208 protein-coding genes and 10 tRNA genes (2 of these 218 cut by a window edge) are annotated in these 230,686 nt (G+C 43.8%); 131 read left to right on the top strand and 87 right to left on the bottom strand.

Going from position 1 to position 230,686, the window contains the following annotated elements; all coding sequences use genetic code 11:
- The 10 genes from H8B19_RS01620 to H8B19_RS01575 form a co-directional block, all read left to right on the top strand.
- Positions 1-471, top strand: the 3' end of a protein-coding gene (locus tag H8B19_RS01620) for an aldo/keto reductase (RefSeq protein ID WP_186505024.1). It extends 513 nt beyond the left edge of the window; the window shows 471 of its 984 coding nt (coding positions 514-984); the start codon falls outside the window, past its left edge; it ends in the stop codon at positions 469-471.
- A gap of 137 nt (positions 472-608) precedes the next feature.
- Positions 609-1,406 (top strand): ion transporter, encoded by a 798-nt coding sequence (locus H8B19_RS01615; RefSeq protein WP_186505181.1) that lies wholly within the window; start codon positions 609-611, stop codon positions 1,404-1,406.
- Positions 1,407-1,548: 142 nt separating this feature from the next.
- Entirely contained in the window at positions 1,549-1,998 is a 450-nt protein-coding gene (nrdR, locus tag H8B19_RS01610; protein WP_186505023.1) for a transcriptional regulator NrdR, read from the top strand.
- Positions 1,999-2,002: 4 nt separating this feature from the next.
- The gene (gene ribD, locus H8B19_RS01605) at positions 2,003-3,133 is read left to right on the top strand and encodes a bifunctional diaminohydroxyphosphoribosylaminopyrimidine deaminase/5-amino-6-(5-phosphoribosylamino)uracil reductase RibD (protein ID WP_186505022.1); all 1,131 of its coding nucleotides are present in this window, start codon (positions 2,003-2,005) and stop codon (positions 3,131-3,133) included.
- Positions 3,134-3,159: 26 nt separating this feature from the next.
- Complete coding sequence (locus tag H8B19_RS01600) at positions 3,160-3,831, top strand: riboflavin synthase (RefSeq protein ID WP_186505021.1); 672 nt, start codon at positions 3,160-3,162, stop codon at positions 3,829-3,831.
- A gap of 13 nt (positions 3,832-3,844) precedes the next feature.
- Positions 3,845-4,954, top strand: a complete 1,110-nt coding sequence (gene ribBA / locus H8B19_RS01595; protein WP_186505020.1) for a bifunctional 3,4-dihydroxy-2-butanone-4-phosphate synthase/GTP cyclohydrolase II — start codon at positions 3,845-3,847, stop codon at positions 4,952-4,954.
- 114 nt (positions 4,955-5,068) lie between these two features.
- Entirely contained in the window at positions 5,069-5,542 is a 474-nt protein-coding gene (gene ribH, locus H8B19_RS01590; RefSeq protein ID WP_186505019.1) for a 6,7-dimethyl-8-ribityllumazine synthase, read from the top strand.
- Positions 5,543-5,545: 3 nt separating this feature from the next.
- Positions 5,546-5,971 (top strand): transcription antitermination factor NusB, encoded by a 426-nt coding sequence (nusB, locus tag H8B19_RS01585; protein WP_186505018.1) that lies wholly within the window; start codon positions 5,546-5,548, stop codon positions 5,969-5,971.
- A gap of 8 nt (positions 5,972-5,979) precedes the next feature.
- Positions 5,980-6,945 (top strand): thiamine-phosphate kinase, encoded by a 966-nt coding sequence (gene thiL / locus H8B19_RS01580; protein WP_186505017.1) that lies wholly within the window; start codon positions 5,980-5,982, stop codon positions 6,943-6,945.
- Positions 6,946-6,947: 2 nt separating this feature from the next.
- Entirely contained in the window at positions 6,948-7,436 is a 489-nt protein-coding gene (locus tag H8B19_RS01575; protein WP_186505016.1) for a phosphatidylglycerophosphatase A family protein, read from the top strand.
- Between the two features lie 881 nt (positions 7,437-8,317).
- On the opposite strand, the gene dxs is transcribed toward H8B19_RS01575, so the two are convergent.
- Genes dxs through H8B19_RS01560 form a run of 3 tightly spaced genes read right to left on the bottom strand, consistent with a single transcriptional unit; the run spans position 8,318 to position 11,334 of the window.
- Complete coding sequence (dxs, locus tag H8B19_RS01570; RefSeq protein ID WP_186505015.1) at positions 8,318-10,180, bottom strand: 1-deoxy-D-xylulose-5-phosphate synthase; 1,863 nt, start codon at positions 10,178-10,180, stop codon at positions 8,318-8,320.
- A 15-nt stretch (positions 10,181-10,195) separates the two neighbouring features.
- A complete protein-coding gene (gene ispA, locus H8B19_RS01565; protein ID WP_186505014.1) occupies positions 10,196-11,083 on the bottom strand; it encodes a (2E,6E)-farnesyl diphosphate synthase in 888 nt (295 codons plus the stop codon).
- On the bottom strand, positions 11,080-11,334 hold the full coding sequence (locus H8B19_RS01560) for an exodeoxyribonuclease VII small subunit (protein WP_186505013.1): 255 nt from the start codon (positions 11,332-11,334) through the stop codon (positions 11,080-11,082). The genes ispA and H8B19_RS01560 overlap by 4 nt, the downstream gene beginning before the upstream one ends.
- A 262-nt stretch (positions 11,335-11,596) precedes the next feature.
- Between H8B19_RS01560 and pomA the strand changes: the two genes are divergently transcribed.
- The 4 genes from pomA (at position 11,597) to H8B19_RS01540 (ending at position 15,770) form a co-directional block, all read left to right on the top strand.
- On the top strand, positions 11,597-12,358 hold the full coding sequence (gene pomA, locus H8B19_RS01555; RefSeq protein WP_186505012.1) for a flagellar motor protein PomA: 762 nt from the start codon (positions 11,597-11,599) through the stop codon (positions 12,356-12,358).
- An 11-nt stretch (positions 12,359-12,369) separates the two neighbouring features.
- A complete protein-coding gene (locus tag H8B19_RS01550; protein ID WP_186505011.1) occupies positions 12,370-13,305 on the top strand; it encodes a flagellar motor protein MotB in 936 nt (311 codons plus the stop codon).
- 70 nt (positions 13,306-13,375) lie between these two features.
- Positions 13,376-14,833, top strand: coding sequence for a tRNA uracil 4-sulfurtransferase ThiI (thiI, locus tag H8B19_RS01545; protein ID WP_186505010.1), 1,458 nt, complete (start codon positions 13,376-13,378; stop codon positions 14,831-14,833).
- A 133-nt stretch (positions 14,834-14,966) separates the two neighbouring features.
- Entirely contained in the window at positions 14,967-15,770 is an 804-nt protein-coding gene (locus H8B19_RS01540) for an ion channel (RefSeq protein WP_186505009.1), read from the top strand.
- Positions 15,771-15,777: 7 nt separating this feature from the next.
- On the opposite strand, the gene H8B19_RS01535 is transcribed toward H8B19_RS01540, so the two are convergent.
- Positions 15,778-16,665 (bottom strand): ketopantoate reductase family protein, encoded by an 888-nt coding sequence (locus H8B19_RS01535; protein ID WP_186505008.1) that lies wholly within the window; start codon positions 16,663-16,665, stop codon positions 15,778-15,780.
- Positions 16,658-17,368 carry a TIGR01621 family pseudouridine synthase gene (locus H8B19_RS01530; RefSeq protein ID WP_186505007.1) on the bottom strand — a complete coding sequence of 237 codons (711 nt, stop codon included), beginning with the start codon at positions 17,366-17,368 and terminating at the stop codon, positions 16,658-16,660. The genes H8B19_RS01535 and H8B19_RS01530 overlap by 8 nt, the downstream gene beginning before the upstream one ends.
- A 163-nt stretch (positions 17,369-17,531) precedes the next feature.
- Here H8B19_RS01530 and H8B19_RS01525 point away from each other — a divergent pair, with 163 nt between their 5' ends.
- The 3 genes from H8B19_RS01525 (at position 17,532) to H8B19_RS01515 (ending at position 23,040) form a co-directional block, all read left to right on the top strand.
- A complete protein-coding gene (locus H8B19_RS01525) occupies positions 17,532-20,402 on the top strand; it encodes a M16 family metallopeptidase (RefSeq protein WP_186505006.1) in 2,871 nt (956 codons plus the stop codon).
- A 146-nt stretch (positions 20,403-20,548) separates the two neighbouring features.
- The gene (gene gshA / locus H8B19_RS01520; protein ID WP_186505005.1) at positions 20,549-22,162 is read left to right on the top strand and encodes a glutamate--cysteine ligase; all 1,614 of its coding nucleotides are present in this window, start codon (positions 20,549-20,551) and stop codon (positions 22,160-22,162) included.
- A gap of 275 nt (positions 22,163-22,437) precedes the next feature.
- Positions 22,438-23,040 carry a transglycosylase SLT domain-containing protein gene (locus H8B19_RS01515; protein ID WP_186505180.1) on the top strand — a complete coding sequence of 201 codons (603 nt, stop codon included), beginning with the start codon at positions 22,438-22,440 and terminating at the stop codon, positions 23,038-23,040.
- Between the two features lie 13 nt (positions 23,041-23,053).
- Here the strand turns inward: H8B19_RS01515 and H8B19_RS01510 are convergent, their stop codons facing one another.
- The 3 genes from H8B19_RS01510 to smrB all read right to left on the bottom strand — a co-directional run bounded on the left by H8B19_RS01510 (position 23,054) and on the right by smrB (position 27,198).
- Positions 23,054-23,560, bottom strand: a complete 507-nt coding sequence (locus H8B19_RS01510; RefSeq protein ID WP_186505004.1) for a hypothetical protein — start codon at positions 23,558-23,560, stop codon at positions 23,054-23,056.
- A 92-nt stretch (positions 23,561-23,652) separates the two neighbouring features.
- The gene (locus H8B19_RS01505) at positions 23,653-26,526 is read right to left on the bottom strand and encodes a diguanylate cyclase (protein ID WP_186505003.1); all 2,874 of its coding nucleotides are present in this window, start codon (positions 26,524-26,526) and stop codon (positions 23,653-23,655) included.
- 144 nt (positions 26,527-26,670) lie between these two features.
- Positions 26,671-27,198: an endonuclease SmrB gene (gene smrB, locus H8B19_RS01500; RefSeq protein WP_186505002.1), complete on the bottom strand. Its 528-nt coding sequence runs from the start codon at positions 27,196-27,198 to the stop codon at positions 26,671-26,673.
- Between the two features lie 74 nt (positions 27,199-27,272).
- Here smrB and prmB point away from each other — a divergent pair, with 74 nt between their 5' ends.
- The 4 genes from prmB to H8B19_RS01480 all read left to right on the top strand — a co-directional run bounded on the left by prmB (position 27,273) and on the right by H8B19_RS01480 (position 32,111).
- Positions 27,273-28,193 carry a 50S ribosomal protein L3 N(5)-glutamine methyltransferase gene (gene prmB, locus H8B19_RS01495; protein WP_186505001.1) on the top strand — a complete coding sequence of 307 codons (921 nt, stop codon included), beginning with the start codon at positions 27,273-27,275 and terminating at the stop codon, positions 28,191-28,193.
- A gap of 7 nt (positions 28,194-28,200) precedes the next feature.
- On the top strand, positions 28,201-29,301 hold the full coding sequence (aroC, locus tag H8B19_RS01490) for a chorismate synthase (protein ID WP_186505000.1): 1,101 nt from the start codon (positions 28,201-28,203) through the stop codon (positions 29,299-29,301).
- Between the two features lie 3 nt (positions 29,302-29,304).
- The gene (locus H8B19_RS01485; RefSeq protein WP_186504999.1) at positions 29,305-30,468 is read left to right on the top strand and encodes an MFS transporter; all 1,164 of its coding nucleotides are present in this window, start codon (positions 29,305-29,307) and stop codon (positions 30,466-30,468) included.
- A gap of 188 nt (positions 30,469-30,656) precedes the next feature.
- Positions 30,657-32,111: an alpha/beta hydrolase-fold protein gene (locus tag H8B19_RS01480; RefSeq protein WP_186504998.1), complete on the top strand. Its 1,455-nt coding sequence runs from the start codon at positions 30,657-30,659 to the stop codon at positions 32,109-32,111.
- A gap of 67 nt (positions 32,112-32,178) precedes the next feature.
- Here the strand turns inward: H8B19_RS01480 and H8B19_RS01475 are convergent, their stop codons facing one another.
- The 3 genes from H8B19_RS01475 to H8B19_RS01465 all read right to left on the bottom strand — a co-directional run bounded on the left by H8B19_RS01475 (position 32,179) and on the right by H8B19_RS01465 (position 36,727).
- A complete protein-coding gene (locus tag H8B19_RS01475; RefSeq protein ID WP_186504997.1) occupies positions 32,179-33,222 on the bottom strand; it encodes an alkaline phosphatase D family protein in 1,044 nt (347 codons plus the stop codon).
- Entirely contained in the window at positions 33,219-34,313 is a 1,095-nt protein-coding gene (locus tag H8B19_RS01470; protein ID WP_186504996.1) for an alkaline phosphatase family protein, read from the bottom strand. Before H8B19_RS01470 ends, H8B19_RS01475 begins: the two co-directional genes overlap by 4 nt.
- 71 nt (positions 34,314-34,384) lie before the next feature.
- Complete coding sequence (locus H8B19_RS01465; RefSeq protein WP_186504995.1) at positions 34,385-36,727, bottom strand: TonB-dependent receptor domain-containing protein; 2,343 nt, start codon at positions 36,725-36,727, stop codon at positions 34,385-34,387.
- A gap of 209 nt (positions 36,728-36,936) precedes the next feature.
- Here H8B19_RS01465 and H8B19_RS01460 point away from each other — a divergent pair, with 209 nt between their 5' ends.
- Positions 36,937-37,977 carry a serine hydrolase domain-containing protein gene (locus tag H8B19_RS01460; protein ID WP_186504994.1) on the top strand — a complete coding sequence of 347 codons (1,041 nt, stop codon included), beginning with the start codon at positions 36,937-36,939 and terminating at the stop codon, positions 37,975-37,977.
- Here the strand turns inward: H8B19_RS01460 and H8B19_RS01455 are convergent.
- Positions 37,970-38,791, bottom strand: a complete 822-nt coding sequence (locus H8B19_RS01455; RefSeq protein WP_186504993.1) for an SDR family oxidoreductase — start codon at positions 38,789-38,791, stop codon at positions 37,970-37,972. The genes H8B19_RS01460 and H8B19_RS01455 overlap by 8 nt on opposite strands.
- 138 nt (positions 38,792-38,929) lie before the next feature.
- On the opposite strand from H8B19_RS01455, the gene H8B19_RS01450 reads away from it, so the two are divergent.
- The 3 genes from H8B19_RS01450 to H8B19_RS01440 are packed head-to-tail and all read left to right on the top strand — an operon-like array spanning position 38,930 to position 40,930.
- Positions 38,930-39,529 carry an elongation factor P hydroxylase gene (locus tag H8B19_RS01450; RefSeq protein ID WP_206683150.1) on the top strand — a complete coding sequence of 200 codons (600 nt, stop codon included), beginning with the start codon at positions 38,930-38,932 and terminating at the stop codon, positions 39,527-39,529.
- Positions 39,519-40,646 (top strand): ATP-NAD kinase family protein, encoded by a 1,128-nt coding sequence (locus H8B19_RS01445; RefSeq protein ID WP_186504992.1) that lies wholly within the window; start codon positions 39,519-39,521, stop codon positions 40,644-40,646. The genes H8B19_RS01450 and H8B19_RS01445 overlap by 11 nt, the downstream gene beginning before the upstream one ends.
- Complete coding sequence (locus tag H8B19_RS01440; protein WP_186504991.1) at positions 40,646-40,930, top strand: YfcL family protein; 285 nt, start codon at positions 40,646-40,648, stop codon at positions 40,928-40,930. Before H8B19_RS01445 ends, H8B19_RS01440 begins: the two co-directional genes overlap by 1 nt.
- A 40-nt stretch (positions 40,931-40,970) precedes the next feature.
- Here the strand turns inward: H8B19_RS01440 and mnmC are convergent, their stop codons facing one another.
- Positions 40,971-42,986, bottom strand: coding sequence for a bifunctional tRNA (5-methylaminomethyl-2-thiouridine)(34)-methyltransferase MnmC2/FAD-dependent 5-carboxymethylaminomethyl-2-thiouridine(34) oxidoreductase MnmC1 (mnmC, locus tag H8B19_RS01435; protein WP_186504990.1), 2,016 nt, complete (start codon positions 42,984-42,986; stop codon positions 40,971-40,973).
- 168 nt (positions 42,987-43,154) lie between these two features.
- On the opposite strand from mnmC, the gene fabB reads away from it, so the two are divergent.
- From fabB to greA, 8 genes are all read left to right on the top strand, one after another.
- Positions 43,155-44,369, top strand: coding sequence for a beta-ketoacyl-ACP synthase I (fabB, locus tag H8B19_RS01430; RefSeq protein WP_186504989.1), 1,215 nt, complete (start codon positions 43,155-43,157; stop codon positions 44,367-44,369).
- A gap of 128 nt (positions 44,370-44,497) precedes the next feature.
- Positions 44,498-45,625: a 4-phosphoerythronate dehydrogenase gene (locus tag H8B19_RS01425; protein WP_186504988.1), complete on the top strand. Its 1,128-nt coding sequence runs from the start codon at positions 44,498-44,500 to the stop codon at positions 45,623-45,625.
- Positions 45,626-45,657: 32 nt separating this feature from the next.
- Complete coding sequence (locus H8B19_RS01420; protein WP_186504987.1) at positions 45,658-46,674, top strand: aspartate-semialdehyde dehydrogenase; 1,017 nt, start codon at positions 45,658-45,660, stop codon at positions 46,672-46,674.
- A gap of 406 nt (positions 46,675-47,080) precedes the next feature.
- On the top strand, positions 47,081-50,761 hold the full coding sequence (locus H8B19_RS01415; protein WP_186504986.1) for a FimV/HubP family polar landmark protein: 3,681 nt from the start codon (positions 47,081-47,083) through the stop codon (positions 50,759-50,761).
- A gap of 119 nt (positions 50,762-50,880) precedes the next feature.
- Positions 50,881-51,681: a 4-hydroxy-tetrahydrodipicolinate reductase gene (gene dapB, locus H8B19_RS01410; protein WP_186504985.1), complete on the top strand. Its 801-nt coding sequence runs from the start codon at positions 50,881-50,883 to the stop codon at positions 51,679-51,681.
- Positions 51,682-51,918: 237 nt separating this feature from the next.
- Complete coding sequence (carA, locus tag H8B19_RS01405) at positions 51,919-53,049, top strand: glutamine-hydrolyzing carbamoyl-phosphate synthase small subunit (RefSeq protein WP_186504984.1); 1,131 nt, start codon at positions 51,919-51,921, stop codon at positions 53,047-53,049.
- A 7-nt stretch (positions 53,050-53,056) separates the two neighbouring features.
- Positions 53,057-56,275: a carbamoyl-phosphate synthase large subunit gene (gene carB, locus H8B19_RS01400; protein ID WP_186504983.1), complete on the top strand. Its 3,219-nt coding sequence runs from the start codon at positions 53,057-53,059 to the stop codon at positions 56,273-56,275.
- Between the two features lie 3 nt (positions 56,276-56,278).
- A complete protein-coding gene (gene greA / locus H8B19_RS01395) occupies positions 56,279-56,755 on the top strand; it encodes a transcription elongation factor GreA (protein ID WP_186504982.1) in 477 nt (158 codons plus the stop codon).
- Positions 56,756-56,813: 58 nt separating this feature from the next.
- Here the strand turns inward: greA and yhbY are convergent, their stop codons facing one another.
- Positions 56,814-57,110, bottom strand: coding sequence for a ribosome assembly RNA-binding protein YhbY (yhbY, locus tag H8B19_RS01390; RefSeq protein WP_186504981.1), 297 nt, complete (start codon positions 57,108-57,110; stop codon positions 56,814-56,816).
- Between the two features lie 367 nt (positions 57,111-57,477).
- Here yhbY and ftsH point away from each other — a divergent pair, with 367 nt between their 5' ends.
- From ftsH to pnp, 20 genes are all read left to right on the top strand, one after another.
- The gene (gene ftsH, locus H8B19_RS01385; RefSeq protein WP_186504980.1) at positions 57,478-59,400 is read left to right on the top strand and encodes an ATP-dependent zinc metalloprotease FtsH; all 1,923 of its coding nucleotides are present in this window, start codon (positions 57,478-57,480) and stop codon (positions 59,398-59,400) included.
- A gap of 66 nt (positions 59,401-59,466) precedes the next feature.
- Positions 59,467-60,300, top strand: a complete 834-nt coding sequence (gene folP / locus H8B19_RS01380) for a dihydropteroate synthase (RefSeq protein ID WP_186504979.1) — start codon at positions 59,467-59,469, stop codon at positions 60,298-60,300.
- Between the two features lies 1 nt (position 60,301).
- Complete coding sequence (gene glmM / locus H8B19_RS01375; protein ID WP_186504978.1) at positions 60,302-61,639, top strand: phosphoglucosamine mutase; 1,338 nt, start codon at positions 60,302-60,304, stop codon at positions 61,637-61,639.
- A gap of 73 nt (positions 61,640-61,712) precedes the next feature.
- Positions 61,713-62,471: a triose-phosphate isomerase gene (gene tpiA, locus H8B19_RS01370; protein ID WP_186504977.1), complete on the top strand. Its 759-nt coding sequence runs from the start codon at positions 61,713-61,715 to the stop codon at positions 62,469-62,471.
- A gap of 3 nt (positions 62,472-62,474) precedes the next feature.
- Positions 62,475-62,825 carry a preprotein translocase subunit SecG gene (gene secG / locus H8B19_RS01365; protein ID WP_186504976.1) on the top strand — a complete coding sequence of 117 codons (351 nt, stop codon included), beginning with the start codon at positions 62,475-62,477 and terminating at the stop codon, positions 62,823-62,825.
- A gap of 7 nt (positions 62,826-62,832) precedes the next feature.
- A tRNA-Leu gene (locus H8B19_RS01360) sits at positions 62,833-62,919 on the top strand.
- Between the two features lie 206 nt (positions 62,920-63,125).
- Positions 63,126-64,496: an oxygen-independent coproporphyrinogen III oxidase gene (gene hemN / locus H8B19_RS01355; RefSeq protein ID WP_186504975.1), complete on the top strand. Its 1,371-nt coding sequence runs from the start codon at positions 63,126-63,128 to the stop codon at positions 64,494-64,496.
- Between the two features lie 76 nt (positions 64,497-64,572).
- Positions 64,573-65,184 carry a fumarylacetoacetate hydrolase family protein gene (locus H8B19_RS01350; RefSeq protein ID WP_186504974.1) on the top strand — a complete coding sequence of 204 codons (612 nt, stop codon included), beginning with the start codon at positions 64,573-64,575 and terminating at the stop codon, positions 65,182-65,184.
- An 88-nt stretch (positions 65,185-65,272) separates the two neighbouring features.
- Entirely contained in the window at positions 65,273-65,470 is a 198-nt protein-coding gene (locus H8B19_RS01345) for a hypothetical protein (protein ID WP_186504973.1), read from the top strand.
- Between the two features lie 209 nt (positions 65,471-65,679).
- Positions 65,680-65,756: transfer RNA gene (locus tag H8B19_RS01340), tRNA-Met, on the top strand.
- Between the two features lie 166 nt (positions 65,757-65,922).
- Positions 65,923-66,381 (top strand): ribosome maturation factor RimP, encoded by a 459-nt coding sequence (rimP, locus tag H8B19_RS01335; protein WP_186504972.1) that lies wholly within the window; start codon positions 65,923-65,925, stop codon positions 66,379-66,381.
- Positions 66,382-66,401: 20 nt separating this feature from the next.
- On the top strand, positions 66,402-67,895 hold the full coding sequence (nusA, locus tag H8B19_RS01330; RefSeq protein WP_186504971.1) for a transcription termination factor NusA: 1,494 nt from the start codon (positions 66,402-66,404) through the stop codon (positions 67,893-67,895).
- Between the two features lie 25 nt (positions 67,896-67,920).
- A complete protein-coding gene (gene infB, locus H8B19_RS01325) occupies positions 67,921-70,530 on the top strand; it encodes a translation initiation factor IF-2 (RefSeq protein ID WP_186504970.1) in 2,610 nt (869 codons plus the stop codon).
- An 82-nt stretch (positions 70,531-70,612) separates the two neighbouring features.
- The gene (locus tag H8B19_RS01320; RefSeq protein WP_186504969.1) at positions 70,613-71,014 is read left to right on the top strand and encodes an MAPEG family protein; all 402 of its coding nucleotides are present in this window, start codon (positions 70,613-70,615) and stop codon (positions 71,012-71,014) included.
- 24 nt (positions 71,015-71,038) lie between these two features.
- The gene (gene rbfA / locus H8B19_RS01315; protein ID WP_186504968.1) at positions 71,039-71,455 is read left to right on the top strand and encodes a 30S ribosome-binding factor RbfA; all 417 of its coding nucleotides are present in this window, start codon (positions 71,039-71,041) and stop codon (positions 71,453-71,455) included.
- Between the two features lie 3 nt (positions 71,456-71,458).
- On the top strand, positions 71,459-72,385 hold the full coding sequence (truB, locus tag H8B19_RS01310) for a tRNA pseudouridine(55) synthase TruB (protein WP_186504967.1): 927 nt from the start codon (positions 71,459-71,461) through the stop codon (positions 72,383-72,385).
- 202 nt (positions 72,386-72,587) lie between these two features.
- The gene (locus H8B19_RS01305; protein ID WP_194362593.1) at positions 72,588-73,382 is read left to right on the top strand and encodes a gamma-glutamyl-gamma-aminobutyrate hydrolase family protein; all 795 of its coding nucleotides are present in this window, start codon (positions 72,588-72,590) and stop codon (positions 73,380-73,382) included.
- Positions 73,360-74,022, top strand: a complete 663-nt coding sequence (locus tag H8B19_RS01300; protein WP_186504966.1) for a TVP38/TMEM64 family protein — start codon at positions 73,360-73,362, stop codon at positions 74,020-74,022. The genes H8B19_RS01305 and H8B19_RS01300 overlap by 23 nt, the downstream gene beginning before the upstream one ends.
- Before the next feature lie 132 nt (positions 74,023-74,154).
- The gene (gene rpsO / locus H8B19_RS01295) at positions 74,155-74,424 is read left to right on the top strand and encodes a 30S ribosomal protein S15 (RefSeq protein WP_186504965.1); all 270 of its coding nucleotides are present in this window, start codon (positions 74,155-74,157) and stop codon (positions 74,422-74,424) included.
- 234 nt (positions 74,425-74,658) lie between these two features.
- Positions 74,659-76,788, top strand: a complete 2,130-nt coding sequence (gene pnp, locus H8B19_RS01290; protein ID WP_186504964.1) for a polyribonucleotide nucleotidyltransferase — start codon at positions 74,659-74,661, stop codon at positions 76,786-76,788.
- A 60-nt stretch (positions 76,789-76,848) separates the two neighbouring features.
- Here pnp and H8B19_RS01285 read toward each other — a convergent pair whose 3' ends face one another.
- Entirely contained in the window at positions 76,849-77,526 is a 678-nt protein-coding gene (locus tag H8B19_RS01285) for a DUF599 domain-containing protein (RefSeq protein ID WP_186504963.1), read from the bottom strand.
- 107 nt (positions 77,527-77,633) lie between these two features.
- Here H8B19_RS01285 and dusC point away from each other — a divergent pair, with 107 nt between their 5' ends.
- Genes dusC through H8B19_RS01270 form a run of 3 tightly spaced genes read left to right on the top strand, consistent with a single transcriptional unit; the run spans position 77,634 to position 81,297 of the window.
- On the top strand, positions 77,634-78,575 hold the full coding sequence (gene dusC / locus H8B19_RS01280; protein ID WP_186504962.1) for a tRNA dihydrouridine(16) synthase DusC: 942 nt from the start codon (positions 77,634-77,636) through the stop codon (positions 78,573-78,575).
- Between the two features lie 35 nt (positions 78,576-78,610).
- Positions 78,611-80,029: an amidohydrolase gene (locus H8B19_RS01275; protein ID WP_186504961.1), complete on the top strand. Its 1,419-nt coding sequence runs from the start codon at positions 78,611-78,613 to the stop codon at positions 80,027-80,029.
- Complete coding sequence (locus H8B19_RS01270; protein WP_186504960.1) at positions 80,026-81,297, top strand: amidohydrolase family protein; 1,272 nt, start codon at positions 80,026-80,028, stop codon at positions 81,295-81,297. The genes H8B19_RS01275 and H8B19_RS01270 overlap by 4 nt, the downstream gene beginning before the upstream one ends.
- A gap of 68 nt (positions 81,298-81,365) precedes the next feature.
- Here H8B19_RS01270 and H8B19_RS01265 read toward each other — a convergent pair whose 3' ends face one another.
- The 3 genes from H8B19_RS01265 to H8B19_RS01255 form a co-directional block, all read right to left on the bottom strand.
- A complete protein-coding gene (locus H8B19_RS01265; protein ID WP_186504959.1) occupies positions 81,366-82,397 on the bottom strand; it encodes a mechanosensitive ion channel domain-containing protein in 1,032 nt (343 codons plus the stop codon).
- Between the two features lie 236 nt (positions 82,398-82,633).
- A complete protein-coding gene (gene asnB, locus H8B19_RS01260) occupies positions 82,634-84,307 on the bottom strand; it encodes an asparagine synthase B (RefSeq protein ID WP_186504958.1) in 1,674 nt (557 codons plus the stop codon).
- Positions 84,308-84,556: 249 nt separating this feature from the next.
- Positions 84,557-86,215 carry a M28 family metallopeptidase gene (locus tag H8B19_RS01255; protein WP_186504957.1) on the bottom strand — a complete coding sequence of 553 codons (1,659 nt, stop codon included), beginning with the start codon at positions 86,213-86,215 and terminating at the stop codon, positions 84,557-84,559.
- Between the two features lie 48 nt (positions 86,216-86,263).
- On the opposite strand from H8B19_RS01255, the gene H8B19_RS01250 reads away from it, so the two are divergent.
- Complete coding sequence (locus H8B19_RS01250) at positions 86,264-87,058, top strand: DUF3025 domain-containing protein (RefSeq protein ID WP_186504956.1); 795 nt, start codon at positions 86,264-86,266, stop codon at positions 87,056-87,058.
- A gap of 49 nt (positions 87,059-87,107) precedes the next feature.
- Here H8B19_RS01250 and H8B19_RS01245 read toward each other — a convergent pair whose 3' ends face one another.
- The 3 genes from H8B19_RS01245 to H8B19_RS01235 form a co-directional block, all read right to left on the bottom strand.
- A complete protein-coding gene (locus H8B19_RS01245; RefSeq protein WP_186504955.1) occupies positions 87,108-88,277 on the bottom strand; it encodes a cupin domain-containing protein in 1,170 nt (389 codons plus the stop codon).
- A gap of 77 nt (positions 88,278-88,354) precedes the next feature.
- Positions 88,355-89,191: a substrate-binding periplasmic protein gene (locus H8B19_RS01240; protein ID WP_186504954.1), complete on the bottom strand. Its 837-nt coding sequence runs from the start codon at positions 89,189-89,191 to the stop codon at positions 88,355-88,357.
- 30 nt (positions 89,192-89,221) lie between these two features.
- Positions 89,222-89,926, bottom strand: coding sequence for a Yip1 family protein (locus H8B19_RS01235; protein WP_186504953.1), 705 nt, complete (start codon positions 89,924-89,926; stop codon positions 89,222-89,224).
- Positions 89,927-90,060: 134 nt separating this feature from the next.
- On the opposite strand from H8B19_RS01235, the gene H8B19_RS01230 reads away from it, so the two are divergent.
- The 4 genes from H8B19_RS01230 (at position 90,061) to H8B19_RS01215 (ending at position 92,861) form a co-directional block, all read left to right on the top strand.
- Positions 90,061-90,858, top strand: coding sequence for an ABC transporter ATP-binding protein (locus H8B19_RS01230; RefSeq protein ID WP_186504952.1), 798 nt, complete (start codon positions 90,061-90,063; stop codon positions 90,856-90,858).
- Positions 90,842-92,038 carry an ABC transporter permease subunit gene (locus H8B19_RS01225; RefSeq protein WP_186504951.1) on the top strand — a complete coding sequence of 399 codons (1,197 nt, stop codon included), beginning with the start codon at positions 90,842-90,844 and terminating at the stop codon, positions 92,036-92,038. The genes H8B19_RS01230 and H8B19_RS01225 overlap by 17 nt, the downstream gene beginning before the upstream one ends.
- Positions 92,039-92,183: 145 nt before the next feature.
- Complete coding sequence (locus H8B19_RS01220) at positions 92,184-92,411, top strand: hypothetical protein (RefSeq protein ID WP_186504950.1); 228 nt, start codon at positions 92,184-92,186, stop codon at positions 92,409-92,411.
- Positions 92,412-92,516: 105 nt separating this feature from the next.
- Positions 92,517-92,861 carry a ribonuclease E inhibitor RraB gene (locus H8B19_RS01215; protein WP_186504949.1) on the top strand — a complete coding sequence of 115 codons (345 nt, stop codon included), beginning with the start codon at positions 92,517-92,519 and terminating at the stop codon, positions 92,859-92,861.
- Between the two features lie 130 nt (positions 92,862-92,991).
- Here the strand turns inward: H8B19_RS01215 and H8B19_RS01210 are convergent, their stop codons facing one another.
- Both H8B19_RS01210 and gloB read right to left on the bottom strand, forming a co-directional pair.
- A complete protein-coding gene (locus tag H8B19_RS01210; protein WP_422121140.1) occupies positions 92,992-94,671 on the bottom strand; it encodes a LysM peptidoglycan-binding domain-containing protein in 1,680 nt (559 codons plus the stop codon).
- Positions 94,672-94,809: 138 nt separating this feature from the next.
- Positions 94,810-95,589, bottom strand: coding sequence for a hydroxyacylglutathione hydrolase (gene gloB / locus H8B19_RS01205; RefSeq protein ID WP_186504947.1), 780 nt, complete (start codon positions 95,587-95,589; stop codon positions 94,810-94,812).
- Positions 95,590-95,637: 48 nt separating this feature from the next.
- On the opposite strand from gloB, the gene H8B19_RS01200 reads away from it, so the two are divergent.
- The gene (locus H8B19_RS01200; RefSeq protein ID WP_186504946.1) at positions 95,638-96,384 is read left to right on the top strand and encodes a class I SAM-dependent methyltransferase; all 747 of its coding nucleotides are present in this window, start codon (positions 95,638-95,640) and stop codon (positions 96,382-96,384) included.
- Positions 96,385-96,438: 54 nt separating this feature from the next.
- Here H8B19_RS01200 and metG read toward each other — a convergent pair whose 3' ends face one another.
- Positions 96,439-98,472, bottom strand: coding sequence for a methionine--tRNA ligase (gene metG / locus H8B19_RS01195; RefSeq protein WP_186504945.1), 2,034 nt, complete (start codon positions 98,470-98,472; stop codon positions 96,439-96,441).
- Between the two features lie 117 nt (positions 98,473-98,589).
- Here metG and apbC point away from each other — a divergent pair, with 117 nt between their 5' ends.
- The 3 genes from apbC to H8B19_RS01180 all read left to right on the top strand — a co-directional run bounded on the left by apbC (position 98,590) and on the right by H8B19_RS01180 (position 100,542).
- Entirely contained in the window at positions 98,590-99,666 is a 1,077-nt protein-coding gene (gene apbC / locus H8B19_RS01190; protein WP_186504944.1) for an iron-sulfur cluster carrier protein ApbC, read from the top strand.
- A gap of 84 nt (positions 99,667-99,750) precedes the next feature.
- Positions 99,751-100,350, top strand: a complete 600-nt coding sequence (dcd, locus tag H8B19_RS01185) for a dCTP deaminase (protein ID WP_186505177.1) — start codon at positions 99,751-99,753, stop codon at positions 100,348-100,350.
- A 115-nt stretch (positions 100,351-100,465) separates the two neighbouring features.
- A tRNA-Pro gene (locus H8B19_RS01180) sits at positions 100,466-100,542 on the top strand.
- 299 nt (positions 100,543-100,841) lie between these two features.
- Here the strand turns inward: H8B19_RS01180 and H8B19_RS01175 are convergent.
- The 4 genes from H8B19_RS01175 to H8B19_RS01160 all read right to left on the bottom strand — a co-directional run bounded on the left by H8B19_RS01175 (position 100,842) and on the right by H8B19_RS01160 (position 108,591).
- A complete protein-coding gene (locus tag H8B19_RS01175) occupies positions 100,842-104,555 on the bottom strand; it encodes a hypothetical protein (RefSeq protein ID WP_186504943.1) in 3,714 nt (1,237 codons plus the stop codon).
- Positions 104,556-104,683: 128 nt separating this feature from the next.
- Entirely contained in the window at positions 104,684-105,334 is a 651-nt protein-coding gene (locus H8B19_RS01170) for an HAD-IA family hydrolase (RefSeq protein WP_186504942.1), read from the bottom strand.
- Positions 105,335-105,376: 42 nt separating this feature from the next.
- Positions 105,377-106,432 carry a PepSY-associated TM helix domain-containing protein gene (locus tag H8B19_RS01165; protein ID WP_186504941.1) on the bottom strand — a complete coding sequence of 352 codons (1,056 nt, stop codon included), beginning with the start codon at positions 106,430-106,432 and terminating at the stop codon, positions 105,377-105,379.
- Positions 106,433-106,488: 56 nt separating this feature from the next.
- A complete protein-coding gene (locus H8B19_RS01160; RefSeq protein ID WP_186504940.1) occupies positions 106,489-108,591 on the bottom strand; it encodes a TonB-dependent receptor in 2,103 nt (700 codons plus the stop codon).
- 258 nt (positions 108,592-108,849) lie between these two features.
- On the opposite strand from H8B19_RS01160, the gene H8B19_RS01155 reads away from it, so the two are divergent.
- The 7 genes from H8B19_RS01155 to H8B19_RS01125 all read left to right on the top strand — a co-directional run bounded on the left by H8B19_RS01155 (position 108,850) and on the right by H8B19_RS01125 (position 112,841).
- Positions 108,850-109,047 (top strand): hypothetical protein, encoded by a 198-nt coding sequence (locus H8B19_RS01155; RefSeq protein ID WP_186504939.1) that lies wholly within the window; start codon positions 108,850-108,852, stop codon positions 109,045-109,047.
- 103 nt (positions 109,048-109,150) lie between these two features.
- The gene (gene uvrY / locus H8B19_RS01150; protein WP_186504938.1) at positions 109,151-109,801 is read left to right on the top strand and encodes a UvrY/SirA/GacA family response regulator transcription factor; all 651 of its coding nucleotides are present in this window, start codon (positions 109,151-109,153) and stop codon (positions 109,799-109,801) included.
- Positions 109,802-109,805: 4 nt separating this feature from the next.
- Positions 109,806-111,635 (top strand): excinuclease ABC subunit UvrC, encoded by a 1,830-nt coding sequence (gene uvrC, locus H8B19_RS01145; protein WP_186504937.1) that lies wholly within the window; start codon positions 109,806-109,808, stop codon positions 111,633-111,635.
- An 18-nt stretch (positions 111,636-111,653) separates the two neighbouring features.
- Entirely contained in the window at positions 111,654-112,232 is a 579-nt protein-coding gene (pgsA, locus tag H8B19_RS01140; RefSeq protein ID WP_186504936.1) for a CDP-diacylglycerol--glycerol-3-phosphate 3-phosphatidyltransferase, read from the top strand.
- Positions 112,233-112,390: 158 nt separating this feature from the next.
- Positions 112,391-112,466 (top strand) — tRNA-Gly (locus tag H8B19_RS01135).
- Positions 112,467-112,476: 10 nt separating this feature from the next.
- A tRNA-Cys gene (locus H8B19_RS01130) sits at positions 112,477-112,550 on the top strand.
- 204 nt (positions 112,551-112,754) lie between these two features.
- Positions 112,755-112,841 (top strand) — tRNA-Leu (locus H8B19_RS01125).
- A gap of 563 nt (positions 112,842-113,404) precedes the next feature.
- On the opposite strand, the gene H8B19_RS01120 is transcribed toward H8B19_RS01125, so the two are convergent.
- The 12 genes from H8B19_RS01120 to H8B19_RS19285 all read right to left on the bottom strand — a co-directional run bounded on the left by H8B19_RS01120 (position 113,405) and on the right by H8B19_RS19285 (position 122,185).
- The gene (locus tag H8B19_RS01120) at positions 113,405-113,608 is read right to left on the bottom strand and encodes an SAP domain-containing protein (RefSeq protein WP_186504935.1); all 204 of its coding nucleotides are present in this window, start codon (positions 113,606-113,608) and stop codon (positions 113,405-113,407) included.
- Between the two features lie 37 nt (positions 113,609-113,645).
- Positions 113,646-114,530 carry a F0F1 ATP synthase subunit gamma gene (locus H8B19_RS01115; protein WP_186504934.1) on the bottom strand — a complete coding sequence of 295 codons (885 nt, stop codon included), beginning with the start codon at positions 114,528-114,530 and terminating at the stop codon, positions 113,646-113,648.
- The gene (locus tag H8B19_RS01110; protein ID WP_186504933.1) at positions 114,523-116,085 is read right to left on the bottom strand and encodes an alternate F1F0 ATPase, F1 subunit alpha; all 1,563 of its coding nucleotides are present in this window, start codon (positions 116,083-116,085) and stop codon (positions 114,523-114,525) included. Before H8B19_RS01110 ends, H8B19_RS01115 begins: the two co-directional genes overlap by 8 nt.
- Entirely contained in the window at positions 116,082-116,924 is an 843-nt protein-coding gene (locus tag H8B19_RS01105) for a F0F1 ATP synthase subunit B family protein (RefSeq protein ID WP_186504932.1), read from the bottom strand. The genes H8B19_RS01110 and H8B19_RS01105 overlap by 4 nt, the downstream gene beginning before the upstream one ends.
- A 3-nt stretch (positions 116,925-116,927) precedes the next feature.
- Positions 116,928-117,209: a F0F1 ATP synthase subunit C gene (locus H8B19_RS01100; RefSeq protein WP_186504931.1), complete on the bottom strand. Its 282-nt coding sequence runs from the start codon at positions 117,207-117,209 to the stop codon at positions 116,928-116,930.
- Positions 117,210-117,219: 10 nt separating this feature from the next.
- A complete protein-coding gene (locus H8B19_RS01095) occupies positions 117,220-117,945 on the bottom strand; it encodes a F0F1 ATP synthase subunit A (RefSeq protein WP_186504930.1) in 726 nt (241 codons plus the stop codon).
- On the bottom strand, positions 117,935-118,276 hold the full coding sequence (locus H8B19_RS01090; RefSeq protein WP_206683149.1) for an N-ATPase subunit AtpR: 342 nt from the start codon (positions 118,274-118,276) through the stop codon (positions 117,935-117,937). Before H8B19_RS01090 ends, H8B19_RS01095 begins: the two co-directional genes overlap by 11 nt.
- Positions 118,263-118,595: an AtpZ/AtpI family protein gene (locus H8B19_RS01085; protein WP_186504929.1), complete on the bottom strand. Its 333-nt coding sequence runs from the start codon at positions 118,593-118,595 to the stop codon at positions 118,263-118,265. Before H8B19_RS01085 ends, H8B19_RS01090 begins: the two co-directional genes overlap by 14 nt.
- Position 118,596: 1 nt before the next feature.
- On the bottom strand, positions 118,597-118,983 hold the full coding sequence (locus H8B19_RS01080) for a F0F1 ATP synthase subunit epsilon (RefSeq protein WP_186504928.1): 387 nt from the start codon (positions 118,981-118,983) through the stop codon (positions 118,597-118,599).
- A gap of 46 nt (positions 118,984-119,029) precedes the next feature.
- Positions 119,030-120,448 carry a F0F1 ATP synthase subunit beta gene (gene atpD, locus H8B19_RS01075; RefSeq protein ID WP_186504927.1) on the bottom strand — a complete coding sequence of 473 codons (1,419 nt, stop codon included), beginning with the start codon at positions 120,446-120,448 and terminating at the stop codon, positions 119,030-119,032.
- 228 nt (positions 120,449-120,676) lie between these two features.
- Positions 120,677-121,747 (bottom strand): 6-phosphofructokinase, encoded by a 1,071-nt coding sequence (locus H8B19_RS01070; RefSeq protein ID WP_186504926.1) that lies wholly within the window; start codon positions 121,745-121,747, stop codon positions 120,677-120,679.
- Positions 121,748-121,849: 102 nt separating this feature from the next.
- Positions 121,850-122,185: a DUF4405 domain-containing protein gene (locus H8B19_RS19285; protein WP_186504925.1), complete on the bottom strand. Its 336-nt coding sequence runs from the start codon at positions 122,183-122,185 to the stop codon at positions 121,850-121,852.
- 367 nt (positions 122,186-122,552) lie between these two features.
- Here H8B19_RS19285 and H8B19_RS01060 point away from each other — a divergent pair, with 367 nt between their 5' ends.
- Positions 122,553-122,978: a universal stress protein gene (locus H8B19_RS01060; protein ID WP_186504924.1), complete on the top strand. Its 426-nt coding sequence runs from the start codon at positions 122,553-122,555 to the stop codon at positions 122,976-122,978.
- Between the two features lie 114 nt (positions 122,979-123,092).
- Positions 123,093-124,496 carry an MBL fold metallo-hydrolase RNA specificity domain-containing protein gene (locus H8B19_RS01055; RefSeq protein WP_186504923.1) on the top strand — a complete coding sequence of 468 codons (1,404 nt, stop codon included), beginning with the start codon at positions 123,093-123,095 and terminating at the stop codon, positions 124,494-124,496.
- A gap of 190 nt (positions 124,497-124,686) precedes the next feature.
- Here the strand turns inward: H8B19_RS01055 and H8B19_RS01050 are convergent, their stop codons facing one another.
- Together H8B19_RS01050 and H8B19_RS01045 are read right to left on the bottom strand one after the other, a co-directional pair.
- The gene (locus tag H8B19_RS01050; RefSeq protein WP_186504922.1) at positions 124,687-124,986 is read right to left on the bottom strand and encodes a chaperone modulator CbpM; all 300 of its coding nucleotides are present in this window, start codon (positions 124,984-124,986) and stop codon (positions 124,687-124,689) included.
- Between the two features lies 1 nt (position 124,987).
- Complete coding sequence (locus H8B19_RS01045) at positions 124,988-125,932, bottom strand: DnaJ C-terminal domain-containing protein (protein ID WP_186504921.1); 945 nt, start codon at positions 125,930-125,932, stop codon at positions 124,988-124,990.
- 664 nt (positions 125,933-126,596) lie between these two features.
- Here H8B19_RS01045 and H8B19_RS01040 point away from each other — a divergent pair.
- Positions 126,597-130,376 carry an EAL domain-containing protein gene (locus tag H8B19_RS01040; protein WP_186504920.1) on the top strand — a complete coding sequence of 1,260 codons (3,780 nt, stop codon included), beginning with the start codon at positions 126,597-126,599 and terminating at the stop codon, positions 130,374-130,376.
- Between the two features lie 17 nt (positions 130,377-130,393).
- Here H8B19_RS01040 and H8B19_RS01035 read toward each other — a convergent pair whose 3' ends face one another.
- Together H8B19_RS01035 and H8B19_RS01030 are read right to left on the bottom strand one after the other, a co-directional pair.
- Complete coding sequence (locus H8B19_RS01035; RefSeq protein WP_186504919.1) at positions 130,394-131,158, bottom strand: hypothetical protein; 765 nt, start codon at positions 131,156-131,158, stop codon at positions 130,394-130,396.
- A gap of 69 nt (positions 131,159-131,227) precedes the next feature.
- Positions 131,228-131,902 (bottom strand): sensor histidine kinase, encoded by a 675-nt coding sequence (locus tag H8B19_RS01030; RefSeq protein ID WP_186504918.1) that lies wholly within the window; start codon positions 131,900-131,902, stop codon positions 131,228-131,230.
- 217 nt (positions 131,903-132,119) lie between these two features.
- Here H8B19_RS01030 and cysB point away from each other — a divergent pair, with 217 nt between their 5' ends.
- The gene (cysB, locus tag H8B19_RS01025) at positions 132,120-133,094 is read left to right on the top strand and encodes an HTH-type transcriptional regulator CysB (RefSeq protein WP_186504917.1); all 975 of its coding nucleotides are present in this window, start codon (positions 132,120-132,122) and stop codon (positions 133,092-133,094) included.
- Positions 133,095-133,175: 81 nt separating this feature from the next.
- Here the strand turns inward: cysB and H8B19_RS01020 are convergent, their stop codons facing one another.
- The 3 genes from H8B19_RS01020 to pabB form a co-directional block, all read right to left on the bottom strand.
- The gene (locus H8B19_RS01020; protein WP_186504916.1) at positions 133,176-134,549 is read right to left on the bottom strand and encodes an L-serine ammonia-lyase; all 1,374 of its coding nucleotides are present in this window, start codon (positions 134,547-134,549) and stop codon (positions 133,176-133,178) included.
- 163 nt (positions 134,550-134,712) lie between these two features.
- Positions 134,713-135,282, bottom strand: coding sequence for a CoA pyrophosphatase (locus H8B19_RS01015; protein ID WP_186504915.1), 570 nt, complete (start codon positions 135,280-135,282; stop codon positions 134,713-134,715).
- A complete protein-coding gene (pabB, locus tag H8B19_RS01010; protein WP_186504914.1) occupies positions 135,283-136,662 on the bottom strand; it encodes an aminodeoxychorismate synthase component I in 1,380 nt (459 codons plus the stop codon).
- 152 nt (positions 136,663-136,814) lie between these two features.
- Between pabB and H8B19_RS01005 the strand changes: the two genes are divergently transcribed.
- The 4 genes from H8B19_RS01005 to H8B19_RS00990 all read left to right on the top strand — a co-directional run bounded on the left by H8B19_RS01005 (position 136,815) and on the right by H8B19_RS00990 (position 140,769).
- The gene (locus H8B19_RS01005; RefSeq protein ID WP_186504913.1) at positions 136,815-138,335 is read left to right on the top strand and encodes a fumarate hydratase; all 1,521 of its coding nucleotides are present in this window, start codon (positions 136,815-136,817) and stop codon (positions 138,333-138,335) included.
- 100 nt (positions 138,336-138,435) lie between these two features.
- Positions 138,436-139,875 carry a DNA recombination protein RmuC gene (gene rmuC, locus H8B19_RS01000; protein ID WP_186504912.1) on the top strand — a complete coding sequence of 480 codons (1,440 nt, stop codon included), beginning with the start codon at positions 138,436-138,438 and terminating at the stop codon, positions 139,873-139,875.
- Between the two features lie 25 nt (positions 139,876-139,900).
- On the top strand, positions 139,901-140,329 hold the full coding sequence (locus tag H8B19_RS00995) for a CBS domain-containing protein (RefSeq protein WP_186504911.1): 429 nt from the start codon (positions 139,901-139,903) through the stop codon (positions 140,327-140,329).
- A gap of 2 nt (positions 140,330-140,331) precedes the next feature.
- Positions 140,332-140,769: a hypothetical protein gene (locus H8B19_RS00990; protein WP_186504910.1), complete on the top strand. Its 438-nt coding sequence runs from the start codon at positions 140,332-140,334 to the stop codon at positions 140,767-140,769.
- A 90-nt stretch (positions 140,770-140,859) separates the two neighbouring features.
- Here H8B19_RS00990 and H8B19_RS00985 read toward each other — a convergent pair whose 3' ends face one another.
- Entirely contained in the window at positions 140,860-141,201 is a 342-nt protein-coding gene (locus tag H8B19_RS00985) for a 5-carboxymethyl-2-hydroxymuconate Delta-isomerase (RefSeq protein WP_186504909.1), read from the bottom strand.
- A gap of 437 nt (positions 141,202-141,638) precedes the next feature.
- Here H8B19_RS00985 and H8B19_RS00980 point away from each other — a divergent pair, with 437 nt between their 5' ends.
- A complete protein-coding gene (locus tag H8B19_RS00980) occupies positions 141,639-143,279 on the top strand; it encodes a methyl-accepting chemotaxis protein (RefSeq protein WP_186504908.1) in 1,641 nt (546 codons plus the stop codon).
- Between the two features lie 42 nt (positions 143,280-143,321).
- On the opposite strand, the gene H8B19_RS00975 is transcribed toward H8B19_RS00980, so the two are convergent.
- Positions 143,322-143,978, bottom strand: coding sequence for a ChrR family anti-sigma-E factor (locus tag H8B19_RS00975; protein WP_186504907.1), 657 nt, complete (start codon positions 143,976-143,978; stop codon positions 143,322-143,324).
- The gene (locus H8B19_RS00970; RefSeq protein ID WP_186504906.1) at positions 143,945-144,541 is read right to left on the bottom strand and encodes a sigma-70 family RNA polymerase sigma factor; all 597 of its coding nucleotides are present in this window, start codon (positions 144,539-144,541) and stop codon (positions 143,945-143,947) included. The genes H8B19_RS00975 and H8B19_RS00970 overlap by 34 nt, the downstream gene beginning before the upstream one ends.
- Positions 144,542-144,721: 180 nt before the next feature.
- On the opposite strand from H8B19_RS00970, the gene H8B19_RS00965 reads away from it, so the two are divergent.
- The 8 genes from H8B19_RS00965 to H8B19_RS00930 all read left to right on the top strand — a co-directional run bounded on the left by H8B19_RS00965 (position 144,722) and on the right by H8B19_RS00930 (position 152,527).
- Positions 144,722-145,687 carry a DUF523 and DUF1722 domain-containing protein gene (locus H8B19_RS00965; protein WP_186504905.1) on the top strand — a complete coding sequence of 322 codons (966 nt, stop codon included), beginning with the start codon at positions 144,722-144,724 and terminating at the stop codon, positions 145,685-145,687.
- A 50-nt stretch (positions 145,688-145,737) separates the two neighbouring features.
- Complete coding sequence (gene phrB, locus H8B19_RS00960; protein ID WP_206683148.1) at positions 145,738-147,165, top strand: deoxyribodipyrimidine photo-lyase; 1,428 nt, start codon at positions 145,738-145,740, stop codon at positions 147,163-147,165.
- 23 nt (positions 147,166-147,188) lie between these two features.
- On the top strand, positions 147,189-147,638 hold the full coding sequence (locus H8B19_RS00955; RefSeq protein WP_186504904.1) for a nuclear transport factor 2 family protein: 450 nt from the start codon (positions 147,189-147,191) through the stop codon (positions 147,636-147,638).
- A complete protein-coding gene (locus H8B19_RS00950; protein ID WP_186504903.1) occupies positions 147,638-148,423 on the top strand; it encodes an SDR family NAD(P)-dependent oxidoreductase in 786 nt (261 codons plus the stop codon). The genes H8B19_RS00955 and H8B19_RS00950 overlap by 1 nt, the downstream gene beginning before the upstream one ends.
- A 2-nt stretch (positions 148,424-148,425) precedes the next feature.
- The gene (locus tag H8B19_RS00945; protein WP_186504902.1) at positions 148,426-149,688 is read left to right on the top strand and encodes an NAD(P)/FAD-dependent oxidoreductase; all 1,263 of its coding nucleotides are present in this window, start codon (positions 148,426-148,428) and stop codon (positions 149,686-149,688) included.
- Positions 149,689-150,468 (top strand): DUF1365 domain-containing protein, encoded by a 780-nt coding sequence (locus tag H8B19_RS00940; protein WP_277816367.1) that lies wholly within the window; start codon positions 149,689-149,691, stop codon positions 150,466-150,468. It abuts the gene before it with no gap.
- A 65-nt stretch (positions 150,469-150,533) separates the two neighbouring features.
- Positions 150,534-151,781: an SAM-dependent methyltransferase gene (locus tag H8B19_RS00935; protein ID WP_186504900.1), complete on the top strand. Its 1,248-nt coding sequence runs from the start codon at positions 150,534-150,536 to the stop codon at positions 151,779-151,781.
- A 29-nt stretch (positions 151,782-151,810) separates the two neighbouring features.
- Complete coding sequence (locus H8B19_RS00930; protein WP_186504899.1) at positions 151,811-152,527, top strand: hypothetical protein; 717 nt, start codon at positions 151,811-151,813, stop codon at positions 152,525-152,527.
- A 22-nt stretch (positions 152,528-152,549) separates the two neighbouring features.
- Here the strand turns inward: H8B19_RS00930 and H8B19_RS00925 are convergent, their stop codons facing one another.
- Complete coding sequence (locus tag H8B19_RS00925; protein ID WP_186504898.1) at positions 152,550-153,920, bottom strand: class II fumarate hydratase; 1,371 nt, start codon at positions 153,918-153,920, stop codon at positions 152,550-152,552.
- 94 nt (positions 153,921-154,014) lie between these two features.
- On the opposite strand from H8B19_RS00925, the gene acnA reads away from it, so the two are divergent.
- The gene (gene acnA / locus H8B19_RS00920; RefSeq protein ID WP_338401476.1) at positions 154,015-156,750 is read left to right on the top strand and encodes an aconitate hydratase AcnA; all 2,736 of its coding nucleotides are present in this window, start codon (positions 154,015-154,017) and stop codon (positions 156,748-156,750) included.
- 64 nt (positions 156,751-156,814) lie between these two features.
- Here acnA and H8B19_RS00915 read toward each other — a convergent pair whose 3' ends face one another.
- The gene (locus H8B19_RS00915; RefSeq protein WP_186504897.1) at positions 156,815-157,615 is read right to left on the bottom strand and encodes a response regulator; all 801 of its coding nucleotides are present in this window, start codon (positions 157,613-157,615) and stop codon (positions 156,815-156,817) included.
- Positions 157,616-157,638: 23 nt separating this feature from the next.
- Positions 157,639-157,965, bottom strand: coding sequence for a stress response translation initiation inhibitor YciH (gene yciH / locus H8B19_RS00910; RefSeq protein WP_186504896.1), 327 nt, complete (start codon positions 157,963-157,965; stop codon positions 157,639-157,641).
- A gap of 164 nt (positions 157,966-158,129) precedes the next feature.
- Between yciH and H8B19_RS00905 the strand changes: the two genes are divergently transcribed.
- The 13 genes from H8B19_RS00905 to H8B19_RS00845 all read left to right on the top strand — a co-directional run bounded on the left by H8B19_RS00905 (position 158,130) and on the right by H8B19_RS00845 (position 169,289).
- Entirely contained in the window at positions 158,130-158,579 is a 450-nt protein-coding gene (locus H8B19_RS00905; RefSeq protein ID WP_186504895.1) for a GNAT family N-acetyltransferase, read from the top strand.
- 81 nt (positions 158,580-158,660) lie between these two features.
- Complete coding sequence (locus H8B19_RS00900) at positions 158,661-159,107, top strand: tellurite resistance TerB family protein (RefSeq protein WP_186504894.1); 447 nt, start codon at positions 158,661-158,663, stop codon at positions 159,105-159,107.
- Positions 159,108-159,348: 241 nt separating this feature from the next.
- Complete coding sequence (locus H8B19_RS00895) at positions 159,349-159,639, top strand: EF-hand domain-containing protein (protein WP_241737430.1); 291 nt, start codon at positions 159,349-159,351, stop codon at positions 159,637-159,639.
- A gap of 21 nt (positions 159,640-159,660) precedes the next feature.
- A complete protein-coding gene (locus H8B19_RS00890) occupies positions 159,661-161,154 on the top strand; it encodes an ATP-binding protein (RefSeq protein WP_186504893.1) in 1,494 nt (497 codons plus the stop codon).
- Positions 161,151-161,726 (top strand): hypothetical protein, encoded by a 576-nt coding sequence (locus H8B19_RS00885; protein ID WP_186504892.1) that lies wholly within the window; start codon positions 161,151-161,153, stop codon positions 161,724-161,726. The genes H8B19_RS00890 and H8B19_RS00885 overlap by 4 nt, the downstream gene beginning before the upstream one ends.
- The gene (locus tag H8B19_RS00880; RefSeq protein WP_186504891.1) at positions 161,716-163,068 is read left to right on the top strand and encodes a sigma 54-interacting transcriptional regulator; all 1,353 of its coding nucleotides are present in this window, start codon (positions 161,716-161,718) and stop codon (positions 163,066-163,068) included. Before H8B19_RS00885 ends, H8B19_RS00880 begins: the two co-directional genes overlap by 11 nt.
- 160 nt (positions 163,069-163,228) lie before the next feature.
- Positions 163,229-165,001 (top strand): aspartate--tRNA ligase, encoded by a 1,773-nt coding sequence (gene aspS / locus H8B19_RS00875; RefSeq protein WP_186504890.1) that lies wholly within the window; start codon positions 163,229-163,231, stop codon positions 164,999-165,001.
- Between the two features lie 14 nt (positions 165,002-165,015).
- The gene (gene ruvC / locus H8B19_RS00870; protein WP_186504889.1) at positions 165,016-165,537 is read left to right on the top strand and encodes a crossover junction endodeoxyribonuclease RuvC; all 522 of its coding nucleotides are present in this window, start codon (positions 165,016-165,018) and stop codon (positions 165,535-165,537) included.
- 99 nt (positions 165,538-165,636) lie between these two features.
- Positions 165,637-166,257, top strand: a complete 621-nt coding sequence (gene ruvA, locus H8B19_RS00865; protein ID WP_186504888.1) for a Holliday junction branch migration protein RuvA — start codon at positions 165,637-165,639, stop codon at positions 166,255-166,257.
- A 4-nt stretch (positions 166,258-166,261) separates the two neighbouring features.
- Positions 166,262-167,275 (top strand): Holliday junction branch migration DNA helicase RuvB, encoded by a 1,014-nt coding sequence (gene ruvB / locus H8B19_RS00860; protein WP_186504887.1) that lies wholly within the window; start codon positions 166,262-166,264, stop codon positions 167,273-167,275.
- Between the two features lie 70 nt (positions 167,276-167,345).
- Positions 167,346-168,107 (top strand): rhomboid family intramembrane serine protease, encoded by a 762-nt coding sequence (locus tag H8B19_RS00855; protein WP_186504886.1) that lies wholly within the window; start codon positions 167,346-167,348, stop codon positions 168,105-168,107.
- 421 nt (positions 168,108-168,528) lie between these two features.
- Complete coding sequence (locus tag H8B19_RS00850; protein WP_186504885.1) at positions 168,529-168,972, top strand: SRPBCC domain-containing protein; 444 nt, start codon at positions 168,529-168,531, stop codon at positions 168,970-168,972.
- Entirely contained in the window at positions 168,969-169,289 is a 321-nt protein-coding gene (locus H8B19_RS00845; RefSeq protein ID WP_186504884.1) for an ArsR/SmtB family transcription factor, read from the top strand. The genes H8B19_RS00850 and H8B19_RS00845 overlap by 4 nt, the downstream gene beginning before the upstream one ends.
- Before the next feature lie 88 nt (positions 169,290-169,377).
- On the opposite strand, the gene H8B19_RS00840 is transcribed toward H8B19_RS00845, so the two are convergent.
- From H8B19_RS00840 to cmoA, 6 genes are all read right to left on the bottom strand, one after another.
- The gene (locus H8B19_RS00840) at positions 169,378-169,779 is read right to left on the bottom strand and encodes a DUF3718 domain-containing protein (protein WP_186504883.1); all 402 of its coding nucleotides are present in this window, start codon (positions 169,777-169,779) and stop codon (positions 169,378-169,380) included.
- A gap of 347 nt (positions 169,780-170,126) precedes the next feature.
- Positions 170,127-171,725 carry a methyl-accepting chemotaxis protein gene (locus H8B19_RS18920; RefSeq protein WP_186504882.1) on the bottom strand — a complete coding sequence of 533 codons (1,599 nt, stop codon included), beginning with the start codon at positions 171,723-171,725 and terminating at the stop codon, positions 170,127-170,129.
- A 79-nt stretch (positions 171,726-171,804) separates the two neighbouring features.
- Positions 171,805-172,245, bottom strand: coding sequence for an MOSC domain-containing protein (locus tag H8B19_RS00830; RefSeq protein WP_186504881.1), 441 nt, complete (start codon positions 172,243-172,245; stop codon positions 171,805-171,807).
- Positions 172,238-173,605 carry an MATE family efflux transporter gene (locus H8B19_RS00825; RefSeq protein ID WP_186504880.1) on the bottom strand — a complete coding sequence of 456 codons (1,368 nt, stop codon included), beginning with the start codon at positions 173,603-173,605 and terminating at the stop codon, positions 172,238-172,240. The genes H8B19_RS00830 and H8B19_RS00825 overlap by 8 nt, the downstream gene beginning before the upstream one ends.
- A 145-nt stretch (positions 173,606-173,750) precedes the next feature.
- Positions 173,751-174,719 (bottom strand): tRNA 5-methoxyuridine(34)/uridine 5-oxyacetic acid(34) synthase CmoB, encoded by a 969-nt coding sequence (gene cmoB, locus H8B19_RS00820; protein ID WP_186504879.1) that lies wholly within the window; start codon positions 174,717-174,719, stop codon positions 173,751-173,753.
- Position 174,720: 1 nt separating this feature from the next.
- Positions 174,721-175,452, bottom strand: a complete 732-nt coding sequence (gene cmoA, locus H8B19_RS00815) for a carboxy-S-adenosyl-L-methionine synthase CmoA (RefSeq protein WP_186505172.1) — start codon at positions 175,450-175,452, stop codon at positions 174,721-174,723.
- Between the two features lie 187 nt (positions 175,453-175,639).
- On the opposite strand from cmoA, the gene acs reads away from it, so the two are divergent.
- From acs to H8B19_RS18855, 6 genes are all read left to right on the top strand, one after another.
- Positions 175,640-177,583 (top strand): acetate--CoA ligase, encoded by a 1,944-nt coding sequence (gene acs / locus H8B19_RS00810; RefSeq protein WP_186504878.1) that lies wholly within the window; start codon positions 175,640-175,642, stop codon positions 177,581-177,583.
- A gap of 154 nt (positions 177,584-177,737) precedes the next feature.
- Complete coding sequence (locus H8B19_RS00805; protein WP_186504877.1) at positions 177,738-180,095, top strand: reprolysin-like metallopeptidase; 2,358 nt, start codon at positions 177,738-177,740, stop codon at positions 180,093-180,095.
- A complete protein-coding gene (locus H8B19_RS00800) occupies positions 180,079-180,465 on the top strand; it encodes a hypothetical protein (protein ID WP_186504876.1) in 387 nt (128 codons plus the stop codon). Before H8B19_RS00805 ends, H8B19_RS00800 begins: the two co-directional genes overlap by 17 nt.
- 69 nt (positions 180,466-180,534) lie before the next feature.
- Positions 180,535-181,539, top strand: coding sequence for an adenosine deaminase (gene add, locus H8B19_RS00795; protein ID WP_186504875.1), 1,005 nt, complete (start codon positions 180,535-180,537; stop codon positions 181,537-181,539).
- A gap of 96 nt (positions 181,540-181,635) precedes the next feature.
- Complete coding sequence (locus H8B19_RS18860) at positions 181,636-182,133, top strand: MarR family winged helix-turn-helix transcriptional regulator (RefSeq protein WP_206683147.1); 498 nt, start codon at positions 181,636-181,638, stop codon at positions 182,131-182,133.
- Entirely contained in the window at positions 182,117-182,614 is a 498-nt protein-coding gene (locus tag H8B19_RS18855; protein WP_241737429.1) for a GNAT family N-acetyltransferase, read from the top strand. Before H8B19_RS18860 ends, H8B19_RS18855 begins: the two co-directional genes overlap by 17 nt.
- A gap of 20 nt (positions 182,615-182,634) precedes the next feature.
- Here the strand turns inward: H8B19_RS18855 and H8B19_RS00785 are convergent, their stop codons facing one another.
- From H8B19_RS00785 to H8B19_RS00765, 5 genes are all read right to left on the bottom strand, one after another.
- The gene (locus H8B19_RS00785; protein ID WP_186504874.1) at positions 182,635-183,267 is read right to left on the bottom strand and encodes a Vat family streptogramin A O-acetyltransferase; all 633 of its coding nucleotides are present in this window, start codon (positions 183,265-183,267) and stop codon (positions 182,635-182,637) included.
- A gap of 9 nt (positions 183,268-183,276) precedes the next feature.
- Positions 183,277-184,605: a hypothetical protein gene (locus H8B19_RS00780; protein WP_186504873.1), complete on the bottom strand. Its 1,329-nt coding sequence runs from the start codon at positions 184,603-184,605 to the stop codon at positions 183,277-183,279.
- A 100-nt stretch (positions 184,606-184,705) separates the two neighbouring features.
- A complete protein-coding gene (locus tag H8B19_RS00775; RefSeq protein ID WP_186504872.1) occupies positions 184,706-187,000 on the bottom strand; it encodes a TonB-dependent receptor in 2,295 nt (764 codons plus the stop codon).
- A 293-nt stretch (positions 187,001-187,293) separates the two neighbouring features.
- The gene (locus tag H8B19_RS00770) at positions 187,294-188,130 is read right to left on the bottom strand and encodes a CvfB family protein (protein ID WP_186504871.1); all 837 of its coding nucleotides are present in this window, start codon (positions 188,128-188,130) and stop codon (positions 187,294-187,296) included.
- A 30-nt stretch (positions 188,131-188,160) separates the two neighbouring features.
- The gene (locus H8B19_RS00765) at positions 188,161-188,730 is read right to left on the bottom strand and encodes a hypothetical protein (protein ID WP_186504870.1); all 570 of its coding nucleotides are present in this window, start codon (positions 188,728-188,730) and stop codon (positions 188,161-188,163) included.
- Positions 188,731-189,137: 407 nt separating this feature from the next.
- On the opposite strand from H8B19_RS00765, the gene H8B19_RS00760 reads away from it, so the two are divergent.
- The 6 genes from H8B19_RS00760 to alr all read left to right on the top strand — a co-directional run bounded on the left by H8B19_RS00760 (position 189,138) and on the right by alr (position 194,643).
- Complete coding sequence (locus tag H8B19_RS00760; RefSeq protein ID WP_186504869.1) at positions 189,138-190,205, top strand: cysteine synthase A; 1,068 nt, start codon at positions 189,138-189,140, stop codon at positions 190,203-190,205.
- 2 nt (positions 190,206-190,207) lie between these two features.
- Complete coding sequence (locus H8B19_RS00755; RefSeq protein ID WP_186504868.1) at positions 190,208-190,936, top strand: 5-oxoprolinase subunit PxpA; 729 nt, start codon at positions 190,208-190,210, stop codon at positions 190,934-190,936.
- Complete coding sequence (pxpB, locus tag H8B19_RS00750; RefSeq protein ID WP_186504867.1) at positions 190,933-191,622, top strand: 5-oxoprolinase subunit PxpB; 690 nt, start codon at positions 190,933-190,935, stop codon at positions 191,620-191,622. The genes H8B19_RS00755 and pxpB overlap by 4 nt, the downstream gene beginning before the upstream one ends.
- Positions 191,612-192,553 (top strand): 5-oxoprolinase subunit C family protein, encoded by a 942-nt coding sequence (locus H8B19_RS00745; protein ID WP_186504866.1) that lies wholly within the window; start codon positions 191,612-191,614, stop codon positions 192,551-192,553. The genes pxpB and H8B19_RS00745 overlap by 11 nt, the downstream gene beginning before the upstream one ends.
- 116 nt (positions 192,554-192,669) lie before the next feature.
- Entirely contained in the window at positions 192,670-193,527 is an 858-nt protein-coding gene (locus tag H8B19_RS00740; RefSeq protein WP_186504865.1) for a D-amino acid aminotransferase, read from the top strand.
- The gene (alr, locus tag H8B19_RS00735; RefSeq protein WP_186504864.1) at positions 193,528-194,643 is read left to right on the top strand and encodes an alanine racemase; all 1,116 of its coding nucleotides are present in this window, start codon (positions 193,528-193,530) and stop codon (positions 194,641-194,643) included.
- Between the two features lie 10 nt (positions 194,644-194,653).
- Here the strand turns inward: alr and H8B19_RS00730 are convergent, their stop codons facing one another.
- Positions 194,654-195,319 (bottom strand): DUF4097 family beta strand repeat-containing protein, encoded by a 666-nt coding sequence (locus H8B19_RS00730; protein ID WP_186504863.1) that lies wholly within the window; start codon positions 195,317-195,319, stop codon positions 194,654-194,656.
- 228 nt (positions 195,320-195,547) lie between these two features.
- Between H8B19_RS00730 and H8B19_RS00725 the strand changes: the two genes are divergently transcribed.
- The gene (locus tag H8B19_RS00725; protein ID WP_186504862.1) at positions 195,548-196,117 is read left to right on the top strand and encodes a PhnA domain-containing protein; all 570 of its coding nucleotides are present in this window, start codon (positions 195,548-195,550) and stop codon (positions 196,115-196,117) included.
- A 29-nt stretch (positions 196,118-196,146) separates the two neighbouring features.
- Here H8B19_RS00725 and H8B19_RS00720 read toward each other — a convergent pair whose 3' ends face one another.
- Positions 196,147-197,055: a LysR family transcriptional regulator gene (locus H8B19_RS00720; RefSeq protein ID WP_186504861.1), complete on the bottom strand. Its 909-nt coding sequence runs from the start codon at positions 197,053-197,055 to the stop codon at positions 196,147-196,149.
- 101 nt (positions 197,056-197,156) lie between these two features.
- Between H8B19_RS00720 and H8B19_RS00715 the strand changes: the two genes are divergently transcribed.
- Positions 197,157-197,729, top strand: coding sequence for an FMN-dependent NADH-azoreductase (locus tag H8B19_RS00715; protein WP_186504860.1), 573 nt, complete (start codon positions 197,157-197,159; stop codon positions 197,727-197,729).
- An 8-nt stretch (positions 197,730-197,737) separates the two neighbouring features.
- Positions 197,738-198,592 carry a pirin family protein gene (locus H8B19_RS00710; RefSeq protein ID WP_186504859.1) on the top strand — a complete coding sequence of 285 codons (855 nt, stop codon included), beginning with the start codon at positions 197,738-197,740 and terminating at the stop codon, positions 198,590-198,592.
- Here the strand turns inward: H8B19_RS00710 and H8B19_RS00705 are convergent.
- The 3 genes from H8B19_RS00705 to H8B19_RS00695 form a co-directional block, all read right to left on the bottom strand.
- Positions 198,589-200,397 (bottom strand): tetratricopeptide repeat-containing diguanylate cyclase, encoded by a 1,809-nt coding sequence (locus H8B19_RS00705; RefSeq protein ID WP_186504858.1) that lies wholly within the window; start codon positions 200,395-200,397, stop codon positions 198,589-198,591. The genes H8B19_RS00710 and H8B19_RS00705 overlap by 4 nt on opposite strands.
- Positions 200,398-200,425: 28 nt before the next feature.
- Positions 200,426-200,656, bottom strand: coding sequence for a hypothetical protein (locus H8B19_RS00700; RefSeq protein ID WP_186504857.1), 231 nt, complete (start codon positions 200,654-200,656; stop codon positions 200,426-200,428).
- 103 nt (positions 200,657-200,759) lie between these two features.
- A complete protein-coding gene (locus tag H8B19_RS00695) occupies positions 200,760-201,542 on the bottom strand; it encodes an SAM-dependent methyltransferase (RefSeq protein WP_186504856.1) in 783 nt (260 codons plus the stop codon).
- Between the two features lie 132 nt (positions 201,543-201,674).
- Between H8B19_RS00695 and H8B19_RS00690 the strand changes: the two genes are divergently transcribed.
- The gene (locus tag H8B19_RS00690) at positions 201,675-204,071 is read left to right on the top strand and encodes a Lon protease family protein (protein WP_186504855.1); all 2,397 of its coding nucleotides are present in this window, start codon (positions 201,675-201,677) and stop codon (positions 204,069-204,071) included.
- Between the two features lie 3 nt (positions 204,072-204,074).
- Here H8B19_RS00690 and lnt read toward each other — a convergent pair whose 3' ends face one another.
- The 5 genes from lnt to miaB form a co-directional block, all read right to left on the bottom strand.
- Positions 204,075-205,574: an apolipoprotein N-acyltransferase gene (lnt, locus tag H8B19_RS00685; protein WP_186504854.1), complete on the bottom strand. Its 1,500-nt coding sequence runs from the start codon at positions 205,572-205,574 to the stop codon at positions 204,075-204,077.
- Between the two features lie 16 nt (positions 205,575-205,590).
- Entirely contained in the window at positions 205,591-206,466 is an 876-nt protein-coding gene (gene corC / locus H8B19_RS00680; protein ID WP_186504853.1) for a CNNM family magnesium/cobalt transport protein CorC, read from the bottom strand.
- Between the two features lie 92 nt (positions 206,467-206,558).
- Entirely contained in the window at positions 206,559-207,023 is a 465-nt protein-coding gene (ybeY, locus tag H8B19_RS00675) for an rRNA maturation RNase YbeY (protein ID WP_186504852.1), read from the bottom strand.
- Positions 207,020-208,036 carry a PhoH family protein gene (locus H8B19_RS00670; protein WP_186504851.1) on the bottom strand — a complete coding sequence of 339 codons (1,017 nt, stop codon included), beginning with the start codon at positions 208,034-208,036 and terminating at the stop codon, positions 207,020-207,022. The genes ybeY and H8B19_RS00670 overlap by 4 nt, the downstream gene beginning before the upstream one ends.
- A 13-nt stretch (positions 208,037-208,049) precedes the next feature.
- The gene (miaB, locus tag H8B19_RS00665; protein WP_186504850.1) at positions 208,050-209,483 is read right to left on the bottom strand and encodes a tRNA (N6-isopentenyl adenosine(37)-C2)-methylthiotransferase MiaB; all 1,434 of its coding nucleotides are present in this window, start codon (positions 209,481-209,483) and stop codon (positions 208,050-208,052) included.
- 309 nt (positions 209,484-209,792) lie between these two features.
- On the opposite strand from miaB, the gene H8B19_RS00660 reads away from it, so the two are divergent.
- Positions 209,793-210,971, top strand: a complete 1,179-nt coding sequence (locus H8B19_RS00660; protein ID WP_338401475.1) for an FAD-dependent oxidoreductase — start codon at positions 209,793-209,795, stop codon at positions 210,969-210,971.
- Positions 210,972-211,052: 81 nt separating this feature from the next.
- Here the strand turns inward: H8B19_RS00660 and H8B19_RS00655 are convergent, their stop codons facing one another.
- The 11 genes from H8B19_RS00655 to lolB all read right to left on the bottom strand — a co-directional run bounded on the left by H8B19_RS00655 (position 211,053) and on the right by lolB (position 218,310).
- Positions 211,053-212,453, bottom strand: a complete 1,401-nt coding sequence (locus tag H8B19_RS00655) for an alanine/glycine:cation symporter family protein (protein WP_186504849.1) — start codon at positions 212,451-212,453, stop codon at positions 211,053-211,055.
- Between the two features lie 167 nt (positions 212,454-212,620).
- A tRNA-Gln gene (locus H8B19_RS00650) sits at positions 212,621-212,695 on the bottom strand.
- A 60-nt stretch (positions 212,696-212,755) separates the two neighbouring features.
- Positions 212,756-212,830, bottom strand: a tRNA-Gln gene (locus tag H8B19_RS00645).
- 5 nt (positions 212,831-212,835) lie between these two features.
- Positions 212,836-212,920, bottom strand: a tRNA-Leu gene (locus tag H8B19_RS00640).
- A 19-nt stretch (positions 212,921-212,939) separates the two neighbouring features.
- Positions 212,940-213,016 (bottom strand) — tRNA-Met (locus tag H8B19_RS00635).
- A gap of 284 nt (positions 213,017-213,300) precedes the next feature.
- Complete coding sequence (ychF, locus tag H8B19_RS00630) at positions 213,301-214,392, bottom strand: redox-regulated ATPase YchF (RefSeq protein WP_186504848.1); 1,092 nt, start codon at positions 214,390-214,392, stop codon at positions 213,301-213,303.
- Positions 214,393-214,423: 31 nt separating this feature from the next.
- Complete coding sequence (gene pth, locus H8B19_RS00625; protein WP_186504847.1) at positions 214,424-215,008, bottom strand: aminoacyl-tRNA hydrolase; 585 nt, start codon at positions 215,006-215,008, stop codon at positions 214,424-214,426.
- A gap of 17 nt (positions 215,009-215,025) precedes the next feature.
- Positions 215,026-215,655: a 50S ribosomal protein L25/general stress protein Ctc gene (locus H8B19_RS00620; protein WP_186504846.1), complete on the bottom strand. Its 630-nt coding sequence runs from the start codon at positions 215,653-215,655 to the stop codon at positions 215,026-215,028.
- A gap of 197 nt (positions 215,656-215,852) precedes the next feature.
- Entirely contained in the window at positions 215,853-216,797 is a 945-nt protein-coding gene (locus H8B19_RS00615) for a ribose-phosphate diphosphokinase (RefSeq protein ID WP_186504845.1), read from the bottom strand.
- A 98-nt stretch (positions 216,798-216,895) separates the two neighbouring features.
- Positions 216,896-217,753, bottom strand: coding sequence for a 4-(cytidine 5'-diphospho)-2-C-methyl-D-erythritol kinase (gene ispE / locus H8B19_RS00610; protein ID WP_186504844.1), 858 nt, complete (start codon positions 217,751-217,753; stop codon positions 216,896-216,898).
- Positions 217,735-218,310 (bottom strand): lipoprotein insertase outer membrane protein LolB, encoded by a 576-nt coding sequence (lolB, locus tag H8B19_RS00605; protein WP_186504843.1) that lies wholly within the window; start codon positions 218,308-218,310, stop codon positions 217,735-217,737. Before lolB ends, ispE begins: the two co-directional genes overlap by 19 nt.
- A gap of 155 nt (positions 218,311-218,465) precedes the next feature.
- On the opposite strand from lolB, the gene hemA reads away from it, so the two are divergent.
- The 11 genes from hemA (at position 218,466) to rlmM (ending at position 228,521) form a co-directional block, all read left to right on the top strand.
- Positions 218,466-219,719 (top strand): glutamyl-tRNA reductase, encoded by a 1,254-nt coding sequence (gene hemA, locus H8B19_RS00600; RefSeq protein ID WP_186504842.1) that lies wholly within the window; start codon positions 218,466-218,468, stop codon positions 219,717-219,719.
- A gap of 12 nt (positions 219,720-219,731) precedes the next feature.
- On the top strand, positions 219,732-220,817 hold the full coding sequence (gene prfA, locus H8B19_RS00595; RefSeq protein WP_186504841.1) for a peptide chain release factor 1: 1,086 nt from the start codon (positions 219,732-219,734) through the stop codon (positions 220,815-220,817).
- A complete protein-coding gene (gene prmC, locus H8B19_RS00590) occupies positions 220,810-221,664 on the top strand; it encodes a peptide chain release factor N(5)-glutamine methyltransferase (RefSeq protein ID WP_186504840.1) in 855 nt (284 codons plus the stop codon). The genes prfA and prmC overlap by 8 nt, the downstream gene beginning before the upstream one ends.
- Before the next feature lie 62 nt (positions 221,665-221,726).
- Positions 221,727-223,289: a DUF3369 domain-containing protein gene (locus H8B19_RS00585; RefSeq protein WP_186504839.1), complete on the top strand. Its 1,563-nt coding sequence runs from the start codon at positions 221,727-221,729 to the stop codon at positions 223,287-223,289.
- A gap of 122 nt (positions 223,290-223,411) precedes the next feature.
- On the top strand, positions 223,412-223,789 hold the full coding sequence (locus H8B19_RS00580; RefSeq protein ID WP_186504838.1) for a SirB2 family protein: 378 nt from the start codon (positions 223,412-223,414) through the stop codon (positions 223,787-223,789).
- Positions 223,790-223,792: 3 nt separating this feature from the next.
- The gene (locus H8B19_RS00575; protein WP_186504837.1) at positions 223,793-224,599 is read left to right on the top strand and encodes a SirB1 family protein; all 807 of its coding nucleotides are present in this window, start codon (positions 223,793-223,795) and stop codon (positions 224,597-224,599) included.
- Between the two features lie 128 nt (positions 224,600-224,727).
- Entirely contained in the window at positions 224,728-225,582 is an 855-nt protein-coding gene (kdsA, locus tag H8B19_RS00570) for a 3-deoxy-8-phosphooctulonate synthase (protein WP_186504836.1), read from the top strand.
- Positions 225,582-226,490, top strand: a complete 909-nt coding sequence (locus tag H8B19_RS00565) for a transcriptional regulator GcvA (RefSeq protein WP_186504835.1) — start codon at positions 225,582-225,584, stop codon at positions 226,488-226,490. The genes kdsA and H8B19_RS00565 overlap by 1 nt, the downstream gene beginning before the upstream one ends.
- The gene (locus tag H8B19_RS00560; protein ID WP_186504834.1) at positions 226,477-227,079 is read left to right on the top strand and encodes an alpha/beta family hydrolase; all 603 of its coding nucleotides are present in this window, start codon (positions 226,477-226,479) and stop codon (positions 227,077-227,079) included. Before H8B19_RS00565 ends, H8B19_RS00560 begins: the two co-directional genes overlap by 14 nt.
- Positions 227,076-227,453 carry a DUF423 domain-containing protein gene (locus H8B19_RS00555; protein WP_186504833.1) on the top strand — a complete coding sequence of 126 codons (378 nt, stop codon included), beginning with the start codon at positions 227,076-227,078 and terminating at the stop codon, positions 227,451-227,453. Before H8B19_RS00560 ends, H8B19_RS00555 begins: the two co-directional genes overlap by 4 nt.
- The gene (gene rlmM, locus H8B19_RS00550; RefSeq protein ID WP_186504832.1) at positions 227,454-228,521 is read left to right on the top strand and encodes a 23S rRNA (cytidine(2498)-2'-O)-methyltransferase RlmM; all 1,068 of its coding nucleotides are present in this window, start codon (positions 227,454-227,456) and stop codon (positions 228,519-228,521) included.
- 65 nt (positions 228,522-228,586) lie between these two features.
- On the opposite strand, the gene H8B19_RS00545 is transcribed toward rlmM, so the two are convergent.
- Positions 228,587-230,572, bottom strand: coding sequence for a transglutaminase TgpA family protein (locus H8B19_RS00545; protein ID WP_186504831.1), 1,986 nt, complete (start codon positions 230,570-230,572; stop codon positions 228,587-228,589).
- A protein-coding gene (locus H8B19_RS00540) for a DUF58 domain-containing protein (RefSeq protein WP_186504830.1) crosses the window boundary here: on the bottom strand, positions 230,562-230,686 show its end. Its footprint extends 841 nt past the window's final position; 125 of the gene's 966 nt are visible here — the last part of the coding sequence; its start codon lies off the right edge, out of view — the gene reads right to left on this strand; it ends in the stop codon at positions 230,562-230,564. Before H8B19_RS00540 ends, H8B19_RS00545 begins: the two co-directional genes overlap by 11 nt.

Here is a 230,686-nt window from a genome sequence, read left to right as displayed (position 1 = left end):
CAGGTGATTTTTAATATTTTTCGTCAAAAACTGGTAAACGAATTACTGCCTAAAGCGCAGCAAAAAGGCGTGGGTATTATTGTGCGTTTGCCGCTGGCCAGTGGTTTGTTGTCCGGTAAATTTAAAACCGGCACTACCTTTAGCACCACGGATCACCGAAACTTCAATCAAAATGGTGAGTGTTTTAATGTGGGGGAAACCTTTGCTGGTTTACCCTTTGCCAAAGGTGTCGAGCTGGCAGATGAATTAAAAGGTTTATTGCCACAGGACATTAGCATGGCGCAGGCATCGTTGCGCTGGATTTTAGATCATCCGGCAGTAACCACGATTATTCCGGGTGCCAGTTCCGTAAAACAAGTGGCAGACAATGCAGCGATTGCGGATTTAGCGCCACTACCTGAATCAACACATCAACAATTAGCTGCGTTTTACCAACATAAAGTCCAAAGCCATATTCGCGGGCCTTATTAACGCTGTTTTGCCAGCCGGTTTAACGGTTTTAAAATTCTGAAACAAAAAACGCCATCAATTGATGGCGTTTTTTATGGGATTTTTACGTGGTTCTGGCAAAATTGTGCGCAATGTCGTTTTGAGTGTTTAATCTATTTATGTCCATCCAACAACAACTGGCTAATTTAAAGAACAATCGTATTTTCGAACTATTTGTCGTATCGGTCATTATTATTTCGGCACTGGAAATTGGCGCTAAAACCTACGACTTGCCACCCATTGCAGCAACCATTACTTACTTTTTAGATTTATTTATTACCGTGTTCTTTTTATTTGAGATCACGGTACGTTTTGTTACTGAGCCGGATAAAAAGCGCTTCTTTAAATCTGGCTGGAATATCTTTGATACCTTAGTGGTGTTAGTGAGTTTGATACCGATACAGGACAGCGAAATGGCATTATTAGCACGTTTAGTTCGTGTGTTCCGCGTGCTGCGGATGGTGTCGATTATTCCTGAATTACGGATTTTAATTAATTCACTTCTGCGCGCCTTGCCCCAACTGGGTTATGTGGTGCTGCTGATGTTTATCATCTTTTATATGTACGCCGCCGTCGGTAGTTTTATGTTCAAAGAAATCAATTCCGATTTGTGGGGCAATATAGCTATTTCCATGCTGACCCTTTTCCGCATTATGACCTTTGAGGACTGGACCGATGTGCAATATGAAACCATGGAGGTGTATCCGTTAAGCTGGATTTATTATCTGACATTTATCTTTTTCACTGCCTTTGCGTTTTTAAATATGGTGATTGGCATAGTGGTCAATGTGATGGAGCAGGAGCACAACCGCGCCAATGCCGAAGAAGCAGCAAACGAACCTACAATGGCGGAGTTAAAACAGGAATTAGCAGAAATTAAGCAATTACTACAAGCACAAAACAAGGTTAAATTGTGATGTGTCAATGACGCAGGCTATTGAAAATCAATAAAAAGATTGATTTTAATGGTGAAAAATTTGGGTGGTTAAGCGCTGTCGTTTTACTCCGATATTTGGTAGCTTAGCGTCAGTTAATAAATTATCAGGCAGATAAATCATTATGTTTTGTCCATTTTGTTCCGCACAGGAAACCAAAGTGATTGATTCACGACTGGTTGCCGAAGGGCATCAGGTAAGACGCAGACGCGAGTGTATTCGTTGTCACGAGCGTTTTACGACCTTTGAGACGGCGGAACTGGTGATGCCTCGCGTGGTAAAACGCGACGGTTCACGTGAACCTTTTAATGAAGACAAACTGCGTGCGGGCTTGCAGCGTGCACTTGAAAAGCGCCCGGTGGATACCGAAAAAGTCGAAGAATGTATTAACCGCATTAAGTCGGCACTGCGTGCCACCGGCGAACGTGAAGTCACCAGTGAACTGGTCGGCAATCTGATTATGGATGGCCTTAAAGAACTGGATAAAGTCGCCTACGTAAGATTTGCCTCGGTGTACCGCTCATTTGAAGATATCCGTGAGTTTGGGGAAGAAATCGCCCGACTCGGAGACTGATTTTATGGCCACTTTTACTGCCCATCAGCAGCAAATGATGGCGCGCGCGCTGCAACTGGCAGAGCAGGGATTATGGACAGTATCACCTAATCCTGCTGTGGGTTGTGTGATTACCGATCAGCAAGGCAATATTATTGGCGAAGGCTGGCATCAACGTGCTGGCACACCACATGCCGAAGTACATGCTTTAGCCATGGCAGGCGATGCCGCAAAAGGCGCAATTGCTTATGTCACCCTCGAACCTTGCAGTCATTATGGTCGCACACCACCGTGTGCCGAAGGCTTAATTAAAGCCGGTGTCAGTGAGGTGATTTGTGCAATGCAGGATCCTAATCCCCTGGTAGCCGGTAAAGGTCTGCGCATGCTGCAGGATGCAGGCATTAAAACGCAAAGCGGGTTACTGGAAGCACAAGCCAATCACTTAAACCGTGGGTTTATCAAACGCATGGTTAATCAACGTCCTTTTGTCACGGTGAAACTGGCCTGTGGCTTAGATGGTAAAACCGCCATGGCCAATGGCCACAGCAAGTGGATCACCTCTGCTGCCGCGCGTAAAGATGTGCAGCAATTTCGCGCCCAAAGCTGCGCCATTTTAACCGGTGCCGATACGGTACTGGCCGATAATCCATCCATGAATGTGCGCTATAACGAACTGAGCCATAAGCCCGCTCATATTGATCAACAATCGCTGCGTCAGCCACTGCGTGTGGTAATCGATGGCGATAATCGTTTATCCGCTGATTTAACTATTTTTAATCAGCCGATCCCCGTGTTGCTGGTCAATAAGTCGTTTAATAAGGCCGTGGGTGAATCTGAATATGTTAAGCAGTGGCAAGCGCCGCTGGCGCAAAACAACAAAATCGACTTAGATGCCTTGCTGATAAAACTCGGTGAAATGAATATTAATAATCTGTGGCTTGAAGCGGGGGCAAGTCTGGCGGGGGCAATAATAGACACTAAATTAGCCGACGAGCTGATTGTTTATCAGGCGCCCAAATTAATGGGACATAGTGCTAAATCCTTATTGAATTTACCGGAATTTGAACACATGCAACAGGCAATTGAGTTACAATATCTGGATGTACGCATGGTCGGGCACGATATTCGTATAATTGCAGTGCCTCAGTACCAGTAACCATTCTATTTAACACTAAGGTCAATATGTTTACAGGAATCATTGCTTCTACGGGTGTGGTACGTGAATTAAGCCGCAAGCAAACTGATGTTCGCTTAACCGTTGATGTTGGCAAACTGGATATGAGTGACGTGGCATTAGGTGATTCAATTGCCACTAATGGCGTTTGTTTGACTGTGGTGGCCTTTGATAGTCAGTCATTTAGTGCAGATGTGTCGGCCGAAACCATCGCTCGCAGTGGATTTGCCCATTACAGCATTGGTCAGCGGGTCAACCTGGAAAAAGCCATGTTACCCACCTCGCGTTTTGGCGGTCATATTGTCAGTGGACACGTTGATGGTGTGGGTGAAATCCAAAGCATTGAAGATCATGGTAAAGCCGTTGAAATCTGGGCAAGTGCCCCCATTGAGCTAGCCAGATATATTGCAGAAAAAGGCTCTGTCACGGTAGACGGTGTTAGCCTGACCATTAATCAGGTGGATGGACACCGTTTTCGCTTAACGCTGGTACCACATACCATGCAGGAAACCATTATTGGTGATTATCAAACGGGCACCAGGGTTAATCTGGAAGTGGACGTGATTGCACGATATCTGGAACGGTTGATGTTGGGCGATAAAGCGGCGCACAGTGAACAGAAACAAGACATTAGTCTGGCCTTTTTGGCAGAAAATGGCTTTCTAAACAAAAAAAGATAAACAGGCTCTACAGATGTTAAACAGCACCGCAGACATTATTGAAGATATTCGTCAGGGTAAAATGGTTATTCTGATGGATGATGAAGATCGTGAAAACGAAGGCGATCTGATTATGGCGGCAGAACATGTGACGCCTGAAGCAATCAATTTTATGGTGACACACGCGCGTGGATTAGTGTGTTTACCTATGACCGAAGAACGTTGCCGTCGCCTTAATTTACCGTTAATGGTGACCAACAATGGCGCGCAATTCAGCACTAATTTTACGGTGTCGATTGAAGCAGCTGAAGGTGTAACCACAGGTATTTCAGCCGCAGATCGTGCCAGAACCGTGCAAGCGGCTGTGGCCGAAAATGCTAAAGCGAGCGACATTGTGCAGCCGGGTCATATATTCCCATTAATCGCCAAACAAGGTGGCGTATTAAATCGTGCCGGTCACACCGAGGCGGGTGTTGATTTAGCCCGTTTAGCCGGCTGCGAACCCGCCAGTGTGATTGTCGAAATTCTGAATGAAGATGGCAGCATGGCACGTCGTCCAGAGCTGGAAGTGTTTGCCGCTAAACACGATATTAAAATTGGTACTATTGCCGATTTAATTGAATACCGTAATTTAAACGAAACCACCATCGAAAAGGTGGCGCAGTGTCATTTACCCACTGAATACGGCGACTTTGAGCTAATTACCTTTAAAGATGTTATCGACAATCAGCTGCACTATGCACTGCAAAAAGGCAAAGTCGAAAAAGACCAGCCCACATTGGTACGTGTGCATTTGCAGGATACCTTCAGCGATATGCTGGGGTCAGTGCGCTCGGTAGAACGTAGCATGAACTTACCTTGTGCCATGAAAGCCATAGGCGAGCAGGGCGGTGTATTGGTTATCTTGGGTAAAAACGAATCTGAACAGGATATCCTGACTAAAATTCATCAGTTTGCAGCAGAAGATCGGGGCGAACAACCAACCGGAGCGACCTGGCGTGGCAGCTCACGTACGGTAGGTGTGGGTTGTCAGATTCTGGCTTCCTTAGGTGTAAACAAAATGCGTTTATTAAGTAAGCCGAAGAAATACTCAGCCCTGTCGGGTTATGGACTTGAGATCGTTGAGTACGTTTCTGATTTATAAATTTAACCTGCCTGAGCGGTAAATTAAGTGCTATAATGCGCGCCGCATTTTTTAAGGCTCTGAAAATTAACTCGTTTTAGCATTGGTTTAGCTCTGCTTCTACAGGAAGGCATTATGAATATCATTGAAGGTAATATCCGTGCGACCGGCAAAAAATTTGCTGTGGTTGTTTCCCGTTTTAACAGTTTTGTGGTTGAAAGTCTGGTTGAAGGTGCACTGGATACGTTAGATCGCCACGGTGAAGTGAACGAAGCCGATATTACGCTTATCCGCGTTCCTGGTGCCTATGAGTTGCCATTGGTAGCCAAAAAAGCCGCTGAAAGCGGAAAATTTGATGCAATTATCGCCCTGGGTGCGGTAATCCGTGGTGGTACACCGCATTTTGATTTTGTTGCAGGTGAATGTAACAAAGGTTTGGCACAAGTATCTCTGGAGTATGGTATTCCTGTGTCGTTTGGTGTGATCACCACAGACAGCATTGAACAGGCGATTGAACGCTCTGGTACTAAGGCAGGCAACAAAGGATCTGAGGCAGCGCTGGGCGCACTGGAAATGGTTAATGTTGTTGATCAGTTAGCCGGAGTATAAAAGATGAAACCAGCCGCGCGACGTAACGCCAGAGAACTGGCGCTTCAAGCGATTTATTCCTGGCAGATGACGGGAAATAACGTCAAAAGCATAGAGCTACATATGGCAACCACCAATGACATGACAAAAGTGGATATGCCGTATTTTCAGGAATTACTGAGTCAGGTCGTCGCGCGAGTGGATGAACTGGATAGCAAAATTAAACCTTATTTGGGCCGTTTGCCTGAAGAATTGGATCCAGTAGAAAAAGCCATTATCCGAATTGCTACATACGAATTACAGCATCGTGTTGATGTACCCTACAAAGTCGTGATTAACGAAGCCATTGAGTTAGCGAAATCTTTTGGTGCTGAAGAAAGCCATAAGTTTGTTAACGGTGTATTGGATAAAGCCATTCATTACTTCCGCAAGCACGAAAAAGCAGATTAATTTTTATTGTGAAAGAATTCTCAATTATTGATAACTACTTCAAAAAACGTAGTTATCAACGCAAGGATGTATTAATTGGCATCGGTGACGACTGTGCTGTTAGCTCAGTCGCGGCAGGCCAACAACTCGCGGTGACCACAGATACCTTGGTCAAAGGTGTACATTTTCCTGAAGATGCTGCCGCACAGGCTATTGCCCATAAAGCTGTTGCGGTAAATTTAAGTGATTTAGCCGCCATGGGCGCAGAGCCTGCATGGATCAATTTATCGCTGTCTGTACCTGAAGTGGATGAAAACTGGTTAGATGCGTTTTCGCAGGGCATGCGTGAGTTGTGTGAATATTATTCTGTCCAACTGATCGGCGGTGATACGGTACAAGGCCCGTTATCGGTCACTATTACAGCCATGGGGTTTATCCCTGAAAATCAGGCATTAACCCGTTCCGGGGCTAAACCTGGTGATTTGCTGTATGTCACAGGCACATTAGGTGATGCCGCTCTAGGCTTAGATGTAGCACTTAATCGTGCTGAGGTGCCTTACCAGCATCGTGATTACCTGACCAACCGTTTGCACTTCCCCACACCTCGTGTATTAGCTGGCACGACATTACGACGTATTGCAACCGCCTGTATTGATATTTCTGATGGTACCTTGGCGGAACTAGGTCATTTATTACGTATGTCTCAATGTGGCGCCTTGTTACACGTTGAAAAATTACCTTTGTCGCCGGCTATGATGGAAAGTACCACCCCAGAAAAAGCGCTGGATTATGCATTAGCGGGTGGTGACGACTACGAATTATTGTTCTGTGTGCCGGAAGAGTTAAAAGGCACACTGGACAGGGCTTTATTGCATTCAAACGTGCCTATTACCTGTATTGGACAAATGACAGGACAGGCGCAAAAACTTGAAATGCAGCTTAATAAACAACCTTTTCAGTATGAACGAAAAGGCTTTGAACACTTCAGTGGTTAATCTTGGATACATTACTGCGTAGCCGTATTTCGCTTAAAAATCCGTGGCACTTTTTGGCATTGGGTTTTGGCTCAGGTTTAGCCCCTGTCGCGCCGGGCACCTTTGGCACTCTGGCCGCCATTCCGTTTGTGCTGGTGTTTGCTTTACTGCCTGATACCTGGTTTGCGGCATTAGCGGTATTTTTTGCGCTAGCTGGGTTTTATATTTGTGGTCGCACTGCACGGGATATGCGAGTGCATGACCATTCCTCAATTGTGTGGGATGAAGTGGTCGGTTACATGATTGGCATGATTGCTGTGCCGTTATCGTTTAATACCATAGTTACTGCATTTGTGCTCTTTCGCTTCTTCGATATCGTTAAACCCTGGCCTATTAGCTATTTGGATAAACATATTCATGGCGGAGTAGGGATTATGGCTGATGATATTTTGGCTGGGGTGTTTACCTTCATCTGCATGCAGGTGTTGTTATATTTGCAATGGCTGAATTAATTTAGTTCTTACTCGTTTTATTCTACACGCACGTGTGTGGGGCCCGCCTATTTGGATTTTATAGCTATCCTTAGCTTTTTTCGTACGACATCTATGTCGCCCAAGCCCCCCTTTAGAGACATTCAAAGAGGCGACAAATTTGGCTGGATCAAATTTGAACGTACTTTTATTCACTACCTCCTTGTAGCTCACCTGCGACACAGGCTAGCTGAAGCTATTCCAATGGGTTACTTACCCATTTGTGTGCGACCTGAAAGGCGAAGGACAGGAAGCCCGCAGTAAAAATCCTTCAATATTTAATCGTACTGTAATCATCCCTGATGTTTTCACGCCCTTCCCGGGGCGCGAGCCTATTTGGACAGACCCAAATAGGCGAAAGGTCTTTAACTCCGCCAACTTGCTTATCTTGTTCCTGCAAAACTTGTTTATTCGAAACGGTGCGAGGCAGCTATCCGTGCAAAGCACGCACCTCGGGAAAACGTCCTGTTTTCCCCGTTCGAACAAGTTTCACCTACACAAGGCAAGTTGGAGTCGCGTTTAGCCAAACTGCGTTTGGCTGCTGTCGCGGTGAAGACTCAACGTTATGGTTTTCCCAGGCAGCCAATGGCTGACTTAATGCGACTCTGACTTTTAGACAAAACCAAGCTGCCTTTGGCCGCTTAGACATAAAGCCAGTTTGGTTTTGGCGTGAAGAAAGTCGGAGGAGTGAAAGACCTCTGCTGCGGGCATCCTTCTCTTAGTCTTTCAGGCCGCACCGAAGGTGTGTGAAATAAAAATACGTCAAGCGCTGAAAAGTTTGCACTTCTACAAATCCAACAGGTTACGGTAGTTACAAAAAAGCGGCATAAGCCGCTTTGTTCAAAATCAATCTGTCATCAACACTATGCGTAAAATTGCTTAATTTTACTCACAATCCCAGCAGTATCTAATCCAAGCTCAGCATACATTTCCTGCTGTGTGCCTTGCACAATAAACTCATCGGGTAAACCTAACATCAGCAGTGAAGACTTATGCTGTTGTTGATGCAGATATTCGCTCACTGCGCTGCCAGCACCGCCCATAATGGCATTATCTTCCAGTGTTACAATCAGTTCATGTTCACTGCACACTTTATCCAACATGGCTTTGTCGATAGGCTTAATAAAGCGCATATCCACTAAAGTTGCATCGAGCTGCTCTGCGGCATCGATGGCGTACCCCATTAGTGGACCAAAATTGAGGATGGCGGTTTTGCTGCCTGAACGACATAGTTTAGCTTTGCCTAACTCAATTTCATTCATGGTTTTTTGAATGTCGGTGCCAATGCCGCTGCCTCGTGGGTAACGCACTGCTGCTGGCCCCTGATATTTATAACCTGTGTAGAGCATTTGACGACATTCGTTTTCATCACTTGGTGCCATAATCACCATATTAGGAATACAGCGCATAAAGGATATATCAAACGCACCCTGGTGAGTGGGACCATCGGCACCGACAATGCCCGCGCGGTCGATGGCAAACAGTACATCCAGATTTTGCAATGCCACATCGTGAACTAACTGGTCATAGGCACGTTGTAAAAACGATGAATAGATAGCCACCACCGGTTTTAATCCATCTTTGGCCATACCGGCAGCCAGTGTAACGGCATGTTGTTCGGCTATGGCAACATCAAAATACTGTTGTGGGAATTGTTTGGAAAACGCCACCATGCCTGAGCCTTCACGCATGGCTGGGGTAATCGCCATCAATTTGGTATCGCTTATCGCCATATCGCACAACCAGTCGCCAAAAATAGCTGAAAAGGTCGGTTTTTGACTGCTCGATTTAGGTAATGAATTTTCTGATGGATTAAATTTGGGTACCGCGTGGTATTTAATCGGATCCTGCTCGGCTTGTTCGAAACCTTTACCCTTTTTGGTGATGACGTGTAAAAACTGCGGACCTTGCATATTGCGCATATTACGCAGGGTATCCACCATGCCTTTTACATCGTGGCCGTCTATCGGACCAATATAGTTAAAACCTAATTCTTCGAAAATGGTGCCAGGTACCACCATGCCTTTTATATGTTCTTCCGCTCGGCTGGCAAACTCACGGATGGGGGGCAGGGTATCCAGCAGCTTTTTACCGCTGTTACGAATGCTGTTAAATAAATCGCCGGTAAGTAATTTAGCTAAATGGCTATTCAGTGCGCCAACGTTTTCTGAAATCGACATGTCGTTGTCATTGAGAATAACCAGCATGTCTTTACGAATGTCACCCGCATGATTCAGCGCTTCAAAGGCCATGCCCGCCGTTAATGCACCATCACCAATGACCGCTACCACTTTACGGTTTTTCGCTTCTTTTTCTGCCGCAATCGCCATACCTAATGCAGCACTAATTGAGGTAGACGAATGGCCTACTGCAAAGGTGTCATAGGGGCTTTCAGGTGGCCAGGGGAAGGGGTGTAATCCACCTTTTTGACGTATAGTGGTCATGCGCTCCCGGCGGTCCGTTAAAATTTTGTGCGGATAGGCCTGATGACCCACATCCCAAATTAGACGATCAAAAGGGGTGTTATAAACATAATGCAGTGCAACTGTGAGCTCGACTGTACCTAAGCCCGATGCAAAATGGCCACTGCTGATACTAACCGCAGTTAACAGATACTGACGTAATTCCGCAGCAAGTTGCGGTAATTTATCTTGTGGCAGTTTTCGCAGCTCTTCCGGGGTATTTGCCAGTGCCAGTACCGGATAATGCTCTAAATTTAAGCTCATGAATTTATAGTATTTTTAATGATCGCGTTGAACGATATACGCAGTAAATGCCTGCAGAATATCCGTATTGTAAGGTAAAGTTTGTAAAGCGTGTAGTGCTTGCTGATAAAGCTGTTGGGCTTGTTGTTGCGCTTTCGCTAATCCGAGTAGGGAAGGATAAGTAGATTTGTTAGCTTGTTCATCTGACCCCTGGGGTTTACCCAGCGTCTGAGTGTCAGCTGTCACATCCAGAATGTCATCCTGTACCTGAAACGCGAGGCCAATTGCATCAGCGTATTGTAAAATAATCCCAATTTGCTGAGCCGTTTGCTGACCGACAATCGCGGCCATATGTAGCGCAGCCTTAATTAAGGCACCGGTTTTTTTATTGTGCAGTGCTTTTAATTGTTCAAAACTGATCTGTTTATCAGTGCTGGCCAAATCCATCGCCTGACCACCACACATGCCAGCATAGCCCGATGCCCGACTAAGAATTCTGATTAATTCAATTCGAACCGTTTCGAGATGCTCTGATAATGGTTCGTGGCATAAAATCTCAAACGCTAAGGTTTGTAATGCATCTCCTGCAAGAATGGCTGTGGCTTCATCAAACTGTTTATGGCAGGTTGGATGACCACGACGCAAATCATCATCGTCCATTGCTGGCAAATCGTCGTGAATCAATGAGTAGGCGTGAATGCACTCTACTGCTGCTGCACAAACATCCAGATCGGCTTGTCTGACATCGCATGCATCGCCCAGCGCGTAGACTAAAAAAGGCCGCACACGTTTACCGCCCATAAGCAGCCCATATTCCATCGCTGCTTTGAGATGTGGTGCATGGTTATCTAATTTTGCTATGTGTGATGCCAACAGTTGATTGATTCTGTCCGCATAGTGCTGTTGCGCGTGTTGCCAGTTCATTCCTGTCCTTGCTGTGGCGCGTCAAAGTCGAATAGGTCTTCCTGTCCTTGCTGTTCCAGCAGTATTTTTACTTTTTGTTCTGCTGCGGTCAGTTTTTGCTGACTTTGTCTGGCCAGATGAATACCACGCTCGAATTGCTTGAGTGCCTGATCGAGTTCCAGATCACCCTGTTCCATCTGATTAACGATGCTTTCCAGTTCCTGCAAGGATTGCTCAAAGGTAAGATTTGAAGATTGTTTGCTGGTAGTCATAATACCCTCTTAATGCTGAGCGCACCTTACCCGAGGGGACAAAAGGGGTCAAACAATTTTACTGCATATTATCGCTTTAGCTTTTGGTGTTTGGGTCGATAAAATGATGAAATAACTCAGCTACTTAACTACAAATTAATCAGTGCATTTTGCAATGCAAAAAACGTGGAATGGGTTAGTATATTGTCTTAATGTTCAGGCAGGCTAAGATTAAGCCTTTGATCTGTAGAGTCATTTTGCTGCAATTATGGAGAAAGTGTAGGTGGATTTAGCAACCATTATCGGCATGATTGGCGCCATAGGTTTTATCGTAATGGCGATGTTACTGGGCGGCGAAATGAGCATGTATATCAACGTGCCATCTATCCTGATTGTATTTGTCGGTTCTTTTTTCGTCGTTATGATGGGCTTTACTTTAGGGCAGTTTTTTAACGCTGGAAAAATCATCGGCAAAGCTTTTATGTTTAAATCTGACCAGCCGGAAGATTTAATTGCTCAAATCGTTTCTATGGCAGATGCCGCACGTAAAGGTGGATTTTTAGCGCTGGAAGAGGTGGAAATTCAATCTCCCTTTATGCAAAAAGGTATCGATATGCTGGTAGATGGCCATGATGTGGATGTGGTGCGCGACACGCTGGCTAAAGATATTTCCATGACTAGCGAGCGTCACGAATTTGGTTCTTCGATTTTTAAAGCGCTTGGTGATGTTGCGCCGGCCATGGGCATGATAGGTACCCTGGTAGGTTTGGTGGCTATGTTGTCGAATATGGATGATCCAAAATCTATCGGGCCTGCCATGGCGGTAGCATTATTAACCACTTTGTATGGTGCATTTATGGCTAACGTTATTTGTATCCCTATCGCAGATAAATTAAAAAACCGCGCCGCTCAGGAAAAACTCAATCAATCGCTTATTCTGGATGGCGTGGTCGGCATTGCTGATGGTCAAAACCCGCGTGTTATCGAAGGTTTATTGAAAAACTATATCGCTGAAGGTAAGCGCATTACCGAGCCAAAAGAGTAGAGTCGTTAGATATGGCCGAAGAAGAATGCCCTAAATGTCCCCCTCCCGGTTTACCGGCGTGGATGGGCACATTTGCCGATTTAATGTCGTTGCTTATGTGTTTCTTTGTATTGCTGCTGTCCTTCTCGGAAATGGATGTACTCAAATTTAAGCAAATAGCCGGTTCAATGAAGTTTGCTTTTGGTGTGCAAAACAAAATTGAAGTTAAAGATATTCCAAAAGGCACCAGTGTTATAGCCATGGAGTTTCGTCCAGGACGTCCCGATCCGACGCCCATTGAAAATATCCAGCAACAAACCATGGAAATGACTCAGCCAACACTGGAGTTTAAAGACGGGGAAGAGCCTAATTCCGGCGGCCAGCAAAATCAGCGTGGTGATCAAACGGGCGGTCAGTCGCAACAAACCGCGGTTGATCAATCCGCAGCACAAAGTGAAAGCACTGCCGATAATGAGCAAGTGTCGGAGCAAATGAAAAAAATAGCCGAGCAGCTGCAGGAACAGATCCTCGATGGCGCCATTGAGCTCGAGTCACTCGGTCAGCAAATTATTATCCGTATTCGCGAGCATGGTTCTTTTGCGGCTGGTTCAGCATTTTTGCAACCACAGTTTAAACCGATTATCCGTAAAATAGGCACTTTGCTGGCCGATATGCCGGGCGAAGTTTATGTATCCGGTCATAGTGATAATCAGCGTATTTCCAATGAACTGTACAGTTCAAACTGGGATTTATCTGCCAAAAGAGCAGTGTCTGTGGCTGAAGAACTAAGAAATGCCCCCGGGTTTGATGAAGGTCGTATGGTGGTTATTGGCCGAGCTGCCAGTCAACCGCTTGGACCTAATGCGACAGCAGAAGAACGCAGTCGTAATCGCCGGGTAGAAATTGCAGTCATGCAGGGCAAAGCCAAAGAATCCAAACCCATCTCGTTAACGCCTCCGACCGAGTAGGCGTTATTTTTGCAACTCAAAGTGGCTCAGGTATAATCCGCAGCCACTTTAGCTGCACGAACATCCTTTCATGAAATTTATCATCAAACTGCATCCGGAAATCACCATAAAAAGTAAATCGGTGCGCAAGCGTTTTACTAAAATTCTGGAATCTAATATCCGCAATGTTTTTAAACCTTACGACTTTAAAGTCGGAATAAAAAACAAGTGGGATAAACTGGAAATGTCGGCGCGTACCAAAAGCGAAGCAGACGCCCGGTTGGTGGTCGATCAGTTGCAACGTATTCCCGGTATTGAGCAGGTGTTGCAGGTACGTGAAAGTACTTTTACCGATTTGGATGATATTTATCAGCAAGTTAAACAAGTGTGGCAACACAAACTTAAAGGGCTGTCGTTTGCCGTTCGAGTCAAACGCCGTGGTAAACATGAATTTACCTCGCCAGAAATTGGCCGTTATGTGGGCGGTGGTTTAAATCAATTTTGCGAAACCGGTGGGGTTAACCTGAGAAACCCTGACGTGATCGTGCCTTTAGAAGTTGAAGACGACCGTTTATTTATGGTCGAGCAGCGCCTTAGTGGTTTGGGCGGTTTTCCTATCCCTACTCAGGATGATGTATTGTCACTGATGTCGGGAGGATTTGACTCAGGTGTGGCCAGTTATCAGATGATCCGCCGTGGCGCGCGCACGCATTACTGCTTTTTCCGTTTGGGTGGTGAGCAGCATGAAATTGGCGTGAAGCAGGTCAGTCATTATTTATGGCAGCAATATGGTGCATCACATCGCGTAAAATTTATCACGGTAGATTTTGCCCCTATCGTCGAAGAAATTCTGACTAAAGTTGAAAATTCACAAATGGGTGTGGTGTTAAAACGCATGATGCTGCGTGTGGCTTCACGTGTTGCTGAACATTTTGGCATTTCTGCGCTCGTTACCGGTGAAAGCTTAGGACAGGTATCGAGCCAGACCTTAGCTAACCTTTCGGTTATCGATAAAGTGACCGATATGTTGGTATTACGTCCACTGATTTGTGCCGACAAGCAGGAAATCATTAATACCGCACGCCAAATTGGTACCGAGGATTTTGCCCGTACCATGCCGGAATATTGTGGTGTGATTTCGAAAAAACCAACCGTTAAAGCGTTATTACCTAAAATCGAAGAAGAAGAAGCTAAATTCGATTTTGCATTGTTAGATGCAGCCTTTGACAAGGCGCAGATGATTGATATCCGTACCATTGCTGAACAGGCTGAGCAGGAGGTTAAAGAAGTCGAAACCGTTGCTGAGTTGCCACAAGGTGCCGTGGTAGTGGATATTCGCTCGCCTGAGGAAGAGGAAGACGCGCCGCTGGAATTAGACGGTACCATTGTTAAACATATTCCGTTTTACAAATTATCGACTCAGTTTGGTGATTTAGACTCGTCAGCGAATTATTATTTGTATTGTGATCGTGGTGTGATGAGTAAATTACAAGCCTTATTGCTGCACGAGCAGGGCTTTAACAATGTATTTGTGTACCGTAAAAAATAATTCAAATTTGGGGTGAAGCGCGGGCTTTATGTTATCGCTTCACCCTGCCTCTCTGTTAGCTCTTCTAATCCATTGTTATTTAAATAAAATCAGGTTAATTTCTTAATCTGATGCTTATTCATTGCTGAGATTTATGGCGAATTCAAAACAACAAAACGGCTCAGGTTTAGCGGGCTTTAAACAACAACTAAAACGACTTTATTTTGGTTCAGATAATGTCGCCAAAAGCTTTCGCTGGAGCCTGTTAGGTTTTGATGCCATCACTATTATCTATTTTATTGCTGCCTCATTTTTACATCATGTGGATGACTGGCGTTGGGTGGAAATTATCATTGGTGCCGTCTATCTGCTTGAGTGGCTTGCACGCATGTGGCTTAGCTCGCATAAAATTAAAGAGCTTTTTCATCCGGTTGGTCTTGCTGACCTGATCGTGATTTTCTCTTTGTTGGCGCCATCACTGGCCGAAAACTTTAGTTTCCTGCGTATTGCCCGTTCATTGCGTTTATTGCGTTCCTATCACATGTTAAAAGCATTTCGGGAACAGTCACGTTTTGTCAGACAAAACGAAGATATTCTGTTCAGTGTGGTGAATCTGGCGGTGTTTATTTTTGTGATCACCGCCGTGGTGTTTGTTAGTCAAAAATCGAGTAATCCAGCGATCAATGATTATGTGGATGCCTTGTATTTTACTATCGCCACGTTAACCACCACCGGCTTTGGCGATATTACGCTGGTGGGGACCAGCGGCCATATTCTGGCAGTATTGATAATGATTTTTGGCATCTCGTTATTTTTGAGATTGATTCAAACCATTTTCCGTCCTAATAAAGTTAAATATGAATGTCCGGCATGCGGTTTAAACCGTCATGACGCCGATGCCATTCACTGCAAACACTGCGGTAAACTGATCCATATCGATACCGAGGGGGCGGATTGACCCGCCCTTAAAATTGACTTTCTAATTGTTTGATTTGAGCAAATAACGCCTGATTGGCGGGAACCTGAATACCTAACGTTGCCGCCTGCTGAATGATATAGCCGTTGATAAAGTCGATTTCGGTCTGGCGTTTAAAGGCAATATCGCGGTTCATCGATGAGTAATTCTCAGCGGTATCACTGACAACCTGCATAATGCGCTCAAATAATTGCAGCGGCTTTTGCATGATGCCATTGCCCAGCATAACATTGGCTACTTCCTGACAAATTTCACTGATAACCGGTAAAAACTGGCTTTGGTTTAGTGCGCCATTTTTGACCTGATGAATCGCTGTTAACGGATTAATCACCGCATTGACCGAGAGCTTATGCCATTGTGCTTGCGAAATATCCTGTCGCCATATACAGGGGGGCAGAATGTTTGAAAATAAGTCCGACACTTGTTGTTGAATAGTTTCATCTTCATTCGCTAGCCAGCCCAGTTCTATTTGACCAGTCGCTGTCTCGACGACATCACCATTATCTTTGCGATAGGAACCATAGTTGGTAACCCCTGCAATAAGCGGGTTGTTTGGCAACAGCGGCGTAATGGCTTCGGTGATTCCCATGCCATTGTGGATCACCACTATGGGTAAACCCGCGGGCAACCTAATTCGCTGAAAAAGCTCAGTCATATAAAAGGTTTTTAGCGGCACGATTAATAATTGTGCGTCTGACAAATTATCAGTTTTGTCAGGATTTAGCTTTATGGTTTCGCCAGATGCCAAATGTTGATAGCTTAACTGGCGTGCTGACTGATGACGGGTGAAGATCTTAAACGCTTGTGCCTGCTGTTGACACCTGGCGGCAATCACAGATCCAATCGCACCTTGCTCAACAATAACAACCTTATCCATGCTGATGACCCGTGTTTTTAAGTTTTAATGCCGGCCAGTTAAGTTGCTCCGGGTGCTGAAAATCACCAAGTAATTCTTGTTGCTGCATTTGTATAAACAGCTTACCGGATTGAGCCTCACATTGGCTGGTGATAATTTGATCCTGATAGTTAAACTTTAGCGCAAAAGCATGTAAATAGGCTCTGTCGGCAGAGGTTCCGCCATACAGTTCATCACCTAAAATCGGGGATGACAGGCTTTTTAGCATGACGCGGATCTGATGGGTTTTACCTGTGTGAGGTTTGATTAAAATCAGGCGCTTGCCATCAAACAAACCTTTGCTCATAAACTGGCTAATGGCGGGGTTTTCAATGGTACTGGTTAACATCCACTGAGCGCTGCGCGCTTTTTTCATATCGCCAATGACGCTACCCATTTTCTTTTTCGGTTTTTTATCTGTGATAGCCAAATAGTATTTTTGTACTTCACGCTGTTTAAACAGGTTCGAGAGTGTCGCCGCGGCCTCTGCATTTTTGGCCACAAGCAAACAACCTGAGGTGAGGGTATCTAAACGATGCACCAGCCACAGCTGTGTTACCCCAAGCTGAGCACATAACAACGGAATAATGCCGGACTTTTCACCTTCCTGATGTACACCGATACCAGCAGGTTTATTAATGATTAAAAAGTCGTTGTGCTCATGCACAATCGGAATAGTCAACATGCAATCCTATATCGCACCAACACAGCGGCCGATTAAACAATTGGAAACAATTTTATATGCCAATTGTACGTTTGTTCGGGTAATTAGTGCAATTTTGGCTTGGTTATCAAATGATTAGTGCTAACCTAGGCCTTTTGTTGTTTTTCAAACTCAGGATGGTGAAATGCATTCGCGTAAAACTCTTCTTAGCCTTGTTTGTATTTTTTCTTTAATGGGCTGTCAGCCTGATAATAAACAGGCGATTGTTACACAGCAGCAGGCTTTGCCTGACGGTATCCATCTGGTTAATGTGCATAAAGCCGAAGCCGGAAAAGTGTCCATCCCTTATCGCAAATACAAGCTGGATAACGGCCTGACACTGGTTTTACATCAGGATAAATCTGATCCTATGGTACATGTGGATGTTACCTACCATGTCGGTTCGGCGCGCGAAGAAGTGGGCAAATCAGGTTTTGCACATTTTTACGAACATATGATGTTTCAGGGATCTGAACATGTGGGTGATGATGAGCATATGCGCATTGTCACCGAAGCGGGTGGCAGCATGAACGGCACCACCAATAAAGACAGAACCAATTATTACGAAACTGTACCCTCTAACCAGCTGGAAAAAATGTTATGGCTGGAATCAGATCGTATGGGCTTTTTGTTAAATGCGGTCACTCAGGAAAAGTTTGAAATACAACGCGCTACAGTTAAAAACGAGCGTGGCCAAAGCATTGATAACCAGCCCTATGGGTTAATGGAAGAGCGCAGCGCCGAAGCGTTATATCCGGTGGGACATCCTTATTCCTGGCAGACCATTGGTTATGTTGAAGATTTAGATCGTGTCACCGTTAATGATTTAAAAGCCTTTTTTAAACGCTGGTATGGTCCTAACAATGCGGTGTTAACCATTGGTGGTGATATTGATGTATCACAAACACTGCAATGGGTGAAAAAATATTTTGGCAGCATTCCGCGAGGGCCAGAAGTTGACATGCCAGCCAAACAACCCGTTAAGCTTGATGAAACCCGTTATGTCACGCTTGAAGACAGAGTGCATTTGCCATTACTGCGTATGACATTCCCAACCGTTTATGCGCGCCATGAAGACGAAGCGCCACTGGATGTACTAGCAGATATTTTAGGTGGTGGTAAAACCTCCCTGTTTTATAAAAATCTGGTCAAGCAAGGTGTGGCTGTGAACGCCTGGGCTGGGCATCCCTGTGATGAACTGGCTTGTGAGTTTGAATTGTCAGTACTGGCAAATCCGGCCAAAGTATCGCAGTTGTCCGATTTACAAAAAATTGTCGAGCAAACACTAACTGAGTTTGAAGAGCGTGGTGTGCAACCTGACGATTTAAAACGTACTAAAACCTCAATTGAATCAGGTTTAATTTTTGCACTGCAAAGTGTGCGTGGCAAAGTTTCAACCCTTGCTGCCAATGAAACCTTTACCCACGAGCCCGATCGTGCGCAATACGATATCGACAGATATAACAAAGTCACGGCACAGGATGTGATGCGGGTTTATCAGAAATACATTAAAAATCAGCATGCGGTAGTGCTGAGTATTGTGCCTAAAGGCATGGCTAAACTTGCCGCACATGAAGCCACATTTGAGATGAAAAGCCGTGATTTGCCAGCCGATTTGCAAACGGTTAAGACCGACGTAAAAGCACCGGTCATTCATGATGATTTTGACCGTAGTATTGAGCCACAGGCTGGCCCGGCCAAACTGCCACCAGTGCCTGATTTCTGGCAACAAAAGCTCGATAACGGCATGGTGGTTGCCGGATTTGATTCCGACGAAGTACCGATCATTTCATTTAATATTGTGCTCGAGGGCGGTCCTTTGCTTGAATCAAGCGAAGATGCGGGGTTAGCTGCTATGACCGCGGATTTGATGAATGAAGCAACTGCCAGTTATTCCAATGAAGAAATGTCTAACCAGCTAGCATTAATTGGCAGCTCGATTTCGTTTTCAGCGGCAGGGCGCAATACCATTATCAGCGTATCCAGTTTAACTAAGCACCTGGATAAAACGCTGACTTTATTGCAGGAAAAACTGTTCCATCCGGCGTTTTTACAGCAGGATTTTGATCGCATCATGCAACAAAAGATTCAATCGATTGAACATGCGAAAAGCAGTGCGGATGCATTGGCATCACGCGCGGTATCGGAAGTGCTGTTAGGCAATAAAAATCGTGTTGCTCTGCCAGATGAAGGTACCCTGGAATCACTGAGCCATTTAACGCTGGATAAAGTAAAAGGCTTTTATCAACGTTATTACAATCCAACTAAAGGCATGTTGATTGCTGTTGGTGCGATTGATCAGAAAAGCCTGCTGCAAAAACTGGATTTTATTAAAAACTGGCAAGGCGAGGATTACGATATACCTGCTATTGGTGATATGCCGCCAATGCAAAAACCGGTAATTTATCTGGTTGATAAACCCGGGGCCGCCCAGTCAGTATTGCGTGTGTTTAAACATGGCTTAACTTACGATGGTACCGGCGAGTATTTCCGCGCCAATATGATGAATTTTGCACTGGGGTCAATGTTTAACAGCCGTATTAATATGAACTTACGTGAAGAGCATGGATATAGCTATGGTGCCTGGAGCCGTTTTAGTGGTGGCAAATATTTAGGGCGTTTCAGTGCCGGTTCCAGCGTAAAAATTGATAATACTGGTGATGCATTGAAAGAAATGCTCGGTGAAATCAATCTATATCAAAGTGAAGGTATGACCGAACAGGAATTGGCAATGACCAAGTCTGCTTATACCCAAAATGATGCGTTGCGATTTGAAACGCCGGGACAGAAGGTTGGTTTTATTTATAAGTTATTAAGTTATGGACTGGACAAAAATATTTCAGAACAGCAACTTAATATTATCAAAACCATAGGTCGTGATGAGCTAAATGCCGTGGCGGCAAAAGAACTGCAAACCTCTCAAATGCAAATAGTGGTAGTAGGGGATAAACAAAAAGTGTTACCTCAACTTCAACAATTTGACAGGCCTGTAGAAATGTTAGACGTGACGATGTAATTATTGGGTGTCTGCATTAAACAGCTCAGCGAACATAGGATAACTTGTACGTTTGTACTGTTTGATGCAGATTGAGATAAATTTTTTGTGCGGGTAAATCTTGAATCCAAATGCTTTTACCCCACATACAGGTTTAACCCCACTAAATGGAATATCCCTTGCCGAATTTTGATTTAACGTTCGAGCAACAGCTCGATTTATTTTCCTCTCCGGAACTGGCAAAAACCCTGACCGGTATCAGACATGGCATAGAAAGAGAAGCTTTGCGAATAAATCCAAATGGCAGTTTATCGCAGCAGCCTCATCCACAGGCATTGGGTTCGGCTTTAACCCACGAATTGATCACCACCGATTTCTCAGAATCTCTACTTGAATTTATTACGCCCGCTGAAACTGATCCCGATGTCACCATGGCACAGTTAACGGATATTCATAAATTTGTGCTGGAAAATATTGGTGATGAAAAGTTATGGCCAATGAGCATGCCGTGTTTTATTAAACATCAGGATGAAATTCCACTGGCTGAGTTTGGCACATCCAACGTTGGACGTATGAAAAACCTCTATCGTCGCGGACTTAAAAATCGCTACGGCAGCATGATGCAGGCGATAGCAGGTGTACATTTTAACTTTTCCTTGTCAGACGAATTTTGGCAACTATGGCTGCAAGGACAGGGGAAAACTGCAGACCGCGACAGTATTTCCGCCGCTTATTTTGCCATGGTGCGCAATTATCGACGTTTCTGCTGGATGATCCCATACCTGTTTGGGGCATCACCCGCCTTGTGTGAATCTTTTATCAAAGGTAAAAACTCAAGCCTGCCTTTTGAACATTTGGGTAAAGGTACGGTTTATTTACCTTACGCAACGTCATTACGCATGAGTGATTTGGGTTATACCAACGATGCGCAATCGGGTTTATATATTTGTTACAACCAGTTAGACAATTACATTGCTTCATTGCGAAAAGCCATCCGCACACCATCAAGCCATTTTGCGCGCTTTAACGGCAAAGTTGATGGACAATGGCAGCAACTGAACGCCAATGTACTGCAAATCGAAAATGAACTGTATTCGCCCATTCGTCCTAAACAGCCTACTCGTTCACTGGAAAAGCCGACGGACGCGTTAGCGGATCGTGGTGTCAGTTATATTGAAGTCAGGGCACTGGATGTGAACCCGTTTAGCCCGATTGGTATTGAACGTGAGCAGTTTTATTTCCTGGATGTATTTTTACTTTATTGTCTGTTAACACCATCGGCAGAGTTAAACACTGATAAATATCAGGAAACCGAACAAAACCTGCGTACTGTGGTTGAACGGGGTCGGGAGCCGGGTCTTGAACTGTTGAGAGAAGGTGAATCAGTATCGATGCAGGCATGGGCGAAAAGTATGTTTGAAGGTTTTAATAAAATTGCCGCGTTGTTGGATGCGCAACACGGACATAAACGCTTTAGTGAAGCTGTGGCGCGTCAATGGAGCAAATTTGTTAATTCAGAAAATTGCCCGTCGGCCAAAATACTCTCCATGTTAAAAGAGCAACAGTTGGACAATGCGCATTTAGCCTTAAAAATGTCAGGAGAATACAAGCAACAGTTCTCTCAAACTGAATATCGTCATTATTCGGTTGCAGATTTGCAAGGGTTAGCTAAAACGTCAATACAGCAGCAGCGGGATATTGAGGCTGCAGATACTCAAAGCTTTGATGATTTTTTATTGGATTATTTTGCTGACGTAACGCCAAACGAAGTTGCCAGTTAAATTTTACAGGCAAAAAAAAAGCCTGACTAAAAAGTCAGGCTAACTAAACGACCAGGGAAAACACAAACACATAACTAATACGTTAATTAAGACGCGAGCCATAAAGGAAAGTTCAAATCTTTTTATAAAAAATTTATACTTTCACAGTATTTTGTGATTTTCGTAGTTAACTTGTTGTTTAGTAAAATAAAAATTTTTAGAAAATTTACCATTAAAATGGGAACAGTTTTATGAAATGGGGAAAAAGTCGTAAATTGTCATCATTCATAAACTGTATGCTCTTTGGATTGGCAATAATCACATTGCAGGGGTGCACTGTGGCTCCGCCAAAAATCACCAGCAATATCTGCGAAATTTTCCGCGAGAAGCCTGATTGGTATGATGCCGCTGCCGATATGCGTTCCAAATGGGGAGTGCCTATCCATGTGCCCATGGCCATGATGTATCAGGAGAGTTCGTTTAAATCGGACGCTTTACCTCCGCGTGACTATATATTATTTGGTTTAATCCCCTGGGGCAGGGTCAGTTCTGCCTATGGCTATTCTCAGGCAAAAACACCAACCTGGAGTGATTATATCCGCGAAACGGATAATAACTGGGCATCACGTAATGATTTTGAAGATGCGATGGATTTTATGGGCTGGTTTATTAACAAAACTTATAAGATCAATGGTGTATCTAAGTGGGATGCCTATTCTCAGTACCTTAATTATCACGAGGGCTGGGGCGGATATAAACGTAAGAGTTATAACAAAAAACGCTGGTTAGTGGCTGTTGCCAAAAAGGTAAACACCCGGGCCTCTACTTATTCCTCGCAACTTAAAAGCTGCGAGGAAGAATTTCAGCATGGCTGGTTGTACCGATTCTTTTTTGGTTAATTATAAATTTGAATTACACCGTGCCTTTGGCACACTGACGATCATATCGTTGGCTGGAAAACGCGAAAGGGCTGGTGAGTTTAGCGGGGATAATCTTTGATGCAGGTTGGCCTGTATCTAAATCATGTAACCACACATAAGCAATCTTATCCTTAAACAGTCGATAAATTGCAACGTGTTGACCCGGTTTTAAATCTGCTTCAATTAATGCATAAGCGCCGGCAATAGGGCGTCGGTTTACCACGGGGTCTAGCTCTGATGTTCTGTTAGCCCAGGCGAGATTAACCGCTCTTACCCACAGTTTATGTTTACCTGGTTCAATTTGGCGGCCTTTCTCACGGTAGGGCGCCAAATGACGTTTAAAACACATTAACTGGGCGACTTCTAACGTGGCATCATTTTCGTGTTTAAAGTTTTCAATGGTGACCATATTACTATCATCAGCCTGTACACCTGAGATTAAAAACACATTTAACATTGCTGCAATGAAGGCACTGCTTTTCCAGTAAGACTTACGCATAGAGATATATATCCATCATATTTATTCGAGTTTTAACGTTACGTTATTAAAATGACATTGTCGACATAACAACATGGCTGTTCACGTTGGATTCAGTCTTGTTGACTGAATTTGACGCAATTACGCCCATTATCTTTTGCCTGATATAAAGCGTGATCGGCTGCAAAGAGAACGTCGCTGCTGTCTTTATCCTGTTTACTAAAGCTGGCTACACCAAAACTGGCAGTGATGGTGAGGTTGACATCGCGGGTGATGATCAGCGGTGTTTGTTCAATTGCAGTGCATAGCTTTTGCGCCAGCTTTCCTGCCTGTTTCTTACTGGCATCACGTACCAGTATGGCAAATTCCTCTCCACCCATTCGACCAAATACGTCTGATTTACGCAGATTGTCGCTTACCAACTGGGTTACATGGCATAACACTTTATCCCCTGTCGCATGTCCATGTTTGTCATTAAATTTCTTGAAAAAGTCGATATCAAGAATGATAACCGACGCTGATAAGTCAATCTGGCGCTTAAACAGGCTCCACTCTTGCTCAAGATGCTGCATAAAAGCACGGCGATTGGCAATACCGGTTAATTCGTCGGTTAGTGCCTGGTTCTGGAACTTGATCTCCAGCTCTTTTCGCTCGGTTATATCCTGAAACGTACCTTCCAAAATATCCGGGTTGTCTGTGCTTGAAGCCCTGAGGTGCAGCCAGCGAATACTCGCGTCGTTATACACGATTCGATGTTCCAGATTAATTTCTCCTTTTTCACGGGCCAGATTGAGTTGACGATTGAGTAAATTGATATCGTCCTCGTGTGTGGCTGCCAGCCAGTTAGCCAGAGAAAGCGGTTGCGATTGAGGTAGGGCAAAGAGTTCCTGCACCACCGATGCACAGTCAATATCACCCGATGTCAGGTTAATTGCGCAATATCCGATATGACCTGCCTGCTGCGCATTTTCCAGTTTGTTATTTACCTGACGTAACGTATCTTCCAGCCCTTTTCGTTCCGTAACATCACTTAAGTAACAGTGCCAGATGACACTACCATCGTTAAGTTTATTGGGATTGGCATGAACTTCACGCCAGCCCTGTTTTGGTTTGATCACCCGGTACTGACTGCGTAACTCAGTTAATGAACGGTATGACTGTAAAAAGTCGTTTTTAAGACGTTTAAAGTCTTCGGGGGCAAAAGCGTTATAGATTAAGTTGGGTTCCAGTTGCAGTTGTGTGGGGGTAAAACCCAACATTTGTCGTATGCCTTCGTTAACATATAAAAATGACGGATTAAGTTGAGCATCAAGTTTAAACTGATACATTGCCCCCGGTACCTGGTTGGATAATTGCCGCAGTAGCTCATCTTGTTCGGCGATGGCTTGTCTGGATTTATGGATCTGGGATACATCTCGCTGGGTGATAACAAAATGACTAACCTGACCATTGTCATTTTTTACCGGGTCGAGTATTACTTTTGCCCAGTAAGCATAGCCGTTTTTATGATAGTTTTTTAAAGTGGCACGGTAGGGAGTTTGTTTCTGGATTGCATCAAATAACTGTGCCATTTCATCGGTCAAATCATCTTGTTTGGTAAAAAAATCATAATGTTTACCAATTAATTCCTGTTTACTATATCCACTGATTAGCTCAAAGGCATGATTGATATATTTAATTGGGTAGCCGGTTTGATTATGCAAAATCATTAAGCCAACTTTGGCTGAATCATTGGCGCGGCTAATCAGCTTCAGGGTTTCTTCGGTATGAATCTCCTCGGTTACATCTACATGGGTACCACAAACACGCACCGCATCTCCGTGAAAGTCACGTTCAATAATCGAGCCTGTGGTCAGTATTTTTCGCCACTCACCATTTGCGTGTTTTAATCGAATTGTATGTTTGAACTGTTGTGTGTGGCCCTGTAAATAATCATTAATCGATTGTTGTAAGCGGACTAAATCATCGGGATGAATTAGTTTTTCAAAAATGTCGACTTTGTGGCGCTTTCTCTGAGGTGTATGACCGAGCATAGTGAACCAGGTATCATTAAATTCATATTCATCTGCGGTCAAATCCCAGTCCCAGGTGCCGATATCACTGGCACTAATAGAAAATTGCATTTGATTGGCGAAACGACGGGATTCGGAAAAAAATACTGCAGTAACAAGTGAAATAACACTCAAACCTACAATGTAACTCCATACGCCCACCAGTGGCTCAGGTAGATTAGTAAATATACCGTAGTTAAATTTTCCGGAGGCCCACGCCAGTGATGAAAACATTAAAATCACTAATGACGTACTGGGTAAATCTGTGCGCATTGCAATCCAGAATACAGCCAGTAACGGTACAAGTATAAATAAAGGACTGTATACACTGTGGCTAAACCACAACACGTCAATGCCAAATATCAGCATGATGATCAGGGCCAGTATGGTATCCACTTTCATTAAATGGGTCAGCATGGCACGACTGAAGGTTAAAATAGGAATGGCGAAAACCAATACACCTGCAATATCACCCAGAATCCAACTGAAGATAGTTGTGATGGAAAACTCATAATTGGTTGAGAATGCAGTCAGTACTATTATGCCCAGTGCTGCAGACAACAGCGACAATACCAGCACCCCCAGGTTGCCAAATAAGATGAAGTCACGCAGGTGCGATAGTTTGTGTTGGAAGTGATGTTTACGTAACAAATAGCTGACTAAATAAAGCGGTGCTGTTGCTGCGACAGCGAGTAATACCGGATATAAAATATTATCGTTGAGGTGTTGTAGGTTACTGAACAGGCTAGCCAGAAAAACGGCCGGCCAGAGTATAATGTCAAATCGAATTAGAAAGGCAAGTGCGATGCCGATTGGCGCCCAGTTCAAACAAATGACATTTTCTGTTGCCGTATAGTTCAGGCTTAGATTGCTAAATGCCCAGTACAAACTGAACAGTACTAAAAATTTAACGATATGGCTGCCCATCTCAAGCATGCAAACTGCGCTCCTCAAGTGGACCGTATTGTGGCGAATGGCGTGTCATAAAAAAGAAAGTGTTTTTAGTAAAATTATTTTTATATTGCGTCTAAGTGTATACAAAGAAAGAGATTTCGCCAGTTATTCAAGGTGATAATTATGTTACTGAGGATGTTCAATCAACACCAGTAACGCACCTTGTCCGCCCCATTGTAATGGCGCCTGATGGAACCCCAGTACGGACGGATGTTGTACCAGCCAGCTGGGCACGATTTGTTTAAGGATATGTGAGCCGATACCGTGCACAATACACACACATTCACAGTGTTGTTTTACTGCTGCACTAATTAACGCCGCCACTTCCAGTTTAGCTTGTGCTTTGGTTAACCCATGCAAATCGAGGATTAAATCGGGTGGGATTTCGCCGCGGCGCAGGCGTTTTATTTCATGGCTATCTGCACCGGGCTGTACATATTTTAACGGACCATCATGGCCAAAATGGGCTTCGAAATTATCTGAAAAATAAAATTCAGCCTGAGATTGACGCTCTATCTGGTTGATAGAGTTGGTTTTTTTCTTGATGGGTTGGCGCTTAGTCTGTATTTTGTCCTGCTTTAACGGTTTGATCCCTGCCACTTCCTGGCGAAATAAATCCAAATCATCGTCAGTAACAGGTGTTTTTTTGGTCATTTGAACGGCAAGTCAGGGCAATTAACAGAAACTGACCGTATAATAGCGCAAAACTTCTCTTTGTAGGCAAACAGATGGCAGATAAATATTACCTTGAAGAGCCTGTACAGGACCTGTGCAGCATTTATGACTTTGTTCGCTGGTCCGTCAGTCGCTTTAACGATGCCGGTTTGTATTTTGGTCACGGAACCGATAATCCGTGGGATGAAGCACTCAGCCTGATTTTGCAATTACTGCATTTACCACCGGAAGGTAACGAACAAATTTTGCAGGCGCGCCTGACCCGCAGTGAAAAACAACTGATTGTTGAAAATGTACTGGAGCGGGTGCAACGTCGTGTGCCTATCGCTTATTTGACCAATCAGGCCTGGTTTTGCGGCCATCCTTTTTATGTGGATGAGCGTGTATTAGTGCCGCGCTCACCGATTGGTGAACTGATTGAAAAACGTTTTGATAGCTGGCTAACTGAAGAACCACAGCATCTTTTAGATATGTGTACCGGTAGTGGCTGTATCGCTATTGCCTGTGCTATGGCGTTTCCCGAAGCTGTGGTTGATGCGGTAGATTTAAGTGAAGACGCCTTAGCCGTGGCGGAAATGAACATTCAGGAATATGACCTAAGCAATAGAGTATTTCCCATTCAGTCCGATTTGTTTAACAATCTGGGCTCGCAGCAATACGATCTGATTGTCAGCAATCCACCTTACGTGGATGTGGAAGATATGGATAATCTGCCGGATGAATTTCGCCACGAACCGGAAATGGGGCTGGCCGCCGGTGATGATGGATTAGATTTGGTGCACACCATTTTAACCCAGGCTGCGTCGCATCTGACCGACAAAGGTTGGTTGATTGTCGAAGTGGGCAATTCACAGGTACATATGGAATTACAATATCCGCATTTACCACTGCAATGGATCGAATTTGAGCGCGGTGGTCATGGCGTATTTGCTATCAGTAAAGCGGATTTAGTTAAACATTTAACGCAGGTATAAAAGAACAATGTCGGGAAACAGTTTCGGAAAAATCTTCACCCTCACCACCTTTGGTGAAAGTCATGGACCGGCCATTGGTGGCATAGTAGACGGTTGCCCACCGGGACTGGAATTATGTGAAGAAGATATGCAGGTTGATCTCGACCGCCGCAAACCCGGCACTTCCCGTTATACCACGGCGCGTCGTGAAGACGACGCGGTGAAAATTTTATCCGGTGTGTTTGAAGGTAGAACCACTGGCACCTCGATTGGCTTGTTGATTCAAAATACCGATCAACGCTCGGGTGATTATGCCAATATCAAAGACAGATTTCGTCCCGGCCATGCTGATTATACCTATACCCAAAAATACGGTAGCCGCGATTATCGCGGTGGTGGTCGTTCATCAGCTCGTGAAACTGCGGTTAGAGTTGCGGCCGGTGCCATTGCTAAAAAATATTTAAAGCAAGCCCATGGCATTGAAATTCACGGGTTTTTATCGCAATTAGGGCCAATCAAAATCGAGCAGGTTGATTATGCTGAAATCAACAATAATCCGTTTTTCTGCCCCGACGTAAGCAAGCTCGATGCGCTGGATGAATACATGCGCGACCTGAAAAAACAGGGTGATTCGATTGGTGCCAAAGTGACGGTGGTAGCCACTAATATGCCGGTGGGCTTAGGTGAGCCGGTATTTGATCGCCTCGATGCCGATATCGCCCATGCCATGATGGGTATCAACGCAGTCAAAGGCGTGGAAATGGGTGACGGTTTTGGTGTGGTAGAGCAAAAGGGCAGTGAACACCGCGATCCGCTGACGCCGCAAGGCTTTGCCTCTAATCATTCTGGTGGTGTATTGGGCGGTATTTCTTCTGGTCAGGATTTGTTGGTAAGCATGGCGTTAAAGCCAACATCCAGTATTTCCGTACCGGGTGAAACCATAGATGTCGATGGCAACAGCATTGAGGTGGTGACCAAAGGTCGTCACGATCCTTGTGTGGGCATTCGTGCAGTACCCATTGCTGAGGCGATGTTGGCGCTAACCCTGATGGATCATTTATTAAGACATCGTGCGCAAAACACCGGTGTAAATTGCACCACTCCTGTTATTCCTGCACAAGTTAAATAGTTAATGTCTGCAACTCCACAACGCGCCACCCTGTTAAGGCTGGCGCTGGTTTACTTTTTGTATTTTGGCCAGCTTGGCATTATGACGCCGTATCTGGGCGTTTTTCTCGACGGGCGTGGTTTTGATTCGATTGCCATTGGCCAGCTAATTGCCTTTATTACCTTGACCCGCATCTTTGGCCCCAATCTATGGGCGGTGGTCGCCGATAAAACCGGTAAGCTGCTGCCGATATTGCAACTGGGTAGTTTGTTATCGGTACTGGCCTTTGGCCTGTTGTTTGTCTTTGACGATTACTGGGGCATCGCGCTTAGTCTGGGATTAGTGATGATGTTCTGGACGGCAGTGTTGCCGCAGCTTGAAGTCATCACCTTAAACACAGTGCACAGTGATTCAGGCAAATACAGCCGTATTCGGTTATGGGGCAGTATTGGTTATATCGTGTGTACCGTATTGCTGGGTAAAGCACTGGATATTTTTAGTTCCGAATCGGTGATCTACGCCAGTATGCTGGTACTGGCCGGGCTGACTATCGCTACCTTGTTTTTGCATCAGCCACCCATTATGCAAAGCCATGAAGAGCAGGGCAGTATCTGGGGTAAATTAAAAGCGCCGGTGTTTATTGTGTTTATCCTGTCGGCGATTTTATTGCAGGTTAGCTTTGGGCCCTTTTATGGTTTCTTCGCGCTTTATATGCGCGATTTGGGTTACAGCGGGCAGCAAACCGGCTGGTTAATCGCGCTGGGCGTATTGGCTGAGGTGCTGCTGTTTTTAGTGGCAGGTAAAATTATCAGTCGGCATGGCATTAAACGCGTACTGGTATTTTGTTTGTTTATTGCAGCTATCCGCTGGTATTTACTGGCATCCGCCGCGCAGTATTTTGCGGTGCTGATCTTGGTGCAACTGATGCACGCAGTCACCTTTGGGTTAGCCCATGCTGCCTCAATGCAGTTTGTGCATGGTTTTTTTGGACGTAAATACCAAAGCCGCGGACAGGCAATTTACGTGAGTATTTCCTTTGGTGGTGGCGGTGCGATAGGTAATTATGTGGCGGGCTATTTATGGCAAATGGAGGCTTATTATACCTTTGCCTTTGCGTCACTGTCGGCCCTTGTTGCGGGCGTTATTGTTTTAACCTTGCGTTCTAAAGAGTTTGTATTTAAATCTTAATTTCACGTCTGCTTCATACTCTGTATTTCATTATTTGTTATTTTGACGGGCTTTGTGCCAGACATGGGGCGAAGGATTAGACGTACTCTAAATTAATAACAGTGCTTTATATATTCAGCGTTATTTAAACCTTTTTAGTTTTTGGCTCGACTAACATGACTTAAAAATTAATGCTATCAGGGGAATGAATGAAAAATTCGATTAGGTTATTGGTGTTATGCGTATTTTCAATAACTGCCCAAGCCCGGCAAGTTGAAGTTAGTCAGCTTGAACCGATCACTTTAGCGGACAGGTTTGAGATTAAGTCGGAACGGCTTAATGAAAAACGTGAGTTTTATATTTCTTTACCGAAAGATTATCAACAAAGTCAAAAGCATTACCCGGTATTGTACTTATTAGACGGTGATCAAAATATTGCTCAGGCGGTAGCCAGTGCCAGAATGTTAGCGCAGTGGCGTGGAATTCCTGAATTAATTATTGTCGCCATCCCTGCACCTAATCGGATCCGTGATTACACCCCCACTAATGTGGAGGCGTATTCAGCGCAAAGTGGCGGTGGTGATAACTTTATGTATTTTATTAAACATGAGTTAACCCCTTATATTGATGCACATTATCCAACCCATCCGTACCGTATTTTATTTGGACATTCTCTTTCAGGATTATTAGCAGCCGATGAATTACTGAAGGGCCAAAGTGACTTCAATGCATTTATCATTACCGCACCTTCTCTATGGTGGAATGACTTTGCCATTCTTAAGCAAGCTAAAACTGAGTTTAACAAAAGGTTTGTAACAGACACTGCGGTCTATTTTGGTATTGGTGCGCTGGATGGTTATGGCATGCAACAGGAATTAAAGCAGTTTGTTGATAGCCTGGCGGCGGCCAAAAATTCAAAAATTCGTTTTCAGCATAAGGTTTATCCTGATGAGGGGCATATGTCCGCGCCTATGTCGGTCACCTATGATGGCTTGGTGTATGTCTTTTCCGATATCGCCTACACAGAGGACAAATGGCAGGATTTCAGCAAGGATGGCTTTATGCAGCGTGAACAAACATTGTTAAACAAATATGGTGAAACTGCGATTCAAACTGCTGAGAATTATGTAGGACTAGGCAATTATTTGCAGAAAAAAGGTGACTATGCCGGTGCAGTGGCAGTGTTTAAAATTAACGCGCAGGCTTATCCGGGGTTTGCGCCTAATAATTCTCGATTAGCCAATGCCTATGTACTAGCGGGCGATACGGATAATGCGCGTAAAGAATATAAACGGGCATATGAAATAGCAAAAGCATCGATTAATGGTCAGGGTAACGCAGAGCAATATCTACAACAAATAGCATTATTGGATAATCCTGTTAGCGTGAGTAACGAAATCCTGGATACATATAATGGTTGTTATTCATCGGATGATGCGACTTTCTACATCGTTAGCAAAAATGGAACATTGCTGGGAAAACGTCAGGGATGGCGTGATTTTGAGTTGTTCCCCAAAAGCAATGAACAGTTTTTTATGCGTGTTTCACCGGGATATGGATTTAGCTTTAAGCAAACTGATATGGGGTATCAACTCATTTTAGATGTGTATGGTACCGAATATATATTGCCTAAACATGAGTCAGCTTGCGAAACATTAAATTGATAGCGGAATAGTTCGTCAGGAGATGACAGGCCTGACACATCAGGCCTGTATCAAATATTGTGCGTTTTTATGGTTTTACAGGAAGCGGAATAACCTGACTAAAGACATCACTACCGTTTACATCTTTTAAAGTCAGAGTGATGGCTGGATGCTCTAACCAGTCGATTTTGACCACACCGTAATTGGCATGGGCAAAACTTTTGCTGATACGATGTTGGTTAGGGCTGACATCGTGCCAGGTTTCAGTTAAGCCGGATGAGGTCATCTCATATAGGGATTGACCGTTTTTACGGGTAATTTTAGACAGTTCTCCCCAGTGAGTATCGCCACTTAAAATCACCAGATTATTAACCTGATATTTATCTAACAAATCCATCAAGCGCTGGCGATCTGCCGGAAAGTTCGCCCAGGCTTCCCAGCCTGTAAATTCTGGCAGTAACTGTAAACTGGAGCCGATAATACGCACCTCAGCAGGGACTTGTAATTGCTGCTCCAGCCATTGCCATTGTTTTTCACCCAGCATAGTTGCACCCGATTCGGTGGTGGGCAAATAAGGCCCCATGTTTTTCGGTGCTTTTTGTGCCAGATACTCCACTTTGCTTACGTGATTTATCGCATCGCGATTCCAGCGTAGGTCGGGCAAAATAATTTGCACCCGATGTGGCGCCTCACCATAGACATAGCTAGTGTATATTCCGTCTGCACGGGTGCGTCTTGCACTGTCTTTGGCTTCATTGAAATAATCGAGCATCAACTGGCGAGAGGCTTCTTTACTGGGGTACTCTTTACCACCGTCATTTACACCAAAATCATGGTCGTCCCATATGCCGATTAATGGCATGCGTTGACGCTGCGTAGCAAAACCTTCAACTTGCCATTGTTTTTTATATTTGGCGGCTAATACGTCCGGATCTTCGCTATCTCCATAAATATTGTCACCGAGCAACATAAACACATCGCCCGGTTCGCGATTAATCGCATTCCAAATCGGTTGCGGTTTATCCTGATGTAAACAAGATCCATATAACAAGGTAAAGCTTGTTTGATTAGCCAGAGTTGAATAACTGGCGATTAGCAGCAAACAGCCGATGAATCTGGTGACAGACTTCATTTTAAAATCTCCGTTACAGGTTTACCGATATCGCTGGCATAGTTATCCGGATTTATTTTTAGTGTATTCAAGGCCGTTGCTGCGATTTGGTTTAAATAAAGAGTAGGAGCATGTTGCCATTCACCCATTTTTTTAATGTCTGGCCCCATGGCAGCCATCCAGATTTCATTCGAGCCAACAATGGCACTCTCATCGCCTTTGAGTTCTTTCATGTAACCTTTAATTGCGTCCAGACTAGCGTGATGTTGCCAGGTGTGTTCGTTATTACCACGACCATGATCACTGGTAATAATAAGGTTGGTGTTATTTTTGTATTGGGGTATCGATTGCAGTTGCTGCCATAAATCAGCAATTAACTGGTCGTAATGGCCATCGTGAGCAAAATCGTCGGTTTCACCTAAGGCTAAATAAATGACGCGCGGTTTATGCTGGGCGATATATTCACTGGCAAAACCTGCGGTAAAGGCATCTAACCTCACGTTGTGCCATGGGCTTGGGACTTGTTGTTGTAATTGATTTAACCACTGGGCCTTGGTGCTTAACCCCGGCCAGTTAGCGGGCATAAAACCGGCGTTAATCATCAATTTGCTGCGGCTCTGGTTAATAATTGCCGGAAAGACATCCCAACTGCCAAATACCGCCACCTGGTATTTAAAACCGGATTGCTGATTAAGCCACTCTAACATGGTCACATTTTTATTATCGATGGCTTGATTAGAGTTAATACGGTTGTCGGCTTTGCCAGTCAGTAATTCGTTATAACCGGGATAAGAGAACCACCAGTTATTGGAAACTAACATGGAAGAACCTGCGTTTTGATTGCCGGTGATGACGCCCTGCTGAACAACCGTGTTCCACAAAAATGGCATCAGTTTTTGGCGTTTTAATTCATTATTCTCTGCATCGAATGTTGATTTGATATTAAAACCGTCGCGGGTAAATTTCTCATTATTAGTTAAAACCGGATCGATGCCGTTGAACACTTCCTGCCAGCGCATGCCATCCATAGTAACAATAACCAAATTATCGGCGGCAGTGGCCGACATTGAGCTGAGATAAAGGCTTAGCAATACAAATAAAATAGCGCGCATTGTTGTTATCCTTACAGGGTTTAAAAACGAAAAAAGGCAGGATCACCTGCCTTTATTTTTTCAAGTTTATATTAGAAGCTCATGCTCAGGTTTAAAGCAGCAGAACGTGGTGATCCAATCCATGCGGCCTGACCAGCAATACCACCTAAATAGCTCTTATCAAACATATTGTTGATGGTCATACGCACGTTGATTGACTCAATGCCCTGAACCGGAGATTCAACAGCAACACCAGCGTAGAAATCCGTCACAACATAGCCCGGCGCAATCTGGGTATTAGCGGCATCAATATAACGGTCATCGACCCATTTGGTTGAACTACCGGCAAAGTAGTTACCGTGTGTGTAATCAACAGAGACAACTGCCATGTTTTTCGCAGAGCCAAATACCTGATTACCTTCCGGATAATCACTCAAACCACCAGTGTATTCAGAGGTATTATGCGTATATGAACCATACAGCGACCAGCGTTCGCTTAAATCAACGGTTAACGAAGCTTCCACACCCTTAGATTCAATACCACCTACGTTAATGTAAGCGCCATTGTTTTCATCCAGGTAGTTAACACCATCAGGTGAGTCCGGAGAGATAAAGGTTAGGCGGTTTTCGAATTTGATATCATAGTAGGTGATACTGGCGTTAACGCTGCCTGACACAAAACGTAAACCCGCATCGATATTATCGGCGGTTTCTGGTTCGATATCTTCCAGTGCAGAAGCTTCTTTTTCTAATACCGCGTCTTTGATCGCAGCAAAGTTTTCGGCATAACCGGCAAATACTTCCAATCCATCGATGCCGGTTTGCACAACCACACCACCCGAAACTAACAGATCAGAATCTGAGTTAACCTCACGGTGTTCACCTTCACCAAAGTTGTCGAAACGCTCTAAGTCGACAAAAAACTGTTTTACACCCAAACGGAATTTGGCAAAGCCGGTATCCAATTCATCTTCGGCATAAAACATGGTGGTGGTAACCGGGAAGCGGTTATCGTACTGCACCCAGTAAGGCGTGTGGTCAAATTCGTAGCTGGTTTTAGAATCAATGATTTTATGCCAGTCACGGGATTCCTGACGCTTGTAATCTTCATACCAGATTCCGCCTCGTAATTCGTTATCCATACCATTTAAACGGGTGTAGTAAACAAAGTCAGCATCAAAACCTACACGTTCTTTTTTGTAGTGGCTGTGACGATATGAACCAACAGGAACGGCACCATCTTCATAACAGTTTGGATCGTAATCTGCACCAGCTCCACCGTATGGGAATACGATTGAACTTTGACAACCGTCAATTGGACTAAGTGCCATACCGTTAGAATCAACAAACTTTATTTGTCCTAATGCACTGCCGCCATAATAAGTATTACCTGAAACCAGTTCAGAATGTGCCTGATTGTCACCATCGGCGTGAACATCCACTACATACTGAGGAACCCAGTCACCACGGCCTTCATTATGGTGATAATAAACATTACCAGAGAGCTCTAAATCACCCACCTGATAAGACGCTTTTAAGTAACCAAAAAGGTTTTCACGCAGAGTAGACCAACCGCGACGATAGACCTGGTCTACGTAAGGAATACCTGTCCATTCCGAGGTTAAATTATCTGATTCTGGATTTTGAATAAACTGAGCCAGGCTTACACGTTGGTAGTTATCTTCGTGGGTATCATCCCAGCTAACGTAAGCGGTGAAATCAACACCACCAATGTTGGATAATACTTTAGCTGCTAAGTGATCACGTTTGTTTTCGGCAACCTGATCAACCCAGTCACTGTTTTGGCTGCTGGATACACTTACCCATGCAAAGGTATCTTTAGCGATTTCACCGGTTTCGTAACGTACAAAGTACTTCTGTGCATCAAAACTACCTAATGACAAACTGGTGGTCATGCGCTCAGTCACGCCTGGATCATAAGTAGTGAAGTTTAATGTACCGCCTAACGCTTCGTTAGAGCGGGAGGCTACATCGCCCGTACCTTGAGATACTTCTACACGACCTAAGTTTTCGGTGTCGATATAACGGTTGGCTTTGGCACCACCACCATAGTTTGAGTTACCGTTGGCGATGCCATCGATGGTAATACCGATTTGCTGTTCATCGAGGCTTAACTGAAAGCCACGAATAGATACAGTGGTAGACCAGTCGTCAGAACCAAAGGTATCACCTTCGTTGATAAGTACACCAGGTAGATTATCGATAACAGCCAATGCACTGGTGAGTGCCGTTTGCTGTTTAAGCATCGAATCATCAGTCTGGTTGTTCGCATAAGAAACACTGCGTCCCACGACAGTGATTTCTTCCAATGTGGTTTCTTCCTTGTTAGCTGGTGCAGCTTCCTCTGCCATGGCTTGTTGGGTTAACGCGCACGCAATGCACATTGCGAGATGTTTGTAATGTCCTAATTTCATTAGCGGTTCCATTATTTGTAGTTGAGTGTGTTGTTTTTATAAGCGCGCTAATGTGCAGCAGTTTTGTGAAGAGAAAGCGGCAAAAACTTGACAGTTAATTGATGTTTTTACGACTTTTTTATGACAGGATTAAATGGTAATTATTTTGTAATTTCTACGTAATATGAGTGGCTTAGGGCATCGATAAGCCAAAGTTTGAGGACGAGGTTATGAACGGAAAACGCTTATTTCAAATTGTGCTTATTACATGCAGTTTAGCGAGTTTGGCGTTTGTGCCCTGGAATATCATCAGTATCTGGATTGCACCTTTACCTGACACAGTACAACAACAATTAGAACAAGGGCTTGAACATGGATTTGATGGTGCGATTGCGTATATCGACGAAGCTGGGCAACCACCGCAATTATTAGCCGCAGGCTGGAATAACCGCAAAGACAAAATTCCGGCTGATCCTCACGCGTATTTTAAAATCGCCAGCATCAGTAAGTTATATATCGCGGTTGCGGTGGCTAAATTGATTAACCAGCAAGTCTTGCATCAGGACGATACCCTGGCTGACTTGTTACCTGCTGTTGCCAATAAAATAGAAAATGCCGATACCATCGCATTGCGCATGTTGGTGCAGCATCGCAGTGGTATTTACAATTACAGCGATAATCCTGATTTCCCCTGGGATAACCCACCGGATAATCAAGGCGCCTTGGCACTGTTTATCAATAAACCGTCGAATTTCCCCCCGGACAGCGATTACGAATATTCCAATTCTAATTACTTGTTGTTGGGTGCAATCATGGATCGCGCTCTGGGTTACAGCCATCACCAGTTTATTCAACAACAGATAGTGCAGCCGCTTGGTTTAACCCATACCTTTAGTTTGCTTAAGGAAGTGAATCTGGAGGATGTTACCAGCGGTTATTTTCAGGGATATGAGCCGGATATCAAGGGCAACGACTTTGTGAATCCTGGCGGCTCTATGGTAGCGACGGCTGAAGATGTAGGCATTTTTATTCGGGCGTTAAATGATGGTTCACTATTAACTGATAGCGAACAAACAATTTATTCATCTCTTTATCAATATGGTCATACGGGGTTATTGCCCGGTTATTCGAGTATTGCGCGTTACCATAAAGATATTGATGCAGTGGTGGTGTTGCTGGTGAATACCAATGGCGGCGATAGCTGGAGTATTCTGGAAATTGTTTATCAACGTATTGTTGATATTTTACTTAGGCACAAGCAGGCTAGTTAAGCATATCAAACGGACTGGGGTATCTAAGTTCTAACCCCAGCTTTTGACAGCTTTGTTGTGCATCTATGAGTTTACCCTGATCTTTTGGGGCATAGTTTGATTCTTCAAATTGAGCTGGTGGCAAACCTAACGTGTCACACGCCCACTGGTAATATGCCTGACGCGTGGGATGGTCGTGACTGCATAAATGATAAATATCACCAAAAGCATGGTGTTGAATAAGACTGTTGATGGCATTAATCACATCGGTTTGATGCACTAAATTAACCACGTGTTGGCCGTTTGCTATATCTGTTTTACCGGCTAAATAGCGGGCAGGGTGTCGATTTTCTCCTACTAAACCCGCTAGTCGCATGACTGCACCCGCTTGCGCAAAAACATCGAATACCACTTGCTCGATTAATTGATGACATTGGCCTGATGCTGTTGTGGGCTGTAAGGGCGATGACTCTGTGATAACCCCGGTTTGCTCGCCATAAACTGACGTGGTGCTAATAAATAACAGCTTTTTAGTTCCTGCTGTTTTGGCTTGCTGAATGAAGTCGGTCATGTTTTTTACAAAGGCTGTCGCATCAAGTTGTTTTCGCCCGGGTGCGATATTTAAAATTAATACGTCGCAATCAAATAAGGTTTGCAGCTCGCTTGAGGTGATGTCATCACCCAGTGAATACAGCACTGTATCTAAATCTTGCTGTTTTAGCTGGTGTTGTTTGGCGGCTGTACGGGTTGTACCAATTATTTGCTGACCCTTCTGCTGTATATGCAGCGCCAAAGGCAGTCCTAACCAGCCATAACCACAAATTGAAATTTTCATAAAACTCGAATCGTTATACGTTTTGTTGAGGTTACCACAGGCAAGTTGATTGTGGTTCGTGACTAAGATCAAAAACAATTAAAAAGCCTTAAAAGCGGTACTTGATTGTCTGAGGGTGACAGGTAAAATGCCCGCCCTATGAGCAGCACTCTTTCCCCTATGCATAATGACCATCAGAGTAATGATGCGTCTGCTAGCAAACGTCATCAGTATCAGGATCTGATCACTATTTTTGATCGGCTGTTTGCTGACAGCTTTAATACGCGGTTGATTAAAGGTACGGACGAACCTGTTTATCTTCCTGCAGGTCATGGTGCGCACTACGCGCAAGTCGTATTTGCTCATGGATTTTATGCCAGTGCCTTACATGAAATTGCCCACTGGTGTTTGGCCGGGGATAAAAGACGCGAAAAAGAAGACTACGGATATTGGTATTGCCCCGATGGGCGCAATGCCCAGCAACAGGCAGAGTTTGAAAAAGTTGAAGTGAAACCACAGGCTATCGAGTGGGCGTTTTGTCTGGCGGCAGGAAAGTCGTTTCAGGTCAGCACAGATAACCTGAATGGTGCCGAGCCTGATCGTGAAGGTTTTCGCGACAAAGTCCAGCAACAATTAAAAGACTATTTGTTATATGGTTTTCCTCCGCGCGCGCAGCAGTTTATTGATGGTTTAAAAGAGTTTTATCAAACAGATCCGATACCTAGTAAATCCTGTCCGGTAGATTTGCATGTCGTTTAAGCTTGGTTTGATCATCAACCCCTGGGCCGGCATTGGCGGCGCTATGGCACTTAAAGGCAGTGACGGTAAAGAGGTGCGTGAACAAGCACTTGCCATGGGAGCTATACCCAAAGCGCAACAACGTATGCGTGAGGCGCTGGAAATAATTCTGCCGTACAAAAAACAAGTTCAGATTATTACCGCAGCGCGCGATATGGGCGAAGCGCTCGCACATGAAATGGGCTTTAACGTACAAGTGGTGTACACACCAGCGCATCAACAAACCGAAGCTATTGATAGTGAAAATGCCGCTTATGCCATGTTAGACACCAAGGTAGATTTGCTGTTATTTGCCGGTGGCGATGGTACCGCACGTAATATTTGCAGCATAGTGCATACTGCTATGCCTGTGCTGGGCGTGCCTGCGGGATGTAAAATCCACTCAGGTGTCTATGGCGTGAGCCCTAAAGCCAGTGGAAGGGTGGTTGAAAAAATGCTCTGCGGTGAACTGGTAAGCGTGGATACCGCAGATGTTAAAGACATTGATGAAGAAAAATTTCGTCAGGGTAAAGTGATTGCCAAAATGTATGGTGAAATGCAGATACCGCTTGAGCTGCGTTATATTCAGGCCACCAAGTCAGGTGGTAAAGAATCAGAAGAATTAGTGCTGGCTGATATTGCTGATTACATCAGTGAATTGATGGAAGACGAGTATTTTGTAATGGGTTCCGGCTCAACTGTTGCCGCTGTGATGCAATCTCTCGGTTTGCCCAATACCTTGCTGGGGGTCGACCTGGTTAAAGAGCAGCAACTGATTGCCAGTGATTTAACCGCGCAGCAATTGCTGGATAGCATCGATAATCAACCTGCAAAACTGGTGATTACCTTAATTGGGGGGCAGGGCCATATTTTTGGACGGGGTAATCAACAACTTAGCCCGCAACTTATAAAACAGATTGGCAAAGAGAATATCTTGCTAATTGCCACTAAAACCAAATTACAGGCGCTGCAAGGTCGTCCACTGTTAGTGGATACCGGTGATGCTGAACTGGATAAATCCTTAAGCGGATTTTTGCCAGTGATCACCGGCTATCGTGACCAGGTATTATATCCAGTCGCTGCGCCCGGGAATGAATAATGTCGTTATCTTTTGATCAATATGTAGATGTAATTGAATCACAATTTGACGCTGCCGTAGAAAACGGCAGTGATCAGGAACTGTTTATGTCTGGTTATTTACATGGCCATTTTTCACTGGTGGTGAGTCAGTGTGAACAAAGCAACAACACTTCAGTACCGGCGTGCAATGAAGCGATGCTGGATAGCCTGCAACAGGCTTTTGATAAAAAAGAACTGGAGCCAGAGGATCAGCAACAGGTACTGGATTACTGGCACGCGCTACACCAAACCGCACTTAACTAAGTTTTGCCACATCAGTCTCGGAGCAACAGGCTCTGGTTAATCAGCCTGAATAAGGTGTGTCGCGGCGAGTTAATGCCCGGATTAAAAAACGATTTGGGACCAGCGCATTGATTAACGTTTGTGGAAGTGGCAATGGCTCATTGGCAATTAAACTTGCCACATAGTCGGCTAATAGTGGCGCAGTGCACAGTCCGCGTGAACCTAAAGCACTTAAACTGTACAGATTTGGCAGGTTAGCCGCCTTAGCATATTGCGCTGCTGGCAAGGCTTTATACAGCGCCTGATAGTCTTCAAGTTGTTGTTGCCAGTTAGCGATGTGTCCGGCAACAGGCAAATGATCCGGCGTGCTGCAACGTACAGAGGCACGGCCTTGTTGCACTGCTTTAACCTGTTTAACCCAATCACACTCGCTTAGCGCTTTGTTTAACACGGCAAGGTTGGTGTTTTGTTCTTCAAGCCGGTGCTCGGTTGCCGTATCGTTTTTGATATAGGTGGAGCCCAGCGCACAATCACCATGCATGGCAGGGGTTAAATAGCCTTTATGACATAAAACCGTTTTTAACTGTGCCAAAGCGCCAGCAGCAGGCACTTGTTCCACCTGACCACGTACTAAACGATAAGGAACGCCATTTAGCTGCTTGATGTTGTGGCTGCAATCGCCGGTAGCTAACACAACAATATCAGCTTGCTGTACAGCTTGATTATCAAACTGCATGCGCCAGCCATTATCCTGTTCTACTAAGTCAGTTAAAGCATGATTTAGATGAACTTTGGTGCCGGATTGTTTAATCAGCGCCTCAACCAAACCCGCAGGATGGATCCAGCCGCCTTTTTTAATATGTAAAGCCGGATAGGGCATAGTAACGCCAGCAATTTCAGTGGCGTTTGTAGCATTAATTAATTCCACTAACGAGCCCGGCCATTGTGATTTATCGGCCAGTTGCTGATAACGAGTTTGAATCGCGTTGGTAAAGGCAATTTGCAACACTCCACAAAACTCATGGGCAAATTCGACACCTTGTTTTAACAGCGTTTGATAACGACGTAAGGCGAAACCAAAAGCCAGTGCCTGAATATCGCTGGCGATATTTTTTTGCACATGCAATTGCGGGTAAAAACCGCCCTGACGATTGCCGGAGGCGCGCTCTGCCACTTCACTTCCGGCCGAATACATCTCGACCCGATAACCACGTTGTGAAAGTGAATAAGCCAGATTAGCACCGGCTAAACCTGCGCCAATAATCGCTACCTTATTGCCAGTGGCAGGGGATTGGGTAAACCATGGGGTTAAAGTTTGGTTATTGTCAGGTTTGATTTTCAGGTTCAGTTTGCCTGCCAGCATCTCACGTTTTTGACCAAAACCTTTGACTTTAACAGCGTCAAAACCGGCTTGTTGCAGGCCACGGCGTACAAATCCTGCCGCGGTAAATGTAGCAAAAGTCGCATCTGCTTTGGCAAGTCGGGACATCTGGTCGAACAAGGTTTGTGACCACATTTGTGGGTTCTTAGATGGGGCAAAACCATCTAAAAACCAGGCATCAACAATACCGCTTTGCTGATTGTTCATGGCAGGAAAGACATCAGCGACATCACCAAACCATAAATCGAGCGTGACATTGTCGAAAACTAATCGATGACATCCTTCGACTAAATCTGGGTATTGTTCAATTAATTGCTGGCTAAATGCAGTAAGTTGAGGCCAGGCATTGAGTGCGGTTTCTAAGTCGTCTTTATTTAACGGAAACTTTTCTACGCTGATAAAGTGCAGTTTTTTAAGTGCACAGGAACCATTAACGTTATCTTCTTGTCGCAGCATTGTTTGTTGAAACAGCTGCCAGCAAGCTAAAAAATTAAGACCAGTACCAAAGCCAGTTTCAGCAACGGTAAAATGTGCTGATGGGAACGTTAACCAGCGCTTAGGAAGCTGGTTGTTTTTAAAAAAAACGTATTCTGTTTCCTGTAGTCCACTTTGATTTGAAAAATAAATATCGTCAAACTGGTCTGTGAAGGGGGTGCCATATTGGTTAAATTGAATATCGGCGGCTTTAATAGACAAAATACACATTCCTGAGATAAAACAGCATTATTGTACGTGTTAGCTGTTAATATCAGAATGCTATACAACAAATTTTTATAAAAAATTGCCACTTTTTTGTAAAAAGCAGACCACTTTACAGGTCAAAATCATTAACATGTGCGGCAATTTTTCGGAATAGGGTTTTATATGAAAAGAGCAGTGATAACTGGTATCGGTGTGGTATCCAGTATTGGCAACAATAAACAGGAAGTGTTGGAAGCGCTGAGAGCCGGTAAGAGTGGCATTAGCTACAGCGAAGAATTTGCTGAACTGGGACTGCGTAGCCACGTAAGTGGTGATATTAAACTGGATGTCAGTGAACATATCGATCGTAAAACATTGCGTTTTATGGGCGACGCTGCAGCCTATGCACACATTTCGATGCAACAGGCAATTGAGGATGCGGGGTTAACTGAAGAACAAGTGTCTAATCCGCGCACTGGACTGGTGGCGGGATCAGGTGGTGCATCCTCTAAACATCAGGTTGATGCGGCTGACATTTTGCGGGCTAAAGGCGTTAAACGGGTTGGTCCCTACATGGTAACCCGTACCATGAGCAGCACGGTTTCTGCTTGTTTGGCCACGCCATTTAAAATTAAAGGCATTAACTATTCTATGAGTTCTGCTTGTGCCACCAGTGCGCATTGTATTGGCCATGCGGTAGAGCAAATCCAGTTAGGCAAACAGGACATTGTTTTCGCCGGTGGCGGTGAAGAAGTTCACTGGACACTGGCGATGGAATTTGATGCCATGGGCGCGTTGTCAACCAAATACAATGACAACCCAGGTGTTGCATCGCGTACTTATGATGCAGATCGTGACGGTTTTGTTATCTCTGGTGGCGGCGGTATGGTTGTAGTCGAAGAGCTGGAACATGCGTTGGCTCGCGGCGCCAAAATTTATGGTGAGATTATTGGTTATGGTGCGACTTCAGATGGTTACGATATGGTTGCACCATCAGGTGAAGGTGCAGTGCGCTGTATGCAGCAAGCGATGCAAGGTATCGATGCCAAAATCGATTATTTAAATACCCATGGCACTTCGACACCGGTTGGTGATGTTAAGGAACTGGCTGCTATTCAGGAAGTATTTGGTGGTAATTCCCCGGCTATTTCTGCTACTAAAGCCATGACTGGACATGGGTTAGGTGCAGCTGGTGTGCAAGAAGCGATTTACTGTTTAATTATGATGGAAAATGGTTTTGTCGCCCCGTCAGTGAATATCGATAATCTGGATGAAAAAGCAGAAGGTCTGGATATTGTTAAACAACCCCGTGACGCTGAGTTAACCACAGTTATGTCAAACAGTTTTGGTTTTGGTGGCACCAATGCCACATTAGTGATGCAAAAGTTCCAGCAATAATCCTGCAAATGGCAGCTTTAGATTTTTTGATGGTCTAAGGCTGCATTTTTCTCTTCAAAACCCACTCATTTCTCAATTCATTGTATGGCATAATGCGGACACTTTTTGCCAGCCTATTCTGCTAAATCATGAAAATATACTACGAAGATTCAATGCCTTACGCTGAACGTTTTTTTTCTCAGTGGGGTGAATGTCAGGCTTTTTCTGGTAAAACGGTTACTCCGGCACAGATTGCTGATGCAGGTATGCTGTTTGTACGCTCGACAACCAAGGTTAATCAGGCTTTGATAGGCGAATGTAAAAATCTCAAATTTGTTGCAACAGCCACTGCAGGTTTCAATCACATCGACATCGAGTATCTGAATCAACGCAATATTCCGTATTACGTAGCCGCCGGCTGTAATTCTGTGTCAGTGGCGGAATATGTCGTGAGTTGTTTGTGTGAGTTGGCTCGGCGTTACAACTGGCATTTGCCGGATAAAACCGTTGGTATTGTTGGCGCGGGGCAAGCGGGAAGTGCATTAGCTCGTAAGTTGGATGCGTTAGGCATGCGTTATCTGTTGTGTGACCCACCAAAGCTGGCAGAGGGAGATCCACGTAGCTTTGTGGATATGGACGCCATCATGCAGTGCGATATCATCAGTTTGCATGTGCCTCTGGTCACAGCCGGTGAGCATCCTACGCAACACCTGTTCGATGCGAAACGTTTAGCTGAACTAAATGAAAATCAGTTACTCATCAATGCCTGCCGGGGAGAAGTGCTGGATAATAATGCCTTGTTAGCTTTGTATCAGCAGGGTGCACAACGCAAAGTTGTCCTGGATGTGTGGGAAAATGAACCGGATATTGTGTATGAACTGATCCCTTATGTGGATATAGCAACTGCACATATAGCTGGCCATAGCGTGGAAGGTAAAGCTAATGGTACCGAAATGGTATATCAGGCAGCGGCTAAACACTTTTCACTACCAAACTCGATATCATTACAACCCATGTTACCTCAACCAGAACATGCTGTGATTGAGCTAAGTAACCAACCTCTTGATTGGTCGGATTTGTATGCTGTCGTTAAAAAATCCTATGACGTTGCTTTGGATGATAAAACCTTTAGAAATAAGGTTGTTAGTGCAACAGATTTTGAATATATCCGAAAAAACTATGCTATAAGAAGAGAATTTGCAGCGCTGCAGGTAAATGCTGGCAATTGTGCGCTTTCACAGGCAATCTACGGGCTGGGTTTTTCAGCAAAACCTTAACTCATACTTTTACACAATGGAGATTACAAATAATGTCACAAGCCTTTGATGTTGCGGTATTAGGTGCAACAGGTCTGGTTGGCCAGAATATAATTGAGATTCTTGAACAACGGGAATTTCCGGTTAACACACTTTATCCACTCGCCAGTGCTCGTTCAGCTGGTGAAAAGATTAAGTTCAAAGGCAAGGACGTAACGGTACTGGATGCAGAAACCTTCGATTTTTCTAAAACCCAGATCGGTTTTTTCTCCGCTGGTGGCAGTACATCAGCTAAATATGCGCCTATAGCTGCAGAAGCCGGCTGTGTTGTTATCGACAACACCTCGCAGTTTCGATATGAAGCTGACATTCCGCTGGTGGTACCAGAAGTAAATGCCCATGCCATTGCTGATTTCCGTAATCGTAATATCATTGCTAATCCAAACTGCTCGACTATTCAAATGATGGTTGCATTAAAGCCTATTCAGGATGCTGTAGGTATTGCACGTATTAATGTTGCCACTTATCAGTCGGTGTCGGGTGCCGGCCGTTCTGCGATTGAAGAACTGGCAAAGCAATGTAATGCACTATTGAGTGGTCGCGAACCTCAGGTAGAGGCTTTTAGTCGCCAAATCGCATTTAATGTTATCCCGCAAATTGATGTATTTCAGAATAATGATTACACCAAAGAAGAAATGAAAATGGTGTGGGAAACCCACAAAATTATGGGTGACGAAAGCATTTTGGTTAATCCAACCGCAGTACGGGTACCGGTATTTTATGGTCACGGTGAAGCGATTCATATTGAAACACATCAGCCAATTGATGCCGAAGAAGTCAAAGCCTTATTGGCTGCCGCACCTGGCATCACTTTGATGGCGAATCGCGAAGATTTTCCAACTCAGGTAGGCAATGCCAGCGGTAAAGATGACGTGTTTGTTGGTCGTATTCGTAACGATATTTCGCACCCCAATGGCATTAATATGTGGGTGGTTGCGGATAATGTGCGCAAAGGGGCGGCAACCAACAGTATTCAGATTGCAGAGCATCTAATCCGGGATTATTTATAATCGATTATCATGCTATACAGAATATGAAGGGGTGATGGTTCACCCCTTTTTTATATCTGCACAGAGAGTTAACTCAGCGCTTTTTATTGGCAAAGGCCTGTTTTTACCACAATAATTAGCGCTAAAAGCGAAGTCGCTAATGCCGTTAAACTGGATAGTACTAATATTCACCAATAAGTCGTTTTACCATGCGTTTTAGATGGTACAAGTTGATGATTTATAGTAACTTTGGAACGCGTCTTGCAAAAGAAATCCCTTAGGTAGGGAGTGTCAATTAATCTGACAAAACAGCATTAAGGTGCTGTGCAGTGCTGGTCAATATAGCCAAAATAAACAACCAGTGTTACACATGTGCGAATAACTACATGACGTTGATATACGATTTAGGGGCAGGAAAGGACAATCTATGAATTTGCGACAGTTATTTTTGATGTTGGTTGTCCTGACACTAAATTGCCCTGTTTCTGCGCAATCCACTTTGCTTAAAGGGCCAAAAGGTCAGGAGCAACAATCCACTGGCGGTGCCAGACTAATGGGGCCTCGTGGAGCCTCAAATCAGCCCGCTCAGTTCAACCAGTATGCCAATGAGTTCACTTACGGACCGATCCGTAGTAGTGATACTTTGTGGCAAATAGCGTCGCGTTATCGCCCCAGTACTGATGTGACAATGTATCAAATGATGGTGGCGATTTATCAGTTAAACCCCACTGCATTTGAAGATAACAATATTAATAATATGATCGATGGTTCGGTATTGGTCATTCCTCAATTACGTTATGTTCAAACGATCGGCCCTAAATTCGCGGAACAGAAAGCCTTAAATGATAACAAGACCTGGAATGGTGGCGAGAAATTGCCGCCTAAACCCAGTGAGATTGAGGTAACTAAACAGGCTCTGGAAAAAAGCCTGACCGCCATTGATGAAAAACAAGCTAAACACTTTGAAGCTTTGCGCGACCAGTTTGCGCAGTCTATTAATGGTGTGCAGTCCCTTATTGATGAAAATAACCGAATTTCTCAGCGTTTAGATGATGTAAACGTTGAAATTGACAAGTTGCGCTCACGCATAGGTGAAGAAGGTGAAGTGCAAAAGCAAATGGATAAATTGCTGACGCTGCAAAACGAATTATTAGCCATTTCTAAGCAAGAACAGCAACGCATTCAAATGCAGGAGCAGGAATCGCAGAAAAGCTTTTTTGCGACCACGGCAGGAGTCATAACGTTAACTACCACTCCGGTGTTGCTGCTGCTTGGTGGACTTGCATGGTGGTTGATGCGCCGCCAAACTCCTGTTCAAGCCGAAGCCGAAGCCGAAGCCGTTGCCGCTAACGTTAAATCTGCTGCCCCCGCTCCATCGGAGTCCGTGCAATTAGAACAGGATGATTTATCGGACATGCTTACTGATGAGTTATCTGAAGGATTGGACGATGATGTATTTGGTGACGACGACTTGCTTGACGAAGCGCTGGACGATGAATTACTTGATGGTGCGAGTAATGATATCAGTGAAGATGATCTGGATAATTTTGAGGATCTTACCGACGAACTGTTGGATGAAGCGTTAGATGATCTGAATGAACTCGATGAAGATACTGAATTCCAGACCGATGAGCTGGTGGATGATGAGCTTCTTGATGAAACGGATATTGAACCTGACATCTCTGAGCAGCCTGAGCAGGATATGTTGGCTGAAAATGAAGCGTCAGAGGATGTAGCTGACGATATTGTTATTGATTCTGATGACGATGTGGATGCTGATTTAGGCGAGGAAATCCTGAAACAGGGTGATTTAGATGACCTGTTTGATACCACCGATGAGGATGATGAACCGCTTCTTCCTGAGAATGCAGATGAGCAAGAAGATGAAATCGATGACGAAGATATCGTAGATGATAGTGCCGCCGAGTTGCAAACATTGGGTGACGATGAAGAGGTCTCACAAGAAGGTGATGTTGAACTGGGTAATCTGTTAAATGAAGAAGATTTACAGGATATTGAAGTTCAGGACTTAAGCCACATTGAGCCAATGGATGATGAGCGCATCGATTCACTGGATGAGGTCATTAAAGCGCGCAGTGATGAGATCGACGATTTAACCGATAATCTGATTTCCGAAGCGGAAAGTGTTGAGCAGATGAAGGAAATGCTCGCGGGTGATCCAAGTTTAAGCGCTGAAGAAAGTCGTGAGCAACCGGAAGAGTCACAGCAACAAGCGGATAGCTTGTCTAACGGAGACAGTGAATCTTTTGCTGAGCTTGATGCGCCTGAAACAAGTGAAAATTCGGCAGATAATCCGGTTGATGATTTAGCCGATGAACTATTAGCTGAACTTGAACAACAGAAAGTTGCAGATGAACCGCAGCAGGATGTTGATCTGCAAAAGCCAACTGGCGACGATGAAGTCGATGATGCTTTTATTGATGAGTTAATTGCTGAATCCGATGATGAACAACCAGAAACAGCCGCAGGCGAAGAGAAGGAAACAACTGACGTATCTGACGAGTTAGATGATGAACTAACGGATGAGTTACTGGCTGATTTGGAAGAGCAGGTTGATGAACAACCACAAACGCCCGTAGACGAAGAGAAGGAAACAACTGACGTATCTGACGAGTTAGATGATGAACTAACGGATGAGTTACTGGCAGATTTGGAAGAGCAGTTTGATGAACAACCACAAACGCCCGCAGACGAAGAGAACGAAGTTGCTGGAGTACCTGACGAGTTAGATGATGAACTAACGGATGAGTTACTGGCAGATTTGGAAGAGCAGTTTGATGAACAACCACAAACGCCCGCAGACGAAGAGAACGAAGTTGCTGGAGTACCTGACGAGTTAGATGATGAACTAACGGATGAGTTACTGGCAGATTTGGAAGAGCAGTTTGATGAACAACCACAAACGCCCGCAGACGAAGAGCATGAAACAACTGACGTATCTGACGAGTTAGACGATGAACTAACGGATGAGTTACTTGCAGATTTGGAAGAGCAGGTTGATGAACAACCACAAACGCCCGCAGGCGAAGAGCATGAAACAACTGACGTATCTGACGAGTTAGATGATGAACTAACGGATGAGTTACTGGCTGATTTGGAAGAGCAGATTGATGAACAGCCACCAACGCCAGCAGGCGAAGAGAAGGAAACAACTGACGTATCTGACGAGTTAGATGATGAACTAACGGATGAGCTACTGGCTGACCTGGAAGAGCCGGTTGATGAACAACCACAAACGCCCGCAGGCGAAGAGCATGAAACAATGGACGTATCTGACGAGTTAGACGATGAACTGACGGATGAATTGTTAACCGATCTCGAGTCGAACAGTTCAGTGCAGGACGACTTACCTGAACCGAGCCTGGACGATGATGAACTGGATGCAGCCTTACGTGATTTTGAACAACAGGATCTTGCTGAACAACAGCGTTCCGATGATGATTATGATGCACCTGGCCTGGACGAATGGCTGGAATCCGATGATCATAATCAATCTGTTTCAGATAGTGACGAAGCTTCACCTAAATCAGAGAATGATAGTGAAGGTGAAACCTCCGACTCTGAAGATGCAGTTGGCATGGATGATATTCCTGGTCTGGGTGACTGGTTGGGCAAAGACGATAATTCAAAAAATGAGCGAAATGAAGATGATGAATTACTGGATGAGATAGAAAATAGCTCATTTGAGGATATGCTTGAGGAAATGGAAAAAGAGCAGGATCCTCATGAAGAAAAAGTTGTTGAAGATATTCTGGATAATCCGGATCTTGATCTTAAAGCTTTATTTACACCGGACGACAATCAAGACTTTGTTGATGTTGAAAATTTGTTGGTTGATAGTGACGAAGAAACTGAGGAAAAACCGTTAGATATTGATTTAACAGCTATGGGGTTGCCGGAAATAGGTGATGATGATGTTGTTGATGTGGATAGTGATAGTGAAGACACAAAAATGGACTTAGCCATAGCTTATATTGAAATTGATGATAAAGAATCCGCACGCCAGATATTGCAGGAGATCATTAATAAAGATGACCCCGGGCAGGTAGAAGAAGCCAGGACGCTACTGGCTTCTTTAGATGAATAGTTTAATTGCATAACGTCTAACGTATTTATATTAAAGGCCAGTAGTAAACTGGCCTTTATTTTATTAATTTATCCTTCGGGAAAATCGCTTAAATTGAGATGACAGGTAATGATAACGTTATGATTAAAGTGGGAATTTTAGGTGCTAATGGCCGAATGGGGCGTGTTTTAATTGAAGCTGTTCAATTAAGTGATAAGGCGATGTTAGGCGCCGCTATAGTTAGAGAAAGTTCAGATTGGAAGGGAAAAGATGCCGGTGAACTGGCAGGTACAGGCCGCTTAAACAATGCAATTGTGGCACTGGATGATATTGACAATAACGATATTGACGTAATGATTGATTTTACGTTAGCACAGGCACTTGAGTGTAATCTTGAGTGGTGTAAACAACATAAAATCCCGATGGTTATTGGCACAACAGGCTTAAATGACGCCCAAAAACAGGCTTTGGAATTCGCTGCTGGAGACATTCCTATTGTCTTTGCTGCAAATTACAGTGTCGGTGTGAATTTACTGCTTAAGTTGGTCGAGCAAACTGCCAGAGTAATGGGCGATACGGCTGATATTGAAATTATTGAAACACATCACAGGTTCAAAAAAGATGCACCATCCGGCACTGCAGTTGCGTTGGGTGAGCAAATTGCACAAACTCTGGACCGGGATTTACAGCAATGTGCAGTATATGGGCGCGAAGGTGATACGGGTGAACGCGAGCAAAAAACAATTGGCTTTGCTACGGTTCGGGCCGGAGATGTGGTGGGCGACCATACTGTTTTATTTGCTGATATTGGTGAGCGCATCGAATTAACCCATAAAGCATCAAGTCGCTTAACGTTCGCCAAAGGCGCGGTAGTTGCAGCCGGTTGGGTAGTAAACAAGCCCGCCGGATTGTATTCCATGCAGGATGTCCTTTCACTTTAAACGTTATGCAGATATTTGACTAAATTGTAATTTTTAAGGCTTTTAATGTGAATTTTAATTATAAACCTTGTTTTTACATTTTTGTCTAATTCTTTATGGACGGGCAAGCTTAACTCATATACAATACTGTGGTTTTGCCAAAAATTAGCAAGTTGCTTGCAAATGGTAGGGTAAACAGTTGCTGACGGGTGTGTAGATGCCCGTTTTTCTTAAGGTTTTCCAGTATAGGAGGTTGGTTTGTCCAAATCTGCCCTTTTGGTCCTTGAAGACGGTTCTGTTTTCAAAGGCACCGCCATTGGCGCTGATGGTATATCAGTCGGAGAAGTCGTTTTCAACACATCAATGACAGGCTATCAGGAAATTCTCACCGATCCCTCTTACGCCGAACAAATAATTACCCTCACTTATCCCCACATCGGCAATACCGGCACTAACAGCGAAGATACAGAATCCAATAAAATCTGGGCCAAAGGTCTGGTTATTCGTGACTTACCGCTTGTTGTCAGTAATTTTCGTTCAGAGCAGAGTTTATCTGAATATTTACAACAACATGGTGTTGTAGGAATTGCCGATATTGATACACGTCGCTTAACACGCATTCTGCGCACAACAGGTGCACAAAATGGCTGCATCGTGGCTGGAGATATAGACGAAGCAAAAGCATTACAGGCGGCTAAAGATTTTCCTGGATTAAAAGGCATGGATCTGGCGAAAGTTGTTTCAACTGATAAACAATATAACTGGAATGATTCGGTATGGTCTTTGGAAAGTGGTTATGCTGAAGATCAGCAAAACTTGCCATATCACGTGGTTGCGTACGATTTCGGTGCCAAACACAATATTTTGCGTATGTTAGTTGAACGCGGATGTAAATTAACGGTTGTTCCAGCCCAAACATCAGCCTCAGATGTATTAGCACTTAATCCTGATGGTGTCTTTCTTTCAAATGGCCCGGGAGACCCTGAGCCTTGTGACTATGCTATTGAAGCGATTAAAACGCTGTTGGATAAAAATATACCTATATTCGGCATTTGTTTAGGTCACCAATTACTGGCTTTGGCCAGCGGCGCTAAAACGCTGAAAATGAAATTTGGTCATCATGGTGCCAATCATCCGGTAAAGGATGTGGAACAAAATCGCGTTATTATAACCAGCCAAAACCATGGTTTTGCGGTTGATGAAACCAGCTTACCAGATAACCTTAAAGTGACGCATATCTCACTATTCGATCAAACCTTGCAGGGCATCCATCGCACTGATAAGCCTGCGTTTAGTTTCCAGGGACACCCTGAAGCAAGTCCGGGTCCGCAAGATGCTGCCGCATTATTTGATCATTTCATTGAATTAATCAACGAAGCCAAAGGATAAGTGACCGATGCCAAAACGTACTGATATAAAAAGTATTTTGATCTTAGGTGCCGGACCAATTGTTATTGGCCAGGCATGTGAATTCGACTACTCCGGCGCGCAGGCATGTAAAGCGCTGCGGGAGGAAGGTTACCGGGTTATTTTAGTCAACTCCAATCCTGCCACCATCATGACTGACCCTGAAATGGCTGATGCAACCTATATTGAGCCAATTCACTGGGAAGTGGTTAAGAAAATCATTGAAAAAGAACGTCCGGATGCGGTTTTACCAACCATGGGCGGTCAAACTGCACTTAACTGTGCGCTGGATTTAAACAAGCATGGCGTGCTTGAAGAATTTAATTGTGAGCTAATCGGTGCATCGGCAGATGCCATCGATAAAGCCGAAGATCGCGAACGTTTTGATAAGGCCATGAAATCAATTGGTCTTGAATGTCCGCGCGCCGAAATTGCACACTCGATGGAACAAGCGTTTGATGTGGTTAGCCGTATTGGTTACCCCTGCATCATTCGCCCATCTTTCACCATGGGTGGCACCGGTGGTGGTATTGCATACAACAAAGAAGAATTTGAAGAAATTTGTCGCCGCGGTCTGGACTTGTCGCCAACTAACGAACTGTTAATTGATGAATCGTTAATTGGCTGGAAAGAATATGAAATGGAAGTGGTTCGCGATAAAGCAGATAACTGTATTATCGTGTGTACCATTGAAAACTTCGACCCAATGGGTGTTCACACCGGTGACTCAATTACTGTTGCGCCAGCACAAACCTTAACTGATAAAGAGTTCCAGATTATGCGTAATGCGGCGATGGCGGTATTACGTGAAATCGGTGTTGAAACAGGTGGTTCAAACGTACAGTTTGGTGTGAATCCAGATAATGGCCGTATGGTTATTATTGAAATGAACCCACGTGTGTCGCGTTCTTCAGCACTCGCATCTAAAGCAACAGGTTTCCCGATTGCCAAAGTGGCAGCCAAGCTGGCCGTGGGTTATACCCTGGACGAGCTGGCAAACGATATTACCGGTGGTAAAACACCTGCATCGTTTGAACCTTCAATCGATTATGTTGTGACTAAGATCCCACGTTTTAACTTTGAGAAATTCCCCGGCGCTAATGACCGCTTAACCACCCAAATGAAATCGGTAGGTGAGGTGATGGCGATTGGTCGTAACCAACAAGAGTCATTACAAAAAGCGTTACGTGGGTTGGAAGTGGGCGCCAGTGGTTTCGATCCCATTGTTGATCCTGCCGATCCCGATGTTAAAGCGACCTTATTACGCGAGCTGATGGAGCCCGGTGCGGAACGTATTTGGTACATCGCTGACGCCATGCGTTATGGCATGAGTGTGCATGAAATTCATAGCCTGACCAAAATCGACATGTGGTTCCTAGTACAGATTGAAGAAATCATTCAGCTCGAGCAACAAATTGCAGCATGTGGTTTGGCTGGCATTGATCAAAACTTAATGCGCACGTTAAAACGTAAAGGTTTCTCTGATTTACGAATGGCTGACTTAACCAAAGTTAGCGAAGATGATGTACGAGAAGCGCGCCGTAATATGGGCATTGTACCGGTTTACAAACGTGTTGATACCTGTGCTGCCGAATTCTCAACGGATACGGCATATATGTACTCAGCTTATGATGAGGAATGTGAAGCCAATCCAAGTACCAAAGATAAAATCATGGTGTTAGGTGGCGGACCAAACCGTATCGGTCAGGGCATTGAATTTGACTATTGCTGTGTGCATGCTGCGCTGGCGTTACGTGAAGATGGTTACGAAACTATTATGGTTAACTGTAACCCTGAAACGGTGTCTACCGATTACGACACCTCAGACCGTTTATATTTCGAACCTGTTACCCTGGAAGATGTATTGGAAATTGTGCGTATCGAGCAGCCCAAAGGTGTGATCGTGCAATACGGTGGTCAGACACCACTTAAATTAGCTCGAGCTTTGCAAGCTAATGGTGTACCTATTATCGGTACATCACCGGAAGCGATAGACCGCGCGGAAGACCGCGAGCGTTTTCAGCAGATGGTTCATAAGCTAAATCTGAAACAGCCGGCAAATGCCACTGTCACCAATATTGAACAGGCGCTGGAAGAAGCTGAACAAATAGGTTTCCCACTTGTGGTTCGTCCATCTTATGTATTGGGTGGTCGTGCGATGGAAATCGTTTATGACATCAGCGATTTAAAACGTTATCTGAACGAAGCAGTTAAAGTGTCAAATGACTCTCCAGTATTATTGGATCGTTTTTTAGATGATGCCATTGAAGTTGATATCGATGCCATGTGTGACGGTGAGCAGGTGCTAATTGGCGGTATCATGGAGCACATCGAACAGGCTGGTGTTCATTCCGGGGATTCTGCTTGTTCGTTACCGCCTTATTCTCTGAGTAAAGATATTCAGGACACCATGCGTGAGCAAGTTAAAGCCATGGCGCTGGAGCTGGGAGTGGTTGGTTTGATGAATACTCAGTTTGCGGTAAAAGATGGTGAAGTGTATCTGATTGAGGTTAACCCTCGTGCTGCGCGTACTGTGCCATTTGTATCTAAAGCCACAGGCATGCCGCTGGCTAAGATTGCTGCACGTATCATGGTAGGTAAAACACTTAAGCAACAAAATATTGCTGCTGAGATTATTCCTCCTTATTACTCCGTTAAAGAAGTGGTGCTGCCATTTGCCAAGTTTATGGGCGTGGATCCTTTATTAGGTCCGGAAATGCGTTCTACCGGTGAAGTTATGGGCGTGGGAGACTCGTTTGAAGAGGCCTATGCCAAAGCTAATTTAGGTGCCAGTGCTCCTATCCCTAAAGGTGGAAAAGCATTGTTATCGGTTCGCAATAACGATAAACAGCGTGTTGTAGAACTGGCTAAAGCGATGATTGCAAAAGGATTTACTCTTGAGGCTACAAAAGGAACGGCATCGGTACTTGAAAAAGTCGGCGTAAGCTGCAATGTTGTTAATAAGCTTTCGGAAGGTCGTCCAAACTTAATGGACGCCATCAAAAATGGTGAATACAATTACATTGTTAATACCACCGAAGGACGTCAGGCGATTACCGATTCGGTATATATCCGCCGGGCAGCGCTGGTTAATAAGGTAACCTACACCACAACATTGAATGCCGCATTTGCTACGATTAATGCAAATGAAGCCGATGACAGAGCGAAAGTCACCTCTGTTCAGGAACTACATACAAGAGTTAATTAAAATATGAGTCAGTATCCGATGACTGCTCATGGCGCAGAATTATTGCGCCAGGAGCTGAATGAATTAAAAACGGTTAAGCGCCCGCGTATTATTCAGTCTATTGCTGAAGCACGTGAACACGGTGATTTGAAAGAGAATGCTGAATACCATGCTGCTCGTGAAGAGCAGGGCTTCTGTGAAGGGCGTATTCAGGATATCGAAGGTAAATTATCAAATGCGCAAATCATCGATGTCACCAAAATGGCCAACAATGGCAAAGTGATTTTTGGCGCGACAGTGACAATCGTGAATACTGAGTCTGGTGCAGAAACGACTTATCGGATTGTGGGCGAAGATGAAGCCGATATTAAAAATAATTTAATTTCGATTACATCACCGATTGCCCGCGGTCTGATTGGCAAAGAATTGGATGAAGCCGTAAATATTCAGACGCCAGCAGGATTGGTTGAATATGAAATTGTTGATGTACAATACGTTTAACATCTAAAAATTAATATAAAAAAACGAGTCCTTGGACTCGTTTTTTTATGTCTGCAATTTAGCGTTTCGGTATGTCGATCTTTGCTTCTTCACTCTGGCGATATAATACAAGGATATGGCCGATTACCTGAACTTTTAAAGCTCCGGTCTCACGTACAATCGCATCCATCACTAGTGCTTTTTCTTCCCGATCGATACTCGGAACTTTGACTTTGATTAATTCATGATAGGTCAAGGCAGCATCGACTTCAGCCAGTACTCCTTCCGTCAGGCCATTTCCACCTAGTTGAACAACTGGCTTCAGTGAATGCGCTAAGCCTTTTAAGTACTGCTTTTGTTTGTTTGATAGATTCATTTACAAATTAAATTGGTTATTTGAGATTGAAAAACGCTATTCTAGCGCCATCTTTGCAGTATTCCTAATTCAGTATGTAAATAGATGATAAAAACCATCCTGTTACAACGAAATCATAATGAATATTTGGTTGATTGGGTTGGGTTTGAACACAAAAACAGTATTTTTCGGGGGGAAGAATACGCAGGCTAAAATAATACAGGCAATCTGTTGGTTTTATTCTTGACGGAAATAGATTTAGCCGAGCTCACAACCGTGCTACTTGCGGGCAACTATGGTAGCGACGGAGGTGAAATTATAGTAGTCTTGTTTTAGTTAACTATTCGCTTTACAACCTCGTGAAGCGTGATTGATAGAGGTCACAACATTGAGTGATATGGCAAAAAATTTAATCCTTTGGTTGGTCATCGCATTGGTGCTGATGTCCGTATTTCAAAGTTTCAGTCCGGGTGATTCATCCAGCAGACAAATGGATTACACCCAGTTTGTACAGGATGTTCAGCAAGGTCAGGTGCGCGAAGTGCGCATTGATGAGCGTGAAATCAAAGGGTTTAAACGTTCTGGCGAAAGCTTTGTGACCTATATCCCTTATTTCGATGATAAGCTGATCGATGATTTGATTAAACACGATGTACGTGTAGTGGGTGAGCCACCTGAAGAGTCATCATTTTTAGCTTCTGTATTTATTTCGTGGTTCCCCATGTTGCTGTTGATTGGTGTGTGGATTTTCTTCATGCGTCAGATGCAGGGTGGCGGTGGTCGCGGAGCGATGTCCTTTGGTAAAAGCAAGGCACGTCTGTTAGGTGAAGATCAAATTAAGACTACATTTGCCGACGTAGCCGGTTGTGATGAAGCCAAGGAAGACGTTGCTGAGCTGGTTGATTTCCTGCGTGACCCATCTAAGTTCCAGAAATTAGGCGGTAAAATTCCTAAAGGGGTTTTGATGGTTGGCCCGCCAGGAACAGGTAAAACCCTGCTGGCTAAAGCGATTGCTGGTGAAGCCAAGGTCCCGTTTTTCACCATCTCTGGTTCTGATTTTGTTGAAATGTTTGTTGGTGTGGGTGCATCACGTGTGCGTGATATGTTCGAGCAGGCAAAAAAATCAGCACCTTGTATCATTTTTATCGATGAGATTGATGCGGTAGGTCGCCAGCGTGGTGCCGGTTTGGGTGGTGGTCATGATGAGCGTGAGCAAACCCTTAACCAAATGTTGGTTGAAATGGATGGTTTTGAAGGTAACGAAGGTATTATTGTTATTGCTGCCACCAACAGACCTGATGTATTAGATCCCGCGTTATTACGTCCTGGTCGTTTTGACCGTCAGGTCACTGTCGGTTTACCTGATGTACGCGGACGTGAACAAATTCTTAAAGTACATATGCGTAAGGTTCCACTGGGTGACAATGTAGAAGCCTCTGTGATTGCGCGTGGTACCCCAGGTTTCTCCGGGGCAGATTTGGCCAATCTGGTCAATGAAGCTGCATTGTTTGCTGCGCGTGGCGGTAAACGCTCTGTTTCTCAGGAAGAGTTTGATAAAGCAAAAGATAAGATCATGATGGGCTCAGAACGTAAGTCTATGGTGATGTCTGAAGATGAAAAAGCGATGACGGCTTATCATGAAGCAGGTCACGCGATTGTCGGTCGTTTAGTGCCTGAGCATGATCCCGTTTATAAGGTTTCAATTATCCCTCGTGGTCGCGCTTTGGGTGTAACTATGTATTTACCAGAACAAGACAGATACAGTCATTCTAAACAGCATCTGGAAAGCATGATCTCCAGCTTGTTTGGTGGCCGCATAGCTGAAGCGATTATTTATGGTGATGAAAAAGTTACCACCGGTGCGTCAAATGATATAGAGCGTGCTACAGATATAGCACGTAAAATGGTAACGCAATGGGGCTTATCGCAAAAAATGGGTCCGATGATGTATGCTGAAGAGGAAGGGGAAGTTTTCCTTGGGCGTAGTATGGCAAAAGCCAAACATATGTCCGATGAAACGGCCCGGGCAATCGATGCCGAAATTAAATCAGTGATTGATAGTAACTATGATCGTGCAGAACAAATTTTAAAGGACAATATCGATATACTGCACTCAATGAAAGATGCTCTGATGAAGTATGAAACTATCGATGCACATCAGATTGATGACTTAATGGCGAGAGTCCCGGTAAGGGAGCCAGCTGATTGGTCTTCCCGTGATGACAACACTCCAAAAGGTGGTGCCGCAACCGGGGATGATGATAAGGCGGTGCAAAGCCCATCAAATAAGCCGGGCGATATCCCGGGGTAATAAACTGTAAAAGGCGCCTTTGAGCGCCTTTTATTTCATCTGTATTTGTTCAAGTAAAATATCTTCATGCAATTTTCTAATAAATTTGTCGATTTGTCAGTGCCTCGCATTATGGGCATTTTAAATGTAACTCCAGATTCTTTTTCCGACGGCGGTAAATATAATCAATTGGATCGAGCCTTGTATCAGGCGGAAAAAATGTTGGAGCAAGGGGCCGAGTTTATCGATGTTGGAGGCGAATCTACGCGTCCAGGCGCCTCAGATGTAACATTGGATGAAGAATTACAACGAGTGATTCCTGTTATCGAGGCAATTCATAAACGTTTTGATTGTGTTGTTTCAGTCGATACCAGCAAAGCACAAGTCATGAGTGAATCTGTTAAAGCAGGAGCCGGGCTGATAAACGATATTCGTGCGCTTCGTGAAGACGGTGCATTGCAGGCGGCTGCATCTGCAAATGTGCCTGTATGTTTGATGCATATGCAGGGACAACCTCGTACCATGCAGCATAATCCTGTTTATGGGGATGTCGTGCGTGACGTTTATCTGTTTTTGGCTGAACGCATCGAAGTTTGTGTAAAAGAAGGCATTGGGAAAGAGCAAATATTGCTAGACCCAGGCTTTGGATTCGGTAAAAATTTGCAACAAAATTACCAACTTCTGGCAAATCTATCAGAATTTCATCAATTCGGTTGTCCGTTATTAATCGGTATGTCACGTAAAACCATGATTGGAAAGATAACGGGTAAAGAGCCTGATGAACGGCTGGCAGGTAGTTTAGCCGCAGCAACTATTGCGTTTATGCAAGGGGCGCAAATTATGCGGGTACATGATGTCGCCGAAACAATTGATGCGTTGAGAGTGGTACAGGCAACAATGGAATGCAAAGGAAAAGAATAATATGACACGACAATATTTTGGTACTGATGGTATCCGTGGAAAAGTAGGTGAGAGTTTAATCAATCCGCAATTTGTCACTAAACTTGGCTGGGCAGCAGGTAAAGTGTTGGCCAGTCGCGGAACCAGTAAAGTACTTATTGGTAAAGATACGCGTATTTCGGGTTACATGCTTGAATCTGCCATGGAAGCTGGATTATCTGCGGCCGGGATTAATATTGGTCTGTTAGGTCCAATGCCTACACCAGCCATTGCTTATTTAACTAAAACCTTCCGCGCAGAAGCCGGGGTTGTAATTAGTGCGTCACACAATCCTTATTATGATAACGGGATTAAGTTTTTCTCCAGCGATGGTACCAAATTAGATGATGACATTGAGCTGGCTATCGAAAATATGATGGCGCAGGACATGGTATGTGTCGCGTCAGATAAATTGGGTAAAGCCTATCGTATTGATGATGCAGCAGGTCGGTATATTGAGTTTTGTAAGGGTAACTTCCCGACGGAACTGTCTTTAAATGGTATGAAGATTGTGGTCGATTGTGCTCATGGTGCTACCTACCATATTGCTCCTAATGTACTGAAAGAGTTAGGGGCTGACGTTATTGAAATTGGTACAAAGCCAGACGGTTTAAATATCAATGACAAGGTGGGGGCTACCTCGATGGAAGCGATTCGTCAGCGTGTGTTAGACGAAAAAGCTGATGTTGGTTTTGCTCTCGATGGTGATGGGGATCGAATTATGCTGGTCGACCATAAAGGGAACGTACTTGATGGTGATCAGATTGTTTATATCATTGCACGTGAGTCATTAAAATCCGGTCGTTTACATGGTGGTGTTGTTGGCACCTTAATGAGCAATCTTGGTCTTGAATTAGGATTAAGTAAGCTTGGCATCCAGTTTGAACGTAGCAAAGTGGGTGACAGGTATGTCATGGAGTTGTTGCAGTCTAAGGGGTGGAGCATAGGCGGTGAGAGTTCTGGTCATGTAATTAACCTTAATGCGACGTCAACCGGTGATGGTATTGTGGCTGGGTTGCAAGTATTGACCGCCATGTTGCGAGCTGAAATGTCACTGTATGAACTGAGTCAGGGCATGGAGAAATTCCCTCAAACTTTGGTTAATGTTCGTTTTGAGGCTGGCTGTGATCCATTAAGTCAGCCAACAGTCCAGCAAGCGGTAAAAACGGCAGAACAGGAAATGGGCGAGAGTGGGCGTGTTCTTTTGAGAAAAAGTGGCACAGAACCTTTGATCCGAGTGATGGTAGAGTCCCGTGATGAGACTGTTTCGGATAAATGGGCAAACCATATCGCTGAAGAGGTTAAAAAATCGGCAGCCTGAAACGAAATACAGTATAGCTACTTGTAACTTTTAAACGGGTCGGATAATATCACGCCCGCTCTTAGGTGGAGTCATGAATAAACCGCAAAAAAGAAAAATTCTGGTTGCCGGAAATTGGAAAATGAACGGTAATTTGGCATTAATCGACAGTATGTCGCAGACATTTGCAACGCAGGATTTTAAGCATGTAGATGTTGTGGTATGTCCTCCGGCAGTTTATCTATCATCATTTAATGAACCGGATTTTGCCATTGGTGCGCAAAATGTCAGTCATTTGGATGGTGGGGCATATACCGGTGAAGTATCAATTTCTATGTTGAGTGAGCTTCCGGTTAAATATGTAATTGTAGGGCATTCAGAACGTCGGGAGTATTTTAATGAGAGCAACGAATTAATTGCTGAGAAAGTTTATAAAATACTGGAATGTGGATTGACTCCAATTTTTTGTATTGGTGAATCTGAACAAATACGTGAAAGTGGTAAATTGTTTGGTTTTCTGGCAGAGCAGTTGGATGCAGTAATAAACCGTATAGGTATTCAGGCATTTAATCAGCTAATTGTTGCTTATGAACCAATCTGGGCGATTGGTACAGGCAAAACGGCAACACCAGAGCAGGCGCAGGAAGTTCACCACTTTATACGCGAACATTTAGCCGGTCATGATGCTAATACGGCATCCGGCGTAAGAATTTTATATGGCGGCAGTGTTAATGCTGCCAGTGCATCTGCCCTGTTTTCTCAACCCGATGTGGATGGGGGATTAGTGGGAGGTGCAAGTTTGAAACCAACGGAATTTGTTAACATCTGCTTAGCAGCAGAGCAACTGGGGTAAAGCATGCTTTACGAAGTATTATTAGTTATCTATTTAATTGTGGCCTTATTACTGATTGGTATGGTGTTGATCCAACAGGGTAAAGGTGCCGATATGGGCGCTTCTTTTGGTGCGGGTAGTTCAAATACTATGTTTGGAGCCTCAGGCTCAGCAAACTTTATGAGCCGCACAACTGCAATTCTTGCCACCTTGTTTTTTGTAATTAGCCTTATCCTCGGTAATTTATCCAGTAATCAGGTTAAGCAAGGTGATGAGTGGGAAAATATTGAAACACCTGCCGCGCAAACTCAAATGGCTGATGAAGCTCCTGCTCCAGCAAAAGAGCAGCAGCCGGAAAATACTATCCCAGAATAACGTTTTAGCGGACGTGCTGAAATTGGTAGACAGGCAGCGTTGAGGTCGCTGTGAGCGCAAGCTCGTGTGGGTTCAAGTCCCACCGTCCGCACCATAAATAAAAAAAGCCGCACCTAGTGCGGCTTTTTTATCTTTTATCTCATCGAGATACCGCTCACTCACTCTGCTATATATGAGTACTAACCAAATGGTTACCTACATGAAGCATAAAGATCAGCACGCCCTATTTGTTTGCGCTTGATCAAATTTGCATGCATCGCTTCCTGTTAATATTGCCTCAAGTGTATTAAAGGGGGCTCTATGTCGTATAAACCATTAATTAATCCAGACGTTTTAGCGCGCTACAATGCTAATGGTCCTCGCTATACTTCTTACCCAACAGCATTAGAATTTCATGAAGACTTTGATTATTTTGATCGCATTGAAGCGGTTAAGCAGTCAACATCACAAGATTTGTCTTTGTATGTGCATATCCCATTTTGTCATAGCCTTTGTTACTACTGTGGCTGCAATAAAATTGTTACTCGTCACAGCCATAAGGCTGATCAGTATTTAGATGCATTGATTCAGGAAATAAAAAGTCTTAGTCAGGCTTATATTCGTTATTCGGTGCGCCAGTTGCATTTGGGAGGCGGAACGCCAAGCTTCCTGACGCAAAAGCAGATGGCCAGATTGCTTAGTGCTATTCGCCAGCATTTTAATGTTGTCGATGATATTGAAATGAGTATTGAAATAGATCCGAGACGTTTACCTGATAATTATATGGCAGAACTAGCCGAACTTGGGTTTAATCGTCTTAGTATCGGCGTACAGGATACCAATACCGATGTTCAACTTGCTATTAACCGGGTTCAGGATACTGCCTATATTACAGGCCTGGTAAAGAAGGCTCGTGAGCTGGGGATTAATTCAGTTAATCTGGATTTAATTTATGGTTTACCAATGCAGTCAACGACAGGGTTTGCCAAAACATTAAGTGATGTTATTGCCATGGATCCTGATCGTATCTCTTTGTTTAGTTATGCACATTTACCCTCACGTTTTGCAGCGCAGCGTAAAATCAAAGACGCCTGGTTGCCTGATGCCAAAACTAAGTTAGCTTTGATGGAGCAGGCGATAAATGTTTTTACTCGGGCAGGTTATCAGTTTATTGGCATGGATCATTTTGCCAAACCTGAAGATGAACTTGCAGTTGCGCAGCGTCAGGGAAGGCTTAATCGCAACTTTCAGGGATATACCACTACTGCAGACTGTGATTTGCTGGGATTGGGCGTCTCTTCAATTAGTGCCGTTGGACCTTCCTATAGTCAAAATGTAAAAACGCTGGCGGAATATTATCAATTAATTGCTGATCAGGGTCATGCGCTGGAGCGTGGTGTGACGTTAACACAGGATGATAAAATTCGTCGTTGGGTGATCAGTCAGTTGATGTGTAATTTTCAGTTAAACACCGATATCTTTAGGCAACATTTTGCACTGGAGTTTGCTGAGTACTTTTCGGATGAGCTGAAATCCCTGAGTGAATTTATTCAGGATGACTTAATTACTGTGAGCGAAAAAGGTATTGTGGTTGAACCTCAGGCAAAACTGTTGATCCGAAGTATATGCATGAAGTTTGATACCTATCGCCAGCAGCAACAGGAATTACGTCAGTTTTCAAAGGTTATTTAACCTATTGGTACAGACTTTTTCTAAAAGAGTGATTATTGTTTAAGACCTGTATGTCGTTTCAGGTTTTTTATCGCCTATGAAGACAATTCAATTTAATGGCAAGTCATTCATACCTTCAAAAATTGTGTGCATTGGCCGTAATTTTGTTGCGCATGCGCAGGAATTAGGCAACGAAGTACCGCAACAAATGGTTATTTTTACCAAACCCAATAGCAGTATTTCAGATGAGCTCCACTCGTTTAACCTCGAACCTTTGCATTATGAAGCTGAGCTTAGTTTTTTGTATCAAAATGGGCGTTTTATTGCCGTTGCATTTGGTTTGGATTTAACCAAACGTCAAACTCAGGCTTTTTTAAAAAGCAAAGGGCTCCCATGGGAGCGGGCTAAAGCGTTTGATGGCGCCGCTCTGTTTAGTGAATTTGTTCCAATTGAGTCGATCTCTGACTCAATGTCGCTGGAACTTTATATTGACAATCATCTGGTGCAAAAAGGTGATGTAGGCCTGATGATTAATAAACCTTTAGCCATTTTAAATGAAGTGAACGCATTTATGAGTCTGGCTGATAACGATGTAGTGATGACAGGTACACCTAAAGGCGTTGGCGAAATTGAAAAAGGCAGCGTGTTTTGGGGCAGAGTCGTTTCACAACAGCAAGTATTGGTAGAACATCGATGGACCGCGCAGTAAGAAAGTACATACTTTTTACGACAAATTAACTGGTTAACTGTTGATGACTTTGTCATGTTATGAACTTTTAAATAACAGGACAATACTGGTGAATGAGCAGCAATCGAACCAGAAAGCAAAATTAAATCAAAAACTGCAAGCTATCAGCACATTGTTAACTCAGGTAGAAGTGCCTGAAAATGAATGGCAGGTCATTGAAGAATCCGTTAACGATCTAGCAATTCGTCTAACTGCTCTGGGATTTAGTCAGCAAATGAAATCAGATGAAGAATTTGATTGGTTTTAAATGGTTAAACTTTTATTAAACAAACCGGATTAAGCTAATTTTTGCACATTAAAGTTGGTATATTGAACGGTTTGTTTAAATAGTCGGCACTTAAACAATATTCATGGCTTTTTTACAGAATTAGACTTGCGCTAACAAAGCTGCTCTGTATAATACGCAGCATCTTGAGACGGGGTGCTAAGCCAAGTCTGCAAAGAAAAGATTTCAAGCGCGGGATGGAGCAGTCTGGTAGCTCGTCGGGCTCATAACCCGAAGGTCGTAGGTTCAAATCCTGCTCCCGCAACCAAATTTTAAAAGTTGGTTTTATATCAACTTTTAATTAAGATTGGTGGACAAGGGTCCAGTATCAAAAAAGCCCCGCTTAGCTCGGGGCTTTTTGTTATTCGTTTTTGCGATACTTGTATTGTTAATTGTCCGGGCTTAATGCCCTTTTTTTGTTTTTGGAGCTGAGATTGTCACAGCTGGAATTAAAACTCACAAATATGTTAGAGCCTGCTGTTGTTGCTTTAGGATTCGAACTGTTAGGTGTCGAATTTGTGGCAGCGGGAAAGCATTCTATCATGCGTGTTTACATTGACCATGAAGATGGGATCAGTGTGGATAATTGTGCTGATGTAAGTCATCAGGTTAGTGCCATTCTTGATGTTGAAGATCCTATTTCAACAGAATATTCCCTGGAAGTATCATCACCAGGGATGGAAAGACCGTTATTTAAAGAAGCGCATTACCAACAAGTGGTAGGTGAAGTAGTGCAAGTCAAATTAACGGTTCCCATGGATAACAGACGGAATTTTAAAGGTAAACTTGTGTCCTGTGATGCAGGTACCATAGTCGTTGAAGTTGATGGACAACCCTACCAACTGGCGATTGCAAATATAAACAAAGGCAATGTAGTTGCTGTTTTTGATTAAGGAAGCGAGGCGAGCGGGCAATGAATAAAGAAATTCTATTAGTGGCAGAAGCCGTGTCCAATGAAAAATTGGTTCCCAGAGAGAAAATTTTTGAAGCTCTGGAATTCGCGATTGCCAGTGCAACTAAAAAGAAAAACACCGGTGACATCGAAGTGCGCGTAAGCATCGATCGTAATACGGGTGATTTTGATACTTTTCGCCGTTGGCAGGTGATTCCTGACGACCAACCGCAAGAAAATCCTTACGCAGAGATTACATTGTCTGCTGCACAAGTTGAGCAGGAAGATATTCAGGTTGGTGATTACGTTGAAGAACAAATCGATTCGATTTTATTTGATCGTATCACTACCCAAACCGCTAAACAGGTGATTGTACAAAAGGTACGGGAAGCTGAACGAGCGCAGGTTGTTGCAGAATATGAAGAAAAAGTTGGTGAACTGGTAACAGGTACAGTTAAAAAGGCCAACCGTGAAAGTGTCATTATTGATTTAGGTAATAATGCTGAAGCGGTCATCTACCGCGATGATATGTTACCTCGCGAAACATTTCGTCCGGGTGATCGTGTGCGTGGTTTGTTATACGCCATTAAGCCTGAAGTACGAGGTGCACAATTATTTGTTAGCCGCACGCACCCAGACATGCTGGTAGAATTGTTCCGTCTTGAAGTGCCGGAAATTGCTGAAGAAGTGATGGAAATCAAAGCGGCAGCCCGCGACCCGGGTTCACGTGCAAAAATTGCGGTTAAAACCAACGATAAGCGTTTAGATCCGGTTGGTGCTTGTGTGGGCATGCGTGGTTCGCGTGTTCAGGCAGTTTCCAGCGAGCTGGGCGGTGAGCGGGTTGATATCGTGTTATGGGATGATAATCCTGCACAATTCGTAATCAATGCGATGTCGCCAGCAGAGGTTGGTTCAATCGTGGTTGATGAAGATAGTCGTTCAATGGATGTCGCTGTTGAAGCTGATAATTTAGCGCAGGCGATAGGCCGTAATGGTCAAAATGTTCGTTTAGCCAGTCAACTGACTGCGTGGGAACTGAACGTAATGACAGTTGATGAGTTGAACTCAAAACACGAAGAAGAAAACACTAAAGTACTGAAACGTTTTGTTCAGGCGCTGGATGTGGATGAAGATTTAGCAGGCATTCTGGTTGCAGAAGGTTTCAGCACATTGGAAGAAGTTGCTTATGTTCCGGTTAGTGAATTATTAGCAATTGAAGAATTTGACGAAGATATCGTTGAAGAATTGAGAAATCGCGCAAAAGGTGCCTTGACGACTCAGGCATTGGCCAGCGAAGAATCTCTTGAGGGGGCTGAGCCAGAAGAAGACCTCCTGAATCTGGAAGGATTGGATCGACATGTTGCGTTTGTGTTGGCTAGTCACGGTATTACCAACCTTGAAGCTCTTGCTGAGCAAGGGGTTGATGAAATTTGTGAACTGGAAAATATGGGCGAAGAAAAGGCCGGAGAATTGATCATGGCCGCACGTAACATTGTTTGGTTTAACGAAGAATAACATCAGCATGAGGAGCCGCTAGAAAATGGCAGAAGTATCCATACAAAAACTTGCCGATGACATAGGCACAAACGTTGAAAAATTGATTCAACAGTTTGCTGACGCCGGCATTAAAAAATCAGCTGATGAGCAAGTTAGCGAAGAAGAAAAGAAGACATTACTTGATCACCTGAGCAAGCAGCATGGTGGTAAAGGTAATGATGAGCCTAAGCGTATGACGCTGAGCCGCAAAAGTACCAGTACTTTAAATGTGAAGTCGTCAGGTAAATCTCGCTCTGTCACCGTAGAGGTGCGTAAAAAACGTACCTATGTAAAACGCAGTGACGCTGAAATTGCTCGCATGGCTGAAGAAGCTAAGAAGGCTGAAGAATCACGTCTGGCTGAAATTGAGGCAGAACGTAAAGCCGCAGAAGAAGCCAGAAAAGCGGCTCAGGAAAAAGCACAGCAAGAAGCCGAAGCCAGAGCGAAAAAAGCCGAAGAAGAAAAAATCGCGCGCGAAGCAGCGAAAAAACGTGAGCTGGAAGAAGATAAACACTTAACGCCGGAAGAAATAGCCGAGCGTGAACAAGCGCGCAAAGAAACAGAGAGGCTTCGTCAACAGCAAGAATCAGAAGCTGCACGCAAGTTGGAAGAAGAAACACGTAAAGCCGAAGAAGCTGCACGTAAACTTGCTGAAGAGAACGAACGTCGCTGGCGTGAAGAAGAAGAAAAACGCAAAAAACTGGAAGAGGAAGAAGTTCATTTGCACTCTTCACGTTATGCACAGGAAGCAGAAGATAAAGAAGATTTACAGATTGAGCGTGGTAACCGTCGTCGTAAATCTAAAAAGAAAAAAGATGCAGGTGCGGGCCTTCAGCACGGCTTTAACAAACCAGCTGCGCCAGTGGAGCGTGTTGTTCGCATCAGTGAAACAGTAACCGTGGGTGAACTGGCTAACCGTATGGCGGTTAAGTCAAAAGAAGTTATCAAAACCATGATGAAAATGGGTGAGATGGCGACGATTAACCAGGTACTGGATCAGGATACTGCGGTACTGGTGGTCGAGGAAATGGGCCACAAGTATGAGCTGGTTAACGAAAACGCGTTAGAAGACGAATTGCTGGCTGAACAAAGTAATGTTGATAAGTCCACTCGTGCGCCGGTTGTTACCATTATGGGTCACGTTGATCACGGTAAAACCTCACTGCTGGACTACATTCGTAAAGCCAAAGTTGCTGATGGCGAAGCGGGTGGAATTACCCAGCACATCGGTGCTTACAGTGTTGAAACCGATGGTGGAAAAATTACCTTCCTGGATACACCGGGACACGCGGCGTTCACAGCAATGCGTGCTCGTGGAGCTACGGCAACAGATATTGTTGTATTGGTGGTTGCCGCGGACGATGGCGTTATGCCGCAAACCAAAGAAGCGGTTCAACACGCTAAAGCTGCTGGAGTTCCATTGATTGTTGCTGTCAACAAAATGGATAAAGAAGCTGCTGATCCGGATCGTGTTAAAAATGAATTATCTCAGCTGGAAGTTATTTCAGAAGAATGGGGTGGTGAACACCAGTTTGTTAACGTGTCCGCTAAAACCGGTTTGGGTATCGATGATTTATTAGAAGCGATTAACCTGCAGGCTGAAGTACTGGATTTAGTTGCATCGCCAACAGGCGCTGCTAAAGGTCTGGTTATTGAGTCACGTTTGGATAAAGGTCGTGGTCCGGTTGCCTCTGTTCTTGTTCAGGAAGGTGAACTGAAGCCTGGCGACATTATGTTGTGTGGTCTTGAGTACGGTCGTATTCGTGCCATGAAAGATGAGAATGGCCATGATGTAAAAGTAGCAGGTCCTTCTACACCGGTAGAAATTCTGGGATTATCCGGTGTTCCTGCGGCAGGTGACGATGCATTGGTGGTATCTGATGAGCGTAAAGCGCGTGAAGTTGCGAATAAACGTTCAATTAAACAGCGTGAACTGAAACTGGCACGTCAGCAAAAATCCAAGTTGGAAAACATGTTTGCCAACATGGAAGCGGGTGATGTGAGCGAGTTGAATGTGGTTCTTAAAGCTGATGTTCAAGGCTCGGTAGAAGCGATTGCAGACTCTCTGACTAAACTGTCTACTGATGAAGTGAAAGTAAATATCGTTGGCAGTGGTGTTGGTGGTATTACCGAAACCGATGCAAGTTTGGCTGCTGCTTCTGGTGCAATCCTTGTTGGTTTCAACGTACGTGCTGATGCAACGGCGCGTAAAGTGATTGAATCTGAAGAAATCGACTTACGTTATTACAGTGTCATCTATGATCTGATTGATGAAGTTAAAATGGCGATGAGCGGTATGCTGGCGCCAGAATTCAAGCAGGAAATCATTGGTCTGGCTGAAGTTCGTGATGTATTTAAATCACCTAAGCTGGGTGCCATCGCAGGTTGTATGGTTACCGAAGGTATTGTTAAACGTAGCAACCCAATCCGTGTACTGCGTGAGAACGTGGTTATTTACGAAGGTGAGCTTGAGTCATTACGTCGCTTTAAAGACGATGTTCAGGATGTTCGTAATGGTATGGAATGTGGTATCGGCGTTAAGAACTACAACGATGTTAAAGTCGGCGACCAAATCGAAGTCTTTGAAATTGTTGAAGTAAAACGTCAGCTGTAGCCATAGTTACCAGACGTCATAATCTAAAATGCTCAACCACGGTTGGGCATTTTTGTCTTTAATGACAACAGGAGAAACCTCAATGTTGTATCCGATGTATGCCATGGTGTTGCTGGTATTAATAGTGGCACTATTAATGGGTAAAGCACGTTTTGGTGCGGTGAAACGCAAGGAAGTTCAGGTTAAATATTTTTTATATAACCGCGGTTATGACATACCTGAAAAACTGGCAAAACTGGAACAAAATTTTAGTAATTTATTTGAAGTGCCAGTACTGTTTTATGCACTTTGCATCACCATGCTGGCATTAAATATACACAGTCCGGTTATTGAAGCACTGGCCTGGGCTTATGTTGGATTGCGCTATCTGCATTCCTATATACATATTACATATAATCATGTACTGCACCGCTTTACAGCATTCTCAATTTCAACATTCTTGTTAGTGGGCATGTGGAGCTGGGTAGTGTTTCAGCTAGTCTGATTCAGAGTTTAACGAGGTATTATTATGGCCAGAGAATTTAGCAGAACCGACCGCGTCGGCCATCAGATCCACAAAGAAGTTGCCAGTATTCTACAAAACGAATTTAAAAATCGTGACCCACGTTTGGGCATGACAACCGTGTCAGGTGTCGAAGTCTCACGTGATTTGTCTTACGCAAAAGTATTTGTCACTTTTTTTGAAAATGATAAAGAAAAAATTGCAGAGTACATTGAAATCCTTAATGAAAATAAGGGGTTTATTCGCACCTTATTATCCAAAGCCATGCGCATGCGTGCGGTGCCAGCATTACGCTTCCTGCAGGATGCATCCATCACTGAAGGTATGCGTATTTCTAACTTAGTGAGCGAAACACTAAGCAGTGATCGTGAGCGTGCTAAAGCGGCTGGACGAGACCTGGACGACGAAAGTACACAGGATTAATGCATGGCGCGCAGAAGTAAAGGCCGTGCCATTAACGGTATTGTATTGCTGGACAAGCCGCTTGAGATTTCATCCAATCAGGCACTGCAAAAGGTAAAAGGGATCTTCTTTGCCAATAAAGCCGGACATACCGGGGCTTTAGACCCGTTGGCAACTGGCATGTTGCCCGTCTGTTTAGGTGAGGCGACTAAGTTTTCACAGTTTTTACTCGATGCAGATAAAACGTATCTGGTGACAGCAAAACTGGGTATTCGCACGGCAACGTCAGATGCCGATGGTGAAGTGGTGGAAACCCGCGACGTCAATGTGACCGAACAACAGTTTTTAGACGCCTGTGAGCAGTTTAAGGGCCCGATTAAACAAGTACCTTCGATGTTCTCTGCCTTAAAACATCAGGGCAAGCCATTGTATTATTATGCGCGTCAGGGCATTGATATTCCTCGTGAAGCGCGAGATATCACTATCTATAAACTGGATGTGTTGCGTTTTGAAGGTGATGAAGTGGATATGCAGGTGCGCTGCAGCAAGGGCACCTATATTCGCTCGTTAGTTGATGATATCGGCCAGTTATTAGGTTGTGGGGCCTATGTCGCCAAGTTACATCGTACCGAAGTAGCCGATTATCCGGTGGATAAAATGGTTAGTTTTGAGCAGCTTCAACAATTACGTGATGCGATTAATGTTGCCGATGATGGTGACTGGTCATCATTAGATGCACACCTTATCCCAATGGACACGGCCGTTGCGGCATTAAATGCGGTTAACTTGGATGAACAGCAAGTGCACTTTTTCCGTCAGGGGCAGGCGGTATTGTCAAACCATGCGCCTCAGGATGGATTTGTAAGGGTTTATCATCAGCAAGAGTTTCTTGGTGTCGGGCAAATCGATGAGCAAGGTAAAGTTGCACCGAAACGCTTAGTTGTAGCTTAAGTTAAACACCCTAAATATCGCTTCGCAATTACATTCCTATTTTATTCATTGGGTTGGTCAATATTGGCCAACCTGTTGAAATATCAAATTAAACCTCAATACATATAATTATCACCTGTACTTTTTCAGACAGATTTTTCTGCCAGCAACGAACAAATAACTTGATTGGAAGATTGATTTGATGACGGGTGAATAATGATAAATGTCAGAGGAGAACAACATTTCTGTACAAAAACGCAAACCCAGAATTGCGGTGACCGGGCCGGATAAATCGGGATTTACTGCCTGGTTCTTTACCTCGTTAAATGTTCGTCTCGCAGGTGGTGAGCCCGTTAGAGTTCAACCCAGTACCTTTGACGGTGAGATTGATTATGACGGTATCATTATTGGTGGTGGCTCTGACATCCATCCTGAAAATTTTGAAAAAGAGCCTGCACCGAAAGCGAAACGTGATAGTGGTTTGCGTTTAAAAGAGTTATTGCTGTATCCGATGGAGCTATTAAGCGCGTTAAGCGGAAAAGGAGCGTATGACAAACCACGGGATGAGATGGAAATTCAGTTTATCGATTATGCACTGGACAATAACAAGCCTATTTTAGGCATATGTCGTGGCCACCAGTTACTCAATGCAAGATTAGGCGGCTCGATGTACGAATCTACCATGCCACTGCTTGAGCATAACCTGCGTATCCGCAGTCCATTTCCCCGCAAGAAAGTGATTTACACCAAAGATGATTCATTGATTTCAAAAATAGCAGGTGATGATCCGATTAAAGTGAATGCCATTCATTCGCAGGCGGTGGCTAAAACGGGTGACGAAATGGAAGTGACGGCCAAAGAGAAAGCCGGTATTAATCAGGTTATTGAAAGCAAAAACAATCAAAAGGTTTTGGGCGTGCAATGGCACCCTGAATATCTGTTTTATATGCATGTACATCGCCGTATTTTTGAATGGTTAATCCATAAGGCTAAAAATGAAAAAAAAGAATCAGTATAAATTCGTGGGTGGCATAGTTGCGGTTGCTGTATTGCTGGCGATTTATTTTTTAACACCAGTAAATGAGTATTTATCGGTAGACAAGGTTACTGAACTCACCAGTGATGTGCCGGAAAATATGTCGACCGCGCTTATTTTTTTAGGCCTGTTTTTTATTGGTGGCGCTATTTTGATTCCGATCCCATTAATGGCATTTGCCGTGACTATGGTGTTTGACGTCGGTATCAGTTTGTTGATTTGTTTACCTGGGTTTCTGATTGCCAGTTTAAGCGGTTATCTGGTGGGACGATTAATTGGTACCGATGGGTTTGGCGAGACAATTAGCCACCATATAAACAACATTCGACATAAAGTGGATGATAAAGGTGCATGGGCGTTACTTGCATTGCGTTTAGCACCAACCCCCCCATTTACTGTTACCAGTATTATTGCGGGCTCTATGTCATTAAATGTATGGAAATATGCATTAGGTTCAATGGCTGGTATTGCTCCACTGGGCCTAAGTGCCATCTTTTTCGGTAAAGGCGCATTGGAAATGATGAAAGAGCCATCGGCACTGGCTGCTTTATCGATTGTTGCAGCGGTGATGTTATACGGGCTTTATCGGGTCATAAAACATCAGCAAACTCAAAATGCCTGAGTCTGAAGCCAGAAAAGTGTACTGACGAGGGAATTTACTTGCGTTCGTTCGTTAACTCGTTATAATGCGCGCCTCTTTGGCTTGGCTGAATTAGTGATTGGCTAAGTCTTTATTCATCCTTAGGAGAAATTTATGTCACTAACAGTACAAGAAACAGCAGCAGTTGTTGCTGAATACGCAACTAAAGAAGGCGATACAGGTTCACCTGAAGTTCAGGTTGCTCTGTTAACTCATAACATCAACAAATTACAAGGCCATTTCAGCAGCCATAAAAAAGACCACCATTCACGTCGTGGTTTATTACGTATGGTTAGTCAGCGTCGTAAATTACTTGATTACCTGAAAGGTAAAAACACTGACCGTTATGCTGATCTGATCAAGCGTTTAGGTCTGCGTCGCTAAGATTTACTGCAGTAAATAATCGTTTTAAGAAACGGGGAATTGATTATCAATTCCCCGTTTTTTTATGCTTTTAAAATATGTTGGCACCGCTGGCAGTATTTTCTTCTGGAAAATTTGTTAAATCTTTTTTCAATCGAGCAAATTCGGCTTCAAAGCCTGTTATTGATGATGCCATACCGCTATACTATGCGCCGCGATTAAAAAGCGAAGATATTAAATTGAAAGGAAATTTAAGTGACTCCGATTACTAAAACATTTGAATACGGTAAACACACCGTAACATTAGAAACTGGCGTAATTGCGCGTCAGGCAACGGCCGCTGTTATGGCCAGCATGGACGATACCTCTGTACTGGTTTCGGTTGTGGGTAAAAAAGATGCAAAACCTGATCAGGACTTTTTCCCGTTAACCGTTAACTATCAGGAAAAAACCTACGCTGCAGGTAAAATCCCGGGTGGATTCTTCAAACGTGAAGGTCGTCCTTCAGAAGAAGAAACCTTGATTGCACGTTTGATCGACCGTCCAATTCGTCCGTTATTCCCTAAAGGGTTTAACAACGAAGTTCAAATCATCATCACTGTGGTATCTGCTAACCCGGAAATCCCAGCTGATATCATTTCATTAATCGGTACTTCTGCCGCGTTAGCTATCTCTGGTATGCCGTTTAACGGTCCGGTTGGTGCTGCACGTGTAGGGTACATGGATGGTCAGTATGTACTGAACACCACTTACAGCGAGCAAAAAGAAAGCCAGTTAGACCTGGTTGTTGCCGGTACGCAAAGCGCCGTACTGATGGTTGAATCTGAAGCTGACATCTTATCTGAAGAAGTGATGTTAGGTGCGGTTATGTTCGGTCATGAGTCTATGCAGACTGTGGTTGACGCCGTAAATGATTTTGCACAACAGGTTAATACTCCTAGCTGGGATTGGCAGCCAGTTGCAGAAAACACTGAATTAAAAGCCAAGGTTAAGGAATTAGCTGAAGCTGATATGACTGCTGCTTACCAGATTTCAGACAAGTTAGCGCGTAAAGACGCTGTAACTGCTGCTACTGATAAAGCTGCTGCAACTATTTTAGAAGCTAACCCAGAGCAAGACGAAAAAGAATTGCACGAAATGCTGCACAACCTGGAAAGTGACGTAGTACGTTCACGCATTCTGGCAGGTGAGCCACGTATCGATGGTCGTGATCCTGAAATGATCCGTGCCTTAAACGTTGGCACTGGCATTTTACCGCGTACTCACGGCTCTGCGTTATTTACCCGTGGTGAAACTCAGGCCTTGGTTGCTGCAACTTTAGGTACTGAGCGTGATGCACAGATGATCGACGGTTTAAACGGTACTGAAAACAGCCGTTTCATGCTGCACTACAACTTCCCTCCATTCTGTGTGGGTGAAACAGGTTTTGTCGGTTCGCCTAAACGTCGTGAAATTGGTCATGGTCGTCTGGCTAAGCGTGGTATTGCTGCCGTAATGCCGAGCGAAGAAGAATTCCCATACGTGGTACGTGTGGTATCTGAAATCACCGAATCTAACGGTTCATCTTCAATGGCGTCTGTTTGTGGTACGTCTTTGGCTCTGATGGATGCTGGTGTACCAATCAAAGCCTCTGTTGCGGGTATCGCGATGGGTCTGGTGAAAGGTGATGACAGCTACGTTGTATTGTCTGACATCTTAGGTGATGAAGATCACTTAGGTGACATGGACTTTAAAGTAGCCGGTACCTCTACTGGTGTAACTGCACTACAGATGGATATCAAGATTGAAGGTATCACCAAAGAAATCATGCAAAAAGCGCTGAAACAAGCGAAAGAAGCACGTTTGCATATTCTGGGTGTTATGGATCAGGCTATCGGTACTCACCGTGAAGAAATGTCTGAATTCGCACCTCGTATCTACACCATCAAAGTAGATCAGGACAAGATCCGTGATGTTATCGGTAAAGGCGGCGCGATGATCCGTTCTATTACTGAAGCGTCTGATACCAGCATCGAAATTGAAGATGACGGTACGGTGAAAATCTTTGCTACCGAGCGTGCTAAAGCTGAAGTCGCTATTGGCATGATCGAGCAGGTAACCGCTGAAGTAGAAGTGGGTAAAACCTATCACGGTGAAGTTAAACGTATCGTTGATTTCGGTGCCTTTGTTGAAGTATTACCGGGTAAAGAAGGTCTGGTACACATTTCACAAATCGCTCACGAGCGTGTAAACAAGGTGTCTGATTTCCTTGAGGTTGGCCAAAAGGTTGACGTTAAAGTGATGGAAATTGACCGTCAGAACCGCGTGCGTTTAAGCATGAAGGAACTGATTGAAAAGCCTGCTGCAGAAGAAGCGCCAGCAGAGCAAGCGCCTGGCGAAGAGTAAGTTCTAAGCAAAGCAAAAAAGGAGCCAGCAGGCTCCTTTTTTATTGTCTGAATCTTGGGTTTAAACGCAGTCTTTTAACGCCTTTAATGCTTTAGAATGAAATTCGCGCTGATACATAACCAGCACTACCAGAACCGTAGTAAACATAAATAAGCGTGAATCAATAAACCAGGCTAGTGTGGATAACGACATATAAAGTGCCCTTAATCCATAGTTAAGCGAATGTCCGGCCTGATCAATCACCTTCGCTGTGCGGTTAGCATAGGTCTCAAGCTGTTCCTCCGGGATGCGGTTACCGTTTGGCGCAGCGCCTACCAATGCACCACCAAAACCGTATTGCCTGAGTGCCCAGGTAAACTGAAAAAAGGCGAATACAAAAATACAAACCATTAATACCAGTTTGAGTTGAATTTGCAGGGTGGTTTGCGGCAATCCGGGAATAACCTGATGCAATACATTCGAGAGCTGTTCAGCCGAAGACAGGGCCGTTAATAAACCCGCGATAATAAGCAGCGCACTCGAGGCAAAAAAGCTGATGTTACGCTCCTGAGCAGCGATGATCGCCACATCAGCAATACGGTTTTCCCGTAATAACATTTGCAGCATCCAGTTATTGCGCTTTGCCCTCAGTTCACTGGCTAAACATAAGGTTGTACGAGCCCGTTGTTTGGCAAACAGGGTATAGCCTACCCATAAAACTAAAAACCAGACCAATCCAACAATATCAATCAGGGTCATGCTGCAATTTTTCCTTAAGCGCAAATTAGGTGTTGATTGTATGCCTATTTTGCTACACTTCGCGCCCATTTTTAAGACACCTAAGTAAATAAGAGATAACACTTTTTATGGCAATCATGCTGGCACCAATGGAAGGGGTGGTGGATCACCTTATGCGCGACATGCTGACCCGAATCGGTGGTTTTGATATGTGCGTAACCGAATTTGTGCGGGTAGTCGATCAATTACTGCCAGCCAAAGTGTTTTATCGGTTGTGTCCTGAATTGCACAATGAAGGTAAAACCCCGGCAGGCACCCCTGTGCGTGTACAGTTATTAGGGCAGGAGCCAAACTGGCTGGCAGAGAATGCGGTGCGCGCCACCGAATTAGGCTCGTACGGTGTTGACCTGAATTTTGGCTGTCCTGCCAAAACTGTGAATAACAGTAAAGGTGGCGCGGTATTATTGCAGCATACCGACAGTCTGTATCAGATAGTGTCAGCAGTGCGCACAGCGGTGGATAAAGCTCATATTGTCAGCGCTAAAATGCGCCTGGGGTTTGAAGATAAATCCAAAGCAATCGATAACGCGTTAGCTATTGAAGCTGCGGGGGCAGATTTACTGGTTATACATGCACGTACCAAGGTCGAAGGTTATAAACCCCCTGCGCACTGGCAGTGGATTGCCAAAATTAAACAGCAGGTAAACATCCCTATTATTGCTAATGGCGAAATCTGGGATGCAGACGATGCCAGATGTTGTACTGATGCCTCAAATTGCCCGGATTTAATGTTGGGACGCGGTGCATTAGCCATGCCCAACTTAGCGCGTGTAATCGCACATGGTGAGCAGCCGATGCCCTGGCAGCAGGTTATTGAGTTATTAATTAACTATTCTGGTTATGAAATATTTGGTGACAAGGGGAAATATTATCCGAACCGGATTAAACAGTGGCTGGGCTATCTGGCCAGGCAATATCAACAAGCTGATGATTTATTTGCACAAATTCGACGATTAAAACAGTCCGAAGAGATAGTGCAACAACTTGAACAAAATTTAACAGCACATTAGTCTATATCCCAAATAATAACAGGGATAAAAATCTAATGTTTAAAACCTCGCTCAAATCACCAGTGCTGCTTGGCACGCTGGTGGTGGCAACTGGGTTGCTAAGTGGTTGTGGTGATGATACCAAGCCACAACAAGCACCTTTTGTCGATATTAATCAAAATCCTTTCCCCAGTACCTATAAGGCCCTGCCTTCACAAAAAATAGCATTTACACATGTTAATTTACTCGATGGTTTAGGTGGGCAAATCGCTAACGCCACTTTGTTAATGGCTGATGGAAAAATTCAGCAACTGGGTGAATCACTGGAAATTCCAGACGGTTATACAGTTATCGATGGTAAGGATAAATGGTTAACCCCGGGTATTATCGATGTGCATTCACACCTTGGTGTTTACGCATCGCCATCAACCGGATCTCACTCTGATGGTAATGAGGCGACTAATCCGGTAACTGCACAGGTGTGGTCAGAGCATTCAGTTTGGCCACAGGATCCCGGCTTTGGTCGTGCGTTAGCTGGCGGTGTCACCGTATTACAAATTTTACCCGGCTCGGCAAATTTAGTGGGAGGCCGTTCGGTTACGGTTAAAAATTTGCCTAATCGTACCGTGCAGGATATGAAATTCCCCGATGCGCCATATGGATTAAAAATGGCTTGTGGTGAAAACCCCAAACGGGTTTATGGTAAAAAAGGCGGACCTTCCACACGTATGGGTAATGTTGCCGGATACCGACAGGCCTGGGCTGACGCACAGGATTATCAGCGCAGCTGGGATAAATACACCGAAGAATATAAAGCCGGTAAAAATCCAAAAGCGCCAAAACGCGACTTACGTCTGGAAACGCTGGCTGGCGCGTTGAAAGGTGACATTAAAGTACATATGCATTGTTATCGCGCCGATGATATGGGCACCATGATGGATGTAATGAAAGAATTTGGTTACCAGATAACTTCGTTCCAGCATGCGGTAGAAGCCTACAAAATTGCTGATAAATTAGCTGAAAATAAGGTCTGTTCGGCGATGTGGGCTGACTGGTGGGGCTTTAAAATGGAAGCCTATGACGGCATTCGCGAAAATATTGCCATGGTAGACAAGGCTGGCGCCTGCGCTATTGTGCACTCAGACAGTGATTTAGGTATTCAGCGGTTAAATCAGGAAGCGGCAAAAGCGTTAGGTGACGGACAGCGGGCTGGTATTAATATAAGCAAAGCCCATGCATGGCAGTGGTTATCATCCAATCCGGCAAAGTCTCTGGGGATTTTTGATAAAACCGGTTCGCTGGAAGTGGGTAAAAATGCCGACTTGGTGTTATGGAGCACTGACCCTTTTTCTACCTATGCACAAGCTGAAAAAGTCTATATCGATGGAGGACTGGCTTTTGATCGTGATGATCCGTCGCGCTGGCCGGTATCGGACTTCGAATTGGGCCAACCGGGTGAGGGAGACAGCAAATGAAAAAACTAATCATCAGCCTGACACTCACTTCGTTGTTTAGTGCAAGCGTACTGGCGGAAAAAGTCGCGATTGTAGGTGGTACGATGCATACCCTGAGTAAACAGGGTAGCGTAACCGATAAAGCGTTATTAATTGATGGCGAGCGTATCAAAGCTATTGTGGATATCAATGCAATACCAAAGGACTATCGTCAAATTGATGCCGCGGATAAAGTTGTCACTCCGGGGTTAATTGGTGCACAAACCCAGCTGGGTCTGGAAGAAGTGGGCAGTTGGGCCGGTACAGTGGATGCCAGTGTGTCGCCATCAGATTACTCGCCTTACGGTGCCGCACTGGATGTGAGTTATGCGCTTAATCCGGCGTCAAGTTTAATCCCTGTTGCTCGCATTGAGGGGGTTACCAGTGCTGCGACCAGCATTAACTATACCCATGCAATGTTTAAAGGGCAGGGGGCAATTTTGTCTCTTGGTGAAGGGGACAATTTAGTCAGGCCTCAGGCATTTACCCGCATTGATGTATCAAATAATGGAGCAGATGATGCCAGTGGTAGTCGCGCGGCATTATGGCCGGTTTTGGAGAATGCGTTAGCGGAAGTGGAAGCGCGTAACGGTAGAAAGCTTGCGTTGTCTGCCGAATATCATGGGCAGCTCAATCCGGCAGATATCAACGCACTACTGGCTGTTGTCGCGGGTGATGAGCCATTATTGATTGGCGCACATCGTGTTGCAGATATTAAACAAGTGATAGCGCTTAAACAGCGTCATCCTAAGCTTAATGTGGTTCTGCTGTATGCAACAGAAGGCTGGATGCTGGCTAAGGAAATTGCTGTTGCAAATATTCCGGTTATTCTAAACCCGGAATCGAATCTGCCATATTCCTTTGACCAGTTAGCCGCCACTATGGCCAATGCAGGGCGTTTAGCTGATGCAGGCGTTATGGTATCCATTGGTGTTGAGACCCATAATATTCGCCTGATGACCCAACATGCAGGTAATGCGGTGGCCAACGGCCTGAGCTGGATTGATGGGTTAGCAGCTCTTACCATAAATACTGCAAAAATTTATGGTATCGATAATGACTATGGATCGCTTGAAGCCGGCAAAGTGGCGGATGTGGTGATCTGGAATGGTGATCCACTTGAAGTGATGAATGCCCCTGAAAATGTAATTATCCATGGCAAACAGATTGATATGGTGAGTCGTCAAACTAAATTGCGCGACAGGTATCTTAATCGCGACGCGAAACTGCCAGTGCAGTTTCAACATTAATTAACTTAAAAGGCTCCGATTGGAGCCTTTTTCATCATTATCTGTAAGTTCTTCGGCCCCGAATCTGCTCAGGTTTCTTCTTTGGGTGTGCTTTTAATAGTGTCTATCCTGACTTTTAAGTTGTGAATACGTTTTTCTAACGCGGTTTTTTGTTCTTTATCGGCGTCCGCTAGCAGCTGATTTAGCTGCTCTAATCGCGCTTGTAAGTTAGTTAATGATTTTTCCTGTTGTTCGGCTTTTTCCGCTTTATCAAATACGATATCTTCAGCCACTGATTCGCTGGCATCGTCAGTCACATTTAACCCAGAGCGTGGAATTTTTTTCTGAACGTGTTCGCCAGCATGCTGGCTGACAAATGTGGGAGACATTATTTCAATGCCTTGCTGGTGCAAATAATCGAGCACATTGCAGTATAAATTTGAGCGCGTAGTTAGCAGACTTTTAACGTCAGTTAACAGGCCACTGATCTTATAGGTCACCGAGAAATTGCCAAGTTCTGTTATGTGAACATAAGGTTCTTCCAGTCCCGTTTTCAGTGCAGCTTGTTTCAGCGTTTCTTCAACTTTGCCGTGATGAATGTCATAGCCTAAAGATAAGCTGACAGAAACAATGGTGCCTGAGCTGCGGGTAACCGTAATTGGGCTGTTGATCATTAAATTATTCGGAATGGAAATCAGGTCACGATTTTCAGTCTGGACTTCACAATCAAATAATCCACGCTCCGTTACCCGGCCAAAAATATCATTCACCCTGACAAAATCACCGGTGCGAAATGGCTGAGTAAACCGCATTAATGCACCAGCAACCAGATTGCTAAATACCGTCGTAGAGGAGAAAGCCAGCAAGCCCGACAGGACTAATCCCACCAAACCTAATACCTGAGTTTCGGTGGAGTCACTTAATGGCAGGGTGATAACGATGGCGACCATCGTGATTAAACATAACAACAACATGGTAAATTGGCGGGCGAAACTATTGTTACTACTGGTGTTTTTATTGCGTTTAAACAACAGCCAGTTGGCAATCCAAAGTACAAAAGCGAAAAAAACAATCGTGGCAACAACGGGTAACCATTGTTGAATAAATAACTCATTATTCATGTTGTGACATCCTTGTTTTTGTCTGCTTTGGCATTTTGAATCATATGTCGGATAGTGGCATTGATAACGCAATTATTAACAGTAGCACGATATAGGCGCAATCTGATTGTAGGTTGAGATGATCAATAGCAGAACAAGTAAAGTGTTAAATCACAAACGGGGTTGTTACCAACCTTCTTAAACAAAAAAGCCACCTGCTAAGAGGTGGCTTTTAAAGTTAGCTATTAGCAATAGCGTTATTTTTTAGCATTGGAGTGCACGTCTTTCATCGCACGGCCAGATGGGTCAGCATTGTTTTTAAAGCTGGCATCCCATTCAAGTGCCTCCACCGTACTGCAGGCAATCGATTTTCCACCCGGTACACACTGTGCTGCACTTTCCTGCGGGAAGTAGCTTTCAAAGATAGTACGGAAGAAATAACCTTCTTTGGTATCTGGTGTATTAATCGGGAAACGGAATTCAGCGTTTGCCAGCTGCTGGTCTGATACTTCCGTGGCAACATATTCCTGTAATGAATCAATCCAGCTGTAACCTACGCCATCGCTGAATTGTTCTTTCTGACGCCATAATACTTCTTCTGGCAGGTATTCGCCGTTATCAAACGCTTTACGTAATACCCATTTTTCCATTTTCCCGTCAATACACATCTTATCCTGTGGATTAAGACGCATCGCCACATCCATAAACTCTTTATCGAGGAAAGGCACACGTGCTTCCACGCCCCAGGCTGCGGTGGCTTTATTGGCGCGTGCACAGTCAAACATATGTAAACGTTCAAGTTTACGTACGGTTTCTTCATGGAATTCTTTGGCATTTGGTGCTTTGTGGAAATACAGGTAACCACCAAATATCTCATCGGCACCTTCACCGGATAACACCATTTTAATCCCCATGGCCTTGATTTTCCGGCTCATCAGGTACATAGGTGTTGCCGCTCGAATGGTGGTTACGTCATAGGTTTCAAGGAAATAAATTACGTCACGAATGGCATCCAGACCTTCCTGAATGGTGAAGTGTACTTCGTGGTGCACCGTGCCAATCATATCGGCTACTTTTTTGGCTGCCACTAAATCAGGTGCGCCTTCCAGACCTACCGAGAATGAGTGCAGGCGAGGCCACCAGGCGTCGCTCTGGCCTTCGTCCTCAATGCGCTTGGCAACATACTTAGCCGCCACTGCAGATACCAGTGATGAATCCAGACCTCCGGACAATAACACGGCATAAGGCACATCTGACATCAGGTGTGAACGTACCGATTTTTCGAAAGCTGTTTTTAAATCATCCAGACTGGTGGTGTTGTCTTTAACATTGTCGTATTGCATCCAGTCGCGCTGATAGTATTTTTTCAGCTCGCCGGTTTTGCTCCACAGGTAATGCCCGGGAGGAAATTCCTTCACCGTTTTACACACGGGTACTAAGGCTTTCATTTCTGATGCCACATAGAAGTTACCGTGTTCATCGTAACCGGTGTACAGCGGAATGATACCGATGTGATCACGTGCAATCAGGTAGGCATCTTGCTCTGCATCGTATAATACAAAAGCAAACATACCCTGCAGGCGATCGATAAATTCAACACCTTGTTCCTGATATAAAGGAAGGATCACTTCACAATCTGATTCGGTTTTAAAATCGTAAGGGGCAGCTAGTTCTGTTCTAAGTTTCTTATGATTATAAATTTCACCATTGACTGCCAGAATGTGATTATTATTGGTATTGGTCAGAGGTTGGGCGCCATTATTTACATCAACAATGGCCAGTCTTTCGTGAGCCAAAATAGCATTATTATTATTCCAGATACCTGACCAGTCAGGGCCACGGTGACGTAGCGTCTTGGAAAGTTCTAATGCTTGCGTCCTCAACTCTGTAACATCAGTTTTGATGTCCAGAATACCAAAAATACCACACATATATGTTGTTCTCTCTCAACGTTTGTTAATTTAATGTTTCCGGTTTTGACCGGCATAAATACAGGCTCAATATAACCGAGCCAATCTGCATGACACCTTATTATTTTTATGACTTGGTGCCGACGAGGGTATTCTTTTCACTCTTTTACCTGAATGTGCCAGCGTGGTAGAAAAATGCAAGTGAAAAGCGCAAGAATTTTGCTATTACATATAAAAAAGCCCGTATTTTTACGGGCTTTATCTTAAATTTTAGCGTTGGCGCTGAAATTCACTGGTTTTAGACCATTTAGGCCAGTCATCTGAACTGGCAATATGATAGCCAACATCAAATAACATCCGGGTATCTTGTTGCACACCACTGAAGTCCCATTTGTCACGAAATTCATCACATACCTGATGATAACAGCCGGTGGTGATTAAGCTCATACGTTTACGGTAATCTGCGGTTTGTTCATCAATTGGCACGGTGCCGCCTTCACTGTATAAGGCAGGAACCCCTTTTTTAGCAAAGCTAAAGTGATCTGAACGATAGTAATAACCCGCCTGAGGCTTGTCTTCGCCTTCTAAATAGCGGCCCTGTTTTTTCACCGCTGCATCCAGATAATTTTCCAGTTCAGACTTACCTTTACCCACAACGATAACATCCTTGGTTTTACCCAGAATATTCATGGCATCCATATTAATATTGGCTACTGTTTTATCCAGTGGAATAACCGGATGTTCGCTGTAGTAATAAGAGCCCAGTAAACCTTGCTCCTCAGCGGTAACAATCAGGAATGAAACGGAGCGCTCAGGTTTATTGGCCAGACTCATAAAGGCTTTGGCCATGGTTAGTGACGCTGCGGTACCAGTAGCATTGTCCTGCGCACCATTATAAATCTGGTCGCCGGTTAAGCTCTCATCTTTACCCAGATGATCCCAGTGCGCTGTATAAATAATGTGTTCATCCGGCTTGGTTGTACCCGGTACCGTTGCCAATACATTGTAACTGGTGGATTTTTTCAGTTTGCTGTGAATACTGGCTGATGCTTTTATGTTCAGGTCTCTGGCGTAGGGGCCTTGCAGTGCTTTGGCTTTTTCCTGACTAAAATCAAATCCGGCGCGGCGGAACATATTTTGTGCCACTTCCAGCGGGATCCAGCCTTCGGCTGCTACCCTGTCCATATTACCGTTGTCGGTTACCAGGCCATACTGAGGACCACTCCAACTGTTTGCAACCACAGTCCAGCCATAAGATGCAGGTTCGGTTTCATGTACTATAATTGCTGCTTTAGCGCCCTGACGACTGGCTTCTTCATATTTGTAGGTCCAGCGCCCGTAATAGGTCATGGTTTTACCCTGAAACTTGCCACTGTCCGGATTTTCAAAACCGGGATCATTAACCAGAATAATGACGGTTTTGCCTTTTACATCTACATTGGCGTAATCATTCCAGTCGTACTCAGGGGCATTAATACCGTAACCCACAAAAACGATATCTGAATCACTGAATTCTACGCTTTCCTGTTCACGTTTGGTGCCCAGCATCATGGTATCACCATAGGTGAGTTGTTCATCACCTAAAGTCAGGCTGACATCCGGACTGGCCGTAATTTCCAGTAGCTCCACCGGCTGCAAAAAGCTGTCGCCATTACCCGGTTGTAATCCCAGTTTTTGAAGCTCGCTGGTTAAATAATCAAGGGTTTTCTTTTCACCCAGGCTGGTGGGTAAACGTCCTTCAAATTCATCAGAGGAGATAACTTTAGTGTATTCACGTAAATCATCAGCACTAATCGATTGATAGGCCTGCTCGTATGTGTTCCCGGTGTTTGTTGTTTGTTCCATTTTACTGGTGGTTTGTGATGCGTTATCACAAGCGGTTAGCGCAACAACCGGTACCAGCGCCATGAGTTTAAGATAGTTTTTCATTATAATGCTCTTGTTTTTATTGAAACCCCAACAGTATAAGGAAAACCGTTGCACAACTCTAATCTTACGCAATGGATGCCACAAATCTGGCGACAAGTACCTTTTTCGCAATTTCAGCGCTTTAATTTCGAGGCGTTTGAGCATTGGCCGACAGTCGATTGTTTAAATGGCTTTACCAGCGCAACTAAAAAATTTGTAGATGATAATGGGCAATTTGATCAGGATTTGTATTACGAACAGATTATCTTTCAGCAGCATCAGATCCCGACCCGTATCCATAGCTGGCATGACTGGTTTAATGCCTGTATCTGGCTGGCGTTCCCGCAAAGTAAAAGCCTGATTAACCAGCAACATATTGAGGATATTGACCAGTTTGGTTTAAACCCCCGCACGAAAAGGCGTAATCATTTAACCCATTTAGACGAATGTGGTGTGCTTATCGTTCATAGTGATTCAAATATTCCGGATTTGTTGCGTGAACATCAGTGGCATCAGGCTTTTTGGCAACAAAGAAAACAGTGGGGGACCCAAATTAGCGCGCTGGTTTATGGTCACGCCAATCTGGAAATGTTGCTTAATCCTTTTATCGGTTTAACCGGAAAATGGGTCGAAATTAAAGTAGAGGCTGATTTCTGGCAACTGGAAACAGAGCAGCAACAACATATAACTGATAGCTTATTGGCCGAAAAGCTAAAGGCTAATGCGTTTGCGCAAAAAGGAGAGCTGTGTCCGCTACCTTTACTGGGCGTGCCGGGCTGGAGTGAGTTGAATTTGCGTGAAGACTTTTACGCTAACCCACAATATTTTATGCCCAGGCGACGTGCGCAGAAATCAAAAGGTTAGACAGGCTTAACGCTGGGTATTTAGGTTAAACCTGTTATGAAATGTTTAATTATTCCTGCATATCGTCATGTAACTCACATGACCAGTATCCAAGATTAAGCCATTGTGTTAACAGTTGAGTAAGCGCGGACAGGTCTTCACCGGCTAACTCTGTCGCTAACAAATCGTCGCAATAACACCATTCAGTCGCACTGAATAAAGACTCAACAACAGGTAATAAAGATTGCGTCAGTTCAAAATGGCTGTCTCCCATGTGTATCACAACCTTGTCTGTGCGTGATTCGCGCCAAATTGGTTTTACATCTAAGCGCCGGTATACAGGGCCGCCTTCACAAATATAACCATGTACTTGTTGCTGATTTAATAACGGCGTGGGAGGACGCAGCGTATCATTGGCAAAACTGAGATAACTGGCCAGCCAGTGGTCACATTCAGGGTCATCCAGTGCGCGTTTCATCATGGCTTTTAATTGAGTTATTTCGGTTAATTTAAGTTCGCCAGCTAATTTACGTGTTGGCAAATCCGGGTCCTGATAACGTTCATTAAAATAATTTTGCTGAATGAGCGCATAGTCTGCAAAATCACTTAACAGCGCTTTTTGATCGGGTGCTCTGAATCCCACTGAATAATTCAGGCAGTCAGTGATGGCTTCACCACAGTGAGGGAAACCAGGTGGAATATACAAAATGTCTCCTGGTTGCAGTACTGCATCGATAATCGGCTCAAACGCTGCTACCTGAGATAATTTAGGGTGGGGCAGTAAAGTTTTATGCTGACCTTTATCTCCCACCTGCCAGTGACGCTTACCTTTGCCCTGAATAATAAATACATCATATTGATCCAGATGCGGGCCGACGCCAGCACCGGGCACAGAAAAACTCACCATTAAATCATCCACTCGCCAGCGCGGGATAAAATTAAAGGCATTTAACAGTGAGCTGGCGTCATCAATATAACCATCAACATTTTGTACCAATAATGACCACTGACCTACACACAGAGCGTCAAAAGATTCGAATGGCCCCTGAGTAAGATGCCATTGACCGTTGATTTGGCTGACTATGCGCGCATCAATATCTTCTTCCATCGCGAGGCCAGCCAGATCGTGTTCATCAAGGGGATCGACAAAGTCTTTAAATCCCTGTCGGATAAGCAGTGGTTTTTTTTGCCAGTAATCACGTAGAAAAGTTTTTGGTTCAAGGTGATGTAATGTGAACATAAGTAACCGACTCGGCGGGTTAATTGGGCAGGCGCGTACCCTACAAAAAATTGCCTGGAATTCCCAGTGTTATAACACTATTTCGTTTGACGTATACGTTCCTGTTGCTGGGCAAACTGTTCTAAAAACGCAATGGTTTGTTCGCGGTAAACCGGCTCGTAAAGTTTGCGCATACTGCCATCAAGATAGGTCTGTTCCAGTGCCAGTTGCCAGCGTTCTAATCGTTCTCTGGGGATGTCTTTTGAAAAAGCCAGATACAATTCGTTGGCAGGAAAATGCATAACCTCAACTAAATTGACATGATCTGGCAAGCGCTGAGTGACCTGTTGTTGTGCGCGCTCGTTTAAAGGGGTTAAGTCAATACGTCCCTGCAGCAGCATGGGCGCACACTGATCATCATTGGTTGTCAGTACCAGATTTTTACCTTCGATAAACCCATGGTCTGTCAACTGGCTTGCTAAAAATGAGCCACGCGCTGCGCAGGCAATAAAACCCTGATTAATTTGTTGTTGCGACAGGTTGGCTGGCAAAATATCGTCACGCCCATATAGTGCGGCATCATAGTGCTTAAGTGGGCCTACCCAGTTAAATTGTTTTTCCCTTGCCTCGGTGCGGGATGTTTCAAATAACACCGTATTCTGGCTGGTTTGAGCGATAGCGAGTGAGCGAGCCCAGGGTTGAATACTAAAACGACCATTTTCATCCAGACGCTGCATGATCAGTTTAATCAGCTGAACCGTGGCACCTGTAGCCTGCCCATTTTCATCCAGATATTCGCCGGGAGGGCTGTGCTCTGTTAACAATAATAATGGAGGGACGTTTTGCTGTGACGCTGAACCCGACGCACAATGTGCCGCGACACTGAAAAACAGTATCGCTGCAGACAAAAGATATAAAGGGTTAAATTGCTGCATCCGTGCACAATAACATTGTTTTATCAGGCCTTAAACCAGCTTCACTATCAGCCAAATTCCCCAGATGAGTGCTGTAGGGATAATAGCAATCATCCAGCATTTGCCATTGGAAAGCTGTGTCCAGCGGCTTACACCCACTGCAGTTAAATAAATTGACCAGAACGATTCCAGACGAATATTGCTGGTTAATCCGTACCAGTCTGAATTCATAGGCAAAGACAGCGCATAAGACAGCGTAGTCGGGGAGAGGGCCGTGGGAGGAATTTGATGATCACTTGCCAGCGCCAGCATTAATAAACTAATAAGCCCACTGATAACAATTGGCATATTGGTCCACCAGGTAAAGCCATACCAGTCGGTGAAGCCATTTACATTGTTATCGTCCATTTTGGCCATGGCATTGAGGTAAATAGCAACGATGGCGTTGATCACAATTAAACCGACAGTAACACCGATAATTGAGAAAATTTTCACCTGTTCAATGCTGAAATTATCGCGAAACGATTGTTGTTCGGCGGGGCTTTTATCTGCCATCTGTATCTGAACCAGAAATTCCTTATACCAGTCAAAATCGACAAAGCCGAAATACAAATAGGTTGGCAGTATTGCCATAAATAAGATCAGAAAAAACGGGATCCATGACCAGTTGTGTTTTTCCTGTAAGGTGGCAAAAACGCGATTGGGTTTTACAAACACCTCGCTACAAGCCTGAAAGGGATTAGTGATAGTTTCCATTAGGGATTCCCGTTGGTGATACATTTCGCAACAAAAGTATCTTGTCCGTGTAATTGCATTAACATTGCGAATACTATGTAATATCGTGGTTAATTTCCAGAGCAAATATAGGATTAAAAACAAGGATTTACTTGATGATAGAGATCAAAAAGCTCGCTAAACGGTTTGCAGTGGATAACCCTAAAAAACTCAGTGAGCAGGAGCGCAGGGACCCTCGCTTAAAGGGACGTTTTTTTCACTCTGTACAGGATGTCAGTTTCAGCTGTGATAATGGTCAGGTACTGGGATTACTGGGCCCCAATGGGGCGGGTAAAACCACCACGTTACGTATTTTATCTACGGCGTTAAAAGCGGATTCTGGTTCGATATTTATCGACGGTGAAGATGTGTTGCAAAATCCGATTGTTGCGCGCAAAAAAATCGGCTTTCTATCGGGTACTACAGGTTTATATGGCCGTTTAAGCGGACGTGAAAACATTGCTTACTTCGGTCAGCTGCACGGCATGTCTAAATCACAAATTGAACAACGCATTGACGAGTTAGCAGACTTGCTCGATATGCACAGTTTTTTAGACAGGCGCAGTGAAACCTTCTCCAGCGGCATGAAACAAAAAACTGCAATTGCACGTGCGGTAATGCACAAGCCCGCGCTGGTTATCCTGGATGAACCTACTACCGGTCTGGATATCATGGCCACCCAGACTGTGCTTGAGTTTATTCAACGTTTAAAAGCGGATGGCACCCCGGTTATTTTCTCGACCCACCACCTGGATGAAGTCAGTGAATTATGTGATCGCGTGACAGTGATTAATCAGGGCACCAGTTGTTTTGACGGCAGTCTGGATGAATTTAAACAGCTATCAGACGGTAACCTACATCATTCATTTATGCAGGCGTTGGCACAAGGAGAGTCATATGTGGCAAGTGTTTAATAAAGAAATCAAAGAGTTAATTCGCGATAAAAAAACATTATTTTTTATGATCGCGTTACCTGTACTGCTGTTTCCATTAATTATTGGTTCGATGGCGTTTATTTCCGGCAATGCCATTAAAGAAGCACAAAACAAAGTATTAAAATTTGCTATCACAGGTGAAGCCTATGCGCCGGGTTTATACGATGCGCTGCTCGCAGCCGAAGACAAATTCAGCCTGGTTGATATCAACGGCAGTGACGATTACGCGGCATTGATTAAAGCGCAAAAAGTAGATTTTGTGCTGGTGATCCCCGAGTCCTTTGAACAAAATTTATTTGATGCTGGCCAGCAAAAATTGTCGCTGTACCTGAATGATGCATCACTTAATATGGTTTATAACCGGGTAAATGAACTGGTTGAAGATATTGCTAAAAACCGTCAGCTCCAGGCTTTTCAACAGCTGGGAGTGACTGACGTACAACAAAAAGCCCTGCTTGAACCTATTGTGCTGGAAAAACAGGATGTGGCAGACAAACGCGAGAACTGGGGCGAAAAGATTGGCGGTATGGTGCCTTACCTGGTCTTTTTATTGTGCTTTCAGGGGGCGATGTACCCGTCATCTGATATTGGTGCCGGTGAAAAAGAGCGCGGTACCCTGGAAACCTTATTAATCTCGCCCATCGCACGTTATAAACTGGTGTTAGGCAAATTTTTAACCATTGCCTTTGCAGGTGGGGTTTCAGCATTGATTACCATCTTGAGTATGGCGACCTGGGGCGTGATATTGAGTCAGGGCATGGCGATTAAGTTTGTTGCAGAATTTATGTCAGCAATTAGCGCCCTGGATTTTATTTTAATGTTTCTGATGTTGTTGCCCGTAACCGCGATTTTTGCCTCTGTGCTGTTGTGTTTGTCTATATATGCCCGTAGCTTTAAAGAAGCACAAAGTTATATGGGCGCGCTGGTTATTTTTATTATCCTGCCGATTATGGTGGCTATGTTGCCTGGGGTTTCTCTGGACGGTGGCTGGGCCTGGGTACCCATTACCAATGTGGCGTTAGCCATGAAAGAGCTGATTAAAGGCACCATGGACTACTTTGCATTGTTCAGTATTTTTGGTTCAACCGTGCTTATCGCCGGTGGCTTAATCGCCTTTTGTGTGTACTGGTTTAATCAGGAAAAGGTGTTGTTTAGGTAGGAGAGAACACAGCATCGAGTTTCGAGCGGTGAGCTTGTATCTGAACGATGCGCACTTATAAAAGAAAACGCAGACTTATTGTAGAAAAGTAACTACTTGGTCTGTGCTTTCATTTTGTTAAGTTGAAAAAGGAATTACATCAAGCATGGCTGGATCAAAAAGATTGTTAGAAACGTATGAAAAGGAACGTCAGCATAAAGAAGAACAATTACTGGAGCTACCAGCTATGTTGGTCAACGCACACGAAGAAATTGGAGTATTAAGAGCTGAGTTAAAACATGCAAACTCATTTAAATCTAAACTTCCAGACTATCTTATTGGTGGTCTTATTGGTGCAATTATTGGCTTCACTTTGACCTATTTGTTTGGATGAAACGTGTAAAACACGGTACTTAAAAGTATGGTTTTTGCGTGCTGGATTTTATTTGTGGATAACTACATGTGAGGTTGCTCGTAAGTAAAGAGGTGATTTAAAAAAATGTCTGTAATATCAAAGTTAATGGAAGCAACAGAAGCAGATACAGATGTTCTTCGAAGATTAAATTCTGATGGCGATGACTTTAAAAAGTTTAGAGAAGTTGATTTTACGTTTAAATGCGGAAGCAAAGATAAAGCTGAGACCGTTGCAGGTTTCCTAGATGACTTTCAGTATGGAAAATCAAGTGTATTAATTGAAGAAGAACAATACATAGTTCAACTTTTAATAGACATGCCAGTAACTCAGAATATTTTACTGTGTGTGTCAGGATTTATGACTTGTATTGCAGAGTTATATAACGTTGAGATCGATGGCTGGGGTTGTATCGCGCAAAACGGTAAATAGAAATTAATTCAAAAAGCCCAAGGAAATAATCATTTAATAAAAATGCCGCTTTTTAGCGGCATTCATCATTTATCATTCTGTTCGCAACTCGCAACTCGCAACTCGCAACTCGCAACTCGCAACTCGCAACTTAGGTTCGGGTCACATCCACAAAGATTTTCAGTTTTTGCCCCGGTTGCAGGTATTTCTTCACGTTTAACTGGTTCCATTTGGTGATATCGCTCACCAGTACTTTAAAACGTTTGGCTATACGTGCCAGTGAGTCACCATTTCGTACTGTGTAGGTGAGGGTGCGCATAATCGAATTGTCAGTTTGGTTGGCGCTCACCTTATTGACCCAAATCACCAGTTCTTTGCCTGGCATTAAAGGATCAGTGGGTGCCATGCCATTCCATTTGGCCAGATTGCGCATACTCACTTTGTATTTGCGACTCAGATCCCAGAAGGTATCACCACTGACAACATAATGGGTAAGCTTATTGGCACCGTGCGGGCGAGACTGTAATTTTTCGATGCGTTGATCCTGTGACAGGGCATAGGAATCAAGTGATTTTAACGCCACCGGGACTAACAGGTGATCACCGGCAACAATCACATTACCTTTGATTTTGTTGATATCACGAATGATATCCACGGTGGTGTGGTATTTATGTGCCAGTTTTAACAGGCTGTCGCCACTTCTGACTTTATGACGTACCCAGTTCAGGCGTTTATCATCGGCTGTTTCTGCCAGTTTTTGACTAAAAGCACCGACTTTTTCTACCGGCAGCAATAAACGATGGGGGCCATCCGGATCGGTTGCCCAGCGGTTATACCCCGGGTTTAGTGCATGTAGTTCTTTAACCGGCATTTCTGCTAACTCAGCAGCCAGAGCCAAATCGATTTGTGAACCAATATCCACCACTTCGGTAACGGGTTGATTGGCAATGGGATACCAGTAATCTTCACGTTTGTCGGTATTTTTCAGAATATCTGCCAGCGCCAGTAATTTGGGCACGTAAGCGCGGGTTTCGCGTGGTAAATCCAGATGCCAGAAATCGGTAGATTTACCTTTTTTACGATTATGCTTAACTGCTCTTAATACACGTCCTTCGCCACTATTATAGGCTGCAAGCGCGTGTAACCAGTTACCGTCAAACATCTTGTACAAATAGGTTAAATAATCGAGCGCGCCCTGTGTGGCTGCAACAACATCACGGCGACCGTCATACCACCAGCCTTGTTTTAAACCAAAACGCTTGCCGGTGGCGGGAATAAACTGCCACATGCCTGCGGCGCGTCCGTGTGAGTATGCAAAGGGATCAAACGCACTTTCCACAATAGGTAATAAAGCCAGTTCCAGCGGCATGTCACGTTTTTCAATTTCATCCACAATCATGTACAAAAATGGTGTAGCACGTTTGGTTACACGTTGCATGTATGTGGGGTGTTCCAGGTACCAGTTACGCTGATTGGCAACACGACGATTGTCAGGGATAGCGAAATGCAGCTGATCACGTACACGCTCCCAGACATCTGTAATTTCTACCGGTTCTTCGATGGCTTCTTCAATTACAGCCTGATTGGCTTGTAACTCAATATCGACTTCTTCGCTGGGATGATTTACCGGGATAACACCGCTGTGAGCTTGTTCACAGTCCTGCGAATCAATATCGCTGGTGTCGCCTTGTTCACACTTTTGCACGATTTTGTTGGCAATCAGGTGCTCTTCGGTTTGTTGTTGCTCGGTAATGTCGTTCCAGATGGACGTGGTGGCACAGCCATTTAGCACAAGTAGAAGAGGGAGGCTAAGTAATCGCTTCATAATAATTGCAAGAATTCCTTTGTTATCGAACTGCTGTTTTTATTCGGTTTCTGACCAAAGCGCAGGATGTTTCGGTATTGCCTGCATTTATGTGTATCGCACCATTAAAACATGAGTTGAGTCAATGCGTCATCATTGTACGGGTTAAAAATTATCTTTCCAGCTTCTCAATGCAGCAAATACGTCATTTTCAGAGCTAAGTGGCTGTTGTGAATGCTGTTTTACGTTGTTAATTATTTCCTGTTCAGTACAGCGCAAAAAGGGGTTTATTGCCAGTTCCTGTCCAATTGAACTGGGAAGAGTTGGTTTTTGTGCAGCACGTAAGTTTTGACAATGTTGCTGATAGGCCTGTAATTGCTGATTATTCGGTTCTGCTGCCAGCGCAAATCTGATATTTGATAAGGTATATTCGTGGGTACAATATACTGGCGTACTGGCTGGTAGTTCGCTTAGTTTTTTAAGTGAATCAAGCATTTGGTCGGGCGTACCTTCAAATAAACGTCCACAACCAGCGGAGAATAAAGTATCACCACAAAATAAACCGAGGTCACTGTAAAATGCGAAATGGTCACGTGTATGACCGGGTACCGACAGCACCTCAAATCTCAAATTGAGTTGCTCAATATCAACAGACTGACCTTGTTTAACAAGCTGAGTGACACAAGGTATACGGCTGTTATCACCAGCAATGACCTGAATGTCAGGGTACTTTTCGACCAGCGTTTTTACACCACCAATATGATCGGCGTGATGATGGGTAATTAATAGTGCGACTGGCGTAAGGTTATGTGTGTTTAAATGGGTTAATACCGGCGCTGAATCGCCCGGATCGACTACAATACAATGCTTGTCCAGCTCAATACACCAGATATAGTTATCACTGAATGCCTCGATAGGCGTGACATTAAAATTATTTAGGTTCATTATTCCAACTTCATTTCTGAATTGTATATAAGTAGATTAGCTGCTTGCATGAAACCTGCTTTACTCGATAATAAACTGCATTATCCCGACAACTGGCAGCAAATGCCAATGGGAGAGCGTATTCTTCAGTTGAGTAACGCCCATCTGAGTGAAAAATGCCGCCAGTTTTTTGGCTATCAGCTTGTACAATTAGGCCAGTTAAGTTGCCAGCTTGATTTAACCTGTTGCCCGATTAAACATCAGATTTTACAGACCACCAAAGCCTGTGAGGGTTCCACTCTGGTGAGCAAAGCCACCAGTTTGCCTTATCAGGAAAACAGCATTGATGCCTTTGTGCTGGCGCATGAACTGGATTTCGCCCGCGATCCACACCAAATATTGCGTGAAGTACATTATGCACTTATCCCCGAAGGTCATGTGGTGATCAGCGGATTTAATCCCTTTAGTCTGGCTGGATTACGTCGTTTAATTCCCTTGAAAAAACACCCGCTGTTACATCAGGCGCGTTTTTTTCGCGCAGCACGAATTAAAGACTGGTTACAGTTACTGGGTTTTGAAATTTTATCAGACCAGCGTTTTTTATTTGCGGAAATGCTCTGGCCTAAACTGGCAGAATCAGATGGCAGAATTCAGCGTTTTAGCGAACGTTATTTACCACTTCTGGGCTCGGTTTATATGATAGTGGCGCGCAAGCGAGAGTCGACTCTAACCATGATCAAACCCAAATGGCAGATGAGCCGCAAATTCTCGCCCGTGGGCGCCAGTGTGCAGGCCTTGCATCGCGAATCACGTTGATATCCGCTATAAAGAAGCCCGCTTAATGCGGGCTTCTTAGCAAATAACCTGGAATTATTTAACCTTCATACCCGGTTTAGCACCAGCGTGTGGTTCCATAATCCATAAATCTTTACCACCCGGGCCTGCCGCTAACACCATGCCTTCAGATAAACCAAAACGCATTTTACGCGGTGCCAGGTTGGCAACCATCAGGGTATGTTTGCCAATTAAATCTTCTGGTGCGTAAGCTGATTTGATGCCGGCAAATACCTGGCGGGTTTCGCTGCCTAAATCGAGTTCTAAACGCAGTAATTTTTCTGCGCCTTCAACATGTTCTGCGTTAGCAATCAGTGCTACACGCAAATCGACTTTGGCAAAGTCATTAAAATCGATGGTTTCACCAATTGGATCTTTCGCCAGTTCACTGTCCGGATCGATGGCTTTGTCTGCGGTTGCCTGTAAATCTTCTTTCGAGGCTTCAATTAATTGTTCGACTTTTTCCATATCCACACGTTGCATTAATGGTTTGAACTTGTTGATGGCATGGCCGGTTAACAGGCTGGAGGCACTGTCCCAGTTTAAGTTATCGTTGAGGAATTCTTCTGCTCCCGCAGCCATGGTCGGCAATACCGGTTTTAAGTAAGTCACTAAAATACGGAACAGGTTAATGCCTAATGAACATACATCATGGGTAAACTGCTGTTTGTTTTCATCTTTGATCGTAACCCACGGGGCATTGGCATCGATAAACTGGTTGGCTTTATCGGCCAGCGCCATAATGTCGCGAATGGCGCGGTTGTACTGTCGTTTTTCAAAGTATCCAGCAATCGTGGCACTTGCCTGTTGGAACTCAGCAATTAATTCAGGTTCAAGTACGTTGTCAGACAATTTGCCATCAAAACGCTTGGTGATAAAGCTGGCACAGCGACTGGCAATGTTGACCACTTTACCCACGAGATCGGCATTTACTTTTAACACAAAATCTTCAAAGTTTAAGTCGATGTCGGTCACGCCATCATTTAATTTGCTGGCATAGTAATAACGCAAATACTCAGGATTTAAATGATCTAAAAAGGTACGGCCTTTAATAAAGGTACCTTTTGATTTAGACATTTTGGCGCCATTCACAGTGACAAAACCATGCACGTTCACCCCGGTTGGTTTACGGAAACCCGCACCTTCTAACATGGCAGGCCAGAACAGGCTGTGGAAATAGGTAATGTCTTTACCGATAAAGTGATACAACTCGGCATCGGAATCTTTATTCCAGAACGCGTCAAAGTCGATATTTTCGCGGGTACACAGGTTTTTAAAGCTGGCCATATAACCCACTGGCGCATCTACCCAAACGTAGAAATATTTACCCGGTGCACCTGGAATTTCAAAACCAAAATAAGGCGCATCACGGCTGATATCCCATTGCTGCAGGCCATCTTCAAACCATTCCTGTAATTTGTTGGCCATTTCGGCCTGTACAGCACCACTTTTCATCCACTCCTGCAACATGTCGCCAAACTGCGGTAAGTCAAAAAAGAAGTGCTCAGAATCTTTTAATACCGGAGTGGCGCCCGATACTACAGAACGTGGGTTTTTCATCTCAACCGGTGAATAGGTCGCACTACAAACGTCACAGCTGTCACCGTTTTGATCTTCTGCGCCACATTTAGGGCAGGTACCTTTAACAAAACGATCCGGCAGGAACATTTGTTTTTCAGGGTCGAATAACTGGCTGATGGTGCGTTTAACGATATAACCCGACTCATCAAGACGGTTGTAGATCAGTTCACACAACTCGCGGTTTTCATCCGAGTGGGTTACATAATAGTTATCGTAATCGATGCCAAAGTCCATCAGATCCTGATGGTGTTCTGCGCGGGTACGGCTAACCATTTCTTCAGGGGTAATGCCAAGCTCCTGAGCTTTTAACATTACCGGGGTTCCGTGTGCATCATCGGCGCATACGCTGTAACATTGATGCCCGCGCATTCGCTGGAATCTTGTCCAGATATCCGTTTGAATATGCTCAAGTAAATGGCCTAAGTGAATAGAGCCGTTGGCATAGGGAAGTGCGCTGGTAACAAGAATTTTACGGTTTGTTTGGGACATAATAGAAACAGCAGACCAATTTAGTTAAAGGTTGAAAAATAAGGGCGGAATCTTACCGAAACTCGCGCCCGTTTGCATCGTTAAATTTGGCGATATGCACTACCTATGGAGAATTATATGTTTTTTGGCAAAAAGCCGCTGTCGGAAACATTGTTAAACGCGTTAATACAACAGGTAGCTGATTTTTATCAGCTGCCAGCCAATTCAGTTAAAAACTGGTTTAGCCAAAATAAACAACAACTTGAAATTCATTTGCCCTTTGCCGCAAAAACGGACGTTGAACAACTGCAAACTGAGCTACAGCAAATATTGCTTGAGCATGATGAACACAAGGTTTCACTCGCATTTCATACACAAATAAAACGTCTGCAAACCAAACGCCCGGCCATAAAAGGTAGCGGCAATATTATTGCGGTGTCCTCTGGTAAAGGTGGGGTGGGTAAGTCTGCAACAGCAGTAAATTTGGCTTTTGCACTGATGCAGCAAGGTGCAAAAGTGGGCATTTTAGATGCCGATATTTATGGCCCGTCGGTGCCGATTATGCTGGGTAATAAGGCTGCATCGCCCGCATCTGAATATGGCAAAATCATGCAGCCGATCGAGGCGCACGGCATTGTCGCAAATTCAATTGGTTATCTGGTACCCGAGGATGACGCTGCGGTATGGCGTGGCCCTATGGCCAGTAAAGCGCTGCAGCAATTATTAAATGAAACCGAGTGGCCGGATTTGGATTATTTGATTCTGGATATGCCACCGGGCACAGGCGATATTCAATTAACCCTGGCACAAAATTTACCGGTGGCGGCTGCCGTGGTGGTGACCACACCGCAGGATTTAGCGTTAGCCGATGCCACAAAAGGCATAGCCATGTTTGACAAAGTCGATGTGCCGGTGCTGGGGATTATCGAAAATATGAGTTATTACCTGTGCGAAAATTGCGGACACAAAGCCCATATTTTTGCCAGCCAGGGTGGTGAAAAGCTCTCGCAAAAACATGCACTGCCGTTATTAGGGCAGTTACCGCTTGATTTACATATTCGTCAGCACGCCGATGAAGGTAAACCATTGTTAATTGCCGAGCCAGATTCATCTATTAGTCAGCATTACCGGGAAGTGGCCAAATCCATCAGCAAAGCCTTGTATCAGGAGATTTTGCACTCGGGTGAAGCCATTGATGTATTACTAGTAAGATAATTCAGTAAAATCGCTGCGATTAACTTGCAGGCGGCTAAGGGCATGGGGTTTAATATAAGCCCCTGAAATTTGAGTATAAAAACCATGCGTTTGTGCGACAAAGACATTAAAAAATATCTGGATGAAGGCAAAATTGCCATCAACCCACCACCGGCAGAATCGATGATAAGTGGTGTGACTGTGGATATTCGTCTGGGTAATAAGTTTCGGGTATTTCAGGACCATCAGGCACCTTATATCGATTTAAGTGGCACCAAGGAATCAATGCAAAAAGCGTTAAACTCGGTCATGAGTGACGAAATTGTTCTGCCGGAAAATGAAGCGTTCTTTTTGCACCCGGGTGAACTGGCGCTGGCAGTCACCTATGAATCCGTTACTCTGCCTGCCAATATCGTCGGCTGGCTGGATGGCCGTTCATCGCTGGCGCGTTTAGGTTTGATGGTACATGTTACCGCACACCGCATTGATCCCGGCTGGTCGGGCAATATCGTGCTGGAATTCTTCAACGGTGGAAAACTGCCTTTGGCGTTGCGTCCCATGATGAAAATCGGTGCGGTCAGTTTTGAAGTGATGTCGGATTTTGCTGAAAAACCTTACAACAGCCGCACCGATGCTAAATACCGCAATCAGGATGGCGCCATTGCCAGCCGCATCGATGCTGATGGCAGTGAAGGCAATAAATAACCCTTTTTCGAACAGGCGGCATATACAATTTGATTATGCTTTAGGCAAACAGACCAACATGCGTGTCTAAAGCATTGCAAAGCAAGGATAAATGAGTACACTATGCGGCTTCGGTCGGTATGTAGCGCAGCTTGGTAGCGCACTGTCATGGGGTGTCAGGGGTCGGAGGTTCAAATCCTCTCATACCGACCATTTAATCTCCCTTTACGATTATCTCTAATCGTACAATCCAAATACAGAATCCAATTGAACCTTCGACATAAGCGCGAAGCGGTTACGTCGGATTCACTAAAACGCTGGGAGCGTTTTAGAACGCACTTTAGTGCGGCCCGAAGGGCGGAGGGCAGGAGCCCGGAGTAAATCCTCTCATACCGACCAACTTTTCTATTCCTTTTCAAATAGTTAGCTTATTTTTCCTAACACCCTTACGAAAGCCGTGGTAACGATGTGGTGAAAGTGCACAAAATAATATTTAGGCAACTGGTTATCAACTATGCAGGTTTCTGAAACTCTTGTCTCTCTTCCAGCCAGCTTCGCAGAAGGTCAATTTGAACGAAATCAGCTGCAACAGTGTACGGAGGAGAATACATCCACCAGTAGGTATTCTTACTGACGTATAATTCATTAACAGTTAGCTCCGATTGGCCTTGCGGCTCCGGCCAACCAAGAAGCTCTCGCATCAAATTATGATTCTCGTTAAGAAAATTGGTTTTTTTCTTGATCTTACAAAAGTGACTATCATCGCGGTTGTTCTTGAACATTTTGTCTCTAAGTCTTTTTGAGTCTTTAAAACAAAATGGGGGCTGGATGTACTTGCACTCTATAGTCAGCCATATGTTTGCTTTCGGCCAATACGCTAGAACGTCGTAATCGCCTACATCTTCAAAATTGTGTTTGGGAAACCTGCGATAGAAATCTATTCCTCTAATTAGGTATGGCGCAAAGTCTTCAGTAACGTTATGAGCCAGTATTTCCAGTTGAGTTTCAAGGAATTTTTTAATTTTTCGAATAGCATCATCTATTTGACTTGAGCCAAGATCGCACGGCAAATAGCCTTCAATAATGGAGTTTTGCCATATGGTCAGTGCAATTTTTGCGGCATTAGCACCCCATAAAATCTCTCCATCACTGTGGGCTACAATAGGGCGAATCGTATAGCGATATGGCCTTTTGTTGTGTTCCCATATTGGAACATCAGGTTCTGATGATGTTTTACCCAACAATAGGCGTGTTTTCGAACCGTCTAAAGTAAGGAATGATATTGCAGACTCAACAATTTCTTTGGAGTTTTCTGACAATTCCTTACAAAGAAAATCAATTAAACTTTCTCTATTGGCTGTATACGAAAATGCAGCGTTAACATCCTCGTGATAAAAACTCCAAGTAGAGAGAACGTCTAATATATTTAGTAGTAATGTGAATTCGAAACCAAATTCACGCTTAAATGCTGAAAATAACTCTTCAAGTTGTTTTGCGTCAGTAACTTTTAATTCTTCAGAACTGTTTGAGCCTATTCCGAGTTTGTAATTAGCGTCACTCTTTCTAAACTCAAGTTCCACGCTCTTTTTTACTTCAGAAAAAAATACTTCGGGTACATAGTCGCCAGCAATATTAATTCCTCCCACATCTATACCGTAATGCAATGTATCACTTGCATCATAAAGAACGATCAACCAATCAATCCTCCCTAAAAGCATTTGGAGATCATTTTCAGTGGGAGTTTCGCCATCATTAGTGTCTAAACTCATAGTAAACTCAACTAAGTATCGCAAGTTTCTAGAGCTTCTGGTTTTTTCGGTTGATGATTTAGAATACACCTCAGCTCTGTCATAGCTCACTTCATGATCTAGGCTCATTTTCACACGCCGCTGATTAGTGTCGAAGTGTGTAACTAACCTCTCATGACTCTCTATAGTTAATTTGATTAACTCAATTTTTTTATATTGCTTTATTAGGTTATGTATAGCGTCCCGATAGATTGAAATTGCATCGTTCATTATACTTTTTGCTTCAAGCAGCTGATAAGTTCCGGGCGCAATACCTAATCTCAAAAACGTGAATGCGAGGTCTTTTCGGGCTTCTTTGTAGAATCTTGGAGATACCCCGCGGTAGTTTGCTATCTCTGGAACTGCGACGTTTTGTTGGATTTGCTTAATTCTCATACGTGCGGGTCTAGAGGCTGTTTTCCGGATAGTCTCCATTACAGTATTGTCTATTTCGAAGTTCAAAAGATCAGATAGACTTATCAACATTTGTTCAAGGCAATTCGCCTGAGCAGATGAACCCTTTGCGGAGTCAAACTGTTCAGCAAATACATTGATATTTACTTGTACTTTTACTTTAGGAAAATTTTCACTGGTTTTGGGTAGAAACCAGTTTTCGAAGAGAGCATCACTAACAAAACTATCTATTGAGCTTTCGTTTTTATATTCAGAAATAAGAGAATCGGGATTAGCTTCGCAGAAAATATGTGCCTGCTTATTCGAAAATATCTTTAGATCCTTGATTATTTCCTCACATTGTTTGCACGCATCAGTAAGACATTCTGTTGCTAACCTAAGAATTCTGAAATTGTTAAGATCCAACTTTTGGTTGCCAAACGAGCAAATGAAATGAATTTCACATTTTCCAACCTTTGTGAACCATGACATATATCTGCCAGTTTTAGTTACTATAGATTTAATGCCATCATAATCGTTCTCTACTAGCCATTCTTTGTTTTTAATCGGAAAGTAATTTGGAGCCTTTTCCCAAAAATCTAAAAGTGTTTTATATCTCCATTCACAACCATAGTGTGGGTCTAGAAATATCTTGTTTGGCTGATATGTTCCTTCAATCAAAACTGAATTTGAGTCTTTGTAAGCGGCTAATCTATCAATTAGACCTGTCATCGGACCAAACTGATGATCCTTTTCGAAACTTAAAATATCCAAAAGACTGTCATCCCTATCCCACGAAGATAACAAAGACACTAGGTCACATAGAGGAACTAAGTAGGATGGTTCAGTCGGTGATTCTAAGAACCTCATCGACATTGAAGCTTCCATTAGAATAAACAGCAGCTTCACGTTTTGATTCTGAAATGAAAATTCATCAAATAATTTAAATGAGGCCGTCCGATTGAGACTGAAAAACTCAACTTCTTCGCAGCTTTCAAAATGTGAATAGATTGAATCTGCTATCTTTGTGACGTTTTCCAACTGCTTTGCTGTGATAGGAATTGGCAAGAAGAAGATTTCTGAGGAGTTTATCAGGCTGGTCAGAGTTAGAGGTTCTTCAAGGCCTGCTACCTCTAGAATACAAGGTCCCGGAGTGTGTGACTCAATATTAGATGTAACTAGGCTGCTTACTTTGCTGTAATGTTCAAAATCCAAAATTGATTTGGTTTCTTTTCTGTCCCAATGATCTATTACGAAACTTGGAAAATTCCTAAGTGACACAGGGTATAGCGTGTCAATATTCCTTAAAAACAAGAACTGTTGAAATGTTCCTTGCATAATGCTGTCGGAAAAATTTGACGAATTTTCTGGAATTTCATTATTCCCAATGTCAACTATGAAGCTCTCTTCGATGGCAGCCTTATCAATAGCTTGATTAAATGACTTCAATGCACACTGAACCAACATCCAAAAGCGTTCCGAAGGAATAGAAACATGGCCGGGCCTAACATAGTTAGTACTACCAGCCAAATTTTTGCTTATTTCCAACAGAAAATGTTGTTGAGTATTTAGTGCAAGTTCCATATGCAAGTCTGCATCTGGACAAGTACAGTGTAATATTTCAAAAGCCTTGATGAAGTCAGTGATTCTCTCTATGGAGCCACCAAAAAATACTGGGTAAACGGTGTTAGAGTATAAGCATTTGATTTCGCCCCAATCTGCCTGAGGAACGAAATCTTCTAACATGGGGAAAGGAGGAATCAAACTAAATAATGTTCTGTGAAATGAGATGAAGTCTTGAAAACTATTTAGTTGTTGTCTTCCTTTGAAATCATCTGCCTTGATTGTCGCTAATACTCCCCAAGCGAGCTGGTGTTTTACTCCACTAGACCGATTGGGAATCCATAATTCTGATGTCAGAAGTACAAGCGCGACGTCCTCAAATTTGTACTGGGTAAAGAGACGCTTGAGCGATTCGATTGCTCTGAAGATGTCATCCTGATTTTTCGTACTCTTGTTTTTACGACCTTTGCGAGATTTAGCCATCCTTGCTCCAAACGCATTCTGTTTTAGACTTTGGTTATAACTGTAGAAAAATTAAAATATATAATATGTTTGTCGATGCTCTTTTTAATTTTGCTCAACTGGACCAGTAAGGCATCTAAACAGCTTTATTACTTTTGCACCAACCTCATTTCCCCACCCTCAACCATCACTTCTAACCCAATATAATTCTCAACATTAACTTGCTCACCGTTAAAATCCTGATGGTGGGTTTCGGTGATCACCACTAAATCACTGCCTGCAGCATGAGCGGCTTTAATGCCTACTTCGGCATCTTCAAAAATTAAGCTTTGCTCAGCTGTTACACCTAGTTTTTGCATAGCGGTCAGGTAGCCATCTGGTGCTGGTTTACCGTTTTTAATGTGATCAGCGGCAACCAATACTTTAGGAACTGGCAGGCCAGCTGCTTCAATGCGGCGTAATGCCAGTTCATAGGGAGCAGAGGTAACAATGGCCCATTGCTTATCAGGCAACGATGCTAAAAATTCGGCGGCACCGCCAATGGGGGAAATACCTTCTACATCGTCCATTTCCCATTGCGTGATTAAATCGGCTTCTTTAACCGGATCAACCCCAGGTAAATTTAATTTGCCAATGGTATCAACCGCGCGGGCACCGTGAATGGTCGGAATAAAACGTTCAAGAGCCAGTTTGTGCTGTTTTGCCCAACGTGTCCATACTCTCTCGGCTGCGGCGATAGAGGTTAAAATGGTGCCATCCATATCAAATAAAAACGCGCGGTAGGCTTTTTGCTCAAACATGTACTGCAGACTCCTTTAGGGCAAATTAAATCGGGGAAAGGGTTACCTCATTTTTTGACGGGCATAACTTAACAGGCCAGTCAGGCTAAGCCAAGCCAGACCTAAGCCAGCAAACATTATGAACAATTGGTACCAGTCATTAATGCCATAACCGCTGTGCAGAGGGTAAAGCTGATTTATCAGATTATATTGCCATGTTACTTCATCCGAGCGCGCCGTGACGTTTATGCGATTTGATTTGGCGTACACGTTAACAGATGTTCTGCCGTTAGAGTGCCATTCATCCGGTAATCGAAAACGGAAGCGATAAAAGCCGTTGTCGCCTTTGGCAAAACGAATATAGGTAAGAGCACCATCCGGGATCTGTTGTTGTGCCAGTGCTAATGCATCTGAGGCTGACTTTTTGACGGGTTTAGCATTGTGTTCTGCTGTGAGCTGTTGCATTGCTAATGGGTTGAGCAGCGGCTTCACCTGTTTTTGCCACAACATAATGCTGCCGGTAAGCGTAATGATGAATAAAACCGGAAAGACAACCACACCGCTATGACGATGAAACTGCAGTACCATGCGTAATTTAAATGGCCAGGGTTTAACAAATTTCCAGCGGAATCCTTTGCGGCCGGGCCACCACAGCACACAACCGCTGATGAGTAAAACCAGTGCAAAACTGCCGGATACTAACAATATCCACTGGCCGGTTTTTTCCAGCAACAATTTTGTGTGTAAATGATGAACAAATGCGTAGCTATCAAGTAACCATAAATTTGACTGATAGGGCGTTAAATTATCAATCGACAGCAGCAAATGTTGCTGGTTTTTACTGGTAATGGTCCAGTAAGGTTCCTGTTCGTTGGGTGCTTTGGCTCTTATGGCGCCGCGCTGATGCAAGATTGTTTCTATCTGGTCAATCTGCGTAAGTAAGCCCTGTTGTGAAAAATCTGCCGGTAGCTGTGCATTATGGGTAACCAACAGTCGAATCAACGGCTTTTTATATACTAACAGCGTACCAGTTAAGGCTGCGGTGATTAAGGGCAGAATAGCGATAAGCCCCAGCCAGCGGTGCCAGAAGCGTAAGCGGAAAAACTCAGATCGTTTCATTCAGACTAAATGTGTTTCTTGTGGTGCTCTGCTTTTTACAGAGCACCAACTGATGATTAAAAACTTAACTGATACGAGGCGGAGAAACTGCGTCCCATGCCTTTAAAGTTACGTTTATCATTCGGGTTAGATTGCGAATAGTAGGTATAGTAATCGGTATTGGTCAGATTCTGAATACCCAGCGTAATCACACCGTTAAAGGCTTCAATATTGGCGCTAAGATCAACTGTGGTATAACCATCAAACTGATTAACAATACTGTTGCTATCGTCTTTTTGATCGCGATCCTGCAAATGATTGATCTGTAAGCGGGTGGTGATGGTGTCTGTCCAGGCACGATCCCAGCTTACATTAATGCGATCAGGAGCAATATTAGAGCCCCCTAAATCGCTGTCTACCGAACCATCCTGATCTGAGTCATAACGCCCATCAGACGTTGCCAGACGGATACCAAAGGTATCCAGAGACGTCGCTACCCAGTTTAAGCTGAATTCTATTCCGTCGACTTCGGTTTGTTCGCGTTTTACGCTGTAGATACCATCTTCATCGCGCTGTAAACGCTGACCAAAATCAGAATCTGAGGTGTAGTAGGCCAGTTGTGCACGCAATACGTCAGCTGTGTATTCCAGACCTAACTCGGTGTTTTCGGTGAGGATAGGTTTTAAATCCAAAAAGGTCGCAACACTTTGGTTAGGCACATTAATACCACGCAATACCCGGCCTACATCCGGCATCGAAAAGGCTTCTGAATAATTGGCAAATACTCGCCATGTTTGGCTTAGTTTGTAAGTTCCGCCCAGATTAAACAGGGTTTTGGAAAATTCCGGATCGCCACCTTCTACAAACTGGCTGCCATAAGAGGCAAGGGTAGTGAAATCATCGACCTGCAATTTAGATTTCTCGTAACGTACACCTGCTGTCACTGATAACGGCGTATTGCCTGCATATTCCAGTTGCGCGTAGGGGGCATAGTTACGGTATTCCGTGGGGGGAACCCAGGCTCGACCGGTCTGGATAAGTGCCTGCCAGGTTTTGTCCTGCAATAAATCCAGACCATAAACTAAATCAACCGGCAAACCCAACAATGCGTTGTTGACCAGGGTGATTTTTACCCCGGTTTTTTCTGAATTATTTTGTGACTGGTCGATTAAATCATCGCCATAATCCGGGTCCTGAAAGGTTCTGATTGGCGTGGCTTCTGCGCCATAAGTGCCGGCAAAATCCTGACGGAAAAACTGTACCGATAGCTGCTGGTCAAAAAAGTCCTGATTACTGTAACTTAAACTTACTGTGGTGACTTTATTTTGTGCCGCTTCGCCATCGGGTGTGCCTTTTTCGGCGCTGCTGGGAATATCGGCATCGACGTCACCTGCAACCGAAATCCAGTCATTTTTGCCTTCAATCTGATAGCGGTTAAACATCACTTCTACACGTTGTTTATTCCATTCATAACCCGCTTTGATAAAACCATCAAAGGTGTCGGCATCCATGGTGTCACCCTGAGTATTATCAACACCGATTAAATTGCCGTTGGCATCGTAAGCCATGCCTGTGGTGCGATAAGTGATTGCAGCCAGAATGTCGCTGTTTTCAAAACGATTGGCTAATGAATAATTTACGCCTAAGGTTTTTTCAGATAGTTCTTCCGTTTGAAAGCTGGTATCGAAACGAAGTTTTTGTTCAAGGCCATCACCGGGCTTTTTAGTGATAAGGTTAATAATACCGCCAGCGGCACCTAATCCGTGAATGGCATTGGCACCGTGTAGTACTTCAACTCGTTCTAGCAGGAAAGGGTCAATCGTATGGCCATCACGACCACCACTGCGTAATGGATTAGATTGTGGGATGCCGTCGATAAGGTATAAGGGTTTTCTGCCGCGTAAACTTTCACCCGCACTGGTCATCTTCTGGCGACTGGGCGAAAAGCCGGGTACTAAATTACCTAACACCGTGGAAATATCCTGTTGCACCGCCAGTTGCTGTGCCAGTTGTTGCTGGTCAATTACCGTAATGGTGTTTGGAATTTGACTTAACGGCTTTGCGGTTCGTGATGCGGTGACCACCACGGTTTCTAGCTGATCTTCATCAGCGTAAGCAGGAACAGTCAGTAATTGAGCAGCTGTTAAAGCAAAACAAAGTTTTGATAACGGGAACGACATCAGGTTTTATCCTCGTTGATAACAAAAAATGTTGGTTGAAAATCTAAATGATAATAATTGTTATTAAAATATCATGAAGGAGGGCGGATAAACAGAGGGGCTTTAACTATTTTATTCAAAAATGCATATTGATTTTGCTGGTTTTAAATACCTTATGTGCTGTGTTGAAAGCATTAGGCCACAACTGGCTGCTGATTTTCATTTTTAACAGGCGTATTATGCACTTAGAGCAGAAGTGGCAATGTGGATTAAACATCAGTGGCTGAATCACAACCGGATAAAATTACACCTTGTCGTTGTGGTGGTGCAGCTTCGGGTTTGGTAGCCATAAAGGGTTGCACTGATCGCTGGATGATCAAATGCCAGGTTCCTGAATGTTTTGCTAAAAATACCGGGCAGGGCAAAGAAGATGTGATCACGGGATGGAACCGCCTGAGTACCTCTTTTTATCGTTAATATCACAATACATAATTGTGAACACCGCAGATGTGTCTTGATTGGCGCTGTGAATCGCATTACATTCTGCGGATTAGTCGCATTTAACTAATGAGTCGGAAGCATGGCCTCCATTAAAATATTACTGGTTGATGATCACGACCTGGTTCGTACCGGGATCCGTAAAATTCTCGATGATGAAGCGAATTTAAAAGTTGTGGGTGAAGCCTCAACCGGTGAAGAAGCCATTAAGTTCTGTAAAGACAATCCACCTGATGTGGTATTAATGGATATGAATATGCCAGGCATGGGAGGCTTGGAAGCCCTGAAAAGGCTTATTCGACTTGATTTAGGTACCCGGTTAATTGTCTTGTCTGTGGTAACGGATAATCCGTTTCCGGGCAAAGTTATGCAAATGGGGGCGGATGGTTATCTGACCAAAAATGCACCGCCTGCGGAAATGATCAAAGCGATTCATCATGTTTATCATGGGCAAAAATATATTTCGCACGAACTGGCGCAGCAAATTGCTATTGGTCAGTTAAGTCCCTCAGCGAATGATCCATTTGCGCAACTTTCTGATCGGGAAATGCAGATTACCCTGTTGATCACGAAGGGGAATAAGGTTCCGGATATTGCAGCGCAGCTAAGTCTCAGTGCCAAAACTGTGAATACCTATAAATACCGTTTATTTGAAAAACTAAATGTCAGTGGAGAAGTTGAGTTAACCCATTTAGCGCTGCGACATAAACTGATAGTGATGGACACTCTCTAACGGCATGTCAGGTGAACAGTCGCAGTTTGACTCTAAACAGTTTTTAAAAAATCTGACCAATCAACCCGGTGTGTACCGCATGTACAACGCCGCAGGTGATGTTATTTATGTCGGTAAAGCTAAAAACCTTAAAAAAAGGGTGAGCAGCTATTTCCGTAAAAATGTCGATAGCATTAAAACTCAGTCGTTAGTTCGGCAAATTCAGCAGATGGATGTGACGGTTACTCACAGCGAAACCGAAGCGTTTATCCTCGAAAACAGCTATATAAAACAATACAAACCGCGCTACAACGTATTGTTGCGTGATGACAAATCTTATCCATTTATCTTTTTATCTGCGCATCGCCATCCGCGCTTAACCAGTCATCGTGGTGCACGCAACAAATCCGGTGAATATTTTGGCCCTTATCCCAGCGCGTGGGCGGTACGCGAAAGTTTAAGCATTATGCAAAAGCTGTTTCCGATCCGTCAGTGTGAAGACAGTTATTATCAGGCGCGTACGCGTCCTTGTTTACAGTATCAGATTCAACGTTGCGCTGGCCCTTGTGTGGAGGGTTTAGTGAGTGATGAGGAATATCAGCAACAGGTAGATTTAGCCCGTTTGTTTTTGCGCGGGAAAAGTAATCAGGTGATCCACACACTGGTGGAAAAAATGGAACAAGCCAGTATGGCGTTGCAGTTTGAGAAAGCGGCGCAGTATCGTGACCAGATAGCATCACTTAAAAAAGTGCAGGAGCAGCAGCATGTAAGTGGTAATGAAGAGGAAATGGATGTCTTTGGTTTCGCTTACCGTAACGGTATTGCCTGTATTCAGGGCATGTTTATTCGCGATAACAAACTGCTGGGTAGTAAAGCCTATTTCCCTAAAATTCCCAAAGAAGCAGGCGAGCTGGAAATTTTTCAGTCATTTCTACTGCAGTTTTATTTAACCGGTGATAAATCTTTGCCGGCACACATTGTTATCCCTCTGGCTATTGAAGATCAGGACAGTATTGAAACGCTGCTAAGTCAGAATGCCGGGCGCAAAATTAAGCTGTTCCGGGGGACAAGGGGTGAGAAAGCCAAATATCTTAAACTGGCCAATACTAATGCTGATAACGCACTGGAAGCGCGCCAGAATCAGCATAAATCCATGGTAGCTCGCTATCAGATGTTAGAGCAGACTTTAGACAGACAAACGCCAATTCAGCGCATGGAATGTTTTGATATCAGTCATACCTCCGGTCAGCAAACGGTAGCATCCTGTGTGGTATTTAATCGGGAAGGGCCTTATAAAACCGATTATCGTCGTTACAATATTGAAGGCATTACACCCGGGGACGATTATGCTGCGATGGCACAGGCGCTAAAACGCCGTTATAAAAATGCTACCGACGCCGAAAAAATTCCTGACATCTTGTTTATCGATGGTGGAAAAGGCCAGTTAAGCCAGGCTGAAGACTTTTTTGGCGACTGGCCGCTGGAGAAAAAGCCCTTGTTAATCGGGGTAGCAAAAGGGGCAAGCCGAAAAGCCGGACTCGAAACCCTTATCTTGGGTGGGAATCGTGATACTATTCCGATGAGTGCCGATTCTGCAGCGCTGCATTTAATTCAGCATATCAGGGATGAATCGCACCGTTTTGCTATTGCAGGACATCGAAATCGTCGTCAAAAAGTCAAAAAAACGTCTAAGCTCGAATCTATTCCGGGAATAGGCGCCAAACGACGTCAAAGTCTGTTGAAATACATGGGCGGGCTGCAGGAAGTACTTAAAGCCAGCGCAGATGAGCTCGCAAAAGTGCCCGGTATAAGTAAAGAGCTGGCACAAATGATTCATCAGCATTTAAATCAATAATATTAAAAGTCAGGCTATATGTGGACCATACCTAATATTTTAACCTGTGTTCGGGTGTTGTTAATCCCGGTTTTTGTCATTGTGTATTTTCTTGATTGGAAATGGGCACATCAGGCTGCTGCCTTTATTTTTTGGTTTGCTGCAGTAACGGACTGGCTGGATGGTTATCTGGCACGTAAACTACAGCAAAGCACACCGTTTGGCGCATTTTTAGATCCGGTAGCTGATAAATTAATTGTTGCCGCCGCATTATTGATGATTGCGCATACTTATCAGGATCCCTGGATTACCATCCCCGCGGTATTGCTGACCGCACGGGAAGTGTTTGTTAGCGCATTACGTGAGTGGATGGCAGGTAGTGGCCATGAAGACAGTGTGCAGGTTTCATTTATTGGTAAAGCCAAAACCATGGCACAAATGTTAGCTTTAATTGGACTCTTGTCGGAATTACAGGAATTTATGGGAATTCCTATCTATTGGGTGACTTTGGGCTACATATTGCTGTTAATTGCAACTGTGTTGTCTGTATGGTCGATGACAGCCTATTTAATTGCGGCATGGAAATACTTAACTATTGTGCCAGAGGCTAAAAAGTAACTTTCAGTTGTATAAAACGGCGCTTTTGATTGAAATTACGACGTATCTGTCAAAAATCAAGCAATCAAACAAAAAGTGTCATTTTTAGTGTTGACAGAAAAAAGCTTGGCTGTAGAATGCACCCCACATTGAGCTGAGGCGTCAATGTAGAGAAAAATGCGGGAATAGCTCAGTTGGTAGAGCACAACCTTGCCAAGGTTGGGGTCGCGAGTTCGAGTCTCGTTTCCCGCTCCAAACTTTCTCTGGCGGGTTGGCAGAGTGGCTATGCAGCGGATTGCAAATCCGTGGACCTCGGTTCGACTCCGGGACCCGCCTCCATGTTTGGCTCCCCGTGAGTCACATGACTTCACTTAATAAGCTGAAAAGCTTACATCCGATGCCCGGGTGGTGAAATTGGTAGACGCAGTGCAGGATAGCACCAGTGTCGACCGAGACAGGATGTCGAAAGGGCGACCACAAGGATTTACGCGAAGCGTAAACAGAACAACCTCACTTTATAAGTCTCTATGGCTTACATCCGATGCCCGGGTGGTGAAATTGGTAGACACAAGGGATTTAAAATCCCTCGAAGGTAACTTCGTGCCGGTTCAAGTCCGGCCCCGGGCACCAATTCTTATCTTAATTTCATAGTTAGTTTTTAATTCTGCGAATGACGCATTATTTTGTTTATGGCCGTCCTTAAACCGATGCTTCGCATGCGGTTCAGGTATGCGCACCATCTATGGTGCTTACCCTTCGGGCCATCGTCGCATGCTCCGATGTTAAAAATGGTTCCAGACGATTTTTTCCGGCCCCGGGCACCAATTCTTATCTTAATTTCATAGTTAGTTTTTAATTCTGCGAATGATGCATTATTGTGTTTATGGCCGTCCTTAAACCGATGCTTCGCATGCGGTTCAGGTATGCGCACCATCCATGGTGCTTACCCTTCGGGCCATCGTCGCATGCTCCGATGTTAAAAATCGCTCCAGACGATTTTTTCCGGCCCCGGGCACCAATTATTGCCAATAAATTCATAGTCTTAATCAGAGCCTGTATTATCTTGGGGTTGTAATGGGGTCATTTTAAATAAATTTGATACATTACTTGCAATATCAGGCATTTCAGAATCCATCCAGTGCGTATACCCTGTTGATCAATTCATATTTTTTCGAATATAACTCTATAGTCGGTTAGTGGGACTTTTTGACTGCTTGCTTCAAACAATCCTGACGCCACAAACATTTCTCTTGATCGCAAACCCCCTGATAGGCAGTGGCAAAACAATCGAAGTTACCTTCATTACGCTGGATGAGGTGAATTAATTCGGCTTTCCTGATGTATTTGGGTTTGATGCCATATTGTATGGCTATTTCGCTGATTTGCTTCATGTTCATTCTGATTTCCTCAAAAAATAAAGAGCCGGGACTATTTCTATTCAACCTTGTTCAGGGCGTCGAATCCGCCGATCAAATCAAACAGTTCTTCGTCTATACCGGTTTGTCTCAAGCGATGAAACGTCTGGTGTAAATTGGCCTGTAAATCATCGATATTTTTTTCTGCGCGGCGCATTGCGGCCAACCGGCTGGCATTTTCACTGGCCAACGACTCTGCACAGGCTTTGAACAAAGACATAAACAAATATTCACGCACCAGTGCCGGGAAAGTTGTTTGCATTGCGCCAAGTAATTGTGGAAGTTTGTTAGTTGGCCAGCGAGGTAACACAATATCTTGCAACCAGCGTTGATCCAGCGGTAATAATTGTTGGCAAACCGGCTTATAGCTGGAACCGGACTGAGGCTGGTGATTGACCAGACAGACTTGTTCAAGATTGCCCTGCTCAAGCTGAACTTCCAGCTCCCGTAAAATGTCATCAATCAGGGCAGTAATAGTGTTAACTGAATTGGGTAATTTAAAATGCATGGCAACATTGGACTGGTCGCCGGGTAGATGGGTGTTAATTCTTTCACCAACCAGCCATAATGCCCCCGGTTTGCTTTGTTGGTTTATCACCGACTGGACAAAACTGGCCATGCGTTGATTAAATTGCCCGACCAAGCCTTGATCGGAGCCAAATATAATAAAAATTCCCGGTTGTTTAGAGTTAGCCGACTCCCATCCTGAAGTGAGTTGACTGTTGTTCATCACACAAGCGGTTAAACCCAGTTGTACTGTTCGATAGTAGTCATCCAGTGACTTAACCGCATTTTCATATTGGCTGATATTGCTGGCGGCAATGGCTTTCATGGTGCGCACAACCGACTTTAGATCTGCCGCGCTGTTTATTTTATGGTGCAAACTGTCCATCGAATCATTCATGGCCTGTTCCCTGAGTAGTCGCGGTTTGTTCAAACTCTGTCAGCGCACGCCTGGTAATATTTATAATATTGAGTTGATCAGCCTCAGTTAAAGGATCGGTGCCAGCCAATCTGTTCAAAAGCGCAGAGGGCATTTGTTTGCAGGTCATGCGTACAGCATGTTCGGCGTTCGGCATTAAAGACAATGGTATTGGATCAAACAGGCCTGCTGTTAATGCCAGCAAGACTGAAATTTGCTCGGCATCGCTCATAGGGCTATTGGCTGATTGCTTAAGGCAAGCCCGGATCCGTTGCCCCCGATGCACTGTCTTTAACGTATCGTGGTCCAGTTGGGCGCCAAAGCGGGCAAAGGTTTCCAGCTCTTCAAACTGGGCGTAGGCTAGTTTTAGATCACCGGCTACACTGCGAAAAGCACCATGTTGGGCTTTTCCTCCTACCCGGGATACGGATTTTCCCACATCGATGGCGGGTAAAATACCGAGTTCAAACAGGGTGGGTGACAAATAAATTTGCCCGTCGGTAATCGATATCAGATTGGTCGGGATGTAGGCCGACATATTTTGCGATTCGGTTTCCAGTATTGGGAGTGCCGTTAAAGACCCCCCACCCAAAGCGGCTTTTAAATGGGTAGCCCGCTCCAGCAGGCGCGAATGAATATAAAAAATGTCTCCAGGAAATGCCTCACGGCCAGGGGGCCTGCGTAGCAATAAAGACAACTCACGATACGCTCTGGCATGTTGAGTTAAATCATCATAGACAATGAGGACATCGCGACCTGCTTGCATAAAGTATTCAGCAATACTGGTTGCGGCATAAGGGGCGATATAGTTAAACCCAGGGGGATCGTTGCCTTCTGACACCATCACTATGCTGTAGTCCATTGTGTTATTTTTACGCAATATGGCCAGAGTCTTGGCCACCGATGCTGCTCGCTGACCAATCGCGCAATAAATACAGATAACGTCTTTACCGCGCTGATTTAGCATGGCATCAATGGCAATTGTGGTTTTACCGGTATTTCTGTCACCCATGATCAGTTCACGCTGACCCCGTCCGATTGGGAGTAACGCATCGATCACTTTCCAGCCCGTTTGCAAGGGGCGATTAACGGCTGCACGCTGCATTATTTCCGGGGCAGGCCGTTCCACTGGTATTCTTTCGCTAAGTTGTGGCGGTTTTTGTCCATCCAGTGGACGCCCCAAAGGATCAATAACACGCCCCAATAATCCTTCTCCCACCGCGACATCCATCACGCGCCCGGTGCGTTGTACTTCGTCACCGGCGCTGAGTTGTTCAAACGGGCCAAGCAATAAGACACCGACGAGTTCTTCATCAATATTGAAGGCTATACCATAAATGTCATGGGGAAATTTAATCAGTTCTTCATAACCCACACCAGGCAAACCACTAACCGTAGCGATGCCGGTGGAAACACTGATGATATAACCCACTTCCTGAACAGATAGGTCAGGTGACACTGTTTCCCGTAACTGGTTTAACAGTTCATATTGACGGTCAAACAAGTTGTTTAATTCGAATTCGGCGTTGGATTTCAAAGGGAGGCTCCGTTGGCGCCGTTGTCATCAACATTTACAGGGGATTCTGATGCTGGTTGAGTTGTATTGGGCAAAAGTTGTTTGGCTAACTCACTGGCTCGTTGTTGTAATTGCTGCAGATAATTGGCACTGCTCCAGGCAAGTTTCCATCCACTAGTACTTATTTCTATGCCACACAACAAGGCTTCGGAATGTTGGTATTCAACTTGTGATGTCAGCGTAGTATCAGATTTTAATGATTGTTGTAAGCATTGTTCAATTTGTTGTTGCTGTTGCTGCGATAAGGCAAAGCGACTGCGTACCAGAATCTTGTTATGTTCATCCAGTCCAACCAGCGGGTTTGTTGTCATATTGCTGCACGCGGCTGTTAAATGTTGAATAAACAGCGCAAACATACTTTCTTGTAAAGATTGACTGGCTAACTCCGTTAATACCTTGTTGCTAATGGCAAACACTTCAAGCAGGTTTTTGGTGGCGATGTCCTGTTGTATGGCAATGAACTCGTCAGATATGGATGCCAGATGCTGTTGCGTTAGTTGTTGAGCATCCTGATTGGCCTTGTTGAGTAATCGGTCTCGTATTTGATTGGCCTCATCAGTGGCTTGTGTGATTAAGGCTTGCCGTTGTTGCTCGAGTAATTGGTTATTTTGCTGATAGATGTGCAACTGGTCGCTTGCTTCGCGTTTGATTTTTTCAGCGTCGTTGATAATCTTTGCTGTTTCCCGCTCGCGGGCATCAATGGCATTGAGAATTGGTTGATATAAAAAATGTTTTAACAACCACACCAGTAACAAAAAATTAAGTACCTGAGCACCCACAGTAAACCAGTCAATCAGCATGAGTTAGTGTCCTGCTGCAAGAGCAATAAAATAGTTCCAGAACGGGTTAACGAATAACACGATCATCGAGACTACAAAACAATAAATGGCGGTAGACTCAATCATGGCTAGTCCTACAAACAGGGTGCGGGTAATTGTTGCTGATGCATCCGGCTGTTGTGCTAAAGCAGTTAGTGCGGATGCGACGGCCCGACCTTCTGCAAATGCCGGTCCCAGAGCACCAAAACCAATGGTAATACCGGCAGTTATGATCGAAACGACTGAGATGTAAGTCAAACTATCCATAAATATGGCCTTATTTCTTAGTGGGTGAATGTAGCTGAACGGAACTGTTGGCTACCGGTTTAGATTGTCCGGCAGATGTCTGGGTTGCTGCGGCGATATAAACGGCAGCCAGAACAAAAAATATATAAGCTTGCACCATACCGGTGAGCAGACCCAGTGCGGTCATAACCAGTGGAAAGATATATGGTGAAATCACCAGCAATATTGCCATGATCATACTGCCACTCATCACATTGCCAAAAAGGCGCACAGCCAGTGCCAGGGTCCTTGATAGTTCACCAATAATATTAAATGGCAACATCATCCACACAGGTTCAGTATAGGAAGCTAAATAGTTAAATATCCCTTTTTGGTAAATGCCATAGATCGGTACGGCAAGAAAGACACATAATGCCAGTGCCAGGGTGGTAGACAACGAACCCGTTGGCGGCTCGTAGCCAGGAAACAGGGTAAATAGATTGGCACAGGCTACAAACAGGAAAAGACTACCCAGAAAGCCAATGTAGCGACGTGGATGGCGCAGGCCAATGCTTTTTATTTGCTGTTCAATACTGGTAACAATTATTTCCAGTAAATTTTGCCAGCGGGAACGGTTTAACTGGCCGGTTAGGTTGCGAGTGATCAGCTTCGCTCCCAAGGTCAGTACCAGCATTAATACCCAGGTAAAAACGATAGTAGCATTGAGTTTGATAATGCCGTATTGCCAAAAAATAATGTCATCGGGACTAAGGTGCATGATGAACCCCGGACATTACTCTTTGTTCGCCCGACATCCGTTGGATTAACTTATGAACCAGTTGTCTGCCCACAATAAACCCACATAAACTGATCAACAGACGTTGCCAGTCTCCTGCCGCCAGAATGTAGAACAGGCTTAAACTTATTCCCGTGCGGACGAGCATACCCAGTACAAACCACAGGGCAGGATTGCCCGATTTCAGCCCTTTATGTACAGTGATCCATAAGGTGGCAAAGAAAAATAGTCCAATGCCACAGCCAGCCAACAATGGCGGTAAGTATTGGTCTATGAAGGTTGTCAAATGGATCAGCCAGTTAGTTGTCATCATCTGTGTTTTCCTTATGTATACAGCGGGTTTCGTTAGTGACCCAGTGCCAGGCGATGAAACAGCCAACGCACAAGCCCGCCATAAGTAATGCCAGCGTCCATGAGCGGGGGCCCGTATCTATGCTGTCCAGCCACATACCTATGGCAATTCCCAGCAGAGTCGGAAGCGCTACGGACCAGCCAATTAGTCCCATCATTCCCAGTCCAAACCACACCTGATTATGTTCATCCCGGCGCGCGTTAATTTTGCGCCTGGCTTTATCGTCGATTAGCTCGGCCAGTTTTTGTTGCCGATGATGACGGGAGATCTTGTTACGCATATTAGATTTTGGTCAAACTGAGAAAACGTCGTAAGAAGCCCGTTTCAAGTTTGGCCAGCACTTGTTTTGTGTGCAGGGCTGCGTCATCTGCGGATAAAAAATCCTGTTTTACCTTGTCACGTAACTCATTCAGGTGATTACCCGCATTGGCATGACGAACCGATATCACTACCTGTTCATTGGTTTTGACCAGCAAACCTTCATCCACAGCCACAAAAAACTCGCCTTGTTCTGTGGTGTAACTCAGAATGCCAGGAACCAGCACCGCCACACAGTCAAGGCGTAATGGCAGCAAGCCAAAAGCACCTTCTGTCGTTTCCACGACGATACGTAACACGTTGGTGACGTTGGTAAATACGGCAAAGGGTTGCAAAATTTTCAGCTGCATCCTGTTTGTTGTCATCGTCCCTTTGTTATCAAATTTGTTCATTGGTTTATTCATTGTTATTTGCTGCAACTGAAGCTGATGATGCAATGTGTGCTTCATCCACGGAGCCAATCATATACAGTGCGTTTTCCGGGAATTGATTAAATTCCCCGTTTAAAATTCGTTCACAGCCATCCAGTGTTTGTTCAAGCTGCACCGATTTGCCCTCCAGACCGGTAAATGATTCGGTCGTTACAAAAGGTTGGGTGAAAAAATGTTCCAGTCTGCGTGCCCGGCTGACCACTTCTCTGTCGGTTGCGGATAATTGATCCAGTCCTAACATCGCAATGATATCCTTGAGTTCGTCATATTGAGCCAGTGTACGGCGTACATCCTGAGCTATCTGATAATGCCGTTCACCAATTATGCCTGGTGTGGCAATTTTGGAACTGGACAATAAGGGGTCAATTGCCGGGTAGAGTCCTTCGCTGGCTCGTTTACGCGATAACACAATGGTGGAAGATAAATGAGAAAAGGTATGCACTGCCGCCGGATCGGTAAAATCGTCAGCGGGCACGTAAACCGCCTGAATGGAAGTAATTGCCGCTTTATCTGTATTGGCAATCCGTTCTTGAAGACTTGCCAGTTCAGTTGCCATCGTTGGCTGATACCCCATACGTGACGGCATTTGTCCCATTAATCCGGATACTTCGGAACCGGCCTGAATAAAGCGGAAAATGTTGTCAATTAATAACAGCACATCCCGTTGTTGTTTGTCCCGAAAATACTCGGCCATGGTTAAGGCTGCATGGCCAATTCTAAAGCGGCTTCCGGGCGGTTCGTTCATTTGGCCGAACAGCATTACCATATGTGGCAGAACGCCGGCTTGTTGCATGTCCCGGTATAGTTCTTCACCTTCACGGCAGCGTTCACCAATACCACAAAAAATACTTACTCCTTGCTGATGGCCGAGCATATTGTGGATCATCTCTGACAACAGCACTGTTTTACCCACACCAGCACCGCCGAACAGGCCGGTTTTCCCCCCTCGTTCCAATGGCATCAGAACATCGATAATTTTTATCCCGGTTACAAACATTTCTGTTTTGGTTGAACGTCTGGATAAAGGCGGTGGAGATGCATGTACACTTTGCCAGCTAATCTGACTTGGAGTTGGACGACCATCAATACTGTGACCGAAGACATTAAACATCCGCGATAAGATATTATCACCCACCGGTGCCATCAGAGGAGCCCCCGAATCTTCGATTAACATGCCCCGGGCAAGGTGTTGGGTAGGGGTAAAGGCGACAGTTCTTACTTTTTGCTCATCAAGTTGGGTTTGTACTTCAAGCACGATTTTTTTATCGGGGCTGAAGAGCAAATTGTAAATTGCCGGCAATTTAATCGGAAATCTGACATCAACAACACTGCCACGAATTGCAGTTACGCTACCTGTATTTTTTGTAGCAGAAGTAGTGTCCATCACAAACCCATTTCGGCTTACTGTCTAAAAAATATAAGTGACAGATTTAATTAACGCATCATGAAGTAGGTATTGTTATGCGTTTTTTGCCTGATTGTTGTTGATGTGGATCAATTTTTGTACAAAATGAAGGGCGTTAGCGTCAAGACAGATTTAATCGCTGATTTAAGCGGGATCACAAACATATAGTCTGTGATCGAACCGCTTGTTAAAAAATATTTTTATTGTCTAACTGTTAGCAGGTGAGGGGAGCCCAAAGCTTATACCCATTGCTAGCGCGCTTTGGAAGGTTAAGTCATGCCCGTCAACTTTTTTGCTTTGAGTTGCGACCTGTGCCAGAGGCACGCTGCTTAGTTGGTTATTCTGCATAACAACCAGTTTTCCAAATTCACGGTTTGCAACTAACGATGCGGCATAACTACCTAACTGGGTGGCAAATATACGGTCAAACGCGGTAGGGGAACCTCCCCGTTGAATATGTCCCAGACAAGTTGATCTCACTTCAGCATCAATTAGGTTTTCTAACTGGTGTTTAAGCACATTCCCTATGCCTCCCAGGCGAACCGGATCGGGGCTGGTATCCAGTGATTCTCTGATGGTCATATGACCACCTGAAGGCATAGCTCCTTCAGCAACAACCAGCACCGAATAATGTTGTTCACCCATACGATTTTTACAGGCTTTGGCGACTTCTTCTATGGAGTAAGGAAATTCCGGGATGAGGATCACATCTGCTCCCCCGGCCATGCCTGCATGTAATGCAATCCACCCGGCATAACGGCCCATGGTCTCCAGAATCATGACTCTTCGGTGTGACTGACCTGTCGTGCGTAGTCGATCAATGCCATCGGTGACGATACTTACTGCGGTATCAAAACCAAAGGTTCTATCGGTACACATAAGATCGTTGTCGATAGTTTTAGGCATACCCACTACATTTATGCCTAACCCCGCAAGGCTATGGGCAATGGCCATAGTGCCGTCACCGCCAATAACAACCAGGCCGTCGAGACCAAGTTTGTGATAGTAATCAAGTACCTGAATCGATACATCCTGACCTTTATAGTTGAACGGATCTGCACTGTTATGAGTGCCCAGTATGGTGCCACCCATATTCAAGATTCCGCTGCAATCAGCATAGCTTAATGGCCTTACCTGCTGCTCAATTAAGCCCCGGAAACCTTGTTCTATACCAATAATCCGGGCTTTGTGATTGAGTATTAAACTTTTGGCTACAGCCCGTATTGCCGCATTTAATCCGGGACAATCCCCACCCCCTGTGAGTATTCCTATACGCATGTTGTGCCTCTGTGACTGGACTTATGTAGGTTGTTATTAGTGTTATGCGTCATATGTCACCACCTTCTGAATGACAGCTTTTATGATTGTAAAACTGACAATTTAGTCAGGCTTCATAATTAAAGGCATGACCGTCAGAGCAATAAGTATCGTTATGACCATAACGGCGGCTATTAGTCTTGTTCGTTGCCAACGCAAGTTGTTGCCAGCAATAACTGATTTTATATAGTGAACATGCATTATGAGATGTAAGACAAGGCCAGTGATAAACAGCATTGACAGGTAAAAATGCACGTCACCCCATTGGTGTCGGTTCAGTGTCCAGACTGTGAGTCTTCTACTCCCTGGCGGTAGTGTATTGGTCAACAATAGCCCTGTGAACGTCAGAACTAACACAAGTAAAACGAGCAGAATATCTAACACGACAGTCCATTTCATGATTTCACCGAAGCGTTGCTGTTTTAAGTTATTTTAGTATTGATACATTATAAAACCTTGACTGGGATCAATATTGTTTATTTCAAACACTGCAATCTGTTGATTACTATCTGGATGTTTGATGATTCGGGTTGGCATCTTTAGCGACAATCTTGATATTCGGTGTTTTATCTTCTGAAATGATTAGGGCTGTAATTTGGTTAAAAATGGGTCAGTACAGACCCTGAACGTTAGGGTAAGGCATACCATGCAATGACACCGTAATGAATAAGGGCATTAAGTGTAACCACCGAGTTATCAGCTCCGGAAATAAGCCGTATACATCCGGAAGGTATCGATAAATGACTAACCTTAAGTGGAGAATAATATGAATAGTTATCAAAAAGTTCTTGTTGCTATAGATCCCTACGCAACTTATGAACCTGTCCTGGAAAGGGCCTTGAAACTGGTGGAGACACCTGAGCAATTAAGCCTGATTTACGTGGCTTATCCATATCGGTACTACGGTCCTTATGGAGGTGATGCCTTTGGCGCAGAGATGTTAACTGAATGGAGAGAGCAGGCTAGAGAGAAGTTATCGGATATTGCTAAGCAAAACCACATCCCGCTAACGCAAGTCTACACGTCTGAGGGTGAAGCTGCCGATGAAATTCACCTGAGGGCTAAGGAAGATCAATCCGACTTGATTGTTATAGGAACTCACGGTCAGAAAGGTCTTAAATTGTTATTAGGTTCCACTGCTAATGCGGTATTGCACGGTGTTAAATGTGATGTGCTGGCAGTGAAAGTGTGATTTTGGGGAACATAAAATCAATCGCAGTTAAGTTAAATTTGATACAGATCCATGTCCTAAAATTTGGCTATGGTCTGGTGTTTTACTACAACAAAATATAAAGGCGTATCATCCATGGCAACTGTCAGATTTTTAGGTGCAGCTCAAGAAGTAACGGGTTCTTGTCATATGATCGAATCTCCGGAATTGGGGCGGATTTTGCTCGATTGTGGCATGCATCAGGGGGGCAACGCAGCCAAACGCCTGCCTGATGAGTATTTTGAATTCGCACCAGCTAGCATTAACGCAGTGGTATTGTCTCATGCCCATCTGGATCACAGTGGTATGCTGCCAAAACTGGTACATGAAGGGTTCAACGGCGTTATTCATGCTACTTCTGCGACAGTGGAGTTACTGGAAGTTATGCTGCTTGATTCAGTCAATTTATACTTAAGCGATTTGGAACGCACCAACCGTCGTCGTTTGCGTCGCGGTAAAGAGCCCCTTGAACCTATTTACACTGAACAGGATGTAGCCAAAGTCTTATCCCTGAGTAAAGCACATCCCTATGGACAACCATTTAAAGTAGCAACCAACGCCAGTGTGACATTCCATGATGCTGGGCATATTTTGGGATCCGCTATCACAGAGTTTTGTATTGAGGAAAAAGGCAAAAGCCGTACATTGGTTTTTTCCGGTGATTTGGGTAATAAAAGTGCAATTTTGATGAATGATCCCACAATTCTGGAAAAAGCTGATGTGGTGTTAATGGAAGGCACTTATGGTGATCGTAATCACCGTCCAATTGAAGACACGGTGGAGCAGTTACGCACTATTATCCGCGAAACGGAACACAAGGGCGGTAACATTATGATCCCCGCTTTTGCAGTTGGGCGTACTCAGGAATTATTGTTTTATTTAGGCCAGTTATACAAACAGGGAGACCTGCAAAACTGGCAGGTGATTCTGGACAGTCCAATGGCCATTGAGGTTACCAAAGTTTATGACCACTGGTTTAATCAACTGGATAAAGAGGATATTAAATTAGTACGTCCTGCGGCCCATTCAATTTTAAAGGACTTTATTCCTCGTCTGTTACTGTCCTCATCACCTCAGGACTCGATGGCGATTAATAAAATCAGTAAGGGGGCGTTGATTATTGCTGGTAGTGGCATGTGTACCGGGGGACGTATTCGTCATCACTTTAAGCAACGTATTTGGGATTCACGCAGTACGGTGATATTTTGTGGTTTTCAGGCGCGCGGGACGCTGGGTCGACTTTTGGTTGACGGCAAAAAACATATCAAATTATTTGGTGAAGATTATCTGGTGAAAGCGCGTATTGAGACATTAGGGGGCTTTTCAGCTCATGCCGGACAATCTGAGTTAATTGAGTGGGTCTCACATTTTAAAGGTTCACCGCGAATCATGTTGGTGCATGGCGAGTCAACTGCACTGGATACTCTATCCAATAAACTTTGGACAGATAAAAATATTGAAGCTGAGATTGCGGTACAAAACCATTGTATCGCGTTTTAACGCCTGAAGTATTCAGCCATATTGCTGACGCTATTAAGGGCGTTGGCTCTGCTTTTCACTGGTGTCTGGTTGTTGACCAAAGGCAACCTGACGCAAATGCGTCTGCATCAAATCTTATGTTGCAGAGTCGTTTTCCGCGGTGCTGCGGTGATTGATCCCTTGTTTGTCGATTCGGTATTGAATTGTGAGGCTAAATAAACCGCTGTAATTGAGCTCGTAATTGAGCATTTTCCCGTAGCAGTTGCTCTTTTTGTTTTAATAAGTCAATGACCATACACACTGCCACCCAGTCAATTTCCAGATCCAGATACAAGCGTGCGGCCTTTTTCAGCCAGTGTGCACTGTTGGTATCAAACACCCAGTCCTTAGCACTGGCACCTTCAATCGGGATGACGATGCCCAAATCCACAGCTTCGGTCACCAATTTGGGGGTGATATATTCAACGGCATATAATTCTGTGACCGAAATTTCAATTGTGGTTTCTGCCATGTTAGTTGCTCCATTCTGTTCTTGGATTGAATTGGCTGCTATCCGCCATTCGTTGCCATAATGTTTTGGCTTCCTCACTGTTGGTTTGCGGCATAACGACTTTCAGGATCACTAATAAATCACCGGTGACTGTTTTAGTTTTCAATCCTTTGCCTTTGATGCGTAGTTTTTGTCCGGTCTGGCTATTGGGGCTAATCGTCAGATTGATTTTGCCGCTTAGCGTCGGTATGGTAATTTTTGCTCCTAGTGCCGCTTCCCAGGGACTTACTGGTAAAGTTAACAGCAGATTATGGCCCTGCACATCAAATAAAGGGTGAGGAACCAGGCGGATATGAAGATACAGATCGCCATTAGGTCCCTGTCCATGACCCGGTCCAGCCTGACCTTTCAGACGAATACGTTCTCCATCCATGACACCCATCGGGATTTTCACTTTCAGGGTTCTTTTAATGTGTCTGATTTGTCCGCCTTCATAGGTCGGTATACTGAACTCAATATTACGGGAATGTTGGGCAAGAGTATCTTCCAGAAATATTGGCACTTCGATTTCAGCGTCCTGGCCTTTAAAAGAAAAAGCTTCATCAGACGCTGAATGACGCGCCTGATTGAAACCGCCGCCAAAAATGGAATTGAAAAAATCAGAAAAATCCTGTCCGGATGGTCCCCGGGCATTTCCGTCAAAGCCCTTACCCTGTTGCCAGTCAGGAGGGGGCTCAAAGCCTTTAGTGCCACCATAACGACGCAACTCGTCATATTCAGCCCGGCGCTCGGCATTTTTCAATACCTCATAGGCTTCGGCCACTTCCTTGAATTTTTCCTCAGCCCCTTCGTCGGCGTTCATATCCGGATGAAAAGTCAGGGCCAGTTTTCGATAGGCCTTTTTGATCTCTTTCAGATCCGCGTCTTCCCTGACCCCCAGAATCGCGTAATAGTCTTTAAATTCCATTTAGTTACCCTAGCAGGTTTTACCAAAATTAAGTCAGAGTGAACTAACAAGGTGTCAGGTACACCTGATGCGAGTCAACGCGTGTTGACGCTTCAGAATGCCACCTAATTCAACCAAATACTGCACTATTTATAATTTTATATAACAACCTTGATTTAGATCATGTGCAGGGTGGACAAATTTAATAGTGCGACAAATACAAACTGGGTTGTAACTTAGCTACAGCCTCAACTGTTATAACGATTTGTCCGGTGTTGGATATCTGCTTTATCTATTCAGTAGTTTCATTTTACCTGCCTGGGAAATTCAGGTTTACCGATAATGACTGGTCTGTCCTTTGGTTTCTGTATGATATTTTACTCTTTTTTTACACGTATATGCTCACTCTAAATCAATGTTTTATGTTTTGAGTAAGTTGAGTTTCTGGTTATTAAGTTAATTAAAAACAGTTACTTATAATCCCGTTGGAAAGCAAACGTAACAATTGGTTTCATTATGTAATTAATATGATAAATATGCGTTTTTTACATACAATTAACTGGTGTATAATCGCGCGCTTCTGGTGAACCGGCTTAGTCAATGCCAAACTGTTGTAGCTTTTGGATATTTGGGTTGATTTCTTTTGTCTGATAGTAAAATTTTTTGTGTTATCTCTCCGAGATTGATGTTCAGATGTCAAGGCTGGAATACGCTTTTTGCTGCATTGTTGATGTTGTTTTGCAGTCTGAGTTTTGCCAATCCCATATCCACTAAATATCGTTTTTCTACTTTGACGGCCAGTCATGGTTTGCCTTCTGTTGAAGTGCTGGGAATTTATCAGCAAAAATCCGGGTATATCTGGATCGCAACAGATTCTGGCATTAGCCGTTATGACGGCAAACATTTTAAAACCTTGTCTTATACCCACGGCAGCAGCAAAGGGTTAACCAATAATTTTGTCACCTCTATGGTTGAAGACAGTCAGGGAAATTTGTGGGTGACGACAGAAGACGGCTTAAACAAAATTCAGTTAAACGGACACATTAAACACTTTCTTCATTCAGAAGATCCCGACTCTATTCCCACCAATTGGCTGTTAAATGCGTTAGTTGTTCGTCCCGATAAGATTTGGATTGGGAGCGGCAATGGATTGATTGATTTTAATCCCGTCACTGAACAGTTCACATCAATGCCGGTAGATGACAAGTTTAATATGTCTATGGTGATGTCTCTGGCGCAGCAAAATGATAATACGTTGTGGGTCGGTACCAGCGAAGGGTTGGGATATTTGTCTGAAGACAATGGTAAAGTCCAGCCATTTTTTAGTGGCGATGAGCAGCTGGATAAGTTGTTATCCCGACCGGTTTATAAATTATTAATTCATCAAAATACGTTATGGGTAGCGACAGAAGGTGCGGGATTATTTGCAATTGATTTGAACAACCACAAGGTTACTCATTATTCGACCGACACAAGTTCGCCACTGATATTAGCCGAAAATAAAATCTCGTCGCTGGTTGTCGATCGCTACCAGCGCTTATGGCTGGGGTATTTTAACAAGGGCATCAGTGTTATTGATTTAAATAAAAACAGCATTATGCATTTACAGCATGATGCTTACAGTGATGCTTCAATACCTGGTAATCAGGTTAATCATCTGGCCGTCGATAGCTCGGATTTAGTCTGGGTATCCACCCATAATGGCGTGGCGTTTTATTCGCCGGTGAAAGAGGGTACAACGCTTTATTATAAAACGTTGAATAATAAGGGGTTGGTATCGAATAACGTATGGGGCAGTGAAGTCAGTAACGGCAATATCTGGGTTGCCACGGATATGTCTCTGGAGCGCATTGATCCAAGCCAACAAACCGTGACACATATTATCGATTATAAAAATGACTCCGATACCCAGCAAATCTGGAATGTATCGGTGCATCGGGGAAAACAGGACTCAATCTGGGTTGCTCAAAATGACGGGATAAGCCAGATAAATCCCAGTACCGGAGAAATTGTTCAAACTTACAGTCTTAAAAATGAACCTATCCAAGATGGGGAAGTTTACGATATTGTGCAGGATGGTGATTATCTGTGGCTGGCTAATCGTTATACCGGACTTAGTCAGTACTCATTGATCGAAAAACGCGTGGTTAAGCGTTTTTTATACCAGGATAACGATCCTTACGTTATGGCTGGAAACTTTCCTTATCAGTTAGTTCAGGCTAAAAACGGTGATTTACTGATTGCGGCCTCCAACGGTATGTACCGGGTTGATCCGATTCGTGAAAAAATCTTTCATGTACACTTGGGGGACAATGGTTCGCAGACAATTCGTGTTAATAGTATTACTGAGGATGATACCGGCGCTGTTTGGATTGCAACCCAGGGCATGGGGCTGGTTAAAGTAACATTCGATGCCAAAACACATGAGCCAAATGAACCCAGCTATATCACACTCGCCGATCCTGAAATTGATACACGTATTAAAAATGTGTATTACACCCAGCATAATCAGCTTTGGTTTACCACAGTGAACCAGGTTGGCAGCATCGATACTCAGAATCATAAGCTGACCGTCTATTCCAATATTATCAATATGCCTAACTGGCAGTTTCTTGAGGCATCTATTAGTGCCATGGGGCAGGCATTATATATTGGTTCAAATAAGGGATTGCTAAAGATCGATACGACGCGGGATTACAACGAATTTTTTGATGCACCTGTTGTTATTACCGACATTGAAGTCTCAAATAAAATTCTCACCAGTCAGGTTATAAATCAGGGTGAGCGAATTGATTTTGAATCCGATCAAAATGCGTTGCGCTTTTCGTTTGCTGCACTGGATTACACTGCCCCCACCAAAAACCGCTATCGATACAAGTTAAATGGTTACGATGATAACTGGCAGGATATTGGCAACCGCACCGAAGTGTATTTTACCAATTTACCGCCGGGTAACTATGATTTTCAGTTGCAGGGAACTAACAGCAACGGAGACTGGAGCGTTAGTAGTGTTGAGTTTGCTTTTAAAATAAATAACCCCTGGTGGTTATATGTTTTTTACTTGTTGATTTTGATTACCACGATATCGATAGGCTGGATTATTTTTGTTCGTCAGTTACGAATTAAAGAGCTAAATCAACTGGCAAACTACGACCAATTAACGGGTCTGGCCAATCGTCGTTTGTTTAATCATTACCTTACTTCAATGGTAGATGATCCAAACAAAAAACCGTTTGTATTGCTTTATCTGGATTTGGATCATTTCAAGCAGGTGAATGACTTGTGGGGGCATAATGCCGGAGACGAATTGTTGTTAATGGCGGCAGAACGACTGAATGAAAATAAAGGTTCTGAGGACAAACTGGCCCGTTTAGGCGGAGACGAATTTGCGTTAATTATCAATGGCGATGTTAACAATCAGCAGGTTAAGGCGAAAATTAGCCGTATTAGTACAAAGTTATCCAGTGGATATCATATTAATAAACGTTGGGTGAAAGGGTCTGCCAGTATAGGTATTACTGCGTTTCCACGTGATGGCCTGGACAGTATTACCTTGCTAAAAAATGCGGATACTGCGATGTATGAGGCCAAAAAAGGCGGACGAAACCGGTTCCATGTTTATAATCCGGAATTAAGCCAGCGTGTTACATCACGAATTAATATGGAAGCACGGCTGCGTCATGCACTTAATCATGGGCTGCTTGATTTATACTTTCAGCCTAAAGTCCAGTGTAATGGGCGTGGTGTCTGCGGTTTTGAAGCCTTGTTGCGCTGGAATGACGCCGAAAATGGCTGGATCTCTCCTGCGGAATTTATTCCGTTAGCTGAAGAATCTGATTTGATTTTAAAGTTGGGAGAGTGGGTAACCATCAATGCTTGTCAAAAAGCGGCAGAGTGGTATCACCGCGGACTACTGAAAAACAGTTCGGTGGCGATTAATGTCTCAGCGCCACAATTATTCCGTTCAGATATGTTCAAATTATTACGTACTCAGTTAGATAAATACGATATTCCAGGTAACTGCATTGAGCTGGAAATCACGGAAACGTCTTTGCTTGAGCATGTTAAACAAGCACGTCAGATCCTCACCGAGTTAAAAACGCTGGGCATATCTATTTCACTGGATGATTTTGGCACCGGGTTTTCTTCTCTTAATTACCTGACGACATTACCTATTGATGTATTAAAAGTAGATAAGTCCTTTATTGATACGATACTGACCGACAACAAAACCGCAGTGATGCTGAAAAATATATTTAATCTGGCACGGGAATTAAATATGAAAGTGGTCGCAGAAGGGGTGGAGAGTGCTGACCAATTTCAGGAGTTATTGGTGTTTAACTGTGATTTAGTGCAAGGATTTTTATTCAGCCCGGCGGTAAATGCTCATCGGGCTGAACAAATGTTATTGGGACACGACGATCAATTACGGCTGCAAATCAGGCAAGTAATGCAGATTAGTTAAAGGTCTAAGTGCATCGTTTACCATTTTTTCTTTGGTGCAAACAGTTCATCCAGCTCATCTTTATCAGCTTCAATGCGGCGCTCTGTGTCCTGCTGGTTGGCATTTCGCATCGCTTCCTGAATATTTGCCAGTTGATTTTCAAAGTCTGCTTTACGCCTGATGACATAGTCATCCTGTGAAGCCTGTTTTTTTAAAGCGCCTATGCCTTTTTCCAGATACTGGCGGGCAGAACCTGGCATTTGGGCTTGTAGAGAACTTTGAATGCGTTTTGCCAGCGTTTCTATGTTAACCATTAACTGATAACGTTCGAGATATTTATCCTCGGCACTAAAAATATCATTGCCAATATTACCTTTTTGCAACTCACTACGCAGTATCATGCGTAGTCGCTTTATCCCTTGTATAAGAACGATAATTTGCTTTTCGTGATCTGGCAGTGTGAAGTTAAAGTTATTGGGATCGGTTGGGGTGACCGTATGTGCAGCTTTTATGTCTTGTACTTCACTAATACGCTTTTGGTATTCGGGAATGCCCGGGCTTACTTTTAGCGCCTCACTCATACCATTAATCAGACGTTTATAAATAATCTCTTTCATTACACTGCTAATCGGCAGATATTCGGCCGCTAACAGCGTGTCTTCTGCTTCATCAATAACGATTTTTAATCGATTTAATTCATTTCGCTTTTCTGCTTCAATGTTATTTTTGTACTGTTGAATAGCGTTAATAATAACGGCAATCACAAACAAAGCAGCAAGCAGAATTATAACAATACTGTACATCAATTTAGGCGTTCCCCGGTGCAGTTGTTTGAGAGCAAACAGGTTTATTATTTAGTTATCGGCTCTATATTAGGGCAATTTTAATCTAAATACACTTCCACCGTAATACCCTCCATTTTCCATCTCAATCGAGCCCTGAATTCCATTGCGTTCATGTGACATGGCAATCATGCGTGCAAAATAAAGCCCCAGCCCGGTTCTGCCTGTGCTGAGGTCGAAATCCTGCATCTCAGACGCGTTGGCATCAAGCATACTTTGTGGATAGCCATTTCCATCATCTTCAACCTGAATACATAACTGGTTATTGTCTGTGTATACACTAATGGCGATATTCTTTTTACTGTAACGAATGGCATTGATTAAAATATCATTGAGCAACAAACAGACGAGCTCGTTATCAAGATACCAGCTTAAATCGTCCTGAAGGGTGATATTGAGCGCCATTTTTTTACGGTCAATGTACATTTGATTGGTTGCGACCACTTCGTCAATCAGGTCATCCATGTAATATTCGTCAATATTTATTGGTAGCTGCTCACGCCCGGCACGGTATAACGACAAAATATGCATTAAACTGGTATTAAGCCGTGATGCTTCGTAATGGATACTGGCTAATTGTTCAGATACACTGTCATCCATATCAGCCACTTCGGTGGACAGGGTTTCGATAGATTGAAGCAACAGACACAAAGAGTTTTTCATATCGTGCACGGCAGATGCTAATACGCTGGAAAAATCTAACATCGATGATCCTCTTGTTTTTCTATGCTTTTATTGTCGTTAATTCGTCGCGGTATTGCACCACTTAATAATAAAAAAGCGACTTTTTATAAAATTATATGGAATTAATTTCTTGAAAGGTATATATATTTAGAATAAGTGAGGCATTCTCCACGGGCAAAAGTGCCGCGTCAGAGGGATAACAATTCGTTAATTGATAACAGGCAGGTTTACTTCCACCATGAAACTACAACAACTGCGCTATATCGTTGAGGTCTTAAATAATAATCTGAATGTATCAGCTACTGCAGAGAGCTTATACACCTCGCAGCCGGGGATCAGTAAGCAGGTTCGTATGCTTGAAGATGAGCTGGGTGTGCAAATTTTTGGACGTAGCGGCAAACATCTTACACATGTTACCAGCGCGGGTCAGGATGTGATTAATATTGCTCAGGAAATTCTGGCGAAAGTTGAAAGTATTAAGGCTGTATCCCGTGAACATACTTTGCCTGATCGTGGCAAATTAAACATTGCCACTACCCATACCCAGGCTCGTTATGCTCTGCCTAACGTAATCAAGGGGTTTATGGATAAATTCCCTAAAGTGTCTTTGCATATGCATCAGGGGACACCATCGCAAATTAGTGATTTAGCGGCTAAGGGCGAAGCCGACTTTGCGATTGCTACGGAAGCGCTACATTTGTATAACGATTTGGTGATGTTGCCGTGTTATCACTGGAATCGCAGTATTATTGTGCATCGTGACCATCCGTTAGCCAAAAAATCCTCAATCACGATAGAAGATATTGCCCAGTATTCTTTGGTGACGTATGTGTTTGGTTTTACTGGTCGCTCTGAATTGGACGAAGCGTTTGGCCGGGCAGGGCTGGAACCTAAAATTGTATTTACTGCGACCGATGCTGACGTAATAAAAACTTATGTGCGTTTAGGTGTCGGTATTGGTGTGATTGCGTCCATGGCGGTTGATCCTAAGCTGGATGCAGATTTGGTTAAAATTGATGCGAGTCATTTATTTGATTACAGCACAACCAAAATAGGTTTCCGTAAAGGTTCGTTCCTGCGCAGCTATATGTATGATTTCATTGAGCGTTTCGCACCGCATTTAACTAAAGATGTGGTTGAAAGAGCGATGATGCTTAAAAATAATGATGAAATTGAAAAGATGTTCAAGGGCTTAACCTTACCGGTAAAATAAGTGGCTACGAGCTACGAGCTACGAGCTACGAGCTACGAGCTACGAGAGACACTCTGTAGTCGCAACCCGTACCTGAGCTGATTAACACTCAATAATATTGACAGCTAAACCGCCTCGTGCGGTTTCTTTATATTTGGCTTTCATATCATTACCCGTATCCCACATGGTTTTGATTACCTTATCCAGCGATACCTTGTGATCACCCGTTCCACGCAATGCCAGACGGGATGCATTAATGGCTTTAATGGCACCCATGGCATTACGTTCAATGCAGGGGACCTGCACTAAACCGCCTACAGGATCACAGGTTAAACCCAGATTGTGCTCCATACCAATTTCTGCTGCATTCTCCACTGCTGATACGCTGCCACCTAATATTTCAGTCAGAGCACCAGCTGCCATTGAACAGGCAACGCCCACTTCGCCCTGACAGCCTACTTCAGCGCCTGAAATAGAGGCATTTTTTTTGTATAAAATTCCAATGGCGGCGGCGGTTAGCAGATAGCGCGCGGCAGTATCTTCATCCACTGGCTGTACAAACTTATCGTAATAACGCAGAACTGCTGGCAATATTCCAGCTGCACCATTTGTTGGTGCGGTCACTACACGACTACCGGCCGCATTTTCCTCATTAACGGCCAGAGCGAAAAGGTTTACCCAATCCATGGTAACCATGGGATCAGTGGTTTTTTCGTGCTGCAGGCGACGATATAAAGCCGGAGCCCGGCGGCTAACTTTTAAGCCGCCAGGCAAAATACCTTCGGTATGAATGCCTTTTTCAATGCACCCTCGCATCACTTGCCAGATTTCCCACAATTTAGCCTGAATCTGTGACTGAGGCATAAACGCTGTTTCGTTTTTCAACATTAAAGTACTGATACGAAATCCATTATCTTTACACTGCTGTATTAATTCTGCAGCGGTTTCAAAGGGGTAGGGAATTGGTTTCTTTTCTTCTTCAAGCGCGATAAATTTTTGTTGTTCAAAATCCTGTTCGCGAATAATAAAACCGCCACCTATGGAGTAATAGGTTTGCTCAAACAGTAATTCATCATCTTTATAAGCAAATAATGTCATACCATTGGCATGTAGTTTGAGTGTTTTTCGACGGTGAAAAATAATGGCATTCTGACGGGGAAAGTCTATTAACTTTTCACCATTTAAATTTAGTCGCTCAGAATGGTCTATATCAGTCAGTGTGGACTCGATAATATCGACATCAATGGTTTCCGGAGCAAAGCCGCACAAACCTAAAATTACTGCTTTTCCTGTGCCATGACCTTTGCCTGTCTGGCCAAGCGAACCGTATAGTTCTGTTTTTATGGTGTTTGTTTGTTCAAAATGGTTGTGTTGTTTTAGGGCATCGATAAATGCCAGCGCAGCACGCATCGGGCCCACAGTATGTGAGCTGGAAGGACCAATTCCAATGCTAAACATGTCAAATACACTGATCATTATTTACTCTTATTATGGTTTTAAAACACAAAGGATTAACTATGGCTAATTGTGGCAGAGCGTACAAGCTGACAAAAGTAATGGGATGAATTAGTTTTTCTATGGAGTGTAAACAAATTTTTAAGTAGAACAGCATCATTTTGATCCTAATGCTCTTTGGCTATTAATGATTGAGTATTGCACTTAAATTCAAAATAAAAGCTGCAGTTAAGCCCCATATTGATTGATTTCTATATTGAATTAGATTGACAGGGAAACGTTGACCGTTACGCTGAATATGTTCCACTAAATGGTTTTGAGGATTAATAAGATAAGCTAATGGTACCTCGAATGTGTCTTCCACTTCACCCGGATCGGTTTGCAGCGTCAGAGGAGGCTTTATCAGGCCTACATAGGGTGTCACCTGATAGCGACTGACTGTTTTAAAACTTGGAAGCTGGCCAATGACATTAATCTGTTGCGCGTCAAGGCCAATTTCTTCCTGTGTTTCACGCAAAGCGGTGTGTTTTAAACTTAGATCATTGGGCTCTGCGCGCCCACCGGGGAAACTGATTTGGCCGGGATGATGTTTTAAATGCGCAGCGCGTTTGGTGAACAGCAGTGTTAGTTTGTCACGTTCAATAACCGGAATTAATACAGCAGCCTGACGCGCTTGCTGCTTAAGCGGGTATTCAGGCTGCCATTGCTGAGCAACCTGTGATACAAAACGGCTTAGGAACTGCGCTTTATCCAATTAAAGCTCCTTTAATACCGGCAGAATTTTTGCAACTTTATCTAAAGTTTCCTGATATTCAAGCTCTCCATCAGAATCAACCACCAGACCTCCTCCGGCCCAGCAATAAACATGATTGTTTTCACACAGTAGCGTACGGATACAAATACTGGTGTCCATGCGTTTGTTCAGGCTGTAATAACCGATACTTCCGCAATATATATTACGAGCATGGGGCTCCAGTTCATCAATAATTTGCATGGCCCGGATTTTGGGAGCGCCCGTAATTGATCCACCGGGAAACGCCCCCTGGAGTAAATCAAGCGCATCATGGCCGGTTTCGAGTTCACCTGTTACGGTCGATACTAAATGGTGCACAGCGGCAAAGCTCTCAATGGCAAATAGTTCAGGTACTTTTACACTGCCGGGCAAACAGTGTTTACTAATATCATTACGCAATAAATCCACAATCATCAGGTTTTCGGCGCGATCTTTTTCCGATTGTTGCAATTCGTTTTTCATTGCGCAGTCTTGCTTAGGTTCTGAAGCTCGTGGGCGTGTGCCTTTAATCGGACGGGTCTGCACATGCGTACCTTTTACTTCCAGGAAGCGCTCCGGAGAAATGCTGATAATGCTTGATTCAGGTAATTTTATAAAGGCGGAGAAAGGTGCCTGGTTTTGTTGGCGCAGAGTCAGATAAGCTTGCCACTCATCTCCTTGATACTGTGCTTCAAAGCGTTGAGCCAAATTTACCTGATAACAATCACCTGCCTGAAGGTAGTCCTGAACCTTATTGAATTTAGTCAGGTAGTCGGTTTCAGTCATATTTGAGCGCCAGTTATCGGTAAGTTTGAACGCTTTTACGTTACTGCTAACGTCACTGTTCAATAAATTTTCTATCTCAGCGCTGTCCGGTGCAGAGTAGTCAGAATGCGAAACCAGATAATATTCACCCTGATGATGATCTTTAATCACAGCCCAGCTGTAGAGTCCTATCGCCATATCCGGAGTTCGGTACGGGTTGAGTGCGACGTCTGGCAGCGTTTCAAAACGTTTGCCTAAATCATACCCCCACATTCCTAATGCCCCGCCACAGAACGGCAGAGTTGTCTGAATCTCAGGGGTGCCAAAACAATGTTCTAAATGTTTCCTGACCAGTGAAATTGGATTATCGCTGCTTTGGGTGATTTTATTTGTTTCAGCGCGCCAGATATGTGTTGTGTCCCCTTGAGTGGTGAGCGTCATAATCGGCCCGGCAACCATAATATCGTAGCGGGCATGTTGATGCTGGCTGGTACCTGAATCGAGCAGCATTGACCAGTTTTTAGCTGAATAATGCTCAAAAAGCTGACAAATGTCGGTTTGTGGGGAAATATTAAGCTGTTCTACATTCACGCTCATGCTTCACTTATAAATTATTATTTGAATTTACGCGGTTTTTATTTTGCTTCGGCTTGGTGTGGCAGGCCGGAGCAGGGTATCATAATGGTAATTTCAAAAAGATAAATTTATTCATTTCGGATAAGTTTAAACCAAATTTTACGGGGTAACGTATGACCGTTATACGTCAGCAAGATTTTATTGATAGCATCGAAGATGCATTGCAGTTTATTTCTTATTATCACCCGCTGGATTATGTGCAGGCAGTGGAAAAGGCCTATCACAAGGAGCAGAGCCAGGCTGCTAAAGATGCGATGGCGCAAATCCTGATTAATTCACGTATGTCGGCAGAAGGTCATCGTCCTTTATGTCAGGACACCGGCATTGTCACTTGTTTTGTTAAAATTGGTATGGCGGTGCAGTGGGATAAAACCGATTTAACCGTTCAACAAATGGTGGACGAAGGTACACGTCGCGCCTATACCAACGCCGATAACCCCTTACGTGCGTCTATCGTGTCAGATCCTGCCGGTGAGCGTAAAAACACCAAAGATAATACGCCAGCCGTGGTGCATATCGATATGGTTGAAGGCGATAAAATCGAAGTCATGATTGCGGCCAAAGGTGGCGGCAGTGAAAACAAATCCAAAATGGTGATGTTAAACCCAAGCGATTCGATTGTGGACTGGGTGGTTAAAACTTTGCCCACCATGGGCGCGGGTTGGTGTCCTCCTGGCATGCTGGGCATCGGCATTGGTGGTACGGCTGAAAAAGCGGCGGTACTGGCCAAAGAATCACTGATGGATCCGGTTGATATTCACGAACTTCAGGCTCGTGGAGCCCAAACCACTGAAGAAAAACTACGTTTAGAGTTGTTTGAAGCGGTCAATAATTTAGGTATTGGTGCGCAAGGTTTAGGTGGTTTAACCACAGTGGTGGATATCAAAATCAAATCACTGCCGACCCATGCCGCATCAAAACCGGTTGCGATGATCCCTAACTGTGCGGCTACGCGTCATGCACATTTCTATTTAGATGGCAGTGGTCCGGCGGAGCTTAAAGCGCCTAAACTGGAAGACTGGCCACAAGTCACCTGGGAAGTGGGTGAACAAACCCGTCGGGTAAATTTAGATGACTTAAAACGTGACGATATTCTGGATTGGAAAGCCGGCGAAACTGTGTTGTTATCTGGCAAAATGCTGACCGGGCGTGATGCAGCGCACAAACGTATTCAAACCATGCTGGATAACGGCGAAGGCATGCCAGAAGGCGTCGATTTAACCAACCGCTTTATTTATTACGTTGGGCCGGTTGATGCTGTAGGTGACGAAGCGGTGGGTCCTGCGGGTCCTACAACGGCGACACGTATGGATAAATTTACCGATATGATGCTGGAGAAAACCGGTTTAATTGGCATGATAGGTAAAGCGGAGCGTGGTCCGGCAACGGTAGACAGTATTGCCAAACACAAAGCCGTTTATTTAATGGCGGTAGGTGGTGCTGCTTATTTAGTATCTAAAGCGATTAAAAAGGCCCGTGTTGTGGCGTTTGAAGATTTAGGTATGGAAGCTATCTACGAGTTTGAAATTGAAGATATGCCGGTGACGGTGGCAGTGGATAGCACAGGTAATAATGTTCATCAAACTGGGCCTGCCATCTGGAAAGGCAAAATCGCAGAAATGAATAAAGCCTGATTGCCCAACAGGAAAAATTAGCGGAATTAAAAAGGCGTCATTCGACGCCTTTTGTTTTTGTATGGTTTAATCAACAAAATAGTTGAAGGACAGCATAATAATGAATTTGGAATTAAGTGCGTTACATCTGGCGTTAATGGCGGCTTCAGCAGGTGTGGGAGTTATCGCAGGCCATGTGTTGGCAAAGCGAAAATTATCCCAACAATTAAACGAAACTGAGCAGCAAAACGCCGTGGCACAACAACAGTTGCAATTCAACAGTCAGCAACTGGCGCAAAAAGAACAACAAATAGAGCAGTTCCATGTGCAGCATAGTCAGTTACAAGGTGAGCTGGGGCAATTGCGTCAGCAGGCTGAACAATTAGTTGAATTACGCGCCGAAAAACAGCAGTGGCAGGATAAATATCAGCAGGCACAACAGCAACATGCTGAGCTCAATAGTCGTTACTCTGCTCAGCAAGCGGCGTTCGAGCGTGAAAAACAATCCTTCGATGAAAAATTACAAACGTTGCAAGACGCTGAAAGCCGCTTAAAAGAGCAGTTTGAAAATCTGGCCAATAAAATCTTTGAACAAAAAACACAAAAGTTTTCCAGTGAGAGTAAAGAAGGACTCAATTTGCTACTAAATCCGCTTAAGGAGCAGATTGAAGGCTTTAAAAAACAAGTGACCGATCAGTATGTAAAAGAAGGCCAGGAGCGGGCGTCGCTTAAAACGGAGATTTTGGGATTAAAAGAACTCAATTTACAGATTACTCAGGAAGCAGCGGCCTTAACCAAAGCCTTAAAAGGTGATAACAAACAACAGGGTAACTGGGGCGAGTTAGTATTAGAGCAAATCTTAAATGAATCAGGATTACGTTCCGGGCACGAATATCACACCCAGAATCAGTTTAAAAATGAAGAAGGTAAAGCCTACAAACCCGATGTGATTGTGCACTTGCCTGATAATAAAGATGTGATTATTGACTCAAAAGTATCGCTGACAGCTTACGAAAAATACTTCCATGAACAAGACGAAGTACAACGTCTACAATATTTAAATGAACATATTCTGTCTTTACGTAGTCATATTAAAGAGTTAGGTAAAAAAGATTACCAGAAACTCGAAGGTGTAAAGACACTGGATTACGTGCTGTTATTCATTCCAATTGAACCGGCATTTCTGTTAGCCATGGATCAGGCTCCGGATTTAATGAAGTTGGCGCTGGATAACAATATTATGGTGGTTAGCCCAACTAACTTATTGGTGGCATTACGCACAATCAATAATATCTGGCGTTACGAACACCAGAATCAGAATGCTCAGGATATTGCCAAGAAAGCGGCGGCCTTGTATGACAAGTTTGTTGGTTTTACCCAGGATTTAGAAGGGCTGGGTACCAGTTTGCAAACGGTGCAAAAACGTTATGATGCAGCGATAAATAAACTGAGCACAGGCAAAGGTAATATCGTGCGTAAGGTAGAAGAATTTAAAACTTTAGGTGTGCAAACCAGTAAACAACTGAGCAGTCGTTTGACTCAGAATACTGACGAGGATTAATTCACTAAGCAGCAGGAGAATATGCATGAAAGTACATGAACTCATGACAAAACGCGTAGTAACGGTGGAAATGGATGATCGACTGGATGTGGTTTATGAGATTTTTCGTAAATCAAATTTTCACCATTTGTTAGTTGTTGCGGATAAAAAACTGCTTGGGGTGTTAACCGACAAAGATCTGTTCAGAGCAATCAGTCCACGCATTGGTACCAATATGCAAAATGAACATGATTTGGCATCGTTAAATAAGCGGGTTCATCAGATTATGTCGCGGCAATTGATAACCATTAATCAGGATCAGGGAGTGATTGAAGCTATTAAGCTGTTTAATGCTAAAAATGTTTCCTGTTTACCTGTATTAAATAATGAACAAGAATGGGTTGGTATTTTGAGCTGGCGTGATATTTTAAAACATATTGAATTACTTAAAGGTCAGGCGGTTGTCAAAAAATAACTATGACAGAAAATAACAAAAATTTACCCAGCTGGTTTACGTTGGTTGCCAGCATTGCATTGGTTTGGAATTTACTTGGTTTGATGTCGTTTGTTGCGCATTTAATGACATCTACTGAAATGCTGGACGCGACAATGCCAGCTAATGAAGCGGCATTGTTTAAAGATTACCCGATGTGGGCTACCTGGTCATTTGGATTAGCGGTTATATCAGGATCTTTGGGGGCGTTAGCGCTGCTATTAAAAAAACGCTTATCCCTGATCTTATTTATGCTGTCTTTTATTGCCGTGATTGCACAAAATTATCATGCCTTTGTTTTGGTGGATTCTTACGCGGTATATGGTGCAGGTAGCTTAACTATGCCAGTTCTGGTTTTAGTAATAGGCGGTTATTTAATTTGGTTGTCGGTAAAAGGCAGCAAAGAAGGTTGGTTAAAATAACGGCTTTCACATAAATGTTTAAAAGCCCACGCAGCTGGGCTTCTATAGATCTTTACCTGTCTTTTTCAGCAATTGGGCTGTTTTTTGGAGTTAGCGAACAATACTTTTAGCGTAGCTATCCGTATGCATATCTGTTATTTCCACCGTCAGCGAAATATTGTCTAAGCCCAGTTTTTGCAACGCATTTAACATTTCAGTTGATAGTTGTTTTTTGGCAGTGTCACTTCTTCCGGATAACAACCTGATATTGACATGGATAAAATTTAGTTTGTTCAGACTGGTAAAATGGTCATAGCCTATCGCTCTGGATTTAATTGATTCAATTGAAAACAGTCCGGATTTTTCTGCACAGTGATGTACCGTCGCAACAATTTTTTGGGGATCAATAAGGTTCGTCAATGGATTTGCATATTCAACAATACAGTGAGGCATTTTTTTCTGCGGTCAGAGCTAACAGGGAGGCCGAGAATAGCATGTTTTATATCTAATCCTAATATTAAAAATGCGCTGGTATTTAGCTGATTTGCAATAGGGGAATATCTGCTTATCTTAAGATAGTTTTAAAGTGACAGCAGTAACACGAGATCAGTTACGTTGTAGATATTACTTTTTGTTGCAGTTTTGTTAAAACGAGTCGATATATACAGATAGCAGAGTAGTATTAGTATTGATCAATATTTAGCGAGCCTGGTTTTGAGTCTGGGCTGGATGATTTTTAACCACAGCAGACGTCAGATTACTGGCCAGGTAAATAAAATGGGCAGTAGCTTGAGAAAGATCAACACACTTTGCTTCCAGTACACTATGCTTATGTCACTGTGCTTAAGCGGTGTGCCAGCTCAAGGTTGTTATAGGAGAAAGGTAACAGCATGAATTTTAATAACTTATCCATTCGTTCCAAGTTTTCAATTCCACTTATTGCCATCTCTGTACTGACTCTGATAGTGAGTGTATTGAGTATCACCAGTAGCTCAATGCTGGCATCTGATACAAAAAAGCTATCTGATGTTTTTATTTACGCAATTGATACTGGGTTAAACGCAGACCGAGATCTGTATCAGGCGTTAACCGCCAGTCAGGCCTATGTGACCAAACGAAGTCTCGGTGCGTCGGACTACGCACAAGACAGAGACAGCTTTGATGAAAATGCCAAGCAGGCGCTTGACCGAATGCGGGCGGTTGAAAATGCAGTAAAGGATTATCCGGATATTTTAGCGGTTAACCGAGGTTTTGATAACAGTTACCAAACCTGGCTTACTTCCGCTAAAAAAGTGTTTGAACTGGCTGATGCCGGACAAATTAATCAGGCGGCAGAATTTAATTCCAGTGAAGTGATGCGCAATTTTAGTCAATTGCGTAAATATTACGACGACATAGGCAGTAAGTTAAAGCAGGTGGCTGATCAGGTTTCCACCGATGCAGAAGGCTCTGCTCAGCGACAAAGTGCCATTCAGGTGTTTGTGATCCTTCTGGTTGCGGCTGCGAGTCTGGCCAGCATCATTCTGGGACCAAAACTTATTACCACCCGGGTAGATGAGCTAAACCGTGTGATTGGAGCAATTAGTGAAGGAGATGGTGATCTTACCGGACGACTGGATGCCAGTGGTCGTGATGAGCTCTCACAACTTGCTGCAACATTTAATGGTTTAATGACTAAATTACAGCAGCTTATATCACTGGTTAAAGGAGATGCGTCAACACTGGATAAAACAGTATTAGTGCTAAATGACTCGGCTAAACAAACTCAGCATATATCTAATGATCAGAGCAGTAGCCTGGAGCAGATCGCCACCGCGGTAAATGAGTTGAACCAGGCCGTACGTGAAGTGGCCAATAACTCTCAGTCTGCACTTGAAGAAACCCGTGACGCGAAAGATAAAGCATCACATTCGTCGGATGTGGTGGGGCAATCTGTTGATAGCATTAACAAACTCACCTCGGCGGTGACGTATGCCAGTGAAGTGATCAGTAAGCTGGCCGATGAATCGAAAAACATTGTGCAGGTATTAGATGTTATTCGGGGGATCGCAGAACAAACAAACTTACTGGCGTTAAATGCAGCGATTGAAGCGGCGCGGGCAGGAGAACAAGGGCGAGGTTTTGCTGTGGTGGCTGATGAAGTGCGCACCCTGGCTAGTCGTACTCAGCAGTCAACAGAAGACATTCAGCGCATGATTACCGGACTGGAAAGTGGGGTTAATGACGCAGTCAATGCAATTGAAACCGGGAGAAGCCAGGTGGATAACGTGGTGGATGCCTCCGGGAAAATCCAGACCGCGTTACAGCAGGTGGATGATGCCGTTTCCACCACCAATGAGATGATTTATCAAATTGCCACGGCAACCGAAGAACAGAGTCAGGTGGTTGATGAAATTAATCGCAATGTCACTATGTTAAATGACTTGTCACAGCAAAGCCTTGAACTGACTAAGCACACTAAACACGCATCTGATGATATTGCATCTATAGCAGGCGGGCTTAACGAAAACGTGGGGCGCTTTAAAGTTTAAAGCGTCAAACGTTTACTGGCTAACTTAAATACTCAAGGCTGGTTACCGTAAAAATGGGTTTAATAACCGCGTAAATAAACCGGTGAATTTGAGTGGTGCATCGGTTACTGCAAAGCAGATACAGGCTTGGTAATCTGATGCTTTGGGCTGGTGGATAATACTGGGGTCCGTCTGAATAAAATCGCCGGCACGATAGCAACCAGCATTGTCAGAAAAACTCCCCTGCATCACAAAGGTAAATTCATTACCTTTGTGCGTGTGAACTGGTAGCAGTTTGTTGGGGGAAATTTTATACAATTTGGCACTGTAGTGCCCGTTTGAAAATCCTAACGATATTTCTTTAATGCCTTTGGCAAATCCACGCCATTTAATCTGACTGAGTTTGCATGGTATAAAACGCCGAAGAGGACCGGGGATCGCGCTGTCGGAAACAGGTTGAATGGTCTTTTCATCAGGCAAAGGCTGGTCCAGCTTTGCCAGTGTATCTTCGAGTAAATCTGCCTTCACAGAAAGGTTAGCGGGACTAAGTTCATCGTTCTGTACCAGCAATTCACCACCGAGTTGATCATAAACCGCTATTTTTTGCTGACACTGAGTACATTGCTCAATATGACAAGCCACAATAATACCTAGTGCGTTTGGCAGCTGGCCAGCACTATGGCGGATTAATAAGTCGTCAGTAGGATGATGATTAGCCATGACATATGTTCTTTCGCAAGTGAATCCAGTTTATTTAACGCCAGCCTTAAGCGCGATTTAATTGTGCCCAGCGGTAAATCCATTTCGCTGGCTATTTCACTGTGTGATTTGCCTTCAAAGTACACCTGATACACAATTTGTCGCTGCTCATCTGGCAGATACTCTATTAGTGTACGGGTGAATTGCGCAGTCAGATCACTTTCCGCATCAATTTCTAATTCTTCACCACCATGGTCTGGAAATAAATCGAATGATTGAATTTGATCTGGGCGAGATTTCCTAACAAAATCAATACGTTTATTCCGTACTATTCTGAATAGCCATGTTGTAGCAGCTGCAGTTTTAGGATTGAATTGACTGGCTTTGTGCCACACGCTTATCAGGGCTTCCTGAACAATTTCCTCGGCATCCTGTTCATTCGCGCCACAACGGATCGCATAAAACTTTAGTTTCCCGGCCATTAGATTAAATAACTGAACAAAAGCTTGTTTATCGCGATGCTGCGCAATTGCTTGTATCAGTGATTCTAGTGTCGGAGATGATTCGATTGGATCCTGATTCAACCGTGTGTCTCTTTTGATAGTGCGCTAGCGCAGTTTATTTCAAGTGAACCAACATTTTAGGCATATTCACTGTCGGTCTGCAAATTCCGGTTAACATTAAAATTTATTTAATTGCATTTTGGGTGATCCACATCAGGCAAGCCAGCGTATACCGGTTTAAGCTTTCTGGAGTGATAACACATGACACAATCAATTAGCGCAACAACAGATAACAAACCTGTACTGGGTATAAGTGCCTGCTTAACCGGTGCGGAAGTTCGTTATAACGGTGGGCATAAACTGTCACGTTATTGTAACAACGTATTAAGTCGTTATTTTGAATTTAAACCCATGTGCCCCGAAGTAGCGATTGGTTTGCCAACGCCCCGGGCCGCTATTCGGGTGGTCAGTGTCGGGGGACAACATCAGGTTCATGAGCGACACGATGCCAGTAAGAATTATGCGCCAGCGTTGCAATCCTATGCCGAGACACAAGCACCATTTTTACAACATCTGAGTGGATTTATTTTCATGCAAAAATCGCCAAGTTGTGCTGTTGGCAGTGCAACTTTGTACACAGACAAAGGCATGCCAATGGCGAGTACTCATGGTGCATTTGCGGAAAAGTTAATGCAATTAATGCCTTGCTTACCCGTGGTTGAAGCGGGGGCGTTGAATGACAGTCGTTGTCGGGAAAATTTTTTGCTACAGGTGTTTGCTTACCATGAATGGCAGACTACGGTTTTAACAAATCCCACATTGCTTAATATCCAGAGGTTTCATCACAGATATAAGTTGTTATTACGCAGTCATAGCGAATCGGTATGCAAGATGCTAGGCCAAAAACTGGCCAGAACTGCTGTGCAAGACGCAGAGGTACTGGTAAATGAATACATTGTTGAATTTATGCAGGCGATGAAAAAACTGCCTAAACCACAACATCACGCCAGTTTACTTATGCGTATTTATAAAGGACTAAAACAGCAGTTAAGCGGGGCTGAGCGACAGCAATCCATTACCTATATTGACCACTACCGCAACGGTATTGTGCCTTTTATTGTGCCCATGACACTGCTGAATGTTTTCCGCGAGAAATATCAGTGCCGCAGTGACTCAGCTGTATGGGATGCTTATCCCTTTGAATTAGGTTTACAAAATGCTATTTAACGCCGATAAGGCTGCCATGGTCTTTTTTATGTCTACGCAAGGATAAACACATGAATCTGATGTGGTTTCGCAGTGATTTGCGTATAGATGATAATCCTGCACTGTCAAACGCAATGCAGGATGGAGCGACTGCTGCTGTTTATTTTCTTACTCCGGAACAATGGTGTAAACATGATTTTTCCCCCGCGCGTTTGTCTTTAATGGCACGGCAACTCGATGATTTAACTGAGCAGCTTGCATCACTTAATGTGCCGATCATTATTCGAAAATGTGCTGACTTCTCTGCGGTACCTGCCGCCATGGCAGAGCTGATTGTCGAACTGGGAGCGTCAAAGCTTTATTTCAATCATGAATATGAAGTTAACGAAATGGCGATGAGCCGTAATGTGGTTAAAAAAGTGCGGCAGCTGACATTGCAAACGGTTGCCTGCCACGACCAGTGCATGATAGAGCCGGGCAAAATTAAAACCGCTCAGGGTGAATGCTACAAAGTGTATAGCGCGTTCAAACGCGCATACATCAAAGCGTTTGACCAGTATTGCCGCGATTATTATCCCTGTCCGCAGCCTCAGAGCGAGATTATGCTGCATAGTGATAAACAGGCGTTGGATATTTGGCTTGCTGAGTTGGAGCGCGACCTTGTTGATTGGCGGTCTGTGTGGCCAGCAGGGAGAGACGCGGTGCAAAATCAGCTAAATGAGTTTTTGCAACAGGCCGTGAGCGATTATCATGAATATCGTGATATTCCTTCTATTAATGGTACCAGCGGACTGTCGGCTTATATAGCAGTAGGCGCAATATCAGTACTTGAGTGTTTCCGCGCAGCAAGACAACTAAATCATGGTGAAATCGATACCGGACAACAAGGGCCAGTTAGCTGGATAAATGAACTTATTTGGCGTGATTTTTATCGCCATTTACTGATTGCCTTTCCTGACTTATGCCGTCACAAACCCTTTAAACTGGACACTGATAAACTTCCCTGGAAAAAAGATCGACAACTTTTTGAGAGATGGTGTCAGGGCAAAACTGGCTATCCGCTTGTAGATGCTGCTATGCGGCAGCTCTTGCAAACTGGATGGATGCATAATCGTCTCAGAATGGTAACGGCGATGTTTTTAACCAAACATTTATTTATAGACTGGCGCTGGGGTGAGCGTTTTTTTATGCAACATTTGGTTGATGGGGATTTTGCGTCGAATAATGGGGGATGGCAGTGGAGTGCGTCGACCGGCGTGGACGCTGTGCCTTATTTCCGTATTTTTAACCCTACCCGACAATCAGAACGGTTTGATGAAGATGGCAGTTTTATACGACGCTATGTGCCGGAACTTGCTCATTTAAGTGCCAAAAACATTCATCAACCCAGTAAAGAGCAAGCGATTCAGGCTGGTTACCCTTTGCCTGTTGTTGAACATAAAGTGGCAGTTGCACAAACCAAAAGCTGGTTTGCTGATTTGACCCAACAGGTAAGCTAACAAGCACATCAAAGGATATGACTATGCAACCCTCACCACAGCATGCCAGTGAGCTGATCCACAAGCTGGAAAATTTATTTGAAAAGCTCGATAAAATCAGCTTTCAACCGCAATTGTTTGACGAAGTGTATGCGCAAAATATGTGTTTTGAAGATCCGTTTCACCGCATTGAAGGACGAGATGATTTCAAGCATTACTGTGCTAATTTGTATGAAAATGTAGCCTATTGTCGGTTTACCTTTTTGTCACGTTTTATGCAGGAGTCTCAAGCTGTTCTCCGTTGGCGGATGGATCTGTCCCACCCAAGATTAAACAAGGGACAAAACATAATATTGGATGGCTGCAGTTATCTGGAGTTTGAGCAAAAAATAACATTTCATCGGGATTATTTTGATGGCGGACAAATGTTGTATGAGCATCTCCCGCTGTTAAAGCATGCCATTGCTTTAATTAAAAACCGCATGGTGAACTAATGTCATTGAATGAGGTTAACCGTATCTGGCTGGTAGGGGCTTCCCGGGGGATTGGAAAAGCGTTGTTTCACGAACTTGATAGAGATGGTCGGACGTTATTTATTTCTGCCCGGGATGAAGCTGCTCTGAATAATTTGTCTCAACAATCGTTGGCGGATGTACAGCCTTTACCTCTGGATATTACCCAGCCAGAACAAGTTGAACGTGCCGTTGCGGACATAGCCGATCGTATACCACAGTTGGATTTAGTCATTATTAATGCCGGCAGTTGTGAATATATCGATAGTGAGCAACCCAGTTTGTCGGCTTTCGAGCATATGATGAAGCTTAATTTTATGGCGCCGTTAACGGTGCTTAAACAGGTAATGCCACTGTTAAAACATGAAGATAAAAAACGTTTGCCAACCTGTGTTTTTATCTCCAGCAGCGTACATTATTTTGCCTTGCCCCGTGCTGCCGCTTATGGTGCGTCCAAAGCGGCACTCAGTTATATGGTCGAGTCTTTAGCTACAGACTTACAACATCGCAATTTACATTTGGCATTGGTACACCCTGGCTTTGTCAAAACTGACCTTACAGACGCTAATGACTTTCCTATGCCATTTCTACTTAGCGCAGAACAAGCAGCAAAACGTATTGTTAAAGGACTGGGAAAAGGCCAGTGCAATATTAGCTTTCCACGACGCTTAATCTGGCCATTGCGCTTATTAGGGATTTTACCGGCAAATATGCAACGGCTTATTGGCGGAAAGTTATCCAGACTCAGACAACATAAGGAAAAGTAGTAATGACCGCAGGTAAAAAGATTGCAGTAGTGGGTTCGGGGATTTCAGGTTTAACTGCGGGGTACCTTTTAAGTAAAAAACATCAGGTCAGTTTGTTTGAAGCCAACGATTACTTAGGTGGTCATACGCACACGGAACAAATTGAGATTGATGACACGATTTATCCGGTAAATACCGGCTTTATTGTGTTTAATGATCGTACTTATCCTAACTTTATTCGTTTGATGGACGAGATTGGTATTAAAAGTGAAACGTCAAATATGAGTTTCAGTGTGCGTTGCGAAAATACCGGTCTTGAATACAGTGGCACCAGCCTCAATAGCTTATTTGCCCAGCGGCGAAACCTGTTACGTCCGGCGTTTTGGAAGATGGTTGCAGATATTTTGCGTTTTAATCGTGACGCGTTAGCCGCACTTGAAAAAGGTGATATATCTGCCAGCCAGACAGTAGGAGAGTTTCTGCAACAAGGCGGATATGGTCGCTGGTTTCAGGACTATTATATTATTCCTATGGGAGCGGCTATCTGGTCAGCTTCTTTTGACATGATGCGAGATTTCCCGCTGTTGTTTTTTCTGCGTTTCTTCAAGCACCATGGATTGCTTAGTATCAATAATCGTCCGGTATGGCATGTATTGACCGGTGGTTCCAGCAGTTATGTCGAGCCTTTAATTGCTCCGTTTAGGCAGAATGTTCACATAAATTGTGCGGTAAAAACCATTGAACGTGACAAACAGGGGGTTACCTTGTGTTTTTCCGATGGCCATAAACAACAATTTGATGAGGTTGTTCTGGCATGTCACAGTGATCAGGCGTTATCTATGCTGGCACAACCAACCATGCAGGAACAGGCGGTGCTGGGTGCTATTGGTTATCAGGAAAATGATGTAGTGCTGCACACGGACCGGCGTTTTATGCCGAATAAAGATCTGGCGTGGGCCAGCTGGAATTATCATCTGCCCCAGTACACATCTCATATGGCGATGCTGACCTATTACATGAATTTACTGCAAAACTTCGAATGCAAAACACCGATTTTAGTTACTTTGAATCGTACGCAGGATATCGATCCCGCAAAAATATTGAAGCAATATCGTTACAGTCATCCTGTGTTTACTCTTGATGCGATGGATGCGCAACAACGTTTTAGCCAAATTAATAATCAGCAACATACTCACTATTGTGGCGCATACTGGTTTAACGGTTTTCATGAAGACGGCGTTAACAGCGCCATCCGTGTGGTTAAGCAGCTGGGGATCGACTGGTAAATGGGCTGGCGACAACAAAATTGTGTTTACAGTGGAACCGTCCTGCATAAGCGGTTTGTGCCTAAAAAACATAATATCAGTATGGATATGTTTATGTTGTATCTGGACATTGATGATATTGATCAGCAGTGTCTGAATCAGCGGTTTTTGTCGTTAAATAAATTTAATTGGTTAAGCGTTTATCGTCGTGATTATTTTGCGCCACAGAATACTTCGTTGAAACAGGCGGTGATTGACAAGGTCAGGTGCGACTGGCCTGCAAAGATAACGTTGCCAGAGATTAAACAGGTATTTGTACTAACACAGCCACGTTTTCTGGGCTATGTGTTTAATCCACTGTCGTTATATTACTGTTTTGATGCTAATAATCAATTATGTGCAGTGTTAGCCGAAGTGTCTAATACCCCCTGGAATGAACGCCATGCTTACGTTATTCCCTGTACGGAGCCTTCTGACAAGCCTAATCAATCCATACAGTATGAGCACGATAAAGCCTTTCATGTGTCACCTTTTCATCCCATGAATATGTGTTATCAATGGCGTCTTACTCAACCGGCTAATAATGTGCAGGTCAGTATTGAAAACTGGCATAAAAGTGATCATAAGAAGCACTTTGTTGCGACATTTTCGTTTGATGCTTCTCCTTTATCGGACGGCGTTGGGCGTTATATCTGGCGGTTTCCATTAATGACCGCCAAAGTTGTATTAGGCATTTACTGGCACGCATTACGCTTATGGCTTAAAGGATTAACTTTTTACTCTCATCCATTAAAAAAATAACGTTTTTCTGATCCAAATATTTGCCGGGTACGTAAAAGGGAAAAACACAAAACATGGAGTGCTAAATGGCAAACTCAGATATATCCCTGACATCCAGTAAGTCTTCTAATTCTTTTGTTCAGTCAGTCTCACGTAAACTGGTGTTTGCCAAGCTAAACGCTTTACGTTTTGGTCAGCTAACGGTTAAAGAAGGTAGCGAAAAATTTCAATTTGGCAGTGTACAATCTGACTATCCGCATTTAGTGGCAGAAATTGATGTTGCAGACAACAATTTTTATGTGGAAGTGATGTTAGGTGGCAGTATTGGTGCAGCGGAATCTTACATGAGTGGGGACTGGCGCAGCCCAAATCTGGTGGCGTTAGTTGAATTACTGGTGGCCAACAGTGATGCGTTAGATGGGCTGGAGAAAATAACCGCCTTGTTTACACAGCCATTAGCCAGGCTCCTGCACTGGTATCGCCGTAACACCCCAAAAGGTTCTCGCCGAAATATTGCCGCACACTACGATTTAGGTAATGAATTTTTTAGCTTATTTCTTGACCCGACCATGATGTACTCGGCCGGTATTTTTCCGCATGAAAATGCCACCATGCAACAAGCATCCGAACACAAACTTAAAGTTATTTGCGACAAACTTGAACTGAGTGAAGAAGATCATCTACTCGAAATTGGTACAGGTTGGGGGGCAATGGCGATTTATGCGGCAAAACATTATGGTTGCAAAGTAACCACCACAACCATATCCCAACAACAATACTTGCATGCCAAACAATGGGTTGAACGAGAGGGGTTAACCGACAGAATCACCTTATTACAAAGTGATTATCGTGATTTACAAGGTCAATTCGATAAGCTGGTATCCGTGGAAATGATCGAAGCGATTGGCTGGCGTTATTTACCGGTGTTTTTTAAACGTTGTCATCAGTTGATTAAGCCCGGTGGGCTGATGCTGCTGCAGTCGATAACGATTGCCGAGCAACGATATGAAAAAGCCAAATTCCGGGTCGATTTTATTCAGAAATATATCTTCCCGGGTGGTTTTTTGCCATCGGTACAGGCATTACTTACTGCCATGCGTGATGCCAGTGATTTTCGGCTGGTCAATCAGCAGGATTATGCCGAACATTACGCCAGAACACTGGCATGCTGGGAGCAGGCGTTCCATGTTAACCGCGATAAAATAAAGGCGCTGGGTTTTAACGATGAGTTTATGCGTATGTGGCATTTCTATCTGGCGTATTGTCAGGGGGGATTTAATCAACGCAGCATAGGTGTCAGCCATGTGTTAATGGCGCGTCCATTTGTTGCCTGAGTTGTATTTTCCGGTAAAAAGAGCTTGGTATGTTAGTAAAACCAGTCATTATTGTATTGTTATCCCTTGTCGTATTGCCACTGCAAGCACAGCAGCAATTGGCGATTGAGGGTATTGCCAAAGACCCGGACAAGGGACAAGTGCTCTATCGTGAATCGTTAAAGATAACAACTGATTCAAAGCAGCGACTTGTGGATGCAACCGTGAGTTATTTTTATACCGATGATAAAGCGTTTGCGATTAAATCCTTAACTTATGGTGATGAGCCATTAATGCCAGACCTTATCTTTAATGATTTTCGCAATGATAGTCAGACCCAGGTGAGGCATGATAACAAGCAGTTGTATGTTAATTATCGTATAAAAGATGAACTTACCAGCAAAAAGCTGCCCCTGCCCAGTGATAAGCCTGTAGTGGTGGATGCCGGTTTTGAACGTTTAATTCAGCAGTACTGGTTACAATTAGTTGCGGGCAACGCCATATCCTTTTATTTTCTGGCCATTGACCGGGCTAAACTGGTGGAATTTACCTTATCTAAATTAAATCAGTCAGCTGATACAGTGGTATTTGAAATAAAACCGGATAGCTTTTGGGTGTCACTGGTAGTGGATCCCATCACGCTGGTTTTTGACAAACAACAGAGACTGCTGCGGTTTTCGGGGTTAACCAATATCGCAGCGCTGGATGACACAGGTCAGGTGGCTAATCATAATTATCAGGCGACTATCCAGTACCGTTATCCCTGATTGTTATCCATATGATACAGCTTCAGTAAGGGTGTGCCAGATGCAATGGATCGAGAAGTTTGTCCAGTTGTTGTTCAGATAAATTCGTTTCCTCCAGTGCAATTTGCTTAACTGTTTTACCTTCTTTATCCGCTCTTTTAGCTATGACAGCGGCTTTTTCATAACCAATTTCACCATTAAGTGCGGTGGCTAACACCGGATTTCTGGCCACAGTTTGCAGCATCGACTGCGTATTTACCCTGAATTGTTGAAACACTTTATTTGTCAGGCTTTCCATTGCATTACTGAGCAACCTGATACTGCTCAGGGTTTTATCACCAATAATTGGCAACATCACATTTAATTGGAAATTACCGGATTGTGCCGCGACCGTCACGGTGGTTTCATTGCCAATGACTTCGGCGGCGATCATGGCTACCGCTTCCGGAATCACCGGGTTAACTTTACCTGGCATAATAGAAGAACCGGGTTGTAATGCCTGTAACTGAATTTCCTGTAATCCACCAATGGGACCAGAATTCATCCAGCGCAGGTCATTGCTGATTTTAAGTAAGGCTACTGCCAGTGATTTTAGCGCAGACATGAGTCGTAACTGGTGATCCTGAGCGCTCATAAGTAGCGCCGGGTGAGGGGCGTTTTCCCAGAGGGAATGATCTGACTGTTGTAAATATTTTACACATAGTCGTGCAAAATCAGGATGGGCATTAATACCGCTGCCAACTGCAGTGCCTCCAAGGGGTAATCGACAAAGTTCCTGTTGACTGAACTTAAGTGCATTTTGTGCTGCAATAAGCTGTTGTTGCCAGCTGGTTAATTCCTGTGACAAGGTTACCGGCATGGCATCCATTAAATGGGTACGGCCATTTTTGACTGTCTGTTGATGCTGTTGTGCCAGATTGCGGAGCCGCTCAGTCAGAGCCTCCAGTTGTTTATACAGTGCCTGAAGTGTTGTTACTGATGCCATTTGAATGGCGGTAGGGATCACGTCATTACTGCTCTGGGCCATATTGACATGATCATTCGGATGTATCTGAAGCGATGATTTTTCTGAGGCCAGTGTTGATATCACTTCATTAACATTCATGTTGGAGCTGGTGCCTGAACCAGTTTGAAATACATCCAGTGGAAAATGCTGTTTTTTGTCGAGAGATTTGGCCTGTGTGCAGGCTTCAATTATCGCGTTGGCAATTGATTCAGGTAACTGCCGGAGTTCTTTATTGGCGTGCGCTGCCGCTGCTTTAATGTCGATAAGGGCATCGATGATTGCTGAATCCATGGGGCGATTGGAAAAGGTGAAGTTATCGTGTGCCCGCTGGGTTTGTGCCTGATAATAGACATTGGCAGGTACTTCAACGTCGCCCATACTGTCATGCTGTACCTTGAATTGTGTCATTTCGCCTCCAGTAATAGTGTGAGCCACCAACTATTTTGTCGGTGATTAATAAATAGATGGTGATCTAAATTAATTTTTAAAGGAGTAATCATTCGTGGCCAATCCTTATCAACAGCTGGATCAGCTTTCTGTTGCACAAACCTCATTTAATTATTTTAGTTTTGCCCCTTTACAGCAAAAGTACGATTTAAGCCGTTTGCCATTTGCTGCAAAAATTCTACTGGAAAATCTAATCCGTCACGCCGATCAGGAATTTGTTGATGATGACGATATTGTCACTCTGGCCAGATGGGATGTGGAAAACTGGCAGGATACCGAGATTGCTTTTGTTCCTTCCCGGGTGATTTTACAGGACTTTACTGGTGTACCTGCAGTGGTCGATTTGGCCACCATGCGTGATGCCATTGTAGAGCTTGGAGCAAAAGCGGACGCTATTAACCCGCTTAATCCTGTTGAACTGGTGATTGACCACTCTGTGATGGTAGATGTGTTTGGTGTACACGATGCGCTGCAAAAAAATACTGCGATTGAAATTGAGCGTAATCGCGAACGTTACCAGTTTTTGCGCTGGGGACAACAGGCCTTTGATAACTTCAAGGTTGTGCCTCCGGGGACAGGTATAGTGCATCAGGTCAATCTCGAATATCTGGCCAGAGTGGTTTTTGCAGACGCAGAGCAGGATGCGCCGCTGTTGTACCCTGATACTTTAGTCGGCACCGATTCTCACACCACCATGATCAATGGGTTAGGTGTATTAGGTTGGGGAGTCGGTGGTATTGAAGCCGAAGCCGCGATGCTAGGTCAGCCTGTGACCATGTTGCTGCCTGAAATCGTCGGGTTTGAATTACGCGGTGCGTTACCGGCCGGTGCTACAGCTACCGATTTGGTTTTAACAGTTACAGAGCAATTGCGTAAACGTGGTGTGGTTGGCAAGTTTGTTGAATTTTATGGTGACGGGGTAAAACATTTGTCGCTGGCAGATCGTGCCACCATTGCCAACATGGCACCAGAATATGGTGCAACCTGTGGCATTTTCCCGATTGATGAGCAAACCATGCAATATTTGCAACTTACCGGGCGCTCAAATGCTCAGTGTGAGCAAATTGAACACTACCTGAAAGCCATGGATATGTGGGGCACAGAGAGTCAGAAAAATGCGGTTTATCACGATACTCTGCAGTTAAATTTAGCCGATGTTGTTCCCAGTATTGCCGGTCCTAAACGTCCACAGGACCGAATTGCACTGGATAAAGCCGCCAATGCCTATCAACAGTGGTTAGATTCACAAATTCCGGTTCAACAACTGGATGATGAACAGGACAAAGCTGGATTTGAAAGTGAAGGAGGGCATCCGTCTCCACAAAATCCAGTACAAAATGGTGAAGCAGGCGTGCCTTGTGAATTCCGTGGTGAGGAGTTTGTGTTACAGGATGGTGCAGTGGTCATTGCCGCCATTACCAGTTGTACTAACACTTCAAATCCGTCGGTATTGGTCGCCGCCGGCTTATTGGCGCGTAACGCCCGCGAAAAAGGGTTGTCGGTTAAACCCTGGGTTAAAACCAGTTTTGCGCCGGGCTCGCAGGTTGTAACCGATTATCTGCACAAAGCCGGTTTAAATCAGGATTTAGATGCGCTCGGCTTCCAGTTGGTTGGCTATGGTTGCACTACCTGTATAGGTAACTCAGGACCATTACCTGATGAGATCAGTGAAGCAATTCATACGGGCAATCTGTCGGTAACGTCGGTGCTTTCGGGTAATCGTAATTTTGAAGGCCGTATTCACCCAGAGATTCAGGCAAATTATCTGGCGTCACCACCGCTGGTTGTTGCATACGCGCTGGCAGGAAATATGAAAGCAGATCTAGCCGCAGAGCCTCTGGGAGAAGATAAAAATGGGGCGCCGGTGTACTTAAAAGACATTTGGCCATCAAATAAGGAAATTCAGCAGGCCGTAGCGGATGTAGTAGACAGTGATATGTTTACAAGTCGCTACGCAGACGTATACAAAGGCAACGAAGACTGGCAATCGCTCGACGTTGCACAAAGTGCCATATACGACTGGCCGGATTCGACTTACGTTAAACGTCCTCCATTTTTTGAAGGAATGTCTTTGCAGGTGCCGGACGTTGAACAGATTAAAGGGGCGCGCTGCTTACTTAAACTGGGCGATAGTGTTACTACCGATCATATTTCGCCAGCGGGCAGTATCGCGATTGATAGCCCTGCTGCCAATTATTTACAGGAGCAAGGTGTCTCACCTAAGGATTTTAACTCGTATGGTTCCCGACGTGGTAATCATGAGGTGATGATGCGTGGTACCTTTGCCAATGTCAGATTGAAAAATCAACTGGCTCCGGGTACGGAAGGGTGTTGGACGCGACTGATGCCTGATGGAAAACAGATGAGTGTATTTGACGCTGCAATGCATTATCAGCAACACAATGTGCCAAGTATTGTATTAGCTGGCAAAGAATACGGAACTGGAAGTTCTCGTGACTGGGCAGCGAAAGGACCTTCATTATTGGGTGTTAAAGCCGTGATTGCGCAAAGTTACGAACGAATTCACCGTTCCAATCTGGTGGGAATGGGCATTTTACCTTTGCAGTTTAAAGAGGGTGAAAGTGCTGACTCTCTGGGATTAAGCGGCGAAGAAACTTTTGATTTCGCGCCTGTTACGCCAAAAAGCAAATCCTTAACAGTGATGGCGACGTCTAACGAGGGTAAAACCACAGAGTTTGAGGTAACCGTGCGTATAGATACGCCAAATGAATTCCATTATTACCGCCATGGCGGTATTTTGCATTATGTATTGCGTAATCTGGCCAGTTAAGCGTGTTCGCTGAAAAATGAAAAAGGGTCAGCAGTTGCTGACCCTTTCAGGATTTTAATCACTATCAGGCATTAAGTAAGCGTACCAGCATTTCTCTTACTTCGGCAGGCTCAAAGGGTTTGTCACATAATGCGTTTACCCCGGTTTGTTGTACGTTACTCATATGGGCGGTATTGGCCTCTGAGGTCACCATAATGATAGGAATATGCGAGGTGGACTGATTAAAGCGGATAAACTCCGCCAGTTCACGACCATCCATTTCCGGCATATTGTAATCTGTGACGACCAGATCAAAGGTTTCATCTTTTAAGCAGGTGACAGCATATGCGCCGTTTTCTGCTTCTTTGATGTTTCTTAATCCCATACTTTCAAGTACCCGGCGAATATGATTACGTGCCAAACGGCTGTCATCCACCAGCAAGACTCTTACATCAGCAATATCAAATAAATCCAAATCCACTTCGACGGTATTGATAACATCCAGCGTTGCCATTAATGCACGTGTTAAATGAATCGGTTCAAATGGTTTAGGTAATATGGCCACCACACCTGATTGTTTAAATTCTTCCAGTTTAGCTTGTCTGAACTCACTGGATACCAGCATAAATGGAATGCTGTTGGCATTGGATTGCCCTTTCATTTTTTGCAATAAATCCAGCCCGGTTCCATCGCCAAAATACATGGCGCTTACCACTAAATCCACTGCGTGTTTGTCCAGCTCGGCTAATGCATCACTCACGGAGCCGACGGCAATAATTTGTCCAACCTGCTCTTTTTCGAGCATGCCGGAAATGATTTTTTGCTGAGTATCGGACGGCTCAACCAGCAAAATACTGAGTTCAGATAAAACGACTTGATGTTCCATTGGATTCCTGTTGAATTTTTTGCTTAGCCACCGGCAAGTTTAACGGTAAAACCCTGTTTTTGCAGAATTTCCATCACTTTTTCACGGTTATCCCCCTGAATTTCGATAATGCCATCTTTCAGGGCTCCACCGGTTCCACATTTCTTTTTTAGCTCAGTACAGATTTTTTTGAGTTCGTTATCATCCTTGTCTATACCGCTAATGGTGATTACGCCTTTGCCTTTACGGCCTTTGGTTTCACGACGTATACGAATAATTCCGTCACCTTTAAGACGCGTTTGTTGCTGTTTGGGCTCCTCAATTCTTCCGCCATCCGTGCTGTATACCAGTTGGCTGTTTGAGTCTTTCATTGACGCTCTCTACGCATATTATTTAAAGGAGGGATTTTAGTAAAAATTTGCTGCTATGCCTATGTTTATCAACGTAAAACTGTATGAAAAGTTATCACATTTTCAGGATTGAAATTATCGATTCAGCCACCATTATTAAACCTAAAAGATAAAGAGAGATAATTATGACAACAACAATTCGCCGTGCGACTCCTGATGATATCAATGCTTTGGTAAATTTTAACCAGGCGATGGCGCATGAAACCGAAGGTAAAGTGCTGGATAAAGACACTTTGACGCAAGGCGTAGCAAGGTTAATTAATCAACCGGAGTATGGCTTTTATTTAGTGGCTGAGACTGATGGCGAGATAGCGGCTGGATTAATGGTGACCTACGAATGGAGCGACTGGCGTAATGGTCTGTTTTGGTGGATTCAAAGTGTGTACGTAATGCCGGATTTTCGACGTCAGGGTTTATATACTGCTCTGTATAATGAAGTTAAAGCTCTGGCAGAAAAACAAACGGGTGTGTGCGGATTCCGTTTGTATGTGGAAAAAGAAAATATCGCTGCGCAGAAAACCTATCAGGCACTTGGTATGCAAGAGTGTGAATATTTTATGTATCAGAATAAATAGTGTTTAAACCTGATGGGAACCATTCCGGTTCCTGTCACTCACACTTATTATGATTTCATGTTAAAGAAAAAGGAGACTCTTTTGCTCAACAAGCTTTTACGTTGGTTTGAACAGAATCTCAATCCGTCTCAGCAATCCTCATCTGAGCACACTCTTAAAATTGCCACCGCAGTCATGTTTTACGAAATCATTCGTGCAGATCATAAAATAGATGAGCAAGAGTTAACCCTGTTACGTCAATTACTCTCAGATTCTTTTAGTCTCTCAACTGATGAATTAAATGAATTAATGCAATCAGCTAAAGATTACGCTGAAGAAGCGGTTGATATGGTTCAATATACACGCGTAATCAACGAGCAATGTAGCCGGGAGCAAAAACAGCAGTTTATTTTGCAGCTTTGGCAGCTGGCTTATGCTGATCAAGCTCTGGATGGTCATGAAGAACTGCTTATCCGTAAAATTTCTGATCTAATCTATCTGAATCATAGTGATTACATTCAGGCTAAGTTAAAGGTAGTTCCAGCCTGATTGTGAATAAGATACTTTTTAACGACACCGTAACTAACTGAAATTAAATATATTTTCTTTTCCTTTGCAGGAGCTGTTGCAAATTTGCTACAGCTTCTGTGTTCTCATCACCTTTTTTACATCTAAATCTAACGTATATAATTGATTTTAAATAAAAATATATTCTTGGCACTAACTTTGATTAGTTATAAACACGTTACTCACCATAGTGGTGAAACGACGTGTAAGCTGGGAGATTAGGATGAACAAAGTCGTATTAATAAGTGGATTGTTAACAGTGACCAGCATGGTGTTTGCTGACAACGAAAAAATGCCTGATGCACCAAAAGTTAGTCCGGAAAAGGTTGCCGCAGTTAATCATTGGATTGCCAGGCTGGATCAGGATGAAGACGGTAAATTAACGATCAAAGAAGCCATGGCCGACCCTGTGTTACTGGCGTCATTTGGTAAAATTGATACCAATGGCGATGGTCAGTTGAGTCAGGCTGAAATGGATAAAGCCCAGTCATTTTTGCAAGGAAGTGATAGTTAATTAAGTGATAGCCGAATCTGAGTGAGCTTGCAGCGTTCGGCTTTTCATTTGGATGCAGTACCTGTATGTTTACAGGCAAAAGGACAGCTAGATAAAAGTATGCAATTGCGTCTGGGTTCGCTACGACAACTAACCTTAGTCAGTTTTATGTTTGCGCTGTTACCGCTGGGCGTTTTGCTTTGGCAAAATCAGCGTATGTTGAGTGATCTGGGGAATCTGGCCGTCACACAAGCGCGCCATGCCGTGGATTTAACCCGCTCTGTAGAGTCACTACAGGACAATGCTAACGATATAGAACGCCTTGTCCGTCAATACCGGGTGTTAAATAATCCTGATTTGTTACCCGTTATCCAAAACTACACACGCTTGTTTAGCGGTGCGTTGACTAACAGCTGTAATAAAACCGATTTATCTCACTTGTGTGTGGAAATTCGCCACCATTTACAACAGATTGTTAATCTGGATGCAGAGCTCGATACGCAATCGGTAGATCTTGAGTTACGACAATTCCGTCAGTTACTGGTCAATTTTACCGATGCTGCGTCAGCGCAACTTGATGCCAGTTTGGATCAGCAGCGCCAACATGTATTGCAAACCCGTGAGGAAATTACCTGGCAGACGCTTATTTTGGTAATTATTACAATGATGTTGGTGTGGGCTGCCAGTCAGGTGGTGGTAAAACCTGTATCAAAACTGGAACGTCTTATTCGTGCAATTGGCAATCAAAATGCCAATTTGCCAGCAATGGAGTTTAATTATCCTCGTGAACTGGTTGATTTGGACACTCGCTTACGCTGGCTGGCAAAACGTTTAACTCACCTGGAGTCTATACGCCATGCAATGTTGCGTCATGCATCACACGAACTTAAAACACCATTGGCCAGTATTCGTGAAGGTTGCTCGTTACTGAGTGACGAGGTTGTAGGGCCTTTATCGGAAAAACAGCAGGAAGTGGTATCACTACTGGATATTGGTGCCAAACGGTTAACCCAATTAGTTGAACAATTGCTGGATTACAACCGTTTATTGCAGCAGAGCAATGCTAAACCGGGATGGATTAATGTAGCTGATTTATTTGAACAAATATCTGAACGGCACAAATTATCCGTCGCGCAAAATAAACAGTATTTACAACTGGATTTACAAATTAAGCGGTTATTTGCCGATGAACAACTTTTGCAACGCATTTTGGATAACCTGATCAATAATGCCGTGGCGTATGGCTTAGCGGATTCAGCCATTGATATTGAGTTAACCCAGCAGGATTCTCATTATTGTCTTACCGTCAGTAATGCTTGTCGGACATGGGATACTGATAGTGCAGAACAATTATTTCAGCCTTTTCAGCGTGGTGAACATAGTCAGCGTAACGATGGTTTATCTGGTTCAGGTTTAGGTTTGTCTATCGTTGCGGATTGCGCACGTATGATGGGCGGTGGTGCTCACATCGTGCCCGGTGATCCCCGGCAGTTTAGTGTGCGTATACTATTACCCAACAACAAGGGAACAGAATGAGAATAATATTAACCTGCGGCTTATTAACCTTGTTGGCGGGTTGTCAATTGTTACCCCTTGAGGGCCGTGAGCCTGCGGAAATAAGTTATGCCTGTGCAGATAGTGATAAGTTAAATTTATCCGATGAACCCTGTAATTTGCTGGGGTGGTTTAATTACCGTCAAAAAATAGATAATTTGAGTTGGCCAGAAAGAAAAAAACGCATTGCCACATTAAGTGATTCAAAAGTGAATACCTTAAAAAAAATCATATTAAGTCAAAATACCACTACACCGTATCAAAGTCGTCTGCGGGCACAGAATCAGTTAAATGAACTCAAACCTGCATTACCTAAAATGATGTCGGCTTTGATGTCAGTTTGGGTATTGCAACCCAGTCAAAAGTTGCTTGAGTTTGAATCGGCATTGGTCACGCTGGGAAAAATTAACGCACGGCAGTCGCAAACCATAGATGAACAAAAGTTACAGATTGAACAGCTTGAGCAACAACATCAGCAACAACAGGACCAAATTGAACAATTAATGAATATCGAAACCAGTTTAAGCGAAAAGGAACAACAGGATGAAGGCTAACAGCGCCCGCATATTAGTAGTAGATGATGATCCCAGTTTATTGCGCTTATTAAGTTTGCGTTTAGAAGGTGAGGGGCATGACGTGTCCACCGCCAGTGATGGTGAGCAGGCATTGCGTAATTTACAGGATGCCAGCTTTGATCTGGTGCTTAGCGATTTACGTATGCCGGGCATGGACGGCATGACTTTATTTGATGAAATTGTACGTAAACACGCAGGGATCCCCGTCATTATCATGACCGCCCACGGTTCGATAAATGAGGCCGTTACCGCTACACAAAGTGGTGTGCATGGTTTTTTAACCAAACCGATTGATCATGATCAACTCAGAAGTACGATCGAAAGTGCGCTTGAAGTGAGTCACTTTAGTAATCATGATGCCTGGCGCGAAGACATTATCACCCGTAGCAGCACCATGGAAAATTTGCTGGAACAAGCTTATCGGGTAGCGCAACGTAATGTGAGTGTGCTGCTAACCGGAGCCAGCGGTACCGGGAAAGAGTTACTTGCAAAAGCCATTCATAAAGCCAGTCCACGTAAAGATCAGCCTTTTGTGGCGATAAACTGCGGGGCTATCCCAGAAAATTTACTTGAGTCTGAATTATTCGGTCATGCAAAAGGCGCCTTTACCGGTGCGATATCAGACCATCAGGGCTTATTCCAGCAAGCGGATAAAGGCACGTTACTGTTAGACGAAATCGGTGATATGCCGATGCATTTGCAGGTCAAGCTATTACGTGCATTGCAGGAACAGCAGATTCGACCGGTTGGCTCAAGCAAACATATCTCAATTGATGTACGGGTTATTTCTGCAACGCACCGTGATATTGATGCGGCAATGAAAGAAGGGCAGTTCCGGGAAGATTTGTATTATCGTCTGAATGTCGTGAACTTGCAGTTGCCTAGTTTGCAGCAACGGGCTGAAGATATACCTGTTTTAGCCCGGCATATGTTGCAAACCAGCGCAGAACGTCAGGGTGTGAAAGTAAACCGTTTTTCAGATGATGCGATGCAAATGCTGACCACAGCGTCATGGCCGGGTAACGTCCGCCAGCTGGTGAATGTGGTTGAACAGTGTGTGGCATTAACCCAAAGTCCGATAATTGGCCGACATATGGTAGAGCAGGCGTTATCAGAATCAGGATGTATCTGGCCAAGCTTAAGTGACGCGCGTGATGCCTTCGAACGCCAGTATCTGTTAAAAGTGCTTAAAATGGCCGATGGTAACGTAACTCGTGCCGCAGATTTGGCCGGACGAAATCGCACCGATTTGCATAAGCTGCTCAAAAAACATCAGTTAAGTACCGCTGATATTAAAGCTCAGTCGAGTGTGAGCGAATAACACTCGCAAATTTTGTTCGATCAATTGGCGAGTGCTGCTTTGTGCACTCGCATCTTCAACTCGTTTGAGTATAATATTGCGCTTCTTAAATAGGGCAAAAACAGCATGGCTGTTCCCCGTGGTTTAGTACGGCATTGAGGCCGGATAATAGGATTTTTTCATGCGCACAGATTATTGCGGCAACATTAACGCTTCTTTTGTAGGTCAAACAGTAACACTTTGCGGTTGGGTAAATCGCCGTCGCGATTTAGGTGGTGTTATCTTTCTCGATTTGCGCGACCGTGAAGGCATAGTGCAGGTTGTTTATGATCCTGATTTAGAAGATGTTTTTGCAACAGCCAACAAAGTACGTAATGAATATTGTGTGCAGCTGACCGGTTTAGTACGTGCGCGTCCTGAAGGGCAAATCAACAAAGATATGTCCACCGGTGAAATCGAGATTCTGGGTAAAGAGCTGACAATTTTAAATAAATCAGCACCGCTGCCACTGGATTTCAATCAGGAAAACTCTGAAGAGCAGCGTTTAAAATACCGTTATTTAGACTTACGTCGCCCAATTATGAGTGAGCGTTTAAAATTCCGTGCAAAAGTGACTGGTGCGGTGCGTCGTTATCTGGAAGATAATGGTTTCCTTGATATCGAAACACCCATGCTGACTAAAGCCACACCTGAAGGTGCGCGTGATTATTTGGTACCAAGCCGTACTCACAAAGGCCGTTTTTTCGCACTGCCTCAATCTCCGCAATTGTTCAAACAACTGCTGATGATGTCGGGCATGGACCGTTATTATCAAATCGTAAAATGTTTCCGTGACGAAGATTTACGTGCTGATCGTCAGCCTGAATTTACCCAAATTGATATTGAAACCACCTTCCTGGATGCTGATGGCGTGATGGCAATTACTGAGGACATGATCCGTGGTTTGTTCAACGATTTACTCAATGTGGATTTAGGTGATTTTCCACGTATGACCTACGCTGAAGCCATGCGTCTATACGGTAGCGATAAACCCGACTTACGTAACCCATTAGTTTTTACTGACGTTGCGGCCATTGTTAAAGACGTTGATTTTAAAGTGTTCTCTGGCCCGGCGAATGATCCAAAAGGTCGTGCTGTGACTATTTGTGTACCTGGGGGTGCAGAATTGTCCCGTAAGCAAATCGACGATTACGGCAAGTTTGTCGGCATTTATGGTGCTAAAGGTCTGGCATGGATGAAGGTAAACGACATCGATGCAGGTCTTGATGGCTTGCAGTCGCCCATTCTTAAATTCCTGAATGAAGATGTAGCGAAAGCATTGTTGGAAGTCACTAACGCTAAAAATGGCGACATTCTGTTGTTTGGTGCAGATTCTTACAGCGTAGTCACCGAAAGTATGGGCGCTTTACGTTTAAAACTGGGTGAAGATTTAAATCTGTTACAAGGTGAATGGAAACCACTATGGGTTGTTGATTTCCCCATGTTTGAAGAAGTCGATGGCGAAATGTATGCGCTACACCATCCATTTACCTCTCCTCGGGACCTGACACCTGAGCAACTCGCCGCAGACCCTGCAAATGCCATTTCCAATGCCTACGATATGGTATTAAATGGCTGTGAATTAGGTGGTGGTTCGGTGCGTATCCACGATCAGCAGATGCAACAAACCGTGTTTAATATTCTGGGTATTGATGAAGAAGAAGCACGCAGCAAATTTGGCTTTCTGTTAGACGCACTGCAATACGGTACACCGCCACATGCTGGTTTAGCATTTGGTTTAGATCGTATGGTGATGTTAATGACAGGTGCAACCTCGATTCGTGATGTAATGGCCTTCCCCAAAACCACCACAGCTGCCTGCCCATTAACTGATGCACCGGGAATCGCCAGCGCAGAACAGTTACAGGAACTGGCGATTGCATCAACAGTGACTGATGAGCAGGATAACGCTTAAGCGGTTTTTACCGTATGGCCGTTATTCTTGGTATTGACCCGGGCTCACGACTGACCGGTTATGGCGTTATTCGCCATGTAGGTAGCAAAGTCGAATACCTTGGCAGTGGATGTATCCGGCTGGGCAGCGATGCCTTACCGGTGCGTTTACAAAAAATCTATGCTGGTGTCAGCCAGATCATCGAACAATATCGGCCTGATTTATTCGCCATAGAGCAAGTCTTTATGGCGCGTAATCCCGATTCTGCGCTTAAACTTGGCCAAGCGCGTGGTGCTGCCATTGTCGCCGCGACAAATCATGAAATTGATGTAGCCGAATATTCTGCACGCCAAATCAAACAAGCTGTTGTTGGCAAAGGTGCTGCGGATAAAACGCAGGTGCAGCACATGGTAAAACATTTATTAAAGCTGCCCGGCACGCCGCAAGCTGATGCTGCCGATGCGTTAGCTGTGGCGTTATGTCATGCACATAGTTTCCAGAGCCTGATTAATATGGCAGGCCATGCCACAAAAACCGTGCGCGGTCGGTTACGTTAACACCTCAATTCTTGTCCCTTGCTTGTCATCTATTGACAATGTGTTTATATACAGTAGTCTTGCCTGTAAATCTAAAAAATCCAATGAAAAGGGTAGTGTGTGATCGGTAGAATTCGTGGTGTCGTCATCGAAAAACAAGCACCAGAAGTATTAGTTGAAGCCGCAGGTGTGGGGTATGAAATTCAGGTACCCATGACCAGCTTTTATCAGTTACCTGATGCCGGTCAGGAAGCGATAATCTATACCCATTTTGTAGTGCGAGAAGATGCCCAATTACTCTATGGTTTTGCCAACAAAACAGAACGAGCTTTATTCCGCGAGTTAATTAAAGCCAATGGCGTGGGGCCAAAACTGGCACTGACTATTATGTCGGGCATGTCGGCAGAGCAGTTTATCCAGTGCGTGAATTATGAAGATGTCACCGCACTGGTTAAATTACCGGGCGTAGGTAAAAAGACAGCTGAGCGCTTAGTGGTAGAAATGCGTGACAGACTGAAAAATCTGCAACCTGTTATAGCAGAAGGCGGCGCGCCAATGCCGGCTAATAATGAGTCTGTGGTGGTATTGGGCGCAATGGATGATGCTAAACAGGAAGCCTTAAGTGCATTATTGGCTCTGGGTTACAAACAAGCGCAGGCGTTGCAAGTGATTAAATCCGTGTATCAGGATGAGATGACCAGTGAGCAGCTGATCCGTGAAGCCTTAAGAGCGATGGCATAATTTTATGATTGAAGCAGACAGACTGATCCAACCCCAAGCCAGTCGTGAAGATGATGCGATAGACCGCGCGATTCGGCCTAAATTTCTAGCCGATTATACCGGCCAGCAGCATGTATGCGCGCAAATGGAGATTTTTATTGAAGCGGCACGCCAACGCAGCGATGCGCTGGATCATCTACTCATTTTTGGCCCACCAGGGCTGGGGAAAACCACATTAGCTTACATCGTTGCTAATGAAATGGGCGTGAACATTAAAACCACCTCGGGTCCTGTGCTGGAAAAAGCCGGTGATTTGGCCGCGCTTTTAACCAATCTGGAAGAAAACGATGTGTTGTTTATCGACGAAATTCATCGTTTAAGCCCGGTAGTTGAAGAGATTTTGTATCCGGCCATGGAAGATTATCAACTGGATATTATGATTGGCGAAGGTCCGGCTGCGCGTTCCATTAAACTGGAATTACCGCCATTTACCTTGGTTGGGGCGACAACCCGTGCGGGTTCGTTAACCTCACCACTGCGCGACCGTTTTGGCATAGTGCAGCGCCTTGAGTTTTATAACATCAAGGATTTAACCAAAATCATCAGTCGTTCTGCGAGCTTTTTAGATCAGCATATTGGTGATGAAGGCGCGACCGAAATTGCCCGTCGTTCACGCGGTACTCCGCGTATTGCCAACCGCCTATTGCGCAGAGTGCGTGACTACGCGCAGATTAAATCCAATGGCATGATCAATGACGATGTGGCCGCCAGCGCTTTGGATATGCTGGATGTGGATAGTGAAGGCTTTGATTATATGGATCGCAAACTGCTCACCGCCATTATCGATAAATTCAGCGGCGGCCCCGTTGGTTTAGATAATCTCGCGGCCGCTATCGGTGAAGAGCGCGATACCATTGAAGATGTCATTGAACCCTTTTTAATTCAGCAGGGCTTTTTGCAGCGCACACCACGCGGGCGCATTGCTACACAACGTGCCTTCCTGCACTTTGGATTTGATTTTAATCCGCCACAAATTTAATCATTCTTCTACTCTTTTAAGCCATCAGCCTGTCCCCATATAAGTATTAATTCAATATTGGGACAGGTTAATGCAACGCAGTCAGCGATTTAAAAACAGCCTTTATCTGACACTGTTATTTGTGTGTGTGATGTGGTGGGTAAAACTGGGAGAACTATTTTGGGGCTGGGACTTATCCGTGTTTGGGGTTAAGCCACTCGAACTATCAGGATTGTTTGGCATTGTCGCTGCACCACTTATTCACGGTTCCGTTTCGCATATTTTTAGCAATACGCTGCCCACGCTTATTCTCGGTACCTTGCTGTTATATGGTTATCCAAAATCGCGCTTTAAAGTGATAACTATCGTATGGCTGTTATCCGGTATTGGCGTTTGGTGTTTCGCCCGCCATGCTACGCATATTGGCGCCAGTGGTTTATCCCATGGTATTTTCTTTTTCCTGTTGGTCGCCAGCATTTTGCGTCGTGATAAACGCTCTGTGGCCATCATGATGATAGTGTTTTTGCTTTATGGCAGCATGACCATGACCATCTTCCCGCGTGAAGAGCATATCTCTTTTGAGTACCACTTTTTCGGCGCTATGGCGGGCACAATCTGTGCGTTTTTGTTTTATCGTGATGATCCTAAACCCAGAATAAAACCTTACCGCTGGGAGAATACACAGGAAGAGGATGATCCTGTCATCGGTGACCAGTGGAAATTACCATCACAGCGTGAACATGAGCAACATACCCAACAGTCTCACTCGCAGTCTGATGACTTTATCCCGGTAAAAGCCGTAAATGATGAGCATCATCATGCACTTAGACACAGGGACAGGCATGGTCATTAGAGCGTGTTGATCTTTGCGGTATGAATTTTGTTCTAACTAAACGCTTTTTAATCGCGGCGCTTATTTGCAGGCCTAATGGATTACGTCAAAAATAAGCAACAAAGAGTAAAAAGTGTTTAGGACGAACCCTTCGGGCAACGTTTGCGCGGCATTTCTACTGCTTCAGCACTCATTTATGTAGAACAACTACACCACATTCGTGCTTCATGGTTTAAACACCGCGCAACTCGTTGCAAAAATATACTGCAAAGATCAACACGCTCTAGTTTTTCGTGGATTTTATATAAATAAAACATTATTGAAATCAGGTTGTTAACGTCAAAGCAGACAATGTTAAATATTAAAATGCAACCAAAAGGTTGCTTAATGTTGTATGCCATGCTTTACTCTTGTTCAAATTACAAACAGTAAGGACACAGACATGCAAAACGAAATTAAACGAGAAATCAGTATCAATGCCTCTCAAAAACGCGTTTATGAGGCAATTGCTAATCCTGAGTTAGTGGTCAAATGGTTTCCCGATGCTGTAGAAGGTAACTATGTTGCAGGCCAGTACACAGTGTTTAAGTTTGGCGATTGTGGTCGAACACAGATTTATGTAAAGGATGCCAAACCTTACGACTATTTTGCTTATCGGTGGGTGCCCGGTGCGCACAATTTTGACGGCGACGTACTAACCGTACCCAATACCCTGGTTGAATTTTTTGTTGAAGCGACAGGTGATAATAGTTGCAAAGTGATCCTCACCGAATCTGGATTTGCCAGTTTGCCCGCCGATATAATGGAAAACAGTTTTAATCAAAATAGTAAGGGCTGGGATCATATGATGAGTCGATTGCCGTTAAGTGTAGAAGGCGCTAAATGAATGAAGCAAATATCTATAAAGCGTTAGGCGATCCGATTAGGCTGGAAATGATTAAGCGGCTTGCACACGGTAATGATTACACCATTAGCGCACTTTCAAGTGATTTGGGTATAACCCGTCAGGGGGCGCGCAAACAATTGCAGGTATTGGTAAGTGTTAATTTGGTAAGGTTAAAACAACAAGGGCGTGAAACCAAAGTACATTTAGACGTCAAAACGCTAAATATTGCACAACAGTTTATTGCGAAGTTAGAGCGACAGTGGGAGAGCCGTTTACTCGCACTCAAAGACTTTGCAGAAAAACCGCAAGGTCATTAATGTCTGCGTTATTGCGCTAACTTTTTAATTTTGCAAACTACCAGCAGCAACTAATTTGTTTGCTGCTGGTTTATATTGAAAACATGGCTTATCGACCAACAACCACAATCTGCGTATTGGTTTTATCAACTGCATTAAGTTGCGGTTTCGATTTTGACTTTTCATTCTGTTGCAGACTCAGATCTAAAATATCTGTTCTGGCGTTAACCGGTGCAAACATGGCAATACGGTTTGCATTACGATTGTTACCTGCTTGTTGAGCAAATTTGGTAATTGAAACATCATTACATGTCACATTTCGGGCGATGTAATGTAGTGAATAGCCGGATTCGCGTTGTTTTGATACAAACGCTACTGGGGCGTCCAATGCCGCGCTAATACAAAGTTGTGTCGCGCGTGAATTGTCTCCTGCAACATAATGGGTTCCTGCAACAGATGTTGCCGACATGGCGACGCATAAAGTGAATAAAGCAAATTTACGATTAAACATTTTCCTTTCCTCATTTGTGTCAGGCGATGTGCCTGTATTCATTGTCGCGACAAATTAAGAAAAGGTTGTAGCCGTTGCCTGACGAGATGTAACAGTTGGTAAATATGAAATACTTTATCTAACCAGCTGAAAAATAAAGCAATAAATGTATATTAAATATTTATTGTGAGGAACGGTGGGGTGATTTGGGGCGTGGTCGTGATAAGTGGCGGTCCGGAACTTGGGCATTGTTTACATTTTTAGTCAGGTTGTCGTAAATATTCGATGAAAAGTGGCAATTAATTTTATGGTACTTTTCGAACACGGTTTAAGCGGGGGAGTCGGCGTAGCAACTCCCGTATTTTCAGCTAAAGTTGATAGCTTTTTAATAACTGGTTCAGTTTTGCCGCCTGATTAACAAGCTCCGTAGCGGAGTTCCCATTTGCTTCGCTACTCAGGGTTACATCATTACCTAGTTTTTCAAATTGTCCGATAGCTGAACTGACTTGCTGAACTTCCTGACCGGCAATATTGCTGATATCAGCCAGTTCGGATGTGCTGTTACTGATATGCATAATGGCTTGCTGAATTTCTGATAGTTTATCGACCGTTACACCGGCCTGATCAACTGAGTTTCTGGCTTCTTGTTGATTGGCTTCCATGGTGGAAACTGCATCGGTAATCAGTTGAATGATCTCTGCCAGCATACTATTGATTTCAGTGGTTGAATTATGAGTACGTGTTGCCAGCGTACGTACTTCATCGGCTACCACCGCAAAACCTCGTCCGCTTTCACCGGCGCGAGCCGCTTCAATTGCAGCGTTAAGGGCCAGTAAATTGGTTTGTTCCGCAATAGCTGCGATGGTGCTCACCACACCAGAAATTGAATCTCCCGCTGATTTTAGTGATACCAGCTTGTCAGCGGTTAACTCAATATTTTTTGCCAACTGGGCGATACCTTTGGCGGTTTTTTCAACTTCAATTGCCCCGTGACTAACTTGCTTTGCGCCAGATGATGCGGCTTCACTGGCATCCACTGAGCGTTGGCAGCTCAGTACAATTTGTTGTTCGAGTGTTTTCATCACCGTCAGGATTTCACTGATTTGTTGATTGAGCGTTATTACCGTCTGATTGTTGGTATCAGATGTGTGTTCAAGTTGGGTCACCGTCTGACTGATATGCTCTACGGCGGATGCTACGTCATTTAAACCACGTCGAAAGGTTGCTACAAATTCATTAAGCTGAGTAGCGGTTTGTCCAATTTCGTCCTGGCTTTCAATATTAATAGGCCGTGTTAAGTCTCGGTTAGCCGCCATAGACTGAATGTCGCCCGCTAGTCGCTGGATAGGGCTGCTAATGGTTCGGCGTGAAAACAAGTATGCCAGGCCTGAAATGATCACAATACACAGCAATAACAAACTGATTAACCAGGTTGAACGTGACATATCGTCAACAATATCGCTTGAACGTTGAGAGGCTGCAGCAGATAAATCAGTTGTATGTTTTTTTAACTCGGTATTTAGCTGGTTAGACGACTGTGTCAATGTGGCGAGCTGTTCTCGAGCTTTGTCCCAGTCAATATTGTCTTTATCGGCCAGTAAATTTTCAATTTGTTGAAGTTGCTTTTTAAATTGCTCAAGTTCCAGCATCAGCTTCTTGTCATCCATGCTGACTTCTCTGGATACTCGTTGCATGTTTTTATTCAAATCAGCCTGAGCTTCACGGAATTGTTCAATGTTGATGCTATAGCCATACAATAAATAAGCGTTGAGCTCTGCCTGTTTGATATGTTCAGCTAACTCTCTTAAATTGGCCAAATCAGGCAGGGTTTGTTCCACAAATATTGTAAGTTTTTGCTCAGCATTCTGGCTACTGGAGATCAGTGGCAGAGCCGTTAGTAAACTAAAGATCAGGATCGCGCTGTAACCTAATGTCATTTTCAAACTAATGGATTTTAGACCTGACACGTTTTATTCCTTAAGAGCACTATTTAGCGGTTTACTTACATCGGCATTAATAGCAAAAAAGCTTAAAATATATAGACAGTTAACTGCAGATTTTTATTTCATCATGCAGTTTTATATACCCATTCTGAATGACTCTGCAGCAAACGCCGCCGCGCCAGTCTGGTGTCAGGGCGGCGGTTAATCCGTTAACTTGCTCATCCATACGCGGGCAGGGTTCGGTTTCTTTACATATTTCGAGAACAAGGTCGCCAATGGTTAATCTTTTACCCACATCGGCGGCCGTGAATTCGTATCCTTCCACTAATAAATTGGCGCGACGGGTTAACCAGGGGATATCCTGCTTTAATTCATCACAGACTTTGCGCCACACTTCGGCACTTAATACTGTCACCTGACGACGGCCAGGTTTTCCTCTGAAATCACCATGAATGCCTTTTTCTGTGCACACATTTGCTTCTGCAACAGATTGCATTGGCGCGCGAGACTTTTCACGAACAGCGATACCAGTTAATTTAATCATCGGATAGCTCCAGTTTATTAATATCCAGTGTACGTTGAATATAAATGAGTCGGGCACTTAAAAAGACGGCTGCGGCAGTTAAGCCTACGATAAAGCCTATCCAAAACCCCCGAGCTTGCATCGCAGGTACGATCCAGTCGGTTAAACCCAATATACACCCTGTGCTTAAACCAATCAGCCAGTATGATATGAAGGTAATGTAAAACATTGCCTTGGCGTCTTTATATCCACGTAATGCACAACCAGAGATAACTTGAAGTGCATCAGAAAACTGAAACATTGCTGCTAACATCATTAAATCGGCTGCCATATTAATAACATGTGACTCGTTTGAGTACAGCTCAGCAATGGGGTAGCGCAATATAACAGATAGGGTTGCTGTGCATGTCGCGGTAATTGCACCTACTAACCACGCACTTTTTACCGCTTTGTTGGCCAGATCTTCGCGTTTTTCGCCAAGGCGATGACCAATGCGAATAGTGGTTGCCATGCCTAAACTGAGCGGAACCATAAACATTAGCGAAGAAAAGTTAAGTGCAATTTGGTGTGCCGCAACCACAGTGGCGCCAAACGGAGAGAGTAATAAGGCAACGGCAGCAAACAGTGATACCTCAAATAAAATCGCCATCGCGATTGGGATACCCTGTGAAAGTACTTCGCGGATTTTTGCCATATCAGGTGCAAATAAATGCGCATAAAGCTGATTGTTTTTCAGCTGTTTAGCTACCAGGGTATACACTATCGTGGCGATCATCATACAGGTAAAAACCAGTGCTGTGGCAATACCACAGCCGGCGCCACCCATTGGGGTTACACCCAGTTTTCCATAAATGAATATATAGTTAGCGGGAATATTCACCATTAAACCTATCCCCATTATCACCATGCTGGGGCGGGTTAAGGATAAACCTTCACAATAGTTTCTCGCGACCTGATATAACGCAAAAAATGGCACACCCAGCACCATATATTGCAAATATTCTGCAGTGATGGTTTGCAGTTTTAACTCCATGGGTACCAGTGCGATTAACTCAGGAATAAAACTATAGCTGCAGGATATAGGCAAGGAGATAAAAAGTGCCAGCCACGCAGTTTGTTGGGTATAAACCGCAATATTCTCAGGTGTATTGGCACCTTTTAAGCGCGAAATAATAGGTGGTAATGCCAGAATAATGCCCTGAATAAAAAACAATAAAGGAAAGATAACACTGGAAGCGATAGCAACTGCCGCCATATCGCTGGCCGATACCTGACCGGCCATAATGGTATCGGAAACCCCCATCAGGGTCTGGGTTATTTGTGCTATTAACAATGGCCAGGCAAGATGCAACAGAGCCTTTACTTCGGTTTTTAGTGACATAACAGCAGCCGCTTTAATCCTTGTAAACTGGGCGTAAAATTTAGAGCGGCTAGCTTATAGTAATTGTACGACTGTGCAATATGATTTGTGGGTTATCTGTGTGGCTTAGGAGGTTGAAAAGTCAGGTTTAATCGCAACAGCCCAATCAGGCTGTTGCGATTAATGTGGCACGAAGTGGCGCAGGATAACCTTCAATGGTGAGGTTGGAATCGTTTGGATCAAGAAAGTCTTTTAACGATTGTCCGGTCATCCATTCAGTTGAGCGTTGTTCGTCCAGACTGGTCTGGTCTTTATCCACCACTTTTATATCTTTAAAACCAATGCGTTCCAGCCATACTGTGAGCGCATCGGTAGAAGGTAAAAACCACACATTACGCATTTGTGCGTAGCGGTCACCGGCAAATAACACTGTATGTTTATCACCTTCCACTACCAGGGTTTCTAACACCAGTTCGCCACCCGGACGCAATAAGGATTTTAATTGCTGCAAAAACTCCACCGGGCTTTTACGGTGGTACAACACCCCCATAGAAAACACAGTATCGAATTGTTTTAACGCGGGCATATCTTCAATACCCACCGGCATTAAATGAATACGTGGGTCAGGATTAAAATGTTTGATGGCCTGAAACTGAATTAAAAACAGCGCAGTAGGGTCAATGCCTGTGACCAGCTTAGGGTCTTGCGCCAACATGCGCCACATGTGATAACCACTGCCACAGCCTACATCCAATACCAGTCTGTCTTTTAAATCGCTGATATGCGGGCTAACACGATCCCATTTCCAGTCCGAGCGCCATTCTGTATCCACATGAATATCGTGGATAAAAAATGGCCCCTTACGCCACGGCATAAACTGTTTAAGTAAACCTTCAATTTGTTTTTGCTGATATTCACTGATATCCGCCGCGTGACCAAACTGCACTTTGTCAGCAAGTTCAATCACAGATGGTGCGGTTTGAGGCAGTTTTTCTAACAAACGCTGCCACTTGGCAAACTCTCCATGTTGATTTTTTTTCCAGTGCGCAATTTGCGCAGGCAGGGTTTCTAACCAGGGATGTAACTCACTCGCCGCAAGTTTTTGATAAAAATCAGTAAACCAGGTTGAAGACATATCAGTCCTTAATCGCCACTATTGAGCCAAAGTTAAAACACTGGAACCAGTGCACGATATTGTTAAAGCCAGCCTGTTTTAAGCGTGCCTGATGTTGCCCGAAGGAATTGATTTTCATTACATTTTCAATCGCAGTGCGCTTTTGACTGATTTCAAGCTCGCTATAACCATTGCGGCGTTTAAATTCGTGGTGTAAATCAATCACGAGCTCATCACATTCTTTTTGCTCGTGACGCATCTTTTCCGACAAAATCAAAATACCACCCGGCTTTAAGCCGTTATAAATTGCCTGGATCACCGCATCGCGTTCATCTGGCTGGATAAATTGCAGGGTAAAGTTCATTACCACCACTGCGGCATTGGTAATCTCGGAGTGTCTGATATCGCCAAGTTTTAATTCTACTGGTGTATCAAAGGTGAACGCATTGAGGTGAGAACGGCAACGTTCCAGCATGGCTTCAGAGTTATCAATGGCGATAATTTTGCTGTTAGGTGCGCTGATAAAACGGCGCATGGATAAAGTAGCTGCACCGAGTGAGCAACCTAAATCATAATAGTGACTGTCAGGTTGTTGATAACGACCGGCCAGCTGGCCTATGGTATCTATGATAGTGTTATAACCCGGTACCGAGCGTTGGATCATATCCGGGAAAACTTCGGCTACAGACTTATCAAAGCGGAAATCTTCCACCTGCTGAGGAACCGAATAAATGGCGTCTTTGCCGCTGCTAATCATGGCCATGCCTGTGCTTAAAAATCGAAAGGCCGAATTTTACCTTAAACCATGTGCGACTGTTAACGTTGACCGTTAAATAAATTATTAGCATAAACATTAACAGATTAACTGTTGTATCGAACCTTTGCTTTCGGCTATGGTCAGTAAATTCAAAGAGTTAACAGTTTATTAAAGGGAGTCTTACATGTCTGATGACATTTTTCCGGTAAGTGAAGCGTTGAAACAATCCAGTTATGCCGATAATCAGCGGTATTTAAGCCTGTATCAACAATCCATAGATGATCCTGATGGGTTTTGGGGTGAACAAGCCAAACGCCTAAGCTGGAGCAAACCCTTTAGCAAAGTGCGTAACGCGCGTTTTACTCCAGGTGATATCAGTATTAAATGGTTTGAAGACGGTGAACTTAACGCCTGTGTTAACTGTGTTGATCGCCACGCTAAAGCAACACCAGACAAAGTAGCGATTATCTGGGAAGGGGATGATCCGACTCAGGATAAGAAAATCACCTACGCAGAATTACTGGAACAAGTCAGCCGATTAGCCAATGTGATGCGAGAGCAGGGCGTTCAAAAAGGTGACCGCGTTATTATCTATATGCCCATGATCCCTGAAGCTGCCTATTCGATGCTGGCCTGCGCGCGAATTGGAGCGGTGCATTCTGTTATTTTTGGTGGATTTTCTCCTAATGCTATTGCAGATCGGGTAATTGATAGTAAAGCCAAAATGATTTTAACCGCTGATGTGGGGCATCGTGGTGGTAACCTGATTCAGCTTAAACAAAACGTCGATAAAGCGCTGGAACGTGACGGCACGGACTCTGTTGAAAAAGTACTGGTGTTAAAAGAAGCTGGTAACGACAACCCCTGGAGCAAGGGCCGCGATTTATGCTGGCAGGATGAATTGGCTAAAGCCAGTGCTGAATGTGCAGCCGAGGCAATGAATGCGGAAGATCCGTTATTTATTTTGTATACATCGGGCTCCACAGGCACGCCTAAAGGGGTTGTGCACAGTACAGGTGGTTATTTACTGTATGCAGCGTTAACCCATCACTATGTATTTGATTATCACGAAGGTGATATTTACTGGTGTGCAGCCGATGTGGGCTGGATCACCGGCCACAGTTATATTGTTTACGGACCGCTGGCCAATGGTGCCACCACGCTTATTTTTGAAGGTGTGCCGACATATCCGGATGTGCGCCGAATTGGTCAGGTAGTAGATAAACATCAGGTTAATATCCTGTACACAGCGCCCACTGCAATTCGTGCTCTTATGGCCAAGGGCGATTTACCGGCACAGGATTCTACCCGCAGTAGTTTGCGTATTTTGGGCAGCGTCGGTGAGCCGATTAACCCAGAAGCCTGGCATTGGTATCATGATAAAATTGGTAATAAACAATGCCCGATTATGGATACCTGGTGGCAGACCGAAACCGGTGGTGTGATGATTACGCCGCTGCCGGGCGCGACCGATTTAAAACCGGGCTCAGCGACTCGTCCGTTTTTTGGTATTCAGCCAGCACTGCTTGATGCTGATGGCAATACCCTTGAAGGTGCGGTGGATGGCAATTTAGTGATTTGTCAGTCCTGGCCGGGACAGATGCGCACCGTGTGGGGCGATCATGAACGCTTTGAGCAAACCTATTTCAGCACCTATAAAAATTATTATTTTACCGGTGATGGTGCACGCCGTGACGACGATGGTTATTTCTGGATCACCGGACGAGTGGATGATGTATTAAACGTATCGGGTCACCGTTTAGGTACCGCTGAAATCGAAAGCTCATTAGTCGCGCACCCGGCAGTGGCCGAAGCGGCCGTGGTCGGTTATCCGCATGACATTAAAGGGCAGGGCATTTATGTGTATTTGCTGCCAACCGATGGCACTGAAATTACTGAAGAACTGACCAAACAAGTGCGCCAGTGGGTGAAAGACGATATCAGCCCGATTGCCGCACCGGATTTGATTCAGTGGACTCACGGTTTACCAAAAACCCGTTCCGGTAAAATTATGCGCCGCATTTTGCGTAAGATTGCTGCCAATGAATATGAGCAGCTGGGCGATACATCCACGCTGGCTGATCCTTCTGTCGTTGATGCATTAATCGATAACCGCAAAAACCGCTAAACCTGTGAATAGCTAACGCCTTGGGCGTTAGCTATTCATCTGAAATTCATGTAAAAGCCACACTAAGCGGTTACACTCAGATGAGTTGTCCTGTCTGAGTGTCACTTTTATGTTTTTGCAGTTCCTTAAACCAAATCATGTCTTTTGGCTCATATTGTTACTGGTTGTTTATGTAATCAGGCCTGCTAATGCTGTCGAATCTGAATGGCAGCTTATTGATACTAAAAGTCTGATCAAAGCCGAAAGTAACCCGGTTAGAACCTCATCACTTGAATTACGTGGGCAGCACTACTGGTTAAATGGCATCAAAATTAAACAGCTATACCGTTATTCTCCTGCATTGGCTAAAACTGCATTAGCAAAACAGGATAGTCGGATCCAATTACCCGTTAATGGCAGTTTGCGGACTTTTACAGCTAAAAAAAATCATTTGCTGCCAGAATCGTTGCAACGTAAATATCCGGCTATTCAAACCTTTGATTTATACAATCAACAACAGAAATTGGCAGGAAAATTAGAAAAAACGCCTTCAGGCATGCACGCCAGTTATTTAGTGGAGGGGCAAAAATGGATGTTAGAGCCTGATGTTAATACTGATGTATATCTGTCTTATCTTGTCAGTGAGCAGCAAAATGAAGCCTTTAGTGAGGTGACACCTCGATTGCAAAAAACAATAAATTCTCTTCAGTCACAACGCGCTTTAAAACCACAAAATAGTGTGATTCATCAGTATCGTCTGGCAATGGCTACCACGGGTGAATACAGTGCCAAATTTTCTAACGATGTTGAAGCTGTCCTCTCGTCCACCGCTACATTAATTCAGCGCATCAATTTAGTGTTTCAATCGGATTTGGCGATTGAATTTGTGATGGCCGAAAACAGTGATCAGATTATTTTTACTGACGCGACAACAGACCCCTTTAATAATAATACTGACGATATCGATAAGGCCGCAACTGTCATCAATGAGCGCATTGGTAGCCAGAATTTCGATCTTGGACATGTACTGGGAACAACGGGTGGCGGTTACGCCAGCGTAGGCGTGACCTGTGTTGCAGGTGCTAAAGCTGAAGGTTATACCGGCTATTCTGTGGTGAATAATGATTATTTCTATATTGATTTAGTCGCACATGAAATTGGCCATCAGGTTGGTGGAACCCATAGTTTTAATGGTACGTCAGGGTTTTGTAGTGGTAATCGTAGTTTTGATACAGCCTGGGAGCCGGGCAGTGGTTCAACCATCATGTCTTATGCGGGGTTGTGCAATAGCGAAGATTTGCAGGCAAATGTGGATGATTATTTTCATATCGGCACCATACTGCAATACCGTCAGGAGCTGACAAGCGGACGTTCGGGTAATTGCGGCACCTTAGTAAATTTAACCTCAGAGCAACTGGTTGCAGATGCGGGGGCCAATTACACCATTCCAGCGCAAACTCCTTTTATGTTAACTGCGTTACAAACCGAAAATAACCCAGAGGGAGTGACATACAACTGGGAGCAGTACTTTGAATACATCAATTTTACAGAGCATGATCCTACGCCATCACCCAGCGCTAGTGCGACTGAAATGGCTGAGGATGATGGCACACGTCCGTTGTTTCGAAGTTTCAAACCTGTCACCGATCCTGTGCGATATTTACCGGCGTTGGATTTGGTATTAAGGGGACAAGGCATTACCCGTAAAGGTGAAACGTATCCGACCACATCGCGTTTATTGCGTTTTGGTTTATCGGTAAGAGATAACATGGGCAGAATAGCTACCGACCAAGCAAAAATAACCACAACAACTGAGGCGGGGCCATTTATTACCATTCTGCCTGATAACAATACGCTATGGCATGATCAAAGCGAGTACAGCCTTGAGTGGGATGTGGCGAACACTGATGCGGCGCCGGTTAACTGTTCTGCCATCGATGTGTATTTATCGAAAACCGCAGATGCCTCATTCGATACTTTGTTGGCCAGCAATATTCCTAATACAGGATCGGCTAAGTTAAGTTCGCTACCATCTGCACAAACTTCAAACGCAAGATTAATGCTTAAGTGCAGTGATAATATTTTTTATGCGGTGACACCTGAGTTTGATATTGATGTGCAAAGCAATCGCTCACCAATAGCTGTTGATGATGAATTGTCGTTAAATGAAAACTCATCTGCCACAGAGATTGATGTTTTGGCTAATGACTCGGATCCAGATGAAAACGATAGTCTAAGGATTGTAGCCGTGACCTATGAGGGCCAGGGTACGGTGACATTTACCGACAGTGTAATTAGTTATACGCCAGCAACAGGATTTACCGGTACCGAAACCGTTACTTATCAGATTGAAGATGACAGTGGTGACGTTGCCAGTGCAGTACTAACCATTCAGGTTGAAAAAATACCTGTGGTTTTACCTACGCCTTCTGGTCAAAATTCTGGCAATGGTGGCGGAAGTGCCGGGGGCGTAACACTGCTTACGTTGTTATGTTGTTGGCTCGTGAGGAGGTTATATGTTGCGAACAATTAGCGCGGTTGTGCTATTGGTTGTGTCGGGTTGTGCAGTGAAAAATCAAAACCAGGGGGCGGCTGAAACATCGGCAACCGGGACTCTGGCACAAACACAATGGCAGCAGCCGCAGAAACAAGCGTTGTTGGCGATTGAAGAAGGGGACTTGTCACTGTGGGTTGTAGCAAAAAAAGGGGCTCAGGTGGCCTATGCGGATACCACCGATATCAAGATAATTGATAAAGTGTGTGGATTAAAAATAATCCCACAAAGTGGTGATGTGTACAGTAAACAAACTCATCAGCAGCAAAAAGAGATCACCCGGTTCACGCGGCAATATAACAAAATAGTGGCACCTTATTGTTTAGCTGAAATTGCCAAACATAAATAGCCAGATATCTGGTTATTTCACTGTTCGCCCCTTAAAATAAATTTGTTTTCAGGCTAAGCAGGAGCGCCCATGTATAATCCGGAATTACCACTTGTAGAATTACATCGTCACCTTGATGGTAATATCCGTCCTCAGACAATCTGGGAGCTCGCGCAACAGCATAATATTGCTTTGCCCGTGCACTCTCTGGACGAGTTAATCCCTCTAACACAAATCCAAACGCAAACCGCTGATTTACTCGCATTTTTAGCCAGGCTGGATTATGGCGTGTCGGTACTGGCGGATACCGATGCCTGTTATCGGGTGGCTTATGAAAACATGCAGGATGCTAAAAATCAGGGATTGGATTACGTTGAATTGCGTTTCTCTCCTTTTTACATGGCTCGCGCATTTAAGCTAAATTTACAGGCTGTGATTGAAGCGGTTTATGCTGGGGTTAAAGCCGGTGAGCATGACACCGGCGTTAAAGTGCAATTAATAGGTATTTTGAGCCGTACGTTCGGTTTACAAAAGTGTCAGGTTGAATTGGATGCCTTGCTGGCATGTCGCGATAAGATCATTGCACTGGATTTAGCCGGTGACGAACTTGGATTTCCCGCTACTTTGTTTGAGTCGCATTTTAAATTGGCACGCGATGCCGGGTGGCATATTAGTGTGCATGCAGGTGAAGCTGATGGGCCGCAAAGTATCTGGGACGCGATTAACTTATTAGGTGCGGAGCGCATTGGACATGGCGTTGCAGCTATTCATGATCAACCGTTAATGCAGTATATGGCGCAGCATAAAATCGCCATCGAAGCATGTCCTACCTCTAATTATCACACCGCAACGGTAACAGACACCGCAAATCATCCTCTTAAAATATTTGTAGAGCAGGGGATGTGTGTCACCTTAAGCACGGATGATCCGGCCGTATCAAATATTGATTTGGCGCACGAATACAACGTGGCTAAACAAACCATTGGTTTAAGTGATAAGCAATTAAACCAAATACAGTTAAATGCACTAGATGCGGCTTTTTTGAGTGAAAACGAAAAGACTGTCCTACGTAGTTTGAATAGGCGTACCATCTAAGGTGTAAATTCAATTTAAATCAAAACAATAAAAATGTTTGTCCTCTCTTGAAATATTATATAAGTGGTAATATAAATATTTATCTAAGGAGTGAATATGCAACAAACTGATTTTTTAGATGAATTAAAAGAACTGGCTCTTGGCACCCGGCTTAAACGCTTAAGTGAGCAGATGCAAGCTGATGCTGCTCAGGTTTATGCCCATTTTGGTATGCCAATACAGCCCAAGTGGTTTAGTTTGCTGGCGTTATTGCAACGTAAAAAACGTGTCACTGTGGTGCATGCCGCTGAGTCTCTTGGATTAACCCAACCGGCAATTAGTCAGTTCTCCCGGGACTTGCAAAAGCAAGGGTTAATTGATGCCCAGGCCTGTGATGAAGATTCCCGTCGGCGTTGGTTGATCCTTACTGAAGAGGGCAAACAGGCAGTTGAGAATATGCAACCTGCCTGGGATGCCGTTGAAGCGGCAGCCAGAGAGCTAAGTCAGGCGTTTGAAAATGACTTATATCTGGCTATTCAAAAATGTGAAAAAGCACTGAGACAGAAATCATTATTCGCACGTACATTGGAACATCATCATGCACAACAAAAATAAGATCACCTTTTTATCTTTTAGCCCGGATTTATCTGAAACATTTGCTGCCATTAATAAAGAGTGGATCAGCACTATGTTTGAGTTGGAGCAAACGGATTTGGATGCGTTAACTAATCCACAGCATCATATTATTGATCCTGGCGGTAAAATTTACTTTGCCAAGCATGATGAACTTGGCGTGGTTGGCTGCTGCGCATTATTACCCAAATCGGATGGTGTATTTGAGCTGACTAAAATGGGAGTAAGTTCACGGGCCAGAGGTAATAAAATAGGGGAACCTCTTTTGGCTTATACCTTACAGCAAGCGAAAACATTGCCAATTAAACGTTTATTTTTGTTAACCAATAAGAAATGTGAAGCTGCTATTCATTTGTATGAAAAGCACGGTTTTGAGCATGATCAGGAAGTCATGGATTTGTATGGCAAGAGCTATCAGCGTTGTGATGTCGCAATGAAATACCCTGCTATTTGGTCGTTATAAATGTAGTGGGACTCTGCCGCTTACTCAGCGGCAGACAAAGCCTCTATATCTGAGGAGGTGATGGCGTCCAGGTTACGGGTTATTTTTTGTGCATCCCATAACCACCAGCTTATGTGTTCTAATTGTTCGATTTGCTTTTCACTAAAGCGATACTTTATTACTTTAGCCGGGTTGCCGCCCACAATACTAAACGCAGGTACGTCTGTGGTAACTACTGATTTACTGGCGATAATTGCACCATTGCCCACTTTTACACCCGGCATTATGGTGGCGTTATAACCAATCCACACATCATGGCCAATTTGTGTATTGCCTTTGTAGGGTAGGGTGCCCGGTTCAGGTGCCGATTTTTCCCAACCATTACCAAAGATAAAAAAGGGATAGGTTGATATGCCATGCATTGCATGATTGGCGCCATTCATCATGAAGGTGACATCTTTGGCAATGGCACAGAAATTACCAATAATCAGTTTGTCACCGATAAAATCAAAGTGGTATAGCACATTATTGATGAAGTTTTGCGGGCCGTTTGGATCGTCATAATAGGTATAATCCCCAACCTCGATATTGGGGTTATCTACATAATTTTTTAAAAAGCCTACTTGTTCCACACCCTCAATAGGTGTTTTGTATTCGGGATTAGGTCCGTGCATGGTTTGCCTTTAGCGTTGACGTCGTTCACGACGCTCATCCATGGCTTCTAAAGCCTGTTTGAACTCTGAACTGTTTTTAAATTCCTGCGCCTTTTGCGGATTCATTCGATTTAAGTTGCGATAGATATTTTGTGAAATTCGGCGACGCTGGTCGCTATCTGTAATGATACTGAGGTTATTCATTACAAAGTCAGGCTGTCGGTAAGCGCTGTTTCGCAATATATTGGCATAAAGTTGCTGATTATCCACGTCACTTTGATGTTTTGCCCATTCCAGCGCACTTTGTGGATTATTCATTGCCAGTGTGCGTGCGACCACATCCAGTTTTTGATTTTTATTGCCGCTTGCGTCCTGTTGCATATACCAGTCTGCGGCTTGTTCGATATCATCAGGATGGGAATAAACCCAGGTTTGTAAACTCACCCTGCGCAGTCGGTTTAAGTCTCCGTCTACCTGTAATGCCAGCCAGTCTGTCGCTTGCTGTGGAGATTGTGTTACCCAGCTGCGAATGGCGCTTTGTTGCATATACTGATTATTCAGTTCTTTGGTTTGGTTCAATAATTGTTCAAATTGTTCACGTGTTTCCAGCGTACTACCAATGCCATTCATCGCTCTGCCAATTTGTGTGCGATCGGCACTCAAATCCTGCAATTTTTGCAGGGCATCCGGCAGATTATTTTTAGCCAGACCTTTAAATATGGCTCCCAGACCGGCACCGCGAAAAAAATTATTACCTTGCTGGGTTTTTGCATTGATTTTGTACCACTCATAAGCCCCTTGCGGATCATTTTTGGCCCAGCTGCGGATAACGCTGTTTTGTGCAGAAAATATGTTAGCTGGCTTTTGCAGGTTAGCAGTAACAAAGTTCATTGCATCGTAAGGGTTGGTCTCAGCAAATTTGGCCAGAAGTATATTCATTAGCATTGCACTGTTTTTATCGGGGGAGCTGGTTAATTGATTTAACGCTTGCTGAATTTGTTCTGCAGTCAGATTTTTAACCACTAAATACGCGTTGGCTATGGCTTCGTAGTCAGTACCGTCCTCTTTATCATCGGCTAATTGTTGTATTAACGATGCAATATCCGGTGGCGAAAGTTGTTTTTGCTCAGTAGTGGGCTGGTGTGTGATGGGAGTCACAGTTATTGTTTGTGAGCCGGGGGAAGTTGGTAACATCGCGCTGGTGTTAATCGAAGTATCTGATTGGCCAGCTTGATGAGATGTTTGCAATACAGCCTGATTAAACTCAACTGAAGAGACCGGCTCACGTTCATACTGGTAGCCTAACCATAAAGCGGCAACGATGCTTAAGGGCCACAATATTAATAGGCTTTTATTCATGTTTGATTCCCTGTAATCAACTGACTTACTAAACGATATTGTAAAGGTCGCCAATAAAAAAGCCCACTAAAGTGGGCTTTTAAAATAGGTTATTTATCGATTAATAAAATGACTTTTTGAATTCAATGCCCACAATACGTGGTTCATTGACGATACCGGTCAGGTTATTGAAATCGATGGCGCCTTTTAGGTTATCTTCATCGGTGATATTGCGACCGAATAACGCCACTTCATAGCCATCAGCGAAGTTCTCATAACCAATGCGCAAGCCACCTTCATAGTTACCATCTGTTCTGAATTCATAAGATTCATATAAGAACAGGTTAGTTTTACCTTGCCATGCCCAATCGGTATAAGCGAAGAACTCTCCGTCATTACCTACTGGAACAGTGTAACGAGCCGTTACGCTCAACGTTGAGCGAGGTGCCTGAGGGAAAGGATTACCATCAACATACGCTAAGCCGTTTTCCATTTTATCCAGTGGAGAACACATACCAGAACCACAAGGGGCAACTTTTAAATTGTCATCCTGAATTTCTGTGTGGTTGTAGCTGTAACCGGCTGTGATGGTTAGATAGTCGGTTGCAACCCATTCCAGGTCGGTTTCAAAACCAAAGCCAACACCCTTATCGGCATTAACCAGTTGCGTCAGGTTATCAACACCACCAATGGCTGAAAACTGCATGTTATCCACCTGGTAGTAGAAAGCGGCAGCATTAACACGTAGTTTGTTGTTAATCAGGTCTGATTTGATACCTGCTTCAACAGAATCAATGGTTTCTGAATCGGCGACAGAAGGCGCCGATTCAAACGCCACATCACGGCCTTGAATAGTTTGCGCGCGGAAACCACGGGCTAAACGAGCAAATACGCTGGTATCAGACGTAACACGATAGTTGGCGCTTAAATCCCAGCTTACTTTACCGTCACTCACATTAATTGGGTCGTAGTCCTGAACAGATGCAGCACCAATGACCAGTGCAAAACCGTCAACGTTTTGCTCACCAACGTCTAAAGACTTCTTATCGTGGGTATAACGAATACCTGCGCTGATGTTTAATTTATCAGACACATCGTAAGAAGACTGGCCAAATACCGCCCAGGTGGTGTTGCTGTGAGATACAGTCGTGGCACCAAAGAATCCGTCAATACTGGTTACATCAAATGATGAATCAAAGTAAAACGCACCCACTTGCCAGTTGATTCCGTCTTTAGTATCAGAGGCTAAACGGATTTCCTGAGTAAATTGCTCCAGATCTTTTAATTGATCTTCAGTTACTGCATCAAATCCAATCGTACCAGGGAAGGTTAATACCGGGCCTCCCGCGTCAACAAAATTGTCGCTGGTCAAGCCATTTGGCACTGGCATGTCAACGTTGTAAGTATAAACACCACCGTCGATATCACCTAAACTGTGGCCATCGGCTTTTTCAAATGCAGTAATCGAGGTCAGTGTTAAATCTGCAAAATCGTAATCCAGTTTTAACGATGCTCCGGTGTTGTCATAACCCTGAGGGTTATTGTCACCTTTGTCATAATAAACAACGTCACGATCATAGTTTTGATTAATGTCGTTGCTGCCTTTAGTCAGTATGTTGGCGCGGAAGATAGATGCTGTACCATCCAGAGTACGATCATGTACATTTAACAAAGCACTGAAATTTTCGCTTGGCTCAAATAAAACCTGTAAACGCGCAGCTTTTTCATCAAAACCGCCCATTGCATCTTTTTCGCCGGTGTAACCATTGTCGATATAGTCATCTCTGTCTTGTGATAAAACAGACAAACGCGCAGAAACCGTATCGCTCAGAGCTCCGCCAACAGCACCTTCGATATTGACAGTTCCGTAACTACCGTAACCTGCTTTGATGAAAGCATCGAAGGTTTGTGATGGACGCACGGTATCGAACTTTACGATACCCGCAGTAGTATTGCGTCCAAACAGAGTACCTTGCGGACCTCGAATCACTTCGACGTTTGCCACATCAAATAATGGAAAGCTTTTTAATACAACGTTTTCCATGACCACATCGTCCATCACCACAGAAACAGGCTGCGATGCGGCTAAGTCAAAATCGGTGTTGCCTAAACCACGCATGTAAAAGCGCGGGGCAACCCGTCCGTTTGATGATTCAGCATATAATCCAGGAATGCGGGTCGCTAATGCTAAAACGTCGTCACCGCCAGAAAAAATAGCGTTAAAACGTTCACCATTTAAGGTTGCAATAGAAATCGGAACTTCCTGTAAGGTTTGCGTTCGTTTTTGTGCAGTAACTGTAATTTGCTCCAGACCAGATTGTTTTTCGTTATTATTCTGTTCTTGCGCAAATGTTACAGGGGCCAGCATTGCGGCATGGATGCATAGTGCGAGTGAGGCTTTCTTCAAAGTTTTCATTATCTGTACCAGTTGATGTGCCTAAGTGTAAGTGTGTGTGGTCATTTGAATGACGTAAGTCAGTTGTAGACCATATGTGTAAAGCGCTCAAATGTCAGAGCACGTTGGACGGTTGAATATTTTACCAGCAAATTTAAATAAAGGATCATTAAATTGTAAGAAATGCTTAACAATGAGTAACTTTGCTCTGAAAGCATTGTTTTTAAACTGGTCTAACCTTTGTAAATTAATTGTGAAATAAGCAACATGCCTATTACACGTTGCTTTTGCAGTCCACTCGTGTGCCTTTATGGTTAATTTTCAGTTAAGGTAATTTCAGATTTAGATAATTGAATTTTGCGTTGCTTATAAAGCTGACCAAGCGCTTTTTTATAAGCATTTTTACTGACATTAAATGTTTGGTAAATAACATCGGCATCCGCTTTGTCGGTAATATTACTGATACCGTTGTTTTGGCGTAGGTGTTGCAAAATCTGTTCTGTCAGTGAATCACGTGCTGATTGATCGTTAAATTGCAGACACAGATCCATACGACCATCATCCCGGATATGTTTAATAAATCCATCAAGCTTTTGGCCAATATAAAGTGGCTTGAACGCTTCATCTTTAAACAGCAAACCTAAATGGGTGCCATTAATCACTGCTTTATAGCCCATAGGCGTGCGGGCATAGATTTGTAGTTTTACCGGTTGTTTTTCTTCAAAGTTATCTGCCGTTTCTGCGAGAAAATAATGTAACCTGGAAGAGGCGACAACACGTCCCGTCACTTTATCCAGATAGATATAAACCAGATAATTTTTCCCTTCCTGCATCGGGCTTTCCTGCTCTTTGCGCGGAACAAATAAATCTTTTTCTATGCCCCAATCCAGGAATGTGCCGACTGGCTTGGTTGCTACTGCACGTAATAACGCTATTTCACCTAATTTGGCCTTGGGATGCGACGTGGTGGCGACTAACTCGCTGTCGGCATCATGGTATATAAATACCTTTAGTTGCTGGCCCTGAGTTGCATCTGCTGGTACGTGTGCATTAGGAAGTAATACGCGATTACCCAGCTCATCGCTCAGGTATACGCCGTAGGGCAGAATGTCATCAATCTTTAGAGTATAAAACGTACCGGCTTGCAGCATAAAAGTGCCTTTGAAGATTACAGCAAAATGTTAAAGCCGTATTGTATAACAGTAATGACGATAATACTGATATAAAGTCCCAGCCATTAACATATGGTAAATCACCTGGATATTGCTTTGTTTACTATGGGGAATTAGCAATAACACAATGCATAAACCCAACAGTACTGATGCCGTGTAGAAATGATAAGCGTGGATTTTATTTCTGATAAGCCCGGCAGCAATTATTATGAAACCAGAGACCAGACTGAAATAGCTAATCAAGGCAATATTAAAGGCATAGCCACTCAGGGAAAACAGCAATAATAACCACAACCAATTTACACTATAGTGTCGGGGCTTTAAGTTAAGAGCCAGTAATAGAATATAACCGGTTATTCCGACGCTAATACTCAATAAGGTGGTTTGTTGTTCCAGCGAAAGCCAGGGTAATCCTGCCCGGCTTGCAGCACTAATCGCGGCGCAGACGGCTACAACAATTAACATGCTTCCTGATAATTTAATGGTTAATTGTGGTTTGGCAATCAGTTCGATAGCGATTGATATGCAGGTAACACAAAGAACAAGTGCGGCGCCGATAGCAATAATATGTTCTGGCATAAATAAGTAATTGAGTAAATTTAATCACATTATCTGACCAGAAATAATATGAAGCTACAAGTAAACCTTTTAGGGCGGATTGACCTTTGGGTTATGAATTTTGTTTAAAACCAATACCTTTTGGCCGCGACGTTGGGTTGCTGTCTCTTACTATTTAAAAAAAAGGTGTCACAAGCCAACAGCCGGTAACAAAGGGCAAAAGCGGGGAATTGACCCCTGCAAACGGCTGCAAAAATCAACGCCTGCTATTTTAGTCAGTTTACGTTTTTTATATTCCTGAATTAAATATTATTTAAAATGTTTTGATTGTGGAATATTATATCTTTAATGGTTTTCCAGGGCCTAAAATGAATAAACTCAGGCTTATGATAAACTGTCGCTGATATTAATTTTACAGGAAAGAGCACATGCGAGTAGGTCAACATACTGCTGATTTAATAGGTCAGACTGATCTATTAAAAATTCCTTCTTTATCTGCATTAAGCGGCAGCAATATTTATGTGAAGTGTGAATTTCAAAACCCGGGGGGATCAATAAAAGATCGTGCGGCTCTGCAAATGGTTAAAGATGCCATGGCAAAAGGTGAGTTAAAACCGGGTATGACTGTGGTTGAAGGGACTGCCGGTAATACTGGAATAGGTCTGGCACTGGTAGCGAAATCCTTTGATTTAAATGCACTCATTGTAATGCCTAATGATCAGAGTAAAGATAAAGAACGCATGATTAGTCTGTATGGTGCTGAACTGAAAACAGTTGCTCCTTGTCCTTTTGCCAATCAGGCGCATTTTTATCATCAGGCCAGACAAATGGCTGAACAGAATACGAATTACTGGTGGGCGAATCAGTTTGAAAATACCAGTAATTTTCGTGCACATTACTTACAGACAGGTCGTGAAATTTGGCAACAAACGCAGGGTAATATTGATGTGCTGGTATCAGTGGCGGGCACTGGTGGAACTCTGGCTGGCACATCCCGTTACTTGAAAAAACAAAATGCCGATATTGAAGTATGGTCAGTTGATCCTGATGGATCAGGTATCTTTAATTTTCTGCAGCATGGTGAATATAAAAATCAGGGTGGCTCACTGACCGAAGGCATCGGTATTATGCGTCTGGTCGAAAATTTTAAACAGGCTGAAATAGATTACGCCGTTAATTTACCAGATGCAGATATTCTGACTATTGCACGTCATGTGCAGCAGCATGACGGTTTTATTTTAGGTAGCAGCTCGGCATTAAATGTAGCTGCGGCTTTTTTAGCTGGTTTAAAACGTCCAGGTAAAAACATCGTGACTTTTGCCTGTGATTTAGGCGAGCGTTCTGCCGCTAAATTATATAATCCGGAATATCTGGCATCTCGTTCACTCGCCCCTTCTTTTGCTTCCATTGATGGTTTGATGCAGGTTTATCAGCAAAAAGAGCCGGTAAAAGTCAATTGGCGAATGAATGACAATATTGATGATTTGGTGGGCTAATCATGCGATTAAACTGTGATTTAGGTGAAAGCTATGGTCGCTGGCAACTGGACAGTGAACAGCGAGCGATGCCGCTGGTTGATCAGGCCAATATCGCCTGTGGTTTTCACGCTGGAGATCCACTTTCGATTGTTCAAACTCTTAAACTGGCTAAACAATACGATGTGGAAGTCGGTGCTCATCCTTCTTATCCCGATTTAGCCGGTTTTGGCCGTCGATCCATGACACTGGATTCTGATGAACTCATTGCGGTTATTCAATACCAAATTGCGGCGTTAGACGGGCTGGCACAATCACAAGGCATAAATATCACCTACGTGAAACCTCATGGTGCGCTGTACAACGATATGATGAAAAATCGTGATATTTTGCGGACTGTTATGCAGGCTGTTGCGGATTATCACAAACCACTTAAGTTAATGTTACAGGCAGGCAGCGATAACAGTGATATTAATGCACTGGCGCAACATCATCGGCTAACCTGTTACTTTGAAGCCTTTGCCGACCGACGTTATACCGAACAGGGATTTTTAACCCCACGTGGTCAGGCGGGTGCCGTATTGAATGCCGAACAAACGCTGGAGCAGGTTACGTTGTTAAACCAGACCGGTGAAGTCATTACCGACAGTGGAAAACGTTTAAAATTGTCAGCTGATACCTTATGTGTACACGGTGATAATCCTCACGCTATTGCGCAATTAGCGCAAATAAAACAACTGGTTAGTAAATGAGAATTCAAGTAGCTGCAGAAAATGCGTTGATAATTTATTTTGCAGAACAGGTCAGTGAAAAAACACTGGCTCAAGTTCAGGCATATACATCGTTATTGGCTGATAAAAATCAACATAATTATGTGATTGATTTAGTACCGTCTTATACCTCGTTAATGGTGGTGTACGATGTAACAAAGATTAACCATTCACAGCTTGTGCAACAGCTGGAAACACTTGCCGTACAGAGCGTTAGTAACGGTGAGGCTGGTAGTAAAGACGTGGTTATCCCTGTTTATTATTCATTAGACACGGGGCCTGATTTAGAGCGTATTGCAACGCATCATCAGATTGATGTTGAAAAGGTGATTGAATTACACCAATCACAAAGTTATCTGGTGTACGCCATTGGATTTGCCCCCGGATTTGCTTATTTAGGCAGCGTGCCGCCGCAAATTGCGATGCCAAGATTAAGCACCCCACGTAAGCGTGTACCCAAAGGTGCAGTGGCTATTGCTGATCGTCAGACTGCGGTATATCCGGCAGCCTCACCCGGAGGCTGGAATATTATTGGCAACAGCCCTATGACGCTGTTCGACCCAAGTGCCAATCCGGTTATGCCCTTTAATGTTGGTGACAGGGTGCGTTTTGAATCTGTAAATTTAAGCCAATTTAAACAACTGGGAGGCCAACCCGATGAGTTTTAATCTGGTTAAACCCGGTATGTTAACTCTGTTGCAGGATACCGGACGTTTTGGTTATGCCCATTTAGGATTAACCCAGGGTGGGGTGCTTGACAGTCAAAGTGCGCGCTGGGCGAACCTGTTGTGTGGTAACGATGAAAATGCCCCTTTACTGGAAACGACCTATGGCGGTGTTGAATTGGAGATTACCTCGGATTGCACACTCGCGATTACTGGAGCTCCGGCGATTATTCGCGTTGATAATGTTGAAGTGCCACAGTGGTTAACCTTTAAGGTTAACAAAGGGCAAAAAGTGGTCATTGGCAGACCTGTGCGCGGGATTAGAAATTATATTGCTATCGCTGGTGGCTTTGATGTTGAGCGTGTTTTTAATAGCAGTTCGATGGTGATGCGTGAGCAGGTAGGACCTAATCATGGCCAGCCTCTAAAATCAGGCCAGAATCTGGTTGCAGGTAAAATCGCAGATCTTGCTGTCAGGCAGGCCGTGGTGCCATTTTATTTACGCCCCAGTTTTTCTCAGTTTGTGACTTTACGTGTGGTGTTAGGGTTTCAGCACGAACAATTTTCTAACCACCATAAACAGACCATGTTTGAAAGTGTGTATCAGGTTACTGAATATTCAGATCGCATGGGCTGTCGGTTACAAGGGCCTGCGGTGATACCTGCATCTGAAAATATGGTGTCGGAAGGGATCCCATTAGGTGCCGTGCAATTGCCCCCCGATGGACAACCGATAGTGATGATGAATGACCATCAAACTATTGGAGGTTACGCCAAAATGGGCAGCGTATTGTCGATAGATTTAGCTTTGTTAGCCCAATGCCAGCCGGGGGCTCAAATATTATTTGAGCCAATAGATATTGAACAGGCGCAGCAAATTTTGTTACTTGAACGGCAACGCTGGCAGCAACCACAAGTCAGAATACTTAATTAAGCGGAAATTGTTACTGAAATTACATTTGCAGAAGTAACAAAATCTTTTAGTATGCGTGGCCTCGGTACTCAATGGATTGAGGCGCGTTAACCTTTTGTTTTTAGTCGGAATAAAAAATGAGCATTGCCTTTTTAAATGGTGAATTTTTACCTTTGAGCGAAGCACGAATTTCACCGCTTGATCGTGGTTTTTTATTTGGTGATGGTATTTACGAAGTGGTTCCATCTTACCAGGGCAAACTGGTAGGTATGGTTCCTCACATTGAGCGCATGCAGTCTGGATTAGCGTCAATTGGCATTAAATTCGACTGGAGTATGGATAAATGGCAAACCGTGATTGACCAATTGCTGGAACAAAACGGTAAAGGTAATCTTGGCGTGTATATTCACGTATCACGAGGTGCCGATACCAAACGTTTCCATGCTTATCCTGATAATGTTGAACCAACGGTATTTTTGTTTTGTTATGATATTCCGTCGTCTCCTACCGCTGATGCAAGTAAAACCAAAGGTTTAAAAGTGAATACGCAGCAGGATTTACGTTGGCAACGCTGTAATATTAAATCGACGTCTTTGCTTGGCAATGTGATGCATTTTCAGCAGGGATACGCCAACGGTTATCACGAATCTTTGCTGTTTAACGAAAACAATGAACTGACTGAAGCCAGTAGTTGCAATGCTTACATAGTAAAAGATGGTGTTGTGATCACTCCACCTTTGGATAATCAGATTTTGCCGGGTGTGACCCGTAAAATTCTGCTGGATATTTTGCGTAAAGACGGCAGTATCACTGTTGAAGAGCGAGTGGTGAACATGCACGAAGTAAAAAATGCAGATGAAGTGTGGATCACCAGTTCCAGTAAAGATATTGCCGCTGTTATTGAAGTCGATGGTCAGCCTGTGGCAGATGGTAAAATTGGCCCTGTATGGCAAAAAGCGATGCAATTGTTCAGTGAACAAAAGTTTAATTATTGAATGAGTCATTCTGTTTACCGTAGCCGCCCGGCCAGGGCGGTAATTGATTTAAATGCCATCCGTTGCAATTATCAGCTCGCCTGTGAATTTAGCGCTGGCGGCAAGGTTTTAGCGGTGATAAAAGCGGATGCCTATGGGCATGGTGCGATTGCGGTGGCGAAAGCCTTATCCGGTTTAGCGCCTGCGTTTGGCGTTGCCTGCGTGGAAGAAGCTATTGTATTACGTGATGCGGGTATAGCAGAACCGATTTTATTGCTCGAAGGCCCATTTCATCCCAATGATATTCAACTGGCGGCCAAATATGGGTTCTGGTTGATGTTGGAAAATACCACTCAGGTAGATTGGTTTTTACAGGCAGATATCAGCGCAAAAGTGGGTGTCTGGCTAAAAGTTGATACAGGAATGCATCGTCTGGGGTTATTACCGCATCAAGTGGTTGATTGTTATTCCAGGTTACAAAACTGCAATAAAGTGGCCGGTGATATTGTATTAACCAGCCATTTTGCTTGTGCTGATGAGCTGGATAATCCGTTTACATCATCTCAATTAAGTCAATTTGAATCACTCGAACAGCAATTATCAGGCCCCGCAAGTCTGGCAAATTCTGCCGCTATTCTGGGCTGGCCGTCGACACAACGGGAGTGGGCGAGAGCGGGTTTAATTTTATTTGGTATCTCACCTTTTGAAGATCAGCGTTTTAGTGAACAACTCAAACCAGCAATGACACTGGAGTCTCAAATTATCTCGCTACGCACGATTAAAGCGGGTGATGTAGTGGGGTACAGTGCCAGCTGGCAGGCAGAAAGAGATACAGTGATTGCCACTATTGCCATTGGTTATGCGGATGGTTATCCACGTGTGGTATCAAGCGATACTCAGGTGTTAGTTAATGGTCAGGCCGCCACACTGGCAGGCAGGATATCGATGGATATGCTGGCCGCCGATGTCACCCATATACCAAATGTCGCGATTGGTGACAGGGTTGAGTTATGGGGCCGCAACTTGTCGGTTGCAGAGGTTGCAGCCCGGGCTACAACCATTAGCTATGATTTACTGGCTGCGATGCCTGCCCGAGTTCCGCGTGAATATTTACAATCAGCCTGCTGGCATCAATAATGACTTGTCATTAATGCCCATGGCTGCGATAAATTAGCTTATTTTTAAGTTTCTCATTCTCAAGTCGGAGGTTTACTTCGCGGTACAAAATAATATTACCTTTTAAATTCACATCTGAGCCTATGCTCAGAATATTTTTTGATAAACGCTGGTTACCCCAAAAACTTTTTTCCGGTCGGCGGATAATAATATCACCACCTATCTGGCTGTTTCCTTCCAGGGTGATATTGCCATTCACCACATCAATATCGCCATTCATCCGAACTGAATCTAAATTTATATTGCCGTTAACGGCTTCAATATCCCCATTAATCTGAGTTTCACTTCCCAGACTGATATTACCGTTAACCGTTTCTACACCATGCGTTATATTCACTTTTTGTTTGACGTCTATATCACCATTAACAGTACTCGCAGAGCGGATCGAGGCGCTGTCACCAACATCAATATTGCCGTTGACGCTTTCGAGGGATAGCGCCTCACCGTATGCGGGAATGGTGATATTTTCATTCACCGTTGAGATATTTGTTATATGTTGCGCGTCAAATTTATCTGAGCTGTTAACGCTAAATTTTCCGTGATTAGGTGTGATTTGCACAACACAGGCACTTAAACTCATAAGTGCACCGGCAACCAGAAGAGCACGTGTTGTTTGGTATTGATTCAGAATTGGCATGATGTGTTCCTGTCATTATTGTTTAGTAAATTAATGACAGGTTAATTAGCAATTCATTTGCCAATATTTAACTATTTGAAATTTAAAGGAATTAAACTGGTTATTAATAGTTTTAATGAGCTAAATACTAATATTTAGTGAGTTTTACTACATATTGTCTTATTTAACGCTGTAGCCAATTCTGCTTATTTGGCATAATAGCACTACTTTTTATGAGGAATTGTGAGTATGTCAGTAAATCCTGTTTTATTAGAGCGTAGTGGTCATAAGTGTGAGCTTTGCTCCAGTGAACAAAACTTATCCAGTTACGAGTTGCCGGCTTCCGGTGATCGCACCGATTGTCAGGTAGTGGTATGTGAAACCTGTTTAGCACAAATTGAAGGTAATAAAGACATGGATGCCAATCACTGGCGTTGTTTAAACGACAGTATGTGGAGTCCTGTGCTTCCAGTGCAGATTTTATCCTGGCGTTTACTGAAAAAACTAAGCAACAGCGAAATGTGGGCACAGGATCAACTTGAAATGATGTATCTGGAAGATGATGACAAGGCCTGGGCAGAAGCGGGAGCCTATAGTGATGATTCCATCGTGCATAAAGACAGTAATGGTGCGGTCTTAAAAGCAGGCGACACCGTAACCATTATTAAAGACTTAAACGTGAAAGGTACCAGTTTTGTTGCTAAACGTGGCACGGCCGTGCGTGGTATTGGTTTAACTGACAATCCAGAACATATTGAAGGGCGTGTAAATGGTACCCGCATCGTTATCCTGACACAGTATGTTAAAAAATCTTCCTGATATGCGGAATATTCTGCGCTTTGCTGCTGTTATTCTGTAGTAGTAAAGTGGAATTCTTGTTTAAAACTCTCCAATAAAAATTGTGTCAGGGCCTCAACGGCTGGCCCTGCCTCTGACTGTGCGGTTTTAATCAAATAAATCGGAATATGAGTGTCCATATTTACATCGGTGTCGAGTTGAACAAGCTCTTGTTTATGCAGTGGCTGCCGTATCCTGTCTCTGGGTAATTTAGCGAATCCCAAGCCCGCTTTTGCAGCTTCAATACTGCTGTTTAAGTGAGAAAAACTCCAGCGCTGCTCCGCGCCTAACCAGCCTGCATCGCGTTGGCGTTTAAGTCCGGAGTCTTTAACCACTATCTGGCGATGGCGCTGTAAATCAAGCGCTGTTATTTTTCTGTCTAACTGACCGAGTGGGTGAGATGGTGAAGCGACATAAACCAGATCGGTTTTACTTAGAGGGATGCCAATAAATCCGGTCACAACTGTCGGGCTTAAGACGATATCTGCTTTACGAAACAGTACAGCCTCATCAGTGCCGGATAATACACTTTCTACAATATTGATTCTTGGTTCAGGATGTGCAGAGGAAAAACGCTGTAATGCACAAAATAATGGGTCTTGAGGTACTACTGCGTCTAACGCAAGTGTTATTTCAGTTTCCCAGCCTGTGGCAAGGTATTTCGCTATATTTTCAATTTCTTTCGCCTGGGATAATAAGTTGCTGGCATGACGATAGAGTAATTTTCCTGCTTCAGTTAACTCTGATTTTCGTCCTTGTTGCACTAGTGCAGGCACAGGCAGCTGTTGTTGCATACAGGAAACAATATAACTGACACTTGATTGACTCTTATTTAATCGTTCAGCCGCTTTGGCAAACGAACCTTCTTCAACTACTGCTTTAAAAGTAGCCCATTGCTCTAAGGTGATTTTAGGAAACATGATTAATCGAAAAAGTTGTTTGATTGATGCGAATATATCGCACATTAGATTAAATATTAAGGATTATTATATAAGCACAAATTAATTAGGAGTGTTTAATCATGAAATCGTCTCTGCTTTATATTCAATCTAGTATTTTTGGTGACAACGGTGTGTCCACAGGTATTGCACGTAATTTAATTCAAAAACTGACAGAAAATGGTGACGTTAATGTTGTCGAACGTAATGTTGCCAATGGTGAGATCCCTCACTTCTCGATGGATACCATTGCCGCTATTGGTGAAGGCAATGCTAAACTGGCGGATACGTTAATTAAAGAAGTGCAAGACGCAGATACATTAGTACTGGCTGTGCCTATGTATAACTTCGCTATCCCCACTCAGCTTAAATCCTGGTTCGATCATATTGCACGTGCAGGTGTAACCTTTAAATATACTGAATCAGGTGCAGTTGGCTTGTTAACCAACAAAAAGGTTTACATTGTTATTGCGCGTGGTGGTGTGCACAAAGATCAGGGAACAGATTTGGATAAATCCTACCTGACAACCATTTTTGGATTTTTAGGTATTACTGATATTGAATTTATCTATGCTGAAGGTGTTAATTTAGGTGATGAAACGCGTCAGCAAAGCATAGAGCAGGCTAATAGAGAAGCATTAGCCATAGCGAGCTAAGGTTTTTTATGAATACATTTAGTGTAATCGAGCAATTAAAAGCAACCCCTGCCTCGGATGGTGCAGGGGTCAAATTGCTTCGTGTGTTTGGCGGGCCCGGTCCGGAACGTTTTGATCCATTTTTAATGTTGGATGAATTTGGCTCCGATAAACCCTCTGACTATATTGCAGGTTTTCCTCCTCATCCACATCGTGGCTTTGAAACCGTTACCTATATGCTCAATGGCAAAATGGAACATCGGGATCATTTAGGTAATGTTGGTTTATTGCAGGAAGGCGGCGTGCAATGGATGACTGCGGGAAAGGGGGTTATCCACTCAGAAATGCCAAAACAGCAGGAAGGCCTTATGCGTGGCTTTCAGCTGTGGGTGAATTTGCCAGCTAAAAATAAAATGACACCAGCAAACTATCAGGATATTGATAGTCAGTTAATTCCTTTAAAAGAAACCGATTTTGGTTGGGTTAAAGCTATTGCAGGACATTCTGTTATTAGTGGGCACTCAGTTAAAGGATATTTTGATGTAGCAGACACACAAGTTTTGTATCTGGATATATCAATTAATGCTGGCCAGCAGACCACTGTCGACATTGCCAAAGGGTTTAATACTTTGGTGTATTGTTTCGAAGGCACTGTTGCCATTGGTGAACAAAAAACACCACTGCCAAAACAAAATCTTGCCCGTGTTCAGGGGCAGGGGACTTTATTGTTAACTAATGACAGCGACGTATCGCTGCGGTGTTTAGTGATTGCGGGTAAGCCAATTGGTGAACCTATTGCACAGTATGGTCCGTTTGTAATGAATAACGCTGCAGAAATTGAACAGGCTATTCAGGACTATCAGGCAGGGGTGCTAACGGATTAATATTTAGCTGCGGACTGGGGGAGTTCATCCTGATGCTGTTTGTCACCGGGGGAATCCAGTTCGCGGAAATGTTGTGATACCCGGTTACGTCCCATTTTTTTTGATACATACATGGCTGTATCAGCGTCTGCCAGTAAAGCATCCAGAGAGTAGCCTGATAAACGCGATGACGTTACGCCAAAGCTGGCCGATACATTAAAATGATGTCCAGTGTCAGCCGTTACTATTTTTTCTATTTCCTTTCGGCAGGTTTGAGCAAAGTTTAGTGCACCAATCAGTGGTGTGGCAGGCATGAGCATGCAAAATTCTTCACCACCTATACGACTTATGATGGTTTGTTGCGGAGCCTGAGCCAGACATAAATCGACCACAGTTTTTAATACCCAGTCGCCTGAAGAGTGGCCAAAAGAGTCGTTAATATTCTTAAACTGATCTAAATCGAATACAATGCAGCACACCTCCTGCTCAGTGTGATTACAATATTCCAGTGTCGATTTGGCTATTATTTTGAAGTGTGCGCGACTATAAACGCCCGTTAGTTCGTCATACTCAGCCATTAGTCGCAATTTCTCATGGCTGCGTTTTATTCGGTAAGCCCATGAAAAGGCAATAACTAAACCGATAAAAAGAAGAATCATCATTAGTTGGTTGCGATTGGCATTGGACTGAGATAGTTGCTTTTCGACAGTTAAAAGTTTGTTCTGGTGGTCGAGCTTTTCTATTTTATTTTGTTGTTCAATATAATTTTGTTGGCCTAGCTGAAAAGCGATTTGTTTGGCTTTTATTGCATCAAGATTCTTTTTGTCTGCGATTGCATACTGGATGTGGTATTCGAGCGCTTTTTGATAGTTATTTTGACGTTGGTTTATTTTATAAAGTACATGATAAGCCCGGACTTTTGGTTCGGCATTACCTAATTCTTTACCTGTATTTATTGATTTAAGAGCAAATTCTTTCGCTATTTGCATGTCGCCCGACATAAAATACCCCTCAGCCAACATGGAATAAAATTCACTGATCACCTTGTTGTATTTGGTCTGTTCAGCCTGAGCAAGAAATTGGTTTAGGTACCTTATCAGTTCTTTGTAACGTTGATGTTCTAACATCTTTTTGGCTGCTTCTGAGCGTATTTCACTCACTTCAAGAGACTCGTTTGCTTCGTTGCACAAGGTGATAGCTTTGTCAGTTTCAGGTCCAAATTCATATATTTGATTTAGATTTAACTGGGCCTCAACCATCAATTTATGTGCAAAACATATGTTTCTTGGTGATTTGGCGATAGATAAAAGATTTTTTGCGTACTCATAACCTAATTCGTATTGGTTCATTCGGTTGTATGTCACGGCGACCGCCATCAATATCACGGTTTTCGTTCTTTCATCTGTAACCTGAGACACTTCCGTTACGACTTGGGGCAGTATCGACATAACCACGCTCCAGTTTTCGGCAATGGCTGCCAAATTCACAAGGGTGGCGGCTGCCCGGTGTCTTAAATTGATTGACACATCTGCGTTAGAGATATCCCTCAATATTGCTTCTGCTTCAAGTGTTTTACCGGTGTAAGCCAGGTTATATGCTTGCAGATAATTTAAGTAGTTCTGTTGCTCAGTGGTGAGCTGATGTTGGATTTGACTGATATCTGACAGCTTTTGTCTGAATTTTTCGATATCACTACTGCGGATTAAGTCTGCGTTTTCTAATGCCTGGTTAATTGAAGAAGCACTATCCAAACTTTCAGCTAATGAAAGTTGGATAGCGCTAAAACTAAAATAAAGTCCTATTATAATCGGACGAAAATATTTCATTGAAAACTAGAACTTCATTTATTCAGTTTTATTTATCATCCCCATCTTTGTCATCATCATCATCGTCTGGTGTTGCAATGGTTGATGCCATGAATACCGGGAGATCAAGCATATCTTTTAGCTGTGTGTTATTTTTTTCAAGTAAAACTTGTTTTAATGTTACATCAATATCCGCGTTTTGAATTGTTTCATTAAATTTGTCATCTGAATTACAACCAGCATCAGATGCGATTTTTTCTAATACACTTACAATAGACATAATATAATTCCTTTAATTGTATGCAATTTCAGGTTTTATCCGAGCGAACTAATGACTCGGACGCCACAGTGATACCTTATTGTTTGCTGAATAGCAATTGTTATTATTGCGCTGCATCTAATGACGTTAGTAAATCCATAACTTGCTGATTTTTAACCAGTTCAACCGCAGGGGGAAGCACAAGTGTTGTGGCTTGAGTTAATTCGGCCGTGAGTAAATCTTTTAACTTGATAACCTCTTTGCGCACGGTATCAATAGGTAAAACGGCTGCTTCATATAATGTAATCAAATGGTCTGCCGGGTAGTGTTGTAGTAACAAATTAATCAACACTTCGCGATATTGCTGCCCGGTTGCGTATCGGGTGAGTTTTCTATCTCCCGCTACAGCCACTTGCCATAAAATAAGGTAGCCAGCAGTATCAACATTACGTTGATAAAACATAAACTGGCTGGTTTCGAAGTGCTGACATCCATATTTACCGGGATCGATGCCTAGATCGGCATATAAACAACTTTCAGCTGAAATGCCTGGCTCCATATATGCAGGTAATTGCTGTGCGTGAGCCTGTTCAATGGCATCATGTGCAACCCGCGCAAATACGCCCGGATGGCCATAAAATGCAGCCACGACTTTTTTACCTGACTTTACCTCTGCAAGTATCGCTTTAACCATTTCTTTGTAGGTTTGGTAGCGGGATTTTCCTTCTGCGTAGTAGGGTTGTAAGCTTCGTACATCCGGGTTCATCTCATTGACCCACATTTCGAACAAGCTGTCTGCAGCTGCACAAAACACTACGTCTGCCTGTTCTATATGACTACGGCAGATAGGGCTGATATGTGCGCCCAGTTTCATGCCTAAACCCACACATACGAGACTTCCCGACATACGACATCCTTTTATTATTTTTATTATCAGCTATGGTCAATTAACACTGATAAACGTATCTTAATCGTTACAACAACGGTATATTTACCTTAAATTATTGCAAGCCAATTACAAGTTGTTATTTCAAAAATTATGTATCCAGTCAACAGGTTAACACCACAACAACTCAGTGCTAAACCCAGTCGTAAACTTATAAATGATGCACTAAAAAGTGAAGAAACCCTTTCCGCCACTTTTATTGGCCAGCACCGGGCTCGAACGGCGCTTGATTTCGGCCTGGGTATCGATGCCAGCGGTTACAATCTGTATGTGATGGGGGAGCCCGCCACCGGCCGTTTTACACTGGTGCATGAATATATCGCCAAACATCTGAGTAATAATGTGACACCGGATGATTGGTGTTATATCAATAATTTTGATGATGAAAGGGTACCTATTGCGATTCGTTTGTCAGCAGGGGAAGCCAAAAAGCTGGCACGAGAAATTGAATACTTAATAGATGAAGTGATCGACACTTTTCCAGCAGCTTATGATAACCCGGGCTACCAGCGTAAAAAGGCGGCGATAAAACGTCAGTTTGACCAAAAATATAATAATGTCATTGATGAGTTAGAGCTGTTTGCCCAGCAACATCAGGTTGCCTTGTACGAAGAAAATAACACCATCAGTTTTTCACCTATCATTGACGGTAAACCGATTAGTGATGAAGACTTCAGTGGCATGGATGACGAACAGCGTCAGCATTTCTATTCGCTTATTGAGCAGCTCGAAAACCGCTTAAATGAACAATTGATTGAGTTACCTAAATGGAAGCGAGAATCTTCAGAGCAATTGCGCCAACTTAAGCGTCAGGAAGCTGAAAGTGGCATCAAGCCTTTATTAAAATCCCTGGAACATAAATACGCATCAGAGCTGGGTATTGTTAAGTTTTTGCATCAGTTAAAACCGGATTTAATTGATACCGTCATTGATTTACTGGGTGAAGATAAAAAAGAAGATAAACAGGATGAGCTGACCAAGTCGGACAAAAAGCAAATTCTTGAGCAGCAATACAGCCCTAATATTCTGGTTAACCATGATGTGGATGATGGCGCGCCGATTGTTTATGAAGCGAACCCAACCTATCAAAACTTATTTGGCCGCATTGAATACTCCAGCCAGCAAGGGTCCGTTTACACTAATTACCGCATGATACGACCAGGTGCCTTACATCGTGCCAATGGCGGATACTTGCTACTGGATATGGATAAAGTCATCCAGCAATCCTATGTTTGGGAAACACTAAAGCTTGCTTTAAAACGTGGCGAAATGAAAATGGAGTTACCCCAGCAGGATGTGGGCATGGTGAATTCCATGACGCTAGAGCCACAAGCTATCCCTATAAAAGTAAAAGTGGTCTTAATGGGGTCGCGTGATCTTTATTACTCTTTACAAGACTACGATGATGAATTTGATGAGTTATTCAGGGTGCTGGTGGATTTTGACCATGAAATTCCTTTGGATAAGCCAACCTTGTTTGATTTTGTCGGTAAAGTACGGAATCAGGTTAAGCAAATCGGATTAAAAACAATCTCCAGCAAAGCTATGTATCGTCTGGTGGAATATGGTTTGCGTCAGGCCGAACATCAGCATCGCTTATCGGCAAGATTTGCCGATATTATCGAGTTGCTTAATGAAGCCCGTTATTTTTGCCTGCAAAGCAAACAATTAGAACTCGACGTACAACACCTAGAAGCGGCTTTAGCGGCTAAAACCTTGCGCAGTGGAAGAATCAGTCAGTCTTTATTAGATGATATTAAAGAAGGGCAGATTCTGATCGCTACCCAGGGGGACGCCGTGGGTAAGGTAAACGGCTTAACCGTGCTTGAAATCGGTGACAGTGTATTTGGTACGCCGGCCAGAATCACCTCTACTGTTTATGCGGGCTCCAATGGCGTCATTGATATTGAGCGTGAAGTGGATTTAGGTAAATCCATCCACTCAAAAGGCGTTATGTTACTTAGTGGTTATCTGGGCTTTAAATATGCGCAGTTATTTCCATTAACTTTATCCGCCAATATCGCACTGGAACAATCCTACGGTCATATTGATGGTGACAGTGCCTCATTAGGCGAACTCATTGCCTTGTTATCAGCATTAACCGACATTCCGGTTAATCAGGGCATGGCAGTGACTGGTTCGATTAACCAATATGGTGAGGTGCAAAGTATTGGTGGCGTAAATGAAAAAATTGAAGGATTTTTTAAACTGTGTGAGCATCGTGGTTTAACCGGTAAACAGGGGGTGATTATTCCACGCTCTAATCAGGTAAACTTAATGCTGGATACCAATGTTATTCAGGCTGTTAAAAAACAGCAGTTTCATATCTATGCTGTGGATACAGTTGATCAGGCGCTGGAGATAATGATGGGTCGTGAAGCCGGTCAGTTATCTTCCCGGGGCCGATATCCTAAAGGTTCAATTAATTATCTGGCAATCAGTCGTTTGTTAAATATTGCCAATATTGTTAACGGTGCGGATGACGAATAATGGTTACTCCGCTCGTTTCTTTTGCTGGTAATACACAAGCAATAACAGGATTAAACATAAAGTGAAGGGCAGGCTGTTACCTAATAAGCGGTAAGGCGTCATGCTTTTCACATGTTCAAGCGTTGCAGTAATGCTGGCTTCCTGATACTGCGGTGCTTGAATGATAAATTCGCCTTTATGATCCACCAGCGCCGTGATGCCATTGTTGGTGGAGCGTATCAAAGGTAACGCAAACTCTTTAGCTCGTACCCTGGCGATTTCCATATGTTGGGCAGGTCCATGTGAGTCGGCAAACCAGGCGTCGTTGCTCAGGGTAATGATAAAGTCGGTATTGTCCTGCAGATTGGCGCGTACCTGATCGGCAAATACAATTTCATAACACAACGCGGAATCCAGGAAATAGCCATTAGCTTCTAAATTGGGTTGAATATAGTCGCCACGCGAAAACGATGACATGGGCAAATCAAATAGTGGGGCTATGCCACGCAACCAGCTCTCGAAAGGAATAAATTCACCAATCGGTAATAAATGGTGTTTGGCGTAACGATTGTCATGATTGTATTGATAATGTCCTTCAGTATCATCGGCGTTGCGTTTGCCCAAAACTATCATGCCGTTGTATGCCTGACGACTCTCAAAATTGTAATTTAAGATTCCTGTAATTAACGCCGTATTACTATCTGCAGCGGTTTGATTCAGTTGCTTTAAATATTCCTGCGACAGAGGTTCTAGTTTAGGAATGGCCGCCTCTGGCCAAATGATGATGTCACTCTGCGCCCACAAATGCTCACTCATGTGCTGATATTTCTGCATGGTGGGTAGGTCATTTTCCGGCACCCAGCGCAGGCTTTGGGCTATATTGCCTTGAACCAGACTGACTCGTGCTGGTTTTAAGGTTTCGCTTACCCAGTTGTATTGATTTAACGTCCAGCCAGCAAGCAAACTAACCACTAAGACTATTAGGCTATTTTTATAACGCTTTTGAATAATCGACTGGCCAATAAAACTGCCTATCAGGATAAGCAATGCGCTAACGCCAAATTCTCCCAGCACAGGTAGCCAGCCAGCAAGTGGGCCATCAATTTGGCTGTAACCTAACGATAACCACGGAAATCCGGTAAATACATGCGCCCGTAACCATTCACATATTAACCACACACCGGGCGCTGCCAGTGGCCAGTAGGCTTTTTTCACATATCGATTTAATAAATAAGTAAATAGAGCTGGGTAGAGCGCAAGATAAGCGCTAAGTAATAACATGAGCGCCAGTGAACCAATAAGTGGAATGCCGCCATATTGATCAATACTAACATGTACCCAGCTTATACCGGCGCCAAACCAGCCTAAACCGAAAAACCAACCGAGTTGCGTTTTGCTTTGGGTCGAGGAATTTAACAGAACAAAAAACAGCGAGACAAACACCAGGCTGAGATACCATTGGGAGTAGGGCGCATAACTTAGGGTCAGGCCTGCCCCTAACAGTATCGACAGCAGTTTGTGCATTATTTTCCGTATTTATTTATTCGTTAGGAGAATCGTTTTCTGACTCTTTAGGAACACTGACTTTTAACTGAATTAAACGACGTTTATCTGCATTCGCAACACGGAATTCAAAGCCGTTAATCGATATTTCTTCATTACGCTCCGGCATATGGCCAAAGGCATTGAGTACAATACCGCCAATGGTGTCGGCTTCTTCTTCATCAAATTCAGTATTAAAGAACTGATTAAAGTCTTCTACTTCCGTTAACGCTTTGACTAAAAACGTATTTTTATTCAGAGGACGGATATCTTCAGCGTGGCTTTCATCTTCGTCGTGTTCATCTTCGATTTCGCCGACAATTTCTTCGAGGATATCTTCGATGGTCACTAATCCTGATACGCCACCGTATTCATCCACCACAATCGCCATGTGATAGCGCTTTTGACGAAATTCTTTGAGTAGAACATCCACTCGTTTGCTTTCTGGCACAATCACAGCAGGACGCAAAATGTCTTTTAGAACCACTTCTGAACTGGATGAAAACATATATTGCAGTAAATCTTTGGCCAGCAATATGCCTTCAATGTGATCTTTGTCTTCACTGATAATCGGGAAACGGGAATGAGCCGATTCGAGCAGAGTAGGCAGAAAATCTTCTACGCTGTCGTTGATATTGATGGTTACGATTTGTGCACGTGGGATCATGATGTCCCGTACTTTCATATCTGCAACATCCAGTACACCTTCAATCATTTCGCGTGTACCTGGGTTGATCACTTCGCGTTGTTCTGCGTCGTTAATTATCTCAACCAGTTGCTCTCTGTTTTGCGGTTCCCCGGTGAAGGTCTGTACAAATTTGTCCAGCCAGCCACGTGAAGAACCGTTACTAGAGTGGGGGTTGTCGTCGCTCATAAAGTCCTGATTTTTATCTTTTTACTTAGCTAACGTTTATTTTATCTGAATTATATAAAAGCTTTTTTACACATTTTCAAATAGGCGAAAGGTTATGATTCCTTAATTTGATAGGGATCGTCAATTGCTAATTTGTCTAAAATGCGTATTTCCAGTGTTTCCATTTCCTGTGCGTCCTCGTCATCTATGTGATCGTAGCCCAGTAAATGCAGAGTTCCATGAGTGATCATATGCGCCCAGTGGTCCCAAAGTTTCTTTTTTTGCTGGCTGGCTTCAAGCGCCACCACTTGTGCACATACGACTAAATCACCGAGCAAATTAATCTCAATGCCAGGTGGCGCCTCAAAAGGGAACGACAATACATTGGTCGGTTTTTCTTTACCACGATAAGTGTGATTCAGATGCTGACTTTCGTCTTCATCGACTACCCGGATAGTTAATTCCGCATCACTAATATTCAGATGCGCTAAACAGTTATCTACCCAGGTTTGAAATTGTTGTGTGTCAGGTATATCGCTAAAACGTGATGCCAGTTGCAAATCGATCAGGTTACTCACTTATTGTCATTTTCCTGTTGTTTTTGCTTTTCAACCATACGGTCATGATTTTCGTAGGCTTGTACAATACGCGCCACAACTGGATGACGTACGACATCGTTAGCATTAAAGAAGTTAAACGAAATGTCTTTAACATCCTGCAGTACCTCGATAACGTGACGTAAACCAGAGCGCACACCACGAGGTAAATCGACCTGGGTAATATCACCGGTAATCACCGCCTTAGAATTAAAACCAATACGGGTCAGGAACATTTTCATTTGTTCAACCGTGGTATTCTGGCTTTCATCTAAGATGATAAAGGCATCGTTTAAGGTACGTCCGCGCATGTAAGCCAGTGGCGCAACTTCAATCACATTACGCTCAATCAGTTTTTCCACTTTTTCAAAGCCCAGCATTTCGAACAATGCGTCGTATAAAGGGCGAAGATACGGATCCACTTTTTGCGATAAATCACCGGGTAAGAACCCCAGTTTTTCGCCGGCTTCTACCGCAGGGCGAGTTAAAAGAATACGACGAATTTCCTGACGTTCCAGCGCATCGACAGCGCAGGCAACGGCTAAATAGGTTTTACCTGTGCCCGCAGGGCCAATGCCAAAGGTAATATCGTGATTAACAATATTTTTAACGTACTGTGACTGATTGGTATTGCGTGGTTTGATAATGCCGCGCTTGGTTTTAATATGGACTTCTTTGCCATATTTACCGGATTCTGCCTTTTCCAGACATTTAGCTTCCTGAATCGCAAGGTGGACTTTTTCCGGTTCTAAATCCGGGATCTTGCCTTTAACCGGCTGTGTTTCAATGTACAGTAACTTAAGCAATTCAATCACAGCATTGGCTTGTTGTGATTCGCCTAATACCCGGAACTCATTTGCCCGGTAGCTTATTTCGACGCCTAAACGACGTTCAATCTGCTTTAAATTGTCATCCAGTGGACCACATAAAGAGGATAAACGTTTGTTATCACTGGGCTCTAAAACAATATCGTTACTGACTAGCTGGTTTGACAAGTTGTCACTCTCCTTACTGAGGAATAAATTGGCCTACACCCAGTTCATTGGGTTGTGCGGCCGCTTGTTTGGTTAAAATTTGTTGTGGTGCAGTATTCACCCGCAGGTCCATTTCTTTCTCGGTGCGTAATACATCGCCACGCAACGAGTTGCTGTATACGTCGGTAATTTTCACATCAACAAACTGACCAATCATATCCGGTGTACCTTCAAAGTTAACCACGCGGTTATTTTCGGTACGACCACTGAGTTCCATTGGGTTCTTTTTCGATGGGCCTTCAACCAGAATACGTTGTTCTGTATCTAACATGTTACGCGCAATGCGCAATGCTTGTTGATTGATGCGTTGTTGCAATAATTGCAGACGTTGTTTTTTGGTTTCTTCCGTCACATCATCTGGCAAATCTGCCGCCGGCGTACCAGGGCGTGCCGAGTAGATAAAGCTGAAGCTCAAATCGAAATCGATTTGCTGAATTAGATTCATGGTGGCTTCGAAATCATCGTCGCTTTCGCCAGGGAAGCCGATAATAAAGTCAGAAGACATGCACAAATTAGGACGAATCTTTTTCAGTTTGCGAATTTTTGATTTGTATTCAATTGCCGTATGGCCACGTTTCATCAGGTTCAAAATGCGGTCAGAGCCGCTTTGCACCGGCAAGTGAAGATGATCTACCAATTCCGGGATGTTGGCATAAGCCTCAATAATATCGTCGGTAAATTCAACCGGATGTGAGGTGGTGTAACGGATACGGTCGATACCATCAATCGCAGCAACCAGTTCCAATAACTCTGCAAACGTTGTGATACTGCCGTCGTCGTTTTTGCCACGAAAGGCATTTACGTTTTGACCTAATAAATTTACTTCTCGCACGCCTTGTTCGGCTAACTGCGCAATTTCATAGATAACATCGTCCGCCGGACGGCTCACTTCTTCGCCACGTGTATAAGGTACAACGCAGAACGTACAGTACTTAGAACAGCCTTCCATAATCGACACAAAGGCAGAGGGGCCTTCCGCTCTTGGTTCTGGCAGGCGATCAAACTTCTCAATTTCCGGAAAACTGACGTCTACCACAGGTGATTTATCACTCTGAACACTGTTGATCATTTCCGGTAAACGGTGCAGAGTTTGCGGACCAAAAACGATATCCACAAATGGTGCGCGTTGGCGAATGGTGTCACCTTCCTGAGAAGCCACACAACCACCCACACCAATAATTAAATCGGGTTTGTCATGTTTTAATGTTTTCCAGCGACCGAGCTGATGAAACACTTTTTCCTGTGCTTTTTCACGAATCGAGCAGGTGTTAAGTAAAATTACATCCGCATCTTCAGCTTCTTCAGCCAGCTGATAACCATGGGTAGAATCCAGTAGATCGGCCATTTTCTCCGAGTCATACTCATTCATCTGACAGCCCCAGGTTTTTATAAAAAGTTTTTTAGTCATTCGGAAATTTTCAATACACAGTCAACAACAAAATAGCCGCGAATTTTAACGTTTTTTCAGCAGTTGTGCCAGCGTCAGTTTATGCTTGTTGTATCTTGCTATTTATTATTCGCATTGCGTGTTGTGGCTGGTTAGAATGGCAAGCTCAACGATAAGTGATGTAAACCTCTGTTAGGTCTGTTTAATTTCAATTAACCCTTGAGCTAAAACAAATTATGCAAGGTGAAAATACATTAAGGTCACACCTAAGTTATCTCAATTGCCAAAGTCGGTTCGTGTGGCAAAGCATGTTTTACAGGAATATGAGTAGTGAGTAATCAGCCTGAAGTTTTTGATGTTATTGTTGCTGGCGGCGGCATGGTCGGTGCAACGACTGCAGTTGGACTGGCAAAATCAGGCTTGAACGTTGCTGTTATCGAAAAACACATACCCGCTGATTTCGATGCCAAACAGCCACCGGATTTACGTTTATCGGCTATTAGTATTGGCTCTGAATTGCTGTTACGTGAATTAGGTATTTGGCACCATGTTGAGCAAATGCGTTTATGTCCTTATAAACGTTTAGCTGTGTGGGAACAAGGCAGTACACGTACCGAATTTACCAGTGATGATGTATCACAACCGCACCTTGGACATTTAATTGAAAATCGTTTAATTCAGCTGGCTGCGCTTGCAGAATTGCAGACTTACGAAAATGCCAGTTTGCTGATTGAGCCTGATATAAACATCCTGAATTATCAGGATGAGGTGCGCGTTTCTGTCTCTGGTGGTAAACAACTCAAGGCTAATTGGTTGATTGGCGCCGATGGTGCAAATTCGGCCGTTCGACAACAAGTTGGTATTGGTTGTACTGGCTGGCAATACCAGCAGCAGGCGCTTGGCATCATTATTAATACTCATAAGGCTCAACAGGATATTACCTGGCAGCAATTTACCCCCAATGGCCCACTTGCGTTTTTACCTATGTATGATGGTTTTGCCAGTCTGGTGTGGTACCACAACGCGGATGCGATTAAAAAGCTTGCTGCGATGAGTAGCGCGTCCCTTAAAAATCAGGTTCAGCAATATTTTCCGAAAGAGTTGGGCGATTTCGACATTCTCGATAAGGCATCGTTTGTACTCACTCGTAGTCATGCGCAGCAATATTTTTCCCATCGCGCGGTTTTGTTAGGTGATGCGGCACATACGATAAATCCCTTAGCCGGGCAGGGGGTTAATCTAGGTTTTAAAGATGTGAAGAGTTTACTGGAATTATTGAGTGAAAAGGGGCTTGTGCAAAACCAGTCAGATATCGAGCGTTTATTTACTCAATATCAAGGTGCTCGTCGTAAAGATAATTTATTGATGAGCGCTGGCATGGACTTTATTTATAAAAGCTTTAACAATCATCATTCGCCGGTTAAAACGCTGCGTCAATTAGCACTAACGGCCTCTGAAAATATTAAACCACTTAAGAAAACACTGACTAAATACGCGCTTGGACTTTAAATTTTAAAGGTGGCTGATATATCGCCTAAAATTAATAAAGGCCTCAAATGAGGCCTTTATTGGTGAAGTTGTTATTGGTCGTTACCAAATACCTTTTTCGGTAGAGCCCTGAATAGGACACTGGCCATCTTTGTATTCAGGTAATTCGTTTTTATCCCGACTGTTAAAGTAGTCTTTGGTAATTGAAACGATGGTGGGTGTCAGCCAAACAATGGCGATGACGTTAATCACTGTCATTAAACCCAAAGCAACATCAGCCATAACCCATACACGAGGTAATGATGCGGACGATCCCCAAAGCACCATAATTAAATAGGCAGCGGTAAACGCAATGCGTCCAATTTTATTGTCCATTTTGAACATATGCAGGTTTGACTCTGCATAGGCATAGTTGGCTACCACTGAGCTAAACGAAAATAGACAAATCGCGGCAGCAACAAAATCGGTGCCACCGGCGCCGATGTGATAGTTCATGGCATCTTGTGTCATGCGAATGCCTTCCATTTGCTCTTCCGCGCCGCCGCCAGCGAGTAAAATGATAAAAGCAGTACAACTACATAAAACGATGGTGTCGATAAATACACCCAGCATCTGAACCATACCCTGGGAAACAGGATGATTAGGGTAGGGGGTTGCTGCTGCAGCAGCTTGAGGTACGCTTCCCGAACCTGCTTCATTCGAATACAACCCTCGCTTAACACCGTGTTGAATCGCTGCACCTAAACTGCCACCTGCGGCTTCATTCAAACCAAAAGCAGAGCTGATAATGTTGTAAAACACGTCAGGAATAGCCTGGATATTCCACAGCGTAATCGCAATGGTAACCAGCACATAACCAAGTCCCATAAAAGGCACGATTACTTGTGAAAAATTAGCGATACTTTTTAAGCCTCCGACCACGATGGCACCTGCCACGATACATATCACCAGTCCTGAATAAAATGGCGGGATATTGTAGGCATGATTTAACGCATCGGTAATGGAATTGGCTTGTACTGAACTGAAAATCAACCCATAACCCAGAAAAATACAAACTGAAAATGCGATTGCCAGCCATTTTTTGTTGAGGCCTTGCTGGATGTAATAAGCTGGGCCACCACGAAACTCGCCATGATCATCACGAATTTTATAAAGCTGGCCAAGAGCACTTTCAGCAAACCCAATCGACATGCCCAGTAGCGCGATTACCCACATCCAGAATATGGCACCGGGACCACCGACTGAAATGGCTACAGCAACACCAGCAAGGTTACCTGTGCCAACACGTGCAGACAAACTGGTACATAAGGCGCCAAATGAACTAATGCCGGATTTATTACCATGTGTGCTGCCACGCATCACACTAAACATATGGCCAAAGTATTTAAACTGAATAAAACCCAAACGGGCAGTAAACCAGAAACCCGTGGCAACCAGTAAAACAAGTAATACGTAATAGTCCCACAGGAAAGTGTTAATTATCTGGAAGAATTGATCGAGCAAAGCAGATCCTTATAGCGCTGTTATTGTTCTAGTTAAGCGATAATGTCTTTTGCAGCGGCAGCTGTCCAGTGCCAATTCGACTAGAAGGGAGATTTAGCCGTTGATTGGTTTATTTGAGATGGCACAAACAAAAACGCCCGCATAGGCGGGCGTTTTTGTCTTTTTATTGGCTGGGGTAGCTGGATTCGAACCAACGCATGGCGGGATCAAAACCCGCTGCCTTACCGCTTGGCTATACCCCAATAAAAAGGGCTGATAAAAATTATGTCATCTGAGTAGCCATAATTTTATATCAAAAATAATGGCTGGGGTAGCTGGATTCGAACCAACGCATGGCGGGATCAAAACCCGCTGCCTTACCGCTTGGCTATACCCCAGCAGATGGTGCGGAAGGAGAGACTTGAACTCTCACGCCGTGAAGCACTGGAACCTAAATCCAGCGTGTCTACCAATTTCACCACTTCCGCATAAATTGTAAAACTCGAATGGTGGCTACGGCGAGATTTGAACTTGCGACCCCATCATTATGAGTGATGTGCTCTAACCAACTGAGCTACGTAGCCTCCGAGTGGCGCGTATTATGCTTATCCACCTATTCATCGTCAACCCCTTTTTTACGCTTTAATGAATGACTGATGACTATCTAGACAAAAAAGAGAAAAAATGAGCATGCATGCATGTTTCATGTCCAAGTTTACGCAATTTAAATTCAGATTTCTTAAAAAATAATGGCTCCACACATCAAAACGTAGACAGATATTTTAATGTGAAACCAGGATATTTAAGCGTTTCATACTATAAAAAAGCCCGCATTACGCGGGCTTTTTTATAACATCAACGTTTTACATCAAACGTTAAAACGGAAGTGAATCACATCACCGTCCTTTACAATGTAATCTTTTCCTTCTAAACGCCATTTTCCGGCGTCTTTCGCGCCTTGTTCACCATTAAATTCAACATAGTGGTCGTAACCTACAATTTCGGCGCGGATAAAGCCTTTTTCAAAGTCGGTGTGAATTTTCCCGGCTGCCTGTGGTGCGGTTGAGCCTTCAGGGAAGGTCCATGCACGAACTTCTTTAACACCTGCGGTAAAATAGGTTTTAAGATTTAATAAATCGTAACCTGCACGAATTACACGGTTTAAACCTGGCTCTTCCAGCCCCATTTCATCCAGAAATTCTGCTTTATCCGTATCATCCAGTTCTGCAATTTCAGACTCTATTGCTGCGCATACGGCAACCACAACTGCGTTTTCTTTCTCTGCAATGGCTTTTACTGTGTCAAGATGTGGATTATTTTCAAAGCCGTCTTCATTCACGTTAGCGATATACATAACCGGTTTAAGGGTTAACAGGTTCATGTAACTGATTAAGGCTTTTTCTTCTTTAGATAAATCCAATGCGCGTAACAAGTGACCCTGATTTAATTCCGGTACCAGCTTTTCCAGTACTTTTAATTCGGCTTTTGCATCGGCATCGCCACCTTTAGCGCGTTTGCCAACACGAATTATCGCTTTTTCAACACTGTCTAAATCAGCTAAGGCTAATTCGGTATCGATAACTTCTATATCACCTTTAGGATTCACTTCACCGGCAACGTGAACAATATTTTCGTTTTCGAAACAACGTACAACATGACCAATGGCTTCCGTTTCGCGGATATTGGCTAAAAATTTATTACCTAAACCTTCGCCTTTTGACGCACCTGCAACCAAACCTGCAATATCGACAAATTCCATAGTGGTGGGCAGAACCCGTTGGGGATTAACAATCTCTGCCAGTTTATCTAAACGTGTATCCGGAACTGGCACAACGCCGGTATTCGGTTCGATAGTACAAAAAGGGAAGTTGGCCGCTTCGATGCCTGCTTTGGTTAATGCGTTGAACAGGGTAGATTTTCCAACATTCGGCAATCCGACAATGCCACATTTAAAACCCATTTTGTTGTCCTCGTAAAATCGAATAGAGTGATTATTCAGCTTTGAAACTGTGCAAGCGATTCATGGCTTTGGTTAAGCCATCTTTAAACAGAATATCAGTGCAACGCACTGCTTCATCAATTGCTGCATCAATTTTTTGTTGATCCTGTGCTGAGGCTTTACCTAACACATGACCTGTTACTTTGTTTTTATCGCCCGGATGGTCAATGCCAATTCGCAAGCGATGAAAATTTTTATTGTTTGCCATTTTGGCAACAATATCGCGAATACCATTTTGACTTGAGCTGCCACCCGTTTTAAATTTCGCCACTCCTGCAGGTAAATCCAGTTCATCAAATGCTACCAAAATATTTTCAGCAGGAATTCGATAAAAGTTCGCCAGTTTCGATACTGCCTGTCCACTTAAATTCATATAGGTGGTGGGGATCATTAATCTGACTTCTTTGCCCTGAATAAAAACACGGGCTGTACGTGCCAGGAATTTGTTTTCTATGGTGAGGGGAGCGTTATGAATGCGGGCCAGTTCTTCAACGAACCATGAGCCGGCATTGTGTCTGGTATGTTGGTATTCGGGGCCTGGATTACCCAGGCCCACAATAAGTTGTATCTCAGACAAAAGAGATGCCTTTAAACTTATTCTTCAGAGGTTTCTTCTTCCGCTTCTTCAGAAGCAGCGCCACCTTTGGCTAACTTAACTGTTACAACTGCTAAATCGTGAGATTCACCTTTAGCCAGTTCAGTTAAACTAACGCCTTTAGGTAGTTTGATATCTGACAAGTGCAGCGTTTGACCTAATTCGATATCCATTAAATCAACTTCAAGGAACTCAGGCAGATCCGCTGGCAAACATGATATTTCTACGTCAGCCATATGGTGTTCTGCGTGACCACCGTGAGTTTTAATCGCTGGCGCAGATGCTTCATTGATGAAGTGCAATGGAACTTGAGTTGTTACTGCTTGAGATGCATCAACACGTAAGAAATCGATATGAGTTACTTTTGGCTTGTATGCGTGACGTTGCATATCTTTAACCAAAGCTTCTACTTTTTCACCGCCAATATTTAAAGTTAATACGTGGCTGTAAAAGGCTTCGAAATCCTGTGCCTGAATGACTTTGTCGTGATCCAGAGTTAATGCAACAGGGTCTTTACCTGCACCGTATAAAATAGCTGGTACTTTATTTTCGTGACGTAGGCGGCGGCTCGCACCTTTCCCTAAATCTGTACGAACTTCAGCATCCAGATTAAAAATAGCTTCAGACATAATTTACTCCAATAAAATAAAGATAGTGCATTTTTGCGACCAAAATGCACTCGGTCCCCTAAAAAGGGCGGCGAATTCTACCATTGGGAATAAACCACCACAACATTTAATCTTGCGAAAACCTGTAGTAATGCTAGTTGCTGTAAAATGGGCACAAAAAAAGCCGGGCATACCGGCTTTTTCCTGACACACGTTAATTATACAAACATGGCCGAAATGGATTCTTCGTTGCTGACGCGGCGAATAGCTTCAGCCAGCATATTAGAAAGGGTTAACTGACGAACATTCGGTAACTCTTTGATATCTTCACGTAACGGAATACTGTCGGTAACAATAAACTCATCAATCACAGAATCTTTAATGTTCTGATAGGCATTACCTGAGAAAATCGCATGCGTGGCGTAAGCAAATACGCGTTTTGCGCCATGGCTCTTAAGCGCATCCGCTGCTTTACATAATGTGCCACCTGTATCAATCATGTCATCAACGATAATACAGTCACGATCCTGTACATCACCAATAATATGCATAACCTGAGCAACGTTAGCTTTAGGGCGACGTTTATCAATAATGGCTAAATCCACATCATTGAGTAACTTAGCTAAAGCACGTGCACGCACTACACCGCCGATATCAGGCGATACAACAACAGGGTTGTGGAATTCACGATTACGCATGTCTTCTAATAAAATTGGTGTGCCAAACGCATTATCTACCGGTACGTCGAAGAAGCCCTGAATTTGTTCTGCGTGTAAATCTACGGTTAGAACACGATCCACACCAACGTTAGACAAAAAGTCGGCTACAACTTTTGAGGTAATAGGAACACGAGCTGAACGAACCCGTCTGTCCTGACGCGCATAACCAAAGTAGGGGATTACCGCAGTAATACGACCGGCTGATGCACGACGCAACGCATCGATCATCACGATAAGTTCCATCAGGTTATCGTTGGTCGGTGCACAGGTTGACTGGATAATAAATACATCTGATCCACGCACGTTCTCGTGGATTTCCACACTGATTTCACCGTCACTGAAACGCCCAACGCTGGCATGACCCAATTTAGTGTAAAGACGATCTGCCACTTTCTGGGCAAGTTCTGGTACCGCATTACCAGCAAACAGTTTCATATCTGGCACTTTAAAAGCCCTCGGAGGTGAATTTGAAAATTATGGCCGATTAACTTTGCAAACCCAACAAAGTTATCAGTTGCTTTTTAACAGACGACCGCAACATTTTAGCCAATATTTAAGGATTCGAGCAGGGAATGCACAGGAGATTTATTCACTCCTTTAGCCATAAAACCGCTTAAAAATGACGGTAATTCGGCCAGACAACGTCGTGCAGATGCTTCATCTTCAAACATGGCAAACACGCTGGCGCCTGTGCCTGTCATCCTCGACGGCGCGTATTCTATCAACCAGTCAAAGGCTTTTGCAACAATGGGATAGCGTGAAAAAACCAACTGCTGGCAGTCATTTTGGGTCTGTTTGAACTGATAATTATTAAAATCTAACGTTGCTGTATCGCGCGGTAAATCTGGATGTTGAAAGATTTCTGCAGTGCTTATGTGACAGTCTGGCGTCACTACAACATAAAAATGTTGTTTTAATGACACAGGAAAAAGTTTTTCACCCACACCCTGTGCAAATGCGGTTTGGCCCTGTACAAAAATGGGTACATCTGCTCCGAGTGATAATCCGATATGCGCTAATTTTTCTAAAGGCAAATTCAGTTGCCACATGTAGTTTAATGCGACTAATGTGGTGGCCGCATTTGAGGAGCCGCCGCCAATACCACCGCCCATGGGGAGTTTTTTGTTCAGTATGATATCGGCGCCTTGTTTACAGTTACTGGCTTGTTGTAATGCTTTTGCAGCCCTGACGATTAAGTTTTGCTCATCAGGCACGCCTTGTATCGGGGTCAACAGTTTGATTTCGGACGAGTCTTTTATTGTGAAAGTTAATTCATCACCAACATCTAATAGTTGAAACAGACTTTGCAACTCATGGTAACCATTGGCTCTTCGGCCTGTAATATGTAAAAACAGATTGAGTTTGGCCGGAGCTGGCCAGATTATTGTTTGATTTTCCATTGATTGATTCTAATGACGACGCGCTTTTGTTGTTTGCTTAAGATTATGTTGTGTGGCAATGGAACATTGTTGACGTTGCGATAACCACTGAATGTCGCATTCCATCCCGCATAATTGAGTGATGATAACCAGCCTTGTTTGGCAAAGTCAGCTGTTTCATTGCCTTTAATCTCTCCCTTTATCCAGGCACTTAAAGCCGATACAGGAATATGCCATCCCGTCAGGTTATATAATAAAAATTCTGCGCGACTGTCCTGATACTGTTCACCATCCATTTCCAGAGTCGCACCATTTGAATTTTGTTCTAAATGTAAAACGCTGGTGCCAATAAAACTGCGTAAATCCAGTTCTAAATCATTTTTCTTCTGTTGCCAGGTGAGATTGGCGCTATGCTTCTCTTTACCTTCTAGGTAGGCAATGCGTCCTTCAATTTGCCAATGTTGGATCTGGTGTAATAATTTTTGATGTGCAAGTGTATTAACCGATTGCTGACTAAGTGGCGGTTTGCTGACACAGGCACTTAGCGCAATACACACCAGCAGAAATAAAATTCTCATGCATTATCTTCTTGTTTTGAATATCAATATAGGAACATACACCGTACAGTGCTTTCAATAGTTTTTGCTTTTACGTACAATGCTGCGCTTAATTGAACCACTATGTCTGTATATTTCATCCGGACACCTTTCGACAGCATTCAAAAACACGTTGCATGAGTTTATTTGTATTCGGTATTAATCATAAAACAGCAGCCGTTGATATACGGGAAAAGGTTGCATTTTCTACCGAGCAACTTCTTGAAGCCTATCATAGCCTGCAACATCAAACCGGTTGTCAGGAAGCGGTGATTTTGTCTACCTGCAACCGCACCGAAGTGTATTGCTACAGCGACAATGACTCTGATTATTTAACCCAGTGGATGGCGGACTATCATCAATTGGAAGCTGCGCAATTACGTGATGTAAGTTATTTGTACCGTGATGAACAAGCGGTTAAACACGTTATGCGGGTTGCCAGTGGTCTGGATTCAATGGTGTTAGGCGAACCTCAAATTTTAGGGCAGCTTAAACAGGCTTATTCCAGTGCCAAAAACAACGGTATTGTTGGTAGCTTTTTTGAAAAGCTCATTCAGCAAAGTTTTTCAGCAGCAAAAAAAGTACGTACTGATACTGATATCGGCGCAAATTCGGTGTCGGTTGCTTATTCGGCGGTTCAGCTGGCAAAACATATCTTCGGCTCGTTAAATCAAACTAAAGTATTGCTGATAGGGGCGGGTGAAACTATTGAGCTGGTCGGGCGACACCTGCATGAGCAGGGAGTAGAAAAAATGACGGTGGCCAACCGGACGTTAAGCCGAGCAAAGGAAGTTGCGGGTTTGTTTAACGCCGAGGTAATTACTCTGGCGCAAGTGCCGTCTTTGTTATGTGATGCCGATATTATAATTAGTTCTACCGCCAGTCAGTTACCTATTTTGGGCAAAGGTGTGGTTGAACGTGCGTTAAAAGACAGACGCCACAAACCGATGTTTTTGGTTGATTTGGCCGTTCCACGGGATATAGAGCCTGAGGTAGGGGATCTAAATGATGCCTATCTCTACAGTGTGGATGATTTGCAACAAATTATTGAGCAAAACATCGCCAATCGTCAGGAAGCTGCGCAACAAGCGGAAAAGATTATTGAACTGCAGGTAGAGCAGTTTTTGCAGTGGAATCGTTCGTTAGATTCTATTGATGTTGTAAGGGAATATCGCCAGCAAAGTGAACAAATTAAACAAAAACTACAAGAGCGGGCACTAAATCAGCTCGCTGACGGCCAGCCACCGGAACAAATCATTCTGGAACTGGCAAATAAATTAACTAATAGCCTTATCCATGCCCCGACCAAAGCCATTAAGCAATCGGCTGAAAAAGCTGATTATCAGGGTGTTGATAGAATAAGACGTATTCTTGGGCTGGATACCGACTAATTCAGGAACAGTATGAAAGATTCTGTAAAACGAAAGCTTGAATCGCTGATAGAACGATTCGAGGAAGTACAAGCTTTATTAAGTGATGCAGCTGTTATTGCTGATCAGGAACAATTTCGTAATTTATCAAAAGAGTATGCACAGTTAGAGCCTACCGTGAAATGTTTCCGTCAATATATGCAGGCTCAGGATGATGTGGATTCGGCCCGAGAAATGATGCAGGAAGACGACGCTGAAATGCGTGAAATGGCGAAAGAAGAACTGCAGGATGCAGAGCAACGCATTGAAACCCTGGAATCTGAATTACAAATTTTATTGTTACCTAAAGATCCTAATGATGATCACAGCTGTTTTCTGGAAATTCGTGCAGGGGCAGGTGGTGATGAAGCCGCGATTTTTGCTGGTGATTTATTCCGTATGTACAGCCGTTATGCTGAAACCCAACGCTGGAAACTGGAAGTTGTTAGCTCAAACCTGGGTGAACATGGTGGTTACAAAGAAATTATCGTGAATGTGGTAGGGGATGGTGCTTACGGTGTTCTCAAATTTGAGTCCGGTGGTCACCGGGTGCAGCGTGTACCAGAAACCGAATCTCAGGGGCGTATTCATACCTCGGCCTGTACTGTTGCCGTGTTGCCGGAGATTCCTGAATCGGAAGCCATTGAAATTAATACCGGGGACTTACGTATTGATACCTTCCGTGCCAGTGGCGCTGGTGGTCAGCATGTAAATAAAACTGATTCTGCGATTCGTATCACTCACTTACCGACAGGATTAGTGGTTGAATGTCAGGATGAACGGTCACAGCACAAAAATCGTGCTAAAGCGATGTCGGTACTACAGGCGCGTTTAAATCGCATGGAGCAGGATAAGCGCGATGCAGAAGAAGCATCAACACGTAAAAGTCTGGTGGGAAGTGGTGATCGTTCAGAGCGCATTCGCACCTATAACTTTCCACAAGGTCGCGTAAGTGATCATAGAATTAACCTGACATTGTATAAGTTAGATGAAGTCATTGAAGGTGATCTGGATCTGATATTTGAACCTATTCGTCAGGAATATCAGGCTGATCTATTAGCGTCATTATCGGATGAATAATATTCAGTCATTGCTGGACTGGGGCAAAAAAGAGCTGGGGGAGAGCGAGTGTCCGGATTGCCCTGCAACGGATGCCCGAGTCTTACTTTGTCATGCTCTGCAATGCAATCAAACCTACTTAATGACATGGCCGGATAAAACGCCGGCCCCTGAGCAAATTGAGCAATACCAGCTTTCTGTTGCAAGCCGAAAAACAGGCACACCAGTCGCTTATATTACCGGCTACCGTGATTTCTGGACCTTGTCGCTCAAGGTCAATCAGCATACCTTAATTCCACGTCCTGAAACTGAATTATTGGTTGAACAGGCCTTGCAATTAAATCTGCCTGATAAAGCAAAAGTTCTAGATTTAGGGACCGGTACAGGCGCTATTGCGCTGGCTTTAGCCAGTGAAAAGCCTGGCTGGCTGATATCTGCAGTGGATTTTAAACCTGAAGCTGTCGAATTAGCGAAGTTTAATGCCGCCAGTGCTGGCATTAAAAATGTGAGTTTTTTTCAAAGTGACTGGTTTAGTCAGGTTCCAATTCAACAATTTGACTTAATTGTATCCAATCCTCCTTATGTTGAACAAAATAGCCCCTGGCTTGAACTGGGCGATGTAAGATTTGAACCTAAATCGGCACTGACTTCAGGAATGGATGGGTTAAGTGATATCCGTCATATTAGCGACGTTTGTCGCTCCTATCTGCTGAACAATGGTTATTTATTGCTCGAACATGGATTTCAGCAGGCGGATGCAATAAATAACATACTGGAAACAAAAGGATTCTCGACTATACATTGTATTAAAGATCTGGCAGATTTAGACAGAGTGACTGTTGCGCAGTATGCCGGAGATAAGCTTTAATCTATAAAAGCTTATGCTCTACAAAGGGGCAGAAACTGTTCTTTTACATTAAGGAGTGATACGTGTCTGACGACTTCCTATTTGCTGAAGAAACAAATGATGTTGAAGAGTTTGACGGACGGAATACATGGAAAATTCTGATTGTTGATGATGAGCCTGAAATCCACACGGTAACACGTTTAGCCTTAAGTGATTTTACCTTTCAGGAACGCCATCTGGAATTTGTCAGTGCTTATTCCGGCGAAGAAGCTAAACAGGCATTTCGTGATCACAGTGATATTGCCATTGTACTGCTTGATGTGGTGATGGAAAGCGACCATGCAGGACTGGAAGTGGCTAAATATATCCGGGAAGATCTGAAAAATAACTATACCCGTATCATTCTTCGTACTGGGCAGCCAGGACAGGCTCCTGAGCGCGATGTTATTATCAATTATGATATTAATGACTACAAATCTAAAACAGAACTCACAGCACAAAAGCTCTTTACTGTCATTATTTCCACCCTGCGCTCTTACCGTGACATTGTTGTGATAGACGAAAGTCGTCAGGGGCTGGAAAAAATTATTAAATCCTCGGCAAATTTATTTAGTTTACATTCACTCGAACAGTTTATTGAAGGCATTGTGCAGCAGCTATCGTCTTTACTTGGCGGTACAGAAGATGCCGTATATATGACCTCTGCAGTGGCAGGTCCCAGTCCGATCGACAATATTGAATCCGGTGAATATCTGGTGTTTTCCGGCAGCGGTGAATACAGCCGTTATGAAGGAAAAAAACTAGCTGAGGTGCTCTCTGGTCCAAGGCTGGAAAGCTGCCGAAAAGCCCTGAGCAGTAAAAATATTGTTTATGGTGATGACCACGTTGTCGCATTCTGTAAAAGTAAGTTTGAGCGCGGCGCATTGCTGTATATGTCAGGATTGCCTCGTCGCTTAAGTGACCTTGATCGCAGCATGATTGATATCTTCGCACAGAACGTGCAAATTGCCTTTGATAATGTATTACTGACAAAAGATATTGAAGATACGCAAAAAGAGGTGATTGAACGTTTAGGACAGGCGATTGATGATGCCACTTTCCAGCAGGGGAATCATATAAAAAGAGTTATCCTGATTTCTGAAATCCTTGGTAAATCTTTTGGTTTAAGTGAAGATGAAGTTAAAACTCTGCGTATTGCCGTGCCTTTGCACGATATTGGTAAAATTGCAATTCCACAAAGCATCATTAACAAGCCAAGTAAATTAAGTGATGATGAAGCTGCTATGGTCAAAAACCATACCAAAATAGGTTACAACATTCTTAAAAACTCAAAACGTCCGGTGATTAAAGCGGCTGCTCTTATAGCGAGGGACCATCATGAACACTGGGATGGCCAGGGGTATCCTCGTGGATTAAAAGGAGAAGAGATTTCTGTTTTTAGTCGTATTACAGCGATTGCTGATGTATATGATTCGCTACGCAGCCAGCGTGTATATAAAGAATCCTGGAGCGATGCAGAAGCACAGCGTTATATGCAGCAACAACGCGGCAAGCAGTTTGACCCTTTCCTGATCGATATTTTCATGCAGAAAATAGACGATATTGAACAAATTGTGGTTGAGCTTGCTGACAAGTCAGAAAGTTAAATACATCGCTGTTTCATTGGGTTAGCTATCTAAAGTCATTTAGCTGTCGATTTTAACGTTAAATGCCTTTAAAGTAGAGCGCATAATAAGAATTACAGTCGTTGTTACTCACGGGTATTTTCATGTATTTAATGTTTAAACATCTGCATATGACTTTTGCAGTCATCAGCATTGTGTTTTTTATTGTGCGTTTTGTCTGGCGTATTACGGATAGTGCGCTGCTACAGAAGAAAATCGTTAAAATATTACCTCATATCGTTGACACTTTATTGTTAGTCAGTGCTTTTGCGTTATGTTTTGTCATTTCTCAATATCCCTTTGCAACGGGGTGGCTGACCGAGAAATTTTTACTGCTGATTGCCTATATCGTTTTTGGTGTATTTGCGCTTAAAAAAGCACAAACCAGAGCCGGGCAATGGGGCGCATTTGCTTTAGCAATGGCCTGTATTTATTTCATTGTTAATTTAGCGATTAGCAAGCAAGCATTTTTATTGTCCTAATTCATGATGCAAGATTCTATTTTAGACATGCTGGAGCATGAGGATCCCTTTTGGGCAGCGCTTGTTATATGTCAGCAACTGGAACAAGACGTCGATATTGATCATTATCATCTGTTATTGGATTCTCTGGTCGAGCAGTGCCGTATTGAATTATCAGGTAAAACAGATCTAAGCGCGTTTAAATCGTTTGTTAGTTTATTTTACCGAGAGTTGTTATTTAGCGCGCCAAGGTTATCAAAAACATCACCAGAATTGTGTTTAATGAACCATGTGCTTGAGCTACGTCAGGGCATGTCCGTTTCTCTTGCCATTGTATTTAGTTTTCTGGCCCGAAGACTGGGTTTTGACGTGCATGGTATTAATTTTCCCGGTCATTTTTTATTATGCTGGCAGCAAAATGCTACACGTCAGTTTTATCTTGACCCGCTAAATGGCAATTTGTTGTCATATGAAGACTTGGAAAAGCTGTATTTTGCCATAGTTGATGAAGACGAATTTGATAACAATTTGCTCACACCTTGCGACACAAAGCAGGTAATTGTGCGGCTACTCAATAATTTAAAAGTTGCGCTAATGGACGAACAACATTTTTCATTAGCCCTCCAATGTAGTGATTTACTTATTGCGCTATGCCCAGATGATCCTTATGAACGTCGTGACCGCGGTTTTTTGTTGCATCAATTGAATTGTTTTCAGGTGGCATTGGCTGATTACCGGCACTTTATCAAAGAGTGTCCCACCGATCCTGCGGCACAAATTCTTAAACTGCAGCTTAAACATTTGCAACCATTGCCGGTTGTGTTTCATTAATGCGTCAGATTGTCGGTTTGTTGTATTAATACCGGCAATTTTTGCGTTAGGCCAGTCAACACTTCTGCAACTTGTGTTAAAGTCCACACATCTAAATTTGTATCGAATATTCAACAGGTAATGGTCGAATGAACAACAAACAATTGGTCGGTTTTTCTGGCATTGAAGTGGCAAACGATAAGCCTTTTGTGCTGTTTGGTGGCATGAATGTGCTGGAGTCACGCGATTTGGCAATGAAAGTTGCTGAATATTATAAAGAAGTTACCACGCGTCTAAACATTCCATATGTGTTTAAATCATCTTTCGACAAAGCTAATCGTTCATCTGTTCACTCATACCGCGGGCCTGGATTGGATGAAGGATTAAAGATTTTTGAAGAAATCAAATTAACCTTTGATGTACCTGTTATTACCGACGTTCATGAACCCTGGCAAGCGCAACCTGTGGCTGATGTGGTTGACGTTATCCAGTTACCTGCCTTTTTAGCGCGCCAGACAGACTTAGTGGTCGCCATGGCTAAAACGGGGGCCATTATCAATGTTAAAAAACCACAGTTCTTAGCTGCACATGAAATGCGTCATATAGTGACTAAATTTTTAGAAGCCGGTAATGACAATATCATTTTATGTGAACGAGGTTCCTGTATGGGCTACAACAATCTGGTGGTGGATATGTTAGCCATTGATGAAATGACCCATATGGCGCCTGTTATCTTTGATGCAACACACGCCCTGCAAAAGCCGGGTGGGCGCAGTGATTCTGCCGATGGACGCCGTGCACAAGCCGCGCAATTAGCCAGAAGTGGTATGGCGCTTGGCATCGCTGGTTTATTTATCGAAGCTCACCCGGATCCAAATCAGGCCAAATGTGATGGACCCTGTGCATTACCTCTGGATAAACTCGAGCCTTATTTACAACAAATGAAAGCCATTGATGATTTAGTTAAATCGTTTCCGGCATTGGATACCAGCGCAAATAACTAATGGCACAACGTCTTCCTCCGCTTAATTCGCTTCGTGCATTCGAGTCTGCAGCCCGTCATCTAAGTTTCACCCGGGCAGCGGAGGAGCTGTTTGTTACCCAGGCTGCGGTTAGCCATCAAATTAAAGCGTTGGAAGAACACCTCGGTATAAAACTGTTTTTACGAAAAAACCGTAATTTGTTGTTAACCGAAGAGGGGCAGGGATATTACCTTGATATTAAAGATATTTTTAATGGGTTACATGATGCAACCCAGCGTTTATTAGCCCGCGGTGCTAAAGGTACGATTACGGTATCCTTGCCGCCGAGTTTTGCAGCGCAGTGGCTGGTTCCACGCATTCATGATTTTGCCAAAGTACATCCTGATATTGACGTGCGCATTAAAGCGGTGGATTTCGACGAAGGTTTTTTGACCGACGATGTGGATGTGGCCATTTATTACGGACGCGGAAAGTGGCCGGGTTTGTACTGCGAAAAATTACAGACCGAATACCTTACCCCCATGTGTTCACCGATTTTGTTTCAGGGTGATAAACCATTAAACAGTCTGGATGATTTAAAACATCATACATTATTGCATGACCATTCAAGACAAGGCTGGAAAGACTGGATTAAACATTTTGATGTGTCTGGGGTAAACGTAAATCATGGCCCAATATTCAGCCACTCTATGTTGGTATTGCAGGCAGCAGCGATAGGACAGGGAGTTGCGTTAGGTCATAGTGTTTTAGCCCGCCCTGAAATTACTTCCGGACGTTTAATTTGTCCTTTTGCGGAAAAAATGGAAAGTCGTCAGGCTTATTATTTTGTATGTCATCAGTCTCAGGCTGAATTGGGAAAAATTGTGCATTTTCGTGACTGGTTAATGTCTCAGGTAGAACAAGAACAGGATATTTATGGTATTGAATAATCCTGTGGCAAGAGTGTTGTTGGCTCATGGCGCAGGCGCCGGAAGTGACAGTGACTTTATGCAACAAATTGCAACGTTATTGCGTCAACATTCACTCGCAGTTGAGTCGATTGATTTTCCGTATATGCAACAGATGCAGCAGACCGGAAAACGCCGTCCACCAGATAGAATGCCAATACTCGAACAGTATTTTAATCAACAAATTGCGCATTTTTCGAGTGACTTACCCTTGTTTATTGGTGGTAAGTCTATGGGAGGTCGTGTGGCAACACATGTGGCGGATAATATAGCCGTTAAAGGTGTTTTTTGTTTGGGCTACCCTTTTCATCCACCGGGCAAACCAGAAAAACTACGCACTCAACATCTGGCGACTTTTGAAAAACCTTGCCTGATTTTACAGGGCGAGAAGGACACCTTTGGTAAACGTGATGAGGTTGAACGTTATGCTTTGTCAAACAGTATCCAACTACAATTTTTCGCCGAAGCCGATCACAGCTTAAAACCACCTAAACGAACGGGCTTTACCCAGCACGACTATATGCGTCAGGCGGCAAATAATATTGCTCAGTTTATACAAGGTTTAGTATGAGATTCTATTTAGTTATGGCAGCGATACTTGGTTTAACTGCCACGATTTTCGGCGCATTAGGCGCTCATGCCTTAAAGAGTGTGTTAACTGCAAGCCAGTTGGATAGCTGGCAAACCGCTGTTCGGTTTCAGTTTTATCATTGCTTCGCCATGTTTATTACGGTGTTGTTACATCGACATCAAATGAGTATTTGGTTAAAACGTGCTGCGGTTTTATTTTTAAGTGGCACATTTGCATTTAGCGGCAGTATTTATTTGTTGTTGCTTTGTGGATGGTCATTTCTGGGGCCGGTCACACCTTTAGGTGGATTATTATTGATGGCCGGTTGGTTGAGCCTGCTTATCTTTGCATACAACGCAAAACAGGAAAATTAAATGGCAGGGGTGATCCTTTATTGTCGCGCAGGTTTCGAAAATGATACCGCCAATGAAATTCAGCAAAAAGCCGCTGAGATAGATATTTATGGTTTTGTAAAACTAAATGCCAATAGTGGTTATGTGCAGTATCAATGTTATAACCCCGAAGATGCCTTTCGTCTGATTAAACAGTTACCGCTTGATGAACTGGTTTTTGCGCGTCAGTTTTTTGCCTACAGTCAACATTTGCAGGATTTAGATCCTGCTGATCGTATTGGACCCGTTATTGAAGCGAGTATGAGCTTTCCTGGTTGTGGTGAATTAAGAGTGGAATACCCTGATACCACCGAAGGGCGCGAGCTATCGCGTTTTTGTAAAAAGTTTACTGTGCCTTTACGTCAGGCGCTGCGTAAAACCAGCCAGTTAAGTGACAAACTTAATGTTTATGTGCCGGTCATGCATGTGTTTTTTGTTGACGGTCGCAATGCCTATGTTGGATACAGTTTCAGTAATAATAATTCACCCTTGCCTTTAGGCATTATGCGTTTGAAATTTCCTAATGAAGCACCCAGCCGTTCAACGTTAAAACTGGAAGAAGCCATTCATGTTTTTCTTGATAAAGAAGAGCAGGAGTTACGCTTTAAATCGGGCATGAATGCGGTGGACTTAGGGGCTTGTCCGGGAGGATGGACCTATCAATTGGTTAAACGTGGATTGTTTGTGCAAGCTGTCGATAATGGTGCGATGGCTGAAAGTCTGATGGAGAGTGGTCAGGTAAAACATTTTGAAGAAGATGGCTTTAAATTCCGCCCAAAAAAGAAAAACGTACACTGGTTAGTGTGCGATATGATTGAAAAACCGGATAAAGTCGCCCGATTAATGGCGCGTTGGTTACGCGATGGAGACTGTAAAGAAGCAATTTTTAATCTGAAATTACCAATGAAGCGCCGTTTTGAAAGCTATCAGCAAGCAGTAAAGATCATTCATGATGAATTGCAGGGAAAAGACCCCGTTCGCTACAGATTAAAAGCAAAACACCTTTATCACGATCGGGAAGAAATTACTCTTCATTTGCGAGCTCTGTAGGGCTTACAAATTCATATTGCGAAGATAAACACGCCCCAGCGCTTTTAGGCAATTATTAATAAAGATTAACTTTGGCTTGTTCTTAATACATGCTTAAGTTGCTTCAATTCAGCCTTTAATCTTTTAGGCGACATGGAGGGCTTTCCTGCATATTGATAATGCATGTAATTATTATGCAGGCGTTTAAATACATTGAATACCGGTAACGGACTGCTGGTTTTTATTTGTTGATAATAGTCCTCAGGTCCCTGCGAGTATTGGCGTTGGTAGCCATGTTTTTTCAATATTTTAAGTGCGTGTAAATAATACTTAACGGCGACAGGTGACGTTGATTTAGGTTTGTTTTTCCAAATATATACGGCAACTATAAATAAAATAATACCAAGCGCACCCAGAGTAAATAAACCAATATTGGTTAGTGTTGCAGAGCCAAATATTGCGGAAATAATAGATAGTTGCTGCCGCTGGTTAAAGCCTACCACCCAACTGTTCCACCAATAGTCCATCTGGGCAAAAGCGAGTCGTAACTGATTAAGCCAACGCACAGATTTAAATTTCATTAGAGAAAAAGGCTGTTCAGTCAGAAAGCTGTTTTCGTAGGCTACAGCTTGTTCAAGGCCGTATAACAATCGTTCTGGAGAAACGACCGCTGTTGGATCATATCTTACCCAGCCTTTATCTTCATGCCAGGCTTCAACCCAGGCGTGTGCGTCAAACTGATAAACATTAATCCTGTTACCAGATTGATTTTCGCCGCCCATATAGCCGGTGACGACACGTGCTGGAATCCCCATTAAGCGCAAAAGATACGCCATACTAGCTGCATAGTGCGCACAAAAGCCCTTTTTCTTCTCAAACAAAAAGGTGTCCACCATATTGTCTGGCATCACATCAGGTTGCAAACTGTAAACAAATGACTGTTGCTTATAGTATTGCAATACCGCCCTTATTTTTTGTTGTACGGTTGGGTTATTGGCGGCCAGTTGTTTAGCAAATGCCCGGGCTCGCGGATTTCCATTGGGAGGAAGTTGTAAATTAAGCACCAGATCAAATGAGGATGCCTGATCCAACGGTGTCTGATACCAACTGATAACTTCATAACTAATGGTACTTACAAGCGGAAATTTACTGGTTAATTGATAGCTGGGGTTAGCGATAACATCATCTGAAACAGGAGTGGCAACATCCAGTGCATAGAGCAAGTTCATGCCTGTTGGTTGAGCAACTACGCTATAGCGATAATGTTCGCCAAAGACTCTGGGATTATAGTGTTGACTAAACTGTAACTGCTGTTGTTGTCTTAGTCGATAGGGATGACGTGACCATTGTTTGCCATTAAAAACTTCCATCACCTGTGCGCGCCAGTATAGCTGAGTTCGGGTTGGTAGTTTTTGTTGAAACTCTGCACTAAAAGCCAGTTCAGCTGATTGCGCGACCCGGGACAGATCGCCTGGATTGAGTGTGTCAGATAATCCGGACTGCGCCTGATTCATGCCCGGCATTTGCCAAAGTGGGGGTAAGTGAGGTAATGCGATGAACAGTAACAGCGAAACGGGAATAGCAAAGCTTATTTGTTTAATCAGTTCAGTTGATAAATCAGGCAATGTCCGATTCGGTTGAAAGTGGCTTTGCAATGCAAATAACAGAGCAATAACCAGCAGACTGTAAAATACTACGGCAATGATTTGCTGATAGAACATAAAACCGCAGGCGATAATAAATAAGGTACTTAATGACAGTTGTAGAAAATCTTTGTGGTTTTCGAGCTTTATCAGTTTAAATGCGCAGGCCAGAACTAATAAATTAAGCATGCTGTTCATCAGACCAATTTGCCAGCCATACCAGAACAGCACGACCAGACTTAGCACCGCCAGTAAATTAAGTGTACGTTGGGTAATAGTGTGTTTTTGAGTGTGTCTCAACAGAGATATGCGAATAATGCCACTAATTATGAGTAACCCGCTAACCCAGATAAGTAACACATCAAATAATGCTATGCAGGATAATAACAGGCAGCAGGTTAATAGCAGTTGTTGACGATTAGATGCCATCGTTTTGTTTCCATGTAGCAAGTGCTTTTAGGCAAACCTTGCTATGCCATTCAGTGTTATCCGCGTCGAAAAATTTATCACCAAGTTGCAGGGAAAATGGCTGCTGTTGCTGGC

Origin of the sequence: Neptunicella marina, from assembly GCF_014270035.1 — a bacterium.
Classification (GTDB): Bacteria; Pseudomonadota; Gammaproteobacteria; order Enterobacterales; family Alteromonadaceae; genus Neptunicella; species Neptunicella marina.
The sequence above is the reverse complement of the archived record's forward strand: the minus strand, read 5'-3'. Positions and strand labels throughout refer to the sequence as shown.

Bases quoted from the DNA above. Each gene is read 5' to 3' on its own strand.
- H8B19_RS01615 (WP_186505181.1), top strand. From the start codon at position 609: ATGTCCATCCAACAACAACTGGCTAATTTAAAGAACAATCGTATTTTC.
- nrdR (WP_186505023.1), top strand. From the start codon at position 1,549: ATGTTTTGTCCATTTTGTTCCGCACAGGAAACCAAAGTGATTGATTCA.
- ribD (WP_186505022.1), top strand. From the start codon at position 2,003: ATGGCCACTTTTACTGCCCATCAGCAGCAAATGATGGCGCGCGCGCTG.
- H8B19_RS01600 (WP_186505021.1), top strand. From the start codon at position 3,160: ATGTTTACAGGAATCATTGCTTCTACGGGTGTGGTACGTGAATTAAGC.
- ribBA (WP_186505020.1), top strand. From the start codon at position 3,845: ATGTTAAACAGCACCGCAGACATTATTGAAGATATTCGTCAGGGTAAA.
- ribH (WP_186505019.1), top strand. From the start codon at position 5,069: ATGAATATCATTGAAGGTAATATCCGTGCGACCGGCAAAAAATTTGCT.
- nusB (WP_186505018.1), top strand. From the start codon at position 5,546: ATGAAACCAGCCGCGCGACGTAACGCCAGAGAACTGGCGCTTCAAGCG.
- dxs (WP_186505015.1), bottom strand. From the start codon at position 10,180: ATGAGCTTAAATTTAGAGCATTATCCGGTACTGGCACTGGCAAATACC.
- ispA (WP_186505014.1), bottom strand. From the start codon at position 11,083: ATGAACTGGCAACACGCGCAACAGCACTATGCGGACAGAATCAATCAA.
- H8B19_RS01560 (WP_186505013.1), bottom strand. From the start codon at position 11,334: ATGACTACCAGCAAACAATCTTCAAATCTTACCTTTGAGCAATCCTTG.
- H8B19_RS01550 (WP_186505011.1), top strand. From the start codon at position 12,370: ATGGCCGAAGAAGAATGCCCTAAATGTCCCCCTCCCGGTTTACCGGCG.
- thiI (WP_186505010.1), top strand. From the start codon at position 13,376: ATGAAATTTATCATCAAACTGCATCCGGAAATCACCATAAAAAGTAAA.
- H8B19_RS01540 (WP_186505009.1), top strand. From the start codon at position 14,967: ATGGCGAATTCAAAACAACAAAACGGCTCAGGTTTAGCGGGCTTTAAA.
- H8B19_RS01535 (WP_186505008.1), bottom strand. From the start codon at position 16,665: ATGGATAAGGTTGTTATTGTTGAGCAAGGTGCGATTGGATCTGTGATT.
- H8B19_RS01530 (WP_186505007.1), bottom strand. From the start codon at position 17,368: ATGTTGACTATTCCGATTGTGCATGAGCACAACGACTTTTTAATCATT.
- H8B19_RS01525 (WP_186505006.1), top strand. From the start codon at position 17,532: ATGCATTCGCGTAAAACTCTTCTTAGCCTTGTTTGTATTTTTTCTTTA.
- gshA (WP_186505005.1), top strand. From the start codon at position 20,549: ATGGAATATCCCTTGCCGAATTTTGATTTAACGTTCGAGCAACAGCTC.
- H8B19_RS01515 (WP_186505180.1), top strand. From the start codon at position 22,438: ATGCTCTTTGGATTGGCAATAATCACATTGCAGGGGTGCACTGTGGCT.
- H8B19_RS01510 (WP_186505004.1), bottom strand. From the start codon at position 23,560: ATGCGTAAGTCTTACTGGAAAAGCAGTGCCTTCATTGCAGCAATGTTA.
- H8B19_RS01505 (WP_186505003.1), bottom strand. From the start codon at position 26,526: ATGCTTGAGATGGGCAGCCATATCGTTAAATTTTTAGTACTGTTCAGT.
- smrB (WP_186505002.1), bottom strand. From the start codon at position 27,198: ATGACCAAAAAAACACCTGTTACTGACGATGATTTGGATTTATTTCGC.
- prmB (WP_186505001.1), top strand. From the start codon at position 27,273: ATGGCAGATAAATATTACCTTGAAGAGCCTGTACAGGACCTGTGCAGC.
- aroC (WP_186505000.1), top strand. From the start codon at position 28,201: ATGTCGGGAAACAGTTTCGGAAAAATCTTCACCCTCACCACCTTTGGT.
- H8B19_RS01485 (WP_186504999.1), top strand. From the start codon at position 29,305: ATGTCTGCAACTCCACAACGCGCCACCCTGTTAAGGCTGGCGCTGGTT.
- H8B19_RS01480 (WP_186504998.1), top strand. From the start codon at position 30,657: ATGAAAAATTCGATTAGGTTATTGGTGTTATGCGTATTTTCAATAACT.
- H8B19_RS01475 (WP_186504997.1), bottom strand. From the start codon at position 33,222: ATGAAGTCTGTCACCAGATTCATCGGCTGTTTGCTGCTAATCGCCAGT.
- H8B19_RS01470 (WP_186504996.1), bottom strand. From the start codon at position 34,313: ATGCGCGCTATTTTATTTGTATTGCTAAGCCTTTATCTCAGCTCAATG.
- H8B19_RS01465 (WP_186504995.1), bottom strand. From the start codon at position 36,727: ATGAAATTAGGACATTACAAACATCTCGCAATGTGCATTGCGTGCGCG.
- H8B19_RS01460 (WP_186504994.1), top strand. From the start codon at position 36,937: ATGAACGGAAAACGCTTATTTCAAATTGTGCTTATTACATGCAGTTTA.
- H8B19_RS01455 (WP_186504993.1), bottom strand. From the start codon at position 38,791: ATGAAAATTTCAATTTGTGGTTATGGCTGGTTAGGACTGCCTTTGGCG.
- H8B19_RS01450 (WP_206683150.1), top strand. From the start codon at position 38,930: ATGAGCAGCACTCTTTCCCCTATGCATAATGACCATCAGAGTAATGAT.
- H8B19_RS01445 (WP_186504992.1), top strand. From the start codon at position 39,519: ATGTCGTTTAAGCTTGGTTTGATCATCAACCCCTGGGCCGGCATTGGC.
- H8B19_RS01440 (WP_186504991.1), top strand. From the start codon at position 40,646: ATGTCGTTATCTTTTGATCAATATGTAGATGTAATTGAATCACAATTT.
- fabB (WP_186504989.1), top strand. From the start codon at position 43,155: ATGAAAAGAGCAGTGATAACTGGTATCGGTGTGGTATCCAGTATTGGC.
- H8B19_RS01425 (WP_186504988.1), top strand. From the start codon at position 44,498: ATGAAAATATACTACGAAGATTCAATGCCTTACGCTGAACGTTTTTTT.
- H8B19_RS01420 (WP_186504987.1), top strand. From the start codon at position 45,658: ATGTCACAAGCCTTTGATGTTGCGGTATTAGGTGCAACAGGTCTGGTT.
- H8B19_RS01415 (WP_186504986.1), top strand. From the start codon at position 47,081: ATGAATTTGCGACAGTTATTTTTGATGTTGGTTGTCCTGACACTAAAT.
- dapB (WP_186504985.1), top strand. From the start codon at position 50,881: ATGATTAAAGTGGGAATTTTAGGTGCTAATGGCCGAATGGGGCGTGTT.
- carB (WP_186504983.1), top strand. From the start codon at position 53,057: ATGCCAAAACGTACTGATATAAAAAGTATTTTGATCTTAGGTGCCGGA.
- greA (WP_186504982.1), top strand. From the start codon at position 56,279: ATGAGTCAGTATCCGATGACTGCTCATGGCGCAGAATTATTGCGCCAG.
- yhbY (WP_186504981.1), bottom strand. From the start codon at position 57,110: ATGAATCTATCAAACAAACAAAAGCAGTACTTAAAAGGCTTAGCGCAT.
- folP (WP_186504979.1), top strand. From the start codon at position 59,467: ATGCAATTTTCTAATAAATTTGTCGATTTGTCAGTGCCTCGCATTATG.
- glmM (WP_186504978.1), top strand. From the start codon at position 60,302: ATGACACGACAATATTTTGGTACTGATGGTATCCGTGGAAAAGTAGGT.
- tpiA (WP_186504977.1), top strand. From the start codon at position 61,713: ATGAATAAACCGCAAAAAAGAAAAATTCTGGTTGCCGGAAATTGGAAA.
- secG (WP_186504976.1), top strand. From the start codon at position 62,475: ATGCTTTACGAAGTATTATTAGTTATCTATTTAATTGTGGCCTTATTA.
- hemN (WP_186504975.1), top strand. From the start codon at position 63,126: ATGTCGTATAAACCATTAATTAATCCAGACGTTTTAGCGCGCTACAAT.
- H8B19_RS01350 (WP_186504974.1), top strand. From the start codon at position 64,573: ATGAAGACAATTCAATTTAATGGCAAGTCATTCATACCTTCAAAAATT.
- nusA (WP_186504971.1), top strand. From the start codon at position 66,402: ATGAATAAAGAAATTCTATTAGTGGCAGAAGCCGTGTCCAATGAAAAA.
- infB (WP_186504970.1), top strand. From the start codon at position 67,921: ATGGCAGAAGTATCCATACAAAAACTTGCCGATGACATAGGCACAAAC.
- H8B19_RS01320 (WP_186504969.1), top strand. From the start codon at position 70,613: ATGTTGTATCCGATGTATGCCATGGTGTTGCTGGTATTAATAGTGGCA.
- rbfA (WP_186504968.1), top strand. From the start codon at position 71,039: ATGGCCAGAGAATTTAGCAGAACCGACCGCGTCGGCCATCAGATCCAC.
- truB (WP_186504967.1), top strand. From the start codon at position 71,459: ATGGCGCGCAGAAGTAAAGGCCGTGCCATTAACGGTATTGTATTGCTG.
- H8B19_RS01305 (WP_194362593.1), top strand. From the start codon at position 72,588: ATGTCAGAGGAGAACAACATTTCTGTACAAAAACGCAAACCCAGAATT.
- H8B19_RS01300 (WP_186504966.1), top strand. From the start codon at position 73,360: ATGAAAAAAAAGAATCAGTATAAATTCGTGGGTGGCATAGTTGCGGTT.
- rpsO (WP_186504965.1), top strand. From the start codon at position 74,155: ATGTCACTAACAGTACAAGAAACAGCAGCAGTTGTTGCTGAATACGCA.
- H8B19_RS01285 (WP_186504963.1), bottom strand. From the start codon at position 77,526: ATGACCCTGATTGATATTGTTGGATTGGTCTGGTTTTTAGTTTTATGG.
- dusC (WP_186504962.1), top strand. From the start codon at position 77,634: ATGGCAATCATGCTGGCACCAATGGAAGGGGTGGTGGATCACCTTATG.
- H8B19_RS01275 (WP_186504961.1), top strand. From the start codon at position 78,611: ATGTTTAAAACCTCGCTCAAATCACCAGTGCTGCTTGGCACGCTGGTG.
- H8B19_RS01270 (WP_186504960.1), top strand. From the start codon at position 80,026: ATGAAAAAACTAATCATCAGCCTGACACTCACTTCGTTGTTTAGTGCA.
- H8B19_RS01265 (WP_186504959.1), bottom strand. From the start codon at position 82,397: ATGAATAATGAGTTATTTATTCAACAATGGTTACCCGTTGTTGCCACG.
- asnB (WP_186504958.1), bottom strand. From the start codon at position 84,307: ATGTGTGGTATTTTTGGTATTCTGGACATCAAAACTGATGTTACAGAG.
- H8B19_RS01255 (WP_186504957.1), bottom strand. From the start codon at position 86,215: ATGAAAAACTATCTTAAACTCATGGCGCTGGTACCGGTTGTTGCGCTA.
- H8B19_RS01245 (WP_186504955.1), bottom strand. From the start codon at position 88,277: ATGTTCACATTACATCACCTTGAACCAAAAACTTTTCTACGTGATTAC.
- H8B19_RS01240 (WP_186504954.1), bottom strand. From the start codon at position 89,191: ATGCAGCAATTTAACCCTTTATATCTTTTGTCTGCAGCGATACTGTTT.
- H8B19_RS01235 (WP_186504953.1), bottom strand. From the start codon at position 89,926: ATGGAAACTATCACTAATCCCTTTCAGGCTTGTAGCGAGGTGTTTGTA.
- H8B19_RS01230 (WP_186504952.1), top strand. From the start codon at position 90,061: ATGATAGAGATCAAAAAGCTCGCTAAACGGTTTGCAGTGGATAACCCT.
- H8B19_RS01225 (WP_186504951.1), top strand. From the start codon at position 90,842: ATGTGGCAAGTGTTTAATAAAGAAATCAAAGAGTTAATTCGCGATAAA.
- H8B19_RS01220 (WP_186504950.1), top strand. From the start codon at position 92,184: ATGGCTGGATCAAAAAGATTGTTAGAAACGTATGAAAAGGAACGTCAG.
- H8B19_RS01215 (WP_186504949.1), top strand. From the start codon at position 92,517: ATGTCTGTAATATCAAAGTTAATGGAAGCAACAGAAGCAGATACAGAT.
- gloB (WP_186504947.1), bottom strand. From the start codon at position 95,589: ATGAACCTAAATAATTTTAATGTCACGCCTATCGAGGCATTCAGTGAT.
- H8B19_RS01200 (WP_186504946.1), top strand. From the start codon at position 95,638: ATGAAACCTGCTTTACTCGATAATAAACTGCATTATCCCGACAACTGG.
- metG (WP_186504945.1), bottom strand. From the start codon at position 98,472: ATGTCCCAAACAAACCGTAAAATTCTTGTTACCAGCGCACTTCCCTAT.
- apbC (WP_186504944.1), top strand. From the start codon at position 98,590: ATGTTTTTTGGCAAAAAGCCGCTGTCGGAAACATTGTTAAACGCGTTA.
- dcd (WP_186505177.1), top strand. From the start codon at position 99,751: ATGCGTTTGTGCGACAAAGACATTAAAAAATATCTGGATGAAGGCAAA.
- H8B19_RS01175 (WP_186504943.1), bottom strand. From the start codon at position 104,555: ATGGCTAAATCTCGCAAAGGTCGTAAAAACAAGAGTACGAAAAATCAG.
- H8B19_RS01170 (WP_186504942.1), bottom strand. From the start codon at position 105,334: ATGTTTGAGCAAAAAGCCTACCGCGCGTTTTTATTTGATATGGATGGC.
- H8B19_RS01165 (WP_186504941.1), bottom strand. From the start codon at position 106,432: ATGAAACGATCTGAGTTTTTCCGCTTACGCTTCTGGCACCGCTGGCTG.
- H8B19_RS01160 (WP_186504940.1), bottom strand. From the start codon at position 108,591: ATGTCGTTCCCGTTATCAAAACTTTGTTTTGCTTTAACAGCTGCTCAA.
- uvrY (WP_186504938.1), top strand. From the start codon at position 109,151: ATGGCCTCCATTAAAATATTACTGGTTGATGATCACGACCTGGTTCGT.
- uvrC (WP_186504937.1), top strand. From the start codon at position 109,806: ATGTCAGGTGAACAGTCGCAGTTTGACTCTAAACAGTTTTTAAAAAAT.
- pgsA (WP_186504936.1), top strand. From the start codon at position 111,654: ATGTGGACCATACCTAATATTTTAACCTGTGTTCGGGTGTTGTTAATC.
- H8B19_RS01120 (WP_186504935.1), bottom strand. From the start codon at position 113,608: ATGAACATGAAGCAAATCAGCGAAATAGCCATACAATATGGCATCAAA.
- H8B19_RS01115 (WP_186504934.1), bottom strand. From the start codon at position 114,530: ATGAATGATTCGATGGACAGTTTGCACCATAAAATAAACAGCGCGGCA.
- H8B19_RS01105 (WP_186504932.1), bottom strand. From the start codon at position 116,924: ATGCTGATTGACTGGTTTACTGTGGGTGCTCAGGTACTTAATTTTTTG.
- H8B19_RS01100 (WP_186504931.1), bottom strand. From the start codon at position 117,209: ATGGATAGTTTGACTTACATCTCAGTCGTTTCGATCATAACTGCCGGT.
- H8B19_RS01095 (WP_186504930.1), bottom strand. From the start codon at position 117,945: ATGCACCTTAGTCCCGATGACATTATTTTTTGGCAATACGGCATTATC.
- H8B19_RS01090 (WP_206683149.1), bottom strand. From the start codon at position 118,276: ATGATGACAACTAACTGGCTGATCCATTTGACAACCTTCATAGACCAA.
- H8B19_RS01085 (WP_186504929.1), bottom strand. From the start codon at position 118,595: ATGCGTAACAAGATCTCCCGTCATCATCGGCAACAAAAACTGGCCGAG.
- H8B19_RS01080 (WP_186504928.1), bottom strand. From the start codon at position 118,983: ATGCAGCTGAAAATTTTGCAACCCTTTGCCGTATTTACCAACGTCACC.
- atpD (WP_186504927.1), bottom strand. From the start codon at position 120,448: ATGGACACTACTTCTGCTACAAAAAATACAGGTAGCGTAACTGCAATT.
- H8B19_RS01070 (WP_186504926.1), bottom strand. From the start codon at position 121,747: ATGCGTATAGGAATACTCACAGGGGGTGGGGATTGTCCCGGATTAAAT.
- H8B19_RS19285 (WP_186504925.1), bottom strand. From the start codon at position 122,185: ATGAAATGGACTGTCGTGTTAGATATTCTGCTCGTTTTACTTGTGTTA.
- H8B19_RS01060 (WP_186504924.1), top strand. From the start codon at position 122,553: ATGAATAGTTATCAAAAAGTTCTTGTTGCTATAGATCCCTACGCAACT.
- H8B19_RS01055 (WP_186504923.1), top strand. From the start codon at position 123,093: ATGGCAACTGTCAGATTTTTAGGTGCAGCTCAAGAAGTAACGGGTTCT.
- H8B19_RS01050 (WP_186504922.1), bottom strand. From the start codon at position 124,986: ATGGCAGAAACCACAATTGAAATTTCGGTCACAGAATTATATGCCGTT.
- H8B19_RS01045 (WP_186504921.1), bottom strand. From the start codon at position 125,932: ATGGAATTTAAAGACTATTACGCGATTCTGGGGGTCAGGGAAGACGCG.
- H8B19_RS01040 (WP_186504920.1), top strand. From the start codon at position 126,597: ATGTTCAGATGTCAAGGCTGGAATACGCTTTTTGCTGCATTGTTGATG.
- H8B19_RS01035 (WP_186504919.1), bottom strand. From the start codon at position 131,158: ATGTACAGTATTGTTATAATTCTGCTTGCTGCTTTGTTTGTGATTGCC.
- H8B19_RS01030 (WP_186504918.1), bottom strand. From the start codon at position 131,902: ATGTTAGATTTTTCCAGCGTATTAGCATCTGCCGTGCACGATATGAAA.
- cysB (WP_186504917.1), top strand. From the start codon at position 132,120: ATGAAACTACAACAACTGCGCTATATCGTTGAGGTCTTAAATAATAAT.
- H8B19_RS01020 (WP_186504916.1), bottom strand. From the start codon at position 134,549: ATGATCAGTGTATTTGACATGTTTAGCATTGGAATTGGTCCTTCCAGC.
- pabB (WP_186504914.1), bottom strand. From the start codon at position 136,662: ATGAGCGTGAATGTAGAACAGCTTAATATTTCCCCACAAACCGACATT.
- H8B19_RS01005 (WP_186504913.1), top strand. From the start codon at position 136,815: ATGACCGTTATACGTCAGCAAGATTTTATTGATAGCATCGAAGATGCA.
- rmuC (WP_186504912.1), top strand. From the start codon at position 138,436: ATGAATTTGGAATTAAGTGCGTTACATCTGGCGTTAATGGCGGCTTCA.
- H8B19_RS00995 (WP_186504911.1), top strand. From the start codon at position 139,901: ATGAAAGTACATGAACTCATGACAAAACGCGTAGTAACGGTGGAAATG.
- H8B19_RS00990 (WP_186504910.1), top strand. From the start codon at position 140,332: ATGACAGAAAATAACAAAAATTTACCCAGCTGGTTTACGTTGGTTGCC.
- H8B19_RS00985 (WP_186504909.1), bottom strand. From the start codon at position 141,201: ATGCCTCACTGTATTGTTGAATATGCAAATCCATTGACGAACCTTATT.
- H8B19_RS00980 (WP_186504908.1), top strand. From the start codon at position 141,639: ATGAATTTTAATAACTTATCCATTCGTTCCAAGTTTTCAATTCCACTT.
- H8B19_RS00975 (WP_186504907.1), bottom strand. From the start codon at position 143,978: ATGGCTAATCATCATCCTACTGACGACTTATTAATCCGCCATAGTGCT.
- H8B19_RS00965 (WP_186504905.1), top strand. From the start codon at position 144,722: ATGACACAATCAATTAGCGCAACAACAGATAACAAACCTGTACTGGGT.
- phrB (WP_206683148.1), top strand. From the start codon at position 145,738: ATGAATCTGATGTGGTTTCGCAGTGATTTGCGTATAGATGATAATCCT.
- H8B19_RS00955 (WP_186504904.1), top strand. From the start codon at position 147,189: ATGCAACCCTCACCACAGCATGCCAGTGAGCTGATCCACAAGCTGGAA.
- H8B19_RS00950 (WP_186504903.1), top strand. From the start codon at position 147,638: ATGTCATTGAATGAGGTTAACCGTATCTGGCTGGTAGGGGCTTCCCGG.
- H8B19_RS00945 (WP_186504902.1), top strand. From the start codon at position 148,426: ATGACCGCAGGTAAAAAGATTGCAGTAGTGGGTTCGGGGATTTCAGGT.
- H8B19_RS00940 (WP_277816367.1), top strand. From the start codon at position 149,689: ATGGGCTGGCGACAACAAAATTGTGTTTACAGTGGAACCGTCCTGCAT.
- H8B19_RS00935 (WP_186504900.1), top strand. From the start codon at position 150,534: ATGGCAAACTCAGATATATCCCTGACATCCAGTAAGTCTTCTAATTCT.
- H8B19_RS00930 (WP_186504899.1), top strand. From the start codon at position 151,811: ATGTTAGTAAAACCAGTCATTATTGTATTGTTATCCCTTGTCGTATTG.
- H8B19_RS00925 (WP_186504898.1), bottom strand. From the start codon at position 153,920: ATGACACAATTCAAGGTACAGCATGACAGTATGGGCGACGTTGAAGTA.
- H8B19_RS00915 (WP_186504897.1), bottom strand. From the start codon at position 157,615: ATGGAACATCAAGTCGTTTTATCTGAACTCAGTATTTTGCTGGTTGAG.
- yciH (WP_186504896.1), bottom strand. From the start codon at position 157,965: ATGAAAGACTCAAACAGCCAACTGGTATACAGCACGGATGGCGGAAGA.
- H8B19_RS00905 (WP_186504895.1), top strand. From the start codon at position 158,130: ATGACAACAACAATTCGCCGTGCGACTCCTGATGATATCAATGCTTTG.
- H8B19_RS00895 (WP_241737430.1), top strand. From the start codon at position 159,349: ATGAACAAAGTCGTATTAATAAGTGGATTGTTAACAGTGACCAGCATG.
- H8B19_RS00885 (WP_186504892.1), top strand. From the start codon at position 161,151: ATGAGAATAATATTAACCTGCGGCTTATTAACCTTGTTGGCGGGTTGT.
- H8B19_RS00880 (WP_186504891.1), top strand. From the start codon at position 161,716: ATGAAGGCTAACAGCGCCCGCATATTAGTAGTAGATGATGATCCCAGT.
- aspS (WP_186504890.1), top strand. From the start codon at position 163,229: ATGCGCACAGATTATTGCGGCAACATTAACGCTTCTTTTGTAGGTCAA.
- ruvC (WP_186504889.1), top strand. From the start codon at position 165,016: ATGGCCGTTATTCTTGGTATTGACCCGGGCTCACGACTGACCGGTTAT.
- ruvB (WP_186504887.1), top strand. From the start codon at position 166,262: ATGATTGAAGCAGACAGACTGATCCAACCCCAAGCCAGTCGTGAAGAT.
- H8B19_RS00855 (WP_186504886.1), top strand. From the start codon at position 167,346: ATGCAACGCAGTCAGCGATTTAAAAACAGCCTTTATCTGACACTGTTA.
- H8B19_RS00850 (WP_186504885.1), top strand. From the start codon at position 168,529: ATGCAAAACGAAATTAAACGAGAAATCAGTATCAATGCCTCTCAAAAA.
- H8B19_RS00845 (WP_186504884.1), top strand. From the start codon at position 168,969: ATGAATGAAGCAAATATCTATAAAGCGTTAGGCGATCCGATTAGGCTG.
- H8B19_RS00840 (WP_186504883.1), bottom strand. From the start codon at position 169,779: ATGTTTAATCGTAAATTTGCTTTATTCACTTTATGCGTCGCCATGTCG.
- H8B19_RS00830 (WP_186504881.1), bottom strand. From the start codon at position 172,245: ATGATTAAATTAACTGGTATCGCTGTTCGTGAAAAGTCTCGCGCGCCA.
- H8B19_RS00825 (WP_186504880.1), bottom strand. From the start codon at position 173,605: ATGTCACTAAAAACCGAAGTAAAGGCTCTGTTGCATCTTGCCTGGCCA.
- cmoB (WP_186504879.1), bottom strand. From the start codon at position 174,719: ATGTCTTCAACCTGGTTTACTGATTTTTATCAAAAACTTGCGGCGAGT.
- acs (WP_186504878.1), top strand. From the start codon at position 175,640: ATGTCTGATGACATTTTTCCGGTAAGTGAAGCGTTGAAACAATCCAGT.
- H8B19_RS00800 (WP_186504876.1), top strand. From the start codon at position 180,079: ATGTTGCGAACAATTAGCGCGGTTGTGCTATTGGTTGTGTCGGGTTGT.
- add (WP_186504875.1), top strand. From the start codon at position 180,535: ATGTATAATCCGGAATTACCACTTGTAGAATTACATCGTCACCTTGAT.
- H8B19_RS18860 (WP_206683147.1), top strand. From the start codon at position 181,636: ATGCAACAAACTGATTTTTTAGATGAATTAAAAGAACTGGCTCTTGGC.
- H8B19_RS18855 (WP_241737429.1), top strand. From the start codon at position 182,117: ATGCACAACAAAAATAAGATCACCTTTTTATCTTTTAGCCCGGATTTA.
- H8B19_RS00785 (WP_186504874.1), bottom strand. From the start codon at position 183,267: ATGCACGGACCTAATCCCGAATACAAAACACCTATTGAGGGTGTGGAA.
- H8B19_RS00780 (WP_186504873.1), bottom strand. From the start codon at position 184,605: ATGAATAAAAGCCTATTAATATTGTGGCCCTTAAGCATCGTTGCCGCT.
- H8B19_RS00775 (WP_186504872.1), bottom strand. From the start codon at position 187,000: ATGAAAACTTTGAAGAAAGCCTCACTCGCACTATGCATCCATGCCGCA.
- H8B19_RS00770 (WP_186504871.1), bottom strand. From the start codon at position 188,130: ATGCTGCAAGCCGGTACGTTTTATACTCTAAAGATTGATGACATTCTG.
- H8B19_RS00765 (WP_186504870.1), bottom strand. From the start codon at position 188,730: ATGCCAGAACATATTATTGCTATCGGCGCCGCACTTGTTCTTTGTGTT.
- H8B19_RS00760 (WP_186504869.1), top strand. From the start codon at position 189,138: ATGCGAGTAGGTCAACATACTGCTGATTTAATAGGTCAGACTGATCTA.
- H8B19_RS00755 (WP_186504868.1), top strand. From the start codon at position 190,208: ATGCGATTAAACTGTGATTTAGGTGAAAGCTATGGTCGCTGGCAACTG.
- pxpB (WP_186504867.1), top strand. From the start codon at position 190,933: ATGAGAATTCAAGTAGCTGCAGAAAATGCGTTGATAATTTATTTTGCA.
- H8B19_RS00745 (WP_186504866.1), top strand. From the start codon at position 191,612: ATGAGTTTTAATCTGGTTAAACCCGGTATGTTAACTCTGTTGCAGGAT.
- H8B19_RS00740 (WP_186504865.1), top strand. From the start codon at position 192,670: ATGAGCATTGCCTTTTTAAATGGTGAATTTTTACCTTTGAGCGAAGCA.
- alr (WP_186504864.1), top strand. From the start codon at position 193,528: ATGAGTCATTCTGTTTACCGTAGCCGCCCGGCCAGGGCGGTAATTGAT.
- H8B19_RS00730 (WP_186504863.1), bottom strand. From the start codon at position 195,319: ATGCCAATTCTGAATCAATACCAAACAACACGTGCTCTTCTGGTTGCC.
- H8B19_RS00725 (WP_186504862.1), top strand. From the start codon at position 195,548: ATGTCAGTAAATCCTGTTTTATTAGAGCGTAGTGGTCATAAGTGTGAG.
- H8B19_RS00720 (WP_186504861.1), bottom strand. From the start codon at position 197,055: ATGTTTCCTAAAATCACCTTAGAGCAATGGGCTACTTTTAAAGCAGTA.
- H8B19_RS00715 (WP_186504860.1), top strand. From the start codon at position 197,157: ATGAAATCGTCTCTGCTTTATATTCAATCTAGTATTTTTGGTGACAAC.
- H8B19_RS00710 (WP_186504859.1), top strand. From the start codon at position 197,738: ATGAATACATTTAGTGTAATCGAGCAATTAAAAGCAACCCCTGCCTCG.
- H8B19_RS00705 (WP_186504858.1), bottom strand. From the start codon at position 200,397: ATGAAATATTTTCGTCCGATTATAATAGGACTTTATTTTAGTTTTAGC.
- H8B19_RS00700 (WP_186504857.1), bottom strand. From the start codon at position 200,656: ATGTCTATTGTAAGTGTATTAGAAAAAATCGCATCTGATGCTGGTTGT.
- H8B19_RS00695 (WP_186504856.1), bottom strand. From the start codon at position 201,542: ATGTCGGGAAGTCTCGTATGTGTGGGTTTAGGCATGAAACTGGGCGCA.
- H8B19_RS00690 (WP_186504855.1), top strand. From the start codon at position 201,675: ATGTATCCAGTCAACAGGTTAACACCACAACAACTCAGTGCTAAACCC.
- lnt (WP_186504854.1), bottom strand. From the start codon at position 205,574: ATGCACAAACTGCTGTCGATACTGTTAGGGGCAGGCCTGACCCTAAGT.
- corC (WP_186504853.1), bottom strand. From the start codon at position 206,466: ATGAGCGACGACAACCCCCACTCTAGTAACGGTTCTTCACGTGGCTGG.
- miaB (WP_186504850.1), bottom strand. From the start codon at position 209,483: ATGACTAAAAAACTTTTTATAAAAACCTGGGGCTGTCAGATGAATGAG.
- ychF (WP_186504848.1), bottom strand. From the start codon at position 214,392: ATGGGTTTTAAATGTGGCATTGTCGGATTGCCGAATGTTGGAAAATCT.
- H8B19_RS00620 (WP_186504846.1), bottom strand. From the start codon at position 215,655: ATGTCTGAAGCTATTTTTAATCTGGATGCTGAAGTTCGTACAGATTTA.
- ispE (WP_186504844.1), bottom strand. From the start codon at position 217,753: ATGGAAAATCAAACAATAATCTGGCCAGCTCCGGCCAAACTCAATCTG.
- lolB (WP_186504843.1), bottom strand. From the start codon at position 218,310: ATGAGAATTTTATTTCTGCTGGTGTGTATTGCGCTAAGTGCCTGTGTC.
- hemA (WP_186504842.1), top strand. From the start codon at position 218,466: ATGAGTTTATTTGTATTCGGTATTAATCATAAAACAGCAGCCGTTGAT.
- prfA (WP_186504841.1), top strand. From the start codon at position 219,732: ATGAAAGATTCTGTAAAACGAAAGCTTGAATCGCTGATAGAACGATTC.
- prmC (WP_186504840.1), top strand. From the start codon at position 220,810: ATGAATAATATTCAGTCATTGCTGGACTGGGGCAAAAAAGAGCTGGGG.
- H8B19_RS00580 (WP_186504838.1), top strand. From the start codon at position 223,412: ATGTATTTAATGTTTAAACATCTGCATATGACTTTTGCAGTCATCAGC.
- H8B19_RS00575 (WP_186504837.1), top strand. From the start codon at position 223,793: ATGATGCAAGATTCTATTTTAGACATGCTGGAGCATGAGGATCCCTTT.
- kdsA (WP_186504836.1), top strand. From the start codon at position 224,728: ATGAACAACAAACAATTGGTCGGTTTTTCTGGCATTGAAGTGGCAAAC.
- H8B19_RS00565 (WP_186504835.1), top strand. From the start codon at position 225,582: ATGGCACAACGTCTTCCTCCGCTTAATTCGCTTCGTGCATTCGAGTCT.
- H8B19_RS00560 (WP_186504834.1), top strand. From the start codon at position 226,477: ATGGTATTGAATAATCCTGTGGCAAGAGTGTTGTTGGCTCATGGCGCA.
- H8B19_RS00555 (WP_186504833.1), top strand. From the start codon at position 227,076: ATGAGATTCTATTTAGTTATGGCAGCGATACTTGGTTTAACTGCCACG.
- rlmM (WP_186504832.1), top strand. From the start codon at position 227,454: ATGGCAGGGGTGATCCTTTATTGTCGCGCAGGTTTCGAAAATGATACC.
- H8B19_RS00545 (WP_186504831.1), bottom strand. From the start codon at position 230,572: ATGGCATCTAATCGTCAACAACTGCTATTAACCTGCTGCCTGTTATTA.